Origin of the sequence: Paenibacillus violae (assembly GCF_032461945.1) — a bacterium.
Taxonomy (GTDB): domain Bacteria; phylum Bacillota; class Bacilli; order Paenibacillales; family NBRC-103111; genus Paenibacillus_E; species Paenibacillus_E violae.
Map to the genome: position 1 here is coordinate 1 of NZ_JAWCUD010000006.1, position 230,686 is coordinate 230,686.

225 protein-coding genes, 16 tRNA genes, 1 rRNA gene, 1 pseudogene, 3 riboswitches and 1 other annotated feature (1 of these 247 cut by a window edge) are annotated in these 230,686 nt (G+C 47.1%); of the genes and pseudogenes, 165 read left to right on the forward strand and 78 right to left on the reverse strand.

The window, feature by feature from the left end; genetic code table 11:
- The 17 genes from RQP52_RS17710 to RQP52_RS17790 all read left to right on the forward strand — a co-directional run.
- Positions 1 to 171: ribosomal RNA gene (locus tag RQP52_RS17710) — 23S ribosomal RNA — on the forward strand; the annotation flags it as partial.
- A gap of 79 nt (positions 172 to 250) precedes the next feature.
- Positions 251 to 326: transfer RNA gene (locus RQP52_RS17715), tRNA-Asn, on the forward strand.
- 3 nt (positions 327 to 329) lie between these two features.
- Positions 330 to 421, forward strand: a tRNA-Ser gene (locus RQP52_RS17720).
- Positions 422 to 436: 15 nt separating this feature from the next.
- A tRNA-Glu gene (locus RQP52_RS17725) sits at positions 437 to 511 on the forward strand.
- A 15-nt stretch (positions 512 to 526) separates the two neighbouring features.
- Positions 527 to 599, forward strand: a tRNA-Val gene (locus RQP52_RS17730).
- Between the two features lie 56 nt (positions 600 to 655).
- Positions 656 to 732: transfer RNA gene (locus tag RQP52_RS17735), tRNA-Met, on the forward strand.
- A gap of 11 nt (positions 733 to 743) precedes the next feature.
- A tRNA-Asp gene (locus RQP52_RS17740) sits at positions 744 to 820 on the forward strand.
- A gap of 20 nt (positions 821 to 840) precedes the next feature.
- Positions 841 to 916, forward strand: a tRNA-Phe gene (locus RQP52_RS17745).
- Between the two features lie 17 nt (positions 917 to 933).
- Positions 934 to 1,009 (forward strand) — tRNA-Thr (locus RQP52_RS17750).
- A 9-nt stretch (positions 1,010 to 1,018) separates the two neighbouring features.
- Positions 1,019 to 1,100 (forward strand) — tRNA-Tyr (locus tag RQP52_RS17755).
- 12 nt (positions 1,101 to 1,112) lie between these two features.
- Positions 1,113 to 1,186, forward strand: a tRNA-Trp gene (locus tag RQP52_RS17760).
- 25 nt (positions 1,187 to 1,211) lie between these two features.
- Positions 1,212 to 1,284: transfer RNA gene (locus RQP52_RS17765), tRNA-His, on the forward strand.
- 22 nt (positions 1,285 to 1,306) lie between these two features.
- Positions 1,307 to 1,378, forward strand: a tRNA-Gln gene (locus RQP52_RS17770).
- An 8-nt stretch (positions 1,379 to 1,386) separates the two neighbouring features.
- A tRNA-Gly gene (locus tag RQP52_RS17775) sits at positions 1,387 to 1,461 on the forward strand.
- Positions 1,462 to 1,471: 10 nt separating this feature from the next.
- Positions 1,472 to 1,545, forward strand: a tRNA-Cys gene (locus RQP52_RS17780).
- Between the two features lie 11 nt (positions 1,546 to 1,556).
- Positions 1,557 to 1,645 (forward strand) — tRNA-Leu (locus tag RQP52_RS17785).
- A gap of 19 nt (positions 1,646 to 1,664) precedes the next feature.
- A tRNA-Leu gene (locus RQP52_RS17790) sits at positions 1,665 to 1,743 on the forward strand.
- A gap of 94 nt (positions 1,744 to 1,837) precedes the next feature.
- Here RQP52_RS17790 and RQP52_RS17795 read toward each other — a convergent pair.
- On the reverse strand, positions 1,838 to 1,948 hold the full coding sequence (locus RQP52_RS17795; protein ID WP_315953125.1) for a YjcZ family sporulation protein: 111 nt from the start codon (positions 1,946 to 1,948) through the stop codon (positions 1,838 to 1,840).
- Positions 1,949 to 2,193: 245 nt separating this feature from the next.
- On the opposite strand from RQP52_RS17795, the gene RQP52_RS17800 reads away from it, so the two are divergent.
- Both RQP52_RS17800 and RQP52_RS17805 read left to right on the forward strand, forming a co-directional pair.
- On the forward strand, positions 2,194 to 2,901 hold the full coding sequence (locus tag RQP52_RS17800; RefSeq protein ID WP_315953126.1) for a class I SAM-dependent methyltransferase: 708 nt from the start codon (positions 2,194 to 2,196) through the stop codon (positions 2,899 to 2,901).
- Between the two features lie 74 nt (positions 2,902 to 2,975).
- Complete coding sequence (locus tag RQP52_RS17805; RefSeq protein ID WP_315953127.1) at positions 2,976 to 4,190, forward strand: ROK family protein; 1,215 nt, start codon at positions 2,976 to 2,978, stop codon at positions 4,188 to 4,190.
- Here the strand turns inward: RQP52_RS17805 and RQP52_RS17810 are convergent.
- Complete coding sequence (locus RQP52_RS17810; RefSeq protein ID WP_315953128.1) at positions 4,180 to 4,974, reverse strand: alpha/beta fold hydrolase; 795 nt, start codon at positions 4,972 to 4,974, stop codon at positions 4,180 to 4,182. The two genes, RQP52_RS17805 and RQP52_RS17810, sit on opposite strands and share 11 nt — an antisense overlap.
- Before the next feature lie 231 nt (positions 4,975 to 5,205).
- Between RQP52_RS17810 and RQP52_RS17815 the strand changes: the two genes are divergently transcribed.
- From RQP52_RS17815 to RQP52_RS17855, 9 genes are all read left to right on the forward strand, one after another.
- On the forward strand, positions 5,206 to 5,589 hold the full coding sequence (locus RQP52_RS17815; RefSeq protein ID WP_315953129.1) for a hypothetical protein: 384 nt from the start codon (positions 5,206 to 5,208) through the stop codon (positions 5,587 to 5,589).
- A 108-nt stretch (positions 5,590 to 5,697) separates the two neighbouring features.
- On the forward strand, positions 5,698 to 6,936 hold the full coding sequence (locus RQP52_RS17820) for an MDR family MFS transporter (protein WP_315953130.1): 1,239 nt from the start codon (positions 5,698 to 5,700) through the stop codon (positions 6,934 to 6,936).
- Positions 6,937 to 7,073: 137 nt separating this feature from the next.
- Positions 7,074 to 7,796 (forward strand): response regulator transcription factor, encoded by a 723-nt coding sequence (locus tag RQP52_RS17825; RefSeq protein ID WP_315953131.1) that lies wholly within the window; start codon positions 7,074 to 7,076, stop codon positions 7,794 to 7,796.
- Between the two features lie 32 nt (positions 7,797 to 7,828).
- On the forward strand, positions 7,829 to 8,845 hold the full coding sequence (locus RQP52_RS17830) for a HAMP domain-containing sensor histidine kinase (RefSeq protein ID WP_315953132.1): 1,017 nt from the start codon (positions 7,829 to 7,831) through the stop codon (positions 8,843 to 8,845).
- A gap of 426 nt (positions 8,846 to 9,271) precedes the next feature.
- On the forward strand, positions 9,272 to 10,597 hold the full coding sequence (locus RQP52_RS17835; RefSeq protein WP_315953133.1) for a molybdopterin-dependent oxidoreductase: 1,326 nt from the start codon (positions 9,272 to 9,274) through the stop codon (positions 10,595 to 10,597).
- Positions 10,598 to 10,683: 86 nt separating this feature from the next.
- Positions 10,684 to 11,334, forward strand: coding sequence for an MOSC domain-containing protein (locus RQP52_RS17840; RefSeq protein WP_315953439.1), 651 nt, complete (start codon positions 10,684 to 10,686; stop codon positions 11,332 to 11,334).
- Entirely contained in the window at positions 11,331 to 11,945 is a 615-nt protein-coding gene (gene mobA, locus RQP52_RS17845) for a molybdenum cofactor guanylyltransferase (protein WP_315953134.1), read from the forward strand. The genes RQP52_RS17840 and mobA overlap by 4 nt, the downstream gene beginning before the upstream one ends.
- Positions 11,946 to 12,000: 55 nt before the next feature.
- Positions 12,001 to 13,005 (forward strand): GTP 3',8-cyclase MoaA, encoded by a 1,005-nt coding sequence (gene moaA, locus RQP52_RS17850; protein ID WP_315953135.1) that lies wholly within the window; start codon positions 12,001 to 12,003, stop codon positions 13,003 to 13,005.
- Positions 13,006 to 13,027: 22 nt separating this feature from the next.
- Positions 13,028 to 14,296, forward strand: coding sequence for a molybdopterin molybdotransferase MoeA (locus RQP52_RS17855; RefSeq protein ID WP_315953136.1), 1,269 nt, complete (start codon positions 13,028 to 13,030; stop codon positions 14,294 to 14,296).
- A 92-nt stretch (positions 14,297 to 14,388) separates the two neighbouring features.
- Here RQP52_RS17855 and RQP52_RS17860 read toward each other — a convergent pair whose 3' ends face one another.
- Positions 14,389 to 14,502, reverse strand: a complete 114-nt coding sequence (locus RQP52_RS17860; protein ID WP_127453175.1) for a sporulation protein YjcZ — start codon at positions 14,500 to 14,502, stop codon at positions 14,389 to 14,391.
- A 177-nt stretch (positions 14,503 to 14,679) separates the two neighbouring features.
- Here RQP52_RS17860 and RQP52_RS17865 point away from each other — a divergent pair, with 177 nt between their 5' ends.
- Complete coding sequence (locus RQP52_RS17865; RefSeq protein ID WP_315953137.1) at positions 14,680 to 15,870, forward strand: GNAT family N-acetyltransferase; 1,191 nt, start codon at positions 14,680 to 14,682, stop codon at positions 15,868 to 15,870.
- Between the two features lie 431 nt (positions 15,871 to 16,301).
- Here the strand turns inward: RQP52_RS17865 and RQP52_RS17870 are convergent, their stop codons facing one another.
- Positions 16,302 to 17,099: a stalk domain-containing protein gene (locus RQP52_RS17870; RefSeq protein WP_315953440.1), complete on the reverse strand. Its 798-nt coding sequence runs from the start codon at positions 17,097 to 17,099 to the stop codon at positions 16,302 to 16,304.
- Between the two features lie 13 nt (positions 17,100 to 17,112).
- Positions 17,113 to 17,265, reverse strand: a riboswitch (cyclic di-AMP (ydaO/yuaA leader).
- Positions 17,266 to 17,433: 168 nt separating this feature from the next.
- Here RQP52_RS17870 and RQP52_RS17875 point away from each other — a divergent pair.
- The 6 genes from RQP52_RS17875 to lepB all read left to right on the forward strand — a co-directional run bounded on the left by RQP52_RS17875 (position 17,434) and on the right by lepB (position 21,609).
- The gene (locus tag RQP52_RS17875) at positions 17,434 to 17,733 is read left to right on the forward strand and encodes a LiaF transmembrane domain-containing protein (RefSeq protein WP_315953138.1); all 300 of its coding nucleotides are present in this window, start codon (positions 17,434 to 17,436) and stop codon (positions 17,731 to 17,733) included.
- 27 nt (positions 17,734 to 17,760) lie between these two features.
- Entirely contained in the window at positions 17,761 to 18,384 is a 624-nt protein-coding gene (locus tag RQP52_RS17880) for a PspA/IM30 family protein (protein WP_315953139.1), read from the forward strand.
- A 174-nt stretch (positions 18,385 to 18,558) separates the two neighbouring features.
- The gene (liaF, locus tag RQP52_RS17885; protein WP_315953140.1) at positions 18,559 to 19,221 is read left to right on the forward strand and encodes a cell wall-active antibiotics response protein LiaF; all 663 of its coding nucleotides are present in this window, start codon (positions 18,559 to 18,561) and stop codon (positions 19,219 to 19,221) included.
- A gap of 25 nt (positions 19,222 to 19,246) precedes the next feature.
- Complete coding sequence (locus RQP52_RS17890) at positions 19,247 to 20,308, forward strand: sensor histidine kinase (protein WP_315953141.1); 1,062 nt, start codon at positions 19,247 to 19,249, stop codon at positions 20,306 to 20,308.
- A 78-nt stretch (positions 20,309 to 20,386) separates the two neighbouring features.
- The gene (locus RQP52_RS17895; RefSeq protein WP_127453164.1) at positions 20,387 to 21,034 is read left to right on the forward strand and encodes a response regulator; all 648 of its coding nucleotides are present in this window, start codon (positions 20,387 to 20,389) and stop codon (positions 21,032 to 21,034) included.
- A 26-nt stretch (positions 21,035 to 21,060) separates the two neighbouring features.
- Positions 21,061 to 21,609, forward strand: a complete 549-nt coding sequence (gene lepB, locus RQP52_RS17900; RefSeq protein ID WP_127453163.1) for a signal peptidase I — start codon at positions 21,061 to 21,063, stop codon at positions 21,607 to 21,609.
- Positions 21,610 to 21,675: 66 nt separating this feature from the next.
- On the opposite strand, the gene RQP52_RS17905 is transcribed toward lepB, so the two are convergent.
- On the reverse strand, positions 21,676 to 22,362 hold the full coding sequence (locus tag RQP52_RS17905) for a hypothetical protein (protein ID WP_315953142.1): 687 nt from the start codon (positions 22,360 to 22,362) through the stop codon (positions 21,676 to 21,678).
- 153 nt (positions 22,363 to 22,515) lie between these two features.
- Between RQP52_RS17905 and RQP52_RS17910 the strand changes: the two genes are divergently transcribed.
- Positions 22,516 to 22,962 (forward strand): GNAT family N-acetyltransferase, encoded by a 447-nt coding sequence (locus RQP52_RS17910; RefSeq protein ID WP_164819534.1) that lies wholly within the window; start codon positions 22,516 to 22,518, stop codon positions 22,960 to 22,962.
- 41 nt (positions 22,963 to 23,003) lie between these two features.
- Here RQP52_RS17910 and RQP52_RS17915 read toward each other — a convergent pair whose 3' ends face one another.
- Positions 23,004 to 23,366 carry a hypothetical protein gene (locus RQP52_RS17915; RefSeq protein ID WP_315953143.1) on the reverse strand — a complete coding sequence of 121 codons (363 nt, stop codon included), beginning with the start codon at positions 23,364 to 23,366 and terminating at the stop codon, positions 23,004 to 23,006.
- Between the two features lie 190 nt (positions 23,367 to 23,556).
- Here RQP52_RS17915 and zwf point away from each other — a divergent pair, with 190 nt between their 5' ends.
- The 5 genes from zwf (at position 23,557) to RQP52_RS17940 (ending at position 29,977) form a co-directional block, all read left to right on the forward strand.
- A complete protein-coding gene (zwf, locus tag RQP52_RS17920) occupies positions 23,557 to 25,092 on the forward strand; it encodes a glucose-6-phosphate dehydrogenase (RefSeq protein ID WP_315953144.1) in 1,536 nt (511 codons plus the stop codon).
- Between the two features lie 182 nt (positions 25,093 to 25,274).
- Positions 25,275 to 26,267: a metallophosphoesterase family protein gene (locus tag RQP52_RS17925; protein ID WP_315953145.1), complete on the forward strand. Its 993-nt coding sequence runs from the start codon at positions 25,275 to 25,277 to the stop codon at positions 26,265 to 26,267.
- Positions 26,268 to 26,324: 57 nt separating this feature from the next.
- The gene (locus RQP52_RS17930) at positions 26,325 to 27,908 is read left to right on the forward strand and encodes a peptide chain release factor 3 (protein WP_315953146.1); all 1,584 of its coding nucleotides are present in this window, start codon (positions 26,325 to 26,327) and stop codon (positions 27,906 to 27,908) included.
- A 151-nt stretch (positions 27,909 to 28,059) separates the two neighbouring features.
- Entirely contained in the window at positions 28,060 to 29,220 is a 1,161-nt protein-coding gene (locus RQP52_RS17935) for a glycosyltransferase family 4 protein (protein ID WP_315953147.1), read from the forward strand.
- Positions 29,186 to 29,977 (forward strand): YheC/YheD family protein, encoded by a 792-nt coding sequence (locus RQP52_RS17940; protein ID WP_315953148.1) that lies wholly within the window; start codon positions 29,186 to 29,188, stop codon positions 29,975 to 29,977. The genes RQP52_RS17935 and RQP52_RS17940 overlap by 35 nt, the downstream gene beginning before the upstream one ends.
- On the opposite strand, the gene RQP52_RS17945 is transcribed toward RQP52_RS17940, so the two are convergent.
- Positions 29,972 to 31,345, reverse strand: coding sequence for a putative bifunctional diguanylate cyclase/phosphodiesterase (locus RQP52_RS17945; protein WP_315953149.1), 1,374 nt, complete (start codon positions 31,343 to 31,345; stop codon positions 29,972 to 29,974). The two genes, RQP52_RS17940 and RQP52_RS17945, sit on opposite strands and share 6 nt — an antisense overlap.
- Positions 31,346 to 31,573: 228 nt before the next feature.
- Here RQP52_RS17945 and RQP52_RS17950 point away from each other — a divergent pair, with 228 nt between their 5' ends.
- From RQP52_RS17950 to RQP52_RS17965, 4 genes are read left to right on the forward strand one after another with little or no spacing between them, the layout of a single operon-like run.
- Positions 31,574 to 32,605 (forward strand): LacI family DNA-binding transcriptional regulator, encoded by a 1,032-nt coding sequence (locus RQP52_RS17950; protein WP_315953150.1) that lies wholly within the window; start codon positions 31,574 to 31,576, stop codon positions 32,603 to 32,605.
- Positions 32,606 to 32,644: 39 nt separating this feature from the next.
- A complete protein-coding gene (locus RQP52_RS17955) occupies positions 32,645 to 33,805 on the forward strand; it encodes a Gfo/Idh/MocA family protein (protein ID WP_315953151.1) in 1,161 nt (386 codons plus the stop codon).
- Positions 33,806 to 33,838: 33 nt separating this feature from the next.
- A complete protein-coding gene (locus RQP52_RS17960) occupies positions 33,839 to 34,468 on the forward strand; it encodes a ThuA domain-containing protein (protein WP_315953152.1) in 630 nt (209 codons plus the stop codon).
- Positions 34,469 to 34,489: 21 nt separating this feature from the next.
- Positions 34,490 to 35,584 carry a Gfo/Idh/MocA family protein gene (locus tag RQP52_RS17965; protein ID WP_315953153.1) on the forward strand — a complete coding sequence of 365 codons (1,095 nt, stop codon included), beginning with the start codon at positions 34,490 to 34,492 and terminating at the stop codon, positions 35,582 to 35,584.
- A gap of 396 nt (positions 35,585 to 35,980) precedes the next feature.
- On the opposite strand, the gene sspI is transcribed toward RQP52_RS17965, so the two are convergent.
- Entirely contained in the window at positions 35,981 to 36,184 is a 204-nt protein-coding gene (gene sspI / locus RQP52_RS17970) for a small acid-soluble spore protein SspI (RefSeq protein ID WP_127453137.1), read from the reverse strand.
- A gap of 161 nt (positions 36,185 to 36,345) precedes the next feature.
- On the opposite strand from sspI, the gene RQP52_RS17975 reads away from it, so the two are divergent.
- Positions 36,346 to 37,005 carry a potassium channel family protein gene (locus tag RQP52_RS17975; protein ID WP_315953154.1) on the forward strand — a complete coding sequence of 220 codons (660 nt, stop codon included), beginning with the start codon at positions 36,346 to 36,348 and terminating at the stop codon, positions 37,003 to 37,005.
- Positions 37,006 to 37,014: 9 nt separating this feature from the next.
- Positions 37,015 to 37,809 (forward strand): TrmH family RNA methyltransferase, encoded by a 795-nt coding sequence (locus tag RQP52_RS17980; RefSeq protein WP_315953155.1) that lies wholly within the window; start codon positions 37,015 to 37,017, stop codon positions 37,807 to 37,809.
- An 81-nt stretch (positions 37,810 to 37,890) separates the two neighbouring features.
- Here the strand turns inward: RQP52_RS17980 and RQP52_RS17985 are convergent, their stop codons facing one another.
- Positions 37,891 to 38,787, reverse strand: coding sequence for a LysR family transcriptional regulator (locus RQP52_RS17985; RefSeq protein WP_315953156.1), 897 nt, complete (start codon positions 38,785 to 38,787; stop codon positions 37,891 to 37,893).
- A gap of 197 nt (positions 38,788 to 38,984) precedes the next feature.
- On the opposite strand from RQP52_RS17985, the gene RQP52_RS17990 reads away from it, so the two are divergent.
- Positions 38,985 to 39,998: a YeiH family protein gene (locus RQP52_RS17990; RefSeq protein ID WP_315953157.1), complete on the forward strand. Its 1,014-nt coding sequence runs from the start codon at positions 38,985 to 38,987 to the stop codon at positions 39,996 to 39,998.
- 29 nt (positions 39,999 to 40,027) lie between these two features.
- Here RQP52_RS17990 and RQP52_RS17995 read toward each other — a convergent pair whose 3' ends face one another.
- Positions 40,028 to 41,188 (reverse strand): epoxide hydrolase family protein, encoded by a 1,161-nt coding sequence (locus RQP52_RS17995; RefSeq protein ID WP_315953158.1) that lies wholly within the window; start codon positions 41,186 to 41,188, stop codon positions 40,028 to 40,030.
- A 110-nt stretch (positions 41,189 to 41,298) separates the two neighbouring features.
- Between RQP52_RS17995 and RQP52_RS18000 the strand changes: the two genes are divergently transcribed.
- The 9 genes from RQP52_RS18000 to RQP52_RS18040 all read left to right on the forward strand — a co-directional run bounded on the left by RQP52_RS18000 (position 41,299) and on the right by RQP52_RS18040 (position 52,199).
- Complete coding sequence (locus tag RQP52_RS18000; protein ID WP_315953159.1) at positions 41,299 to 42,153, forward strand: helix-turn-helix domain-containing protein; 855 nt, start codon at positions 41,299 to 41,301, stop codon at positions 42,151 to 42,153.
- A 355-nt stretch (positions 42,154 to 42,508) separates the two neighbouring features.
- The gene (locus RQP52_RS18005) at positions 42,509 to 43,645 is read left to right on the forward strand and encodes an MGDG synthase family glycosyltransferase (RefSeq protein ID WP_315953160.1); all 1,137 of its coding nucleotides are present in this window, start codon (positions 42,509 to 42,511) and stop codon (positions 43,643 to 43,645) included.
- Positions 43,646 to 43,675: 30 nt separating this feature from the next.
- A complete protein-coding gene (locus tag RQP52_RS18010; RefSeq protein WP_315953161.1) occupies positions 43,676 to 45,031 on the forward strand; it encodes a polysaccharide deacetylase family protein in 1,356 nt (451 codons plus the stop codon).
- Positions 45,012 to 45,671, forward strand: coding sequence for a TVP38/TMEM64 family protein (locus RQP52_RS18015; RefSeq protein WP_315953162.1), 660 nt, complete (start codon positions 45,012 to 45,014; stop codon positions 45,669 to 45,671). Before RQP52_RS18010 ends, RQP52_RS18015 begins: the two co-directional genes overlap by 20 nt.
- A gap of 282 nt (positions 45,672 to 45,953) precedes the next feature.
- Positions 45,954 to 46,130, forward strand: a complete 177-nt coding sequence (gene rpmF, locus RQP52_RS18020) for a 50S ribosomal protein L32 (protein WP_028553571.1) — start codon at positions 45,954 to 45,956, stop codon at positions 46,128 to 46,130.
- A 96-nt stretch (positions 46,131 to 46,226) separates the two neighbouring features.
- Positions 46,227 to 48,491: a helix-turn-helix domain-containing protein gene (locus RQP52_RS18025; RefSeq protein ID WP_315953163.1), complete on the forward strand. Its 2,265-nt coding sequence runs from the start codon at positions 46,227 to 46,229 to the stop codon at positions 48,489 to 48,491.
- Between the two features lie 352 nt (positions 48,492 to 48,843).
- Positions 48,844 to 49,701, forward strand: a complete 858-nt coding sequence (locus tag RQP52_RS18030; RefSeq protein WP_167062842.1) for an ABC transporter permease — start codon at positions 48,844 to 48,846, stop codon at positions 49,699 to 49,701.
- 18 nt (positions 49,702 to 49,719) lie between these two features.
- Positions 49,720 to 50,598, forward strand: coding sequence for a carbohydrate ABC transporter permease (locus RQP52_RS18035; RefSeq protein WP_127453092.1), 879 nt, complete (start codon positions 49,720 to 49,722; stop codon positions 50,596 to 50,598).
- A gap of 71 nt (positions 50,599 to 50,669) precedes the next feature.
- Positions 50,670 to 52,199 (forward strand): extracellular solute-binding protein, encoded by a 1,530-nt coding sequence (locus RQP52_RS18040; protein WP_315953164.1) that lies wholly within the window; start codon positions 50,670 to 50,672, stop codon positions 52,197 to 52,199.
- 74 nt (positions 52,200 to 52,273) lie between these two features.
- On the opposite strand, the gene RQP52_RS18045 is transcribed toward RQP52_RS18040, so the two are convergent.
- Positions 52,274 to 52,450 (reverse strand): hypothetical protein, encoded by a 177-nt coding sequence (locus RQP52_RS18045; protein WP_164819526.1) that lies wholly within the window; start codon positions 52,448 to 52,450, stop codon positions 52,274 to 52,276.
- Positions 52,451 to 52,647: 197 nt separating this feature from the next.
- Here RQP52_RS18045 and RQP52_RS18050 point away from each other — a divergent pair, with 197 nt between their 5' ends.
- Positions 52,648 to 53,478, forward strand: a complete 831-nt coding sequence (locus RQP52_RS18050) for an ATP-dependent DNA ligase (RefSeq protein WP_315953165.1) — start codon at positions 52,648 to 52,650, stop codon at positions 53,476 to 53,478.
- Positions 53,479 to 53,539: 61 nt separating this feature from the next.
- Here the strand turns inward: RQP52_RS18050 and RQP52_RS18055 are convergent, their stop codons facing one another.
- The gene (locus RQP52_RS18055) at positions 53,540 to 53,770 is read right to left on the reverse strand and encodes an alpha/beta-type small acid-soluble spore protein (protein ID WP_315953166.1); all 231 of its coding nucleotides are present in this window, start codon (positions 53,768 to 53,770) and stop codon (positions 53,540 to 53,542) included.
- 179 nt (positions 53,771 to 53,949) lie between these two features.
- Positions 53,950 to 54,085, forward strand: a riboswitch (cyclic di-AMP (ydaO/yuaA leader).
- Between the two features lie 4 nt (positions 54,086 to 54,089).
- On the opposite strand from RQP52_RS18055, the gene RQP52_RS18060 reads away from it, so the two are divergent.
- Positions 54,090 to 54,785: a CAP domain-containing protein gene (locus RQP52_RS18060; RefSeq protein WP_315953167.1), complete on the forward strand. Its 696-nt coding sequence runs from the start codon at positions 54,090 to 54,092 to the stop codon at positions 54,783 to 54,785.
- 62 nt (positions 54,786 to 54,847) lie between these two features.
- Here RQP52_RS18060 and RQP52_RS18065 read toward each other — a convergent pair whose 3' ends face one another.
- The 5 genes from RQP52_RS18065 to RQP52_RS18085 are packed head-to-tail and all read right to left on the reverse strand — an operon-like array spanning position 54,848 to position 59,983.
- Positions 54,848 to 55,924 carry a GerAB/ArcD/ProY family transporter gene (locus RQP52_RS18065; protein WP_315953168.1) on the reverse strand — a complete coding sequence of 359 codons (1,077 nt, stop codon included), beginning with the start codon at positions 55,922 to 55,924 and terminating at the stop codon, positions 54,848 to 54,850.
- 16 nt (positions 55,925 to 55,940) lie between these two features.
- Positions 55,941 to 56,168 carry a hypothetical protein gene (locus RQP52_RS18070; RefSeq protein ID WP_315953169.1) on the reverse strand — a complete coding sequence of 76 codons (228 nt, stop codon included), beginning with the start codon at positions 56,166 to 56,168 and terminating at the stop codon, positions 55,941 to 55,943.
- Positions 56,169 to 56,179: 11 nt separating this feature from the next.
- Complete coding sequence (locus tag RQP52_RS18075) at positions 56,180 to 57,385, reverse strand: Ger(x)C family spore germination protein (RefSeq protein ID WP_315953170.1); 1,206 nt, start codon at positions 57,383 to 57,385, stop codon at positions 56,180 to 56,182.
- Entirely contained in the window at positions 57,382 to 58,470 is a 1,089-nt protein-coding gene (locus RQP52_RS18080; RefSeq protein WP_315953171.1) for a GerAB/ArcD/ProY family transporter, read from the reverse strand. Before RQP52_RS18080 ends, RQP52_RS18075 begins: the two co-directional genes overlap by 4 nt.
- Positions 58,463 to 59,983, reverse strand: a complete 1,521-nt coding sequence (locus RQP52_RS18085; protein WP_315953172.1) for a spore germination protein — start codon at positions 59,981 to 59,983, stop codon at positions 58,463 to 58,465. The genes RQP52_RS18080 and RQP52_RS18085 overlap by 8 nt, the downstream gene beginning before the upstream one ends.
- A gap of 237 nt (positions 59,984 to 60,220) precedes the next feature.
- Between RQP52_RS18085 and RQP52_RS18090 the strand changes: the two genes are divergently transcribed.
- The 8 genes from RQP52_RS18090 to RQP52_RS18125 all read left to right on the forward strand — a co-directional run bounded on the left by RQP52_RS18090 (position 60,221) and on the right by RQP52_RS18125 (position 65,210).
- Complete coding sequence (locus RQP52_RS18090; RefSeq protein WP_315953173.1) at positions 60,221 to 60,820, forward strand: TerD family protein; 600 nt, start codon at positions 60,221 to 60,223, stop codon at positions 60,818 to 60,820.
- 28 nt (positions 60,821 to 60,848) lie between these two features.
- On the forward strand, positions 60,849 to 61,430 hold the full coding sequence (locus RQP52_RS18095; RefSeq protein WP_315953174.1) for a TerD family protein: 582 nt from the start codon (positions 60,849 to 60,851) through the stop codon (positions 61,428 to 61,430).
- Positions 61,431 to 61,462: 32 nt separating this feature from the next.
- Positions 61,463 to 62,050, forward strand: a complete 588-nt coding sequence (locus tag RQP52_RS18100; RefSeq protein ID WP_315953175.1) for a TerD family protein — start codon at positions 61,463 to 61,465, stop codon at positions 62,048 to 62,050.
- 98 nt (positions 62,051 to 62,148) lie between these two features.
- Positions 62,149 to 62,343, forward strand: a complete 195-nt coding sequence (locus tag RQP52_RS18105) for a TerD family protein (RefSeq protein ID WP_379173757.1) — start codon at positions 62,149 to 62,151, stop codon at positions 62,341 to 62,343.
- Entirely contained in the window at positions 62,312 to 63,055 is a 744-nt protein-coding gene (locus RQP52_RS18110; protein ID WP_315953176.1) for a TerC family protein, read from the forward strand. Before RQP52_RS18105 ends, RQP52_RS18110 begins: the two co-directional genes overlap by 32 nt.
- Before the next feature lie 278 nt (positions 63,056 to 63,333).
- Positions 63,334 to 63,942 carry a sigma-70 family RNA polymerase sigma factor gene (locus RQP52_RS18115; RefSeq protein WP_315953177.1) on the forward strand — a complete coding sequence of 203 codons (609 nt, stop codon included), beginning with the start codon at positions 63,334 to 63,336 and terminating at the stop codon, positions 63,940 to 63,942.
- 33 nt (positions 63,943 to 63,975) lie between these two features.
- The gene (locus RQP52_RS18120) at positions 63,976 to 64,620 is read left to right on the forward strand and encodes a pentapeptide repeat-containing protein (protein WP_315953178.1); all 645 of its coding nucleotides are present in this window, start codon (positions 63,976 to 63,978) and stop codon (positions 64,618 to 64,620) included.
- Between the two features lie 26 nt (positions 64,621 to 64,646).
- The gene (locus RQP52_RS18125) at positions 64,647 to 65,210 is read left to right on the forward strand and encodes a 5' nucleotidase, NT5C type (protein ID WP_315953179.1); all 564 of its coding nucleotides are present in this window, start codon (positions 64,647 to 64,649) and stop codon (positions 65,208 to 65,210) included.
- Positions 65,211 to 65,222: 12 nt separating this feature from the next.
- Here the strand turns inward: RQP52_RS18125 and RQP52_RS18130 are convergent, their stop codons facing one another.
- From RQP52_RS18130 to RQP52_RS18145, 4 genes are read right to left on the reverse strand one after another with little or no spacing between them, the layout of a single operon-like run.
- Positions 65,223 to 66,524, reverse strand: a complete 1,302-nt coding sequence (locus tag RQP52_RS18130) for an MBL fold metallo-hydrolase (protein ID WP_315953180.1) — start codon at positions 66,522 to 66,524, stop codon at positions 65,223 to 65,225.
- Positions 66,521 to 68,179 carry an ABC transporter permease gene (locus tag RQP52_RS18135; RefSeq protein ID WP_315953181.1) on the reverse strand — a complete coding sequence of 553 codons (1,659 nt, stop codon included), beginning with the start codon at positions 68,177 to 68,179 and terminating at the stop codon, positions 66,521 to 66,523. Before RQP52_RS18135 ends, RQP52_RS18130 begins: the two co-directional genes overlap by 4 nt.
- 24 nt (positions 68,180 to 68,203) lie before the next feature.
- Positions 68,204 to 69,310, reverse strand: a complete 1,107-nt coding sequence (locus RQP52_RS18140; protein ID WP_315953182.1) for an ABC transporter substrate-binding protein — start codon at positions 69,308 to 69,310, stop codon at positions 68,204 to 68,206.
- Between the two features lie 39 nt (positions 69,311 to 69,349).
- Positions 69,350 to 70,312 carry an ABC transporter ATP-binding protein gene (locus RQP52_RS18145; RefSeq protein ID WP_315953183.1) on the reverse strand — a complete coding sequence of 321 codons (963 nt, stop codon included), beginning with the start codon at positions 70,310 to 70,312 and terminating at the stop codon, positions 69,350 to 69,352.
- A gap of 169 nt (positions 70,313 to 70,481) precedes the next feature.
- Between RQP52_RS18145 and RQP52_RS18150 the strand changes: the two genes are divergently transcribed.
- Positions 70,482 to 71,381: a LysR family transcriptional regulator gene (locus RQP52_RS18150; RefSeq protein WP_315953184.1), complete on the forward strand. Its 900-nt coding sequence runs from the start codon at positions 70,482 to 70,484 to the stop codon at positions 71,379 to 71,381.
- A gap of 106 nt (positions 71,382 to 71,487) precedes the next feature.
- Positions 71,488 to 72,351, forward strand: coding sequence for a hypothetical protein (locus RQP52_RS18155; RefSeq protein WP_315953185.1), 864 nt, complete (start codon positions 71,488 to 71,490; stop codon positions 72,349 to 72,351).
- Positions 72,352 to 72,451: 100 nt separating this feature from the next.
- On the opposite strand, the gene RQP52_RS18160 is transcribed toward RQP52_RS18155, so the two are convergent.
- Positions 72,452 to 73,090 carry a hypothetical protein gene (locus tag RQP52_RS18160; RefSeq protein WP_315953186.1) on the reverse strand — a complete coding sequence of 213 codons (639 nt, stop codon included), beginning with the start codon at positions 73,088 to 73,090 and terminating at the stop codon, positions 72,452 to 72,454.
- Positions 73,091 to 73,126: 36 nt separating this feature from the next.
- Positions 73,127 to 73,303: pseudogene (locus tag RQP52_RS36500) on the reverse strand (transposase); the annotation flags it as partial.
- Between the two features lie 263 nt (positions 73,304 to 73,566).
- On the opposite strand from RQP52_RS36500, the gene yunB reads away from it, so the two are divergent.
- On the forward strand, positions 73,567 to 74,358 hold the full coding sequence (gene yunB, locus RQP52_RS18165) for a sporulation protein YunB (protein WP_315953187.1): 792 nt from the start codon (positions 73,567 to 73,569) through the stop codon (positions 74,356 to 74,358).
- Positions 74,359 to 74,367: 9 nt separating this feature from the next.
- Here the strand turns inward: yunB and RQP52_RS18170 are convergent, their stop codons facing one another.
- Positions 74,368 to 75,336 carry a M23 family metallopeptidase gene (locus tag RQP52_RS18170; RefSeq protein ID WP_315953188.1) on the reverse strand — a complete coding sequence of 323 codons (969 nt, stop codon included), beginning with the start codon at positions 75,334 to 75,336 and terminating at the stop codon, positions 74,368 to 74,370.
- Between the two features lie 197 nt (positions 75,337 to 75,533).
- Here RQP52_RS18170 and larC2 point away from each other — a divergent pair, with 197 nt between their 5' ends.
- On the forward strand, positions 75,534 to 76,019 hold the full coding sequence (gene larC2 / locus RQP52_RS18175) for a nickel pincer cofactor biosynthesis protein LarC2 (RefSeq protein WP_315953189.1): 486 nt from the start codon (positions 75,534 to 75,536) through the stop codon (positions 76,017 to 76,019).
- A gap of 23 nt (positions 76,020 to 76,042) precedes the next feature.
- Here larC2 and larC read toward each other — a convergent pair whose 3' ends face one another.
- From larC to larE, 3 genes are read right to left on the reverse strand one after another with little or no spacing between them, the layout of a single operon-like run.
- A complete protein-coding gene (larC, locus tag RQP52_RS18180) occupies positions 76,043 to 76,960 on the reverse strand; it encodes a nickel pincer cofactor biosynthesis protein LarC (RefSeq protein WP_315953190.1) in 918 nt (305 codons plus the stop codon).
- The gene (gene larB / locus RQP52_RS18185; protein ID WP_315953191.1) at positions 76,920 to 77,696 is read right to left on the reverse strand and encodes a nickel pincer cofactor biosynthesis protein LarB; all 777 of its coding nucleotides are present in this window, start codon (positions 77,694 to 77,696) and stop codon (positions 76,920 to 76,922) included. Before larB ends, larC begins: the two co-directional genes overlap by 41 nt.
- On the reverse strand, positions 77,693 to 78,541 hold the full coding sequence (larE, locus tag RQP52_RS18190; RefSeq protein WP_157319677.1) for an ATP-dependent sacrificial sulfur transferase LarE: 849 nt from the start codon (positions 78,539 to 78,541) through the stop codon (positions 77,693 to 77,695). The genes larB and larE overlap by 4 nt, the downstream gene beginning before the upstream one ends.
- Positions 78,542 to 78,697: 156 nt before the next feature.
- Between larE and lipA the strand changes: the two genes are divergently transcribed.
- Positions 78,698 to 79,573, forward strand: a complete 876-nt coding sequence (gene lipA / locus RQP52_RS18195; RefSeq protein ID WP_315953192.1) for a lipoyl synthase — start codon at positions 78,698 to 78,700, stop codon at positions 79,571 to 79,573.
- A 39-nt stretch (positions 79,574 to 79,612) separates the two neighbouring features.
- Complete coding sequence (locus RQP52_RS18200) at positions 79,613 to 79,936, forward strand: YutD family protein (protein WP_315953193.1); 324 nt, start codon at positions 79,613 to 79,615, stop codon at positions 79,934 to 79,936.
- A 61-nt stretch (positions 79,937 to 79,997) separates the two neighbouring features.
- On the opposite strand, the gene RQP52_RS18205 is transcribed toward RQP52_RS18200, so the two are convergent.
- From RQP52_RS18205 to ylbJ, 4 genes are all read right to left on the reverse strand, one after another.
- Positions 79,998 to 80,810: an NAD kinase gene (locus tag RQP52_RS18205; RefSeq protein WP_315953194.1), complete on the reverse strand. Its 813-nt coding sequence runs from the start codon at positions 80,808 to 80,810 to the stop codon at positions 79,998 to 80,000.
- An 11-nt stretch (positions 80,811 to 80,821) separates the two neighbouring features.
- Positions 80,822 to 81,493 carry a PilZ domain-containing protein gene (locus RQP52_RS18210; RefSeq protein WP_315953195.1) on the reverse strand — a complete coding sequence of 224 codons (672 nt, stop codon included), beginning with the start codon at positions 81,491 to 81,493 and terminating at the stop codon, positions 80,822 to 80,824.
- A 127-nt stretch (positions 81,494 to 81,620) separates the two neighbouring features.
- Complete coding sequence (gene glgP / locus RQP52_RS18215) at positions 81,621 to 84,176, reverse strand: alpha-glucan family phosphorylase (RefSeq protein ID WP_315953196.1); 2,556 nt, start codon at positions 84,174 to 84,176, stop codon at positions 81,621 to 81,623.
- Positions 84,177 to 84,240: 64 nt separating this feature from the next.
- Positions 84,241 to 85,479 (reverse strand): sporulation integral membrane protein YlbJ, encoded by a 1,239-nt coding sequence (ylbJ, locus tag RQP52_RS18220; RefSeq protein WP_315953197.1) that lies wholly within the window; start codon positions 85,477 to 85,479, stop codon positions 84,241 to 84,243.
- Between the two features lie 277 nt (positions 85,480 to 85,756).
- Between ylbJ and RQP52_RS18225 the strand changes: the two genes are divergently transcribed.
- Both RQP52_RS18225 and RQP52_RS18230 read left to right on the forward strand, forming a co-directional pair.
- Entirely contained in the window at positions 85,757 to 86,149 is a 393-nt protein-coding gene (locus RQP52_RS18225; RefSeq protein ID WP_315953198.1) for a globin domain-containing protein, read from the forward strand.
- Positions 86,150 to 86,192: 43 nt separating this feature from the next.
- Positions 86,193 to 86,894 (forward strand): DUF2225 domain-containing protein, encoded by a 702-nt coding sequence (locus tag RQP52_RS18230; protein WP_315953199.1) that lies wholly within the window; start codon positions 86,193 to 86,195, stop codon positions 86,892 to 86,894.
- A 74-nt stretch (positions 86,895 to 86,968) separates the two neighbouring features.
- Here the strand turns inward: RQP52_RS18230 and RQP52_RS18235 are convergent, their stop codons facing one another.
- The 3 genes from RQP52_RS18235 to RQP52_RS18245 are packed head-to-tail and all read right to left on the reverse strand — an operon-like array spanning position 86,969 to position 88,520.
- Positions 86,969 to 88,075, reverse strand: a complete 1,107-nt coding sequence (locus RQP52_RS18235) for a GGDEF domain-containing protein (RefSeq protein ID WP_315953200.1) — start codon at positions 88,073 to 88,075, stop codon at positions 86,969 to 86,971.
- A gap of 31 nt (positions 88,076 to 88,106) precedes the next feature.
- Positions 88,107 to 88,349 (reverse strand): hypothetical protein, encoded by a 243-nt coding sequence (locus RQP52_RS18240; RefSeq protein ID WP_127453219.1) that lies wholly within the window; start codon positions 88,347 to 88,349, stop codon positions 88,107 to 88,109.
- 6 nt (positions 88,350 to 88,355) lie between these two features.
- Positions 88,356 to 88,520: a YycC family protein gene (locus tag RQP52_RS18245; protein ID WP_315953201.1), complete on the reverse strand. Its 165-nt coding sequence runs from the start codon at positions 88,518 to 88,520 to the stop codon at positions 88,356 to 88,358.
- A gap of 146 nt (positions 88,521 to 88,666) precedes the next feature.
- Here RQP52_RS18245 and RQP52_RS18250 point away from each other — a divergent pair, with 146 nt between their 5' ends.
- A complete protein-coding gene (locus tag RQP52_RS18250; RefSeq protein ID WP_315953202.1) occupies positions 88,667 to 90,484 on the forward strand; it encodes a M3 family oligoendopeptidase in 1,818 nt (605 codons plus the stop codon).
- Positions 90,485 to 90,556: 72 nt separating this feature from the next.
- On the opposite strand, the gene RQP52_RS18255 is transcribed toward RQP52_RS18250, so the two are convergent.
- Positions 90,557 to 91,750: a methyl-accepting chemotaxis protein gene (locus tag RQP52_RS18255; protein WP_315953203.1), complete on the reverse strand. Its 1,194-nt coding sequence runs from the start codon at positions 91,748 to 91,750 to the stop codon at positions 90,557 to 90,559.
- A gap of 343 nt (positions 91,751 to 92,093) precedes the next feature.
- On the opposite strand from RQP52_RS18255, the gene RQP52_RS18260 reads away from it, so the two are divergent.
- Positions 92,094 to 92,462 carry an O-methyltransferase gene (locus RQP52_RS18260; RefSeq protein ID WP_315953204.1) on the forward strand — a complete coding sequence of 123 codons (369 nt, stop codon included), beginning with the start codon at positions 92,094 to 92,096 and terminating at the stop codon, positions 92,460 to 92,462.
- Between the two features lie 70 nt (positions 92,463 to 92,532).
- Here RQP52_RS18260 and RQP52_RS18265 read toward each other — a convergent pair whose 3' ends face one another.
- A complete protein-coding gene (locus tag RQP52_RS18265; protein ID WP_315953205.1) occupies positions 92,533 to 93,582 on the reverse strand; it encodes a FecCD family ABC transporter permease in 1,050 nt (349 codons plus the stop codon).
- The gene (locus RQP52_RS18270; protein ID WP_315953206.1) at positions 93,579 to 94,601 is read right to left on the reverse strand and encodes a FecCD family ABC transporter permease; all 1,023 of its coding nucleotides are present in this window, start codon (positions 94,599 to 94,601) and stop codon (positions 93,579 to 93,581) included. Before RQP52_RS18270 ends, RQP52_RS18265 begins: the two co-directional genes overlap by 4 nt.
- A gap of 186 nt (positions 94,602 to 94,787) precedes the next feature.
- On the opposite strand from RQP52_RS18270, the gene RQP52_RS18275 reads away from it, so the two are divergent.
- Positions 94,788 to 95,789 (forward strand): ABC transporter substrate-binding protein, encoded by a 1,002-nt coding sequence (locus RQP52_RS18275; protein WP_315953207.1) that lies wholly within the window; start codon positions 94,788 to 94,790, stop codon positions 95,787 to 95,789.
- A 119-nt stretch (positions 95,790 to 95,908) separates the two neighbouring features.
- On the opposite strand, the gene RQP52_RS18280 is transcribed toward RQP52_RS18275, so the two are convergent.
- A complete protein-coding gene (locus RQP52_RS18280) occupies positions 95,909 to 96,145 on the reverse strand; it encodes an alpha/beta-type small acid-soluble spore protein (protein WP_315953208.1) in 237 nt (78 codons plus the stop codon).
- Between the two features lie 157 nt (positions 96,146 to 96,302).
- Here RQP52_RS18280 and RQP52_RS18285 point away from each other — a divergent pair, with 157 nt between their 5' ends.
- From RQP52_RS18285 to ilvD, 3 genes are all read left to right on the forward strand, one after another.
- Positions 96,303 to 96,800, forward strand: a complete 498-nt coding sequence (locus tag RQP52_RS18285) for a hypothetical protein (RefSeq protein WP_315953209.1) — start codon at positions 96,303 to 96,305, stop codon at positions 96,798 to 96,800.
- Position 96,801: 1 nt separating this feature from the next.
- On the forward strand, positions 96,802 to 97,455 hold the full coding sequence (gene rnhA / locus RQP52_RS18290; protein ID WP_315953210.1) for a ribonuclease H: 654 nt from the start codon (positions 96,802 to 96,804) through the stop codon (positions 97,453 to 97,455).
- A 114-nt stretch (positions 97,456 to 97,569) separates the two neighbouring features.
- Complete coding sequence (ilvD, locus tag RQP52_RS18295; protein WP_127453007.1) at positions 97,570 to 99,255, forward strand: dihydroxy-acid dehydratase; 1,686 nt, start codon at positions 97,570 to 97,572, stop codon at positions 99,253 to 99,255.
- A gap of 50 nt (positions 99,256 to 99,305) precedes the next feature.
- Here the strand turns inward: ilvD and RQP52_RS18300 are convergent, their stop codons facing one another.
- Positions 99,306 to 100,385, reverse strand: a complete 1,080-nt coding sequence (locus RQP52_RS18300; protein WP_315953211.1) for a permease — start codon at positions 100,383 to 100,385, stop codon at positions 99,306 to 99,308.
- Between the two features lie 126 nt (positions 100,386 to 100,511).
- Positions 100,512 to 100,784, forward strand: a binding site (T-box leader).
- 84 nt (positions 100,785 to 100,868) lie between these two features.
- Here RQP52_RS18300 and trpS point away from each other — a divergent pair.
- A complete protein-coding gene (gene trpS / locus RQP52_RS18305; protein ID WP_315953212.1) occupies positions 100,869 to 101,852 on the forward strand; it encodes a tryptophan--tRNA ligase in 984 nt (327 codons plus the stop codon).
- Between the two features lie 65 nt (positions 101,853 to 101,917).
- On the opposite strand, the gene RQP52_RS18310 is transcribed toward trpS, so the two are convergent.
- Entirely contained in the window at positions 101,918 to 102,100 is a 183-nt protein-coding gene (locus RQP52_RS18310) for a DUF5325 family protein (protein WP_127453004.1), read from the reverse strand.
- Positions 102,101 to 102,253: 153 nt separating this feature from the next.
- Between RQP52_RS18310 and RQP52_RS18315 the strand changes: the two genes are divergently transcribed.
- Positions 102,254 to 102,481, forward strand: a complete 228-nt coding sequence (locus RQP52_RS18315; RefSeq protein WP_127453002.1) for a small, acid-soluble spore protein, alpha/beta type — start codon at positions 102,254 to 102,256, stop codon at positions 102,479 to 102,481.
- Positions 102,482 to 102,603: 122 nt separating this feature from the next.
- Here the strand turns inward: RQP52_RS18315 and RQP52_RS18320 are convergent, their stop codons facing one another.
- A complete protein-coding gene (locus tag RQP52_RS18320) occupies positions 102,604 to 103,587 on the reverse strand; it encodes a metal-dependent hydrolase (protein WP_157319661.1) in 984 nt (327 codons plus the stop codon).
- 86 nt (positions 103,588 to 103,673) lie between these two features.
- Here RQP52_RS18320 and RQP52_RS18325 point away from each other — a divergent pair, with 86 nt between their 5' ends.
- On the forward strand, positions 103,674 to 103,964 hold the full coding sequence (locus RQP52_RS18325) for a hypothetical protein (protein ID WP_315953213.1): 291 nt from the start codon (positions 103,674 to 103,676) through the stop codon (positions 103,962 to 103,964).
- Between the two features lie 60 nt (positions 103,965 to 104,024).
- Here the strand turns inward: RQP52_RS18325 and gerQ are convergent, their stop codons facing one another.
- From gerQ to urtA, 7 genes are all read right to left on the reverse strand, one after another.
- A complete protein-coding gene (gene gerQ, locus RQP52_RS18330) occupies positions 104,025 to 104,465 on the reverse strand; it encodes a spore coat protein GerQ (RefSeq protein ID WP_315953214.1) in 441 nt (146 codons plus the stop codon).
- A 138-nt stretch (positions 104,466 to 104,603) separates the two neighbouring features.
- Positions 104,604 to 105,296 carry a response regulator transcription factor gene (locus RQP52_RS18335; protein ID WP_315953215.1) on the reverse strand — a complete coding sequence of 231 codons (693 nt, stop codon included), beginning with the start codon at positions 105,294 to 105,296 and terminating at the stop codon, positions 104,604 to 104,606.
- A gap of 230 nt (positions 105,297 to 105,526) precedes the next feature.
- Positions 105,527 to 106,222 carry an urea ABC transporter ATP-binding subunit UrtE gene (urtE, locus tag RQP52_RS18340; protein WP_315953216.1) on the reverse strand — a complete coding sequence of 232 codons (696 nt, stop codon included), beginning with the start codon at positions 106,220 to 106,222 and terminating at the stop codon, positions 105,527 to 105,529.
- A complete protein-coding gene (gene urtD, locus RQP52_RS18345) occupies positions 106,215 to 107,006 on the reverse strand; it encodes an urea ABC transporter ATP-binding protein UrtD (protein ID WP_315953217.1) in 792 nt (263 codons plus the stop codon). Before urtD ends, urtE begins: the two co-directional genes overlap by 8 nt.
- Before the next feature lie 46 nt (positions 107,007 to 107,052).
- Positions 107,053 to 108,129: an urea ABC transporter permease subunit UrtC gene (urtC, locus tag RQP52_RS18350; protein ID WP_315953218.1), complete on the reverse strand. Its 1,077-nt coding sequence runs from the start codon at positions 108,127 to 108,129 to the stop codon at positions 107,053 to 107,055.
- A gap of 21 nt (positions 108,130 to 108,150) precedes the next feature.
- Complete coding sequence (gene urtB, locus RQP52_RS18355; protein WP_315953219.1) at positions 108,151 to 109,056, reverse strand: urea ABC transporter permease subunit UrtB; 906 nt, start codon at positions 109,054 to 109,056, stop codon at positions 108,151 to 108,153.
- A 97-nt stretch (positions 109,057 to 109,153) separates the two neighbouring features.
- Positions 109,154 to 110,416 (reverse strand): urea ABC transporter substrate-binding protein, encoded by a 1,263-nt coding sequence (gene urtA, locus RQP52_RS18360; protein WP_315953220.1) that lies wholly within the window; start codon positions 110,414 to 110,416, stop codon positions 109,154 to 109,156.
- A gap of 284 nt (positions 110,417 to 110,700) precedes the next feature.
- On the opposite strand from urtA, the gene RQP52_RS18365 reads away from it, so the two are divergent.
- The 8 genes from RQP52_RS18365 (at position 110,701) to RQP52_RS18400 (ending at position 117,563) form a co-directional block, all read left to right on the forward strand.
- On the forward strand, positions 110,701 to 111,003 hold the full coding sequence (locus tag RQP52_RS18365; protein ID WP_315953221.1) for an urease subunit gamma: 303 nt from the start codon (positions 110,701 to 110,703) through the stop codon (positions 111,001 to 111,003).
- Between the two features lie 34 nt (positions 111,004 to 111,037).
- Positions 111,038 to 111,406: an urease subunit beta gene (gene ureB, locus RQP52_RS18370; protein WP_315953442.1), complete on the forward strand. Its 369-nt coding sequence runs from the start codon at positions 111,038 to 111,040 to the stop codon at positions 111,404 to 111,406.
- Positions 111,403 to 113,118 (forward strand): urease subunit alpha, encoded by a 1,716-nt coding sequence (gene ureC, locus RQP52_RS18375; RefSeq protein WP_315953222.1) that lies wholly within the window; start codon positions 111,403 to 111,405, stop codon positions 113,116 to 113,118. The genes ureB and ureC overlap by 4 nt, the downstream gene beginning before the upstream one ends.
- A gap of 3 nt (positions 113,119 to 113,121) precedes the next feature.
- Positions 113,122 to 113,871 (forward strand): urease accessory protein UreF, encoded by a 750-nt coding sequence (locus RQP52_RS18380; protein WP_315953223.1) that lies wholly within the window; start codon positions 113,122 to 113,124, stop codon positions 113,869 to 113,871.
- 23 nt (positions 113,872 to 113,894) lie between these two features.
- Positions 113,895 to 114,557, forward strand: coding sequence for an urease accessory protein UreG (gene ureG, locus RQP52_RS18385; RefSeq protein WP_315953224.1), 663 nt, complete (start codon positions 113,895 to 113,897; stop codon positions 114,555 to 114,557).
- Positions 114,550 to 115,404 (forward strand): urease accessory protein UreD, encoded by an 855-nt coding sequence (locus RQP52_RS18390; protein ID WP_315953225.1) that lies wholly within the window; start codon positions 114,550 to 114,552, stop codon positions 115,402 to 115,404. The genes ureG and RQP52_RS18390 overlap by 8 nt, the downstream gene beginning before the upstream one ends.
- Before the next feature lie 529 nt (positions 115,405 to 115,933).
- Positions 115,934 to 116,911 carry a heme o synthase gene (gene cyoE / locus RQP52_RS18395; protein ID WP_315953226.1) on the forward strand — a complete coding sequence of 326 codons (978 nt, stop codon included), beginning with the start codon at positions 115,934 to 115,936 and terminating at the stop codon, positions 116,909 to 116,911.
- A 19-nt stretch (positions 116,912 to 116,930) separates the two neighbouring features.
- Entirely contained in the window at positions 116,931 to 117,563 is a 633-nt protein-coding gene (locus tag RQP52_RS18400) for an SCO family protein (RefSeq protein ID WP_315953227.1), read from the forward strand.
- A 14-nt stretch (positions 117,564 to 117,577) separates the two neighbouring features.
- On the opposite strand, the gene RQP52_RS18405 is transcribed toward RQP52_RS18400, so the two are convergent.
- Both RQP52_RS18405 and RQP52_RS18410 read right to left on the reverse strand, forming a co-directional pair.
- A complete protein-coding gene (locus RQP52_RS18405) occupies positions 117,578 to 117,931 on the reverse strand; it encodes a toprim domain-containing protein (protein ID WP_127452971.1) in 354 nt (117 codons plus the stop codon).
- A 168-nt stretch (positions 117,932 to 118,099) separates the two neighbouring features.
- Positions 118,100 to 119,266: an MFS transporter gene (locus RQP52_RS18410; RefSeq protein WP_315953228.1), complete on the reverse strand. Its 1,167-nt coding sequence runs from the start codon at positions 119,264 to 119,266 to the stop codon at positions 118,100 to 118,102.
- Positions 119,267 to 119,370: 104 nt separating this feature from the next.
- Between RQP52_RS18410 and RQP52_RS18415 the strand changes: the two genes are divergently transcribed.
- From RQP52_RS18415 to RQP52_RS18440, 6 genes are all read left to right on the forward strand, one after another.
- Complete coding sequence (locus RQP52_RS18415; RefSeq protein ID WP_315953229.1) at positions 119,371 to 119,526, forward strand: hypothetical protein; 156 nt, start codon at positions 119,371 to 119,373, stop codon at positions 119,524 to 119,526.
- Positions 119,527 to 119,580: 54 nt separating this feature from the next.
- The gene (locus tag RQP52_RS18420) at positions 119,581 to 120,012 is read left to right on the forward strand and encodes a hypothetical protein (RefSeq protein ID WP_315953230.1); all 432 of its coding nucleotides are present in this window, start codon (positions 119,581 to 119,583) and stop codon (positions 120,010 to 120,012) included.
- Positions 120,013 to 120,042: 30 nt separating this feature from the next.
- Entirely contained in the window at positions 120,043 to 121,191 is a 1,149-nt protein-coding gene (locus RQP52_RS18425; RefSeq protein WP_315953231.1) for a transglutaminase domain-containing protein, read from the forward strand.
- 140 nt (positions 121,192 to 121,331) lie between these two features.
- A complete protein-coding gene (locus tag RQP52_RS18430) occupies positions 121,332 to 122,057 on the forward strand; it encodes an HAD-IA family hydrolase (protein WP_315953232.1) in 726 nt (241 codons plus the stop codon).
- A 17-nt stretch (positions 122,058 to 122,074) separates the two neighbouring features.
- The gene (locus tag RQP52_RS18435; RefSeq protein WP_315953233.1) at positions 122,075 to 124,153 is read left to right on the forward strand and encodes a peptidoglycan D,D-transpeptidase FtsI family protein; all 2,079 of its coding nucleotides are present in this window, start codon (positions 122,075 to 122,077) and stop codon (positions 124,151 to 124,153) included.
- Between the two features lie 170 nt (positions 124,154 to 124,323).
- Positions 124,324 to 126,390, forward strand: coding sequence for a peptidoglycan D,D-transpeptidase FtsI family protein (locus tag RQP52_RS18440; RefSeq protein WP_315953443.1), 2,067 nt, complete (start codon positions 124,324 to 124,326; stop codon positions 126,388 to 126,390).
- A gap of 235 nt (positions 126,391 to 126,625) precedes the next feature.
- Here RQP52_RS18440 and RQP52_RS18445 read toward each other — a convergent pair whose 3' ends face one another.
- On the reverse strand, positions 126,626 to 128,608 hold the full coding sequence (locus tag RQP52_RS18445; RefSeq protein WP_315953234.1) for a glycoside hydrolase family 127 protein: 1,983 nt from the start codon (positions 128,606 to 128,608) through the stop codon (positions 126,626 to 126,628).
- A gap of 135 nt (positions 128,609 to 128,743) precedes the next feature.
- On the opposite strand from RQP52_RS18445, the gene RQP52_RS18450 reads away from it, so the two are divergent.
- From RQP52_RS18450 to RQP52_RS18470, 5 genes are all read left to right on the forward strand, one after another.
- Entirely contained in the window at positions 128,744 to 129,610 is an 867-nt protein-coding gene (locus RQP52_RS18450; RefSeq protein ID WP_315953235.1) for a helix-turn-helix transcriptional regulator, read from the forward strand.
- Positions 129,611 to 129,886: 276 nt separating this feature from the next.
- On the forward strand, positions 129,887 to 131,761 hold the full coding sequence (gene asnB / locus RQP52_RS18455; protein ID WP_315953236.1) for an asparagine synthase (glutamine-hydrolyzing): 1,875 nt from the start codon (positions 129,887 to 129,889) through the stop codon (positions 131,759 to 131,761).
- 42 nt (positions 131,762 to 131,803) lie between these two features.
- The gene (locus RQP52_RS18460) at positions 131,804 to 132,538 is read left to right on the forward strand and encodes a Cof-type HAD-IIB family hydrolase (RefSeq protein ID WP_315953237.1); all 735 of its coding nucleotides are present in this window, start codon (positions 131,804 to 131,806) and stop codon (positions 132,536 to 132,538) included.
- Positions 132,539 to 132,585: 47 nt separating this feature from the next.
- Positions 132,586 to 133,065 (forward strand): DUF456 domain-containing protein, encoded by a 480-nt coding sequence (locus RQP52_RS18465; protein ID WP_315953238.1) that lies wholly within the window; start codon positions 132,586 to 132,588, stop codon positions 133,063 to 133,065.
- A 47-nt stretch (positions 133,066 to 133,112) separates the two neighbouring features.
- Positions 133,113 to 134,804 carry a putative polysaccharide biosynthesis protein gene (locus RQP52_RS18470; RefSeq protein ID WP_315953239.1) on the forward strand — a complete coding sequence of 564 codons (1,692 nt, stop codon included), beginning with the start codon at positions 133,113 to 133,115 and terminating at the stop codon, positions 134,802 to 134,804.
- On the opposite strand, the gene RQP52_RS18475 is transcribed toward RQP52_RS18470, so the two are convergent.
- Complete coding sequence (locus RQP52_RS18475) at positions 134,785 to 135,957, reverse strand: DUF2515 family protein (RefSeq protein ID WP_315953240.1); 1,173 nt, start codon at positions 135,955 to 135,957, stop codon at positions 134,785 to 134,787. The two genes, RQP52_RS18470 and RQP52_RS18475, sit on opposite strands and share 20 nt — an antisense overlap.
- Before the next feature lie 212 nt (positions 135,958 to 136,169).
- Between RQP52_RS18475 and RQP52_RS36505 the strand changes: the two genes are divergently transcribed.
- From RQP52_RS36505 to RQP52_RS18500, 6 genes are all read left to right on the forward strand, one after another.
- The gene (locus RQP52_RS36505) at positions 136,170 to 136,517 is read left to right on the forward strand and encodes a DUF4183 domain-containing protein (protein WP_379174446.1); all 348 of its coding nucleotides are present in this window, start codon (positions 136,170 to 136,172) and stop codon (positions 136,515 to 136,517) included.
- Between the two features lie 30 nt (positions 136,518 to 136,547).
- The gene (locus RQP52_RS18480; protein WP_315953241.1) at positions 136,548 to 136,964 is read left to right on the forward strand and encodes a DUF4183 domain-containing protein; all 417 of its coding nucleotides are present in this window, start codon (positions 136,548 to 136,550) and stop codon (positions 136,962 to 136,964) included.
- Positions 136,965 to 137,201: 237 nt separating this feature from the next.
- The gene (locus RQP52_RS18485; RefSeq protein WP_315953242.1) at positions 137,202 to 137,588 is read left to right on the forward strand and encodes a GntR family transcriptional regulator; all 387 of its coding nucleotides are present in this window, start codon (positions 137,202 to 137,204) and stop codon (positions 137,586 to 137,588) included.
- Positions 137,585 to 138,274, forward strand: coding sequence for an ABC transporter ATP-binding protein (locus RQP52_RS18490; protein WP_315953243.1), 690 nt, complete (start codon positions 137,585 to 137,587; stop codon positions 138,272 to 138,274). Before RQP52_RS18485 ends, RQP52_RS18490 begins: the two co-directional genes overlap by 4 nt.
- Positions 138,271 to 139,095: a hypothetical protein gene (locus RQP52_RS18495; protein WP_315953244.1), complete on the forward strand. Its 825-nt coding sequence runs from the start codon at positions 138,271 to 138,273 to the stop codon at positions 139,093 to 139,095. Before RQP52_RS18490 ends, RQP52_RS18495 begins: the two co-directional genes overlap by 4 nt.
- A gap of 16 nt (positions 139,096 to 139,111) precedes the next feature.
- A complete protein-coding gene (locus RQP52_RS18500) occupies positions 139,112 to 140,311 on the forward strand; it encodes a hypothetical protein (protein WP_315953245.1) in 1,200 nt (399 codons plus the stop codon).
- A 67-nt stretch (positions 140,312 to 140,378) separates the two neighbouring features.
- On the opposite strand, the gene RQP52_RS18505 is transcribed toward RQP52_RS18500, so the two are convergent.
- Together RQP52_RS18505 and RQP52_RS18510 are read right to left on the reverse strand one after the other, a co-directional pair.
- A complete protein-coding gene (locus tag RQP52_RS18505; RefSeq protein WP_315953246.1) occupies positions 140,379 to 140,579 on the reverse strand; it encodes an Arc family DNA-binding protein in 201 nt (66 codons plus the stop codon).
- Between the two features lie 12 nt (positions 140,580 to 140,591).
- On the reverse strand, positions 140,592 to 141,431 hold the full coding sequence (locus tag RQP52_RS18510; RefSeq protein WP_315953247.1) for an SPFH domain-containing protein: 840 nt from the start codon (positions 141,429 to 141,431) through the stop codon (positions 140,592 to 140,594).
- A 187-nt stretch (positions 141,432 to 141,618) separates the two neighbouring features.
- On the opposite strand from RQP52_RS18510, the gene RQP52_RS18515 reads away from it, so the two are divergent.
- The 4 genes from RQP52_RS18515 to RQP52_RS18530 all read left to right on the forward strand — a co-directional run bounded on the left by RQP52_RS18515 (position 141,619) and on the right by RQP52_RS18530 (position 144,741).
- The gene (locus tag RQP52_RS18515; protein WP_127452929.1) at positions 141,619 to 141,963 is read left to right on the forward strand and encodes a thioredoxin family protein; all 345 of its coding nucleotides are present in this window, start codon (positions 141,619 to 141,621) and stop codon (positions 141,961 to 141,963) included.
- A gap of 215 nt (positions 141,964 to 142,178) precedes the next feature.
- Positions 142,179 to 143,078: a COX15/CtaA family protein gene (locus tag RQP52_RS18520; protein WP_315953248.1), complete on the forward strand. Its 900-nt coding sequence runs from the start codon at positions 142,179 to 142,181 to the stop codon at positions 143,076 to 143,078.
- A gap of 156 nt (positions 143,079 to 143,234) precedes the next feature.
- Entirely contained in the window at positions 143,235 to 143,945 is a 711-nt protein-coding gene (locus RQP52_RS18525; protein ID WP_157319631.1) for a Cthe_2314 family HEPN domain-containing protein, read from the forward strand.
- A gap of 7 nt (positions 143,946 to 143,952) precedes the next feature.
- Positions 143,953 to 144,741, forward strand: coding sequence for an SDR family oxidoreductase (locus tag RQP52_RS18530; protein WP_315953249.1), 789 nt, complete (start codon positions 143,953 to 143,955; stop codon positions 144,739 to 144,741).
- Positions 144,742 to 144,795: 54 nt separating this feature from the next.
- Here the strand turns inward: RQP52_RS18530 and RQP52_RS18535 are convergent, their stop codons facing one another.
- Positions 144,796 to 145,041 carry a NifU family protein gene (locus RQP52_RS18535; protein ID WP_157319629.1) on the reverse strand — a complete coding sequence of 82 codons (246 nt, stop codon included), beginning with the start codon at positions 145,039 to 145,041 and terminating at the stop codon, positions 144,796 to 144,798.
- 97 nt (positions 145,042 to 145,138) lie between these two features.
- Here RQP52_RS18535 and RQP52_RS18540 point away from each other — a divergent pair, with 97 nt between their 5' ends.
- On the forward strand, positions 145,139 to 145,393 hold the full coding sequence (locus RQP52_RS18540) for a YuzB family protein (RefSeq protein ID WP_315953250.1): 255 nt from the start codon (positions 145,139 to 145,141) through the stop codon (positions 145,391 to 145,393).
- A gap of 8 nt (positions 145,394 to 145,401) precedes the next feature.
- On the opposite strand, the gene RQP52_RS18545 is transcribed toward RQP52_RS18540, so the two are convergent.
- Both RQP52_RS18545 and mqnE read right to left on the reverse strand, forming a co-directional pair.
- On the reverse strand, positions 145,402 to 146,466 hold the full coding sequence (locus RQP52_RS18545; protein ID WP_315953251.1) for an NAD(P)/FAD-dependent oxidoreductase: 1,065 nt from the start codon (positions 146,464 to 146,466) through the stop codon (positions 145,402 to 145,404).
- A gap of 45 nt (positions 146,467 to 146,511) precedes the next feature.
- Positions 146,512 to 147,612: an aminofutalosine synthase MqnE gene (gene mqnE, locus RQP52_RS18550; RefSeq protein ID WP_127452914.1), complete on the reverse strand. Its 1,101-nt coding sequence runs from the start codon at positions 147,610 to 147,612 to the stop codon at positions 146,512 to 146,514.
- A 386-nt stretch (positions 147,613 to 147,998) separates the two neighbouring features.
- On the opposite strand from mqnE, the gene RQP52_RS18555 reads away from it, so the two are divergent.
- Both RQP52_RS18555 and RQP52_RS18560 read left to right on the forward strand, forming a co-directional pair.
- Positions 147,999 to 148,163, forward strand: coding sequence for an aspartyl-phosphate phosphatase Spo0E family protein (locus RQP52_RS18555; protein WP_315953252.1), 165 nt, complete (start codon positions 147,999 to 148,001; stop codon positions 148,161 to 148,163).
- A 144-nt stretch (positions 148,164 to 148,307) separates the two neighbouring features.
- Positions 148,308 to 148,679, forward strand: coding sequence for a HesB/IscA family protein (locus tag RQP52_RS18560; protein WP_127452912.1), 372 nt, complete (start codon positions 148,308 to 148,310; stop codon positions 148,677 to 148,679).
- A gap of 381 nt (positions 148,680 to 149,060) precedes the next feature.
- On the opposite strand, the gene RQP52_RS18565 is transcribed toward RQP52_RS18560, so the two are convergent.
- Positions 149,061 to 149,744, reverse strand: a complete 684-nt coding sequence (locus RQP52_RS18565; protein WP_315953253.1) for a class I SAM-dependent methyltransferase — start codon at positions 149,742 to 149,744, stop codon at positions 149,061 to 149,063.
- Between the two features lie 74 nt (positions 149,745 to 149,818).
- Positions 149,819 to 150,865 (reverse strand): MerR family transcriptional regulator, encoded by a 1,047-nt coding sequence (locus RQP52_RS18570; RefSeq protein WP_315953254.1) that lies wholly within the window; start codon positions 150,863 to 150,865, stop codon positions 149,819 to 149,821.
- A gap of 154 nt (positions 150,866 to 151,019) precedes the next feature.
- Between RQP52_RS18570 and RQP52_RS18575 the strand changes: the two genes are divergently transcribed.
- A complete protein-coding gene (locus RQP52_RS18575; protein WP_315953255.1) occupies positions 151,020 to 151,700 on the forward strand; it encodes a glucosaminidase domain-containing protein in 681 nt (226 codons plus the stop codon).
- Positions 151,701 to 151,741: 41 nt separating this feature from the next.
- On the opposite strand, the gene RQP52_RS18580 is transcribed toward RQP52_RS18575, so the two are convergent.
- Entirely contained in the window at positions 151,742 to 151,903 is a 162-nt protein-coding gene (locus RQP52_RS18580; RefSeq protein ID WP_315953256.1) for a mechanosensitive ion channel protein MscL, read from the reverse strand.
- 340 nt (positions 151,904 to 152,243) lie between these two features.
- On the opposite strand from RQP52_RS18580, the gene sda reads away from it, so the two are divergent.
- Positions 152,244 to 152,399: a sporulation histidine kinase inhibitor Sda gene (gene sda / locus RQP52_RS18585; protein ID WP_127452902.1), complete on the forward strand. Its 156-nt coding sequence runs from the start codon at positions 152,244 to 152,246 to the stop codon at positions 152,397 to 152,399.
- Positions 152,400 to 152,753: 354 nt separating this feature from the next.
- On the opposite strand, the gene RQP52_RS18590 is transcribed toward sda, so the two are convergent.
- Positions 152,754 to 153,755, reverse strand: coding sequence for an NAD(P)/FAD-dependent oxidoreductase (locus RQP52_RS18590; protein ID WP_127452898.1), 1,002 nt, complete (start codon positions 153,753 to 153,755; stop codon positions 152,754 to 152,756).
- A 434-nt stretch (positions 153,756 to 154,189) separates the two neighbouring features.
- On the opposite strand from RQP52_RS18590, the gene RQP52_RS18595 reads away from it, so the two are divergent.
- A complete protein-coding gene (locus RQP52_RS18595) occupies positions 154,190 to 155,380 on the forward strand; it encodes an NAD(P)/FAD-dependent oxidoreductase (protein ID WP_157319622.1) in 1,191 nt (396 codons plus the stop codon).
- 27 nt (positions 155,381 to 155,407) lie between these two features.
- The gene (locus RQP52_RS18600; RefSeq protein WP_127452894.1) at positions 155,408 to 155,689 is read left to right on the forward strand and encodes a hypothetical protein; all 282 of its coding nucleotides are present in this window, start codon (positions 155,408 to 155,410) and stop codon (positions 155,687 to 155,689) included.
- A gap of 105 nt (positions 155,690 to 155,794) precedes the next feature.
- Here the strand turns inward: RQP52_RS18600 and hemQ are convergent, their stop codons facing one another.
- On the reverse strand, positions 155,795 to 156,541 hold the full coding sequence (gene hemQ, locus RQP52_RS18605) for a hydrogen peroxide-dependent heme synthase (RefSeq protein WP_127452892.1): 747 nt from the start codon (positions 156,539 to 156,541) through the stop codon (positions 155,795 to 155,797).
- 179 nt (positions 156,542 to 156,720) lie between these two features.
- On the opposite strand from hemQ, the gene RQP52_RS18610 reads away from it, so the two are divergent.
- Positions 156,721 to 157,005, forward strand: coding sequence for a YuiB family protein (locus RQP52_RS18610; protein ID WP_315953257.1), 285 nt, complete (start codon positions 156,721 to 156,723; stop codon positions 157,003 to 157,005).
- 72 nt (positions 157,006 to 157,077) lie between these two features.
- Positions 157,078 to 157,962: an alpha/beta fold hydrolase gene (locus RQP52_RS18615; protein ID WP_315953258.1), complete on the forward strand. Its 885-nt coding sequence runs from the start codon at positions 157,078 to 157,080 to the stop codon at positions 157,960 to 157,962.
- Positions 157,963 to 158,041: 79 nt separating this feature from the next.
- On the opposite strand, the gene RQP52_RS18620 is transcribed toward RQP52_RS18615, so the two are convergent.
- A complete protein-coding gene (locus RQP52_RS18620; RefSeq protein WP_315953444.1) occupies positions 158,042 to 159,061 on the reverse strand; it encodes a zinc-binding alcohol dehydrogenase family protein in 1,020 nt (339 codons plus the stop codon).
- Between the two features lie 144 nt (positions 159,062 to 159,205).
- Here RQP52_RS18620 and RQP52_RS18625 point away from each other — a divergent pair, with 144 nt between their 5' ends.
- The 3 genes from RQP52_RS18625 to dnaI all read left to right on the forward strand — a co-directional run bounded on the left by RQP52_RS18625 (position 159,206) and on the right by dnaI (position 162,267).
- A complete protein-coding gene (locus RQP52_RS18625) occupies positions 159,206 to 159,568 on the forward strand; it encodes a winged helix-turn-helix transcriptional regulator (protein WP_157319619.1) in 363 nt (120 codons plus the stop codon).
- Positions 159,569 to 159,753: 185 nt separating this feature from the next.
- Complete coding sequence (locus RQP52_RS18630; RefSeq protein WP_315953259.1) at positions 159,754 to 161,262, forward strand: replication initiation and membrane attachment family protein; 1,509 nt, start codon at positions 159,754 to 159,756, stop codon at positions 161,260 to 161,262.
- 51 nt (positions 161,263 to 161,313) lie between these two features.
- A complete protein-coding gene (gene dnaI / locus RQP52_RS18635; protein ID WP_315953260.1) occupies positions 161,314 to 162,267 on the forward strand; it encodes a primosomal protein DnaI in 954 nt (317 codons plus the stop codon).
- A 74-nt stretch (positions 162,268 to 162,341) separates the two neighbouring features.
- On the opposite strand, the gene RQP52_RS18640 is transcribed toward dnaI, so the two are convergent.
- Positions 162,342 to 163,346, reverse strand: a complete 1,005-nt coding sequence (locus tag RQP52_RS18640; RefSeq protein ID WP_315953261.1) for a globin-coupled sensor protein — start codon at positions 163,344 to 163,346, stop codon at positions 162,342 to 162,344.
- A 93-nt stretch (positions 163,347 to 163,439) separates the two neighbouring features.
- The gene (locus tag RQP52_RS18645; protein ID WP_127452878.1) at positions 163,440 to 163,583 is read right to left on the reverse strand and encodes a YqzM family protein; all 144 of its coding nucleotides are present in this window, start codon (positions 163,581 to 163,583) and stop codon (positions 163,440 to 163,442) included.
- Positions 163,584 to 163,794: 211 nt separating this feature from the next.
- Here RQP52_RS18645 and RQP52_RS18650 point away from each other — a divergent pair, with 211 nt between their 5' ends.
- The 3 genes from RQP52_RS18650 to uvrC all read left to right on the forward strand — a co-directional run bounded on the left by RQP52_RS18650 (position 163,795) and on the right by uvrC (position 166,667).
- Positions 163,795 to 164,178 (forward strand): MerR family transcriptional regulator, encoded by a 384-nt coding sequence (locus tag RQP52_RS18650; RefSeq protein WP_127453203.1) that lies wholly within the window; start codon positions 163,795 to 163,797, stop codon positions 164,176 to 164,178.
- A gap of 138 nt (positions 164,179 to 164,316) precedes the next feature.
- Positions 164,317 to 164,631, forward strand: a complete 315-nt coding sequence (trxA, locus tag RQP52_RS18655) for a thioredoxin (RefSeq protein WP_127452876.1) — start codon at positions 164,317 to 164,319, stop codon at positions 164,629 to 164,631.
- A gap of 101 nt (positions 164,632 to 164,732) precedes the next feature.
- Positions 164,733 to 166,667: an excinuclease ABC subunit UvrC gene (uvrC, locus tag RQP52_RS18660; RefSeq protein ID WP_315953262.1), complete on the forward strand. Its 1,935-nt coding sequence runs from the start codon at positions 164,733 to 164,735 to the stop codon at positions 166,665 to 166,667.
- Here uvrC and RQP52_RS18665 read toward each other — a convergent pair.
- Positions 166,627 to 168,270, reverse strand: coding sequence for a CPBP family intramembrane glutamic endopeptidase (locus RQP52_RS18665; RefSeq protein WP_315953263.1), 1,644 nt, complete (start codon positions 168,268 to 168,270; stop codon positions 166,627 to 166,629). The genes uvrC and RQP52_RS18665 overlap by 41 nt on opposite strands.
- A gap of 223 nt (positions 168,271 to 168,493) precedes the next feature.
- On the opposite strand from RQP52_RS18665, the gene RQP52_RS18670 reads away from it, so the two are divergent.
- From RQP52_RS18670 to RQP52_RS18685, 4 genes are read left to right on the forward strand one after another with little or no spacing between them, the layout of a single operon-like run.
- On the forward strand, positions 168,494 to 169,846 hold the full coding sequence (locus tag RQP52_RS18670) for a TrkH family potassium uptake protein (protein WP_315953264.1): 1,353 nt from the start codon (positions 168,494 to 168,496) through the stop codon (positions 169,844 to 169,846).
- A gap of 14 nt (positions 169,847 to 169,860) precedes the next feature.
- A complete protein-coding gene (locus tag RQP52_RS18675; RefSeq protein ID WP_315953265.1) occupies positions 169,861 to 170,523 on the forward strand; it encodes a potassium channel family protein in 663 nt (220 codons plus the stop codon).
- Position 170,524: 1 nt separating this feature from the next.
- The gene (locus RQP52_RS18680) at positions 170,525 to 171,784 is read left to right on the forward strand and encodes a cation:proton antiporter (RefSeq protein WP_315953266.1); all 1,260 of its coding nucleotides are present in this window, start codon (positions 170,525 to 170,527) and stop codon (positions 171,782 to 171,784) included.
- Between the two features lie 39 nt (positions 171,785 to 171,823).
- Positions 171,824 to 172,561, forward strand: coding sequence for a response regulator transcription factor (locus RQP52_RS18685; RefSeq protein ID WP_315953267.1), 738 nt, complete (start codon positions 171,824 to 171,826; stop codon positions 172,559 to 172,561).
- Between the two features lie 49 nt (positions 172,562 to 172,610).
- On the opposite strand, the gene RQP52_RS18690 is transcribed toward RQP52_RS18685, so the two are convergent.
- Positions 172,611 to 173,507: a LysR family transcriptional regulator gene (locus tag RQP52_RS18690; RefSeq protein ID WP_315953268.1), complete on the reverse strand. Its 897-nt coding sequence runs from the start codon at positions 173,505 to 173,507 to the stop codon at positions 172,611 to 172,613.
- A gap of 288 nt (positions 173,508 to 173,795) precedes the next feature.
- Here RQP52_RS18690 and RQP52_RS18695 point away from each other — a divergent pair, with 288 nt between their 5' ends.
- The 3 genes from RQP52_RS18695 to sdhB are packed head-to-tail and all read left to right on the forward strand — an operon-like array spanning position 173,796 to position 176,996.
- Positions 173,796 to 174,449, forward strand: coding sequence for a succinate dehydrogenase cytochrome b558 subunit (locus RQP52_RS18695; protein WP_315953269.1), 654 nt, complete (start codon positions 173,796 to 173,798; stop codon positions 174,447 to 174,449).
- A 16-nt stretch (positions 174,450 to 174,465) separates the two neighbouring features.
- Complete coding sequence (gene sdhA, locus RQP52_RS18700) at positions 174,466 to 176,229, forward strand: succinate dehydrogenase flavoprotein subunit (protein WP_127452859.1); 1,764 nt, start codon at positions 174,466 to 174,468, stop codon at positions 176,227 to 176,229.
- A gap of 2 nt (positions 176,230 to 176,231) precedes the next feature.
- Positions 176,232 to 176,996 carry a succinate dehydrogenase iron-sulfur subunit gene (sdhB, locus tag RQP52_RS18705; RefSeq protein ID WP_127452857.1) on the forward strand — a complete coding sequence of 255 codons (765 nt, stop codon included), beginning with the start codon at positions 176,232 to 176,234 and terminating at the stop codon, positions 176,994 to 176,996.
- A gap of 62 nt (positions 176,997 to 177,058) precedes the next feature.
- Here sdhB and RQP52_RS18710 read toward each other — a convergent pair whose 3' ends face one another.
- The gene (locus tag RQP52_RS18710) at positions 177,059 to 177,241 is read right to left on the reverse strand and encodes a hypothetical protein (protein ID WP_315953270.1); all 183 of its coding nucleotides are present in this window, start codon (positions 177,239 to 177,241) and stop codon (positions 177,059 to 177,061) included.
- A 156-nt stretch (positions 177,242 to 177,397) separates the two neighbouring features.
- Positions 177,398 to 177,505: riboswitch (guanidine-I (ykkC/yxkD leader) on the forward strand.
- Positions 177,506 to 177,570: 65 nt separating this feature from the next.
- Between RQP52_RS18710 and RQP52_RS18715 the strand changes: the two genes are divergently transcribed.
- From RQP52_RS18715 to RQP52_RS18730, 4 genes are all read left to right on the forward strand, one after another.
- Complete coding sequence (locus RQP52_RS18715) at positions 177,571 to 178,593, forward strand: ABC transporter substrate-binding protein (protein WP_315953271.1); 1,023 nt, start codon at positions 177,571 to 177,573, stop codon at positions 178,591 to 178,593.
- A gap of 27 nt (positions 178,594 to 178,620) precedes the next feature.
- Positions 178,621 to 179,433: an ABC transporter permease gene (locus RQP52_RS18720; protein WP_315953272.1), complete on the forward strand. Its 813-nt coding sequence runs from the start codon at positions 178,621 to 178,623 to the stop codon at positions 179,431 to 179,433.
- Positions 179,434 to 179,436: 3 nt separating this feature from the next.
- Positions 179,437 to 180,252, forward strand: a complete 816-nt coding sequence (locus RQP52_RS18725) for an ABC transporter ATP-binding protein (RefSeq protein ID WP_315953273.1) — start codon at positions 179,437 to 179,439, stop codon at positions 180,250 to 180,252.
- Between the two features lie 143 nt (positions 180,253 to 180,395).
- On the forward strand, positions 180,396 to 181,454 hold the full coding sequence (locus tag RQP52_RS18730) for a LacI family DNA-binding transcriptional regulator (RefSeq protein ID WP_315953274.1): 1,059 nt from the start codon (positions 180,396 to 180,398) through the stop codon (positions 181,452 to 181,454).
- A gap of 52 nt (positions 181,455 to 181,506) precedes the next feature.
- On the opposite strand, the gene RQP52_RS18735 is transcribed toward RQP52_RS18730, so the two are convergent.
- Complete coding sequence (locus RQP52_RS18735; protein ID WP_315953275.1) at positions 181,507 to 182,484, reverse strand: cation diffusion facilitator family transporter; 978 nt, start codon at positions 182,482 to 182,484, stop codon at positions 181,507 to 181,509.
- Positions 182,485 to 183,335: 851 nt separating this feature from the next.
- Between RQP52_RS18735 and RQP52_RS18740 the strand changes: the two genes are divergently transcribed.
- From RQP52_RS18740 to RQP52_RS18750, 3 genes are all read left to right on the forward strand, one after another.
- Entirely contained in the window at positions 183,336 to 183,752 is a 417-nt protein-coding gene (locus tag RQP52_RS18740; RefSeq protein ID WP_315953276.1) for a hypothetical protein, read from the forward strand.
- A gap of 35 nt (positions 183,753 to 183,787) precedes the next feature.
- A complete protein-coding gene (locus RQP52_RS18745; RefSeq protein WP_315953445.1) occupies positions 183,788 to 184,264 on the forward strand; it encodes an NUDIX domain-containing protein in 477 nt (158 codons plus the stop codon).
- Between the two features lie 188 nt (positions 184,265 to 184,452).
- Complete coding sequence (locus RQP52_RS18750; protein WP_315953277.1) at positions 184,453 to 191,019, forward strand: cadherin-like beta sandwich domain-containing protein; 6,567 nt, start codon at positions 184,453 to 184,455, stop codon at positions 191,017 to 191,019.
- A gap of 57 nt (positions 191,020 to 191,076) precedes the next feature.
- On the opposite strand, the gene RQP52_RS18755 is transcribed toward RQP52_RS18750, so the two are convergent.
- Positions 191,077 to 192,129: a LacI family DNA-binding transcriptional regulator gene (locus RQP52_RS18755; protein WP_315953278.1), complete on the reverse strand. Its 1,053-nt coding sequence runs from the start codon at positions 192,127 to 192,129 to the stop codon at positions 191,077 to 191,079.
- 141 nt (positions 192,130 to 192,270) lie between these two features.
- Here RQP52_RS18755 and RQP52_RS18760 point away from each other — a divergent pair, with 141 nt between their 5' ends.
- The 7 genes from RQP52_RS18760 (at position 192,271) to RQP52_RS18790 (ending at position 201,566) form a co-directional block, all read left to right on the forward strand.
- The gene (locus tag RQP52_RS18760) at positions 192,271 to 193,674 is read left to right on the forward strand and encodes an FAD-dependent oxidoreductase (protein ID WP_315953279.1); all 1,404 of its coding nucleotides are present in this window, start codon (positions 192,271 to 192,273) and stop codon (positions 193,672 to 193,674) included.
- Between the two features lie 126 nt (positions 193,675 to 193,800).
- Positions 193,801 to 195,417 (forward strand): response regulator, encoded by a 1,617-nt coding sequence (locus RQP52_RS18765; RefSeq protein ID WP_315953280.1) that lies wholly within the window; start codon positions 193,801 to 193,803, stop codon positions 195,415 to 195,417.
- 15 nt (positions 195,418 to 195,432) lie between these two features.
- The gene (locus RQP52_RS18770) at positions 195,433 to 197,259 is read left to right on the forward strand and encodes a cache domain-containing sensor histidine kinase (protein ID WP_315953281.1); all 1,827 of its coding nucleotides are present in this window, start codon (positions 195,433 to 195,435) and stop codon (positions 197,257 to 197,259) included.
- A gap of 168 nt (positions 197,260 to 197,427) precedes the next feature.
- Positions 197,428 to 198,342 (forward strand): ABC transporter permease, encoded by a 915-nt coding sequence (locus RQP52_RS18775; RefSeq protein WP_127453198.1) that lies wholly within the window; start codon positions 197,428 to 197,430, stop codon positions 198,340 to 198,342.
- Between the two features lie 15 nt (positions 198,343 to 198,357).
- A complete protein-coding gene (locus RQP52_RS18780) occupies positions 198,358 to 199,233 on the forward strand; it encodes a carbohydrate ABC transporter permease (RefSeq protein ID WP_315953282.1) in 876 nt (291 codons plus the stop codon).
- Positions 199,234 to 199,309: 76 nt separating this feature from the next.
- Positions 199,310 to 200,863, forward strand: coding sequence for an extracellular solute-binding protein (locus tag RQP52_RS18785; RefSeq protein ID WP_315953283.1), 1,554 nt, complete (start codon positions 199,310 to 199,312; stop codon positions 200,861 to 200,863).
- A 79-nt stretch (positions 200,864 to 200,942) separates the two neighbouring features.
- The gene (locus RQP52_RS18790) at positions 200,943 to 201,566 is read left to right on the forward strand and encodes an SGNH/GDSL hydrolase family protein (protein WP_315953284.1); all 624 of its coding nucleotides are present in this window, start codon (positions 200,943 to 200,945) and stop codon (positions 201,564 to 201,566) included.
- A 269-nt stretch (positions 201,567 to 201,835) separates the two neighbouring features.
- On the opposite strand, the gene RQP52_RS18795 is transcribed toward RQP52_RS18790, so the two are convergent.
- Both RQP52_RS18795 and RQP52_RS18800 read right to left on the reverse strand, forming a co-directional pair.
- Positions 201,836 to 203,305 carry an S-layer homology domain-containing protein gene (locus tag RQP52_RS18795; RefSeq protein WP_315953285.1) on the reverse strand — a complete coding sequence of 490 codons (1,470 nt, stop codon included), beginning with the start codon at positions 203,303 to 203,305 and terminating at the stop codon, positions 201,836 to 201,838.
- 24 nt (positions 203,306 to 203,329) lie between these two features.
- A complete protein-coding gene (locus RQP52_RS18800) occupies positions 203,330 to 203,743 on the reverse strand; it encodes a hypothetical protein (RefSeq protein ID WP_315953286.1) in 414 nt (137 codons plus the stop codon).
- Between the two features lie 142 nt (positions 203,744 to 203,885).
- Between RQP52_RS18800 and RQP52_RS18805 the strand changes: the two genes are divergently transcribed.
- The 9 genes from RQP52_RS18805 to RQP52_RS18845 all read left to right on the forward strand — a co-directional run bounded on the left by RQP52_RS18805 (position 203,886) and on the right by RQP52_RS18845 (position 218,647).
- A complete protein-coding gene (locus tag RQP52_RS18805; protein ID WP_315953287.1) occupies positions 203,886 to 205,901 on the forward strand; it encodes a helix-turn-helix transcriptional regulator in 2,016 nt (671 codons plus the stop codon).
- 355 nt (positions 205,902 to 206,256) lie between these two features.
- Positions 206,257 to 207,099, forward strand: coding sequence for an ABC transporter ATP-binding protein (locus RQP52_RS18810; RefSeq protein ID WP_315953288.1), 843 nt, complete (start codon positions 206,257 to 206,259; stop codon positions 207,097 to 207,099).
- A gap of 207 nt (positions 207,100 to 207,306) precedes the next feature.
- On the forward strand, positions 207,307 to 207,984 hold the full coding sequence (sdaAB, locus tag RQP52_RS18815; RefSeq protein ID WP_161409878.1) for an L-serine ammonia-lyase, iron-sulfur-dependent subunit beta: 678 nt from the start codon (positions 207,307 to 207,309) through the stop codon (positions 207,982 to 207,984).
- Between the two features lies 1 nt (position 207,985).
- Positions 207,986 to 208,870: an L-serine ammonia-lyase, iron-sulfur-dependent, subunit alpha gene (gene sdaAA / locus RQP52_RS18820; protein ID WP_315953289.1), complete on the forward strand. Its 885-nt coding sequence runs from the start codon at positions 207,986 to 207,988 to the stop codon at positions 208,868 to 208,870.
- Between the two features lie 354 nt (positions 208,871 to 209,224).
- Positions 209,225 to 209,995 carry a C40 family peptidase gene (locus tag RQP52_RS18825; protein ID WP_315953290.1) on the forward strand — a complete coding sequence of 257 codons (771 nt, stop codon included), beginning with the start codon at positions 209,225 to 209,227 and terminating at the stop codon, positions 209,993 to 209,995.
- Between the two features lie 114 nt (positions 209,996 to 210,109).
- The gene (locus RQP52_RS18830; protein ID WP_315953291.1) at positions 210,110 to 212,164 is read left to right on the forward strand and encodes a molybdopterin-containing oxidoreductase family protein; all 2,055 of its coding nucleotides are present in this window, start codon (positions 210,110 to 210,112) and stop codon (positions 212,162 to 212,164) included.
- 52 nt (positions 212,165 to 212,216) lie between these two features.
- On the forward strand, positions 212,217 to 212,459 hold the full coding sequence (locus RQP52_RS18835; protein WP_315953292.1) for a hypothetical protein: 243 nt from the start codon (positions 212,217 to 212,219) through the stop codon (positions 212,457 to 212,459).
- A gap of 177 nt (positions 212,460 to 212,636) precedes the next feature.
- Positions 212,637 to 217,226 (forward strand): cadherin-like beta sandwich domain-containing protein, encoded by a 4,590-nt coding sequence (locus RQP52_RS18840; RefSeq protein WP_315953293.1) that lies wholly within the window; start codon positions 212,637 to 212,639, stop codon positions 217,224 to 217,226.
- A 173-nt stretch (positions 217,227 to 217,399) separates the two neighbouring features.
- Positions 217,400 to 218,647 carry a HAMP domain-containing sensor histidine kinase gene (locus RQP52_RS18845; protein WP_315953294.1) on the forward strand — a complete coding sequence of 416 codons (1,248 nt, stop codon included), beginning with the start codon at positions 217,400 to 217,402 and terminating at the stop codon, positions 218,645 to 218,647.
- Here the strand turns inward: RQP52_RS18845 and queF are convergent.
- A complete protein-coding gene (gene queF / locus RQP52_RS18850) occupies positions 218,644 to 219,144 on the reverse strand; it encodes a preQ(1) synthase (RefSeq protein WP_157319586.1) in 501 nt (166 codons plus the stop codon). The two genes, RQP52_RS18845 and queF, sit on opposite strands and share 4 nt — an antisense overlap.
- Before the next feature lie 326 nt (positions 219,145 to 219,470).
- Between queF and RQP52_RS18855 the strand changes: the two genes are divergently transcribed.
- Together RQP52_RS18855 and RQP52_RS18860 are read left to right on the forward strand one after the other, a co-directional pair.
- A complete protein-coding gene (locus RQP52_RS18855) occupies positions 219,471 to 220,415 on the forward strand; it encodes a thymidylate synthase (RefSeq protein WP_315953295.1) in 945 nt (314 codons plus the stop codon).
- Positions 220,416 to 220,445: 30 nt separating this feature from the next.
- The gene (locus RQP52_RS18860; RefSeq protein WP_315953296.1) at positions 220,446 to 220,928 is read left to right on the forward strand and encodes a dihydrofolate reductase; all 483 of its coding nucleotides are present in this window, start codon (positions 220,446 to 220,448) and stop codon (positions 220,926 to 220,928) included.
- 57 nt (positions 220,929 to 220,985) lie between these two features.
- On the opposite strand, the gene RQP52_RS18865 is transcribed toward RQP52_RS18860, so the two are convergent.
- The 3 genes from RQP52_RS18865 to RQP52_RS18875 all read right to left on the reverse strand — a co-directional run bounded on the left by RQP52_RS18865 (position 220,986) and on the right by RQP52_RS18875 (position 223,222).
- Positions 220,986 to 221,615: a YcnI family copper-binding membrane protein gene (locus tag RQP52_RS18865; RefSeq protein ID WP_315953297.1), complete on the reverse strand. Its 630-nt coding sequence runs from the start codon at positions 221,613 to 221,615 to the stop codon at positions 220,986 to 220,988.
- A gap of 96 nt (positions 221,616 to 221,711) precedes the next feature.
- Positions 221,712 to 222,383 carry a response regulator transcription factor gene (locus RQP52_RS18870; protein WP_315953298.1) on the reverse strand — a complete coding sequence of 224 codons (672 nt, stop codon included), beginning with the start codon at positions 222,381 to 222,383 and terminating at the stop codon, positions 221,712 to 221,714.
- Positions 222,384 to 222,385: 2 nt separating this feature from the next.
- Positions 222,386 to 223,222: a sensor histidine kinase gene (locus tag RQP52_RS18875; protein WP_315953299.1), complete on the reverse strand. Its 837-nt coding sequence runs from the start codon at positions 223,220 to 223,222 to the stop codon at positions 222,386 to 222,388.
- Positions 223,223 to 223,393: 171 nt separating this feature from the next.
- On the opposite strand from RQP52_RS18875, the gene RQP52_RS18880 reads away from it, so the two are divergent.
- From RQP52_RS18880 to phnE, 3 genes are all read left to right on the forward strand, one after another.
- Positions 223,394 to 224,419, forward strand: a complete 1,026-nt coding sequence (locus RQP52_RS18880) for a HoxN/HupN/NixA family nickel/cobalt transporter (protein ID WP_315953300.1) — start codon at positions 223,394 to 223,396, stop codon at positions 224,417 to 224,419.
- A gap of 187 nt (positions 224,420 to 224,606) precedes the next feature.
- Positions 224,607 to 225,380: a phosphonate ABC transporter ATP-binding protein gene (gene phnC / locus RQP52_RS18885; protein ID WP_315953301.1), complete on the forward strand. Its 774-nt coding sequence runs from the start codon at positions 224,607 to 224,609 to the stop codon at positions 225,378 to 225,380.
- Complete coding sequence (gene phnE, locus RQP52_RS18890) at positions 225,377 to 226,951, forward strand: phosphonate ABC transporter, permease protein PhnE (protein WP_315953302.1); 1,575 nt, start codon at positions 225,377 to 225,379, stop codon at positions 226,949 to 226,951. Before phnC ends, phnE begins: the two co-directional genes overlap by 4 nt.
- A 62-nt stretch (positions 226,952 to 227,013) precedes the next feature.
- Here the strand turns inward: phnE and RQP52_RS18895 are convergent, their stop codons facing one another.
- Positions 227,014 to 227,262 carry a hypothetical protein gene (locus RQP52_RS18895; protein ID WP_315953303.1) on the reverse strand — a complete coding sequence of 83 codons (249 nt, stop codon included), beginning with the start codon at positions 227,260 to 227,262 and terminating at the stop codon, positions 227,014 to 227,016.
- A gap of 185 nt (positions 227,263 to 227,447) precedes the next feature.
- Complete coding sequence (locus RQP52_RS18900) at positions 227,448 to 228,434, reverse strand: phosphate/phosphite/phosphonate ABC transporter substrate-binding protein (RefSeq protein WP_315953304.1); 987 nt, start codon at positions 228,432 to 228,434, stop codon at positions 227,448 to 227,450.
- A 153-nt stretch (positions 228,435 to 228,587) separates the two neighbouring features.
- Here RQP52_RS18900 and RQP52_RS18905 point away from each other — a divergent pair, with 153 nt between their 5' ends.
- Positions 228,588 to 230,189, forward strand: a complete 1,602-nt coding sequence (locus RQP52_RS18905) for a bifunctional metallophosphatase/5'-nucleotidase (protein WP_315953305.1) — start codon at positions 228,588 to 228,590, stop codon at positions 230,187 to 230,189.
- 157 nt (positions 230,190 to 230,346) lie between these two features.
- Positions 230,347 to 230,686: the 5' portion of an alpha/beta hydrolase gene (locus RQP52_RS18910; protein ID WP_315953306.1), read on the forward strand. It continues 464 nt past the right edge of the window; 340 of the gene's 804 nt are visible here — the first part of the coding sequence; the start codon lies at positions 230,347 to 230,349; the stop codon falls past the right edge of the window.

The following is a 230,686-nucleotide window of genomic DNA, read 5'->3' on the forward strand; positions in this document are numbered from 1 at the left end:
AGCTATGTACGGAGGGGATAAGCGCTGAAAGCATCTAAGCGCGAAGCCCCCCTCAAGATGAGATTTCCCAGTATGTAAGACCCCTTGTAGACGACGAGGTTGATAGGTTCGAGGTGGAAGTGCAGCAATGCATGCAGCTGACGAATACTAATCGGTCGAGGGCTTAACCAATAAACCTAAGGTTTCATCTTTACGCAAGTTTCGTATCTAGTTTTCAAGGAATAATCCTTGAATAAGTATTTGTTTCTATTCCCTGATAGCTCAGTTGGTAGAGCACTCGACTGTTAATCGAGTTGTCACAGGTTCGAGTCCTGTTCGGGGAGCCATATGGAGAGGTGTCCGAGCTGGCCGAAGGAGCACGATTGGAAATCGTGTAGGCGTCACAAGCGTCTCGAGGGTTCGAATCCCTCTCTCTCCGCCACTATCTTTCTAGTAAGGCCCGTTGGTCAAGTGGTTAAGACACCTCCCTTTCACGGAGGTAACAGGGGTTCGAGTCCCCTACGGGTCACCATCAAGTAATTCCCATGGAGGCTTAGCTCAGCTGGGAGAGCATCTGCCTTACAAGCAGAGGGTCGGCGGTTCGATCCCGTCAGCCTCCATCATGAATTCTAAGACAAGGCTTGATTTATTAGAATTCCTGAAATATACTTAATGACGCGGGGTGGAGCAGCCCGGTAGCTCGTCGGGCTCATAACCCGAAGGCCGCAGGTTCAAATCCTGCCCCCGCAACCAATAATGAATGTGGAGCCGTGGTGTAGAGGCCTAACATGCCTGCCTGTCACGCAGGAGACCGCGGGTTCGAATCCCGTCGGCTCCGCCATTATTACCAACATCTTGTAAGGCTCGGTAGCTCAGTCGGTAGAGCAGAGGACTGAAAATCCTCGTGTCGGCGGTTCGATTCCGTCCCGAGCCACCATCTTTACAACTTAATACGCCGTTGTAGCTCAACTGGTAGAGCAACTGACTTGTAATCAGTAGGTTGGGGGTTCAAGTCCTCTCGACGGCACCATTGCTTTATGGAGGCTTAGTGAAGTGGCTAAACACGGCAGACTGTAAATCTGCTCTCTCCGAGTTCGGTGGTTCGAATCCATCAGCCTCCATTTACTTTTTCTAGGGGCATAGTTTAAGGGTAGAACAAAGGTCTCCAAAACCTTTGGTGTGGGTTCAATTCCTGCTGCCCCTGCCAAAAAAGTAAGCAACTTAATATTGTGGCGGTCGTGGCGAAGGGGTTAACGCACCGGTTTGTGGATCCGGCATTCGCGGGTTCAAGTCCCGTCGTCCGCCCATTATTACCAAAGTAAGATAATGGGGATTAGCCAAGCGGTAAGGCAACGGACTTTGACTCCGTCATGCCAAGGTTCAAATCCTTGATCCCCAGTTTTATATGCGGAAGTGGCTCAGCGGTAGAGCATCGCCTTGCCAAGGCGAGGGTCGCGGGTTCGATCCCCGTCTTCCGCTCCATTATTACTAAGGCGCCATAGCCAAGTGGTAAGGCAGAGCTCTGCAAAAGCTTTACCCCCAGTTCGAGTCTGGGTGGCGCCTCCACAAAATATTTAGCCGGAGTGGCGGAATCGGCAGACGCACAGGACTTAAAATCCTGCGGTAGGTGACTACCGTACCAGTTCAAGTCTGGTCTTCGGCACCATTGTTTTACAAGTTTATATGCCGGCATGGCGGAATGGCAGACGCGCTCGACTCAAAATCGAGTCCGAAAGGGTGGAGGTTCGAGTCCTCTTGCCGGTATACAAAGGAAGCTCATGAAATCAATTGATTTCATGAGCTTTTTTCATTTGTTGATAAGAAAGTTGTATTATTAACTATCAAATGACTTCATAGATTACCATGCGTAAGTCATTGTTACGATAACGAGTAAAATGAACAATACGAGAATAGCAGTGGCAGAAGTTCCATAGCCTACACCAACAGCAGCACCAGCAGCAACACCCATGGATGTCACCCCCAATCATAAGTAATGCTCTCGGCAGCCTTCCATGAGAGACTATACATCCTATGGTGATATACCCCTGTTTGATTGGGTGATTTGCCCAAGAGAAGCTGAAAAAAACGCTTTAGGCTAGAGCCTTTTTTTAGAAAATCGACCCAGAGTTCGAACAAGAGACAGCAGCCCTCCATATGGTAAAAAAGAGATTGAAAAGCCATTATGGAGGTGTGAGTGCTATCGAGTACCTAGATATGTTAGCAAAGCTTGGAGTGGGCAATGCGCACCCTGGCGGGTTCGGCGAGACCATGGAACAATTGAAGAAATACCCGATAGAGAAAGGGAAACGAGTTCTGGAGGTCGGATGCGGGACGGGGAGAACAGCGTGCTTCCTTGCTGAACAGGGATGTGAAGTGACAGCGGTCGATATCCGCCCCGAAATGGTAGCTAAGGCGATAATACGAGCCGAAAAGCAAGGGGTGCAGGTGGATTTTCGGGAGGGAGATGTGTGCCAATTACCTTTTGAAAATGAATCATTTGACGTTGTGATGGTGGAATCCGTCACGAATTTCGCAGAAGCGCAGAAGGCGGTCTCTGAGTATTACCGGGTGTTGAAACCAGGCGGGAAGCTTTATGACCGGGAGGTTATCCGCGTCAAAAATATGTCCACTGGCGTCCATAGGGCACTGTGCAGTTTCTATGGAGTTAGTAAAATTTATAGCATGGACGAATGGCGGGAGCTGCTGGAAGGAAGCAAATTTGCTGTGGAATTCTCAGGCATCCATCCGTTTCCATTAACAATGTTCGAGGATCAAGTTCAGCATCCAGACCCTGTTCATTTGTCCGATAAGCAGTCGTTCATGGACCCGCGCATATGGCAAATTACAGCCAGATACGATGAGCTGGTGAATAAGTATCATAGTTACATGGGATACACGCTGATGATAGGCACGAAGGAATAGATGAAACCGAGGCAGGAATTAGGCACCCCGATGGCGAATAAGGTGAGAAAGATTATCATTGGGGGCTGTTTCTTTTGAACGCTGGCGCTATATCGGAACGCATTCCGAACCGGAAGGCCAAAGAGATTTATGAGTTGATTTGTCGCCACACGACGATATCCAAGACGGAGCTGCTTGAGCAAAGCGGGATGACGGTCTCTACGTTGACGCGGCTTTTGGAAGAGCTGACGGGCCAAGGATTCATACTTGAATCCGGCTTCGGTGCGTCAACAGGCGGGCGTAGGCCGATTCTATATGAGAAGAATTCGGCCTACGCGTATATCTTCGGCTTGGAAATCTCCAGGACGTTGTCCAAGCTGGTTTTGGTTGATTTGGGCATGAACAAATTAGACACCCGGAGCTGGACGATGACGGCAGAGATGACGCCGGAAGTTCTTATCCGCCTCATTGTCAAGGAGGCGCATGATATGATGGAGCGGCACGGGATCACGAAGTCAATGCTGCTAGGAATCGGTGTCGGCGCCGTGGGCCCGGTGGACAGGCTGTCTGGAACGATATTGGAGCCGGTTTATTTTCAGGCCAATGGTTGGAAAAACGTTGAAATCTGCAGGCTGCTGACAGAGGAGCTAGGTATTCCCTCCATGCTGGATAATGGGGCGAACACAGCCATTCTAGCGGAATCTTGGCATCAGCGCACGCAGAGTTTCAAACATCTGCTATATATTCATGCCGGGGTTGGTTTGCGTTCTTCCATGGTTTCGGAAGGGAAGCTTATCTATGGCGCGGTTGACATGGAAGGCTCCGTCGGGCAAATGATTATTCAAACGGATGGCGTGGCGCACCGTAACGCCTCAGGAAACTACGGCGCCTTGGAGTCATACGCATCCTTGTATGCGATTGAAAAGGCGGCACGCTCTGCCTTAAAACAGGGCCGATCCACGGTGCTGTCGCAGTTGGTGGAGGACCCGGAGCAGTTGTCCTACACGCAGGTATTGGAGGCACTCAAAAAAAATGATCCCCTTGTCGTGGAGATCATTACGGAGGCTGCAACCTATTTTGGCATAGGACTAGCCAATTTATTAAATATTTTGCACCCGGAGAAGGTCATCCTCGGGGGCCCGCTTATCGCGGGCGGGGAGTTGTTCTTCCAAACCGCTACACAGGTAGCGATTCGGAAAACGTACTACTACCCCGCGTATCAGGTTGTCTTCAGCAAGGGGCAGCTTGGTGAAGAGGCCCTTGCTATGGGAGCAGCCGTGATGGTCATGGACCAGCTGGTTAGGCTGTGACGCCTTTGAGGAATTCAAGAAGCAGCGCATTGAAGGCTTCGGGTTTCTCCATCGGCGCCAGATGCGAAGCTTCCGGGATGGCATGAAAGCTGGCTCCAGGAATCGCGTCAGCCATCTTTTTCATGACATCAGGTGGCGCAATCAGATCTTTCTCACCGGCGATAACAAGCGTCGGTACGGAGATAGCTCCGAGGAGGTCGACGGAGTCGGAGCGGAACGCCATAGCCAGGCTCGCGTGAACCAGACCTTCGGCAGGCATGGAGGCCATGACCGCGCTTAAGCTCTCCACGAGCCCTGGTTGATCTTTGGCTGTCTGCTCGGTGAGAAGCTTAGGCAGCATGGCATCTCTTGCCGCGCTAGCCCCTTTGTCATAGAGGGCAGACGCCATATTCATACGATTCTTACGAGCCTCCAGTCCGTCTGCTTCCGGACGGGTATTGGCGAGGAGAAGACCGGTGAATCGCTTAGGAGCTTTACGCAGAAGTGCAAAAGCCACATAACCGCCCATGGAGAAGCCGCCAAGCGCGGCTTTTTGTATGTCCATTTTGTCCATCATCGTCAAAATATCATCCGCGTATTGCTCAATTGAAATGTTAGCTTTGGGTACATCCGAATGCCCCATACCACGTAAATCTGGTGTAATCACACGATAATTGTCTGACAACGCCTCTACCTGCGCTTGCCACATGCGATGATCCAATGGAAATCCGTGCAGTAAAATGACAGGTGCCCCTTGTCCTTTTTCCGCTATGTACAACTCTGCTCCATTAATATGATGTTTCATTCGTTGTCACCCTCCATGACTAGTTTTTCCACGCACAAAGACCTAAAATTCATTCAAATATTAGTTCAAAGGTCGTAAAAACAAGAGAAATAGCGAAAAAGTTATGTCTTCATACTTTCATTATGGTTAACTCATACTTCTTTAACATTTGATTGTTATTCTCTCAGTATACCCGTTGTTAACCAGTAAAAGCGAATACGAATCTTTCATTTATGAAGTGAGGTTATCGTCATGACTAAAAAACCTTGGTCCACACAAGAATTGGACAAGTTAATTCGACTTTCATCAGAGTGCCCTCCGGTTGTAATTGCCAAAGAATTATCCCGCCCTGTCACATCTGTACGCAAAAAAATGCGTGAAATTGGTGTAAGCTACGTAACCGGCGAGCAGTGGAAAAAAAGTCAGATTCAATATCTGATCTCCGATGAAGGAGCTTCATACTCGAACAAGAATAAATTGACACAGGCTCCGAAGGAAAATGATTTTGAATCTCCCGTGCTCGACGAATTCTGGACAACCCTAGTGAAAATGGCCAGAGTAGCGAAGAAGAGGGGGAAGCGCGTAGATGTCCTTTCGTTTATCGATACTTACCGGAAGATTCGTATCGGAGGTTAAGAAAATAGGAGATACATAAAAGGTGAAATCCGTTATAACGAGATTTTACCTTTTTCTTTTGCTCAAATCCTTCTAAACTGAAAGAACCAAAGACATCTAGGAGGTCAAATGCAAAGAATTCCCTTTTTTTCGGTGATTAGCAAGTATGACACAGCGATTTGGGTTCGAGTCGTGGGCACGATTCTGACGTCATTAGCCGGTTTTATGATGAGACCCTATCTAGTATTTTATTTGTATGACAAGTTGGATGGTTCCGTGTTTTTATCCATGTTGATTGTAGGCCTACAGCCCTTATGCGGAATATTTGTAAACTTGTATGCAGGCAGCCTGAGTGACAAGTACGGACGGAAGCCAATGATGCTTGCAGCACTCCTTATTCAAGCCTTTGCTATTGGTGGATATATATTTGCCAGTCACGTATGGGAGTTTGCGCTTATTTCCATTGTTAATGGAATTGGACATGCGATGTATGGCCCTGCTGCCAATGCTCAAATTTCAGATGTTGTGCCGGAGCAGAAGCGAGCTGAGGTCTTTGCTTTATTGCACACTGCTTTAAACATGGGATCAGCATTTGGTCCGCTTTTAGGCTTACTCTTGTTTACCATGAATCCGTCGATTATCTTCCTGGCTTGTTCGGTTACACTAGTTGCTTATGCAGGATTAGTCATATGGAAGGTCCCGGAGACGATGCCTATTAAAAGTGAAGAGGTGTTGGCTGCCGCAAAAGCTAACAAAGTCAAAATTAAATGGTCGGAGCATAAACCACTGCTGTGGATTACCTTTCTGGCCATGCCTGTATCCCTTTTATACGCGCAAGTTGAGTCTACCTTTCCACTACATCTACAGCAAAATTTCGAAAATTATAAATCGGTCTTTGCGACGATTATTACTTTCAATGGGTGCGTAGTCATCGCGCTGCAGCTGTGGATTGCAAAAAGAACAGAGCATGTCCCTGCTTATGTTGTCGTGGCTGTATCCTACATGTTGTTTGCAGTTGTATCCATCGGTTACGGATTTGTTCCTTATCTTGCGATTCTGCTTTTTGTTGAATTTTTATTTACCATTGGTGAAATGTTGAATGGTCCCCATATTCAAAAAGTGATTTCCGTGATTGCGCCAGTGGAGCATAGAGGCTTGTATTTCTCCGTGTTCGGGATGAACTGGCAGTTATCTCGTGCCATCGGGCCAGTGCTGGGAGGATTGCTATTCAGTCATTATGGCGGAAAAGTGATGTTTGCCGTCGTAGGCGTCATTCTCATTGCTGCCGGTATTGCGCAAACGAGATATATCCGAAGTTTAAATCGTAAGCAGGAAGAGCCTGCGGTTGATGGTGTGCTGCAAGTATAAACTAAAGTTCGTTAATATTAATGGTATGGAAACCTGGCATCTGAAGATGCTGGGTTTTTATTGTTTTGTAAGACATCTGTAAGTTTCCTTTTAAAAGGATGAGGTATAATTATACTAGCTTGAGGAGGTATGCTCGCATGGGAACAATCGTTCTAGTTGTAGATGATGAACCGAATATTATAGATGTTTGTACCGTTTATTTGCAGAGGGAAGGTTATCAAGTCATTTCAGCAATGAACGGCGAGGAAGCGATCAGGCAATGGCGGCAGCACAATCCGCAGTTAATCGTGCTGGATCTGATGATGCCCGGTAAAAACGGCTGGCAGGTTTGCGAAGAAATTCGCAATGAGCGGGACGTTCCCATCATCATGCTGACGGCGCTGGGGGACGAAATGGATCGGTTGATGGGACTTACGATGGGGGCTGACGACTACTTGACGAAGCCCTTCTCTCCGCGAGAGCTTGTGCTGCGAGTAAAGGGGATTTTGCGTAGGCTGCAGCGCACTCAGACGGAGACTGAGGTGAATACAGAGGCAGCACTGCCTGCTCATATAATGAGATATCCTGGACTCGAAATCAATGTGCTGCATCGCAGTGTCCGCGTCTACGACAAAGACATCGAGTTGACGGTGAAGGAATTTGAACTGCTGCATTTGTTCGCAGCCCATCCGGATCAAGTGTTTTCGCGAAATCAATTGCTGAGCAAAGTGTGGGATATTGATTACTACGGGGATACAACGACAGTAACGGTTCATATCCGCCGTTTAAGAGAGAAATTGGAGCCTAATCCATCGGAGCCGCGCTTTATCAAAACGGTGTGGGGCATCGGTTATAAGTTCGAAGGGAGGGAGCTATCCTGAAGCTTCGATTTTATTTGCTCATTGCAAGCGGAGTGAGTACGGGGATCATCTTGCTTTCGCTGCTTATTTGCTACCATTTTATGCTGCTTCACTGGAAGGATGTTGTGATTCTGTCGACCGTTACCTTAGGTGCGGCTGTTGTATCGATGGGCATTCATTACATCATGACACGCCCTCTGGAAAAAGCCATTCATGCCATTACTCAGGAGACGACTCGCATCTCAGAAGGCCATTTTGAGGGGATAGTGCCTCACATCGGGCCAGCTGAATTTCAAAGACTAGCGGATCAGTTCAATCGTATGAGCGGGAAACTGAAGGAAAGCTTCGGCAAATTACGAACAGCAGAGGCTTCTCGCAAGGAGCTTGTGGCGAATGTGTCGCATGATCTGCGAACGCCAATGGCTTCAATTAAGGCTTTCGTAGAAGCATTGGAAGACGATGTCATTCAGGATAAAGCGACCTTCGAGCGTTATCTCCGAACCATCCGTTTGGAAACGGGACGATTAGACGGATTGATCCAGGAGCTATTCAAGCTTTCGCAGCTCGATGCAGGAGGAACCGATTTCGTGCCAGAGCCGTATCATGTTGATCAACTCCTGGTGGATGGTCTGCAAAGCTTGGCTTTTCAACTGGAAGATAAGCAGTTGCAAGTCGTTGTAGACCTGCCCGATTATTTGCCCCCTGTCACCATCATGCCTCAGGAAATGAAGCGGGTTCTGGCGAATATTTTGGGGAATGCCATTCGTCACTCCCCTGTTGGCGGCAGCATTACAATTAAAGTGGAACAGTTGCCTACCTCTTATCTAAAGATGCTGATTCAAGATCAAGGTGAGGGGATCGAGGAAAGGGATGCGGACAAAATATTCGATCGATTTTATCGCTCAGACCCATCACGAACGCGTGTAAGTGGGGGCGCCGGACTTGGCTTGGCAATTGCTAAGTCCATCGTCCAGCTGCATGGCGGAACTATCGGTGTGGATAGCCGAGCGGGTAAGGATGGGGGGAGTGGCAGCACGTTTTGGTTTACCATTCCTATCGATGTGTTGTAGGTAACCTTTCACAGGTATCCGATCTTAAAAGGACGTTGCTTTACAGCGCCTCAGGTGAAATAAATGGAAAAAGAGCAGTTAATCTGCGCTGCGAGGTGGCAGGAACAAAGATAGCTGGAAAAACTGCATCTATATCGACGACAGTTGGACGAATTCTGCAAGATCGGGGAAATTATCGGTAGAAAATGCAGTTTATTGAGCAAAAACGGGTTCAACTGCGGTAAATAGTAGGAGTAATTGGCGATAATTGTACACAAGCTGCCGAATTCCAATGAGACGATCGAATAGAGCGGCTCTGGTTGAAATTGGTGGAGGCCCCCGAACTGATGGAGCATACTCAGCAATTTTAGAAAGTTGTAAGCTTTATTTAAGATTTGCACGTTATGATTAGAGGTATAAACTCTTGGTTGAATAGGATGTGGGCGTATGGAGTCGAAAAGAGGTTGGTTAAAGCAATCCTTTGGCAAGCGTCTTAATGCTATACATAGCTGGAATGCCTGGATTCTCCTGCTGCTGACAATAACGGGCATTGTGCTTAGCATAGGGGCGATTCGCGGGGATTTAGGAATTTTCCGAGTGTCGTTGAAGCAGCTTCACATTTATTTGGGTGTCGCTTCTATTTTGCTGATGGTCCTATACGCGCCAATGATTCGCAAACATTGGCGGCAGATTCGCACGCGCCGCAATCAACGCGCGAATCTGGTTTTCGTGCTGGCGCTGCTGGTCGGCTGGGCAGCGTCCGGGGTGGTCCTGTGGCAGTTCCGTCATCTGCCACCAGCTTTAAACAATACGGCACTCCTCATCCATGACCTGCTGACCTGGGTCGGAGTGCCGTATGCCGTGTACCACGCCATCTCGCGCAGCAGATGGCTGAAGCGCCAGCAGCGGCTGGATCAAGCCGCCGCTGCCGCTGCCGTTAAGCCGCCGGCCGTGCAGCCGGCGGCAACACCTCCCGTGGCGGCGTCTGACGCCACGGCGGAGCGCTCAGCAGCGCAGGCGGTTATCGCCGCGCTGAAGGCGTCGCCGATCACACGCGCCTCGTTCCTGCGGCTTGCCGCAGGACTGGTGCTTGTGATCGCGGTCGGGCCCGCCTTTTATCGCTGGATAAAAGGCGCTTTCGACACCGGCGGTTCATCGACCGCCGAGTATGTCGCAGGCGACGGCAACAGCATGCTGCCGCCGCCTGCGCCGCTGCCAGACTCGGCCGCTGTGGTCGGCGGAGGAGCGCAAGGGAATTTCCGGATTTATACGGTGACGGAAATTCCGGCTTTTTCCTCGGAGACTTGGCAATTCGCGATTTCTGGTCTAGTCGATAAACCTGGTGTTTGGAACTGGGAAGAGTTCCTAAAGTTGAAACGAACGGTACAGGTGAGCAACTTCCATTGTGTGACCGGCTGGTCCATTTATAATTGTACGTGGGAAGGCATACCGCTTAAGCAGCTTTTAGCAGCAGCGGGTGTGCAGTCCAAGGCGAAATATGTGAAATTTTATTCCGGCGACAAGGTGTATACCGATGCCCTTTCGTTGGAGCAAGCTGACAGTGACGACATTATGGTAGCTGTAATGCTGGATGGGAAGCCGATACCGCAAAAATTAGGAGGTCCGGTCCGGCTGATTGTTCCGCAAATGTATGCGTATAAATCCGTCAAATGGCTCCAAGCGATTGAGCTCATTGAAAAGGAGCACATGGGGTATTGGGAAGTTAGAGGCTACGATAATGATGCTTGGGTGGATCGATCCAACAATGCTTAATGGGGATGAAATGGCAAGAAGCTTAAACTGACTTTCCGGGTGGTTTTTGGTATAGTTATGTCAAAGAACCTGCGTGGAAATGAGGAATAACGTTGGAAATCGTATCGGTGAATGTGGGCAAACCACAAATTGTTGAATATCAAGGCAAAGAGCTGGTCACGGGCATCTACAAGTCCCCGGTCAGCTCATCTTTGTATGTATCCAAAACCCAATTGGACGGGGACGGGCAAGCCGATTTGACGGTGCACGGGGGCGTTGATAAAGCTCTGTGTGTTTACCCAGAGGAGCATTATGCGTACTGGGAGGAAGTGCTTGGCCGCAAGCTGGAAGCGGGCGCTTTTGGTGAAAATTTAACGGTGCGCGGTTTTCTCGAAACGGACGTTTGCATTGGCGACATTTATGCTATTGACGAAGTCATTGTTCAGGTCTCGCAGCCACGCCAGCCTTGTTTTAAAGTGGGCAAACGTCTGGAGTGGGCTAAAACTCCGCTGCAAATGCAAGAAACAGGGTTTACCGGTTTCTATTTCAGAGTTTTGCAAGAAGGGTTCCTCTCGATAAATTCACAAGTGAAGCTTGTCGCCAAAGATGTTGATGGCGTAACGCTGGCTTATGCGAATCAAATTAAGTATCACGATAAAATGAACAAGGACGGAGCTCAACGTCTCGTACGAACGGAAGCTCTATCTGAAAGTTGGAAGAAATCCTTCACGAAACGATTGGTGGAACTCGAGTCATGATGACAGGTGTTATTTTGGCCGGAGGGCTCAATCGTCGCATGGGAGGAAAAAGCAAGGCGCTGCTTCCTATTCAAGATCAGCCCTTGCTTCTTCGTCAACTTACGGAAATATCCCGTATCTGCAACCAGACGATTGTCGTATCAAATGAACCCGAGGCGTTCCAATTGCTTCTAGCCTCTAATCCCACGCCGATGAATGTGCAATGGGTGGCCGATATATATGTGCAAAAAGGGCCGCTAAGCGGTATTCATGCAGCTGCGAAAGCCGCCACCGAACAATTTATGTGGATTGTCGGTTGTGATATGCCATTCATTTCATCTGATGCAGCAGAAGCTATGAAACAATTGTGCCAAGAAGCCAATGTTGATGCGGTTATCCCCGTCATAGATGGCAAGATTCATCCGCTCCATGGCATTTACTCCAGGTTAGTTGGTTCTGAAGCTGAGGTGTTATTGAAGCAGGAACAATATCGACTAATGGGTTTGTTGGATCATATCGACTGGTTGCCTGCGGAGAATGCTTTTTTTGAAAAGTTAAAACTGTCGTCAAAGTTTGTAACGAATGTGAATACGCCGGATGAGTACAAGTTTATGTTAGAGAATCTATCATGAGTGTAGGATTTAGCTGAAAAATGTGTCATAATGGACTGGAGAGAAGGTGAACTTCATGCCAAAGCTGCTGATGGATCGTTTTGGACGCATGCACGATTACTTACGAATATCAGTTACGGACCGCTGTAATCTTCGTTGTGTTTACTGTATGCCCGAAGAAGGAATGGAATTTGAACCGGATGACAAGCTGTTAACGTTCGAGGAAATTACCGAGGTTGTTCGCGTGCTGGCTGGACTAGGTGTCCGAAAGCTGAGATTAACCGGCGGAGAACCGCTTGTGCGTAAAAATCTGGAACAACTGATTGGCATGCTCTCCCAAATACCCGGGATTGAAGATATTGCGTTGACAACCAATGGGATTTATTTTGCTTCAAGAGCTGAAAAGCTTCGCGCAGCAGGACTAACCCGTGTAAATATAAGCCTGGATTCCTTGAAAGCGGACCGGTTCTCACTCATCACCCGAGGTGGCGATATTAACCGTGTTCTGGCCAGCATTGAAGAAGCTTATCGTGTGGGTATTACCCCGATCAAGTTGAATGTTGTCCTTATGAAGGGCATGAATGATGACGAAATTGAAGACTTTTTACAAATGACGATGGATCGTCCGATTCAAGTTCGATTCATTGAATATATGCCGATCGGGCATCAAGATGAGGCTTGGAAAAGCCGCTATTTGCCCTTGTCGACCGTACTGGATCGTTGTAAGGAAAAGGGTTGGAATGCCATAGCCTCGGATGCTGTGTATGGCAACGGGCCTGCTCAAAATTTCCGGATCGAAGGCGCACAAGGTTCATTCGGACTCATTCATCCGATCAGCGATCACTTCTGCGAGACCTGCAATCGCCTGCGAATTACGGCAGATGGTAATGTGAAACCATGCTTGTATTGGTCAGATGAATTCAATGTTCGCACTTATATTGGGGATGATTCGGCAATGGAAGATCTTTTCTTCCGTGCTTTGGACATAAAACCGCAAAATCACGAGATGGCGCAGGCGCTCTTGAATGAAAGCCAGTCTCATACACCAACACTTCGCCGGATGTCGCAAATTGGCGGTTAGCCCATAGGAGGAACGGACGTTAGTGAATACCGATGTGAAGCTTAAATTCGGGCGCAAAGTCATTTCGGTGGAAGAAGCTCGAAGCGTGCTTTCCGAATATATCGAACTTACCGAAACGGAAATTGTACCGTTGTCCGCCGCGTTTAACAGGCGATTAGCCGGGGATATTTATGCAGATCACCCCGTGCCTCATTTTCGCAGATCCGGCGTGGACGGATACGCGGTTTGCGCTGCGGATATTGAACAAGCTACACCTGAAAATCCGGCTATCTTGCATGTCATTGAGCATATTCCAAGCGGAACGGTTCCTCAGCTTACCGTTTATTCAGGTGCTGCATCCCGTATCATGACGGGAGCGCCTGTTCCAGATGGAGCGGATTGCGTGGTGATGCTGGAAATGACGGATGCTCTTCCCTTGCTGGACGTGGGGGTAAGCTCGACTCAGGTCTGCATCAAGAAAAATATACCCATAGGCAGCAACATAACCCCTATTGCCGGGGAAATAGCCGCGCAGGAGTTATTGCTGCCGCAAGGATCACAAATTGGGCCTGGCGAAGCGGCGATATTAGCGACTTTTGGTTATTCCTGCGTGGCGGTTTTCCGTAAACCGAGGGTCGCGATTTTTTCAACGGGTTCAGAGTTATTGAATGTTGAGGAAGCGCTGCAGCCAGGGCGAATTCGCAACAGCAACAGCTACATGCTTGCTGCCCAAGTCGAAGCAGCGGGCGGAGAAGCGGTGATTATGCACGCGCTCTCGGACAATGTAGAAGAGGTGGAAGTCGCTCTGCTAGAGACATTAGGTAAAGTTGATCTTGTTATCACCTCAGGCGGTGTCTCTGTAGGCGACTATGATGTTCTGGTGGATCTGTTTGGAAGGTTTGCAGGCAAGCTTCTGTTTAATAAAGTGGCGATGCGACCAGGCACGCCGACGAGCGCAGCCTTTTGGGAGAATAGGCTGCTGCTCTCACTCTCTGGGAATCCGGGCGCATCGTTTGTAGGCTTTGAGCTGTTTGCCAAGCCGCTGATTAAAGCGATGTCAGGCTGTCCAACACCTTACCCCGAAGCCATTACAGCTTATCTGGATGTAGATTACGACAAAGGCTCGGCATTCCCGCGTTATGTCAGAGGGACAACCCATGTGGAGAATGGCTGTTTGCGGGTTAAGCCTTCCGGCATTGATAAGTCCAGCATTATGGTTTCCATTAAAGATGCGGATTGTTTGATTCAGCTGCCTGCCGGAGGTTCAGGTTTTGCGAGGGGCGAACGTGTTCTTATATTTCCGATAAAATAAAAAAAGGACCTGCCAATCACCAGCTTCTGTCAAAGAAGTTGGTGCTGGCAGGTCTTTTTAAAAGGAATAGTCAGGTTGGAATGAAGGCAAGATTAGATTGCGAAAGTAGCTAAGATGATAACAAGCAGAACATAAAGGACAAGAACGACACCTACAGATCCGTATCCAGATCCGTATCCAGTACCACAACCAGCTGCATATGACATAGTATCCCCTCCGGTTCTTAAGTATTTAAGTGGGTTGAATCACTATACATCAACATCATATGACGTAGAGACATTCGTTGATTGGACGGATGCCCTGATTTCAAAATGGAAAGCGCCTAATTAGGCATAGGTATTGTCAATGATTTTCCAGTATACTTGTACATGAGGTGATACATAATGAGTGAAATTCGAACATTGGAACAACAGGAATTGCCGGAGAGTCTTGCTTTATCCCAATTTGCTTTTCAATATGAGCTGAGCGCAGAAGAGCAGGAAGATCGCAGCAGTTGGACAGATCCGAAGCAAATTTGGGGCTATTTTGTTCAGGGTAAGCTAGCTGCCAAGCTTCAAATTAACCAATTTCATACGTGGCTGAATGGTCAGCGGTTTGCCATGGGCGGTATTGCGGGAGTAGCAACATGGCCGGAGTATAGGCGCAACGGGATGGTAGCGAAGCTGCTGCTTCAAGCGCTCAGGGTGATGAAAGAGCAAGGGCAGACCGTCTCGTTTTTATCTCCGTTTAAGTTCGAATTTTATCGGAAGTATGGCTGGGAAACGTATATTGATTACCTGAAATATGAAATTCCTGCGGATAAACTTCCGAAATTTCATGCTCCGGAAGGCAGTTCAATCGTTCGTGTGACGAGGGAATGGGAGCTTTTGAATCCCATTTATGAGCAGTACGCCTTGCAATTCAATGGCATGCTGATGCGGGACGCAAGTTGGTGGAACAACCGATATTTTAAAAATAAAAAGGGTACGGTAGCCCTCTATGTAAATGCCAAGGGTGAACGGACGGGGTACGTCTTTTATCAAGTAAAAGAATATACGGCGACCATTCATGAGATGGTGTTTTTGGATGAAGAAACGAGACGTGGGTTGTGGAAGTTCATAGCCGATCATGATTCCATGATCTCGAAGGTAGAGGTTAAAGCGCCAGCTGATGATCAGCTTCCTTTCTTGGTGCATGATCCTAAGTTCAAGCAGGAGAAAATAACGTATTTTTCAGCGCGCATTGTTGATGTGGAAGCTTTCCTGAAGCAGTATCGGTTTGAACCGCGCAAGGAAGTTGAACCTATCTATTTACGTATTTCTGACTCGCAAGCAGACTGGAACGACGGGATTTTCCAATTGCAATTCACAGGCAGCGGGGAAAAAGCGGAGGTCACCAAGTTAGTTGAGGGTGAGCAACCGGCAGAAGAGCGTATACTGAGTTGTAGTATTCAAACGTTGGCTGCCTTATTTATGAGTTATCAAAAGTCGGGCTTTATGGCCAAAATCGAGCGGCTTCAAGGCTCGCAGGAGCTGGTTGCTCGGTTGGAAGCGGCTATTCCGCAGCGTACGACGTATTTGGCGGATTTCTTTTAATGAATCAGTCCCGGTGTTCCGGGGCTGTTTTTTTGTTAATGCGCTATCTCTCGGAAATTTCAGCCGAAAAGGCTTCCGGGCCAGCCCTCATACAGCTCTCGAACCGCTCTCGTACTGCAGTTGCACGGTATCCTCACCTGAAAGGGAACTGTGGGGGGCTATTTCAGGGAGAAACGCCTTTTCGGTTACCTGAAGGGAACTACAGGGTACTATTTTCCCGATATCTCCTGAAAATCGCACGTTCGAGGACAAATAAGAGCCTGTAGTTCCGTTACAAAAGAGAAATGCTCGTTTTTCCACAAATAGCGGACTCCAGTTCCTTTGAGACGATTCGATCGAATAGATAGGGAGGTCCCGGAGTTGCATCGCAGTTTATGTGAGGCTTTAGGTAGTTGGCCGTATGCTCGTCAAAATTAAAAAACCCGTGATCATCACGGGTTTAGTTTGTACACTTTTACAGTTTGGAAGCCGAATTTGCGTAAGGATTGCTGGGAGCCTGGAATAAAAATATCAACGCGTTTGCCTTTGATGGAACTACCGGTATCCGTTGCATAAGCATACATGCCGCCTTTTGGCAGGCCGTTGAAATCATAACCTTCTATATAGAGCTTAGATCCAAGTGGAATAACCGATGGATCTACAGCAACGGTTCCGATTCCTAATGGATTCCCCATATAGTCCAATGCTCCAAAGCCTCCATTTTCAGAAGGATCTGCGGAGTAAGCTGTTGACTCAAATAGTTCATAATCAGGTGCGTGATGATTGCCGTCTTTACTTAAAATCGCTAGGTTGCTGCTTGCATCCCACTGAACGGGAATGTCGGAAGCATTGCTTAAGAACCGAAGCGGCACGTAGACACGACCGTTTTGGAACTCAGCGTGTGTGTCCATCTCGACAGGGGTGCTATCGATTTCGGCCTCTTTTTGGCCGGACACCAAGGAAATAGAGTGCTTGTCATTGTTCAGTGTGACTTTAATTTCGTCGCCTTCCTTTTGCCATTGTACATCATAACCCAGTTTCTCTGTTACGAAACGGATCGGTACTTGTGTAGCGTGGTTGTCATCCAAATAAGGCTGGGCATCCGGAAATTGAACCAGGTCATCGTTGACTTGCACTTTCACGTCCATACTCGCGGCGGCTGCATAGGCATGTCCCGAAAATGGGGAAAGAAAGCCTCCTGCCAAAACTGTGGCGGACACAGCAAGGCACGCTAACCCTTTTGTAAACATATTCAATTGGTAATCCTCCTTCAAAATGAGCCTCCGAGGTTAGTTGACGGGTTCGGGAAGAAGGTTCTCCCTAGTCTGCTCTGCGTACAAAGCAAATATTCACCCCATGTAAATCGTCCCCCGTACCGGCACTTTGTCTGTGCACCGGACTCGGCTTCAAATATTCTATCATTGATAGAATAAGAGAAACAACGCCCAAAATATGGTTAAAGGTCTTAGTGCATACTGGACTTAGGTCTAGGTACAAAAACAGTCGGGAGTCCGTTTTGACACACATCCTTTTCGGCTACGATAGTAGCATGAAGATTACGCGAAGGGCGGTGCAATAGTGAGCATGAATCGATCAAAAAGTTGGGCGTTCATTCTAATAGCGGTAGGCTTTCTTATTTGTATGCATCAAGTTGGTATGCATTTTCATGTCATGGGACTGCTGGTTCCTGTGGCGATGGTGGGGCTTGGTTATGTGGGGATAACCCATGGCAAGAAGATGGGCTGGGTGATTTTCGGCATTGGTGCCCTGATATTAATTACTAAATTATCTGGATTCCTAGCGATTGTGTTTGCTGTGTGGTTAATGTATTACGGCTATCGCATGCTAAAAAAACAAAACGATTCGGCGGAGTTCAAACTTTAATCAACAGGAATTTAGGAGGTGTGGATCATGAGCGTATTTGATCGAATTGGTAAAATGGCCGATATGGCCTTGCAGGAGGCAGCAAGCAAGCTGGACCTGCATGAACGGGGAGGCGGCCACTCGAGGAACGCAGGACACGGCGGACACGATGGAGCATCGCGCGGCATCGCCGAGCTGGAAGAGCGCTACGAGGAAGCGCTGCAGCGAACGATTGAGCTGCGCCAGCAAAGCGTCGACGCGGAGGAGATGGCGCAGCTGCGCGCCGAGCAGGCCGAGCTGGCCATGCGCGCAGGCGACGAAGAGCTGGCGCGTATGGCGCTGCAAGAGAAGCTGCGCTTGGAAGCTGCGTGCGCGCAGTACCGCGCGCAGTACGCGAGCAGCCAGGACGTCTGCCTGGCGCTCGCAGACGAGCTGGCGGTGCTGCGTGCAGGCCGCGCAGCAGGAGCGGGACAGCCGCGAAGCGGGCTGTCCAAGGAAGAAGCTCGCGAAGCATTGCGCGAGCTGGAAGCGACCGGCCGCGAGCTCGGCCGGGAAGCGCTGCAGGGGCTGCGCGTGGCGGGGCGCGTGTCGAAAGAGACGCTGAAGGAGGCTGGCAGCAACCTCAAGCAAGAGATGCGCAAGCTTCAGCAGGATTGGCGCGACAAGAAATAAGCCTCGCGTGATTGTACTGCGCCGCGACAGGATGCGGCGCAGCCGAGCTCCGGCCTCCTTTCCTCATGCTAGAGCCTTGCTGGGCAAGGATTTGCATCTTGGAGGCTGTCCATTCTTATGGTATGCTAGGAATCTATATGAACGAATTAATCGGCAGCCAGAGGAGGTGCAGCGATGGGCGAAGAAACCAAAAACAACCGCAACCGGAATACAGCTCTTGTGCTGATTGGCGCCGGTCTTTTTTTGCTTCTGGATCATACGATAGGCTTTTTCCCCATTCTTGCGATTATCCTCGTCTTGCTGGGCATTCATCGGGTCCGTTCCCGCAAAGAGCGCAAAGGGTTTGTGCTCATCGGCGTGGGGGCTGTGATTCTGTTTGGTGATCATATTACGATTGTTTTCGCTATCGTTTTGATTTCATTAGGATTCTTTTTCATAAGGTCTAAGCAAGTGCATAAAGATGACACCTATATTCAGAAGCAGAAGCTGATGGATAGCGTTCGATTGGGGCGTGAGCCTTGGATCATGCGCAATAGTTCAACATGGTACATTATTGGGGAGACGTATATCGATCTCTCGCTTGCGATACTGGAGCAAAAGGAGACTACGCTTATTCTGCAAGGTGTGATAGGCGACGTAGATATAAAGGTACCGGATGATATTGGCGTCTCAGTTGGGGCATCCGTTACATTTGGCCAAATTCAAGTCGCAAGTGAGCGTGAGTCAGGCGTAATGAACAAATTACAGTGGCAGTCGTCCAATTATGAGAGCTGCGATCACCGCGTGAAACTTGTGCTTTCTTATATCGTAGGAGATATTAAAATTAAAGTGATGTAAAAGTCTAGAGGAGGTTCAGCGCATATTGGACGGCTATAAACGCAGATTAACGAATATGATATGGCGCAGTATGGCTGAATCGATTATTTTTAGTTTTTTTGTATTTGGCGCTATCATCTATTTTATGAACTCAAACAATCTAATCAATCCATTTACGAGCTGGCAAGAAGGTGTGAAATTCGTTTTCATGGCCATCGTGATTATCGGAGGCATTGGCGCAGGGTACGGTTACTGGAACAGCTCACGGATTACACGCCGGCTTGAGCCGCTGATGGAGACGATGATTTTGCTTGAAAAAGGGACCTTCGCCCGCGAAGGCTTCCAGAATGGTGAAGATGAGATCGGGCGTCTCGGCGAGCAGCTCGGCCGCATTATGAAACGTTGGGAAGAGCAGGTTACTTCCCTGCAGCGACTTTCTAACAATAACGCCGAGCTTGCGGAGAAAGCGAAATTGTCGGCTGTTATTGAAGAACGGCAGCGTTTAGCGCGGGAGCTGCACGATGCAGTAAGCCAGCAATTGTTCGCGATCTCGATGACCGCAACCGCTGTTGGCCGGACATTGGACAAGGATTTCGAGAAAGCCAAACGGCAGATTCATCTGATTGAGGAAATGGCTTCCGTTGCGCAATCGGAGATGAGGGCGCTGCTGCTTCATTTGCGGCCTATCCATTTGGAAGGAAAACGATTGTCCGAAGGGCTTGTTGAGCTTCTCAAAGAGCTGGCGGCCAAAGTGCCGATGGCGATTACATGGGATATGGACGAAGAGATTCGTTTAAATAAAGGTATTGAGGATCACCTGTTCCGGATTGTACAGGAAGCGCTCTCCAATGCATTGCGCCATTCCAAAGCGAATAAGCTCGAGGTTAAGCTGCTTCACCGCGCTGACGGCGTTCGTCTGGCGATCCGCGATGATGGTGTCGGTTTTGAACTGGATGCGAAGAAACTTACCTCCTACGGCATCGTGTCTATGAAGGAGCGGGTTAACGAAATTGGCGGCTCTGTTGACATTATTACAGCTCCTGATCGTGGTACGCGTATTGAAATTCGAGTGCCGATTCTAGCTACAGATGCAGTGGAAAGTGTATAGTCGGTTCGTGTTGTTAATTGATGATGGTGTTGGTAGTGGAAAATAGGATGACAGTTCTGCTGACGAGAGGAGAAGCAAATGGACGATACATTGATTAAGGTCTTGCTTGTCGATGATCATGAAATGGTGAGGATCGGGCTTGCCGCTGTTCTGGGAACAGAAGATGGCATTGAAGTGGTCGGAGAAGCCAGCAACGGGCAAGATGGCATTCGGTTAGCTCAGGAATATCGACCGGATGTCGTGCTGATGGATTTGGTCATGGAAGGCATGGATGGGATCGAAACGACTCGGAAGCTGCTTCAGCTGTACCCGGAATGTAAAGTCATTGTGTTGACTAGCTTCTTGGATGATGAGAAAATGTATCCAGTGATTGAAGCTGGGGCCTTTAGTTACTTGCTCAAGACGTCTCGCGCTTCCGAAATTGCGCAAGCGATTCGAGCCGCGGCCAAAGGGCAATCCATTCTGGAGTCTCAGGTTGCCTCTAAGATTATGAACCGTTTCAGACAGCCTAAGGCGGCAGCGGAACCGCATGAAGAGCTGACAGATCGGGAAATGGAAGTCCTGAGGCTGATCGCCAAAGGGAAGTCGAACCAAGAGCTGGCGGATGATTTGTTTATCGGTGTGAAAACAGTGAAATTTCACGTCACGAACGTACTCGCCAAGCTTGGTGTGGAGGATCGAACACAAGCGGCAATCTATGCCTTTAAGCACGGCTTGGCTGAGTAGCAACATGGGACAAGGGAGCGATAAGGATGAATTTTCTCAAGCAATTGTGGAGCTGGTTTGGTTCCATTGCCATTTCTTTTGTTTTAGTCGTATTTCTTGGCGTTTTTGTGTTCCAATCGACCAAAGTAATGGGTCATTCTATGGACCCGACGCTGCATGACAGCCAGCGTGTGTATGTATCAAAGCTTTCTCATACGTTCAATTACGAACCTAATTATGAAGACATCGTCATTATTGATTCTAGAGTTGATTTGAAGCGGACGTTCAAGAACGATCTGCTGGATAGCCCTCTGCTTAGCTTATTTACAAAAGGTGATGACAAACACGTATGGATCAAACGTGTGATTGGGAAGCCTGGCGACCATTTAGAGATGAAAGACGATAAATTGTACCGGAACGGCCAATTGCTCGAAGAGCCGTACTTGAACGAGGCGATGAGAGCAAACGGGAACAAGGAATGGACAGTTCCGGAAGATCACGTATTCGTGATGGGAGATAACCGAAATAACAGTATGGACAGCCGTGTCATTGGCTACGTTCCACTCGATCATGTCTTAGGCAAGAAGCTCTTCTAAAAAAAGCGACCCTCTGGGTGAGCATGCAGATGCATAAGCTCATTCCAGAGGGTCGCTTTTTTTAAATCACATCTGTGTATCGAGCAGCAGCCCTCTCATCGGAACCGGCAAGTAGGCTTGGAGTTTGGAACGGTATTGCCCGTAAGGTTTTAGGTCAGAATGGGACATTTGAAACAATGCTTCAGAGGGAACTTGCTGCAGCTGTCCAAGGTTGTTCGCCAAGGTAGAAGCGAAGCTGGTAAGGCTGTCGAGACTTTTTCGAAAAGAGCTGGACAGGCTGTTGACCTGACCTTGAAGCTCCTGTTCCTGAAACTCAAGGCTGCCATCATCAAGCTTGTCGATGCCGATTTCTTTGAGCGAATAAGGCTTAGCGGCTTGCTCTAGCCCGGCAAGAAGGGAACGATTCATGTACGCAGGCGACTCTCGTAAGGAGGTCTGAAGTTCATTATATGTATCTACAAATTCACGGATAGGCTCTAGGATGGTTTCACGATTGTTGTCGCCAGGTCTTGCTTGGACCAAGGATTGTGCGGTGAGCTTGGCATTCTGGGCAGTTTGAACGAATCCAGCTACGTTTTGGGCTGCAGCTTTTGCGATTTTTTGATACGGTGAGCCCTCATATGGCAAATTAAGCTGCTCACGAATCGTGGTAGATTTACCGCCTGCGATGCCGCGGATACCGCTAACCCGATAATAATCCTTATGGGTCTGGTAGCTATTTACTGCTGTTATCGGAGGATAGGCATAGATCATTTCAATCACCCCTTTTCACATAAGTCTAGTATATCATTCGTAGGTATTGGGGTAAATTGGTACTTGTCAGATGGAAGATAAGCAAGTAGCTGAGTCAATTCCGCCAGGAGCAACATAAGATAGCATTATTGCTTCTTGTGGAGGCGATGCAGCGTGATTCGCAAACGGTTAGCTGCTAACGACGATCGGGCGATTCATCGTTTGATTGTTGAACAGTTAGTGCCTTTTTCCAGACAGTATCAGTCAGGCGTTTCGATTACTTTTTCAGAAATTCGCAAGCGGCTGAACCACAACAAAACGTTTGTGGCAGCTAAAGGATATAAACAGCCTTATGGGTTCATCTCGGTTATTCGCAAATCGAACGTGCTGTTCGTCGATATGCTGGCCGTCGATCCCCGTGAGCAGGGGAAAGGACTGGGGAAAGAGCTCATGAAAATGGCTGAGGAGTATGGGAAAAGTGAGCGCTGCCGCACAGCAGAGCTTTTCGTCGATGATAGCAATCCCAATGCCATTGGCTTTTATTCCAGCAAAGGGTATGAGATTGAAGAGTATCTCCCTGAGCTAAGCTGCTTCCGAATGAAAAAGAAGCTTGTTCGGTAATACTAGGGCTGCTGATGAGCAAGTCATCGGCAGCCTTTTCTTTATTCGCTGAACATAGCAGCAACCCGGTCAATTGGAATATCGATGGCTTCTGGGCCGGGAGATGGACCGCCGAAAAGCGGCATTCCAAAGAAGTTTAATTGCTCCAGTTGCGGCCCCGTGCTGGATGTTTCTGAGGTTTCTTTCTTTGGTTGGACCGATTTTGCTTTGGCAGTTGTTTTACGTTTCTTCTTGGATGCGGTTGAATTAAGCGTTGGGCGAGCCTCTTCATTAAGAATAAGCGTATTTTTCTCCAAACGGCTTAAAACTCCAAAGATTTGGGAACCATCATTAAGATAAAGCAGAACTGGTTTTCCGCACAGGCTTTTGCAAGCTTTTTCGGTGATCGGATGAATGGGCTGCATAAGACTCTTGGCACCTCCGTATTTGTATGTACTGTAGCCTATTCGGAAGGCCCCATTTCGGTATAGACGGATGTCTAGATCGGTATAAGAAATTGTTATAGGGAAAGTTCTCAGAAAAGTTGAATAGCTTGACAATTTTAGGTATGCTAAGCATATTAACCAATCCTAATAGAGAAAGAATGATGCATATATGAGTGGAGCTGTATTTTATATTTTCGGGGCAACCGGCGATTTGGCGAAAAGAAAACTATTTCCAGCTTTTTATAGCTTGTATCGGGAAGGGAAATTAGGAGAAAATTTCGCCGTTGTCGGTCTTGCTCGCAGACCTCGGACGAGTGAACAATTCCGCGATGACGTGAAACATTCGATCCAAGAATTTGCCCGTTACAAAATTACGGACGATGAGGAATGGACTCGCTTCTCAAGCCGTTTCGAGTACATGTCTTTGGATATTAACAACGTGGCCGGCTTCCACGAGTTAAACGTGTTGTCCACAAGACTGGATGAGCAATATCAAACGGGCGGCAACCGCTTGTTCTACCTGGCTTTGGCGCCGGAGCTTTTCGGCAACGTGTCCTACAATTTAAGCGAAGGCGGTTTGCTCAAAACCAAAGGTTGGCACCGTCTGGTGATTGAGAAACCATTCGGTTACGATCTACCTTCGGCTGAGCGTTTGAACGGTCAACTCCGTCAAGTGTTCGAGGAGAAGGATATCTACCGCATTGACCACTACCTCGGTAAAGAGATGGTACAAAACATTGAGTTTGTGCGTTTCGCGAACGCCTTCTTCGAGCCGCTATGGAACAATAAATACATAGCAAATATTCAAATTACATTAAGCGAAACCGTCGGCGTTGAAGAGCGTGGCGGATATTACGACCACTCGGGCGCTTTGCGCGATATGGGCCAAAACCATATGCTTCAAATGTTGATGATGATGGCGATGGAGCCGCCTAGCCGCCTGCATCCGGAAGATATTCGCGATGAGAAGGTCAAGGTTTTGCGTTCTTTGCGCCTGTTCGAAGATGGCGATGATGTTCGTGCAAATGTCGTTCGTGGCCAATATTCCAGTGGTTCCAGCAAAGGCAAAACGTTACCGGCTTACCGTGAGGAAGATTCCGTGAACCCGCAATCGACGACGGAAACGTATTTCGCTGCGCGTGTTCATGTCGATAATTTCCGCTGGGCTGGAGTGCCGTTCTACATCCGGACAGGGAAAAGGCTGCCGGTCAAAACAACCGAGGTTGTCGTTGAATTCAAAAACATTCCGAACAACGTTTATTTGGCTAAAAAGCATGTAATGGAACCGAATCTGCTTGTTTTCCGCGTTAATCCGATGGAAGGCATTTACTTGAAAATGAATGCGAAGCAGCCAGGATCAGAAGGCGTCATCGTTCCGGTTGCTATGGATTTCTGCCAAAGCTGCCAAATCGGCATTAATACGCCGGAAGCGTATGAGCGTTTGCTGTATGATGCAGCCCGTGGAGATTCTACGTACTTCACGCGTTGGGATGAAGTGGCGTTAGCTTGGTCTTATGTAGACCGCATTGCTGCGGCATGGAACGAGAAAACGGATGATCTGAAAGAATATCCGGCTGGATCTTGGGGACCTGAAGAGGCGACTAGACTGCTAACGGAAGACGGGTTTAAGTGGTGGCCGATCAACGGTCAAAATGAAGGCGAAGTCGATTGGGAAACCGTTCAAAAAACAACGGTTTTAACTTAAGTAAGCATGCATAACATCCAATAGGCGACTGACGCCTATTGGATTTTTTATGGTATAATAGATCTTACGGAGTAAATCCTTACTATTATACTTGGGGTGCGTTTATGTCACGAAGAGCTTTTATAAGATGGCTGCTTGCAATCGGGGCTGCATTGGTTGGAATAAGTGCTTTTTTTAGTCAAATGGTAAAAAAAAGGTTTATGGCGGAAGATCAGCCAGCCGTATCATCTGCTTCACCCGAGCCCGCTCAAGCTGTGGCGCAGCCTTCGGCCGAACCGTTGCCGACAGGTCCGCTAATGTCCTATTTTATATTAAGCGACCTTCATATCAGCGTAGGTGACCCGTTAACCGTGAAGAAATTGAGGCAAGCGCTCGATGACATTACACATTTCGACGGTCCAGTTGACGCCATTATGTTAACAGGCGATTTAACCGATACAGGAACGGAACGAGATTATAAGGAGCTGCGTACCATTGTAAGTGAGTATAAACTTCCTCCGGTTCATGCGAACATGGGGAACCACGACTATTACACGATTTGGATCAATAAAGCGAATAATTGGGATCAAGCGGCCGTTCCGAATGGTAAGAGCGATGAAGTCAGCCGAGAGCAGTTTAAAAAGTTTTTTGGCTACAAGTCGCTTTATAATGATTTTACGACGAAAGGTCACTCCATTCTGCTGCTTTCACAAGAAGCCTATGTTCAGGAGAAGCCGGAAGTCGGTGAAGGCGCATGGTATTCCGATGAACAGTTGGCCTGGTTCAAGGAGCGAGTTAAAGCCCTGTATCAACCGGGCAGACCTTTGTTCGTTATGACACATCAACCGCTGCCGCCAAATGGGACAGATGGGGGATCTCACCAATTAATCCGCGCAATCCAATTCCGCGAAACGTTGAAGCCCTATAAGAATGTGTTCGTCTTCTGTGGACACCGCCATCAAGATTTCCAGAATGGGACTCCGCATTATGTGCAGGAAACATTCCATTATTTCCACAATTCCTCGGTCGGCAGAACGCTGAACCGTGCGTATCAACAGGAAGCTAAGAATAAAGCTCAGGGTATCTATGTCCAAGTATTTGCTGATAAGGTCGTCGTACGTGGTAGAGAGTTCAGCAACCGTACGTTCCTTGATGAAGCGAATTGGAGTATCGATTTGCAGAAAGCCCAAGCTTAATCAATAAGCAACACCTAGTAGTATCCATGTAAAAGAAGAAGGGAATTAAACTAACAAATGACTACGCAACTCACAAAGCTTCTCGAAACGGAAGTCGCTAAGCGGCGCACGTTCGCGATTATTTCTCACCCGGATGCGGGGAAAACAACACTGACCGAGAAACTGCTGTTATTCGGAGGCGCGATTCGCTTAGCCGGAACGGTCAAAGGGCGCAAAGCTAGCAAGCATGCAACGTCGGACTGGATGGAAATTGAAAAGCAACGTGGAATTTCCGTTACATCCAGTGTGATGCAATTCGACTATGAAGGGCACCGGGTTAATATTCTGGATACACCTGGTCACCAAGACTTCAGTGAGGACACGTACCGGACGCTGACGGCAGCAGATAGCGCCGTGATGTTGATTGACGTGGCCAAAGGGGTCGAGACACAGACCAAGAAATTATTCCAGGTTTGCCGGATGCGCGGTATTCCGATCTTTACGTTTATTAACAAATTGGACCGCGAAGGCCGCGATCCATTTGAGCTTCTCGAAGAGCTGGAGGAAGTGCTCGGCATTCGATCCTACCCGATGAACTGGCCGATTGGCTCAGGCAAACAGTTCTGCGGCGTGTACGATCGTGGTAAGTCGCAAGTGGAGCTATACAATGGCGAGGATCACAAAGATATTGAGGTTCGCAAGGTGGATGGCGTGGAAGATCCGCTGGTTCGCCAAATTGCCGGTGAATTCTTGCATCAGCAACTACGCAATGACATTGAACTTCTAGACGTAGCTGGCGATCCTTTCGATATGGAAAAAGTGTTGAAGGGCGAGCTTACCCCTGTTTTCTTCGGAAGTGCCGTGAACAATTTCGGTGTGCAGACGTTCCTGGAGAACTTCCTGCAGCTGGCGCCAAAGCCAGAGCCGCGCAACAGCACAGTAGGAGTAATTGAGCCTACGAAAGAGAAGTTCTCGGGCTACGTATTCAAAATTCAAGCGAATATGAATCCGGCTCACCGCGACCGCGTTGCGTTCCTGCGTATTGTGTCCGGTAAATTCGAGCGCGGCATGTCGGTTAAGCATGTTCGTATGGGCAAGGATATCAAGCTGGCTCAACCCCAGCAGTTTCTGGCGCAAGACCGCGATATCGTAGAACAGGCATTCCCTGGCGATATCATTGGCTTGTTTGATCCAGGTATTTTCCGAATTGGGGATTCGCTGAGCGAAGGGGAAGCCATTGTTTTCGACGAACTTCCAACGTTCTCTCCGGAGCTTTTCAGCAAGGTATCGATTAAAAATGCGCTGAAGCAAAAACAGTTCCTCAAGGGCATCGATCAGTTGACGGAAGAAGGCATGATTCAGGTCTTCACGACGATCGGTTTCGAGGATATGATTCTCGGCGTCGTCGGCCAACTGCAGTTCGAGGTGCTTGAGCACCGGATGAGATCGGAGTATGGTGTTGATATTCAATTGCAGCGCCAGAACTATCAGTTCGCTCGCTGGATTATCGATGATAAGATCGATCCGGGCAAGTTCCGTATTAATTCCCAGCTGGTGAAAGATAAAAAAGGGAATTACGTCGGGCTATTCGAGAGTGAATACGCACTAAGATCCTCCATGGAAAAGAACCCGAATGCGAAGTTTTTAACGAGTGCTCCATAAGGCTTATAACAACCTGAAGAGGCTGTGCGCCAGAGTAAAATCTGGTGTGCGGTCTCTTCTTTTTTGGTTGCCGATGGACGGTTTGCTTCATACAATAAGTACGGGTTACGAATACAGGGCGCGCAGGCCATAAGGATGTGAAAGAGAGAACGTGCATCTACTGATCATTGCTCCTGAACAAATTCCAGTGCCGCCGCTAAAAGGTGGATCCGTTGAAATATGCATTTATGCCATCGCCCGTCAGCTTGCCAAACAGCATCATGTGACGATTATCTCGAGGCAGCACCGTGCTTATACAAACACAACCCGGAGGGGCTCGCTCAAGATTGTGAGGGTTCGGGCGAAGAGCTCGAAGCAATATTTGAAGGAAGTTATGAAGGCGATGAAAGGTGAGAAATTCGACTGGGTTCAAGTTGACAATCGACCTGTATTCGCGGCAGCTATTAAGCGCCAGTTTCCCCATAGCCCCGTCTCTCTTTTCCTGCATTCGTTGACGTTCGTGAAACCGCCTTATATATCGATTTCGAAGTGCTCGGCACTGCTAGGGAAAGTGGATTGGATTGTAGCGAATAGTGCCTCGCTGGAACAGGAGCTAATCCGGTTATTCCCCAAGCGCCGCGCCAAGCTGCATCGCATTTACCTTGGGACGGATATTAAACGATTCAAGCCCATATCGGCAGCCATGAAGCAGCGGTTGAGGCATAAATACCGAGTCGGCCGCGGGTTCCATATTCTTTATGTCGGCAGATTGATTAAGCGTAAAGGCATTACACATTTAATTAAAGCTGTACATTTGGCTAGAAAAAAGGTGGCTGGCCTGAAGCTTCTGATTGCCGGCGGGGAGCAAACGGAGGGGTACAAAGCGTCTTTGCAGAGAAAGGCCCGCAGGCTTAGAGTGCCAACAAAATTTCTGGGAAATATTGCCCATCGCCATATACACGAGGTGTATGGCCTCGCCAATTGCTTCGTATGTCCTTCGCAAGGGCATGAGGCTTTTGGATTAGTGAATGTGGAGGCAATGGCTTCCGGGCTCCCGGTCATCGCCTCAGCCAATGGGGGGATTAAAGAAATCATACAGCACGGGCATAATGGGGTATTGATTCGGGACTTCAGAAACCCTAGAGCCTTCGCTAAAGGGATTGCGGCCATTGCTAAGCGGAGAAAGTGGGCAGGCGGCATAGCGAAGCAAGCGCGGGACGATGCAGTTAAGCAATTCAGCTGGCAGGCAACATCGCAATCACTGGCCGACTTCTATAGACTGAAGCAGGAGGAAAGACATGAGAAAAATGTTAAAGAAACGGACCAAGGTTAGATACCCCAGATATGTCATGAGCAAGATTGGCAAAACCAAGGCGGTAGAGGCTACGGCGGCTCTAAAGGAATATGTGCCAACGACGAAATGGATGACCGCAGATACGCTTAAACAAATGCTGATTCAGCATAAAATGGTCTATATTAAGCCCAATGTAGGTATGTTCGGAAATGGTGTGATTCGCGTGGAATTGTCGGACGGCGAGGGAGAAATCATGCCGTATTCCTATCAGCTTGGGGTTAATTTGAAAAGATTTAAAACATTTGAAGACATGTATGCCTCCATCAAGAAGAAAACGGGAAAAGCACCCTATCTGGTCCAGAAAGGGATTCACTTGCTGAAATATAAAGGCAATCGCTTCGACCTCAGAATTATGGTGCAGCAAACACCTTTGCGCGATTGGGAAACAACCGGCGTAATTGGCCGAGTGGCACATCCGAGTAAAATCGTGACGAATTTTCACAATGGGGGAACTCTGAAACCGGTGGAAACACTCTTGCACAGCTACTTGCCTGCCGGTGAGCGGGATGTCTACGTCAAGAAGCTGCATGTTCTCGGGAAACGAGTGGCTAAAGCGATTAATACGAAATACAGGGGAGTTAAGGAAATCGGCGTTGATGTCGCTCTGGACAAAGACTTGCATCCATGGATTCTAGAGGTCAATACGAGTCCAGATCCTTATATATTCCGCAGACTGCGGGATAAGCGTATATTTGCGAAAATGCGAAGGTACGCCAAAGCATACGGCCGGTTATGAGATCATAACCGGTCTGTTGTCATATCGATGAAAGCTTTGCTCGATTTCGTAAACGGAAACCGGCGGACTTAAGAGATAACCTTGAATGGTCGTGCAGGTGGTTTCACGCAATATTTCAAGCTGGCTCAATTCTTCTACACCTTCAGCTACCACTTGCACGTTAAGGGCGTGACCAAGGTGAATAATGGCGTTGGTTATCGCTAGATCGTCTTTATTGCTATGTATATTTTTAACGAAGGACCGGTCGATTTTCAAACAGTGAATAGGAAAATGCTTCAGATAATTCAGCGAGGAGTAGCCGATTCCGAAATCATCGATGGAGATTGAGATTCCTTTCTTGCAGAGCTTCTCTAACACCGCTATGGTGTTTTCCATGTTTTGCATTATCGAGCTTTCCGTAATTTCGAACTCCAGATAAGCAGGATTAATGCCGGTCTGCTCAATGATACGAATGGCTTTATCCGAAAAGTTCTCGTCCTGGAACTGGCACGGCGAGATATTGACAGCAACCTGATAGTCTAAAATACCGGCATCGAGCCATCTCATCTTCTGGAGGCAAGCCTCACGGAGCACCCATTCGCCAAGGGGCAGAATCAAACCGCTCTCTTCTGCCAGCGGAATGAATTCATTAGGCGGAATCATGCCGAGCTTGGGATGATTCCATCGCACCAAAGCTTCCAGACAAATAATTTTGCCGGTAGAGAGTTCAAGGCGTGGCTGGTAGTACAAGATGAGCTGATTTTCTAAAATAGCCTTGCGCAGCTCGGTTTCCATTTCCATGGAACTGGTCTGTTGGGGTGAAAGCATGGAATGGTAGGTGACAAGCTTATTTTTGCCAGTGTGTTTGGCGGCCAGAAGTGCTTGGTCAGCTTGTTTCAACGCTTGTTCTACCGTTGCTGGCGTTAGCTCCACGGCACTCATGCCCATACTGACGTTAATGTAACATTCATGTTCCTGAATCATAAACGACTGCTCAAAAAGCTGTTGTACCTGCAAAAGGCTTTGGGACAACTGTTCCTGATGGTCTGCGTGTATAACCAGCGCAAATTCATCATCCCCGGATCGAACAGCGAGACTGCAATTAGGAATGGAGCGCAGTCGATGAGCGACTTCGGCTAACAGAAGATCACCGGACGCGTAGCCGAGTGAGAAATTGATTTGTCGAAACCGGTCAATATCCAAGGTAAGAATGATTTGAATTTGTGCATCGCGCATAGCTCTGCTATGGCGTCTTACAGCTTTTTTGATCAAAATTAAAAGGTGACTTCGAGTCACTTTTTTCGTACTCCGCAGAGTTGATGAGGCCAAGTGAAGAAGGCGCTGGGCTACTTTCATTGTGATCACTCTTCCCACATCATAGTTGTCCATATAACATTAATCATAAAGCGAAAGACAACGAATAGGCAATATAATAAATTAGATCATTTTACAGAAATTAGTCGTTTTTTGTTAGTTTTATTTGTAGGAGATTGGCGTAAGTGTCGAAATGTGAGATGAATATTTTTTGGCGGTAATGTATTGACAAAAATAGCTCTTGAATGAGAAAATGTACGCGTGTACATAATGGATCTCAGTAATGAAAATGGAGGCTTCTACATGGTGACTAGAAAAGAGGTTGCTGAATTAGCCGGTGTTTCCGAAGCGACCGTTTCCCGTGTATTTAATGGGCTCGGGCCCATGAAGCCTGCTACGAAGGCGCGTGTTCTGGAAGCGGCTGGCCAGCTGAATTATCATCCGAATGCGATTGCGCAAAGCTTTGCACGAAGACGCAGCGGAAATCTCGGTGTGGTGCTTCCTTATATGCCTAAGGTACATCTGTTCTCAGCATATTATTTTGCGGAAATCTTAAGCGGGATCGGCGAGCAAGTAAGGGAGCAGGGGTATGACTTGCTTCTATCGTTGTTGAAGCCGGATGAAAGCTTGGACTACGCGAGGCTCTACCGATCACAGAAAGTGGATGCTTGTGTGATTCTGGGCGCAAGAGATACACCGGAGCAGCGAGAATCGCTTCAACAGCTGCAGGAGCAGGGGCACCCCTTCTGTTTGGTGAATCAGCATTTTGAGGGTTTAGCTTTTCACGAGGTGGATGCCGATCATGTCGATGGCAGCTATCAGGCTGTTCGCCATTTGCAGGAGGAGGGCTACCGGAAGATTGCCTTCCTGAACGGCTCGCCGGAGTACTCCAATTCCGGGGACAGGCTTCAAGGCTATCTCAAAGCGATGTACGATGCAGGGCTTGAGACGCCACACGAGATGCTGCTTGAAGGCAATTACAGCCGGAAAAGCGGTTACGAAGCAGCGGAAAGGCTTTGGGCGCAGCGGGAGCAGGTGGAAGCGGTTTTTGCCGCAAATGATCGCATGGCTATCGGCCTGATGCAAGGACTTCGGGAAAAAGGTTGGGTGGCAGGTCGGGACTTTGCCGTCGTGGGCTGCGATGACTCCGATGCCGCTAAACTGAGCGACCCACCGCTCAGCAGTATTAATGTGCCATTTTATGAGATGGGAAAAGAAGCGGCACGAAGTGTATTGGCTCGCGTCATGCAGGGGGAAAGTGTGAATCCTCCCAATGTTAAGCTGCCAACCCAACTCATCATTCGTCAGTCATCTAAGAGCAGTTCACTTATATAAGGATAGAACGATTAACCACTTAAGGAGGCTTTCAATTTTATGAAATCATTCAATATTGGTATGGTCGGTTATAAGTTTATGGGCAAAGCGCACAGCCATGCTTATAAGGATTTGCACATGTTTTTCCCGCAGACGGCGGTGCCGAACATGAAGCTCATCTGCGGACGTGATGAGAACGGTGTCAAAACCGCAGCCGAGCAGTTCGGCTGGGATGGTTACGTCACCGACTGGCGCGAGCTGGTTACGCATCCTGAGATCGACATCGTCGATATCAATGCTCCCAGCGACGCGCACAAGGAAATCGCGCTTGCAGCGGCCAAAGCCGGCAAGCACCTGTTCTGTGAGAAGCCGCTGGCGCTGACCCTTGCCGATGCAAGGGAGATGCTGGAGGCGGCTGAAACGGCCGGGGTGAAGCACATGGTCGGCTTCAACTACCGGTTTGCTCCTGCGGTGCAGCTCGCGAAGAAGCTGGTCGAGAGCGGTCGACTCGGCGAGATCTATCACTTCCGCGCGTGGTTCCTGCAGGACTGGATCGTAGATCCGACGTTCCCGCTGGTATGGCGCTTGCAGAAGGAGATTGCCGGCTCCGGATCGCACGGCGATTTGGGTGCGCATCTGATCGATCTGGCGCATTTCCTGGTTGGCGATATGACAGAAGTTATCGGGATGAGCGAGACGTTCGTGAAGGAGCGTCCACTGCCGAGCTCCATGACAGGACTTAGCGCCAAGGGCAGCAAGGACGCGCCGCATGGTCCGGTCACTGTGGATGACGCGACGTTGTTTATGGCCCGTTTCGCGAACGGAGCGCTGGGCAGCTTCGAGGCTACACGGTTTGCAGCCGGTCACCGGTGTACGAATTCTTTTGAAATTAATGGCAGTAAAGGCAGTGTGAAGTTTGATTTTGAGCGCTTGAACGAGCTGCAGGTATATTTTACAAGTGATGATGAGGATGTTCAGGGGTTCCGCCGTGTTCTGGCAACAGATGCGCCCCACGCTTATATGGATGCTTGGTGGCCGGCCGGACATACAATCGGGTATGAGCACACGTTCGTGCACGAGGTTGTGGAGCTAATGAACGCGCTTTCAGAAGATCGTCAGCCGGTTCCGAATTTTGTGGATGGCGTGAAGTGTCAAGAGGTGCTGGAAGCCGTGGATCAATCCATTGAGCAGCGCCGTTGGGTGAAAATTAGCGAGGTTTAAGCTTAATCAGAAGCAGAGAGGAGCTTGCGCAAGATGAGTAAACAAGCATTGATTGTCTGGGGTGGCTGGGATGGTCATCAACCTGAGGAAGTGGCTGGGATTTTTGCGGGGTTATTGCGCGAAGAAGGTTATGGCGTGGAGGTATCTGATACGCTGGATAGTTTTAAGGATGCGGAACGCTTGAAAGGCATTGATCTCATTGTACCTGTATGGACGATGGGGAAAATTGAGAAAGAGCAATTGACACCGTTACTTGCCGCAGTGAAAGAAGGTGGAACCGGGATTGCCGGCTGCCACGGCGGGATGGGGGATTCCTTCCGGAATGAAGTCGAGTACCAATACATGGTCGGCGGTCAATGGGTCGCTCATCCGGGCAATGACGGTGTTACCTACACGGTGCGGATCAAAGATCGTCAGCATTCTCTGACAGAGGGAATAAACGATTTTGTCGTCGTCTCTGAAAAGTATTACATGCATGTCGATCCTGCTATTCAAGTGCATGCGGTGACGGATTTCGGCGATGTGGAGATGCCGGTGGTGTGGACCAAAACCTATGGCGAAGGCAAAGTGTACTATAACTCGCTTGGCCATCAAGCCAACATCGTACGGATGCCGGAAACACTTGAGCTTATGCGCCGCGGCTTGCTGTGGGCGACACGATAACGAAGAGGAGGAGCGAAAAAGATGAGTAAAAAGAAGGTTGGTATTATTGGTTGCGGGAATATTAGTGCTGCTTATATGAAGAATATTCCTAACTTTGAGCATTTGGAGCTGCTCGCTTGCGCGGATATCGATTTGGAGAGAGCGAAGGCGCGGGCGGAGGAGTTTAATATTCCTCACGCGTATTCGGTTCAGGAGCTTTTGAATGATGCGAATATTGACATTGTCATCAATCTGACGATTCCAGCTGCACACGCGGAAGTCTGTATTCAGGTATTGGAAGCGGGCAAACACGTCTATGTGGAAAAGCCGCTAGCGGTTACGCGCGAAGAGGGCTTACGCATTCTGGAGGTAGCTCGCCGTAAAGGATTGTCAGTCGGCAGCGCGCCGGATACCTTCCTCGGTGGAGGAATTCAGACATGCGTGAAACTGATCAATGACGGTTGGATCGGCACACCGATTGCCGCAACGGCTTTCATGATGGGCAAAGGTCACGAGCATTGGCATCCGGACCCTGAGTTTTACTATGCAAAAGGCGGCGGCCCTATGTTCGATATGGGTCCTTATTATCTTACAGCATTAGTAGCTCTGCTAGGGCCTATTCGCCGTGTAACAGGCTCGACAGGCATCAGCTTCCCGGAACGTACAATTAAGAGCGAGAAAAAACGCGGACAGAAGATCACGGTAGAGACGCCAACGCATATTGCGGGCGTGCTTGATTTCCATAGCGGCGCAATTGCTACGCTGGTTACAAGCTTTGATATTATGGGCGGCACGCAGCTGCCGAACATTGAAATCTATGGCAGCCATGGCTCTTTGCGCGTACCGGATCCTAATACTTTTGGCGGTCAGGTGATGATCCGTAAAAATGGTTCCGACTGGGAGCCGATTCCATTATCCCATGGCTACAAAGAAAACAGCCGCGGTTTGGGTGTTGCCGCAATGGCGCAAGCACTCATCAGCGGTGAGCGTGAAGCGCATCGCGCGAATGGCGAGCTGGCGTACCATGTGCTGGAGGCTATGCATGGCTTCCATGACGCAGCGAGTGAAGGCAAGCACTATGTGATGCAAAGCAGCTGTGAAAGACCGGCGCCTTTGTCGCCGAACACTGTGCTTTAGCAATTATCAATTATTAATGATCGATTATCCTCCTCTTGGATTAGAGGGGGATTTTTTTGTTTGATGCAGGGGTGGGGCACAGCAGCGTGGACGATTCCCTAAGGCTCGTTGCTATTGGAAAAACTACCGTTAATGTGCACTGATAGGTGGAAGGAATTGGAATAGAGGTAGAAACTCAAGCTACATTGATGGAATTTTAGCGAAACATAGCGGATATGGGGAAATTAGAGGTACAAAATTCAGTTAAATAGGTGAAGATGGATATATTGCAGGAATTAGCAGGAGTAATCGGCTTTACTTGCTGAGAATAGCTGGAGAAGATCAGGCTGTCGAGTACGAATATGCAGCTAAGGGATTGCAAGGAGCAGCCCCCTAGCCGATGGTGGGAATTTGGGGTCAAGGGAGATGCCCTTTTAAGGTTTCAACGAGTTCATTTTGGATATTTGCTTCACTATGCTGCCATATGATTTCGAAAAGCACACCTAGCCCGGGCAATACCCTTTCTTCCCCGCCAATCGAATCTTCAATAATTTCTTGAAGTTCGTCATTGGATTTATTTTGGACTCTCTGGACGATGGCCTGTCTTAATGTAATGTTCATTCGTTCGTGGACCTCGCTTCCCTTTCGTTATCGATACTAATATGCGCAAGTTGATGTCGGTTCATCCTCCACCTTCGCCTCTTTCCGCGCACAGCGAGTTTACAGATCGCAAGTATGTTATAATTTAGAATCATATTGGAATTTGGAGGAAACGCCAGCCTATGAGAAAACAATTTGCCATTATTGGAATGGGAAGATTCGGGTCCAGCATTGCCAGAACGTTGTCACAATTAGGTTTTGAAGTCATGGCCATTGATTCTCGTGAAGAGACTGTGCAAGAGATCTCATCGATCGTCACGCACGCCGTACAAGCGGATTCAACGGATGAAGAAGCGCTTCGGGCTCTGGGTATACGCAATTTTGACGTTGTCGTAGTCGCCATTGGGGAGGATATTCAAGCGAGTATCTTGACCACATTAATTCTCAAAGAAATGGGAATACCTACGGTAGTTGTGAAAGCTGTGAATGACTTGCACGGGAAGGTGCTTAAGAAAATCGGCGCTGACAAGGTCGTTTATCCAGAGAGGGATATGGGACAGCGTGTCGCGCATCACTTAATCTCATCTAATATTGTTGATTACATAGAATTGTCCTCAGATCACAGCATTGTGGAGATTCAAGCCTCCCGTCATATGATTGGCCAAAATCTAAAAGAACTTGATATTAGGGCCAAATATGGTTGCAATGTGATTGCGATCAAACACAATGATAAGCTGATCATTCCGCCAAGCGCGGAGGAAAAGCTGCGACCTGATGATATTTTGGTTGTCGTTGGAAAAAATTCGGATCTTCAAACGTTTGAAGTGACTTTTGCAGAGTAGGTAGAAGAAATGACACATACGGAAATTATGTCTGTTCAAAATGCCCGTGTGAAAGAATGGGCACAGCTTTTGGAACGCAAGGGTAGAGATAAGCAAGGGAAATACATCATCGAAGGCCATCATCTGGTGGAGGAAGCGCTGCGTGCGGGAGCCTCTGTCGAAACCGTTATCTTCAGCCTGGAAAAAGGTTTGCCTGACGGTCTAGCTGGGCTGGTATCGCCGGGCGAAGTAGAATGGGTCGGCGTCAGCCAAGCCGTCCTGGAGAAATGCACGGATACGCAGACGCCGCAGGGCGTGCTGGCTATTGTTGCTCGGCCGCAGCTGGGCATGGACGAGCTGCTCGCTGGCGAGCATGATCTTGTTGTGGTCCTGGACGGCGTCCAGGACCCGGGCAACCTCGGCACTATCATCCGCAGCGCGGATGCCGTTGGTGCCAAAGCGGTAGTGCTCGGCCGCGGCACAGTCGATCTGTACAATCCCAAGACGATCCGCTCGACGATGGGATCGATGTATCATCTGCCGATTGTGGAGGCAGATTTGGGGCTTTTGCTGCCGCGAGCGCGTGAGCGCGGCGTGCGCCTCGTGACCACGAGCCTGCAGGCGCAGAGCTCGTGTTACGACACGGACCTGCGGCAGCCGACGTGGCTGATTCTCGGCAACGAGGGCCGGGGCGTGTCGCCGGAGGTTGCTGCGCTGTCGGATGTGCAGGTCATCATCCCGATGCAGGGGAAGGCGGAGTCGCTGAATGTGGCCATGGCTGCTACGGTGCTGCTGTTTGAGGCTTCGCGGCAGCGGTTGATGTAGCTCGGGGGCATTCAATTCATTGCCGCCAATAATAAACGATAAGGCACCCTCAGTATACTGAGGGTGCCTTTTTTATCCGAATTAAGAACGCACGAAAGACGTTTGCTCCAACAGCTTTTGTATAAACATTTGAATAGCCATTGACGAAGAAGTATCTTTATTTTGAATAAACCAGAAATCACGTTCTTTTAGCTTGGGATTGAGAGGGATAGCCGTAATCTCTCCAGTTTCTAATTCTTTACGAACAATCCAGCGTGACAGAATGGAGATTCCTAAGCCAGCAGCAACGGCTTCTTTAACTCCTTGGCTGCTAGTAAATACATAGGATCGTTTAATGCGTAAGTCGTTCGTATGGATAAACTTATCGCTATAAGATCGGGTACCGGAGCCATGTTCCCTGAGAACCCAGGTGCAATCATGGAGCATATCTGGCTTCACGGTCTTTTTGGCGCATAATGGATGATCCGGAGATGCAATGAGAAGCATTTCATCTTTCATATAAGTTGTAAGTTGAATCCCGTTCTGTGACACTTCTCCCTCAACTAAACCTAGATCAAGTTTGTTGGCTTTCAGCGCTAAGGCAATCTCCTCTGTATTGGCAATAGTCAAAGACAAATCGACTTCTGGAAACTGATTTGCAAAATCCGCAAGCAGCCGCGGCAAAATATATTCACCAATTGTAAAACTAGCCCCAATTTGAATAGATCCTGTTACCTTCTGATTGAGTAAATGGATGTCTTGTTTTCCTTGTTCGTAAAGGGAAAGAATTTGCTTAGCTTGCCGATATAGTATCTCTCCTGCATCTGTAAGAACAACATGCTTGGGCGATCGATGCATAAGTTTGGCATTGAATTCGTTTTCCAGGTTGCGAATTTGTAATGAAACGGCTGGCTGGGACAAGTTTAACAATTCTCCTGCTCTAGAGAAGTTATTTTGTTCTGCTACCGTAACAAACACGCGAAGTGCATCAACAATCATTTCCATACCCCCTAGAACTATATTGTACAAATTCTTTGGAGGGGCCACAACTTAATCATAAGTTTTTCTCATGGTAAAGATTGAATATTGATATTTCACTTATTGTTAAAGCGGCCTTATAGTGAAAGAGGTAAAGGACAACAAAGTTAAACTTGAAGGAGAGGGTGAGGATTATGGAAGTCTTATATGCCTTACCAATGAAGCAAAAGGGACAAGATTTCGTGCAAGGAATTAGCATAACTTTCGTTCTTGCAATCGTTGCAAAGTATTTAGGGGGCTTTCCGTTTCTCAGTATTATGGGCCAACTTGTGATAGCGATCCTGCTTGGTATGCTTTACAGGGGGGTTATTGGGGTCCCGCAGCAAGCCATAAAAGGGATCTCTTTCTCAAGCAAAACGCTTTTACGCTACGGCATCATCTTGTTGGGAATGAGATTGAACTTGGTCGATATCGTTCACGCTGGTCCTAAAGTTTTGGTTATTGCAATTATTAATATCGTTTTTACGATTTTTGTTGTTTATGGTATAGCAAGGTTGTTTAAGGTAGAAAACCGCTTAGGCATCTTGACAGCCTGTGGCACCGCGATTTGTGGGGCTGCTGCAGTTGTAGCGATATCACCGCAAATTAAGGCGAATGATAATGAGACAGCTATTGGAGCCGCGACTGTTGCTATTTTGGGTACCATTTTCACACTTCTCTATACGATTCTATATCCGGTCCTAGGCTTAACAGCAAAAGGTTATGGTATCTTCTCTGGGGCAACCCTTCACGAAATTGCGCATGTCATCGCGGCAGCAGCTCCCGGAGGTAAAGATGCCGTGGATCTGGCTGTAATTGTGAAATTAACAAGAGTTGCTCTTTTGGTACCGGTGGCAATCGTGCTTGGTGTCTGGACAAACCGTACCGAGCGTAAGAAAAATACCGTCGTCCAAAAAGCGAGCTGGAGATCCATTCCGATTCCATGGTTTATTCTAGGCTTCCTTGTTATGAGTGGTATAAACACATTAGGATTCATACCAACTGGTTTTACCAACCAAATCATCCTTCTTGCCTATTTCCTGATTGCGATGGCGATGGCTGGTCTTGGGCTTAATGTTGACTTGGCCACGTTCCGACGCTTGGGGATGAACTCGTTTGCTGCAGGTTTAATAGGGTCTGTATTGCTTTCAATTCTAGGCTATCTGCTTATTGATCTGTTTGGATTAAAGTAACAAGCAAACATAAGAAGAGAACGATTATATTAATGATTCATCTTCACTCTAAAAGTCCTGTAAAAGTTACAAATGTCCTGAGCCAGAAGCTCGGGTTCTTCCATAGCGGTAAAATGTCCGCCACGGGGCAGCGAAGCCCAGTGAATGACATTTAGGTTGCGTACTGCCCATTCTTTGGGAGGTAGCAAAATATCTGCAGGGAACAATGCGATGCCTGTCGGTACATCTATATAGCCCAATGGTGGTAAAGAATGTGAATTTTCATAATACATCCGTGCTGAAGAACCGATTGTGTTCGTAACCCAATACAACATAATATGAGTGATGAGTTCATCCTCGTTGAATTTCTGCTGAAGGTTACCATTGCAATCGCTCCATGCACGATATTTTTCAACGATCCAGCCAGCCAAGCCTGCCGGTGAATCGGTTAGTCCATAAGCAAGGCTCTGTGGTTTTGTGGATTGAACGGACATATAGCCACCTTCTTGAGCAATCCATTCCGAAGCGCTTTTCTTGTATTGCAGCTCTTCTTCCGTAAGCTTCGCCTGATCAGATGAAGCCATGAGGTTCCTTATAATGCCGATATCGGTTAAGTGGATGCCGTATAACAGTTCAGGATGGTTTGCTACCAGATATCTTGTAACTCCTGATCCAATATCCCCACCTGCGGCAGCAAATTTTCGGTACCCTAATTCTTCTGTCATTAGCTTAGCCCACATCTCCGAGACGCGAAAACTGTTGACGCCAGCATGTTTAGGGCGACTAGAGAATCCAAACCCAGGTAATGAAGGGACAATCACGTCGAAAGAATCCTCAGGGTTACCGCCGTAGCTGGCAGGATCGGTAAGAAGAGGAATGATCTTTTGATAACGAAGGTAACTGTCGGGCCATCCGTGGGTAAGAATAATGGGCATTGGATTCGGTCCTTTACCACGTTCATGTACGAAGTGCACGTCTATGCCGTCGATATTGCAGCAAAACTGGGACAAGCGGTTCAACTGGGTTTCTTGCGCGCGCCAGTCATAATGTTCTTTCCAATAAGAAATGAGCGACTTTAAATAACTTAATTCTGTGCCTCGTTCCCACCCCGTGTTATCTATTTGATCTGGCCAACGAGTGTGATGCAGTCTGTATGTTAGATCGTCAAGGATCTCGTCAGAGACATGAATGTGAAAACGTTCAATAGCCATTGTGGTTTTTCCCTCCTTTTGTTGGTACAATCGCTATTATATCTCTCACACTTGTCTGGTACACTGCCAATAATGAAGTAATTAACTATAATATTTGATAGGTGATGGCTATGCCACAAATAGATCGACACAAAAACCGAACCGTGAATATTGAATTTGCCGCAGTGGAGGATTTCAGCATGCTTCCTAATCCTGAACGTCTTACTCTGATTCTCATTACGTCAGGAAGTATGAGCGGGACATTAAATGAACGGCCAATTTCCATTTCCGCTCCTGGTGTTCTTTGCTTAGCTGAAACAGATGATATGAAAGTCACGGAGAAACAAAACATTGCTGCACAATCCTTTCATTTTCATCCCGAATTTCTGAACACCACAGTTCTTTCCGAAACGCAGGGCTATTTTCCGACGGGGCCGAGAATACAAACAGGTCAATCACTTTTTCAAAGAGATGATCCATATACCACTATCCCCCGCATCACGGAGAAGGCATTTCCGCTTTTATTTGAATGGTTTTTTATACTAGGTATGGAAGTGCAGGCGCAAAGTGATTCACGTTGGGTGTGCAGAGTAAAAAGATACCTCATTCAAATATTGGGTTTGCTGGAGGATTTAAATCGAAATAGTGAACAATCACCTGTTGATTCCGTGTTAGAATATATAGAAATGAACTATTCCAGAAAGATTTCTCTGGAAGATCTAACGAATTGCGCTCATTTAAACCGTGTAACCCTGAATAAGATGTTTCAGGAAAGGTGCGGAGATACAGCAATGGGTTACTTGCTATCACATCGTTTGAAGGTTGTATGTGAGCTTTTAACTCATACAGGTATGAAGCTTGATGAAATCGCACGTGCTACAGGATTTGAGTATGACACATACCTTATCAAGCAATTCACGGCTAAAAAAGGCATCTCACCTACAAAATATAGGAACACTACTCGCAAGTTCGCCACAGTCCAATAGAATTCATATATAAAAGCCGCCTAGCTGCAGCTTTTTTGTTTTATAAAGATATGGATTTTTTTTACATGAAAAGAACCTAAACGGCTGAGTGAAAAATTAAGGCATCATTCATCGATTTATTTAGACTTCGTTTAAGTACGTTGGTAAGATAGAGATGAGGATTCATGTAAATTTTTAATTAGATGTTTGAGTATACACTCGGGTAGTTATTAGTAATAATAGGTCCAATTAAGAAAAACTTAAGAATTAGTTCACAATGACTTTAATAAACTTCATTATGATGGGACTAATCTTAGATGTCTTTCACAAGCGAATTACCAGGCAGTGTAGACTAACGCACTGGAGGAAATGCGAATTGACCAAATTACCTCGGATTCTAGTACTTACTGCGAGTTATGGCGCGGGGCACGAACTAGCGGCATACGCGATTAAAGAATATTGTCGCCGATATAGCCTTGCTCATGTTCAAATCATTGATTTGATGAAAGAAGCTCATCCCGTACTAAATAAAATATCCACTTCTGTTTATATGAGTAGTTTTCATGCTGCGAGATTTGGTATTCATTATTATGGTTGGAGCTATTATTTGACTCAAAGAAACAATGCTTATAGTCCTGTTCTTGCTGGTTTAAATCGGTTAGGAACCAAACAATTGTATGAGATTATTCAAAGAGAACAACCAGATGGTGTTATCAATACATTTCCATATGGAGCTTCTCCTATTGTAAGCAAGCTTTTCGATATTCCAACGTTCACCATAATGACGGATTATGTCATTCATGCAAGATGGCTTCATCCTGCAATTGATAAATACTATGTGGCAAGTGAAGATTTGAAAGCTAATATGATCGAGAATGGGATCAATGAAAAGGTCATAGAAGTAACGGGAATACCCATTCGAGATGCTTTTGAAAATAATAACTATCCGAATGAGAATAAAAACAATAAAATGATACTTATTATAGTTGGGGCATATAGTCAATTAGACCTTACAGCTAAAATGATAAAAAGTCTTGATGTTATAAAGGACTGTCATATTACTGTGGTATGTGGCCGAAATGCTAAGTTGAATCAACTCCTGACAAAGCAATTTCAAAATAATTGCAGAGTCAAGATTCTGGGTTTCGTCGAGCGGATGGATGAACTAATGGCTTCAGCCACATGTATCATTAGTAAAGCAGGAGGTTTAACACTAGCTGAATCTCTTGCTCTAAAAGTTCCACTTTTTATTTATCGCCCGTTCGCTGGTCAAGAAAAGGATAATGCCACTTATTTTTCTGAAAAAGGTATTGCATTTATCAGTCATCGGATGAGTGATCTCGCTAACCAAATTCGTCAATTTATAGATAATGATACTAGTGTTTCTCTAGTAAAAAACAAAATGGATTTCTTACATCATAGAAAAGCAGCAGAAAGGATCGTTACGGACGTTCTTAGTACGATCTTTGGACGCAGGAGAGAGCAAGTGATATCGAATTCACCCATGATTTAAACAATCCACTCTAGAAAGAATGTGATTGGCTTGCATACATTGTTATGGGGCATTTTTATCGTACTGCTTCTATATACAATTTTGCCTACTATTATCGTTCGTTTACTTTGTCTGTGGGTGTACAAAAAGAAAGTGAGCAAGGAAGGCATAGCTTTAACCTTTGACGATGGTCCTGATCCAGAGTTTACGCCGCAATTGTTGGATCTTCTCTCCAAATATCAGATCAAAGCCGCATTCTTTGTACTTGGGTCCAAAGCGGAGAAGTATCCAGATATCATTCTGCGCATTCATCATGAAGGGCATCTGATCGGCATTCACAATTATGTCCATTGGACAAATGCTTTTATGACCCCGAAAACGGTTCGAAAGCAATTGAATGATTCCGTAGAAGCGATTGAGAAGATTATTGGGGTAAAGCCGATTTATTATCGTCCTCCTTGGGGGATTATCAATGTCTTTGACCTATTTTTAGTGAAGCAATATCGTTTGGTTCTCTGGTCGTTAATGGTAAAAGATTGGAGAAGCAGGGGAGGCAAGAACCGCATAAGATCAACCTTATTAGCCAAACTACAAATGAATCATATTATCGTGCTTCATGATAGTGGGCAGACTTTTGGGGCGAATCGAGATGCTCCTCACCATATGCTGAAGGCCCTCGAGGATTTCATTGAAATATGCAAACAGCGAAATTTTCCTTTTCTACCCATAGACACCTACTTACAATTACTACAATTTAAGAAAAGGAAGCCAAGTGGGCTTGTAAAGAAATGTCTCGTTTTCATCTGGTTAAAATGGGAACGCATGTTCAATTGGTTATTCAACATTCGGCCAATTGATGTGAATAATCAAATTTTCAATAGCCGAGTGGTCAAATATCACGGGAAAACGATCCATTTGGGAAGTGGGGAAGAGTTGACTTCCGGAGATCTGGTTGTTGAACTTCATTTTAATAATGAGAAACTTCATCAATTGATTACGGAATCTACCTCTATGTTCCAACTTGCCGTCAAAATGAAACATGATGTACAGAGCTTTTTGCCCACACTGGCCCAACGGATTCATAGCATGCCCGAAAAAGTCAAAGCGATCTACGGAATCACTATGATACACAGAGGTTCTAGACAATTAGGTTTTACCGTGACAGAGTTACCAAAAGGTTTGTTTAGCAGATTTACACAGATCTATTTAAAGACGTTATTATATGTGCTTCATCCTAACGGAAGAGATCGATTGAAACTGAAAAGTGAACTATTGTCTCCAAGAATAGCAACTATTTCTACTGAGGAACTCTACAAAAAATACGCGGTTACTGCGGAACCTATGCCGATCTCAGAACATGCGATTTCGATCAGTCAGGAAGTTTTATATGAAGCAAACAGGACCTAATACGAAGCTTTTTAGCGTTATTAGTATACTTGTCATTGTAGGTATCTCAGGTTATTATCTTTATCTTGTTCATACAGGAGAAGCAGATGGGTACATTCATCGTATTCGGGAGCTTGGGTGGATAGGCACTATCATTGGCATCTTTGTGCAGTCCATTGTTAATATTCTACCGGTACCTGGAGAGTTTATCTCTATCGCACTCATGGAAATATATGGTCCCGTTTGGGGTGGTATTTATTCGTGGATAGGCGGTGTACTCGGCGCGGTGGGTGCGCTGTATCTCACCAAATGGATTGCAAAGCCTTTCTTCGGTAAATTAGCGCAGCCATTTCTACAAAAAGTAGAAGAGTTCACAAAAAGGCATGAAACGTTTGGTCTTTTACTCATTCGATTCGTCCCTTTGGTCCCGTATCATTTTGTGAATTATGCGTTGGGTTTTTTGAAAATAAACATTTGGTCTTTTATCTGGACCACTGGCTTGGGCATACTTCCCTTCACGATTGCAATGAGTGGTCTTTATGCGGGGGTTCGTAATGGTTCACTCTTATGGGGAGCTATTGGGATCGTCATATTTATAGGATTGCTAGGAGTAAGCTTGCTGATAAAAGGAAGGCGGAGACGAGTCTCTGATCGGGTTTGAATTCGATTTAAATTAGTAATGAAAAGCACTTTATGTTTCGGATAATTCTTAATCAAAAGACGTGACTTGAATAGAACGGAAAGTACGAAAAGACTTACAACCCCAAGAACGCCACCCGTTCTTGAGCCGTTCTCCCCACTAATTACCGCACGAAGAACGGATAGCGTTCTTGTATTTTCATTCTCCATATAACCATTATCCCAACTCAGCATTGACAATATAGTTCAAGAAAGTTATTATATTCTTTGTTGATTTATGTAACTGAAAAGAGGTGTTTTGAAAATGGCAGTTCCTCAACGGAGAACGTCCAAAACACGTCGCGATAAGCGCCGTACTCACTTTAAACTGGAAGTACCAGGAATGGTGAAGTGTGAACAATGTGCAGAATTGAAGAAAGCACATCATGTTTGCAAAAACTGCGGTTCATATAAAGGTAGAGAGATCGTTAAAGCTCAATAATAATATGAATTGCACCGGAAATGACACTTCTAAACAATTAGGGTGTCATTTTTGTATTTTTACATTGTTGTTTACTCTTCCGAAATGGAGGGACTTATGCCTTCGCGATACTCATCATTTCTAATAAAACTGCTGATTACGACCTCACTGATTAGCGCGGTGCCTTTGCTGTGCCTGGGTGTATACGCTTTCTTTCAATCGACTTCCACGGTTCAGGCCAAGGTGAACGAAGCGAATGTGTTCATTTTGCAGCAATCGCAAAGCCGGGTTGAGCAGATTCTGAAGGTAATCGATCAGGTTTCCGGACGGTTCGCGGAGACGCCTTTTGTGATCAATTCCGTGGCGAAACGCATGGAGATTGAAGATTTCCAGGATATCGATCTGCTGGTAAAAGGGCTTCTTGGCGTTCAAACCTATGAATTAGGCGTGAAATCAGCGGAGCTGCACAGTTTACAAAACGGTTGGTATATCAAAGACGGCGGCTTTTACTTTGGCACTGACGCTGCGAAAGCGTCGAATGCGCTTGCCTATGTCTATACATCGCGGTGGCTGCCTGATCAGGATGCCTCTTTTGCAGGAATCAAACTTGTGAAAACGATTCCACCACTGGCTGCCGAGCCCAAAGGATATTTATTCGTACGCATGTCGAACACGGAGCTCTCCAAGCTACTGACGGGAGGTTTCTCAACCAGGGAAACGATGGTCTTGGATGACAAAATGAAGATTATCATTCACAGTGATCCTGCGAGAATTGGTCAAAGTGTTCTTGCCGAGCCTTGGGCCAAGGAGCTTCAGCAATCAGGACATACACAAGGATATGTGAATAGCACCTTATCGGGACAACCGTATAGTGTGATTTATAATCAATCTCGCTACAATAATTGGACCTATGTGTCGGTGATCCCGCTGGAGGAAGCAAGGAAGGAATCCGCTGCTATCGGATGGGCGACGTTAACCGCATGCATTGTGCTGCTGCTTTTTGCCGCGCTGCTGTCTTACTGGGCTTCCAAGCGGATGTATTTCCCTGTACGCAGTCTCATGGAATTCACGATGCGCCATAGTAAGCCGCAAAGCGGCGGGTCTGCCGTCAAAGACGAACTGCAATGGATTGGCACGCAGGTGGCCTCGCTCCATCAATCGAAGGAGCAGCTGGAAGGGCAGATGAAGATTCAGGCCGGTCAACTGGTGGACTACTTCATGCTGAAGCTGTTCCAAGGCGAGTTGTACCGCGGCGAGATGGAGGAGCAGGCGGAGCGGTTCCAGCTGCCTGTTTGGAAGAACTATGCGGTGCTGGTCCTGCAGATCGATACACTGGATCAAACGCGTTATCGTTCCAGTGAGCAGGATTTGCTGCTTTTTGCGATTAATAATATGGCCGCAGAGCTGATTGGGATGCCGCAGCGTATTCATGCGATGCCTATTGGCAATTATCAGGTGATTTTGGTCGGCAGTGATACGGACAACCATATGGAGCTGCTCAGTGAATGGAGTGCGCTGGCCATGTCGGTGCAAAGTGCTGTAGACGAATATTTGGGACTGAAGGTAAGTATCGGTATCAGCAGGCCTTATGACCAATTGTTTGCGACTTCAGGGGCATTTCTGGAAGCCAAAGAAGCGCTGCAATACCGAATTCGTCTTGGCGAGAAAGCAATTCTGCATCTCGATGACTTGAAGCCCAAACAAGCCTCAAGTCACTATTACCCACACCATTTGGTGTCGGAGCTAACGCAGGCTATTGCTTTACTTGATAAGGACAAGGCTGAGGAACTGCTGCATCAGTTTATACAGGACGTTCTACGCGTAGAGACGGATTCAAATGTTTACCGAATGTCTTTTGCCATGCTGTTGACGGATCTCATCCGCGTCTTGTACGACATGGGGGATACGGGGGAACTCTCGTTTCCGGATCAACGGAATGCGTATGAGCACATGTTCCGATTGAAGACACCGCAGGAAATTGAAGTGTGGTTTAAATCGCAGATGATTCATCCGATGATGGAGCTGACCCGCAAGCGTCACGAATCGTCCGGCAAAAGCATTTCTCGCTCAGTGATGGACCTCATTCATGCCCATTATGATAGTGAACTGACGCTGGAGCAGTGCGCGCTGCGGTTGAACTACAGCACTCACTATATCCGCCGGATGTTCCGGAAGGAAGCGGGGATGAGCTTTAGTGAATACTTGGCGGGATACCGCCATGATATGGCCAAAAGCTGGCTGAGCAGCACGGAGATGAAGATCACCGACATTGCAGAACGCTTGCAGTACACTAATGCGCAAAATTTCATCCGCCAGTTCCGCAAACTGGAAGGGATGACACCGGGCCAGTACCGGGAACAGCGCAGGGATGCTATTGGTTGACGAATTTGCTTGCAAGCAGCCCGATTCTAGCTATTTTCAGATAGATAACAATCTAGAGAGGTTGTTCCCATACCGGAGACAGCCTCTTTTTTGCGTTCAAAATGATTACCCGCAGGGCCGCTAATGATTATAAATGCTTGCTTAAACGGCGAATAAACGGCTCATTCGCAGATGGAGCGCTGCTGATTATTGCAGGCAATTTCCAGTCTCGATACGCTAACCATGTCAAAACAAACGAGGAGGACGAGTCAACGTGGAACTGACTTCTAGACCGGTAAAAGCGGATACGGCTGCGAGAAGCAAAGCCCGCACGAGAATCAACCGTTTGCTGAAAAACAAATGGCTGTATGCGATGGCGCTTCCAGGCATGCTCTACTTTATTATTTTTCGTTATTTCCCCATGTGGGGGCTGTTGATTTCCTTTCAGGACTACCAGCCGGCACTTGGGATGCTGCACAGCAAATGGGTGGGTTTCAAACATTTTGAGAGGTTCTTTTTCGATGCTTCATTCGCAATGCTTTTCAAAAATACGATTATTCTCGCCGTGTACAATCTGGTCTTTTTCTTCCCGCTGCCAATCATTCTAGCCCTGTTATTAAATGAAGTGCGCAGGGAAGTTTTCAAACGCAGCATTCAGACGATTGTCTACATCCCCCACTTCGTTTCCTGGGTGGTTGTGGTTGGGATCTCCTACATCTTTTTCACGACGGAAGGAGGCATCGTCAACGACCTTTTCGTTTCATTGGGCCTGCCGAAAATGGAGTTCCTTATCTCAAGCGAGTGGTTTCGAACGATGATCGTTTCGCAAGTGGTATGGAAGGAAACAGGCTGGGGAACGATTATTTTCTTGGCAGCACTGGCCGGGGTGGATCCGCAGTTGTATGAAGCGGCAAGAATCGATGGCGCGAACCGTTTCCGCCAATTGTGGCATATTACGCTTCCTGCCATCCGCAGTGTCATTGTCATTTTATTTATTCTTCGACTGGGGTCGTTCCTGGATACCGGCTTTGAACAAATCTTCTTAATGCTGAACGCCATGAACCGCGAGGTAGGCGAAGTATTTGACACCTACGTTTACAACGTCGGGATTCAGCAAGGCCAGTTCAGCTACAGTACAGCAGTCGGATTGTTTAAGTCGATCATTGGGCTGGTGCTGGTGGTTGGGGCCAATCGGTTGGCCAAAAAATTCGGCGAAAGCGGCCTGTATTAAAGAAGGGAGTCATGTTTAATGATCAACAAAAGCATAGGCAGCCGCATCTTTGATGGCTTCAATTACACGTTTCTGGCGTTATTTGCTCTCGTCACGCTGCTGCCGTTTATCTACATTATCTCGGTATCATTTGCAGAGCCGGAAGAGGTGCTCAGACGGGGATTCATTTTGTTCCCTACTTCCTTCTCGTTGGAAGGTTACCGCTACATTTTCTCGACTCAAACGATTGTGAACAGCCTATTTGTGACGATCGGCATTACAGTGGTCGGTACCTTTATCAATCTTTTGTTCACCTCGCTGCTCGCCTATCCGCTTTCGAGGCAGGATTTTGAAGGAAGAAAGCTGTTTATGATGCTGATCGTCTTCACCATGCTGTTCCACGGCGGGATTCTGCCAACGTTCCTTGTCGTTAAGGCGCTTGGCATGCTGAACAGCTACTGGTCTCTGCTGATTCCCAATGCGATCAGTGCGTTTAACCTCATCGTCGTTGTGAGCTTTTTCCGTCAGCTGCCCGAGGGACTTGAGGAAGCGGCCAAAATTGACGGCTGCAGCGACGTGGGCTTGCTTTTCCGAATTGTGCTGCCTTTATCGGCGCCAGTGCTTGCTACGTTTGCCTTGTTTTATGCGGTAGGCCATTGGAACACCTTTTTCAACGCAATCATGTACATTAACGATTCGAAAATGTGGCCGATTCAAGTCTGGCTGAGGCAAATCGTCATCTTATCCCAAGGTGGAATCGGTGATTCGACGCAGTTTGATCAGAATTATATCGCGCCTCCATCACAAATCATTAAGATGGCTGTCATTGTCATTTCAACGGTGCCGATTCTACTCGTCTATCCGTTCCTTCAGAAGCATTTTGCCAAAGGAGTCATGATCGGTTCTGTAAAAGGTTGAACAGGCTCCCGAAAACTATTGTGATTGGGAAGCATTCATATAAAATAAGACTATGGGGAGGCATTGCCACAATGAGAAAATACGCGGGAATGAGAAAAAGCGGTTTGGCTGCAATGGGAATGATGGTTGGCGCTGCAGCGCTGCTGGCCGGTTGTGGAAACGAAGCGAGTCCAGCTGCAGGAGGGAATGCGGGTACTAGCAGTGCGCCTGTAAGCAAAGAGCCCTTGAAGCTAAGTGTCATGACACTCATGTATGCAGAGCCGCCCAAAGCGGACAGTGAAGTGCAAAAACAGATTGAAGCTTATACGAACACGAAATTGGACATCTCCTGGGTCCCCAACTCTTCCTACAAAGAAAAGGTCAATGTCACGATTGCTTCCGGCGAGCTTCCCAAGGCGTTGCTTGTGCAGAACAATAAGGATTCGAACATTTTGAGCGCTGTGCGTGCCGGCGTGTTCTGGGAAGTGGGTCCTTACCTCAAGGACTATCCGAATCTGTCTAAAATGAACCCGGCTGTTTTTGACAATATCAAGGTGGATGGCAAAATTTACGGCTTATTTCGTGCCCGCGATTTGTCCACCTATGGAGTTCTTTTCCGCAGCGACTGGTTGAAAAACGTAGGCTTAAGCGAACCGAAAACGCTTGATGATTTATATAACGTTTTTAAAGCGTTTACACTGAATGATCCTGACAAAAATGGCAAAGCGGACACGGTTGGTTTGACGGAAGAGAAAACGATGGACGGTTTTGGCGTCATAGCCTCCATTATGGGTGCTCCGAATTCCTGGGAAGTAAAGGAGGGCAAATTAAGTCCTGATTTTCTAGCGCCAGAGTATTTCGAAGCGATGAAATTTTATAAAAAGCTGTACGACGAGAAGCTCATTAAGCAGGACTTCCCTGTTCTGAACAATCAACAGAAGAAAGACGATATCAACCAGGGCAAAGCTGGAGCGGTGATTTCGAATATGATTGACGGAGCGGGTTATCAGGCATCGCTTTCCAAAACGTTCCCTGGCGCAGATATAGATGTTGTCTCCCGAATAAAAGGGCCTAAAGGCGAGAGATTGCCGGGCGGCGTAGGCTATAACAGTGTGTTTATGTTCCCGAAATCAAGTGTGAAAACCGAGGCGGAGTTAAAACAAATTCTAGGCTTCTTTGATAAAATTTCCGATCAGAAGATGTTGGATTTGCTGGGCTGGGGCATCGAAGGCAAACACTATAAGATCGAAGACGGCAAGCCGGTATTTATTGACCAAAAGCTGCAGGACACCGAAGTAGGCTCCAGTTATCTGCAGCTTCAAATCGCCAAGTATACGGCAAAAACGACGGGGAAAGAAACACCGCTCATGGAGAAATACGGCAAAATGATTAAAGAGAACGAGGCTATCGCGGTCAATAACCCGACGAATCCGCTCGTTTCCGAGACACAAACGACCAAAGGCAGCGAGCTGAAGCCGATCATTGACGACGCCCGTACGAAGTATATCTTGGGTAAAATCGATGAAGCAGGCTGGAAGCAAGCTATCGAGCAGTGGAGAAAAGCCGGCGGCGATAAAGTCATTGAAGAGTTCAGCGCGCAATACGCGAAGAGCGGCAAGTAAGGCAGCAAAATAGCAGAGGCGGCCCTAAGGTAGAGAGATCTACTTTAAGGACCGCCTCTTATGCGTATGACAGTTTAATTCCATCCTTTAGCAACCATCGGTTTCTTCTTCGTTTTCTTGAACAATCTATAAAATAAGCCGAGTTCCTTTTTCCGTTTGAGTGTGGCTTTGATACCTTCAAGCAGCAGCATTGATCTAAGTTCGTCGCGACGGTTTAACGTATGCAGTCTTTTGATAAATAGCTTGTCCATGCGAACATCCCTCCCATTCATCTATCTCCATTATAAACGGGATCTGCGAATTTGATTGTCGCTTTGTAGAGAGGGATTGCACTTGTTTTGTCGAAACTGGAGCGGGTAGCCCTCGATTTCCTTCAAGTCCCTATAGGCAGATGAATCACTGTACAGTATTATCTAACTTAGGGTGATATCATATGTTCATTTCTCCTATGCTTTTGCAAGACGCCAAAGATAATAGACCTTATAACAGCAAACATCATATTGCAGAACTTAAGTTTGACGGTTTTAGGTGCATTCTTTCTAATTTGGACAAACTCTATGTATATACGAAAGACAAGCAATTGGTTACGCATAAATTTCCTGAGCTGTTCCAATGCCCGATTCCCGAGGGAACGATCCTTGACGGTGAATTGGTTATTTTGGATGATCAAGGTAAACCGGACTTTGAAGCGATGTCAGCTAGATTTTTAAATCCGACAGACTTATCGCCTGTTGTATTTTTTGCATTTGATATTTTAAAATACAAGGGAATTGATGTCACTGAATTACCCTTGCTTAAACGCAAGGAGCTGTTGGAGCAAGCTTTCATCGAGAATGACAGGTACAAAAGGGTGAAGGTTTACGAGGGTAAAGCGGTGGATTATTTTGAGAAAATCCGGCAGGATGGGCTTGAGGGCATCATTTTGAAGTCGAAAAAAGAAAATTTCAAGTACGAGAGCAACAAGCGCTCCAGGCAATGGCAAAAAGTGATTAACTGGACTTATGCAGATGTTTATATTTCTGGTTACAGGAAAAATAATTTTGCTTTGCTGGCGTCCATTGATTCAGCGAATGGTTTGAAGATTCCGGTTGGGGTGATTGAGACCGGGGTAACGCCTCTGCATCAAAAGGCGCTCGATGGCGTGAAGCACCGCTTAGTCTACAAAGAGGACAATCATTTTGCTTATATGGAACCGCGGCTAATGGCCAAAATTAAGACGAAAAATTGGACGAGAAACGGAAGGCTTCGTTCGCCGGTTTTCATGGAATTTGTGATGTAAAAAAAGACTGGATCACCAAGGAGGAAGTGGTGGTGCAGTCTTTTCTCTGTACATGCTGTTGTTACATGCGTCTAAAGTTACCGGTGCTGCCGCTTAGCTGCTGCTCAGCGATTTGAATCAATCTTCTCGTAATGTGTCCGCCGATTGCGCCGGTATCACGAGTAGCCATGTAGCCATAATACCCGTCCTGAGGAATCTGAATACCTAGTTCCTGAGCGACCTCGTATTTCATTTGCTCAAGAGCTGATTTTGCTTGTTGCACAAGTAATGTATTGCTTCTACTGCTAGCCATTTGGATTCACTCCTTTATTTGGTGTATGAGTATTTTGTGGAAGTTATGGTTTTTTATTCATGGTTGTTGGAAAATTTTTTGTGGATCGATGATTACGCTTTCATAAAACGTTGGAAAATTTTGCGGCATGTTTTCGGAAAAACCCCGTGTTACAATCGGAAAGATCGATTATGGTCAAAAAACTTAGAAGGCCGAAGCTTCTTTGAAAGCACGGGGGACCCAATCTTTGGGGTGAAGTCGCTATGAACGCGACCGGGTGATTACTCTTTGACCCGAATCCGACAGCTAACCTCGCAGGCCGCAAAAAGGAGAGATTTCTATGTTAAAACGTTATAAACAGCTAGTCGTAACCGGTGCTATTGGACTAAGCGTCCTAATGAGTTCCAGCGCAGCCATGGCGGCATCCGCCACGTACACGGTGTCAGACAACGATACCATGTGGTTGATCTCCCAGAAGTATGGCGTAAGTCTCACTTCGCTGATTCAGGCTAACCCTCAGGTTGCCAACCCGAATGTGATCTGGTCTGGGATGACGTTGAACCTTCCTGGCAGCACAGGGACAAGCGGCGGCTCTCAAACACCAGCCCCGTCAGTGCCTGCTCCATCTACACCAGCTGCCCCATCAACGCCAGCTACATCTGCGCAATCCGCTTTTGCCAGCCAAGTCGTTACATTAGTTAACCAGGAACGTGTAAAAGCTGGGCTACAAGCGCTCACCAGCGATAGCGCCCTTACAGCTATGGCGTTGGATAAAGCCAAAGATATGTACAACAACGACTATTTTGATCATACGTCGCCGACCTATGGGTCACCTTTTGATATGATGAGCACTTATGGTATTCCTTATTCCTATGCAGGTGAGAACATTGCTAAAGGACAACCTACACCAGAGGCCGTAATGGAGGCCTGGATGAACAGTACGGGGCACCGTGAAAATATTTTGAACCCCAATTACACAAAAATTGGCGTCGCCTATTATAACGGAGAATGGGTGCAGGAATTTATCAGCAACTAATGCTCTATAGCGAATCCAAAAAACAACCCTTGTGATTCCCCAGTCGGGAATTCGCAAGGGTTTTATTTATATTTCAACTTGGCAACTCCCCACATCAAGAGTGGCAGAATGATCCCATGGAGGGGTAATAAATAAGGAATCGCGATTTTTTGTGGAAATAACACGGAACTATCGATAAAGTCCCGAGGGATCAAGGTAAGCAGCGCGATAACCGGTGCTACGAACCAAATCATACGTCGCCATTTTTTAAGGCCGAAACTTTGAGCTGTTCCATATGTACACACGAAAAAGTAGAGAGATACTTTAGTGAACACACTAATAATCCAGATGGCGATAACAAAGGAATCCAGGTTTTGAAAAAAGTCGAAATAGGAAATATAACGAATCAAATTAAAATAAGGATAGGTTTGGCCCGAAGGGGCGATGTGTCCAAATACGGAAAGGATTAAGAAAGTCGAAATGCTTGTTAACAGACCAGCAGCAGCAACCCCGAGTATGGCTGGTTTCACCCCATCTTGAGGCTTTGATAGAAAGCCCATGATGACGAGCAGAAGGATGCAGTCTCCAAGAAACGTTGAAGTCGGCAGCGCTCCTTTTAAGATTGTCATCGCACCGGTATCCACATAGAAGGGAAGGATATTGTTAATATGGACATTTTTTAGGCTCAGCAAGAGAGGAATAGCAATCCCAAGAAGGGTTAAAGGTCCTAAGATTTCGCAGCATCTCGCGATAACCTCTATCCCCGAGAAAGTTACATAAATCGCAACGAGGAGCATGCCTAGCATCGGGACAAGGATTGGAGTTTTGGGCAGAATAGTCGCAACGATGAACTCTGCGTACTGCCTTATAATGATAGCAAGCACGCTGTACCAGTAGATGAAATACACCACCGTAACCGTATAGCCGATGTATCGACCAAATAATCTCTTTGAAAATTCAACGATGGTTTGTCCTGGATGATATAGACTCAACCGTGAGCAAACATAAGCGACCCCTGCACCTATTCCGGTTGCGCAAACGGTTGAAAGCCAGGCATCTTGCTTCGCAGTTTGGATAGATGGATTTATTGTCAGTAAAATGGTCATCCCCAGCTGCATGGTCAATATCATCCAGAATAATTGTTTCCCGCCAATCTGCATGTCCGTAAGTGCTCCTTTAATGATCTAAAAGTTTACCAAGAGGGTAGAAAATGTAATTTACCAACTGCGTCGGACCTGGCATTCCCGGATTCATAACTAAAGCGATCGCTAGAATCCAGCATAAGGCTAAAATAGAGAGATAAGCCGCTTTCTCTTTGGTCGGCCTGTTTTTCAAGCGAAACCATTGAAAGAGAGTGATGATCAGGCACGCGGCCATGCATATGGGAATGTCATTGGATGTCATTGGATATACTCCTATTCCTCTTCCTTTTCTTTTTCCTCTCGGGATCGAGAAGACTTGATGCTGGATAGCCCAGGACGCAGCATTCTGGCATCCGATTGTACAGTAACTTCGACGTTTGGGAAGATCTCGTTCCAACGTTTTTGGTTTTGCCGCCATTCCTTAGGGTACGCTCGGTGGAATTCCCCAGCGAAATCAAAAATGTCCGCTTTGTAACCTTGCTGAACCTTTCGCAAAGCGACTGCGACACGCTCTTCAATATCGTCATTCATAGCGGCTTCTACACGTTTAACAGCTTGGTGATCGGAGGCGAGATCCAGTGAAGTTGTATTTTGCAGGGCATCATCTTCCGTATGAATCCAGACGTTCATGCGCCACTTGCCATTTTCGATGATTGGCTGCAGTTTCGTCTTGCTTTTCAATAGTCGAAGGGAAACATGGCCGGAGGTACCTTCCGGCGTCACAGTAACGACGGCTGTTTTAATCTCGTCCCTGAGCCATAGCAGGCCGCGGGTGGTTGGATCGTCAATGGTGCCGACCATCTTATCGTCTTTGAATACAGCCGTATAATTGGTGAAACTCCCTGTGTCGTCGTGATTTCTCGGGGTGTTTGCCGCCAGAAGTTCAATATAAGGCAGGGCGGCAGCACTGGACGGATTCCCCAACATTTGTGCCAAATCCGCCAACGTTACACTAAGGATGATTTTACTCTTGCCAATCTCCCTCATGATCTCTGAGGAGTTTCGCTCCAGCCGTGTATTCATCTCGAGAATTTCGCGTGCGCTTCCTTTGCAAACATACATAAAGGAACGCTCTCGCGGCTGAGGCGCTCTCATTAAGTAATCGACCTCGTCTCGAACTCCTTGTCGTGCCACAGACTCACCGAAAATAATAATTTCGGTATGACCCCAGAAAATTTTGCGCGGCATCTTCTCTTGAATCTTAGAAATCGCATCAGCAATATCTACGCCTACCGCGGATTTGACGAGGGAAGTTTGAATGCTGCCTCCTTTGTTGCTGCTTTCCAAACCGCCGCCACCGCCGCCGGGACTTCGTGGGATAAAAATCTGTAACGTTAATTCGATCGACGTATCGTCATATTTATCAATCGCTGCTCCGGTGACGAGTGCCAAATCATTCACTTCCGTCCGATCCCAGCAGCCCGTCAGCAGCGGGGTGAAGAGAACTGCCGTTAGTAGTAGCTTCAGCATTGCTTTCATCCTTGCTGCCCCTTTCTGAAAGAAGCGGCAATAAGAAGCATGGAGGGGATACCAAGCTGTGTGATCAGTGCCAAAAAAGGGATATTCGTTCCTATAGCGTGCATGAGTTCCTGAAAATTAGGAGAAACCCAAAAGCTGAGCAGCAGTATCAGAAAGCCAACTGGAATGATAAGAGGCCGATAATCAGAGAGCCCCAAACATTGCGCCGTGCCTAGCACAGTGGCATAGTAGATCAGCGATACTTTAATGAACATCCCAATGATCCAAATGGTCATTACTAGTGCTTCCACATGTTCCAGAAAGTCAGAAATGGAAATGTAACGTACTGCAACGAGGAAAGCATAATTGAATTTAACCGTAAGCGATCCGAACATTAATAAAATGGTCAGATTAATCGTCAATAAGGTGATCATGACAATGCCGAGGCTGATGAAGCTCCACTGCAAGACATGCTTTTTTTTATTCAAAAATGGATAAAGAAACGACAACATAAAAAACTGGGTAAACCAAGAAGAGGGGACAAGTGACCCCACTAGTAGGGGAAGCGGGCCATCTCCCAGAATAGGAAACATCTCTTTGGGATGAAGATCAGGAATCATCAAGATCAGCATGATGAAAATGATGAGCACAGCCGAAGGAACAAGGATTTGTGAGACTCTGGCGAGCACCTCAATCCCCTCGTATAAGACATACGCACATACAGCCACCATACAAAAAATGACGAGTGCTATCGGTGTTTCATGTAAGAAGTTACCGACAACAAATTCCCCGTATTCGCGCAGAACGAGCCCATTCGTAAAAATAAACGACACGAGAAAGAAGCCGGACAGCGCCTTCCCTGCGTACACGCCGAGAATCGATTCCGTATATTGGATGAAGGTTAATTCCGGATATTTGATATATAGGCGATACATAACAATCACGGACAAAAACCCTACTATTGTCGCAACCAGTGGTGTCATCCACATATCAATGCCGGAGGTTTTCATCGTGATGGACGGGACAGATAAGGTGGCGGTAGCCAGGACAGTTGGATGCATAATGATAGCTAATTGAAGGGGAGAAATACGTCCCTTTTCAATCATGAATGTCATCCCCTTTTGGCGGATCTGGTCTTTGTCCAGAGGGCTGTCGAATCGTATTCATCCTTCCGGTAAATTTAGGGCGGGTCCGCATGGACCAGATAGGTGCACGGATGATCACATCTTTCAACTCTTTTGCTTTAATCGGCGCAAGTGGTTGAAGGTAAGGAACGCCAAGCGACCTTAAGGAGCAGAGGTGGATCACGATAACAATAAATCCAAGCATGAGTCCAAGCAGCCCTAGAATTCCCGATAAAATCATGATGGGAAATCGAAGCATTCGCAAAGCGATGCCTGTGGAATACTGCGGCATCATGAAGGAGGCGATTCCCGTGATAGCCACCACCATGACCATTGGAGCCGACACCAAACCCGCGGAGGTTGCGGCTTGACCGATGACGAGCGCGCCTACGATACTAACAGCGGCACCTACCTGCTTAGGGAGACGAACGCCGGCTTCGCGGAGCGCTTCAAAAGAAATTTCCATGAGAAGAGCTTCAACGAGTGCGGGAAACGGAATATCTTCTCTGGACTTCGCAATGCTTAGCAAGAGAGATGTGGGAACCATCTCTTGATGAAAGGTCAAAATTGCCACATACAAAGATGGAAGCAGCAGTGTTATGAAAAAAAACATATAGCGCAGCCATCGAATTAAGGTACCGATAATAAATCTTTGATAATAGTCCTCTGGCGATTGCAAAAGCGAGAACAGCGTGGCTGGCGCTATCAAAGCAAATGGCGTTCCGTCTACGAGAATCGCTGTACGGCCTTCCAGAAGCGCCGCGGAGACAACATCCGGACGTTCTGTTACTTGAATTTGTGGAAAAGGAGACAGCGGATGATCTTCAATTAAACCCTCGATATATCCGCTTTCCAGAATGCCGTCGATTTCAATTTCGGCAATCCGTTGTTCAACTTCCTGAATGAGCCCCTCATTGGCGATGCCCTCCATGTAAATAACGACGACTTCCGTGCGTGTGTGTTTTCCTACTTTGTACGAAACCATTTTGAGGGAAGGACTTTTAATTTTCCTCCGAAGCATAGCTGTATTAACAGACATTGTTTCGGTAAATCCCTCGCGTGGTCCGCGAATAACGGATTCTGCCGACGGTTCCTCAATGTTTCTCTTTTCCCAGTGAGCAAGACCTAGCGAGTATGCCAGAGGGATTCCGTCGATGAGAAGTTCGACATTGCCTACAGAAAGATGAGCAATGATGTCTGAGAATGTCGAAGTCTCCTTGACGTCCGAGATGGAAATAATGGATGACAGTTCCTTTTCCGTGTAATTCCATTCTTCTATTGTCTCGCTAAGTAAAGGACTTAGGACGTTTCGATCCAATGCTTCAAGATTAACCATCCCTTCGATATAAACGATGAGGGCTCTGGTTGTTCCTCCAATAAGGAAATCGTGGAAATTGACATCTTTGCATTTTGTATATATAACCTGAAGAGTTCGAAGGTTATCATCGAGTGAGTAGGAAACAGTTTCCAATGAATTCGACAAACTTGCATCCATGAGAACGCTCCTTAGATGTGATAATTATCTGTTTGTCCAATTAAGCTGGTTGCTAAACCAATTCTTCGAGGAACGATCAAACAAAAAAATTAGCGAATTTTGGATAAAATAGTGTTGTAAAGTAAAAATATGTATGGAGTCTGAAAAATTAATCGAAACTTGTGAAACGTGATGGGCGTTCATCCGTATCAAAGTATTGAGCGTACTACAAAACAAGTTGTGAAGGAGGTGGCCTGATTGACTATCAGTTTGGTCAAAGGTCAAAAGATCGATTTAACAAAAGGGAATGCCGGTCTTACTAAAGTAGTTGTAGGTCTCGGATGGGATCCTGCTGTAATTGAGAAAAAAGGCTTTTTCGGAACGAAGAAAACAGCAGTTGAGATCGATTGCGATGCTTCAGTGATTTTATTGGATGCGAATGGTAAACTGACAAAAGAGAAAAATGTCGTGTACTTCGCGAATTTGCAAAGTCCCGATGGCTCCGTTGTTCACTCCGGAGATAACCGTACAGGTGAAGGCGATGGCGATGATGAGCAAATTTCGGTTAATTTGAGTCAAGTGCCTGCGGACGTTAGTAAAATCATTTTCGTCGTAAATATCTACGATTGTGTTAATAGAAAACAGGATTTCGGTCTGGTTCAATCCGCTTACATTCGAATTCTGAATGATTCTAATAAACAAGAATTGGTTAAGTTTAATCTAACTGATAGTTACGCTGGTAGAACCTCTTTAATCGTTGGTGAAATTTACCGCCATAGTGGTGAATGGAAATTTAATGCGATTGGTGAAGGCAGTACGGATACGACAATTGGTCAATTAGTTAAACGTTACACATAATCCACTATACAAAGCGAGGTCATTATCCATGGCGATTTCATTATCTAAAGGTCAAAAAGTTGATTTGACAAAATCAAACCCAGGTCTGACGAAAGTGGTTGTTGGCTTAGGCTGGGACACGAATAAATACGATGGCGGTAAAGATTTCGATCTAGATGCTTCCATTTTCTGTGTGAACGCAGCTGGCAAAGTGAATTCTGAAGCTGACTTCATTTTCTATAACAACCGCAAAAATGCGAATGGATCCATTGTTCATAACGGTGACAACCGTACAGGTGCTGGAGACGGGGATGATGAGCAAGTTAGCGTGGATTTGGCTAATATACCGGCTGAAACAGAAAAGATTGCATTCTGTATCACGATCCATGAAGCGGATGTAAGAAGCCAAAACTTCGGACAAGTATCCAATGCTTATGTGCGTATCCTTAACGAAGGATCTGGCGCGGAATTGATCCGTTACGATCTTGGCGAAGACTTCTCTATCGAAACAGGCGTAGTAATTGGTGAGTTGTACCGTCACAGTGGCGAGTGGAAATTCAGCGCAATCGGAAGCGGCTACAAAGATGGTCTTGGTGGACTAGCTCGTGATTACGGCTTGCAAACTTCCTAATAAGTCAAAAATATTCTAAGGAGCTGTTGGATATGGCAATCAGCTTGTCCAAAGGTCAAAGAATTGACTTAACCAAAACAAACCCCGGTTTAACGAAGGCGATTATCGGTTTAGGCTGGGATACCAACAAGTATTCTGGCGGTCATTCTTTCGATTTAGATGCCTCGGCCTTTCTGCTGCATGCTGACAATAAGGCCAAAGGCATTGAAGATTTTATCTTTTATAACAATTTGGTTGGTGCAAATGGTTCGGTTCAACATACGGGAGACAACCGGACTGGTGATGGAGACGGCGATGACGAGCAGATTAAGGTTGATTTCTCGAAAATCCCTGCGCATATTCACCGTATCGGTATTGCCGTAACCATCCATGATGCAGCAAGCCGCAATCAGAATTTCGGACAAGTGTCCAATGCATTTGTTCGTCTTTTCGATGAAGTAACAAGTCAAGAAATTTTACGCTATGATCTAGGTGAAGATTTTTCAATTGAAACTGCGGTTGTCATTTGTGAGTTATACCGAGACAGCCAAGGTCAGGAATGGAAATTCCAAGCGGTTGGAAGTGGCTTCCAAGGCGGTCTTCAAGCATTATGCAAAAATTATGGACTTGATGCGGAGTAAAGCTTAAACTAGGTGGGGTGGTGCAGTTTAGGCATCACCCCTTTGCTAGCCAATAGGCATACTTCATCCAGGCACTAGCAAGATATGCTGGAATATAACTGGGAAATCACTTCTCCATCGAGACAGCTATAGTTGCAGGAGAATTATATAGATACGGCGCAGCGTGTAAATTAAGCGCAATTGGATCTGACTCCTCAGATGGGTATGAGAATGGGTTGCAGGCAGTAAATACTAGGGAAAATTACAGGAGGGTCAAGGCGCATGGCAGATTTTTTTCAAAGTTTCATCAATAACTTTCTTAGTTTTTTTAGCTGGGAAGTGTTATCGGAAACAGTGACAGATCCCGTAAACTGGGGGATTATCGGTACACTTGTTATCTTAGAGGGCTTGCTTTCGGCGGATAATGCGTTAGTACTAGCGGTTATGGTTAGACACTTACCTAAGGAACAGCAGAAAAAGGCGTTATTTTACGGACTTATTGGTGCTTACATCTTTAGATTTGTAGCTATCGGTGTGGGTACTTTCTTAGTTCAAATTACATGGATTAAAGTACTTGGTGGTCTTTATCTCCTCTGGATCGCAATCAGTAATCTCTTCTTCAAGAAACATGAAGAGGATGAGAATGGTGAAGTGAAGAACAAAGGTCTTTCCTTCTGGCGTACAGTATTAGCGGTAGAAGTGATGGATATTGCATTTAGTGTAGACAGCGTGCTTGCTGCTTTTGGTGTCAGCGAAAAGGTGTGGGTACTGTTCCTCGGAGGTATTTTGGGCGTACTCATGATGAGAGGTGTGGCGCAAGTCTTCTTGAAATTAATTGATAAAATTCCGGAATTGGAAAAAACAGCGTTCATTCTTATTATCGTGATCGGTCTTAAGATGATTGCCGGCGCATTTGGTATCCATATCTCCCATGTTCTTTTCTTCTCCGTGATTATTGCTTTGTTTGGCGGAACGATTATTCTCAGCCTACTTCGCAATAAGAACAAAACGGAATCTCACAACTAAAAAGAGCGCATAATTGAAACTGTGCATCATATCTTTGAATAAGAGGATCTCAACTCATTCAAAGAAGGTGCACAGCATGATAATAGGCGGGTTTATACTCTTTGGAATCATTCTCGTGCTCATTGTCGTCGCAGCCTCTGAAAAAGCAGAATCTGTGTCCAAATTTATCGATAAATAGACACCTATGAAACCTGTAAAGGTTTCTTTTTTTTGATTCGATTTGGTAGAATATAAAGGTAGAGTCGAAAAGAAGGCAGTTAAGAAAAAGGAGCTGTAACATGCTGCAATTAAGCGATAGTCAGCTTGCAACAATGTGGACTCAAGGGGATTCCAAAGCGTTCAGCCGACTTCTTGAGCTGTATAAGGACAGAATTTACCGTTTAGCCTATCGGATACTGCGCAACAAATCGGATTCGGAGGATGTCGTACAAGAGACTTTTTTACGGGCGTATCAGCACTCCCATCGCTTTGACGCAAGCAAAAATTTCTCTACTTGGATTTTTAGCATTGGCAAAAATGTGACCATTGATTTTTTGCGTAAAAAGAAGGCGGAGTTGTCCATGGATACGAATCCAAATCCGTTTCAAGATGCGCTGCCTTTTTATGATAAGCTGACAAGCCTTGAGAAAACACCTGAACTTCAATTAATTGAGCAAGAAACAGCCGAACAGGTAGAACTGATGATTCGCGAATTGCCCGATAAATATAAAACGCTGATCGTGTATAAATACTTTTTAGATATGTCTCTGGAAGACATTAGCAAAGAAGTGAACTTACCTGTTACGACGATTAAAACAAGGCTCTTTCGCGGCCGAAACTACATTAAACGTAAGTGGGGTTCGCTATTCTTTATGCTGCAGAGCCTAACATCGGTTATTATTTTTTAAACCTATCATTCTAGTAGACAGAGGAGCATCCGAATGAGCACTTCCAAAATTGAAGCACCAAAGATGCCGAAAGAGTTGCCTTCGATATCACTGCCCGATGAGGCGCTGAACTCGGAAGATAGCTTTCACACTGGAATTATAAGCGATTGTATAATGGATAATCAGAAAGCGTCAAAAGTGGCTTTTGACAAAATTATTTTTCGAAATGTCACCTTTACACGAATTGCCATGAAAGACATTGAGTTGACCGACGTCATCTTCGAGAAATGTGATTTATCGAATGTAGATTTCGGAGAAGCTACGATTCATAGAACTGAATTTAGAAATTGCAAAATTATCGGGATGGATATGACAGGAGCAACCATTCGAAATGTGCTGTTCGATTCTTGTTTAGGGGATTATGTTAATTTCCGGATGGCTAATTTCAGACAAGTTGCTTTTGAAGAATGTTCGCTTTTAAGTGCTGATTTCTATGAGGCAACACTGCAAAAGATGTACTTTGAGACATGTAAGCTGGATCGCGCTCAGTTTACGGGAGCCAAGTTGGCTGGAATCGATCTTAGTTCCTGTGATTTCACTAGTCTAGGCGTGGGTGTGGAAGAATTACGCGGCTGCATCATTTCGAGAGGGCAAGCTTCTGTATTTGCAAGTCTTTTTGGGCTTATACTAAAGGAATAAAGGCACTAGTGAAATGAGGGGCAACGGTGAAATTTGGTTTTGATATTGATGATACACTCATTAATTTAAGAGAACATGCTTTTCACATTTATAATCGCAAGTTGAATCAAAATATCGGGTTGGACGTGTTTCAAGCTTTAACTACCATGGAGATTCATGATGCTTTCGGGTTGACGAAAGAAGAGGGAGGGAAGCTCTGGCAGAGCCTCCGCGATGATATTTATTACTCTGACTGTGCTCCATTCCCGCATGCACGTGAGATCTTACACGAGTTAGTCAAGCAGGGCCATGAGGTTTACTATATTACGGCAAGAGCGAAAGAGCATACGGAACGGACGCGAGAGTGGCTTATTCAAAATGGTTTTCCCGTTGCAGAAGGTCATTTCTATTGCGGAATGAGTGATTCCGAGAAAGTACATATTATCGAGGACTTGAAATTGGATTATTATTTCGACGATAAGCCGAAAGTTCTTGAGACTTTATCTCAATTGCCAGTGAAAGCTTATGTAAAAGACCGATCCTACAATCAGCATCTTAATTTGCCACGGATAACTTCTTGGGATCAGTTGTGGGAAGAGCTGAAATCATAATAAGCGGTATAGTTAAAAATTGACCGTATCACCGGGTTGTAAGGAAAGTAAATGTTCAATGCCTTCAGATGCTAGCTGCTTAAGCAGGGCATCTGTTTCTTTTTTTGGAGCATGGACTAGAAGCTTATACTTGCTGTTTAACGATTGCGTCATCTTGCGCACATCAGGCAACCCTTGATGGATCTTGTATCGAACCATTCTCAATTGACAGCCGCGCTCTTCATCGCTCATCGCTAGCAGGCGCTGCGCCCTTGTTCCCATAGCGACATGCCCGGTTAAAAGAATGCCATTCGTCATGTTCGTGCGAAACTGCTCGTAGTACCATTGAGATTTGGGAGATTGCATCATCCCGTCACTTGTGAACCAGATAGCTGCCCGAGAATTGGTCATATCCTCATGGAATAATCGTTTACGTTGATCCTCATTGTGGATTAATTCAAAGCTTTCATTATTCAAAGCTTCTGTGAGGATGTGTTCCATGCCTGGTTTCAACCAATCGGCGTGTTGGAGCATAAGCTCCATAGCCTGAATGAGCTCATATTCGGCCCGTATCGGCGTTTCGGGGAAACGCTGACGCATAAGCAGGAGCAGGTCTTGCCCTCTACCGCAAACAGGAACAGGCAGCAGCAATTGACCACCTTCATTTAAAATCTCCTCAGCCGTAGTGAAAAGCTTCTCCAGCTTCTCGTTTTGGTATTCGGTATCGGTGCTATAAGCGGCATCGATAATTGCTACATCTACAGGAATGCCTCCATTGATGATGTCCTTAGGTAAATCTGTGCCCAGGAGCAGGGAATCTTCGCTGTAATCTCCGGAAAAGAACAATCGCTTCCCATCGATTTCTAAAAGCATCCATATCGAGCCCAGCATATGTCCGCTGCGACCCCAACATATGCTAAGTGTTGGAGAGAGCTCAATCCATTGCTGAGGCGGGGCCATGTCTTCGATGAAAACGTATTGGACACGCGCGATATCCGCTTCATCGTAGGGGAGTTCTCCACCTTGCAGTTTGACATGTTTCTCCCAAGCGGCATAATACCCAGGAAGCTGTTGAGCGGTTAGGCGGGTCGTATATACCTTGCCGGAATAACCTAGCTTATATAGGGAAGGGATTGCGATTGAGTGATCTTCATGCGCGTGAGAAAGAAAGACAGCGTCCAATTCCGCAACTTTGGTCGGATCGATCAGCGGATATTCTCCGAATCCCTCCCGTTTTACACCACAATCGAGCAAAATGGATGTCTGTTCATTACCTATCCAATAACAGGAGCGGCCGTGCTCGCCAGCGCCGCCCCAAACGTTCAATTGCATCATTCCACATTCCACTTTCTGTTCGTATTCATGTTGTTCACAATAAGCAGCAGCACAGTTGTGAGACCGACGGAAACGACGGCCATCGCCATGCCGAGCGAAATTTGACCTTGTTCAAATTGAGCAAAAATATAGGTGGCCGACGTTTGCATCGACGGCGGAAGCACCATCAGCGAGGCGACTAGCTCTCTCAGCGAGATGGTGAAGGTCATCATCCAGCCGGCAATAATACCCGGCAGCAGCAGTGGCAGGACAATACGTCGGAACACGTACAAGGGCTGCCCGCCGAAGACTTGCCCGGCTTGCCGCAAGGATTCGTCCAGCTGGCCGTTACGTGCCTTGACGTATTGCACCGTATACGGCAGGAAGAACACCACGTAAGTGAGGACGACCATGCCGTAGGTGTTGTAGAGATGCAGCGGCATCCATGGCGCATTCCATAACATAATGAGTCCAACGACGAGGACCATATCGGGCACTGTGTTCGGCAGCAGGCTGAACATATCGGTTATACGCTGCGGCAGGCGCTTGGCGCGGCCGATCGTTAAGGCGAACCAGGTGCCAAGCGCGGCTGCTAAGCAAGCGGCGAGCAGGGCGAGCCCGAGGCTGTTCAGCAGTGCTTTCATGCTGGGTGAGCCCCATTTCAGCAGCTCGCCGTAATGAAGCAGCGTCAGATTGTTCCAAGCCAGCCCGCCTCCGCGGAGCTTCATCAGCGAAGCTGAAATGATGGAGAAATACGGGATGCCAATGGATGCAGCAAGTAACAGAGCTACATAAAGCCAGGCTATCGCTTGCTGCCAGCCGAGATAGAAGGAAACTTTGTCACGGGTGCCTTTGCCGCCGACAAGATTATAAGAATTCCGGCGAACTACTACCGACTGGATGTACCAAAGCACAAGACAGGCCAGTAATAATAGGGAGGCTAACGATGTTGCTTTCCCAAAGTCGACAGGCCAACTGGAAATTGAGGCTTGGATTTCGGTCGTTAACACGAAATACCCGATGCGCCGGCCGAATGTTGCCGGTGTGCCGAATTCAGCCAAAGTTTTGACGAAGATAAGCAGTGCGCCCATGACATAGCTGGAGAAGACAAGCGGCAGCATGACACGGCATAACGAATAAAAGAAGCTAGCCCCGTGAACAGCGGCAGCCTCTTCTTTGTTGCTGCCAATTTGGAGAATCGCGTTGCGTAAAATTAAGTACAGAAATGGAAACAAATGAAGGCTCATGATGGTAATCATTCCAAATAAGCTGAAGAACTGACTGCTAATCCATTGCGCCCCTGGAAAAAATTGTTCAAGGTACCCGCGAGGCTGCATAAATAAGATCCATCCCATGGAGCCAATATACGGCGGTGTCATGAATGGTATGAGCAGCACAATATCGAGCCAACGATGCTTGCGAAGCGGTGTTTTGGCCATGATCCAAGCTAAGGGCAGCGCAAGCAGCGTACAGCCAACCACGACCCATATACCGAGCATTAAAGAGTGACTGAATACACCAGTCAGATCTTTCTCCAACACGACCCGAATGGGTGCCAATAAATCGAGCGAGCCATTCACCCAAATACTTTTGAATGATACAAATAACAGAGGAAGGACGACCAGCATTGCTAATAGCAGCAATGCCAGAAACGTCCCCGTACGTTTGAATACCATTTAATCGTCATCCCCGTCCGGAGCTTACTTTTTGAATAATTGTGTAAATTTCTGTGTCACACCAGCTTGATTATCATTCATCCAATTCCAGTCAACCTTAATAGCAGGAATGTCTTTCGCGCTTACTCTTCCTTGTACTTGGATATCGCTGCGTCCGGAAAGCAGGTAGGAGTCAGTAACCATTTTTTGCGCTTCGTCAGAAAGTAGGTATTCAATAAATGCCTTAGATGCATCTACATTTTTACTCGATTTCATAATCATAGCAGGTCGTGGTGAGATAACAGTCCCACTTGCAGGATAAATTAAATCAATTGGCTCGCCTTTCGCTTTGGAAGCATATGTCATGTAGTCAACGCTTGCCATTACGATGCTTTTGGCACCTGAAATAACAGGATCCATAGCTTCTTGGTTTGCGCCTGCAATAATAGCGCCATTAGCTTTCACTTTACCAAACAAGTCCCAAGCGGAATCGCCGTTTTTATTCGCGTAGCCTGTCATGAAATCAAGTGCTGAACCAGACTGTGCAGGATCCGGAATATTCACTTTATCTTTCCATTCTGGTTTGGTTAGATCGCTCCACTCTTTTGGAGGGTTAGTAACTGTCTTGGTGTTGTAAGCAATACCTAGTGCAGATAGGCTGTAGCTGAAATAATTTCCATCCTTATCGGAGTAATCAGAGATCAACTTGTCAGCATTTTTAGCTTCTTTGAAAGGGAGTGTTAGTCCGCTTTTTGTCATACCAATTGCTGAAGGGAGGGAAGCTAAGACAACCACGTCAACAACAGGATTTGCTTTTTCAGCTTCCATACGAGCTAAAATTTTACCTGTTGTGCCTTGGAACATTTCAACTTCCACACCTGTTTTGGCTTTAAAACCTTTTTGGATATTGGTAGCGAGATCAGCGGGGCCTGCACTGTAAACAACAATTTTTCCGCTAAGCTTTTTAGCCTCAGGCGTTGGTGCAACTGTTGCAGCAGCCGTTGAAGCAGTTGACGCAGCCGGAGTAGCAGTAGATGGGCTTGAATTAGAGGTTTTGCTAGCTGTACCGCAGCCAGTTAAGCTAACACCTAGTAGAACGGACATCAAGGCTATGGTACTCATTTGAAAGTTCTTCTTCATTTTCGTTTTCATTTTACATGCACCCTCTCAATTTTGGTTAATTTCAACTCACTACAATTCATGAATCTGTTCTTTTGAAATATAAAGGTTTACATTTTCACCTATCGCCAAACGTGATGGATGATAGGCCATCCAAACTTCCTTTTCACCAACATCTACGCTGATTTCATAGCGCTCGCCGATATAACTGACAGCTTGTACTACCCCTGAATACATAAGATCTTGCTCCGTTAAGCGTACCCAACGGATATGCTCAGGGCGAATGAGCCGCTTGTCCGTCTCCAGCCAATTGGTTTTACCGATAAAACGGGCTGTAAACGGGTGGGTAGGCTTACAGTAAATGGCTTCAGGTGTGTCTTTCTGCAAAATGACCCCGCTCTGCATGACGACAATTTCATCCGACATGGACATGGCTTCGATTTGGTCGTGTGTCACATAAATGGCCGTGAAGCCAATATTTCGTACCAGATTCATAAGTTCGATACGCATTTCTTCGCGCAATAGAGCGTCTAAAGCGCTCATGGGCTCATCGAATAAGACTAGCTGTGGACGAACTACAATGGCCCGGGCAAGTGCGACTCGCTGTTGTTGGCCGCCGGACAGTTGATGGGGATATCGCTTCTCCATTCCCATTAGCTGAACCAAATCAATAGCTTCCATTGCACGTTGACGCCAATTTGTTGTATCGCCTTTTGCCTTGAGTCCAAAAGCAACATTCTCCAAGACCGTCAAATGCGGCCAAAGGGCAAAATCCTGAAACACCATACCAAAATCTCGTTGATGAACCGGGCGGTTAATTCTGCGGCTCTTGGAGAAGAGACAAACATCTCCCAAATGAATCTCACCTTGATCTGGAGACTCTAGACCTGCAATGATTCGGAGCAATGTTGTCTTACCGCACCCAGATGGTCCTAACAAAGTTGTAAATTTCCCTTTGGTAAGGGTTAGTTGAATGTCCTTGAGCGCCGGCGAGGCGCCGAAGGATTTGTTGATACCGTGAAGTTGTAAAGTCATCTCAAGCTTCCTTCCGTTCTTAGGAACAATCTTAGTTTAGGTGAGCAAAATTAGCGGAGTGTCAACTTAAGGTAAATCTATTGTTAAGTTTTTGTTGGGAAACTATTATTCTCCATAGATTTTTTCTATAATGATTTTGCAGGCCATGATGGATAAGGAGAGTTTTGAAATGAACTGGAATTTAATTAAGCTGCAAATCGTAGAGCTATTGGATAAACACAAACGAATTACCACGGTTGCCGATCAATTAGGGTTGAAGCAGCCGACGGTTTCCTTCCATATGAAAAGCATGGAGCAAGAGCTAGGCGTGGGTTTATTTTATTCAAAAGCAGGAAAAGTTCATTTGACAGAAGCGGGACAATCTTTGAACCACTATGCAAAGAAGATTAATGCGTTGGCTCAAGAAGCGGAGAGAGTTGTGAAGGAGTTTGATGAGAGAGGGAGCGGACATTTGAAAATTGGAGCAAGTTACGTGCCTGGCACGTATGTGCTTCCGAGCATTTTAAGTGGGTTCTCTAAACTGTATCCGCAAATTTCAATTTCACTTACCATCAGGACCTCTCCTGTCATTCAAGAAATGCTCTTGAATCATGAAATCGACATTGGCATTATGTCGGCGGAGCCTTTTCAGTGGGCGCCCCTGATCGGGGAAACGTTATGTGAAGACGAGTTGGTCTTCTTTTTTAACCCGAAACATCGCTTGGCGAGACAACCTAATCTTCATCCAGAGGTATTGAAGGACGTTCCTTTTATCTTGCATGGACAAGAGTCTAGCACGCGTAGCATGACATTAAAATGGGCAAAAAGCTTAGGCATTGAACTGAAGCCCGTTATGGAGATGGACTCCCTGGAGGCCATTAAGCAAGCGGTATTAACCGGCGACAGCGTCTCGATTATTTCAAAAATGGCGATTGCAAAAGAGATGCAGCGAGCCGAGCTAGTGTATCGTGAAATCCCCCAAAATCCCTTTAAACGCTACATCTATTTCACATATAACGAAGACCGGATTCGGTCCTCATTCTTTGATAGTTTTTTCCAGTACTTGCGTGATTCTGTCCAGAGTGAGTAAATTCTTTTACAAAAAACACACGTTGAGCTGACAATCCAATGACAAAACTTCTTTATGCTCTTGTCTGGGAGGGAAACCTTTCCAAAAACGTAGAGGAGTTGAAATAATGTTTAAGAAAAAGGCATTAAAGTTGGTCATGGCTGCAATCGTTGGAACAAGTGCATTAGTTGGATTCGGGGGAGCACCTCAATCTGCATCGGCTGCAAGCAACATGGTTCCGGATTATGAGGTCAAGCTTCTTCTTAATCCGAATGTCGTTCTTGGGTCGGACTTCAAGCTAACAAGCACCGTAAGATCAGCGTTTGGCATGCCCGAAACTGTAACGAAGATGAATGTTCAATTTCTCGACACGAATGCTGAAGATATTTACAACAATGGATGGAGCCCGAGAATTCGCAAAACAGAAGGCGAGAACGATTTCGAACTTAGTTATAAAAAACGTTATGCCATTACAGGTAATGATATCAATGGCGCGCTAACTTTAGCTAACCAAGAGGGCTTCAATTCAGGAGATACGGGGTATGAAGCTCAAGTTGAATGGGGTTACCAAAAGAAAACCTTGAGTATTACTCGTACGAAAAGTGGCAGCAAATCAGGTTATAGCGGTATGGATCTTCCTAACCAAGCTGATTCACGCAGTCTTCTTATCAACAATGCTCCTGATAAATTTAATAACTGGGTCTCAAGCGGATGGGGGACTAGTAAACTGTCTTCCTCTCGCATTTATGGCCCAGTACTTGCCAAACGCTCAGTTGGTACTTGGAGCGGTCAGCAGCTATACATCGAAGTATGGCCAATTCGGAATGCAGCAGGCACAGGGACAGAATATGTTGTAGAAGCATCATTCAAAACAACTAGTCAATCGACAGCCTCAGCCAAGCATGATGAACTCGTCACCTATTTGCAGGGTAAAGGATGGTTCCTAGCTCAAGATTCTTTGAAAACTCAGCTGATTATGGATCGTTACTAATCATTTATCACAAAATACATGTAAAATTCCAGACCACCTTCCTTGAAGGTGGTTTTATTGATGCTGGTACTGTATATTGCGACTATCCCCGTGACTCAGATCATGTATACACCGCCATGGAGAAACAAACCTCGCTTAAATGAGTGAAAATAGAAATGTTCCTTGCAGTGAGGTTCCTGCGATAGCAAAATTCGTCTAAATACATTTGTAAATGTTTGGCTCCAAGACCATGGAAGGTTTGGTTAATCCATTTGCTAGCTTGTTTGGCAATCTCGAGCAATGGACGCAGACGTTTTGGTGTATAAAATCCAGTAATAATTTCGACCTTTTGTGTGCCTGTTTCAATATGCTGCTTGCGAAATGTATGAATTTCGTTACGAGAAATATGCCTTTCCTTCGGGGAAGAAAGCTGAATATGTTTTATTTTGATGTAGCTTGAGTTGCACGATTCACTACTTGATGAACCTACGAGAAGAAGGTGCTCTTGTGGGTGTCTATGAACAGAAGGATTGAATGGGCGGCCATAAATGGCTGAATGAATACGAACGGAGCCTGAGAGGGGAATCTGTGTGTCGGAGTTTTGAATATAGGACCGAATCTTATGTAAGATTAGCCAAGCGGTTTTGTAAGTAACCTGAATGAGATTGGAAAGACTCGTAGCTGTAGTTCCCTGATCGGTACGGGAGACGAGGAATATGGCTAACAGCCATTTGCGCAGATCGGTTCGGCTACCTTCCATAATGGTTCCTGAGATTAGAGAGGCTTGATAACGACAATCGCTGCATTCGTATAAAGGATGTTTACGAGTTTTGGTTATATAGGCATGTCGATGGCTGCACTTTGGGCAGATAAAGCCTTCAGGCCATTTCATCTGAAAAATGTATTGCGCGCAATGATCTTCAGTGGAGAAACGACTCTTAAACTGCTCAAAAGACATATGAGTTAAATCCATTTAGCCCTCCCTGAAATGAAACTCAAGAACTTATGTTCCTATTTAAAGAATATCAAACATACGTTCTCATTGCAACGCATTTTTGGAAATAATTATAATTTTATACTTCTGTGTGAATGGGATAGTGCTCATAGTGTATGAACATTGGAACAGTAGGGTAGGGGGCGCACTCCAACGAGCTGAAGAACGGCTCCTAAGCTTCTTTTTCACCTCATGTCCGCATAAGGTAGTACTAATGACAAGCGGGGCAAGGGGGAAATAGGATGCTGCAAAGGCGACGGTGGAGAAGCAGACCTACAGGGAAATCAAACCGCAAAAAGGTGCTGTTAATCAGTCTTCTCATCTTTGTCTTATTTTGTGTGCAGTTTTTTATTTATGTTGAACACAATCTTAGACCACCATTGATGAATTTGGCGAAAGTTCGAATTAAACAGATTGCTACACAGGCGATCAATAGCGCCATTGCGGATCATGTGGCAGGGAATACGAAAGCAGAGCAGCTTATCGATTGGAAAATGGATAAAAACGGGAAAATAACGGGATTCATGTTAAATTATAATGAACATATGCGCATCACATCGGATACGATAAAAACCGTGCAAGGTGAGCTTGATCATTTACAATCCATCTCTGAACACATTCCAGTTGGGCAAGCGATGAACAGTGCGATTCTCGCTTCGTTTGGTCCTGATATTCCAATTAGGCTGCTGCCGGTTGGCAATGTGAAAGTTGATCTAAATACACGTTCACAAAATGCTGGTATTAATATGGTGATGTTTGAAGTCTATGTACGCATTATTGCTGAAGTATCGGTTATTATCCCCTTTGACTCAGATACAGAAATTGTGGAAACAGAAATTCCTATTTCATACTCCCTTGTAGTAGGGGATGTTCCTACTTATTATTACGATAACAAAGGAAATCCTGTAGGGGGGAGTAAGGACGCAGGACTGCCCAGCTTGTCGCTTCCACAGGTTCCGAATATCGGAACAACGACACCAAAGGGAGATGCAGTCCAATCGCAAGAAACGATACAAAAAGAGCCGACTCCATAAGGGAGCGGCTTATTTTCTTCTTTTATTTCGATCTTCACGTTCCCATTTTCGGAGAGAAGGATAAGGGTCGAAACTCCATTCCGTTAACCCATTATCCCGGTAGAGACCAAAATGGAGATGAGGCGGAAATTTCCCTGACGTTCCAGGCTTGCCGTAACCCGAACTGCCAACCCAACCGATGGTTTGCCCGGGTTTGACAATATCATTTTCCTTGAGACTTTTTTGAAAGCTGGAAAGATGGGCGTAGTAGTGATATATATTGTTCACATCGCGAATCCCAATCCGCCAACCGCCGTATGGATTCCAACCTTTCACTTCTACTATCCCGTAGCAAGTGCTTCTGACAGGCACTCCATGCCGTGCAAATAAATCCGTTCCTTCATGAGAGCGGTGCCCTCCCCAGCCGCGGCTGTCTCCCCAAGTGCTACGATAAGAGTAGTCCGCGCTCACTGGCAAGGGGAATGCATGCTCTCCAAGGTCGAGTGTGTCAAGTGTATTAAAAATAGTAGCGAATTGTTTGATACGCTCGACGCTGCGTGAGTTTTGATAATAATTCCATAAGTTTATGAGTAAATTTTCCTCTTTCGTTCCGTTTTTACTCATGAGAAAGGCCATTGAAGCTAATAGATCCAAATCGTTGGTTCGTTCTGCGACCCCATCCCCCGAGCCATCTCTTCCATAGCCGTGAAAAAAGGAAATGCTTTTTGGATTCGTATCCTGTTGGTCTGGATTCAGTATGCCGGCCCAATCCGATTCAGGAAAGTAGATGCTTGTAATTCCTTTGTGCACAGGTCTTTTCTTAGCAATATTCATTGTTCTTTCATATTGATCGACAGCAGCTAAGTAAGCCCAAGGGATATCAGAAATTATACTCGTTTTCTCAAATAATTCTTTCCGCTCAGCGTACAGGTTGGGGTTAACCTTCGACGGAGCTGGGGCATAAGACTGTTCAGATGCAGCAGCTTGGGAAGCCGCCATACGTGAGTGAGTCCCTGATTCGGCTACTGATAGGAGGAGGCAACAAGCTAGAACCCGCGCCCAAAAAGGTTTGCTTTTCATCACTATCATCCTTCCTGAAATGTTAGTTCTTAGGATGTACTCTTCAGTGGATGTTTATCCTTACAACTTTCGTATTCAACCATTTTTTGCTATGATGCCTTTATGAGGTGAGAAGGGTGAGTTTTAATCACAGGGAAGAGCATGTTGACGATGGGATGCTGTTAATTCAGGCGAACTTGGATGATATGAATCCAGAGTGGGTTTCTTATATTATGGACAAGCTCTTCGATGCTGGAGCTAATGATGTCTATGTCGTACCGATTATTATGAAAAAAGGGCGGCCAGGCATTATGTTGAATGTGCTGGTTGAAGCGACACGACTTTCTTCCATAGAAGACGTGATCTTTAGCGAAACAACGACACTGGGCATTCGATATATGCATGCTTCCTGCCATAGATTAGGTAGAGAATTCGAGCAAGTGGATACCAAATGGGGATTGTTAACGGTAAAAGTAGGCTATCACCAAGGTAAATTGGTGCAGTATGCCCCTGAATTTAAAGAATGTGAACGGGTAGCCAAAGAGTATCAAGTACCGTTGAAATTGGTCTATGAAGAAGTTAGAACGCAGTTTATGCTGCAGCACAAAAAAGCCTCCTCCTAAGTCTAGGAAGAGGCTTTTTGCTCTTATTGATGATCGTGAGTATGCGGGTGATGGTGGTCATGATCATGGTGGTGATGGTGATCGTCATGGGAATGGCCATGATTATGGTTATGTTCATGCGCGATGTGCTCATGACCGACTTGCCATTTTCCAATGAAAGGATCTGCTTTACCGACTACGACACGAAGCACGTTAGGCTGATTTGGCAAATCCCTTGTGCCAGCCCCGTATCCGATCGTGTCTACGATCATTGGCGGAAAGCTTTTGGAGAACTCGTCCACAATTCCGGAAATAATACCTGCGCCAGTTGGCGTAGTCATCTCAAGGCTATGGTTCGTTGAAGCGATAGGTAAACCACGCATCATTTCCAAAGTTGCCGGAGCGGGAACCGGGTATGTGCCATGATCAATATGAATAATTCCTGAGCCTAACGGTACAGGAGATGCATAGATGCGCTCAATCTGCAAAGAGTCGATAGCCAAGGCTGCACCAACGATGTCGACAATAGAGTCGATAGCTCCGACTTCGTGGAAATGCACTTTTTCAACTGGAATCCCGTGGATTTTCGCTTCAGCGATGCCAATTTTCTCAAAGATGGCTAAGCTGAGCGATGTGACACGGTCATTAAATCCAGCTTCTTGAATGACTTTGACGATTTCTGAGTAATGACGATGTTTCTTAGGCGGGTGTTCCGGATCTAGGATGACGTCCAATTTAAGTGCGGAAATTCCGCGCTTAATTACACGCTTCCATTCCAGGACATACGGTTCAAGCTTAATTTTGGTTAGCTCACTTTCAATATAAGCCCGGTCTGCCCCTGCATCAACCAAAGCGCCAAGTGTCATATCGCCGCTGATTCCGGAGAAGCAGTCCAAATATAGAATACGCATGGTACGAATCTCACGCTCGTTTCGACATATTTTTGTTAATGAGCCCTGCATAATAGCCGGCTCCAAAGCCATTGTCAATGTTTACTACAGAGATACCAGGTGAACAGCTGTTTAACATGGACAAGAGCGGAGCCACCCCTGCAAGGTGTGCGCCATAACCGATGCTCGTCGGCACAGCGACGACAGGTTTGGATACGAGCCCGCCAAGCACGCTGGCGAGCGCGCCTTCCATGCCGGCAACGACCACAATCGCGTTAGCACCGCGAATAAGTTCTAGCCGGCGGAAGAGCCGGTGAATGCCGGCTACACCCACGTCGAACACGCGTTCGACGTGGCTGCCTAGGCATTCTGCCGTAAGAGCGGCCTCCTCCGCCACGGGGAGGTCGGAGGTCCCTGCGCACACGACGGCGATATAGCCGTCGTGGACTTTCAACATCGGTCGCTTGAACCAAGTGAGCGACCTGGCTGTTTCGTGGTAGGTGACACCTTCCACGGCAGCGATTACATGGGCGGCTTTGGCCGCGTCGACCCGCGTAGCAAGCACGCGGTCGGTGTGTTCCATCAGCCGCCGAAATATGGCCTCGATCTGCTCGGCGGTTTTGCCTTCCCCGAAAATAACCTCGGGGAAGCCAGTGCGCTTCTCGCGATCGATGTCCAGCTGGGCAAATCCGAGATCAAGGTTGCCAGGGCCTTCGCCGCCGCCTTCCTTGATGATTTGCCTTTTGGCTTCTTCGACGTCCAGATCGCCCGTCTGTACGAGCTTCAAAATCTTTTCCAAGTCCATCATAAGGATGCTTCTTTCACCTTTTCTTTGGTTTCCTTAGACAGCACTTCGTTCATGCTGCCAGTTCGGTAGCCTTGCAGATCCAGCGTTACGTAAGTAAAGCCGAGCTTACTGAACTTTTCATAGATTGCGTCGCGATGCTCCACCACTTTATGTATTTCATCCGGCATGACTTCGATCCGGGCAATTTTCTCATGGTGACGTACGCGTACTTGATATAAACCAAGCTGTGAAAGGAAGTACTCGCCTTCGTCCAGTTGGTCAATCTTCCACTTCTCAATTTGTGTTCCGTAGGGAATACGGGAGGACAGGCAAGCAAAAGACGGTTTATTCCAAGTACGTAAACCTAATTCTTTGGAAAGCTGTCTGATTTCATCTTTGGTCATCCCAGCCTCTTGTAGAGTACTGCGGACACCCTGCTCGTTCTTGGCTTGCAGCCCCGGTCTGTAATCACCGAGATCGTCCATATTAGAACCATCCAGAATGTAGGGATAACCTAATTCTTTGGCTAATTGCTGCAGATGTGAATAAAGACCCGTTTTGCAATGGTAGCAGCGGTCCGGATTATTGGCGACGAAATTGGCATTCTCCAATTCTTTGACCTCTGTTTTGTACAGGCGGACACCAATTTGTTCAGCAAGCTCGACGGCTGCATCGAATTCCCGTGAAGGGAATGTTTCGGATGCAGCTGTGACGGCCAGAACTTGATCACCGAGCTCTTGCTGCGCACGCTTGAGGACAAATGTGCTGTCTACTCCGCCGGAAAAGGCGATCAATACTCGGCCCATGCCTCTTAAAATCTCGCCAAGCTTGCGATCCTTCTCTCGCGTTACTTCTTGTATGCTCATGTTTCTTTCCTCCCATACAGCCTATATGTAAATAGCTGAGCTGTTTTGGTCCATCTAGATAAGTGTATCACAACTGGCTGGCAAAGTGGATTGTTTTGTCAGGCATTCATGATATAATAACAACATTGAGAAACCAAATAAAAGGCGGGAAATATAATGCCTACAAAACCATTAGAGAGAAAACCAGACTGGTTAAAAATTAATCTGAAAACAGATGAAAATTTCAAAGAAATAAAATCAATGATGCGTTCGAAGACGCTGCATACGGTTTGTGAAGAAGCTAAATGCCCGAACATACATGAATGTTGGGCGAATCGAACCGCTACGTTCATGATTTTGGGTGACATCTGCACGCGTGCGTGCCGTTTTTGCGCTGTGAAAACGGGGCTGCCGACAGAGCTTGATCTGCAAGAGCCTGAGCGCGTGGCTGATGCTGCTTTGCAAATGGGACTGCGCCATTGCGTTGTAACTTCTGTTGCACGTGATGATTTGCAGGATGGCGGCGCGATGATCTTCGCAGAAACCATCAAAGCGATTCGCCGCAAGCTGCCACTTTGTACCGTGGAAGTGCTGATTCCGGATTTCTTGGGCCGTGAAGAATCTTTGGTTACTGTTCTTGAAGCGAAGCCGGATATTCTGAATCACAATATGGAGACCGTGGAACGCATGTCAGACCGCGTCCGTTCCAAGGCGAAATATCGCCGTTCGTTGGAGCTGCTTCAACGTTCCAAACGTATTGCCCCAAGCATCCCGACCAAATCCAGCGTCATGATTGGCGTAGGGGAGGAATGGGACGAGTTGTTGCAGACGATGGACGATTTGCGTGCCGTCGATTGCGATATTATGACGATTGGACAGTATTTGCAGCCGTCGACAATTCACTTGGCCGTGTCCAAATATTACACACCTGAGCAATTTGCTCTTCTAAAAGAAGAAGGCATGAAGCGCGGATTCAAACACGTTGAATCTGGGCCTTTGGTGCGCAGCTCCTACCATGCCCATGAGCAGGTTAAATCCGCATCGAGCGTTTAGAACACGAACGAGTCATAGAAAGGAGAGCTTCCTACCATCATGATTCATATTGCCAATAAAACATACGAGCTCGTTACCGACCATAAAAATGGCTGGAACTTTGAAGTATTCAAAGAACGCTTCAGCGAAGTTTTAGAGCGTTATGATTATATTGTTGGCGATTGGGGGTACAGCCAATTAAGGCTGAGGGGTTTCTTCAAGGAAATCCACCCCAAAGCAACGAAGGAAACCTCCATTGCCGCTCTTCAGGATTACTTGAATGAGTATTGCAACTTTGGTTGTGCGTATTTCATTATTGAAAAAGTAAATGGAAATAAGCAGCAACAGCAGGCACCTTCTGAGCCATCGACGACTACGCCATAGTAGATAAGTAAAAAGACGCCATTCCCACTCGCAAGAGGAAGGAAGGCGTCTTTTTTTTGGCTTATTTTAACTCTAATCCTACAAAAGCTTCGCGAACCCTGTTCCAGAAAGGGAAAGGACGGAATCTGGCAAACTTTACTTTGACATGGGAAGCAACGCGGCAGCGAATAGAAACGACATCGTTGCGCTGCATGTACTTATGATCAAGAGAGAGCAGCATATTCTGATGTGCTTTTGGATATATGTCACAGTGATGGTGCGCCGGCAAAATCATGGACGAGCCTAAAGTTCGGTAAACTCTATTGTTGATTGAAGCAATCTCTGCCACCTGAATAGCTTCCAAAGATGGATGGACCATGGCTCCGCCCAAGCTTTTGTTGTAAGCCGTACTCCCCGCAGGCGAGGATATGCAGATCCCGTCACCGCGGAACATCTCGAACATTTCGTCGTTGATGTGCAGACGTGCAACGAGCGATACTTCAATGCCCCGCAGCGTAAATTCGTTGAGAGCCAAATGCGTTTCTACACCATTTTCAGTCGTGATTTCAATCTCAACAACGGGATACTGGACAACATGAAGTTCCTCTGGGGTGGTTACATTGAACACGAGCGAAGCTAAATGATCTAACTCGTGTGGTTTCCAATCTGCGAAAAAGCCCAGATGTCCGGTATGAAGCCCGACGAAAGCGATGTGATCCAGTCGATGTACATAATTGTGAAAGGCTTGCAGCATCGTCCCATCTCCACCAATGGAAAGGACAATGTCGGGATTCTCTTCATCCCTTGGCATACCTTGTTCAGCGGCGAGCGCGTGGAACCGTGCTGTCAGCTCCTTGGAGATATCATCGCCTCGTTCAATGACATTGTATTTCAATCGTTTTCCTCCTATTGAAGCGTGCAGTATTTGTCAATTTCTTGCAGGATAGATTCAGGTGTATGCCGAAATTTGGCAGCGACACGATAAGAATCGTTGCTGAAATTTGTCACCCTAATAATCTCGCCATAAGCGGTAATGGGGTGTGGAAATCCTGACAGGATGAAGCTGAATTCCAGAAATAAGGGATAAAAAAGCCGGTTTGTCGTAACAAAAGAAAGACCTCCTGCACTGATATCGAGCAGCTGTCCGGAGAAAGCGACGCCCTTGCGTGCGGATAAGCCGCGAATGCCGACAATTTGAAGGGTAATGGGTGTTCGAAGGGAGATCTTAGCCCGGTTGTGCTGTCGGTTCTGATGCTGCTGAATCTCTTCGGGAATAGATAGCGTGAGGTAACAAATCGCTTTTTTTATCTCAAGTTGAAGTAACTCCACGTGCGTATAGTATAAAATTCCACGGTCTTTAAAAGAAAATTCAATAAAAGAAACATGTTCAAGTTTGTCGAATGGAAACGCGCCCGCGAGCTCTAAACAAACTGTGAAGGAATCTTCTCCAATTTTATCAATGTAGAAATTATCTTCATAGCAAAAAGGCTGTCCATCTTTGGACTCACCGACAACAATCAAATGACAATCGGAGTTCGGTGCGATATATGCCAATTCTAGTGCCTTATTCCAATCCATAGCATCACCAAGTGGTTAGATTTGCATTCATGAACGCATACACATACCGTAAGTTCTCTTTTCATAATAATTTATAAAAGAAAATAAGAAAAGCCCCAAAAGGGGCTTAATCGAGGGATTCATACATTTATTGCCATGATAATGTGCTGGTTACTAGTGAAAGTTCAAAAGCATGGGCGAAGTTTGTCGAAATAGGTCGAACACGGATAGAGAAGTGCGGCCCATGGACGAGATGTCCGGGTATGTTTGCTCTATAGCTCTGCACGTGCTCAATCAGTTCGCCAGATGGCTCCATCGGGATGATTTTTTGTTCCCACTTTTCACCGTTGTCCTCGTAATAAATAATCTCTACCGCTGTATCCTGCGGCCAAATAGGGCCGAAATAAATCTGCGCGCTCACTTCCTTGGTTGTCGGTTTGATTTCGCTTAAGGGCACTTCCGTCGACAATTTGGCGGAGCGGTCATCGATCCCAATGATTTTTACTTGATACCAGTTATTACGGATGAATTGCTTGTAATCGGCAACCTTCGTCGCAACCTCATAATGATTAGCAACAAACAAGCGTGCTCGATCCGCTGTCGGCAAATAGGTTTCTTCCGTATAATCCTGCACCATGCGGTGTGTGTTATACACGGGGCTGAGCGATTGGATAGAACGCTTCATCCGGCTAATCCATTGATGCGGGAGATTTCCTTGGTTGTAGTACAAGGGAATAATTTCTTTCTCCAAAATGTGATAAATGGACTGGGTATTTTCTTTCTCCTGCGCAGCCCAATCGGCCGTACCAGTGGAACCAATCGCCCAACCGTTCGTTCCGTTGTAGCCTTCCTCCCACCAACCGTCCAGCACGCTAAAATTAAGAACACCGTTCATTGCCGCTTTTTGCCCGCTAGTTCCGCTGGCTTCAAGGGGTCTTCGAGGGTTATTCAGCCAGACATCTACACCCTGTACGAGGTAACGAGCCATGTTGATGTCGTAGTTTTCGAGCATCACGACTTTGCCTTCGAATTCTTTCATTTTCGAAACTCGGTAAATTTCACGGATAAGCTCCTGACCGGGATAATCGGCAGGGTGAGCTTTGCCGGCAAAAATGAACTGGACCGGCCGTTCAGGGTCATTAATTAATTTCTTAAGCCGGTATAAATCGTTAAAAATGAGATTAGCCCGCTTGTAGGTCGCAAATCGTCTCGCGAATCCGATGGTTAAAGCTTTTGGATTCAAATAATGTCTAACTTCCTCAATTCGCTGCTCGGATTCTCCATTGCGCCTGCGCTGCTCCATCAAATTCTGGCGAGCAAAGCTCACTAAATCATCTTTCAACTGCTGGTGCACCTTCCAGATGGATTCATCGGGGATGACCTCGACTTGCTGCCATTGATGCTTGTTGGCTTGCTCTTCTCGCCACGTGCCGGGCAGGAAGCGATCCAGCAGTTCTTTCCAGCTTGATGCTGTCCATGTTTCCAAATGAACACCATTCGTAATGGAACCGATTGGGACTTCACTAGCGTCAATGTGTCCATGAAATTCTTTGAACATCTCACGGGAAACTTGCCCATGCAGTTTACTGACGCCATTGCGGAGTCCAGCCGTATTCATGGCCAAATGAGTCATATTAAATTGGCCTGTGTGATGGTCAAGTCCGAGTGCTATAATCGCCTGCTTATGGCGTGACAGCTCATTGAACAGCGGTCCGAGATAATGCTCCAACATCCCGATAGAGAACGTGTCATGGCCCGCAGGAACAGGTGTATGTGTGGTGAAGACGGTAGCCGAGCGGACCGTTTCGACTGCCACGTGAAAAGGCAGACCTAGATGCAGCAGATCCTTCAATCGCTCCAAAGTAAGGAAAGCTGCGTGACCCTCGTTGATGTGGTACACATTGGGGTAAATGCCCAGCGCACGAAGCGCTTTGACGCCGCCAATGCCAAGCACGATTTCTTGAGCAATTCGTGTATCCTGATTTCCGCCGTATAGCTGTGCGGTCAATTCTTTATCCGCATGTTGATTGGCTTCATGATCGGCGTCGAGTAAATAAATCCGATTGCGGCCGACCTGTACCTGCCAAATCTGCAAGGTGATAGCCCGGCCCGGCATGTCAATCGAGACGGTGAGAGGCGCGCCTTGATGAAGAACCGGCGCAATCGGAAGTTTGGCAAAGTCATAATCGTATAAGTGGCTTTGTTGTCCGCCTGAAGCATCGATTTTTTGCGTAAAGTACCCTTTTTTATAAAGAAGGCCAACACCAACTAAGGGAATGCCCAAGTCGCTGGCTGATTTCGCGTGATCGCCTGCCAAAATGCCGAGGCCACCCGAATAGATCGGCAATGATTCATGGAAGCCGAATTCGGCGGAGAAATAGGCAACTTTGACGTAGCCTCGATCGCCATGTTTTTCTTGAAACCAGGTGGGCCCGTTTAAATAGGCGTCGAACCTGTCGATCACTTGTCGATACCTGGTTAGAAATTCTGCATTATGACTTAAAGCATCAAGCTTAGCATCGTCCAAATCATATAGGAGACGAACGGGATTATGGCCGGTTTGAGCCCATTTGACAGGATCCATTTGTGCAAAAAGTTGTAGCGCATCATAGTTCCAGCTGAACCAAAGATTAATGGCTAACTCGGATAACCGCTCAATCGCAGGAGGCAATGTTTTGGCTACTCGGAGGACGGAGTTTTGCATACGGTATGTTCACTCCCTTTTATCATCATAATTGTAATTATCATTGTCATGGTAAGTACCCATATTATCTTGTTCCACCAACTTTTTCATACACGAGTCTAAGTAAGGAATATGCAGCAAAGAGCCCCGCAATGACAGTAAAAGCAGCCAAGATAACGGTTCCGCTCATAGGGAGCAGGAGCCTGAGATAGCTGAGAATGGGGGATGTTGGATCATACTGCGGCATGAAAACCGTTTTGGTGTCTCGGAAGACCTGCAAAGGCTCCCAAAAAATAATCACAATAGCTGCGGAAAGCAAAGCATGGATGAAACGGGAGATCAAAAAAGGCATATAACGGAGGTTCGTATGACTTAAAAGACTAACGATCTGCGCATGCACCGACAATCCGCCCCATGACAATATGAACGCCCCAATCGCAACTTTGCTGGAAAGCGCCAATGCAGCAGGAGCATTGCCAGCAGCCTTTGCCCCAATCGTCACCTCGAATAAACCGTTCATGACAGCTTGTGACAATTCAAGCGGAAGTCCTGTAAAGCGCAAAAGGGAATCAATGAGCATGTATATGGCATTCATGACTCTAGCTTGAGTTAAGACCTCCAAGGCAACGGAGAAGAAGACAACAAGTCCACCTACAACGAAAATTAAATTTACCGATTGAAGGACGGATTGGCTGAGAAGCGCACCGATGGATCTTCCATCGGACATGCGGGCAACATGCATGGATTCAAAGGCGCGCTTCCATATCCAGCCTTGGCTGGCGCTCTTTTGCTCGGTAGGGCGGCTTTTCTTGCCATGGAATCGCATCATCAATCCAATCATAAGAGAGCCTCCGTAGTGAGCTACAGCCAGAATGATAGCGAGTGAGGCATCATGGAAGAAACCTATAGAAACAGCTCCAATCAAGAAGATTGGATCGGAGCTTGTTGTAAATGCGACGAGCCGTTCGCCTTCCTCGCGGTTTACGAGCTTTTGGGTCCACAGCTGGCCCGTTAATTTAGCGCCGACAGGATAACCGGCCGCGAAGCCCATGGCCACGACGAAGCCGCCGATGCCCGGTATACGGAAAACGGGGCGCATCATCGGATCCAGCAGAGTGCCGAAGAAGTGAACGATGCCGAAGCCAAGCATAATTTCGGAGATGACGAAGAAGGGAAAGAGGGCGGGGAACAGCACGTCCCACCAAATGGAAACACCGCGCAAGGCTGCTTGAAGTCCGGCATGAGGGAAGGCAAATAAGCATAGAATAATGGCAATAACAACAAAGGCCATAAGTAGCGCCGCGGTAAAGTTTCTTTTCTCCATAGAACTCTACACCTCCTCCTCAACTATATGAAAGAAATGGGACATACATGCCGGCCTAAAAAACTTAGACTTTGGTACTGTTATGTAAATGTATTTATGGTAAAATAGGACTAGTAATAGTCTTATATCCTAGGCCGCGGGAGTGATTCAAATGACAAGTGTCATCGTCGGTTTGGTCGTTTGTATGTTCGTGTTTGTCATTCGAGAAACGCTCATGCATGCAGGGGATGAGGATGTAGAAAACTATTAAGTCATTACGAGCAGAGAGGTTCTCACCATGTCAGAGCAAGAACGCAATACGCTGTATGAATTGATGGGGGGAGCAGAGACGGTCCGCCGGATTGTGGAAGCATTTTATCCTAGAGTGCTGAAAAATCCTTTGTTGGCGCCCCTGTTCCCCTCGAATATTGAACCCGTTATGGATAAACAATATATGTTTTTAAGCCAATTTTTTGGAGGTCCGACGCTGTATTCAGATGTCCATGGACACCCTATGATGAGAGGAAGGCATATGCCTTTTCCTATCACAGTGGAACGTGCAGACGCATGGTTAGGCTGTATGGCCGGCGCTATGGAGGAAGTGGGTTTGCCGCAGGATCTACGGGAATTTTTGCTGCAACGATTGAAAGGTTCCGCTTATCATTTTGTGAATACACCTGAAGAAGAATAGTTCTTCTTTCCTATACTTTCCAGAGAAGAGGCGGGGTTTCAAGATGGTTGAACCTTTGTATGAGATTTCAGTGAAATGTACGTATTGCGACAATTCCTTCAAATCCATGAAGGTTCGTCCAAGCTTCAAAAAAGCGAGCAAAACAGACGCGGATTTTTGCGTTCACTATAAGGGGATCAACCCTGATTACTATATCGTGAGGATTTGTCCTTACTGCGGTTATGCGCATACGGAAAACTTTTCGGATAAGTGGAAGCCATCGCAACGTGAAGCCTTTCACGAGAAAATTGGCAAGTACTGGGCGATGCGCAGCTTTGGCGGCGAACGAACGTGGGAGACTACCCTGCAGAGTTTCAAGCTGGCGCTGGTCAGCGCGCAAATTAAAGAGGAGAAATCCCGCGTTGTAGCAGGACTTCTTCACCACTTGGCATGGCTGTACAGAACCAAAGGCGATTGGGAGCAAGAGAAGCGATTCTTGGCTTTTGCCTTGGAAGCGTATGTGCACGTATATGAGAATGAAGGCATGGATCTGAACAATGCAAGGCTAATGTTTCTTATGGGGGAACTGAACCGCAGATTGGGTCGTTTCAATGACGCAGTCAAATGGTTCTCGCGCATCATTAATGACCGTAAAATCATGGACGCTGCGATGATTCGAGCGAGCCGCGAACAATGGATTGTAACTCGTGAGGATATGCTCGCCATTCGTATGGAATTGCCGGACGAAATGAAACAAGCTACTTAATTAGCTCGAATAAAAATGAGATGAACGCTTGCCTATGTGATGTGGCGATTGCTTGAGTGCGATCCCTTGCATAGTTAAGCGTTCATTTTTTGATCAAGCACTTGGAGTTCCTTGTAGTGGGTGAACCGATTTTTTCCTTGACGTTTGGATTCATAGAGGGCTTGATCTGCTTCATAGATCAATTGAGTTAATTCAGCCTGGGGCGATTTAGCGGTAGAAATGCCAATAGAAATCGTTATGGGTGTTGCAACGCTTTGATTTTTATGAAGGAACGATTGGGCAGCCATAAAGCATAGGCGCTGGGCGTATAAGCTAAGTTTAATCGGATCTATCTCTGAACTGAGAAGAATAAACTCTTCTCCGCCGTATCTTGCGAGATAATCCTCTTCCCGGATATGGTGCCGAAGGACATGGCTAATTTCTCTTAGGAGTTGATCGCCTTCTAGATGCCCGAAGAGATCATTATATTGTTTGAAGTTATCCAAATCGATCATCATGATAGACATTTGTCTTCGATTGAGGGCATTGTTGGCAATGGGCATAAAACTGCGCAGATTAGGAAGTTTGGTTAAGCTGTCTTGATTGGCCTGGAGCTCCATCTGGCGTTGTAAGCGCCAACTTTTATTCTCATCATTAACCATTATGATGAGCGTGATGAAAGTAGCGGACATGATCGCCAGCATGAAAAGCTGATCACCGACATAATGCCAGGACAATCGGCTTATGAGCAATCCATGAATCAGGAGGCGCAAGAGAAAGACATACGTGCATATTTGGAGGCTGTGTCGAATAGGAATGTCCAAGAAGCCATTGCGGTATTCTTTATTATGAAACACGGAGCTTATTAGTGCAGGGGCGAGCAGATCTTGTGCGATGTTGAACCAGACATGATTTTCATGCGAGATAAGGCTGAAGCCCGTCGGCAAGACGGTTGAAAGAAGGGCAATCGGCATGCCGTAACGCAAGCCGGCCATGAAGATAGGCAAGGAGCGTAAATCAATTAGGCCGAACGGCTCGGGCAGAGGTTCGAGCATCATGATGATACAAGCAAGACCGGTGAGCAAAGGCGCAAGAAGCTGCTCGAAGGAATCGGTCAGCATCTTGCTGCGTACTTTCATAGCCACGTAATTCAGTGTGACTAGCGTGCATGCACTTGTCAAAGGAACGAGATACTCATTCATAGGAACTCTTTCTACTCCTTGCGCTTGAAAGCTACGATTGTTTCGTTCGTATAGCGGTGTCCGCCAATAAGTAATCGCGGTCTGTGTCTATGAGCGTCAGCTTGTTGTGACAGCAAGGAAACACAAGCAGCTTTTTTTTACCTTCGTGAATGGATTTCAGTTCGTGGATTTTCAGCGGCAGCAGCACATTGGAGCTATGGCAAAACGGACATTCGGCCACATAAACGTCCTTCATTACAATGTCATAAGGCCAAGTGTTAGCAAAAGGAAACAACACAGCTTACTTCGATTCCGGTTCGCTTTGTTCCGATGTGGAAGATTTCGCGAGCTCTGCTAATTTTTGAAGTAAAATATGTTGTGGCATATGCATGAGATGTTCCAAAGGCACTTTAAGCTGCTCAGCCAACTTGACGGCTGTTTCTGGAGAAATTTGTAACGGTTTCATAATTGTTATCACACCATCCTGTTCCGATTTTTTTGCAGGAACTTTATTTTTATTGAATCATACTTCTTACCTATAAGCAATGAGTAAGATTACTTTGATTGCTCCTGATAGACCGTTTATGATTTAATAAAAGCAGGAAAGGAAAGGTGATAGCTTTGCTTCATTTACCTCTTAATCAAACGTGGAATTTAGAAACTTTTTTTCCTGGTGGAAGTGAGTCTCCTGCATTCGCAGCACATCTGAAGGAGCTTCAAGCTTCGATTGCGGCTTTCCAAGAGCAAGTGCGGAACACACCATCCCCACAGCAAGCAGCAGAAACGGATGGTCTCGCGAAGCTGGTAGAATTGTTCCAGAGTAATTTGAAAAATATTCACGAGGCTGATTCTTTTGTAGGCTGTCTGCTAGCCGATAATCAGAAGGATAAGAAAGCGCCTGTATTGAATGGACAGGTCAAAAGCTTATATGCTGAGCATTTGTCGTCACTCACACATTTTGACCAAGTGCTTACCGGTATTCCGGATGCGGTTTGGTCAGAAATTCTGAAGAAAGAACCGTTCCAAGCGATCGCATTTCCGCTTCATGAACGTCGTGCGTTGGCACAAGAAAAGCTGTCACCGGAGCAAGAAGCATTAATCAATGATTTGGCCGTAGACGGCTATCATGGGTGGGGCGACTTGTATAATTCTACCGTAGGTCAATTCCGTATGCCTGTGGAGGTTGACGGTGAGACGGTTGAACTTTCGGCCGGCCAAGCTTTCAATAAGCTGCATACAGAGAACCGTGAAGAACGGCTTGCTTTGTTTGACAGTTGGGAAAAGGCCTGGACGGACAAGGAAGATTACTGCGCAGAGGCGTTGAATCATCTGGCCGGATTCCGCCTTCAAGTGTACAAATACAGAGGCTGGAACAGCATACATAAAGAGCCGCTCGCGATTAATCGCATGGAAGAAAAGACGCTGAATGTCATGTGGGAGGTCATCGACCGCAATAAAGCCATCTTCGTCGACTATTTGAACCGAAAAGCGAAGCTGCTTGGCGTTGAGAAATTGGCGTGGGTAGATGTCGATGCTCCGCTGGGCGACTCCTCGAAGAAAATTTCATACGATGAAGGCGCAAGCCTCATTATTGAGCAGTTCGAGCGCTTCAGCCCGAAGCTGGCCGCCTTCTCGGAGCAAGCTTTCGAGAATCGCTGGATTGAAGCCGAGGACCGCGCTGGGAAGCGCCCAGGCGGCTTCTGTACATCGTTCCCTGTCTCAGGAGAGACAAGGATCTTCATGACGTATGGCGGCACGCTGAACAACGTCTCAACGCTTGCGCATGAGCTCGGCCACGGCTACCATCAGCACGTTATGACGGATATGCCGGCCCTCGCGCAAGAGTACGCCATGAACGTGGCGGAAACCGCGTCTACGTTCGCGGAAATGATCGTTGCGGACGCTGTTGTGAAGAGCGCTTCGACCGATGAAGAGCGTATTATTTTGCTTGAAGATAAAATCCAGCGGGCCATCGCTTTCTTCATGAATATCCATGCGAGATTCATTTTTGAAACGAACTTCTACGCCGAGCGACGTCAAGGACTCGTAAGCGTAGAGCGTCTGAATGAGCTGATGGTAGACGCGCAGAAGGTTGCCTACCAAGATGCGCTGAGCAGCTATCATCCGCATTTCTGGGCGGCCAAATTGCATTTCTATGCAACGGATGTGCCTTTCTACAACTTCCCATACACATTCGGCTATATGTTTAGCGCCGGTATTTATGCGAGAGCTGTACAAGAAGGCGCGGCATTCGAAGATAAGTACATCTCTCTGCTGAGAGATACAGGCAGCATGAACGTGGAAGAGCTCGCGCAGAAGCATCTAGGTGTTGATCTGACTGAGCCGGACTTCTGGCAAAGCGCTGTAGACATGGCAATTCAAGATGTGAAGGAATTCATGCGGTTGACAGTGGCGAAAGTTCAGGTTTAAAAGAAAAAGGGATGCCCTGGAAGTAGATAGTATCTACGCCAGGGCATCCCTTTTGTGTATATAAGTTTAATCTTACAGCTTGAACACTTGAATTGTCTGTTGCAACTGTGTGACGACACGCGTCATTTCCTCAGCTTGTGAGACGATGCCTTGAACGGTAGCGATCTGTTCGTTCATGGATGCCGAAACCTCTTGTGTTCCTGCAGCGGATTCTTCTGTGATTGCCGAGATGTTCTCCATGGCGGCAGCAATTTGCTCGGAGCTGACTAGCATTTGTTCGCTTTCTTCTGCAAAGCGGTTAATTTCTTCCGAGATAAAACCAACGCTATCGACAATCTGGGCGAAGACCGTTTCTGTTTGATCGATAAGTATGGTTTGCTTTTTCACGACATCTTCGTTGACTTGAATGCTGCGGATTGCTTCCTGGATGCCCTGCTCAATGCTCTTGACGAAGCCAAACACTTCACGAGTAAGGGACGTGGACTCCTCAGCTAGCTTGCGCACCTCTTGTGCGACGACTGCAAAACCCCGTCCGTGCTCGCCGGCTCTGGCGGCTTCAATGGATGCGTTGAGCGACAGCAGGTTCGTTTGCTCAGCAATCTCCGAAATGGAGCGGGTTACGTTAGTAATACCGGCCGCTTGACGAGCCAACATGTCAATGGTTTCGGAGACCTGCTGTGTCACTTCCACATTTCGCTTCATGCCGACGCCTTGGCTTTCAACGGAAGTACGGCCCTTCTCAACCAGAGTCATCATCTGATCGGAGCGATCTTTCATTTCTTTTGCGGAACCAGCATAATTGACAATCTTCACTTCTATGTCTTTGGTCGTAATCGATACACCGGATACTTCTTCAGAAATTTGACCGGCACCGGCAGCTAGCTCATGGGCCGAAATGCTCACTTGTTCCAGGACTGTGCGAAAGTTTTCGTTTTTGGAGTAAATATCGCGGCTTGTTTGGAAAACTTGCTTGGATATGGAACCTGTATCGCGAAGAATATCACGCAGCTTATCGATCATTTTGTTGAAGGATTGGCCAAGTTGACCTAGTGTATCGTCGGAAGTTACCGTTACCTTTTGAGAAAAGTCGCCTTTGGAGATGTTGAGTGCAATGCGGGACAGGTCGGCCACAGGTTCTGTCAATTGGTTTTCAAACCATCTAATGAAAGGGTAGCTTAATGCAAGAAGCAGAACAAGGAAAATAATTCCTAGTAAGCGGTTCCACTCCGATGAGATCGTAAGGACTAGCAGAAATACACAGTTCAAACCTATTAACCCGTAGCAGCCCAACTGTAATTTCTTTCTAAAAGATAAAGTTGACATTTTATCCAAATTGACCGACTCCCTTGCGAAATTTGTAATGTATGCAGGAATAATGGACTATGTTTGAAAATTATAACATTGTATCTGGAAATATTCTACACAAATTCGACAAATATCGTTCGTATTCGATGTATACAAGCAGTATTTGTAAAGAGAGTATTAAGAATAGTAAAAATTATAAGAATATTAAAATAAATTGTTGAAATTTGTAAATTATGTAGATATAATAGGTCTACAGTCGTAATTTACATAATAAGTAAAAATTAAAAACTTAAGGGGGAAGATGATGAGTTTGGATCAAATGTCGCTTGCAAGACAAATCGATTTGGTGTTTAGAAGGATTAAAGATGAGTTATCCCATGTAAGTTCAGGTACGGTGTTTGTTCACATCAGGAATAATGAAATCGGTAAATTCGGTGTGAAGCATCTTCCGTTCGAAAGCAAGGACGGCGTCCTTCCAGCGATTACGGTCAAAGGCCTTACGGAGATTCAGTATCAATCTTTTCGTCAGATGGCGCTTGAATCGTTGAAGCGTAAGAAAAGTTGGACACATGGAGAAATTTACTTTGACTTCACGGTTAGGCAAGGAATATTGTCGGCAAGCATTACGTTTGAAACCAATTATAATATGGCGAGCTTAGCCAAAACGATTTAGCACTTATCCTTTATGAAACAAAGAGCCCCGGTCACAGTTGATGACCGGGGCTCTTTGTTGTATGTAATTGTTAACCGCGATTTCTGCTGCGATACAAGACATAGATAAACAATGGAGCTCCAATAGCAGCGGTGAAAACGCCGGCTGGAATATCGAGCGGTTTGAATACGAATCTTCCCGCCAAATCGGCAAGAAGTAGGAGTAAGGAACCAGTTAACGCGGAAACGGGAATCAGCGATCCGAAGCTGGGTCCTACCAACTTGCGAGCGATGTGTGGAGCCATAAGACCGATGAAATTAATGGCTCCTCCGAATGCGACAGCGGCGCCAGAGAGGGCTACGCTCAAAATGATGAGCAGAAAACGCTGGCGTTGTACGCTGCTGCCCACATTGCGGGCGATGTCTTCGCCTAAGGATTGCACCGTAATATGACGCGCATATAAGAAGATGATCGGGATCAGCAGCGATACCCAAGGGAGAAGCGGGTAAACCGCCTTTTGCCAAGAGACGCCATAGATGCTCCCAGTCATAAAAGTCAGCGACTGATTTGCGAGAATGATAGGTCCAGATATCATCATCAAATAAGTGAGCGCGCTCATCGCGGCGGTGAATCCTGTGCCGATCAGGACAAGGCGAAGCGGGGTAATCCCATTTTTCCATGAGAGGGAGTAGACCAGCAAAGTGGCGATGAATGCGCCGAGAATGGCGGCAACAGGCAGCCAGTGAATACTGATTTTATCCGAGAAAAAGAAGAAAAAGGAAACCGCTCCGAGTGTAGCTCCACCTGTTGAACCGATCGTATCCGGCGAGGTTAACGGGTTTCGCACGATCCCTTGCAGGATGGAACCGGCAACACCCAGGGATGCGCCGATCAACACAGCGACAATCACCCGAGGCAAGCGTAGGGATCGGACAATCATGTTGTTGGGATCCGTCCCATAGCCGAAAACGGCACGTATAACCTCAACTGGCTTGATATAAATACTGCCGATTCCTGTGCTTAGGACCATGACAATAATGACCGCTAGAAGCAAGAACAGAGATACAAGGAGTGATTTCTTACTGATCCTATAAGAGAAACTTTTATTTCGAAACGTCATATGTCGATTGGAATGACTCATTTCAGCAGTCCCCCTTTGCGAGCGATGTAGATGAAGAAGGGAACTCCGAGAATAGCTGTCGTTACGCCAACATGAACTTCCTTCGGCATAACGATGAAACGGGCGATGACGTCAGCGCCAACGAGCAGAATGCCACCTAGAATGGCACTGTAGGGAATAACCCAGCGATAATCGATGCCTACGAGGAATCGAACGATATGCGGTATGATGATCCCGACAAAAACAATCGGGCCTGCGACGGCGACGGAGCCCCCTGCCAACACGACAATAACGACTGCGGTAATGAATTTTACATAAATCGTACGTTGCCCCAGCCCTTTGGCTACATCGTCCCCCATGGACAGGATGTTGATGTGAGGTGCAAGTAAAAACGCTCCTACCCATGCAATTAAGATATAAGGATAGACCGATTGGAGCATGGCCATGGTTCTTCCTTCAACCGATCCAACAAGCCAGTAGAGGACTTGGTCAAACGCTTTACCATTTCCTAATAAAATGCCTTGGGTAAGCGAAGCAAAAAAGGCCGTCATCGCTGAGCCCGCTAGCGTAATCTTCATCGGCGTTAAGCCATCTCTGCCTAAGGAGCCGAGTCCATAGACGAGGGCCGAGCTCACAGCAGCGCCCAAAAAGGCGATCCATGTGAACTGTGTCAGGCTAGATACATTGAAAAATCCAACTGACAACACAATGGCAAAGGCTGCGCCTGAGTTGATGCCAAAAATACTTGGCGACGCAAGTGGATTTCGTGTCATTGCTTGCATAAGCGCCCCCGCAACAGCCAGGCTTCCGCCTACGAGTGCGGCGATTAACGCTCTTGGTATTCGAACGGTCTGAATAATGATCGCTTCGTTCGAAGGCTTCATTAAATGGTCAAATGATTGCATGACCTGTGCCCAAGTATAGTTATGTAGACCGAATCTGACGCTGCAAACCATCATCCCGGCAAGCACGATAAGTGCCGCCAGCAGCCCAATTCCTTTATACAAGGGATATAGACGTTCGTTATTTGAAGAGTTCATAGATAAGTGCCTGCTTCCTTATTAGATGCTTCGTTTATTTTAAAGAGAAAGGCAGGGGAAGTCAACGATTTTGAGAATCATTATCAATTTCGATTGACAGAACCAGCGGAAGCGAGTACCATGTACGTTAGATAATGATAATCGTTATCACATCATCAATTGAACGTGTGGAGGGAACATAGTAAGATGTTTGGGAAAAAGAGACAGTTAAAAAGAGCTTGGGCTCTTGTTGCCATTATGTTTGTAGTATCTATTGTTTTAGCAGCATGTGGAGAAAAGCCTAGCGCTCAGCCAGCAGCATCTGCATCTGCAGCACCGCAAGGAGCCGCTAAGTCCGATGCTCCTCGTACGATTAAGCATGCTATGGGGGAAACCGCTGTACCTGCGCAGCCGAAACGAGTTGTTATTTTGACGAATGAGGGAACTGAAGCCCTTATCGCTCTTGGAGTTAAACCTGTGGGTGCTGTTGAATCTTACTACGGAAATCCATGGTTTGATCATATCAAAGCCGATATGCAAGGTGTAACAACGGTTGGTGGAGAATCACAGCCAAACCTGGAGTTGATTGCATCCTTGAAACCGGATCTAATCATCGGTAACAAAATGCGTCATGAGAAAGTGTACGACCAACTTAAGGCGATTGCTCCAACGGTTTATTCGGAGACATTACGCGGTGAGTGGAAAAGTAACTTCGCGCTGTATGCTGAAGCGCTTAACAAGAAAGCAGAAGGCGACAAAATTATTGCAGACTTCGACAAACGCATTAACGATTTCAAAAGCAAAGCCGGCGATAAGTTGAAAGAGAAAGTCGCTGTTGTCCGCTTCATGGGCGGTAAAACGCGTTATTACTATGGAAATATGTTCACAGGTGTAATTTTCCAACAAATTGGATTCCCGCGTTCGGATCCGAAAAGCGATGAGAAATCATTTGAGGATATTACCAAAGAGCGTTTGACGGAATTGGATGCTGCAGACCGCGTGTTCTACTTTACATATGAGCTTGGCGATGGTAAAGGAACGAAGCAAGAGCAGGAATGGATGAATGATCCGCTTTGGAAAAACCTCAAAGTTGTGAAAGAAAATAAATTGGTAAAAGTGAACGATGCAACATGGAATACAGCTGGCGGTGTGAAAGCAGCTAATCTCATGCTTGATGATCTGTACAAGATATATGATGTAAAACCTTAATGAATGAGGGGACTGCTTCTTACGAGCAGTCCTCTTTCGATTCCGGACGCAAAAAGGAGGGCCTCCTATCAGTAGCTACTGATAGGGAAGCCCTCACTTGCTTAAGTATGGGAGAGATGTTATCTGCTAAATCTGCTAGCGCTGCCGCCTGCCAACTGTTGTTCAGCAATTTGAACGAGGCGACGTGTGATGCTGCCCCCAATGGAGCCTGTATCACGGGACGTCATGTAGCCATAGTAACCGTCTTGAGGAATCTGGATACCTAGTTCTTGAGCAACTTCGTATTTCATTTGATCCAAAGCTGCTGTAGCTTGTGGAACAACTAAAGAGTTGCTGCTGCGAGATTGTCCTGCCATCTGATATCACCTCCAGTAATAGGTAGTATAATCTCTTTTGTAAAATATACTCATCCATTTTACTGGAAATTTTAGGAAGTATTTTGAGAAGCGGAAAAGCAGAATTGGACAGTCTTTGTTATAATAAGAAAAGCAAAGGGAGAGCGGAGGCGAAATCATGTTTGAACTATCTGTAACGGGCTGGTCCCATGATAAAGACTTGCAAATTATACAGGCGGATGTCCAAATGGCGGTAGGCGACAGCGTTATTATAGAAGAACCGCTATGTGTCGATGTGGGGCTCCCTGCGCTGCTGTACAGTGCACTCAGTGATACGGAGCCGAATCGCTTTGCACCGCCGGATCAATGGGAGCAGATGCCATTCTTTGTTTGCGGATGCGGAGACCCGGAGTGCAGGGGATTTTCCTTCGTGGTGCATCATTTGCCGGAGGAACAAATCCAACTGATCTCGGTTGAAGAGCGAACAAACGGCACGTACCGCGAGCTTGAGACCCACAACATACCGGCTGATCACTACAGGAAAGAGGTCCTGGAGATCGGAGAAACCTATTTGGCATTTATCAAAGGGTTGGACTATAAGCCCTATTTTGCGGATACGGTGAAAGTAGTTGAAGGGCTGATACATCAATTACATCAACAACGACGGAGTGAATAGGATGGCAGCAGTAAAATTTTATGTCGTTTGGGTAGGGCATAAACCAGGGATCTATCGATCGTGGGCAGATTGTCAGGCGCAGACCAAAGGATTCCCGCAAGCGAGATTTAAATCATACGAGTCCGAAGCGGAGGCGCGTCAAGCTTTGGAGAAAGGCTGGCAGAAATCGCTGAATTTCGGAGGGAAGCCAGGCGCGTCGTCCTCTTCTGCTTCCGGCACTAAGTCGGCTACCCCTGAAACAGCTCCGGAAGTGGACTATGACAGCTTGTCCGTGGACGTGGGTTGCTCCGGGAATCCGGGGATTGTGGAGTACAAGGGAGTCGATACGCGGTCGGGAGAGATTCTTTTCTACCAGGGTCCCATTTCCAAGGGTACGAATAATTTGGGCGAGTTCTTAGCGATCGTGCATGGTCTGGCTTATTTGCAAAAGCAGGGCAGCAACAAAACCATTTATACGGATTCGGTCACGGCTTTAAGCTGGATTCGCAAAAAAGAAGTTTCGACCAATTTGGTGCGGGACGCTTCAACGGAAGAAATTTGGACGCTGGTTGACCGGGCGTTGAAGTGGCTTCGGACGAACAGCTACACGAATAAGATCGTAAAATGGGACACGAAAAAGTGGGGAGAAATTAAGGCTGATTTTGGCAGAAAATAATCCCTTGCTTTTACATTGACGCGTCAGTACACTAAAGGAAGAATTTTGATGAAAAGTGTGATATGATAGATTCATTGTTTTTATAAAAGAATTATAATCTAGGAGGAATAGAGAATGGCTCATCCAAAACAGCGTAGCGACATGATTAAAAAAGGATTCGACCGCGCTCCACACCGCAGTTTGTTGCGTGCAGCCGGCGTTAAAGAGGAAGATTTCGGCAAGCCGTTCATTGCGGTTTGTAACTCTTATATAGACATTATCCCTGGACATGTCCATTTGCAAGAATTCGGTAAGCTGGTAAAAGAAGCGATCCGTGAAGCAGGCGGTGTTCCTTTCGAGTTCAACACGATTGGTGTTGACGATGGTATCGCAATGGGACATATCGGTATGCGTTATTCCCTGCCAAGCCGTGAAATTATTGCGGACTCCTTGGAAACAGTCGTAAACGCGCACTGGTTCGATGGTCTTATCTGTATTCCTAACTGTGATAAAATTACGCCGGGTATGATTATGGGCGCGCTTCGCGTTAACATCCCTACGATGTTAGTCAGCGGTGGTCCAATGAAAGCCGGTAAAGATAAAAACGGTAAATCCATTTCCTTGTCCTCCGTTTTCGAGGGCGTAGGTGCTTTCCAAGCAGGTAAATTGGATGAAGCTGGTCTGGAAGAGCTTGAGCAATATGGTTGTCCGACTTGCGGATCCTGTTCCGGTATGTTCACAGCGAACTCCATGAACTGTTTGGCAGAAGGTCTAGGCCTTGCTATGCCAGGTAACGGTACGATCTTGGCTGTTGCTGAAGAGCGTAAGCAATTCGTGAAAGACTGCGCGAAACAATTGATGACATTGATCGAGAAAGACATTAAGCCGCGTGATATCGTAACGATTGAAGCGATTGACAACGCGTTTGCACTGGATATGGCGATGGGCGGTTCCACGAATACGGTTCTTCACACATTGGCTATCGCTGCTGAAGCTGGCATCGAATACCCGATTGCTCGTATTAATGAAGTGGCAGAGCGCGTTCCTCACCTTGCCAAAATCGCTCCAGCTTCCGATTATCACATTGAAGATGTGCATTTAGCCGGCGGCGTTAGCGCGGTTATTAACGAGCTTTTGAAAAAGCCAGGCGCTTTCGATGGCGATCGTCTTTCCGTTACTGCACAAACGATTCGTGAAAACGTAGCTGGTTGTGAAATCCAGAATACGGACGTTATTCGTCCGTTAAGCAACCCTCATAGCGAAAGAGGCGGACTGGCTGTTCTGTTCGGTAACCTTGCTCCAGAGGGAAGTATCGTTAAAGTCGGAGCGGTAGACAAATCCGTTGGCGGGCGTCACGTAGGTCCTGCGATCTGCTTTGATTCCCAGGATGAGGCGCTTTACGGCATTGCCAATGGCAAAGTGAAAGAAGGCCACGTTGTTGTAATCCGCTATGAAGGACCTAAAGGCGGACCTGGTATGCCGGAAATGCTAGCTCCAACATCCCAAATCGTTGGTATGGGTCTGGGCGCGAAAGTTGCCTTGATTACAGACGGACGTTTCTCAGGGGCATCCCGCGGTATCTCCATCGGTCACATGTCTCCAGAAGCTGCTGAAGGCGGACCACTTGCTTTCGTTCATGACGGCGACATTATCGATGTCGATATGGATGGCCGCAAAATCAATTTACAAGTCAGTGATGAAGAGTTGGCGAAGCGCCGCGAAAGCTGGAAAGAGTTCCAACCGAAAATTAAAACCGGATATTTGGCGCGTTACACGAAAATGGTAACGAATGCGAGTGCCGGAGCTATTCTGAAATGGTAAAATAATAAACGGCCAGGGCTTAGAGCTCTGGCCGTTTTTTTTTTGCTTTTTTATAAAAAGAAATGCATAAACAGCAAGGAACCGGTCAAAACCGTAATCGCAACAACGATGGAGAGTGTAAGCACGAATCGGGCTTTGAAGATGGATAACAGCATCAGCGTGCTTTTGACATCGATCATCGGGCCGAAGACGAGAAAAGCCAGCAGAGAGCCTGGAGAAAACGTCTTTGCGAATGAGGCGGCTACGAAGGCATCTGTTGTAGAGCATAAGGAAAGCAAGTAGGCAAAACCCATCATAAAGACATGAGAGACGAAGGTCCCTTGGCCGATGGCGGATAAGCTGTCTTGAGCGACAAAGGTTTGGATTAATGCGGTTAGGAAAGCGCCGAGCATTAGGTATTTGCTCATTTCATACAGCTCAGATGTGCCGTGACTGAGCATAGTTGCAATTCGGCTGTCACCGTGAGAGTGATTGTGGCCGTGATCGTGGTGATGAGCATGATCATGCGTATGGACATGGTCATGGTGATGATGATGCTCGTGATGCTCATGCGTATGGATATGCTCAGCCGCATGCCCACTATTGGCGTGGCGCAGCGGACTGCTTTTCAGAAAGCGGGTCAAGAGGAGACCGACAACGAGAGCAACACCAAAGGTGAGCCCCATGCGTGAATAAGCCATTTCCGGCGCGCTGCGGAAAGCCATGAAGGTAGACGCGAACACGATCGGATTCAGAATCGGTCCGACGAGTATGAAAATCACGGCAATGTACACAGGCATTCCTTTGCGCATAAGCCGGCGAACGAAAGGAATCATGCCGCACTCGCAGAGTGGGAACATAATCCCGAGCACACAGGCAAACAGGATGCCGCCAAGCGGATGCTTGGGTGTCATACGTCGGATGAAAGCTTCCGGGATGAAGTTTTCAACGACGGTGGAAAGCAGGACCCCCATGAACATAAAAGGCAGGGCGTCGAGAAAAATGTCCATAAAAGCAGCAAATACATGCTTGATATCTTTCAGGATCGGCTCCATCGGCGGAAGCTCTCTCGTCGTTAGAATGAGGATGAGAAGACATGCGCAAATCACCGTGGAGATGGGAAGGCTCCACCGGTATAGTGTTGATGACAATGCATTGACACCCCTTTGCCCGTTGATGATAGAATCGTATGTTATCTATCCTATGTCCATGCTGGGAAAGATAGGACAAAGACCTTGGTTGACAATGGAAAGTCAAGGTGTATAATTATATAAAATCAATAAGCGATGACAGGAACAAGTACGTTTGTATCCCGTTTCTCAGAGAGCCGGTGGTTGGTGCGAACCGGTGAAACGAACAAACAGAATGGATCCTTGAGCTTGAGGCTGAACACAGATGAAGGTTGCCGGAACCTAGGCCGGAGGAACATCCGAATCTGACAAGTATGCCGAACGGCTGCTCTCCGTTACAAGAGCCTGAAGGTCTATGCGGCGCAATCTATGCTCATACATGGACAAATTAGGGTGGTACCACGGTCTCTCGTCCCTTGCGGGGAGAGGCCTTTTTGTTGTCTTTTTTGACTGTTCCAACGTACAAAAAGTAAATTTTATGAGGAATGTGGAGGGATTTTCACAATGAAACGAGTATTATCAGGCATGCAGTCCAGCGGCCAGTTGACAATTGGAAATTATATTGGCGCTCTTCGCAACTATGTGAAACTGCAGCATTTGCACCGTTGTTATTTTATGGTGGTGGATATGCATGCGATCACGGTGCCGCAGGATCCTGCAGCGCTGAAAGAACAGACGGAGTCCATTGCTGCGCTTTATATTGCGGCTGGACTAGATCCGAATAAGGCATCCATCTTCCTGCAATCCCATGTTCACGCACATGCGGAGCTCGGCTGGATTATGACGACACTGACGAACATGGGCGAACTTGAGCGCATGACGCAGTTCAAAGATAAATCGGAAGGCAAGGAATCCGTTGGCGCAGGTCTATTTACGTATCCATCCCTCATGGCGGCAGATATTCTCTTGTACAATGCCGATCTGATCCCGGTTGGGGATGATCAGAAGCAGCATTTGGAGCTTACTCGCGATCTGGCTAACCGTTTTAACAACCGTTTTGGCGATATGTTCGTGATGCCGCAGCCTTATATGCCGGAGATTGGCGCAAGAATCATGTCCTTGGACGACGCTTCCAAGAAGATGAGCAAAAGCAGTCCAAATGCCGGAAGCTACATTGCCATGCTGGATGAGCCGTCTGTCATTCGTAAGAAACTTAGCCGCGCCGTGACAGATTCTGGCCGTGAAGTGAAATACGATCCTCAGAATAAACCGGAGGTTAGTAATCTGATCTCGATCTACTCGCATTTTGCTGAGATGAGTGTAGCTGAGATTGAAGCCCGTTATGATGGCCAAGGTTACGGTCCGTTCAAAAAGGATCTGGCTGAGCAGATCGTGGCTGTCCTTGAGCCGATTCAACAGCGCTATCAGGAGATTCGCCGCTCGGGTGAGATTTTTGATATTTTGAAAAAAGGTGCGCAAGAGGCAGCTGAAGTCGCTAACGAAACCTTGCTTGAAGTGAAGAAGCGGATGGGCTTCGTAGTCATCTAAACGAAAGCGAAAAGAGCTCAAACAGCGGTAATCGCTGTTGAGCTCTTTTTTGTGCAGCCGTTTGGTTACGGCCGGGAATTTCTCTTGCGAATCTTTGCCTTAACGGCAAAGCCATAACCGATAAAGCCTAATGCAATGATCGTGCAAACGAGAATCATCCATGGCTGCCGGAGTGCGATAAATAAGGAGATGGAGGCAAGCAGAAGCGTGCCGATTATAGCGAATAAAAGCGCGAGCGGTTTACTCATGAACGTGACCTACTTTCTAGAAGTTTAAACAGTGTCTTCTTATTCTAAACTTTTTTGAGCGCTGTGCATATAAATTCATTTCCTCCACATACTATGTTTGCAAGCTTGCAAATACATCAAAGATCATAGCTGACTGAAAGGAGTCTGATCCTTATGGCACAATCTCGTAACAGCAACACTTTGGCCGTCCCACAAGCTACAGCAGCTCTAAATCAATTGAAATATGAGGTAGCTCAAGAACTGGGCATCCAAATTCCTCAAGATGGTTACATGGGCTATATGGCTACTCGCGATGCAGGTTCAATCGGGGGTAACATCACTCGTCGTCTCGTGCAAATCGCTGAGCAAACGTTGGCTGGTCAATCCGGCTTCCGCAGCTAAGAAGCGATAACCCGTTATTAGTCTTCCCGATTATTGTAATATAAAAGCTCAGAGGCCTAAAAAACCTCTGGGCTTTTTTTTGCGGAAAATAAAAAGACGCGTAATGGCACGCGCCTCTTTGTTTAATAAAGATCAACTCGAAGTTTCTTTTCCAGTCTAGTGTCGTTGACCCAGCCTACGTAGGAATCGAGTGTTTTGAAATTGTGATCCATATGGATGACGCCTACGAACGGGTATTGTTTACGGTGGCGATAACGCACATCGGCCCATCTGACTTCGTAACCCCAGCGGTGTTCTTTCACTTCCGCACAGGTGAACGATGAGAAATACAGCAAAGCTTGAATGTCTTCATGCTTCTTGGAAGCTTCGACGGCTGGATGATCCTCACATCTTACGGTATCCAACCATTTGAGCTTGGAATTCTTAAGCTCGCCCAGTTGGAAAGTGCCGTCCGCTCTTCTTTTTACGACATTCCAGACGTAGAGGTTGAATGTTACAATAAGTGTGTACTGATCGCCATGCTGGAAAGTCGGGTCTTTCCGGTAAAGGCCTTTTTCTACAATGTAATGGTCAAGTGTGCGCCAAATGTAGTAAAGGGCGATGATGCCATATAAGGTTGGGAAAACAAGCTTTGGACTAGCCACGTGGAAGGACCACATGAAGATAGCCGCAATGTGGCTCGAAAAGATAAAGGGATCGAAGATATGGATAATGTTCCACGATACCCACTTTTCAGAAAAAGGCCGAATGGCTTGTGTACCATATGTGTTGAAACAATCGCTGAAAACGTGAAAACAAACTGCGATCCCTACCCACATTCCTAGATGCAGCAGAGGGACTCCGTGAAAGAATAAAGCGAGTGCGCCAGTAATCAATAGCGTCCAAATCAGTAAAGCCGGCAAAGAGTGGGAACGACCGCGATGATTACGGATATATGTGGCGTTGTTCTTGAAACGAAGCAGCCCGTCCACATCCGGAATCTGTGAACCGATAACGGTTCCGATGAAGACAGCAGTTGTAGCGGCTGAATCCGCGGAAACGCTGGGATCAATCTGCGACAGTCCTGCTAACCCTAAGCCAATAACAAGATGTGTTCCTGTGTCCAAGTGGGTTTCTCCTCCTAAGGTCATTTTCCGTCTTCTTATTAGTTTACCATTTTGGAGCAAAAAATAAATCAGAGGGAGATCTAAAAATGTCTAAAGTTTTTGTAGAGTATGCCATAAATCCCGAATATCGGGACTCTTTTCTCATCTATATGCAGGAGTGGCAAAAGCGGGAAGGGCGTTTGGAGGTATTGGAGGGAACGGACCAGCCAGGACTTTATGTAGAAATTTGGAGCGAAGTTAGCCGAGATGAATATATCGCTATGAAGGAGGATCGATTACAACAAGGCGGAGGGCGGGGCAACCAGGCAGCGTGGGAAAAGTGGGTCAAAGGCGGATTAAGCAAGCTGCATATGTGGCATTTTTCACCTGTTAATTAACGAAAAGAAAACCGCTGCCTTGGTTCAGGTTAGCGGTTTATTGGAGATGTAGCATCCGTATTATTTTCTGTTGGCATAGGGATAGTAGTAATTTAATTCCTCGTCGAATGTAATGTAGTCCAGATTCACCATAAGCAGTAAGTAGCGCATGCCTGTAGCTGGATCGCTGATGATGATATGGTCGCGTCCTGCTGCTTCCAACTTGCCTTTGAAAATTTTGGCATTCCATTGCGAGTTATTTTCGTATGTCATGTAGAGCGTAGCCATTTTGCCAAGATTGAGCCGCAAAATATTCTCGATATAAGATTCTTCCATCGGTAGGCCAGGCACGTTTACACCGGTTTGCAGGCCAGATCCTGTAGATGGCAGTGTGGAGCCGCTAGGCTGCATAGGAACCATTTTGTTCGTAATGGCTGTTGGAACCGGGTAGGCTGGGTATGGATTTCCGCTGAATGTTGGCATTTGCGCTTGATTGCCAATTTTGTAAGGGTTATTCAACATAACTGTAAATCCTCCTTGGAGCTTTCCTAGTGGAAGCTTTCTTCTTGTGAAGCATACACCTCATCATATTGTGCATTCGCCTATTTGGTGACTGATTTCCCCGTTCATCTACAAAATAAAAAAGCTCCGAAAGGGAGCTTAATTCAGTAAAAATTTATATCCGACACCCCAGACGGTTTTGATATATTTCGGTTCTTTCGGGTCGGTTTCTAATTTTTTGCGAAGGTTTGCGATATGTACATCTATGGCGCGCTCGGTAACATAGGAATCGAAACCGCGTACCCGGTTGAGCAGCTCCTCGCGGCTGTAAACACGGCCTTGATTTTGCCATAATAGCTTCATAATCTCGAATTCGGAGAACGTGGTCTCAATTAATTTGTTATGTACAAAAAGACACCGTTTCTCGAGATCCAGGTAGACGACCTGATTGGTTGAGGGTTCGGCTGCGGCAGCTGCAACATGGGCAAAAGCGGTCGAACGCCGCAATAAGGCTTGTACCCGTGCGGCTAGTTCTCTCATGGAGAAAGGCTTGCATAAGTAATCATCTGCTCCCGTTTGCAGACCTTTAATACGGTCGGAAACTTCACTTTTGGCCGAAACCATGAGAATGGGTATAGTTGAAGCTGTTCGGAAGTAGGTGCATAGCTGGATTCCGTCAACATCTGGCAGCATGATATCAAGAACAATGACATCGGGATTGAAATCCCGGAACAAGGTTTCTCCTTGGCGGCCATTCTCCGCCCGCATGACTTGATAACCTTCTTCGTACAAATAAATGGACATCATTTCACCAATGCTTAGATCATCTTCAATAATTAAAACTTTAGACATAAACGTTCCCCTCCTTTTCCTTCAAAAGGCTCGGTGCTCGATATGCCGGACGCAACATTCGATCCTATATGTAACATGTTATCATTATCCATTTTGTGCCGTCCAGTTTTTAGGCAATAATTTCAATTTCTTTTCAAAAAAGAAAAAAGGAAGCTGGATGGTACTTGATCCCTAAAGATTAGGTCAAGTAATCCAGCTTCCTTTGGTAGGTTGAGCATTCAGGAACGAAATCATACGGTTAAGTGCTTTCGAACTTGATCTTCGCTCAACTGCTCAGCATGACCTTCGGCGGCAACCGTCCCCCGGTCTATGACATAATAATAATCCGCGATGCTCGTTGCGAACTCCAAGCTTTGCTCGACTAATAAGACGGCTATCTCCCTTCTCCGTTTAATGGATTCGATAATGGCTTCAATCTCCATCACGATGGAAGGTTGGATGCCCTCCATGGGTTCATCCAGCAGCAGAAGTTTCGGACCGGCTGCCAGAGCACGGGCGATTGCCAGCTGCTGCTGCTGTCCGCCGCTGAGGTCTCCCCCTTTGCGGTGAAGCATTTGCCACAGAACGGGGAAGGTGTCAAAGAGAGATTCGGGCAGCTTCTTCCTCCCGTCTGTCGCGGCTTCAAGGCCGAGCAGCAAGTTTTCCTCAACCGTTAGCTGAGGGAAGATTTCTCGGCCTTGCGGCACATAACCGATGCCCGATTTTGCGCGCTGATCCGGAGGAAGAGTCGTGATGTCCCGCTCATTATAGTGAATGGAACCGGACTTGGGTTTAACCAGGCCCATAATGCTCTTCATGAGCGTTGACTTGCCTACGCCGTTACGTCCCATCAGACAAACGATCTGTCCAGGTTTCACAAGTACGTTTACTTGGCGAACGACCATGCTTTCCCCATAACCGGCTTCGATGTTTTGAAGATTAAGCACCGCGCTCCACTCTCCTTCCCAGATAAACCTCAGCCACCCTATCGTCATTCTGAATATCCAGCATTGTGCCCTCGCGAAGGACGGTGCCTTCATGCAGCACGGTGACCGTTTTGGCAAATTGGCGAACAAATGCCATGTCATGCTCGACCACGATAATCGTTTGGTCCGCTGCGATTTCATGGAGCAGCTCGCCCGTCTTCTCGGTTTCGCTATCCGTCATGCCGGCTGCCGGTTCATCGAGCAGCAGAAGATCAGGCTCCTGCATAAGCAGCATGCCGATTTCGAGCCACTGCTTCTCCCCGTGAGAAAGGGAGCCGGCACGCTCTTTGGCCTTGCCTTGCAGGCCGATCATAGCAAGTCTTTGGTGCAGGCGATCCCGCTGTTCGCTGGTCGTTTTGGCCCAGAGTGCGCTGAGAAGTCCGCGCTTTTGTTTCATGGATAAAGCTAGATTTTCAAATACCGTTAAGGTTGAAAAGACAGAGGGGGCTTGGAATTTGCGTCCAATCCCGAGCTGTGCGATTTGGTGCTCTTGATGTTTGGCTAGATCAATGGTGTCTTTGAAAAAAACTTCACCTAGCGAAGGTTTCACTTTCCCGCAAATGACATCAAGGAGCGTTGTTTTACCGGCCCCATTGGGCCCGATAAGAAAGCGAAGCTCGCCGTATTCCAAGGAAAAGTCGAGATTGCGCAAGGCTTTAAAACCGTCGAAGCTTACCTCGAGCCCTTTTACGCTTAGTATTTTTGCGCCAGGCACAGGTTGTTGCTCTGCTAATTGTCCGAGCATGGGAGGTTCCTCCTTCTTTTATTCATGAAACAAATGTCTGACCAGCTTATCTGGCTTCTTGCGAGGAAGAAATCGGCTTAGGCAGCACGGGCTTTTTCCAATTGGATGTGTAATGGGTAATAGTGCCGACAATTCCTTTGGGGAGTAAAAGCACAACAATAATGAACATCGCGCCGAGCATGATGGGCCACCAAGCGGGATAGGCTTCGCTGAACGTTGTTTTGGCGGCGTTGGTCACGAGAGCTCCGAGAACAGCGCCTCCGATGGTGGAACGTCCCCCGATAGCGACCCATAACACCATTTCAATCGAGGGCACAATCCCCATTTGAGCGGGGGATATGATTCCTTCCTGAAGTACGAAGAGCACGCCGGCGAGTCCGGCCAATCCTGCAGAAGCGCAGTATATGAAAACTTTGTACGTAACTGGATTGTAGCCGATGAAACGTACCCGATTTTCTCCATCACGGATGGCTGTCAGAATATTTCCCATACGGCTGGTGACGAGCAGGCTGCATAGGATTAGCACGATGGCAACAACAGCTAAGGTGAGATAGAAGAAGATCAACTTGGTTGACTCTGCTTGCAGGTTTAAGCCTAAAAAAGAGTCGAAGTTCGTGAGCCCGTTCGTTCCGCCTGTGTAGCCTTGTTGGCCAACAAATAAGGTTACGGTAATAATGACAAGCGCTTGCGACAGAATGGAAAAAAAGGCACCTTTGATTCGGTTGCGAAAGGTGAAATAGCCTAAAATGAAGGCGACGATCATAGGAATGATGAGGGCTAGCAGAAAAGCCGCGCCTGCCGAATGGAAGGGAATCCAGAACCAAGGCAAGCTTTCTACACCGCTCCAGGACATGAAATCAGGCAGCTCTCCGGGATTTGCGGCTAGTTTCAGATGCATCGCCATACAGTAGGCGCCGAGCCCGAAGTATACGCCATGACCGAGACTCAAGATACCGGTGTAACCCCAAATCAGATCAATGCCCATGGCAATAATGGCATAGGCGAGAAACTTGCCGAGAAGCGAAAGGCGGAAATCAGACAAATACAGTGGAGCAAGAGCCAACACGATTAAAAAAACAGTGTAAACCATCAGTTTCATCTTGGATTGTCCGGCGAAAAGCATGGAAGATGCCACATCCTTTCTTCAATCTAAGGATCTTGAACGGATCGTCACAAGTCCCATCGGTTTCCATTGCAAGAAGGCGATGATAAGTGTGAAGACAAGTACCTTGCCAATTGTCGCACTGGTTGTGTACTCCAACGCGGTATTGAATACGCCAATGCCCAAAGCTCCGGCGACTGTACCAATCAGCTTCCCGATGCCGCCAAGCACAACAACCATGAAGGCGTCAACGATGTAGTACGTGCCGATCGTTGGTCCAATAGGTCCGACCAAGGTTAGTGCACATCCGGCAATGCCGGCCATTGCAGAGCCGAAAGCGAAAGATTGCGCATCTACTCGGCGTGTAGAAATGCCAAGGCAGGCAGCCATTTGCCGATTCTGCATCACGGCTCTCATCCGTCTGCCGCCTGCTGAGTGATATAAGTACATATAGATCACGAAGATACAGAGCGCGACCAGCGCAATAATGAAGAGGCGCTTGTAAGGCAGCGTGAGGTCCGCTGTAAGGTGGAGTCCGCCTTCCAACCACTCGGGAGCTTTCACCGCGACATTAGGCGCGCCGAATATGGATCTGGCCAGCTGCTGCAGGGCTAAGCTGACGCCCCATGTGGCAAGCAGGCTGTCTAAAGGCCTGCCGTACATGAACCGAATGAGGCAAACTTCCAACAGCCACCCGACAAGGAAGGCTACAGCGAAGGCGACGCCGAGCGAAACAACGAAATACCAGCCAAAAGCTGAGGCGGGCAGGAATTTTTGGAACCCGTGCTGGACCAGATAGGCCATGTAGGCTCCAATCATAATAAACTCGCCGTGGGCCATATTCATGACATTCATAAGCCCGAATGTAATGGCGAGCCCAATAGCGATCAGGAGCAGGATGGAGCTAAGACTTAGGCCGTTGAATAATTGAAGCAGCAGCAAACTCATGACGATGCTTCCCCCTTAGTGAACCCCGAGTAAAATAATGAAATCCAGGGCTGCCGTCAGGCAGACCTGGTTTCAAGAGCAATCCTATCGGTGAGCCTTATTTCTTCGTTACTTCGCCGCCCCATGGATACGTTTTGAGGAAAGGATCCGGCTTGAGCGGTTGACCGGAATTCCATACTTCTTTAATTAGCCCGTCAGCGCCTATTTGGCCGATACGCGCTGTTTTGGAAATATGCTGGTTCTCGCCATCGATGGTGACTTTACCTTCCGGTGAATTCCACTGGATGCCTTTGGCAGCTGCTTTTACTTTCTCTACATCAAATGAGCCTGCCTTTTTAACTGCTTCTGCCCATAGGTACACGGCGGTATAACCGGCTTCGATCGGATCATCCGTTACGCGGTCTTTCCCGTATTTCGCTTTGTAGGCTTCAACGAATTTTTTGTTCTCCGGTGTATCCGTTGTTTGGTAGTAATTCCAAGCCGTGTAGTGTCCATCCAGAACGGAAGCTCCAATACCGCGCACTTCTTCCTCGGCGATACTAACCGACATGGTTGTTAAGTCCTTGGCCGTAATGCCAGCGTCTTTCAATTGCTTGAAGAAAGCTACGTTACTATCGCCATTGAGCGTATTGAAAACAACATCCGGCTTCTCTTTTTTAATTTTGCTAATAATTGTGTTGTAATCGGTGTGACCAAGCGGCGTATACTCTTCAGCGACAAGGGTGCCGCCTTCGGCTTTCAGCTGCTCTTTAATAATTTTGTTGGCTGTTCTTGGGAAAACATAGTCTGAACCGAGGAGGTAGAACTTCTTGCCTTTGTTTTGGAGGAGCCAGGTTACAGCGGGGATAATTTGTTGGTTCGTTGTTGCGCCTACATAGAAAATGTTCGGTGAGGATTCTACGCCTTCATACTGAACCGGATACCACAATAATCCTTTGTTTTGCTCGACGACCGGAAGGACCGCTTTACGGCTGGCTGATGTCCAGCAACCGAAAATTGTCACAACACTGTCCTTTTGCAGTAACTTCTTAGTTTTCTCTGCAAAAGTAGGCCAATCGGATGCGCCGTCTTCAATGACGGGCTTTAGTTTTTTGCCTAAGAGTCCCCCAGCTGCATTAATTTCATCAATCGCCATTAACTCCGCATCTCGTACAGATACTTCACTAATGGACATCGTGCCCGTCAGAGAGTGAAGAATACCAACAGGTACAGTCTCGTCTTTCGTTTCCGCTTTGACTTCTGCCGCTTTCGTTGTTGCGGTGGATGCAGTAGGCTCCGACTTTGCACAGCCCGTTGCGACCAACATCAATGCCATGCTTAAAGCGACGGTGAGTTTCCCTTTGTTTCTTATCTCTCTCATTCTTCGTCCCACTCCCTTACTTACAAGATTTGGATTACAAGGCTTATGATAAAGTGGGCAAAAGGTTAATGTCAATATTCATGACATATATCGGTTTTCATTTTGTGATTCATGCACATGAAAATGCAAGTTTTTTGTGCCTGATGTATAAAATATGGAATTTTATTAGAGAAATCACGTTTTTTATGTTAATTAATATGACATTAAAGATTTACAAGTATGAAATATCCGAATATAATAAGTGTAAAAGAATCCCATTATTCGGTTTTTGAAGAGGTGATGATGTGCATTTAACCGAGCGTGAGAAAGAAAAGCTCCTCATTACAGTAGCTGCAGACTTAGCAAGGCGACGACTGGCAAGAGGCGTAAAGCTGAATTATCCCGAAAGTATTGCACTTATTACATCTGAAATTATGGAAGGCGCCAGAGATGGCATGACGGTTGCCGAACTGATGATGTTCGGTACGACCATTTTGAAAGCCGAGCAGGTTATGGAAGGTGTTCCTCAGATGATTCATGACGTACAGGTAGAAGCTACATTTCCCGATGGCACGAAGCTGGTGACGGTTCACCAACCCATTACCTAACGAAATGGATGAATCGATCGAAAGGGGCGAGAAGATGGTTCCGGGAGAATATCGAATAAACAAAGGCGTTATAGAAATGAATAAAGGCAGACAAACCGTCGAAGTCATCGTCACGAACACAGGAGATCGACCTATTCAGGTGGGCTCCCACTATCACTTTTTTGAAGTGAATCGAGCGTTGGCGTTTCCAAGAGAACTGGCCTTTGGCATGCATCTGGATATTCCAGCGGGGACGGCCGTTCGGTTTGAACCCGGCGAGCAAAAGCCGATTCAGCTTGTCGAGTTAGGCGGAGCCAAATTGTCCTATGGGCTCAATAACTTAAGCGAAGGGCCGGCCGTTAAAGACCAGATGTCCGATGAAACGAGAGCTAGATGGCAGGCATGGGAGGGGAAAAGCGTGTGAGTCAAATAGATCGTAAGAGCTACGCGCTGATGTTCGGGCCTACGACCGGCGATGCTATTCGGTTGGCGGATACGGAATTATGGGCGCAAATTGAGCATGATTACACTGTCTATGGGGACGAATGCAAATTTGGCGGTGGGAAGGTCATCCGGGACGGCATGGGCCAGTCCAGTGGTGCCACCCGAGATCAAGGTGTGCTCGACACGCTGATTACGAACGCTGTCGTTATCGATCATTGGGGCATTGTGAAAGGCGATATCGGAATCAAAGATGGACATATCGTCGGAATTGGCAAAGCCGGCAACCCCGATATTATGGATGGTGTGCACCCGAATCTGATTGTCGGAGCAAGCACGGAGGTCATCGCTGGCGAAGGTAAAATCGTGACGGCCGGAGGAATTGATGCGCACATTCATTATATATGCCCTCAGCAGATCGAAACGGCGCTGTCCTCCGGCGTGACGACGATGATCGGAGGCGGTACAGGACCGGCGACCGGCACGAATGCGACAACCTGCACACCTGGCGCCTGGCATATGCAGCGGATGTTGGAAGCTGCTGAAGCGTTCCCGATGAACTTGGGATTCACAGGGAAGGGAAATTCCTCCTTCTTGGCGCCATTAATTGAACAGATTGAAGCTGGCGCCATCGGTTTGAAGCTGCATGAAGATTGGGGAACGACACCGGCGGCCATCGACACGTGCCTGAAGGCAGCCGATCAATATGACGTTCAGGTCGCCATTCATACGGATACATTAAATGAAGCGGGATTTTTGGAGGATACGCTGGCGGCCATCAAAGGCCGTACCATCCACACGTATCATACAGAAGGAGCAGGCGGAGGGCATGCGCCGGATATCATCCGGGCCGCTGCTGAGCTGAATATTCTGCCTTCTTCGACCAATCCGACACGTCCTTACACCATTAATACAATTGAAGAGCATTTGGATATGCTCATGGTTTGTCATCATTTGGACAGCCGGATTCCTGAGGATGTGGCATTTGCCGATTCGCGGATACGCCCGGAAACGATCGCTGCCGAGGATATTCTGCATGATCTTGGAGTGTTCAGCATGCTGAGCTCGGATTCACAGGCGATGGGACGGGTTGGCGAGGTTATCATCCGCACCTGGCAAACGGCGGATAAGATGAAGAAACAGCGGGGACCGCTCACTCCGGATACGGAGGAAGGCGACAATTTCCGCATCAAGCGTTACATTGCCAAGTATACGATTAACCCTGCGATTACGCATGGCGTTTCGCATTTGGTTGGTTCCATTGAGCCGGGCAAATTTGCTGATCTAGTGGTTTGGAGCCCGATGTTCTTCGGGGTTAAACCTGATTTGGTACTCAAAGGCGGCAGCATTGCTTACGCGCAAATGGGAGATCCCAATGCGTCCATTCCAACACCGCAGCCTGTGTTCGGAAGGCCGATGTTTGCGGCTTTCGGCAAAGCTTTGACCCAAAGCTCGCTGACGTTCGTTTCTCAAGCGGCTTATGACAATGGCATCGCGCAAAGGCTCGGTCTACAGAAGCGGGTTGAGCCTGTGAAGGGCTGTCGCGAAATTTCAAAGAAAGACATGATTCATAACAACGAGACGCCTTCCATAGAAGTGAACCCGGAGACTTATGAAGTCAAAGTGGATGGCGAAGCCATCACCTGTGAGCCGGCGACGAAGCTTCCGATGGCGCAATTATATTTTCTATTTTAAAAAATGTGGGTGATGCTCATGGATGAGGTGCAGCGGGCAGCGGCCACGCAGCAAGAAGTAGTAGCCCCAAAGTTTCATTGGCTTGCCTACCAGCAGCTTCTAGATTCAGCATTGCCGATCGGGGGCTTCTCACATTCTTTTGGTTTGGAAACGTTGGTTCAGCAAGGACGTTTGGAAACCGTCGATGAGCTTGAGGCTTACATCAGCACCATGCTCCTCCACAGCTGGTCATCATCTGATGCGATGGTGATCAAAGCAGCCTACATGCATATTCCCGAAGGGGAGTGGAATCAGCTTTGGGCAATTGACCACATGCTGCATGTGCAGCGGGTATCAAGTGAGGCGAGAAGCGGCGTTCAGAAGATGGGACGCAGGCTGCTGCAGTTATCCCGGGCTATGTATCCCGAAGTGGACTGGAAGTCTTTAGATGAAGCCGTGAAGGACGGGCGCTGCAGTGCCAATCATCCGATGGTACATGGATGGGTGAGCTATCACCTTAGCGTCCCGCTGGATCAAGCGGTGGAGGGTTACCTGTACAGCTGTGTAATGACGTGTATCAACAGTGCTCTCAGGCTCATGTCCATGGGGCAAACGCAAGGCCAAATGCTGCTTGCCAAGGTGATTCCGTTGATCGGAAGCCAGTGGCAGCGCGTAGCTCATTTAGATCCTATGGATGCATATACAAATTCACCCTCGGCTGATCTGGCGATGATGCAGCACGAGACCCTATATTCGCGGTTGTTCATGTCTTAACTCAAATTCAAGGAGGAATGGCTATGTGTCAAGGACAAGGTCATCATCATCACCATCAATGGGAGAAACCGTCTGTGGATCGAAGCCGTCCAATGCGTATTGGAATCGGTGGGCCTGTCGGCTCCGGCAAAACAGCTTTAGTCGAGCGTCTGGCACGCAAACTAGGCGACCGTTTCAGTATTGCGGTGATTACGAATGATATCTACACGAAGGAAGATGCTCGTATTTTGATAAGCTCGGAGGCATTGCCTGAAGATCGCATTATCGGGGTGGAGACAGGTGGATGCCCGCATACGGCAATTCGTGAAGATGCTTCCATGAATTTCGAAGCGATTGAAGAGCTGGAGCAACGTTTTGAGCATCTCGATATCATTTTCATCGAGAGTGGCGGCGATAATTTGGCTGCAGCTTTTAGCCCGGAATTAGTGGATCGCTTCATCTATATTATCGATGTCGCTCAAGGGGAGAAAATTCCGCGCAAAGGCGGGCCTGGCATTATGAGATCCGACATGCTCATCATTAACAAGATCGATTTGGCTCCTTATGTCGGAGCCAGTCTGGAAGTCATGGACTCGGATACGAAAAAAATGCGCGGCGACCGTCCGTATATTTTCTCCAACCTGATGGGCGGCACAGGTCTTGATGATATTGTGACATGGGTGGAGCAGGAGTTCAGCCATGCCTAAGGTGACCGGGGAGATCCAGGCAGCATTTGCGGTACGCAGCGGCGTCACGCAGCTGGTTCACAAATATCACGCCTCCCCGCTCAAAATTGCCAAGACGTTCCGCTACGAGAACGATACGTTCACCGGGGACCAGCCCATGGAACAACTGGGCGTTTATATGATGGACTGCTCCCCGGGACTGATGTCAGGGGATCATTACGAAATGAACGTGCGCCTTGAAGAGGGCGCACGTGTTTTTCTAACGAACCAATCATTCACGAAGGTTCATCCTTCTTTAGGGGAGCAAGGCAGCACGCAGCGCCAGTCGCTGCATGTGGAGGCGGGGGCGTTGCTGGAGTACATCCCTGAGCCGCTCATGCTGTACAAAGATGCACAATTCTTCTCTGAAACGGAGGTGCATCTTGCTCCGGGAGCTGCGTGCATATTCTCTGATGTGCTCTGTCCGGGACGAACACAGAGGGGAGAAATTTTTCAGTACTTACGTTATACGAATCGAATGAAAGTTTGGTATGGCACGGAACTGATTTATTATCAGAACCAGAGAATTGAGCCCGAAGATATGCAGCTCACAGCCCCTGGGAGTTGGGAGCAGGAAACGCATCTGGGCAATTTGTATATCTTCTCGGATCAGCTTGGGCAGAAACACTTAGATGGCCTGTTGACTTGCCTGGAGAAGATAAATGACATTAAACAAGTACGCGTCGGTGCCAGCCTCACTTACAAACACGGGATCATTGTCACGGCCATGGGGCGGCATGCCTGGCAATTGCAGCACGTCCTTGCTCAAGCTTGGCATGAATTACGCCGCAGCTTGCTTGCTTTAACCCCATTAATGGTTAATAAATAGGTTGGTAGGAGCCCTTAGGGCTCCTTTTTTTGACGCGAGTTTCTCCTGTCAGAGGAACTACAGGGTGCTATTTCGTCAAAATTGGATCTTTTTCGCGCGGAGGGGAACTGTGGACCGCTAATTGTCCGTTTTCTAGAAGAAAACGGGATGAGGCGGTCAAATAAGGCCTTGTAGTTCCGCTCGAAAGCGGAAACGGGCTGGATTTGCTAGAATAGTGGCCTGTAGTTCCTTTCCTACAAGGACGACGAAGTCACTTATCCTTGTTTCGCTACCGCGCGATGTGGCGATTCGTGTACTCGTTAGCGGTGGAACTGGAATTTTATACAGCTTAATGGCGTGGTATGACCGAAAATGCGGTCTTTTTTCCATTGGGAGAGAATGGTAAGTTTAATTTACACGCATACTGGAAGGAGAATCGACAATATCATGACATCTGCCCCCACTTCATTGTCAAACCGTGTAGGGGTTGGTATGATAAATGAGATTATAAATAAATAGCTCGGAAGTTCGATATAGAGGAGGGCAAGACGTGGAAAATCAAGCTAGTTACGAAAGCGTTTCTAACGATTCGACACCAGGTTCCGCTCGGAACGAAGCCATAGATGCCGTTAATAAGTCAACATCTGCAGAGCCTGTGACGTTAAAAGATTTTTATCGCCTGGTGAAGCCGGGGATTATTTATTCCAACCTAATGACGGCTTTCGCCGGATATTGGATGGCCGCTCGCTGGGACGTAAGTTGGGCCCATTTACTTTTTACCATGCTCGGAACGGCTCTTGTCATGGCAGGCGGTACGGTGCTGAATAATTACTTGGACCGTGAAATGGACGCCAAAATGGAGCGGACGCAGAACAGAGCGCTTCCTAGTGGACGACTCGGACCCAATGTCGTGTTATGGTACGGCATTATTCTGGGAACGATCGGACTAGCTGTCCTCTACTTTGGAGCAGCTTCGCCGCTTGCAACATTGATCGGGTTAATAGGCTTGTTCTTGTATGTCTGGCTCTACACGGCATGGTTCAAAAGAACCTCAGTCTGGAGTACATTCGTAGGCGCATTCTCTGGTGCGACGCCACCGGTCATCGGTTACTGCGCAGTTAGCGGTACGGTGGATTTAGGTGCTATCTTGGTGTTCCTCTTCTTATTTCTATGGCAGCCGCCGCATTTCTGGGCGCTGGGCATTCGCCGCATGGAAGAATATCGGGCTGCTGGATTCCCGCTTTTACCGGTCGTCAAAGGATCATACGTGACTAAGATTTCCATGGTCCGTTATGTGGTCCTGCTCGTTCCGGTTACCGTTATGTTGACCGCTTACGGTTATGAAGGATACCTCTTCTTAATTGGCTCCACGATTCTCGGATTAATCTGGGTGTTCATGAGTGTGAAGGGTTTCAAAGCAACAGGTGAAGCTGAAGTTGTATGGGCGAAACGCATGTTTCTTTTCTCGATTATGTATCTAACACTTTTATCGATCCTCATGGTCATTGATACGGTAAAGATTAGCTAGTGAAGGACGGATGACAAGAATGAGTACATTTTTTGAAAAAAATTGGTTCAAGCTGGCGCTGGGCGCTATCTTGATTGCAATGATTGCTTCATTTGCTTATAAGCTTTGGGTGAACAGCAGCGAACCGGATCAACGCTTGACGGCGATGAAGCAATCTCCATCTTTTCAACTGCAAGACTTGGATGGGAAGACCGTTGCTTCCGCTGATACCGATGGCAAAGTAAGGCTCGTTTATTTCTTCTATTCTTTTTGCCCGGACGTTTGTATGCCGACAACTTTCTTGTTGACGCAAGTCCAGGATGCTTTGAAGAAAAAAGAGCTGTTCGGCACGAAATCCGAAATTATCTCCATCACCGTTGATCCGAACCGGGATACACCGGCTGTTCTCAAGGAGTTCGGAAGCAAGTTTGAGTCCAAGCCTGATCCAAGCGGATGGATGTTCCTCCGGGGGGAAGAAGCGAAGACCCACAAGCTGGCTGAGGACTTCGGCATCATGGTCATTAAGGAGAAGGACGGAAACTTCTCTCACTCCAATGCTATTTTACTTGTTGATAAAAAAGGGAAATTGCGCAATTATTATGATGCAAGCAATCCGGAACTCGATGCGAACCATATTGTCAAAGATGTGGTAACCTTGTCCAAAGAGAAATAAGTTAACGACATCAACTATTCAAAAGCAGGATCTGGTGAAGGGTAGATAATATACTCCTCCAGGCCTGCTTTTTCTAATTGCTGAATCAGGTATTCCTCTGGTGTTCCCTCGACTCCCGCATATCCTTTGCGCGTATAGATTTGTTCGGCATCCGGGAACGTATCCCGCAGTAGAAAGCGTATTTTTTTACCCGAAGAGTCATTATCCGTAAACAAATAAACCTGCTTGTCTCCGGCTTTTTTTCGTAGTTCTTCCAAGGTTTGCGAGCTAGGTGTTCCGAAGGTGCAAAGAATCTGGACGCTATCGTCAACGACGCGCTTTAAGCGGCTTTTGTCGTTTTTGCCTTCTACAATGATTGTGATCGACATGGGCTATCCTCCATCAGGTTTTTTTGTAGTATAACCCGTTTTTGTACGCGATCCAAGGATTCCATTCGACGTTTGCCTAAATAATACACTGCCATTTCCCGGGAAATGACAGAGATTGACAGCACAAAGACGGCTTGCACATGTCAAGCCGCCATGAACAGGGAAGCGTTATGTCGTAACCGGCGATTTAAACGATCGCAAGGGTAAAAGCGAAAGTGCCAGCATGAGGATGAAGAAGGCGATGAAATAAGAGGAAATATGGTCGCGAAGCTGCCCAGCCATCATTGGGCCGATAAAGGCGCCAACGGAATAAGAAATCGAGAGCAAAGAAAAGACGCGGCCATACCGGCTGCTGCTGGTAATGCTGGCAAGCAATGCAGCTAATGCGGGATAAATGACACCTTTGGCCATTCCGATCAGGAAGAGGGAAACAGGTAAAGGGATAGGCCACTGGATGGCTAAGCCGAAGAAAACTACAGCTAACGACAAGCTTCCACAGACGGTCCGGATAAATGGTGAAACCTTGTTAAGGAACCAGAATGAGATACTCAGCAGAGCGCCTAAGCTAATCAATGTAAAAAATACACCGGAGGTGAGAATGGATTCTCTAGCGGATTCCATAAGCGGCAGCTCAAAGAATAAAATGCCTTGCGAGCAGGAAAGCGCCATTGGAATAAGAAAAAATAGCCAAGGAACGGACGCGCCGACAGGAAAGTTGGCATCCTCATCCGGCATCCCGTGGCCGTGATGATCCAAAACTTGAAGCTTGCCGGCGGACTGGCTCAGCAGCTGTTTCTCTTTGACACCAAAGATAGCCAGGAATCCCGTTATGATCAGAATCCAGCCCAACACGGAAAAAGCGGTTGTAAAACCGATTTTGGCAACCAGAATGGCTCCAGCCGCTGGAGAAACCACGGAAGCTAATGTGTGGACCAGGCCATTTCCCGCCATCAGCTTACTTTGTTGGATGCGGTCTTTGGCGATGCGTGCCAGTAGTGACAAGCAGGCCGGCGATAAGAAGGCAAGTACAAATCCGCTTATGGAACGAATGTAGAGCAGGTGCCATGGATCTTTTACATTCGATTGAAAAAGTAAGATGATCCCTGCTACAATCAGGCTAAAGACAATGAAAAATTTGCTGCCGTATTTGTCCACGCCATAGCCAGCGATGAGATTGCCAGGCAAGTGCGTGATCGAGTATACGCCCATGATTAGCCCTATAAAGGAAGGAGCGGCCCCTAAGGATAAGGCGAAAGGTGACAGAATCGGGTACTGTGCGTGCAAATCAAAAAAAGCCACAAACATAAATAAGTACAGCCAAAGGGCTGTTCGCATGTGCTCACCACCTTGTTTAGACTTGTCTCTTCTTAAGATGTACGCCGCTCGTCCGATGGATATGACCTTTCCGTATAATTGACACAATTGGGATGGAGGAAGTTATGGATTCATATGTGATTCTTTTGCTTGCTTGCGTCGCTGTATTTCTAGTATTCCGGCTCCGGCAGTCCTTTCGCAAAACGAGAGGCAGAGTCGATCAAACGGATGAAATTCAGCGAAAACTGGCGCAGTTAAAGAAAAAAAGGGATGAAGACTAAGGATTCCCTGTAGTATGATAGGGATGGACTTTTGGATAAACAGGAGGGGTTCTTTTGGATCAGTGGATTTCATTCGCACAGGATCGTTGGTATTTACTAGTTGCTGCTATTATTGTTTTATTTATTGTTATCGGGATTGTAAAAACAGTCGTTAAATGGATTGTTGTCCTTGTCGTAGTTGGTGCTCTCGTCGTTTATGGAGCAAGTTATAAGGATAAAATAAAGGATATTGGGACAAGCGTCGTATCCCAGGTTGGCGATGAGGTCAAAGATAAAGCGATTAATGCGTTAACTTCGGAAGCCAAAGAAGCGCAATTCAAAGCAAATTCGGACGGTTCTTTTATCGTTTCGACGAAGAGTCTGAAAGTTGAAGGCAAAGCAGGAAGCGATGAAGTGCAGGTTACTTTTCTAGGCAAAACTTTTAAAATGAATGCGAATGCGGCAGTAAATGCTTTCATTGAGCAAGCGAAGAAAAACGCAGGTTAGTAGAAAAATAAGTAAGGATGGTGAGCAGTCATGACGGATATTTCCTGGTTCAAAGCCAATTCAATAAACTTCATATCCATTGTGATTGTGCTCACTTTCGCAGGCTCTGTCCTTCAGGGCTTTTTCCGAGGCGGGTCTGGGTCCGCCAAACATCTGCTCTCCATGCTCGTGGAAGCGGTGGTCGTCATCTTGTCCATGTTCGTTGCGTGGAAAGGTGTGCAGCTCGTATCACCTTTGCTTCAAACCTGGCTGAAGGGTCAGAATCTGCAAGTGCCATCCGTAGAGATTAGCGCTCTCAAACAAGCGTATTATACGGCTCTGACAAGCATTCGAGATTTCGCGTTACTGCGTTTCGGCGTATTGTTTTTGCTTGGCTATATGATTGTGAAGCAGCTTCTGAACCTGCTGATTGATCCGCTCATCGGACCCTGGCTGGCTCATCGCGACCCTTATCGGGAACGCAGCCATTCGTTTATTTCCTCGGTTTCCGGGGGCGCCATCGGCTCTGTGGCCGGTTTTGCGCGTGCGCTCATTCTTATTGCCGTTTTGTTCATCTATGTCACTCTATTCCCGCATTCGATGGTAACCCCTTATATCGAGTCTTCTCAGATGTATCAAAAAGGGGCGAAGGAAGTTATTTCTCCCTTCACCGGGGATTTCATCGCCGATAAGGTGCCGGTATTTACCCGGGCGGTGGAGCAGGAATTTACGAATATTTTACAACGAAAATATGAAGTTCTGGATGCGAAGGTCCCTGGCAACATCGTAGATGCGGCCAAAGAAGTAACCGCCAGCGGAACCACGGACGAAGAGAAGGCGAAGCTGCTGTACAATTGGGTGGGCAGCCGAGTCCATTATGATTGGGACAAAGTGAAGCTGTATGAAGAACAGCGTATTTGGAAGGAACAGACACCGGAAGATACGTTCAATACGCGTGAAGGCGTGTGTATCGATTATTCAAGGCTATACGCCCAAATGGCAAGAGCAGTAGGGCTGGATGTGAAGGTCGTAACTGGCCTTGGATATGACGGACAGGGCAGTTATGGACCCCACGCTTGGAACGAAGTGTACCTGAAGGAGTCCAAAATTTGGGTGCCTCTGGATTCCACTTGGGTAGCCAGTGGAGGCAACTGGTTCAATCCGCCGAATTTTGACCAAACGCATATTAGAGATGTTTAATCCTATTTAAGATTAATAAAAGGAAGTAAAACGCCTTCTCACGGACATCCGGGGGGAGGCGTTTTTGTGGTTTTTCTCATCCTTTCGTAAATGTGGTAAACTATTAAAAGTGCTATTTTTGAGAACATGAAGGAGTTTGTATGTCTAAATCCATTCAGGAATATCCAATGATTTACTTAGATGCCGGGGACACGCTGTTAACGATTCCCGCAGCCCAGACCATTTTGAAGCAATACCTGCAATTGCGCGCTGTAGAGCGGAATGAGGATCATATCAGTGAACTGTTTACGGAGGCTTTCCGTCTATTTTATTATGTGAACAAGCAAGATAATTTCATTGTGTGTTCTCCGGAGTCAGATCGTGAATTCTGGGTCAACCTATATAAATATGTGCTGCATAAGCTGGGCATCCATGAGGAATGGACAGAGGAAGAAATTTTCAACTGCTGCCACGAACTGTACGACATTTATACCGCACCTGAGTACTACGAATTGTTTGATGATGTTAAGCCTTTTCTCGAGCGACTTCAAGCCCAGGGTTTTAGAATAGGAATTATTAGCAATTTTGCACCGACATTGAAGGCTATTTTAGAGGATAAAGGGATTCTGCACTATTTTGATCCTGTACTCGTGTCGACAGAGGTTGGTCTTGAGAAGCCGGATCCGGCTATTTTCCAACTTGCCCTGGAACGTGCGGGTGTAGCGGCCAAGGATGTCCTCTATATCGGCGATCACGAAACGAACGATGTGTGGGCGCCGAGTCAAGTCGGCATCGATGCGGTTCGCATTATCCGTTACGACTACCATACCGGGGAGGGTATACGATCCCTGTTAGAGCTTTTTGATGATCAGCAAGCTATTGTGTAAGAAAGGATCTGAGTGTGATGAAACCATCCATAATGGATGATCCAAAGAAAAAAGAAATCACGAAGAAGCGGCATTTTTCGTTTCGAATCAATATCTTTTTCTTTATAACGTTCTTATTGTTTTCCGTACTTATCGTGCGTTTGGCCATTTTACAATTCGTACAAGCCAAAGATTTGAAGGCGGCAGAGAATACGAATACGAATCAGACGAATAAAATTGCACCGATCCGCGGCAACATTTATGATTCTACGAAATCACCTCTTGCCTATACCATCCCAGTGCAGTCCCTATTTTTCCGGATCGAGCCTTCTCAGCAGGATAAAGATGAAGTCATTCGCATGGCGAACAAGCTGAAGACTGACGTTTTTGATAAATACGGCAAACCGGATTCCAAGAAGCTGGAGCCCGCGGATATCGTGCTTGCCATGGATTTGGGTTATGACATTAATAAAAACAAAGTAAAAGACCCGAGCTATTACTGGGTTCCGCGTAAAATCAAAACAGATTTGTCCAAAGAAGAAATCGCGTATTTATTAGAGCACCGGGATGAGTTCAAGTGGCTGGAAGTGACCGAAGAAAGCATCCGTACTTACGAATTGGACGATATGGATACGGACGGATCGCCGTCGACCATCGCTCCGCAATTGATTGGCTACCTCAAAAGCTATTCGACGGAAAAAGCCAAAGAGATGTACCAAGACAATGAAAACAGCAAGGAATATCTTGATACCGAAAATGTCGGCTTCGATGGCATCGAGAGGATGTATCAGGATGAGCTTCGCGGGAAAAATGGTTATAAAATTTACCCCGTTAATGCTGCCATGAAAATTATCGGCCGCGCAACAGTAACGAAGCCGACCAAAGGTAACAATTTGTATCTGTCGATCAACAAAGATATTCAGAAAACGGCGGAGAAGGCGATCGCCGATCAGATTGCTTTTCTACATACACCGTACGCGCGGAATGATGCCTTTATCAAATACGGGGCGAATGCGCAGGCCGGTTATGCGGTAGCAATGGAAGTAGACACGGGGCGCGTCGTTACGATGGCTAACTACCCGGACTACAATTCGAATGAATGGACGGGCGGAATTTCGCAAGCAACATTGGACGAAGTTGGCTCCTATATTGCGAATGGTTCGATTACAACCGCGTACCCGAAATACACAGATAAAGAGCGTCCGAAACATCCGTCTTCGATTGTTTTCATGGGTTCCACGATCAAACCATTGTCCGTCCTGATTGGTTTAACGGAGAAATTAATTACGCCTTCCAATCAATACTATTACGATTCAGGTACCTTCACGTTCGGTAAGGCGAATTCGACAAGTTCGATTTCTAACTCAGGGAGAACGGCATATGGCAACTTGGATGCCTCCAGCTCCATCGAGCACTCGTCCAATACGTACATGTCGGCCAAAGTCGGTATTCCATTTTATCAGAAATACGGCGGTGAAAATGCTGCCGTAACTGACAAATGGGCGGAATATTTGGCGAAGTTCGGCATAGGCGTCAAGACGGGAAGCGGCTTGCCTGGCGAAAATGCCGGTTCGAATGACTTTGCCAAGAACGCCAAAAAAGACAGTTATCAATCTGCCATGGTTTATGCCTCATGGGGGCAGAATGAGAAAACAACAACGCTGCAGCTCGCGCAGTTCGCCGCAACCCTAGGCAGCCGCGGCAAACGGATGAAGCCGTTGTTCGTTGACGAGATTCGAAGCTTTGAAGGTGAACTAGTTAAAAAGGTAGAGCCGGAAGTGCTGGAAGATAATACCGCTATGTTCGCCAAAGGGGATTGGAACACTATCATCCATGGGATGAAGAGTGGCGCGGAAGGCATTGAGGAGCTGCCTTATAATGTGGCTCGGAAGACAGGGACTTCGACACAAGCCGTTTCAGGCGGAACGATCGATAACGCCGTGTTCATCGCCTTCGCACCGGTCGAGAATCCGAAGCTTGCTGTGGCGGTCGTCGTGCCGGAAGGCGGCTACGGGCGCTATGGCGCATCCCCGATTGCGGCAAAAATCTTTCAAGCTTACGATGCAGCCAACGAAGGCATATTGACCAAGCTTGGCGGCGGGAAGAGGCCTTGGTAGAAGCAGAAGCGAATAAAAAACCTTCAAATCCACTTCATTAGTGGGTCTGAAGGTTTTTTTGTGGGCTTGTCTTGGGAATGAGCCGAGTTTTCCAAATTTTAGTGAACTTATTTCCAGGCCGCTGCGTCTGTTTCAGGATACATCCTGACACAGAAGGGGGCTTTACAGTGATGAAATCGCCGATTACGGATGATCCGAGGAAAAAAGAGCTTGTTCAAAAGAGACATTTTTCGCTGCGGATCAATCTTTTTTTCTTTGTAACCTTTGTCTTATTTTCCATCCTGATCGTGCGATTGGCTATGCTGCAGTTTGTTGAAACGAAAATACATAAAGCCGCAGAGAATAGAAATGGCACACAAACGATACAAATTGCTCCCATTCGCGGGAACATCTACGACTCCTCGAAATCTCCGCTTGCGTATACCATTCCCATGCAATCCTTATTTTTTCGAATTGATCCCAGCGCGCAAAAGTTAGATGAATTAATTGCTATCGCGAATCGGCTGAAAGCGGATGTTTTCGACAAGTATGCCAAACCAAACTCAAAAAGTCCGACGCCGGAAGAAATCATTCTAGCCATGGACATTGGCTACGACTACCATAAGGTTGAAATCAAGAAACCAAGCTATTACTGGGTTCCACGAAGAATTAAGGCGGATTTGTCCAGTGAAGAGATCGCCTACCTTTTAGAGCATCGCGATGAATTTAAATGGTTGGACGTAACGGAGGAAAGCATCCGCACCTATGAACTGGATGATGACGGCAACACGACCATTGCTACGCATTTAGTGGGGTATACGAACTCTTTTACCTCTCCGACAGCCAAAGAAATCTACAAAGACAGCCCTATGGTCCAGGAATATTTGAGCTCGGAAAATGTGGGATTCGATGGCATTGAACGCATGTATCAGGATGAGCTGCGCGGCAGAAACGGCAGGAAGACCTACCCCGTGGACGCCGTTAACAAAATCATTGGGAGAGCCGAAGTCACGGCTCCCGTTAAAGGAAATAATTTATATTTGACCATACATAAAGATATCCAAAAAGCGACAGAACGAATGCTGGAGGAGCATATTCGCTATTTGCGCAGCCCGTCGCACGCCAATGATTTGTATATGAGTGTTGGGATGCAGGCAGCTTCCGGTTTTGCAGTGGCTATGGAGGTGGATACGGGACGGGTGGTTACGATGGCGAACTATCCGGATTACGATGCAAACGCCTGGACCGGCGGCATGTCGGCAAGCGTCTACAAAGAAATTGAAAGCTTTATTCCCAATGGCAGTATTCGAACGGCAAAAGCTAAGTATCCAGATGAAAAAGAAAATGCGAAACATCCATCATCCATTGTGTTCATGGGTTCCACGATTAAGCCTATGTCCGTGTTGATTGGGCTTAAGGAGAATTTTTTCAGCGGGTACGGCAATGTTTATTACGATACGGGGTCGTTCAGTTTTGGTAAAGGAGGCAACAGCACCATCACCAATTCGGGGAAAGCGGCTTACGGAGCGATGGACGCTGCTGGGGCGATTGAACACTCCTCTAATACGTTCATGTCTGAAAAAGTCGGGATTCCTTTCTGGGCCAAATACGGCAGAGAGAATCCGGAAGTGACAGCCAAATGGGCGGAATACATGGCGAAATTCGGAATGGGCGTCAAAACAGGCAGCGGCCTTCCGGGCGAGCTTGCAGGATCGAACGATTTTATCAAAAATGCTGTGAAAGACAGTTATCAATCCGCTATGGTTTATGCATCATGGGGACAAAACGAGAAAACGACAACCTTGCAGCTCGCTCAGTACACAGCTACTTTGGCTAGTCGGGGGAAGCGGATGAAGCCGCTATTCGTAGATGAAATTCGCGACTACCAAGGCCAGTTGGTTAGAAAAATAGAGCCGGAAGTACTGGAGGATTTCTCCGCCGAGTTTGCCAAAGAGCATTGGAACACCATTATCCACGGGATGAAAAGCGGGGCTGAAGGGATCGAGGAGCTGCCTTTTAATGTGGCGCGCAAAACAGGCACATCTACCCAAAGCGTGTCGGGAGGCTCGGTTGAAAATGCCGTGTTCATCGCCTTTGCGCCGGTCGAGAACCCGAAGCTTGCCGTCGCGGTAGTCGTGCCCGAAGGCGGCTTCGGGCGCTATGGCGCCTCTCCGATTGCGGCGAAAATCTTTCAAGCTTACGACGCTGCTAACGATGGCGTTTTGACGAAGCTTGGCGGCGGGAAGCGGCCTTGGTAGGGTTGGCCATGTCTCTTCGCTCACGAGGGAACTGTAGGGTCTTATTTGTTCTCAAACTCTGCATTTCCAGGGAAATACATCGAAATAGAGCCATGTAGTTCCCACTAAACCTTAAAAAAGTGGTAATTGGCAAAATAGCGTACCAGGGTTCCCTCTAACTGAGAAACCAAGAAATCAAGACCAAATACAAGCACAAAAATAGAGGCCGCTTCAAAAAGCAGCCTCTTTCCTAATTTCACTGGTGTACCCGAATCCACACCGCCATCTCGCCAACCCCACGATTCCCCCATTGGAAATAGGGAACCGCCTGCAAGGCGACAGGCTCGGCCGACGGCGCCCAGCGACGGTACGGCTCCGCCGATGCCCAAGCCTCAGGGGTAGCATCCCTAAAGCCCTCAGCTTCAATCCTCACTGTGCCACCGAGCGCACTCGTGTCGGCCTCCACTTTCAGCCTCGTTCCACTTTGTAGGCTAAGGCTTGCCAGAGGAGCGCCATTATCGACCTGCTCAACGCAGTATACAAGCGGCCCTCTTTGAATCGCGGCTTTCCCGGCATTGCTGCGGATAAGCGGATTCGCTTGGATAAGGTGTGCCTCCATCGGAAGCAGCCAAATGACGGTGTCACCATCCGTCCAAATGCGATCGATAATCGCGTAGCCATTCTCAACCGTGTACGCATCCTCTTTTTCACCGTTGATGAGCAATTGCGGTTGGCTGTCGCACCAGTAAGGCACACGCAAAGCTAGTGTGAACGAGCGCGGCTGAGCCAAGCTTAGTTCAAGCGAAGCTTCCCCACTCCAAGGCAAGGAACAGACTTGTTTCAGCCCAACTTGCGTTGCATCATCCAACGTAATCGTACTTTCGCTGCCGATAAACAAGTGGCAGTTGATTCGTCCTGTTTCAGTCGTATAAATATACTCCCCAAGCGAAGAGAGAATCCGCGCCAAGTTAGGAGGGCAGCACGCGCATCCAAACCATTTCTGCCGCTCGGCTTTCACATGACGCTTGCCGGGGTTGTGCGCCGAAGCTTGCGGCCAAACCTCCAACGGGTTCACATAAAAGAATCGTTTCCCATCCTGACTCATACTGCCGATGATGATATTATATAACGCCCGCTCGATCACGTCGGCATACTCGCTCCGCGTTTCGAGACGCAGCATACGCTGAGCAAAATACAATAAACCGATGGAAGCGCAAGTCTCGGCATACACCGTATCATTCGGCAGATCATAATCGAACGAGAACGCCTCCCCATGGTGCGTCGATCCGATGCCTCCCGTGATGTACATTTGCTTCTGCGTCATATTCGCCCAGAGCTTCTTGCATGCGGCAAGCAGCTTCTCGTCCCCGGTCAGTCTCGCCAAATCAGCCATTGCCGTGTACATGTATACGGCTCTCACCGAATGCCCGATAGCCGTATCTTGTTCACGAACAGGCAGATGGCTCTGATTATAAATGCTGCTCAGACTCGGCAATGGGGTTTCACCTGCCCGATAGATGGATGTTTTCCCCCTGCGCTCCCACTCCCCATCGAAGAAATCCGGTTGCTGTCCTCGCTCATCGATGAAATAGCAGGCAAGCTGGAGATATTTCTCCTGCTTCGTTACCGTATACAATTTGACCAGGGCGAGTTCAATCTCCTGATGCCCGTCATAGCCTCGAATCTTTCCTTCTTCGGGTCCGAATACATCCTGAATATGATCCGCAAAACGGCACATTGCATCCAGCAGTTTTCTTTTCCCTGTAGCCTCAAAATACGCAACGGCAGCTTCAATCATATGACCTGCGCAATATAATTCATGGCACTCGTATAAGTTCGTCCAACGCTTGCCAGGCTCTTTAATTGTAAAGTATGTATTCAAATAACCATCGCTTTGCTGCGCTTGCACGATCAGGTCAATGGTCTCATCTGCGGTCTGTTCCAACGCAGCATCAGGCTGCTGTTGAAGGGAGTAGGCGACGGCCTCGAGCCACTTGGCGAGATCGGAATCCTGAAACACCCAACCGTGATATTCCCCTGTTTCCAAGCCTGCGGCAATTCGGAAATTATGGATGGCATGGCTAGGTTCAGCATCGGGAACACGATCATTCAGCGCTTCCCATTGATAGGGAATGACCGTATTGCGAACAAGGTTGACGTAATGATTCCAGAAGTCATCGTTGATTTGGATTTGATTCAAAGACAATTTGTGCTTGGCCTGCAGCAGTGCATTTGACATGAAGCAACCTCCCGAATTTGCGAAATAGGCTTTACTTTCTCCAATTATATGAGGGATACTGGGGAAGTAACAGGTAGGAATACAACCAGTTATTTATAAAATTTCACACAACGAATTAAAGGAGTCCGCCGCCAAATGAAAGAGATATCGTTAGCTGCACCGCCTCTTCCTTATTATTTGGAGAGCGGTTTCAGGATGTACCACGCAGGGGACACGCATCCGGATCGCGCAGGGTTAGGTATGTATGATCTTCTTCTCGTTACGAAGGGTACGCTTCATTTGGGGGAAGAGGAGTTGACGTGGAGCTTGACCGAGGGCCAATACGTGCTGCTGCTTCCGGATAAATATCATTATGCCGTGCGTCCTTGCGATGCGGAATGCCATTTTTATTGGCTTCATTTTCAAACCAGCAGCCCTTACATGATCAGAGAGAGCAAGCCCTCTGCGCGCAGTGAATTCGTTTTACCTCAAAAAAATGAAATTACTCTGCATCAACAAGGGGCAGCATCGGACACCGAGCGGATCCAAGAGCTTTGGCACCAACTTATACAAATGTCCGTCTCGGAGAGGTCGGTATCGTTCTGGGAAGAGCAGCGCATTTTTACCGAAATTTTGCGTGCGTTAGATATTGGAAATAAGCCCGATGAACAATCCAAAGTACATAGGTTGGCTGAGCGAATCGAAGCTTATCTCAAGCAGCATTACTCGGCAGATTTGACCAATGAGAGGTTGGCTGACGAGTTCCATTTTCATCCGAATTATTTGAGCCGCTGTATGAAAAGTGTTTATGGCTGCACGCCACTCGAGTATTTGCTTGCCTATCGAATTGAACAATCCAAGCTTCTGCTGCTGAAAACGCAGTGGTCGATTGAGCGCATCTCGGAGGAGGTGGGCTTCCATCATGCCGCTTATTTCTCGAACTGTTTTCGTGCCAAAATAGGTCTCTCACCGCTTGCCTACAGGAAGCAATATATAAGAGGTGGAACCGTTTATCATTCTTGAGCATATGTTGAGGTAAGGAGGAGAACCCTCCTATACGCCAAAAGTTGCACGAGGTAAACTTTTGTGCGTAGAGAAAAGAAAGGTGGGGGACAGCATGAAAACGACGCGATTCACAGCTTCATTAAAAAGACTGATCATTACCTTCATTTTCCTATGATAGACAGCTGAATGCGTACTTTCATCCTATTTCCAGTATGGCGGACGGATATGGTATACTAATGTATCGGTATTCGCGAGAGATAGTTTGATGAATGGTACGGAGGAGTGAGTTTCACCATGTGTGGTATTACGGGTGTGATGTATTTTGAAGATAGAGAACCAACAGTTGCTATGCTGCAGCAAATGACGGATGTGATTGTGCATCGGGGACCGAACGATTCCGGTTTTTGGACGGATAATCGGATTGGTCTAGGCTTTCGCCGGTTGTCCATTATTGATATTCAAGAAGGGCATCAGCCGCTAGCCAATGAGGATGATTCCGTTTGGATCATTTTTAACGGGGAAATTTATAATTACAAAGAGTTACGCGGAATGCTGCAGGAACGCGGGCACCAATTCCGCACGCATAGCGATACGGAGGTTATTGTTCACCTTTATGAGGAGTTCGGAGAGGAATGCGTCAAGCATCTACGCGGCATGTTCGGATTCGTGATCTGGGACAAGAAAAAGAAGCAGCTGTTCGGAGCGAGAGACCATTTCGGCATTAAGCCGTTTTATTATCATGTCAACGACCGTCAGTTTTTGTTTGGCTCGGAAATTAAGAGCTTGCTCGCTGCGGATGGCATGAACCGGTTGATCCATACGGACAGCTTGCTGAACTATCTGACGTTTCAGTATGTGCCGGAGCCGAACACAATGTTCCACGGCATCCACAAACTGCCGCCGGCCCACTATGTCAAGGTAACCTTCGATGGCGAAATGTCCATACATAAGTATTGGGATCCGATGTTTGAGCCGGAGGAACGTCCTTTTGACTATTACGTAGAGCAAATCCGCGAAACGTTGAAGGACTCCGTCAAGCACCACATGGTCAGTGATGTGGAGCGCGGATGCTTCTTGTCCAGTGGAATTGACTCCACGGCCATCGCCACCCACATGCGGAACATTGAACCGATCCGCACGTTCTCCGTTGGCTTCGAAGGCGCCAACAACGAGACGCCAATCGCCGCCCAAACGGCTGCGGCGCTTGGCACAGAGCACTACGACAAAGTCATCACGAAGGATGACTTCTTCAGCACGATGCCGAAGGCGATCTGGCACCAGGACGAGCCTGTTGCCGATCCTTCGGCCATTGCCCTCTATCACGTGGCGCAGCTTGCGCGCGAGCACGTGACGGTTGTGCTGTCCGGCGAAGGCGCGGACGAGCTGTTCGGCGGCTATCGCATCTATCGCGAGCCGCAGTCACTGCGGCCGATTGATCAGCTGCCGCATTCGATCAAGCGCATGCTGAACCGCTTCGCGCGGATGCTGCCAAGCAGCGTGAAGGGGCGCAATTATGTCTTGCGCGGTACGACGCCGCTGGAGGAGCGCTTCCTTGGTAACGCGAAGATTTTCACAGAGGATATGAAAGCGGAAGTGCTGCGTCTCGATACGGAGATGCTGCGAGCTTATAAGAATCCTGTGCAGATCGCTGGAGACTATTACAACAAGACCAAACATCTTGATCCGGTTAGCCGGATGCAGTATATCGATATGAATCTGTGGATGCCCGGCGATATCCTGATGAAAGCCGATAAAATGACGATGGCGCATTCGCTTGAACTGCGCGTTCCTTTCCTGGATAAAGAGCTGTTCGATGTGGCACGCCGCATCCCGGCGAAATATCGCATTGCTAATGGAACGACTAAATATATTTTCCGCAAAGCGATGGAAGGCATCATCCCGGATCCGATTCTGAACCGTCCGAAACTGGGCTTCCCGGTACCTTTGCGCCAATGGGTGCAAGGTTCGATGGGGGATGTGCTGCTCGAGCAGATCAAAGCCAGCGGAATTGAAGATTACATTAACATGAACACGGTAGAACGGATGCTTCAGAAGCACCGTAACGGCCAGGGCGATTATGCACGCCGGATTTGGACGATCTATATTTTTGCCCTCTGGCATATGACTTTTATGGAAGAGCTGCCTAAGAAAGTGCTCGCTGCTTACTAGGTCTATCAAGGACGACAACCGTATAGACAGGAGATGGGGAACGTGGGACTTTATAAGTTAATTGCCCTCGATATGGACGGTACCTTACTGGATGAGGAGAAAAAAATATCGCCGGAAAATCAATCCGCCATTCGTCAAGCGACGGAAGCTGGCAAGATCGTCATCATGTCGACCGGCCGCGGCGCCATAAGCGCCATGCCTTACATTCAAGAGCTGGGGCTATCTACGCCTATGGTTATGGTGAATGGCAGTGAAGTATGGGAGTCGCCGAACAAGCTGCTTCGGCGGACACTGCTTCCGGTCGAGACCGTGAGCCGATTACATGCGCTGGCTGAGGAGCATGACTGCTGGTGGTGGGCCTACTCTGTCGAAGGTGTTTTCAACCGCGAGCGCGAAGGCCTGGACATCCCGAACGGCGAATGGCTGAAGTTCGGTTTCTTCACGGAAAATGCGGAGAAGCTGCAGCGTATTCGCGAAATTGCAGAGAGCTGGGGAACGCTTGAAATCACCAACTCTCATCCGTCAAACATTGAATTAAACCCGCTTGGGATTAGCAAAGCAAGCGGTGTGGAGGCGGTTTGTCAGCTTCTGGGGATTCAGATGTCGGAAGTGATTGCGATGGGGGACAGCCAGAATGATATCACGATGATTCGTGAAGCAGGTCTTGGTGTTGCCATGGGCAATGCGCAGGATGAAGTCAAACAGATTGCGGATATCACGACGGTGACGAACGAAGAAAGTGCGGTTGCCAAAATCATTCATGCTTATATGTTGTAAAAGCCTTGTGACTTTTAGCCAGTACAATATCGGATGGAGATGAGCCCATGATCACGTTAGCCTGGAGCTTGGTCATTCTTTTATTTGTCGTAGGTATGATAGGTGCGGTTTATCCAGTGCTGCCTGGTGTTTTGGCTATATATGCGGCGTTCTTCCTATATGGCTGGCTGATCAGCTTTGAGCCGTTTGGCTGGGTGTTCTGGACCACGCAAACCCTGATTGTCCTTATTATTATGGTTGCCGATTACGCTGTGAGCGCAATGGGAGTCAAGAAATTCGGAGGTTCGAAGGCGGCTGTGATCGGGAGTACGATTGGTCTTATTGTGGGACCTTTCGTCATTCCGGCTTTCGGGTTAATCATAGGGCCTTTCTTAGGCGCTGTGATTGGTGAAATCATCATCGGCACCAAATGGCAAAATGCGATCGGCGCCGGGATAGGCTCCGTGATCGGTTTCTTTGCCAGCAGCGCTGTCAAAATCGTGCTGCAGCTGGCGATGATTGTTCTCTTCTTGATTTGGGTTTTTTAATTGAAGATGATGTTGTTTGAATACGGGATTAGAGAGTAGGAACACATTTGACGAAGGAAACCAAAGATTCTCTTGTAAAAGGGACGCTCATTCTCACCGTAGCCGCGCTTGTAGCGCGGTTTCTCGGCGTTTTCCAGCGTATTCCGCTGGTTCACCTGCTGCACGAGGGGGGAATGGGCAGTTATTCGATAGCTTTTAATTTATACTCTATTCTACTTGTGGTAGCGACGGCGGGGATTCCCAGCGCGTTAAGCAAGATGGTATCGGAGAAATACGCAATCGGACGACCTGCCGAGGCGGAGCGAATTTATCGCGCGGCTATTTTATTTGCTATTGTTGCTGGCGCATTCATGACCGTGCTGTTATATGTGTTTGCGCCGATTTATGCGGAACAAATATCACACGGGGGACCCGACGCTACGTTGGCCACTCGTGCTATCGCACCGGCCATGTTGTTCTTCCCGCTGATTGCCATTATGCGCGGTTATTTCCAAGGTCGACAAAACATGATGCCTAACGGGGTCTCACAAGTGGTGGAACAAGTTTTCAGACTGGTGACCTCGATTGGTCTTGCCTTTATTTTATTAAATATTAGCCTAGGTTGGGGAGTTGCGGGAGCATCTTTCGGCGGAGTTATGGGCGGAATCGCCGCACTTGCCGTTATGCTTTACTATGCGATGAAGCTAAAACGTCGGGACGCTCAAAGGCTGAAAGAAAATGTATCTCACGCTGCGGCTCATGAAACCGCCGCTGGACATTCCTCGGCACCTGCAACAGCACCTGCAAGGTACAGTGAGATCTACCGCAGCCTGCTGAAGCTCTCGATTCCGATCGTCATCTTCTCGGTGACGGTTACCTTGGTCTATGCGATCGATACCTCGATCATCATTCCCCTCTTGGAGGGGACGATTGGCAGCAGCGAAGCGCTTGGATTGGTCGGTATTATCGGGGGCCGGGCGCAATCCTTGGCGGGTATCCCGATTATTTTGGCGATTGCGCTCAGTCAATCCGTAGTGCCGATTATTTCAGCGGCTTACTCCCGCAAAGATCTGAAACAGGTAGGGCATCAAACAACCAGAGTGCTGCAGCTGTCTATTTTATCGGGATTGCCTGCGGTGCTTGTGATCGCTATTGCTGCCCGTCCGCTTGATTTCTTCATGTTCGGACACGAAGATACAGCCTATGGGATGAGTCATGGACCTTACATGATCTCCTTGCTGACTTTAGGCGCAATGTTCCAAATTGTCATGCAGACCTCTGGTGCTGTATTAATGGGCATGGGACGTATGAAACCGCTGATGCTGCATGTTGCCGTTGGTATTGCCGTTAAGCTGGCCGGCAGCTTCTTGCTCGCTCCAATGTTTGGCATATATGGGATTATTGGCTCCACAGGGCTTTGCTTCATCGCCATGTCATGGCTCAATTTGCGCACGCTGCGCAAAGAAGTGAGCTTCACCATTCTTGGACGACGTTTTATCGGTTTAACGATTTCAATTGTGGTCATTGCCGGCTTAGGCCTCGCGGCGGAGTGGTTGACCCACACGTATGTACATCCAACCAGCTTGTACAGGATCAATGAAGGGATCAACGCAATACTCGTTTGCGGCTTCACGGCTGCTTTATACCCGTTGATGCTTATGGTTACGCGTGTGGTTACGAAGGACGATGTCAAGAATTTCCCAGTGCCCGTCCAAAAGCTGATCGGCAAAGCAAGCCGCCTTATCGGACGACGTTCATAGCCTGTGCAGCCAGTATGGCGAGCTCAATGCTATGAAGCCCTTCGCTCATGGCCTGAGTTAAATCAATGGTCTGCGGCACTTCGATAGGGTGCATATGCCCCATTGGCGTTTCGACATCTTGAAACCAGTCGCCAGGCTCCACAGGCAGTAGCGGCCGATCCGGCCATACAGTCTCAAGTGTAGGACTATACAAAGGCGAGCTTCCCTTCTTGAGGAAGCAGCCATCCAGCCTCTCCTGATAGAAATTATCAGGGGAGGCTTTTTGTATGGGGGTAAATAAGTGAGGCCAATAGTCGGCGCGTGACCCCGTGTGGGGCGTCGATGCGGCGAAGCGGAGTACGCCTTGCAGCACTTCAGGCGCTCCGATTAGAAGCGCGTAGAGGCCTTTCCCAAGGGCTATGCGTTCAGCCAAGCTGGCAAAATTCTCGAGAATGAGTCCAGCCAGACGAGGCTGGGGGGATCCGGTTTCAGTGGACTCAGACCAATAAGGGAAAGCGACTTGATTCATTTGCAGCCAGCCCTGGGCTTTAAATAGTGCCTTATTTAGCACGGTTTGTCGGAACTGGTCCTTCTGGACAATTCGCTGCTCGATGTAATTTTGTTCGTTCACAATAAGGGCAATCGTCAGCGCGGCGGAGTCCGGGCTCGTCCAAAATTCATGCCAGACAGGGACCATCCAGCTGGAAATGTCCAAATGGGGAAGCAAGTGAAACAATTTCTTCTCGCGCTTCTTACTTTCCTCATATAGAAGCAATTGTGGATAAGCATCATGAAAGATAAGCCCGTTCGCGCGTTCCAGAAAAGCAAACAGATGCTCAGCTTGATCAGCATCAATAAGGTGCGGCAGGAGATCGCCATGCAGATCAGTCATGTTCCAACCGCCGTTGCGGGAGACCATATGGGCTAACAGAGCCCAGTGCAGCTCAGGGTACTTCTGGTAACAGGCCCAATAGGCCATTGTGCGCGTTACGTTATTCCGATTCTCCTTCCGGGTCCGTGCCCGGATGTCGTCTACGATCCGTGTCTCCTCCGATGTAAGAGGGAATGGCTGAACTCCGCCTCGAAGAAGCCCTAATTGTTGGGTAAGCCCCTTTTCTAATCTTTCTGCGATGTTTTTGGATAAAGGGATGATTTCCAACCGTGTTGATCTCATAGTGACCTCCTCGACCTCCTCTGTATCATCTCCTTATTGTTAGCCCATTTACTAGCAGGTATGTGAGGATACCGCGTATTTAAGGCTGCTATTTTCCATAAATGGGGGAAGCACCTGATAATTTAATCCAATTACTGGAATTATTTTGTGCATAAAATGAACTAACAGAAGTCAGCGTTGGCGGGGTGATTTACATCAGCATTCACTTGTATGTGGCAAGTTGTCGTCCATGCCCCAAGAAGGCGTCTAAACGACGAAAAAAAAGGTCCAGGCATAGAACCAAACGTCTAGGCGTCAAATTTTTGGCGCAGACCTATTTCTTCTATGCCATTTCCGATGGGGAGAAAAGGGAATACACCAATGAAGATCAGATCCCCGGATATGGGATTCAATCTATTCCGAGTCCGAAGCTCATCTCTTATCGACAGGTCTTCGTGAATGGTGTCCTGCAACCACGAACGTTATATCACATACGGGAAGGATCTTTAACTTTAACTTCAGAGGATGTTCCAGAAAAAGGGGTCCCCATCATTGTCCAAAGCGTCCGTATTTATAGATAGCCATTGGGAATTTGGGAAGGGGGTGAAATTATGGCAGCGTCTCTGATTAAACTTTTTGTGACCGCTACAGCTTCCGCGCCGGTTGCTACTGGGGGCACCGTTGAAACAACGGTAGATCCCGCTGTAACAAGATATAGCGCAGTTCTTACAGCAGGTATGATTACGACGGATACAACGATTCCAGCAGCAAGCTTTTTAGATGATAACGGCAATGCGATTACAGACCTTCCAGCACCTCCGACAGACGGTTACTACAACGTATATGTCAACGGTGTGCTGCAAGTGGCGGGATTGTCCACACTTACAACGGCATCCCTGGTTTTAGCTACTACAGCAACTACAGCTGGTGCACCGGTGGTTCTCGAAGTCTCCGATTTCTCCAATACGACTTCTGACATTACCGTTGAGCCGACCATTTCTGCACCGACAATTACAGTTATTGTGTAATACGAAAAACATCTCTCTAGCTTAGGCTAGCAGGGATGTTTTTTGGTTTTATGCATGGATCTACCAGTCGTATTGAAGATGAAATTGGTGATGATAATTCATAAAAGTAAATATATAGAAGTTTTTCGCTTGACAAAAGAAGTGTATGAAGGGTATAGTACACTTAGTGTATGAGTTAGTTAATACACACACTATAATTATCCAGATTTACTAAGGAAGTACATAGGAGATGGGTAGATGAACATTACGTTTAACAATCGCGATCCGGTTTATCTGCAGGTTGTCCGGCATTTTAAAGAAGAAATGGCAACAGGTAAGTTGGCTGCAGGCCAGGAAATTCCATCTAGACGCGAACTTGCAGGTTTGCTCCAAATTAATCCCAATACTGTGCAGAGGGCGTATAAAGAAATGGAGGAGCAACATTTGATAACAACCGCGGGTAATTCCCCTAGTCGAATAACGACGGACAAGCAGGTTTTGAATTCGATTCGTCAAGAGCTTATTCAGGAGGCTGTGGAGGTGTTTATACAATCCATCAAAAAGATTGAACTCCCCACGGATGATCTGCTTCGATTTGTCAAAGAGAAGTACGAAGCAGAGCGAACAAGGGAGGTTAAGGAATGATAGAAGTCGATCGAATTGTTAAGAAATATGGGAAAAAAAATGTTCTGGATGAGGTTTCTTTCACAGCGGAAAAGGGAGAAATCACTTGTCTCATTGGCATTAATGGTGTCGGTAAATCCACAATCATGAAGGCCATTATGGGGCTGACTCCCATTGGAAGTGGTCGAATTCGAATTGACGATCTGCCTGTTAACAAGATGGCCTATGAGAAAATTGTGTTTATTCCGGATACATTGACAATGCCTTCTTCTATGAAAATAGGAGAAGCCATGCAGTTTATGCAGGACTTCTATGCGAACTGGAATGAGAAGCGGGCGCAGGACCTGCTAGCTTTTTTTAAATTGAAAAAGGAAGACCGGCTAGGCAGCTTATCCAAGGGGAATTCGGCGAAAGCGAATTTATTGCTAGGACTCTCCCTGGATGCTGATTACCTGCTTATGGACGAACCATTCTCAGGGATTGATATGTTTAGCCGTGAGCAGATCGCGGCTGTGTTCACCAGCCATCTGATTGAAGACCGAGGAGTTCTGATAACGACGCACGAAATTCACGATATTGAACATCTGATTGATAAAGTTGTGCTGCTTGAACAAGGACGGGTGTTGAAACAATTTTATGCGGAGGAAATGCGGTCCAAGGAAGGGAAGTCCGTCGTAGATGTTATGAGGGAGGTGTATTTGGCATGAGTAACTTTGGAAAATTGCTGAACTGGGAGATTGTCCGTTTTAGCAAATTTTATGGCGCATTGTTCGTTATTACCTTACTTTTGCAATTATTGGACGTTTGGTTATATACGCATGGTTACATGAATAATGCCGAAAGAGCGATGGAGAGTCAATCAATGACAGCCGTCCAATATGTCGAGAATTATGGCAAGGCTAGCTTAAATGGGTATGATAATGTCTTATTTGATTGGTCTATTAGTCTATGCGGTGTGACGCTTCTCCTCTATATTTTTGTGATTTGGTATAAGGAATGGGTTGGTAGAAGTACGTTTGCTTACAGGCTGCTTATGCTGCCAACTACGAGAATGAATGTGTATTTGGCTAAGTTGAGCTCCATTGTCTTGTTTGTTTGGGGGCTTGTTGCTTATCAATTTCTACTGCTATACGTTCGTTTTACGGCATTCGAGGCATTGCTTCCAAGTGAATTCAGACAAGACGTGACAGTCTCGGAAATCATTCGGCACCACCCTATACTCAAAATCCTGCTTCCTTCGTATTTCATAGAATTTGTTCTGTACTACGGAGCAGGTGTGGTGAGTGTGATTATCTTGTTTACAGCCGTTTTACTCGAACGCAGTTTTCGTTTCAAAGGGATTGCAGCGGGGATCCTCTATATCGGCGCGGCAGTGTTTCTCATCATACTACCTGAAATGATCTCAGAAATATGGGTGCCGGATTTCTTTTTCCCAAGCGAGCTTGTTCAGCTGGAACTGGTGATGGGCATCCTTGTTACAGCATTATGGTTCAGTTCATATTTGTTGCATAAAAAAGTAACCGTTTAAGGAGGCGCCCCGGACAATGAAACGTTATTGGACACTTGTAGTCCTTATTCCATTTGTTGTTTTAACAATTAGTATATATTATGCCACTGCGTCTGAAGTCGATAAACCCGATTATTATCTCAAAACATTGGGAGGACGCGAAGAGGAAGTTTCTCATTTAATGGTTAGAGGACAATATATGTCTGAGCCGATCGCCATACGTCCAGCGGGGAGCGAGTATCCGAACGACAAGGATTCTTTCTGGGAGAGGCTGGATTCAACCTATTTTTACCAAGATGAATTGCAGGAATTATTCCAGGAATATCGCTCTTTTATGAGAGGGAAAAAGAACCTGAATGCTTTATATGTGGATGAAAAGCTGATTGCATATGCTCAATATGACTTTCGATTTAAAACGGATGAGGTCCAGTCGGATATGATTGACATTTCTGTGATGGAGAAAGCAAAGAAGAGCAGTCTATCCTTTCAGGTGAAGCTGCCTAAAGAAAAGAATGAATACATCAGTGTTTTGGATGTCTATGTGAAAGATCAGAGCATGAAACTGTTGGTTAATCAATATCAAAAGTCCGGCAAATATTCGCAGCCTGAAGACGCTAAATACGTTATTTATACCGTGGATCTTGATAAAAAAAGCATAGAAGGGAAGCAGTTGATTGCAACTGGTGTATCTCAGGATCACACGTCGCAGACAACGACTGCACTTATATCATCCAATGATATGATGAAGCCGAATCATTATTTACTTTTCGATCGAACCTCCTATGCATTGGATGCGAAGAAAGATATCCTGAATCGGGAGCTTCTGTACTACGATATTTGGAACGGCCAAATGACCACTGTTCAAAGCGAGCTCGTCCGTGATCTGCTCATGAATGGAAAACCCGGACAGCTTAGAATTGATTACATTGGCGACGATTTGTATTTTACTCCCATGAACATCTATGATCAATCGCGGGTTGTTCATTATAATTTGGCGGAACAGAAGCTGCAGAGCGACGTAAAAATTAATTTGAAGGATTGGATGCAAGACGAGCTGCACGTTCAAATGAAACAGTTTGCCGATAACCGGCTTTATATGAATTATTACGGCAGGAGAAGTCCCGGTGTGGCTGTGGTTGATTTAGACACAGGCAAGATTGTCTATCAAGGTGAGGTTGCACGTAAAGATGGGTTGGAATTAAGCAATTTAATGATAAATAGCTTATCTGTAAAGTAGTAAACCCCCCTGACCTTACGAAGGTCAGGGGGGTTGTTATTGGTGAGGGTGCCTGCCTGGCACACCTTCAAGAATCAACTTGCTCATCTTTCTCCGAATCAGAGCTATAGGGACGGACCTTTGGTAATCGCCCCACACGCTGCATGGATTCTCGAAGCAAATACTCAATATGGCTGTTAACGCTCCGGAACTCATCCTCCGCCCAGCGCTCCAAAGCTTCATAGAGCTTGGGATCGAGTCGGAGCGCGAAGTTTTTCTTAGGAGCCATAGCGGTGCCCGTTTAGTAAAGCGAGCCGGTATTAATGACCGGACTCGCTGAGCGGTCCGATACAATGGCTACAAGCAAATTGTTGATCATGGCCGCCTTCCTCTCTTCATCGAGCTGCAAGCCTTCGGCTTCGAGGCGGGAGATGGCCATCTGAACCATGCCGACAGCTCCGTCAACGATCGTTTGGCGGGCGGATAAAATGGCGGATGCTTGCTGACGCTGAAGCATCGCACTTGCGATTTCGGTTGAGTAAGCAAGGTGAGTGAGACGAGATTCCATGACCTCGACGCCTGCTACGGAGAGGCGGTGCTGAAGTTCGAGACTAAGTTCAGCGGCTACTTCATCGGCATTTCCCCGGAGCGAATAACCTTCGCTGTCGAATCGGTCGTAAGGATACTTGCTTGCTACATGGCGAAGCGCCGTTTCACTTTGAATCTCGACGAACTTCTCATAGCTGTCCACATCAAAGAGGGCTTTGTACGTATCGACGACTTTGAACACGACGACGGCGGCGATTTCGATCGGATTGCCCTCGATATCGTTGACTTTCAGCTTGACGCTGTTAAAATTGCGAACCCGCAAGGAAATTTTCTTGCGATTTGAAAATGGAACAATGAGCCACAAGCCGCTCTTCCGGATCGTACCTAGATAGCTGCCGAAGAATGTGACGACGGAAGCTTCGTTCGGCTGTACGGCTGTAATCGTCGAAACAAAGATAACGCCAAGTATGATTAAAATGATACCCGGCAAGATACGTTCCTGTGTAAGGAGTAAAACCCCTAATCCTCCGCCAATAATAAATAATAATATGCCAAGAAATCCGTTAATGGACCAAGCTTGTTTTTCCTTCATGTAATCAACGTCCTTTCAAGTTGGAGTAGCAACTTCATTTAAATATCTATTTGATATAATTATGATATCACTTTTTACTAATAATGTAAACACATACGAACAGGAAGATGCTGTCATTCGTATATCTTGACACGCTTTTTGGGGCATGCTATAAGTTAATAAATTCCTAAGCAGTGAGGTGCTCATCATGTTGAAAATTTCCAATGAACAAGCTTTTCAAGAACAAATCTCACAACCGGTATTAACGATCGCTGTATTTAAAGCTACTTGGTGCAAAGATTGCCACTTTATTGAGCCATTCATGCCGGCTGTAGAAGAAGCTTATAAGGGACGGATTACTTTTGTTGAACTGGATCGCGACGAAGTGCCGGATTTGTGCGAGCAGCTGAACATTCTCGGTATTCCAAGCTTTATCGCCTTCCGTGACGGCAAAGAGCTTGTACGCTTCGTCAGCAAATTGCGTAAAACGCGTGAAGAAATAGAGCAGTTCCTTGATCGGGCTCTCGAGGTATCCGGTGCACTTGCTCCATAAATAGAAGGAAGAGAAACGGCTCTTTTCAGAGTCGTTTTTTTAGATATGGCACGAAAATCACAACTTCGCCATGAGTTTAGCCGAATAGCCGTGGTTTCGGAGCTTTGTAACAATTGCGAATGGATTTGCCAACTTTTTAAAGATATAATTGAAAACGAACCAAACGAATATTCGACAAGATCCACAGAAGTCACGACGTAAAAGTAGGTGCAATCATGCAAAAACTGATTCAAAGGCTAGCGAATTTGTCCGCCATAGGCATGTTTCTCATTCTTGCAATGGGTGCCTTGGTTACAAAGGCTGACGCAGGCAGAGGCTGCGGAGACGAGTGGCCGCTATGTCATGGGAAATTCGTCCCGGCGCATACGATATCATCGTTTATTGAATACAGTCATCGACTGGTCGTCGGTATCGTGACGCTAATCCTGATTGCCACATTCATTTTAGTGTTTCGTTATGTCAAACGGAAAGATGCGAAATACTTCATCACTGGAACCGTTGTTATGACGTTGGTACAAGCCGTAATGGGCGCATTGGCCGTCGTTTGGCCGCAATCTTCACTTGTACTGGCGCTTCATTTTGGCTTATCCCTCCTGGCGTTTGCGTTTTCCCTGCTGCTTGCGCTTGTATTCACACCATGGGGCCAATTTAAAAGAGATACAGCCATTCGCAGTTCCTTTAAGGCGATCGTATGGATAACTACGATCTATAGCTATATTGTTGTTTACTTGGGTGCTTTCGTTCGTCATACGGTATCATCAGGCGGATGTTCAGGCTGGCCACTGTGCAACGGCGAAGTCATCCCTGAGCTTAGTGGTGCGACGGGCATCGTTTTTACACACCGGATTGCGGCTTTGCTGCTGTTCCTGTGCATTCTTTTTCTTTACTTACAGGCAAAACGTTATTACCAGAGCTCAGATAAATTGCGCTTTGGCAGCAAATGGGCACTCATTCTAGTTTCCCTGCAAGTTATCAGCGGAGCTGTTGTCACTTGGTCAATGGGGAATGAACTCGCTTATTTGCTAACTGGCATGGTGCATGCAGTAATCGTTGCCGGTATGTTTGGATTTCTATGTTATTTATGCGTGCTTACGCTATATGATCGCAAAGCATAAGGCCCTGGCAGGGCTGACTTCTGGCAATAGGACAGAACGGTTTTGTGGGAGAAGAGGCCTTCTTACTATAGAGAGGGCTATTTCTTTTTATTTATGCCCATACTTACTTCTATTGTTGTTCATCCATAAAGCTTACTAAAAAAGGGGGGTGTACCCATGCTGCGAGCATTATTCCATGAACCAGAGCGGGTAGACAGCGGACTCCTGCTGGAGGCCGGCAATGCAGTAAGAGTGTTTATCGAGCATCTGGAATCGAAGGAACATCACCACACGGCCTCAGACTACCCGAAATACCACCGGCAAGCGATCTGGAGTAAAGGGTTCATTGATGCATTAGACGAGCTTGAGCAGAGCAAATACTGCTGCGAGCGTTACGCTGAGCATATCAATAAAATGTTTCTCGAGGATATGAACGCGCAAGAGATGGAAGCCTATCGCCTTTTCGTTTATTTTTTCAAAAATGCCTTCATTCGGCTGTTTTCCATTTTGGACAAATTGGGTACATTCATGAATGATTTATTTGAGTTAAAAACTGAGGTGCTGAAAGCGCGGTATTCATACTTTACGGTATTGCGCAGGATGCATGAGAAAAAAATTCACGGGGCGCTCGAAGTTCAGCTGTATACGCTCAAAATGGATTATAAATCTCCGCTCGATCGGCTGCGCAATCAACGCAATATGGAGATTCACTATATTAATGCCGAGATGCTGGATGATCTCATGCAAAAAGAGCCGTATCCGGGGGATCGGATTCATGTCGAAAATGTAAAATCAAATGTCGCCGATCTTCAGCAGGGATTTGATATGGTTTGCCGAACCTTAATTATAGCATTCTCTTATATTACGGCTAGTATTGCAAAGGGGTAAGAGGACCATGGAATTAAGAGGCCGAACGGTTCTTATTACAGGCAGTGCGAAAGGACTCGGCAAAATGACCGCCATCACCATGGCTAGACAAGGGTGTCAGGTGGCTGTCAATTATGTGAATAGTGAAAGGGAAGCCGCTGAGCTTGTCCATCACTTACAAGATTTTGGTGTTCGCAGTATAGCCGTCCAAGGCGATGTCGCTAAGCGGGAAGACATTACACGTATGGTGGAACAAACAGCGTCACAGCTGGGCCCGATTGATATTCTCGTGAATAATGCGGGGCCTTTTTTCCGGGAACGGCGATTTTTTGCTGATTATGGTGTCGATGAAATTGAATATTTAATGCGAGGCAATTTGCTTGGCGTCATGGAACTTGATCAATTGGTCTTGCCGATGATGAGGGAGAAACGGTGGGGGCGGATTATCCATTTTGGATTTGGACGAGCCGCTGAAGCCAGAGGCTGGACACATCGCGCTGTCTACGCGGCAGCGAAGGTTGGCTTAGTCTCCTTCACGAAGACATTGGCTGAAGAAGAAGCCAGCCACGGGATCACCGTGAATATGATTTGCCCAGGCGACATTCGCGGGAAAAATAAAGAGCGTACGATGCAGGAGGCCCGTCTGGAGGTCGACGGCGAAACACCGGTGGGAAGACCGGGAACTGGCGAGGATGTGGCCAGAGTCATCGAATTCTTATGCTTGCCGGCTTCTGATTTCATCACAGGCAACATCATGGATATATCTGGAGGACTCGACCCGATTCAGCCGCTGCCGGTGCTTAATCAACGCAAATAGATTAGCAAAAAGAGCTTACCATAGAGGTAAGCTCTTTCTTATGATATAGTCGTATTAGAACACTTGCACGACTTCAGTTATACCTTCAACTTCTTCAACAAGTGCACGTTCGATACCGGCTTTCAACGTAATTGTTGAACTCGGGCAGCTTCCACAAGCACCCATCAGTTTCAGCTTCACAATACCGTCTTCTACGTCAACGAGATCCACGTCGCCGCCATCGCGTTGTAGAAAAGGACGAAGTTTATCTAAAACCTCAAGGACTTCATCATAAATAGCTTCTTTTGTTTTTTCAGACATTTGATTCATCTCCTTTCTTTTAATATTATATTACAATAATGATTAAATGAAAATGGTTTTCAACTTGAATATATCGACATAAGGTGGAATTTTTATTATGAGACCAATCATAGAGTTTTGCGCCAGCAACATGCACAATGGAACAGAGAAAGTCATGAAAGCACTAGAACAAAATCCCGACTATGATGTCATAGAATACGGCTGTCTCGGCAATTGCGGACAGTGCTACATGGAGCCCTATGCGCTCTTGAACGGCGAAATCATTGCCGCAGAGACTGCAGATCAACTTCACGAACTCATTCTGGCTAAGATCAAAGAGATTGAAGCGATGTACGATCTGCTAAGCGATTGAACCTGAACTTATCCGAAGTGGCGTTTCGATTTCCAGAGAACGCCACTTTTTAACATACGGGCAATTTTGCCTGTCATTAGTGTGCGTTTACCCATAATACCGAACCCGGCTTTTTTACCGAGTGAACCTAATGTACCTCTTAGCTTGATTTCACCCAGCCGCGGCGTTTCACCCTTCCAAATTGCCTGCATCACTTCAGCAATCTGTTTCCCTTGCGCTTGCGCAGCTTGCGCACTTGGTGAGAATGGCAGGGAAGCACAGTCTCCGACAACATACACGTCTTTATGATCTGGAATTTGGTGATATTCATTTAACATAATACGCCCTTGACGGTCTTTCGGTACGTTCAGAGCTTCTACAATTGGATTCGGCTGAATGCCCGCTGTCCAGATGGTCGCATCTGTTCGAATGATCTCGTCGCCGTTGTAAAGGTCTCCACCGTCCAGACGACATAACGAAACGTTCGGACGAAGCTCGATATGATGCTCAACCATCCATTCCCGCACATATTGCTGCAGGTTACTTGGGAAAGCGGACAGCAAGCTTGGACCGCGGTCGATGAGTCGAATGTTGAGATCAGACCGGCTTTCTCTTAACTCCGCAGCCATCTCCACACCGCTTAAACCGCCGCCGATAATGGAAACTTGTCCATAAGGCGCGATGTTATTGATGCGTTGGTACGTAGCGCGAGTTTGCGCCAGCGTTTGAATGCTGGAGGAGAAATCTTTTGCTCCCGTGATGCCATGATAGCTATCTACACAGCCTAAACCAATTACAAGCCAATCATACGTTACAGGTTCTCTATCTTCGAAAAGAATTTCCTTTTTCTCCAAATCCACCGAGGACACTTCTCCGTAAGTTAGCAATAAACGAGGATCATCCGGGTAAGCAACACGAATATGTGTTTCTGCAATTGTCCCTGAAGCAAGTGCGTAATATTCCGTTTTGAGTCCTTGGAAAGGACTACGGTCGATCATTTCCAGTATGGTATCCTCCGGCAAATCTTTCTCCAGCATGTTCAAGGCTATGGTCAGACCGCCATAACCTCCTCCGAGAATCACAAATTTTTTCATAACACTCCGTATCCCTTCTTGACTATTCTCTCTTCTCTAGTATGACTAATACACTTTGATTTCATTATAAAAGGTATCGCGTTCAACGGCTGTGCGTCCAGCACCTTGAATCAACCAAACAAGCTCGTCCCTAGTAAGACCTTCAGGGGATAGCGCGCCGGCTGCGTGTGAAATTTTCTCTTTCACGATCGTGCCATGGGCATCAGAAGCGCCGAAGGTGAAGGAAAGCTGAGTCAATTTCGTACCAATATTAATGAAGTAAGCTTTGATGTGAGGGAAATTATCCAGCATCAACCGGCTAATCGCGATGGTTTTCAGCTCGTCCCAAGCAGGGACGCGTCTTTTGAGACCGGCGTTTTTGCTGGCTGGTTGGATGGAGTTCGGAATGAAGACCAAGAAACCGTTCGTTTCATCTTGCAGTTCGCGTAAAAGCATCATATGGCGAATGCGTTCTTCTTTCGTCTCAATCGATCCGTATAGCATGGTGGCGTGAGTTTTCATGCCAAGCAAGTGGGCATTGCGATGAACGTCGAGCCATTCTTCCGAGGAAGCTTTTTCAACTTTCATTTTGGACCGGTAGCGCTCTGTAAGAATCTCGGCTCCGCCACCTGGAAGTGTGGAAAGACCTGCATCCATCAACGTTTTCAAAACATCTCGGTAGCTTAAGCCGCTAATCCGTGAGAAAAATTCAATTTCTGCCGCGGTATGCGCCTTAATGGTCACATCAGGGTATGCATTTTTCAATTGGCGAATGCAATCAACGTAATATTCAAAAGGCAAATGAGGATTATGCCCTTGACTAATATGGAACTCTCTAATTTCCGGGTTATAATGTTCAGCTACATACTCTAACATTTGGCTTGGTGTAAGCGTGTATGAACCTTCTTCGCCCTCATCGCGGCGGAAATGGCAAAAAGCACAATGCTCCTCACACACATTCGTGAAATACAAACTCATATTTTGCACAAAATAAACCTTGTTTCCGTTCAATCGTGTGTTTACTTTGTTTGCCATTTGGCCTATGCTCAGAAGATCGTCCGATTCATACAAAAATAATCCATCCTCCAAGGATAGACGTTGGCCGTGTTCAACTTTGTCGGCAATTTCTGCCATCCGTTTGATCGGGTCTGTGGTGATTACACTCATCTTCATTCCTCCTATGAAATCAAAATAAAGCACATAAAGAATCGACGCATCCATCTGCAGATGATTTCATGCGCCTTAGCGGTGTGAGTGGCTCGCCTACCTGTCAGCCAGTTCGGTTCAGGAATTCACACATATAGGGAGCTCTGAGTTTCGCTCAAAGACTCTCTAAGTTTTCAATAAACGTACAAACTTTCCTAATCATTATAAACCTCCCTGTGGGAGGGGGCAATATGATGAACATGGACATAAATTGACAATCTAGGAAATCTACAAATTTTGCTATCAAAATTCATAAAAGGTTATTCCCAATATTAACAAATTCCTGTATACTATTGCAATGTGATTACGTGGGGTTAAAAGGTGATTATATCGTGCCAACATATTTCGTGACCGAACTGCAGGAGCGATTAGATATAGCAATCGAACAGCTTCGAGGCCAAATGGTGGCTTTAGGCACTGAGCATGGTTTCTTGCATCCTGAAGTGCAACAGTGTAGTCGAGAATTGGATCAGTTACTATTGCAATATTATGCGATACAACGCAAGCAGTAAGCCTCTGGGAACATTGCTAGCAATGTATGCGCACCTGCCCTTGAGCAATGCACGGAATAGGAGTATACTTGATAGTAAGCATTACGAAACTTATGGATAATGCCAGTTTCCCATGATGGGAAACATCAAGGAGGGATTTCCGTTATGATTAACATTAGCGAATCAGCGAGTGATAAAATTAAAGAACTTTTGGCTTCGGAAGAATCACCGAACCTGTTCTTGCGACTGGGCGTCAAAGCTGGTGGTTGCAGCGGGTATTCTTACGGTATGGGCTTCGACGATGATCAAAAGGCTGACGATAAAGAGTTTACTATTCACGGCGTGAAAGTGGTTGTGGATGAAGAAAGCGCCAAATATTTGTACGGCGTCCAAATCGACTTTGAAGACAAGGGCATGGGCGGCGGTTTCACCATCAACAACCCGAATGCAGTAGCATCCTGCGGTTGCGGATCTTCCTTCAAACCAGCGGATTATGAAGGAACACCTGAGCCTTGCGATGATAAGGTTGAGGCTTAATCAATAAAGTTGAGAGCGGCTTATAGCTGCTCTTTTTTTTTGCCCATTTTTGGACAAGCATTGAAAGAATTAATCTTATTTTCATAAAACTTCGCTGGCGAAGGAGTATAATTGAAGAAAGTTCACAATCTTGACGAATTTAGATGGGAGTGATTTTGGTGAAACTATTCAGAAACTTTTTGCAAGGATTTTTTTATGCGTTTATCTCCATTGGCGCTCTTCCGTTCTTATTGGTCAAAATTATCTTGGAATCATTTTCTGGTTAATGGATAGAAGCGTTGAGTCTTCTTTTATAATAGGTAAGAAGCAGCAGATCATCTTGCTGCTTCTTTTTTTGATTTTATGGTGCCACACGATGAGGAGTGGGAACTCTGAGCCTCTCTAGCGCATCCACCAAACTCCCGCGCACTCCGGAAGCTGTCTCCATCCTTCTTTAACAACTTGCTGGGCCAAATCATCACCAAAGAAAAAACGACTCAGCCGCTCCGCCTCCTCCAAGCTGTCAAATTGATAATCAGTCCGAATCCACATGTGGGACATCCCGAATTCGTTTTCAAGCAAATCATAGTAGGCACGCAGAAAACCCGGGGGATTAGGGAAGGTTGAACCCGTTCCAAAAGTCTCGAAAATAATAACACAACCGCCAGGGCGCAGCACTCGCTTTATTTCCGCCATCACCTGACGGATGTTTTCTTGCCAATTCGGAATGTCAGAGCTTCCTAAATAACAGATACTCCACCCTGATACGATTAAATCGTAGCTGTTAGCACGGACAGGGAGAGCTCGATGGTCGGCCACCTGAATGCTCCAGTTATGCAAGCCGGCTTCTTGAAGACTATTTGCCGTTACTCGCAACATGGCTTCTGATGCATCTACGGCCATGATAGATTTGGCCTTAGGGGCAAGTACACGGGTCAATCTGCCAGAGCCAGCCCCTAGATCTAAGATGTCTAGACCTTCAACGGGGTGGATGCTTTCGATGACATCTAAGAGACTCGGCTGCTTAGAAATGAGCAGATCGTAAGTTTCTGCTTTTGATTTGTAAATTTCATCATGGTTAGGCATCTTTCAAATTCCTCCTTAAGTTACGATACAAATCCATCGTAAGGATTGACGTAAGGAGAAGGTCAACCATTTATTTATCGGATTGGAACGGCATAAACCATCGTGAGCAGCTCATTCAGTTGTTTATGTTTCGTGATATATCCGTTTTCGTCAAACCAGCTTAGCAGTGTAGAGCTCGTGGCGTAATAAGCATTAAGAATCAGCTGAATGTCATCGGTTCTGCCTTGGCGCTCTAAATCAGCTATGTACTGTACTTTTTGATCGTCATTTTCAAACATTAAATCCGTGATGCATATTCGACCGTGGGGTTTCAATACGCGGCGCATTTCGCCTAGGGCCAGTATTTTTTGTTCATCGGAAATATGGTGCAGGGCAAAGCTGCTCACAATGAAATCGAATTGTCCATCCAGATATGGAATGGCAAGAAAGTTCCCGAGTTTAAGCTCCATCTGCGGATGCTTGCGCCCACAGTGCTTCAGCATTTCCTTGGATTGATCAATGCCGGCCATAGGAATGCCCTTATCCAGAAACTTCCCTGCTAAATTCCCCGTCCCAGTTCCAATATCAAGTCCCCGTTCACCCGCCTTTGGAGCAACCCAGTCGATTGTAGTTTGCAGAGCTTTCTCATAATCCTTATATTCTCTATCATTATTAACTACATTGTTGTCATGGTTTAAGGCTTGATGATCGAAATTCCATTTATCATTCCAATTTTTTCTGGTTTCTCTCAATCGTTTGGACCCTTCCGCCAGCAAAAAAATATCATCTAATGGAAGCGTTTGTTGATATTTTAAAAGATCAATCATCGTATCCGTTGTTTCAATAATTTGTTTGAGCTCCAGCCACTGAGAAAAAATGATGGACCGCTGCATTTCCAAATAATATTGTAATTGTTCGGTAACTTCGTCGTCTGCTTGAGGTAATGCTTTTTTAATATCCTCGATCGTCATTCCGGCTTCTCTTAGCGAAATGATCGTTTGTAACCGCCATACTTCCTTTTCCGTAAATCTTCTATATAAATTGTGTTCTTGCTTGTGGGGGAAAATCAAACCTTTTTGTTCATAAAAGCGAATGGTTCTTGGAGAAATGTTAAGCTTCTCTGCTAATTCTTTGATTTTCATATCCAATCAGCCCTCCTTTCCTTACTAAACCTTAACCTAAGGGAAAAGTAAAGTGGGGTTGAGACTGAGTCCTCATAAGGGGAACCTTTTGCTCATAGAAGAATAGAATAAATTGAAAGAGTACTAGCTTGAACTAGGAAAAGGGGGTGAGTGCATGGTAACTAGACAAGCATTTATCGAGCTGATTGCTCCGATTGCTGTAGAACTTCGTCTGGACAATTCTCCGATATTTCCATCTGTTCGTATCGCACAGGCGATTCTGGAGACGGGTGGAAACGTGAATGCGTGGAACAACTTGGTAGGATATAAGGTTGGCAGCGGTGTGCTTACCCCTTATTGGACAGGAGAAAGAGTATCGGCCTTGACTTGGGAGATGGTAAACGGCGTGCGTTACGATAATGTGCCTAGTGATTTCCGCACGTATCCAATGATCGAAGCCTGCTTTCGGGATCAAGATCTCCTCTTCCAGCTGCCCCGATATGTAAATGTAAGAAACGCCAAAAGTCCAGGTGAACAAACACAAGCCTTGCTGAACAGCGGCTACGCCACAGATATCGCTTACGCAAGTAAGCTGAATAATTTGATACAAACAAACGGATTAACGAGATATGATGAGGAGGTTGTGAAAATGTTAGAACAGCTGCAGGCACAAATTGCTGACCTACAGACCAGAATGAGCGCATTAGAGGGACAAGCGGCGCTAAAGGAAGTGCCCGAATGGGCCAAAGCAGCCGTTGATGCGGCGGTTAAAGCGGGTCTTATTGATACCCCGAAAGACGGAAGTTATGACTTTTACCGATTGTTAACGGTGCTTCATCGCAAAGGAGTTATCTAACATTGCCGAAAAAAAGAGCCGCAAGTGACGGGGAAACATTCCTAGTACACGATGCGGCCTTTAATTTTTACGTTGTCACCATATTTGGCTTTCATAACCTTGGTTTGCTCTAGCATATACGAGTAAATTTCTTTCAAGCGGTTCTTTTTGGGTTTAATCGTTTCTTTGATTTCGCCATTCAGTACAATATCGTAGACAATCATGGTCTATCACTCCTTTGATTAACTTTCTAATCGTATTATACGCAATGAATATTAACGGGCGATTAAAAATTCTTTTCAAATTTGTGAACTTCGTTAAGGAAATATTAAGTATTACGCGGGAAGTCACTAAATGAGTGATCAATTTTTTTTATCGGCATACGCGTAGTCAAGCATGTGTATAACTTTATACACAGTATCCCCCAAGCAATCATACCGTCTAGGGGGGATATCAACAATTTACCCACAGGATATACACAATTTTCTGTGGATAATGGAACAGTTGTTCTATTTTTAACCCCATGATAATATAATTACAAATTATAGAATAAAGGTGATTTCAGTGAGACAAATTAGCGACGAAACATTGATCGACTCTTATTACAAAGCACTGGATTTGAGATTAGAATCAGATTTTGTTGATCTATTGCTCGCCGAAATCCAGAGACGGAACTTGAAGCTGCAAGTCTACATCAAGGATGAAGCTCCGCTCAACTAGCGGGGGTAACGGATACTTATCTAAGAGAGTTTATGCTCATAGATTTGGTATCTGAATGGTTAAACTATGCATACAATCGGGGCAATTGAGCAAATGAAGGCATTCACCACCATGACCCGACAAGGTGCCGTCCGAATCGGACAAAGAGTACACTTCAATCTCCCTATAAGGGGAGTAGGGACCAAGGTAGTCGCTTAGTCTGCCGCTATCACACATGGCATGTGAGCACACGGGGCAGTCGGTGGTTAATTCCTGCAGGCCATTGCAAACCGGACATATAGATGACAAAGGGGTATTCCTCCTAATCCGAAGATTAGGTATAGAATACCCCTTTTTATGTAGAAAGATTATGATTTAGAATTTCAAATTGGAGCTATGTCCTGGTGAAAGCTTAGCTGTTGGATCGATATAAACTTTGGCATTATTAATCGCCGTAGGTGCTTCGCCGAAGCCAACAGCAATCAATTTCAATTTGCCCGGATATGTCGTGATATCCCCTGCAGCAAAGATGCCCGGAATGTTCGTTTCCATTCTGGAGTCAACAACGATTGAGCCATTCTCAATGTTAAGTCCCCACTCAGCAATCGGACCAAGGGAAGATACGAATCCGAAGTTAACAATCACAGCATCGACATCATGCACGGTTTCCTCGCCCGACTTGATATCTTTGAGCGTAACTTGCTCAATGCGGTCGCTGCCTTGAAGTTTCGTAATTTCTGTAGGCGTTACGATGTTTACTTTGGAGTTCATCAGGTTCTCAACACTATGCTCGTGTGCGCGGAATTTATCACGACGGTGGATTAACGTCACTTTCTCAGCAATCGGCTCAAGCATGAGCGCCCAGTCTACCGCGGAATCGCCGCCACCGCTGATCAATACTTTTTGACCGGCAAATGCGTTCAAATCGCTTACGAAGTAGTGCAGGTTCTTTTTCTCGTATTGTGCTGCTTCCGGAAGTTCCAAGCGACGCGGTTCGAATGCGCCAACTCCACCTGTGATGATAACGGCACGGCTAGTGTGCGTACCTTTGTCCGTTGTGATTTCGAAAAGACGCTCTTCTTTTTTAACAACTTGATGTACTTTCTCTTCTAGGCAAACATCTATAGGAAAGTGTTTCATTTGAGCTAGTAAGTTGTTGACTAAATCTTGCGCCGTTACTTTCGGGAATCCGGCTACGTCATAAATGTACTTCTCAGGGTAAAGCGCGGCAAGCTGTCCACCTAGTTGCGGCATGCTTTCAATAATTTTCACGGACGCATGGCGCATTCCAGCGTAGAAGGATGCGAACATCCCAGCAGGTCCACCACCGATGACAATAATATCAACGATGTCTTGATTAGTTTCTTTCTCGATCATTGTTAAACTCCTCCGATTCATTTCCTTTGATGTGCCATTATTCTGAGAATTGCAAGAATTGCCACAATCATTATTCCATTATAAACGTCTCTTCTAATGAAGGAAACAGAAAAGTGTGAATTCTTTATATAAATCGCTTATAAATATGATAAGTAATGCTTACAATGGTTGGACAGGGCTGAAGCGGCTGTAAGCTTGATTTTAAGCCAAAATAGCACTTGATCTTTACTAATTTAAATTATATTATATCATGAGAATCGGTTTACCATGTTGTGACGAAATTCGTGCTTTTTGATGCATTTTTTGATCATCATAAATCATTGCGTGAGAGAGCAAACTAGAGGCAGTATACGACTTTTGAAACTGTTTGTGTAAATTTTCACAAGATAGAGAAACCATGGGACAATAAAATCGGATATGGAAGTGAGAGAGACATGAGTAGAATACCAAGAATCGTTATTCTAGGAGCCGGTTACGGCGGGATTCTTTCTGCAATTCGATTGCAAAAAGAATTAAATTACAATGAAGCTGATGTAACGCTCGTAAACAAGCATGATTACCATTATATTACCACGCATCTCCATATGCCTGCTGCAGGGACAGATAATCCTGAAAATGCACGCGTGAACATTCTGAAATTGATTGATGAGTTCAAAGTGGATTTCGTGAAATCGACTGTTACTCAAATCCGTCCGCATGAGAAAAAGGTTATTCTCGAAGACGGTACGCTTTCTTACGACTACCTAGTTATCGGTCTTGGCGGCGAAGCTGAAACGTTCGGAATCCCTGGACTTAAAGAATACGCGCTGAATATTCGCAGCATCAACAGTGTTCGCTTCATCCGCGAGCACATTGAGTACCAATTCGCGAAATACAAGCGTGAACCGGATCGCAAAGATTACTTGACATTCGTTATCGGTGGAGCTGGGTTTACTGGTATTGAATTCATTGGTGAACTTGCAGACCGTATTCCACAGCTTTGCAAAGAGTTCGACGTCGATCCTTCCCTCGTGAAGATTTATAATATTGAAGCTGCTCCAACAGCGCTGCCAGGTTTTGACCCTGAGCTGGTTGAGTATGCGATGAAAATTCTAACGGACAAAGGCATCACGTTCAAAATCGGCACAGCGATTAAAGAATGCACTCCGGAAGGCGTTCTGATCGCGGGCGATGAGTTTATCAAGGCTGCAACTGTTGTATGGACGGGCGGTATCCGCGGTAACCACATGCTAGATGAGGCAGGATTTGAAACGATGCGCGGCAGAATTAAAGTTGATGAGTACCTGCGTGCTCCTCAATTCGACAATATCTATGTTGTTGGTGACTGTTCCATCGTCATGAACGATGAAGGCCGACCATACCCTCCAACAGCACAAATCGCCATGCAGCAAGGGGAAGCTGTGGCACATAACCTGATTGCTTCCATTCGCGGTTCGCAAATGAAAACATTCAAATTCTCCAACAAAGGTACAGTGGCTTCCTTGGGTAAAGGACAAGCCATCGGAATTGTTGGTTCCCGTAAACTCAAAGGTAATGTAGCAGCCATGATGAAAAAAGTGGTTGATATGAGATACCTCTACATTATCGGCGGAATTCCGCTCGTTATTCGTAAAGGGCGTTTCTAGTCATCATTCGTAAACGGGGGGATCGCTATGCGGCACTGCAGTGTCCAAGTAAGAGGACTTCTTACCCGGGATGAACTGGATCGTTACAATGGACTGATTGAAGTCGGTCATTTTCTGGAGACGGAGAAACGTTACGATCATGTAGCAGTTGTACAAAAGGAAATTGATATCCTCATCCTTCCAGCCATCGAACGGTTGAAAGAAAAGAGTCGGCAGCGTGATCGCGATACCGAGGCGTATCTCGCACGCAAAGCGCAGATGGAAGCCGAACTTGCCGCTGCGCTCCGTGACGACGATGATGAGGATTAATCCATGAAGGAAGCTTGCTCTTAGAGGGCAGGCTTTCTTTTTTTACTTGGCAGGATGACAAAAAGAAGGACAGGCAAGAGGCCCATCCTTCGATGTTCTATAAAATTAAACCGTAATGAGTTTAGTAAACTTCTCAGGTGTAAGCAAGTTACCCACGTAGAAATCACCGAATTCACCGAAACGTGCGCTCACTTCATCAAAACGCATTTCATAAACGAGCTTTTTGAAATGCAGAGGATCGTCGGAGAACAGCGTTACGCCCCACTCCCAATCATCCAGACCAACAGAACCCGTGATGATTTGTTTCACTTTGCCAGCGTATGTACGGCCAATCATGCCGTGGCTGCGCATCATCGTTTTGCGATCGTCCGCAGGGAGCATGTACCAGTTGTCATTGCCTTCGCGACGCTTATTCATCGGATAGAAGCAGATGTGCTTCGCTTTAGGCAGCGTTGGCTTCAAGCGCGCCTGAATCTCTGGATCATCCGCAGGGTCAACGCCAGGCTTAGCTAAGTAACTGCTTAATTCAACGATAGAAACATAGGAATATACCGGGATTGTAAAAGCGGCGAAGCTGGATTTATTAAAAGCATTTTCCAAATCATTCAGTTCTTCTAACGTTTCGCGCAATTGCATGAATACAAAATCAGCTTTCTGTCCAACGATGCTATATACGGCAGTGCTGCCTAATTTATCGTTTTCAATTTGCTGCCAATCGGACAAGAATGTATTCAGCTCTTCCGTTGCATGTTTACGCTCTTGCGGGGTTGCGGCATGCCATGCGTTCCAGTCAATCATCCGGAAATCATGGAGCGCATACCAGCCTTCCAGCGTTTGTACGGCTTCACTCATGAGTGTTCCTCCATTCAAAGCTAATATCCCCTACATTGTATCCAATTCATGGGGAAAGGGCAAATGAACAAAGGGTGAAGTGGAAAATGTTCAATTTGTGTACACTTTACCTGTGCGATCTCGTGGATTACAATGATAAGAAAGCGGAAGATGAGTTTCTTAATTAGGGGGATCAGACATTGCTGCAGATGATTATTGCCACTGTCTTAATGATGGTGTTATTTTTTGGAATCGGTTTTATTTTGAACATGTTGATGAAGACCACATGGTTTCCACTCTATGCGTTTATCGCACTGGTGATTGGCGTTGTGATCTACGGCTCAATGGGGTCGGCCTCTTTTTTATCCAGCGGGGAAAGCTTTACGATTGTTGATATCGTTCCGGCTATAGGTGGATTAGTTGGCGCTATTCTTAGTGGGTCAGCAATTAAAACACTGCGTGTCAAAGGCTTCAAAATGTTCTAATGTAATAATAAAAGGCAAAGCGGGCTACGATAAGGTGAAGTTCTTGAACATGACCTGACGGAGGAGACGACTTTGCCTTTTGCCCATTTAAAAGGGACGATTCTGAATTATGAGATTTCAGGAACCGGCATCCCGATTGTGTTTATCCATCCGCCTCTGTTAACTTCAGAGGCTTTCTTTTATCAAAAAAAGCAGTTATCCCACCATTTCCAGGTGATCACATTTGATATTCGCGGCCATGGGTCCAGCCAAGCATCGGAACGCCCGCTCAGTATGGAGCTGATGGCACGGGATGTTCGAATGCTGCTCGATGAAATCGGGATAGAACAGGCTTATCTATGCGGGTATTCCACAGGCGGGATGGTCCTTCTGGAAGCGCTTTTAGCTTATCCTGAGCGTTTCCTTGGAGGAATCGTGGTGAGCGGCATGTCGGAATTGACCGATGTATATAACAAAATCAGGGTGTGGATGGCGTGTAATATGACCGGCCCGGTTATGCTGATGAATCTGTTGAAGAAAGCCATCACGAACGGAAACGCAGACAATCCCGCCACTTACCGCCAGCTGTATGAAAGCTCGCTGAAAGACTCGTCCGATGATGTCTGTATGTATTTTAGGCAAACCATTGCTTATTCCTGCACGCATCGACTCCGAAATATTAAGCATCCGATCTTATTAATGTTTGGTAGTAAGGATCGTTCTTTTCATCGGTATGCCCATTTGCTTCACTCGGGTCTGCCCCATAGCTCACTCTATTTCTTAAAAGATGCGAAGCATCAAATTCCGATCAAAAACGCAGCCAAGATGAATGATCTGATTCGCCTGTGGGTGGAGAGTCTGGAGAATCAGCACACAGAGCGAGGACTGCTCGATTTGGCGATTGCGAGGAAATTGAACCCTGCCATGTACGGAGAAGATACCCGATCCAGCGAGGAAAATGGGATTTCCCCTGACTGAATCCGGCATGTGTGAAATAAGTCTCATAAGGGGATGTCCACAGGTCATATTCAAACCTGGAGAACATCCCCATTTTCTTTTATTCAAAATGTTCCAGAACAATTTTGCCTATCGTATGGCCTTCCTCAAGCATGGCATGGGCCTTGCGGAGGTTTGCAGCATCGATGGGCGTTAATCTCTGAGTCACCGTGGAGCTTAGTAGTCCGTTATCGACTAGCCCAGCTACATCATTAAGCAAATTGTGCTGTTCGATCATGTCGGATGTTTGAAACATCGCGCGTGTGAACATGAACTCCCAGGCGAATGTGACGCTCTTATTTTTCAGTAGATTCATGTTTAGTGTTTGACTGGTTTCTACAATCGAACAGATTTTCCCTTGCGGAGCGATTGCGTCAGCCATATTCTGCCAATGCTCAGCCGTGCTGTTTAAGCAGAAAATATAGTTAACGTCAGTTAAGCCAAGTGTATTTAATTGAGGCACGAAAGCATCATAATGGTTGATTATATGATCGGCTCCCATTTTCTTCACCCATTGCTCAGATTCAGGGCGTGAAGCTGTACCGATGACGGTAAGCCCGGCAAGTTTCGCTAGCTGCGTGGCGATAGAGCCAACTCCTCCGGCAGCGCCAAGGATCAGGACGGTTTTGCCGGCATTTTCCTCTTTATTCCGTGATACGCCGAGTCGCTCATAAAGGCCTTCCCAAGCGGTGATGGCTGTTAACGGTAGCGCGGCTGCATCGGCGAAATTCAGCGATTTCGGTTTCCGGCCGGCGATGCGTTCGTCAACGAGATGATACTCGCTGTTGCCGCCAGGGCGTGTGATGCTTCCGGCGTAATAGACCTCATCCCCTGGCTCAAACAATGTGCAGTCAGGTCCGGTTTGCTCTACGATACCTGCGACGTCCCAACCCAGAACGCGAACTGTGTCTTCGGTTTTCTCTTTCGGAGCACGCACTTTCGTGTCTACGGGATTCACGGAAATGGCTTTGACCTTAATCAGCAGGTCCTTGCCAGTGGGCACCGGTTTCTCGATTTCAACGTTAATAAGGCTTTCAGGATGCTCAATAGGAAGATAACGGAATAGTCCTACGGCTTTCATCGTTTCTTTGGAAGTCACATGCTCATCTCCTCTGTATGATATGGATATAATGTTGTCAGTGTAGCCTATTCATTTTAAAATAGGAAGTACGCACATTCGTGTGGTATAGTATCAATTTGTATACTAAGGAGGTGCCAAGGCATTATGCGTGATCGTGAAAGCGGTTATGGCAGCACAGGAGATCGGGAAGGCTGCCCAGTTGAATATACATTGGACGTGATCGGGGGCAAATGGAAGGGTGTGCTGCTCTATCACATGATTGATGGATCCAAAAGATTCAATGAATTCAAACGAATCTGTCCCTCCATTTCACAAAGAATGCTGACCTTGCAGCTGCGTGAGCTGGAGGAGGATGGTATTGTCCATCGTGAGGTGTACCACCAAGTGCCTCCCAAAGTGGAATATTCTTTGACGGAGTTTGGTCAAACCTTGACGCCGATTATTTTGCTAATGAAAGAATGGGGCAAAAAGTATCAACAAAATTCGGAATGTTCCATCGAAAGCTAGGCGGCATGTACAAGGCCAACCCAGCCAGCCGAAAGGTTGGTTTTTTCATTTTAGGTAATATTATCTTTCTCTAGTAGATACCAAGCGTGTCGATTTTTGTGGTAGACTAATAGAGAGAGAAACCGAGATGCCGGCACAAGTGGCAGGCAGTCGGTTGAGCCTAGGCAGGATGGTGCTGTAATCGGATGAGAATGACGAATATGCTGCATTTCACGGAGAATCACAGGTTTTGTGTAGGCCGTGAATTTTCTTTAAGCAGTTTGGATTTTAAAATGTTGGCGATGATGTATCAGCCGATGATCGGTGGTTTGGCAATAAGCCTCTATCAAGCTCTCTATCAGCAGATGAGTGCGGAAAAGGTCGGATTTTCGCCTTTGGAACAGCAGCGTAAGTTATTTCTACTGCTGGATCTGGAGCAGGGAGAACGAGGCCGGAAGTATTTGATCGAGCAATCCTCCAAGCTTGAGGCCATTGGCCTCTTGCAGACAACCCGCAAGTTTTTGGCGGATGAAGAAGATTATATTTTTGTCTATACATTGTTCCCACCGCTTGGGCCCAATGAATTTTTCAGGAATCAACATTTGACGCTGCTGCTCCGCGACAAGGTCGGCAAGTTCATGCTGCTTTCTCTTCGGGAAGACTTGCTGGCGCCGGAGCCGGAAGAGTGCCGCGAAGCAAGCGAAGAGAATTTATCCGTTCCCTTTTATGACCTGTTCAGGCTTAATACCCAGGTGGTTGACTATGAATTAGAGCAAGCGCTATATGAAGCATCTGCGAGCAAGCAGGGTGAGGCTCGGATGGATGTCACGACCAAAGGTTTCCAGTATGCGGACATTATTATGAGGTTCCCACGCGGAGCGAGCAACCGGATTTTCGTTGAGGCGCTCAAGCATAAGCCGGATCAGATGGCAGCCATTAATATCGTGGCTAAGAAGTATAATCTTTCCTTGCAGGAAACATGCCGTTTGCTCGATGAAGATGGTGTCTTCAGCGAAGATGGCGAGCTGCAAATGGATCTTATGCAGTACAACGCGAACCTCTTTTACAGGCAAAGCAAGAAGCGTGAAGAGGAAAGAGAGCGAACGTTGTCCAGAACGGAAGAGGCTGGAGCCGGAAGCTCGACAGATCAGGCTGAAGAGAAATCCGTGGAGATGGCGTATTATTTGGAAGTGCCTCAGCAGCTGCGCGGCGAATGCACAGATCATCAATACAACTACATTATGCGTAACGAGCCGTATACAGCAGTCCTGAAAATGTTCTTTACACAGGGCTCTATTCCCGACGGCGTACTTAATATATTTGAGAAAATTGATTTGAATTATAAGTTAAACGAAGAAGTCATCAATGTATTGATCCATTTCCTGCACATCGACCGCCGCTCTTGGGCGAAGTCTTCAATTGAAGCGGTCGCCTCGGATATGCTCGGCAAACAAATTATTACTTACGAGCAAGCCGTAGAGTATGTGCGCGAGAAAATCAGCTACAAACAGAAAGCTGCATCCAAAGTGGAGGCTGCCAAAGCCGGCGGCGGTTCCGTAACCAGGGGCCGGCAGGGCAAAACCCAAAAGCCGCATATCCCGATGGTGGTGCAGGATGCAGGCGCTGCGGCTTCTTCCAGATTGACCGAAGAAGAGCTGGAGGCTGCGAGAAGGATGGCGCAGAAGCTGGACGAGCGGTTTAATCGGAAGAGCTGACGAGTGTTATTCCAATAGCAAGAGATTACACATATAGGAGGTGCCGCAATCATGGAATCGCTGTCGCACATTCTTAAATCCATGCCTAATTCGGAATGGAGACGCAAGGCGGAGGCCAAAATCAAGGCGGTCATGGATGACGCCTTAGTTCATAAGTTTCGCCAGAAGTATCCGTTTATCGATGATTATACTGTCAAGATTAACATGAATAAGCTGTACCAATATGTGACCGAGTACAAAACCTGCTCCAATTGCCCAGGCTTGGAGAACTGCCCGAATGATATGACAGGTCACTATACGATGCTAACCGCCGATACGGATAACGATAGAGTGTATATACATGAAGAAAAAGTGGCGTGCAAGAAGTTTACCTCCAAGCAGCTCCAGGATGCGATTTCTTCCCGAATCCGCACGTTCCACGTAGATCCACGGATGATTTCGCGCAGCTTCTCGTTCGGCGATATTCTTGAGACGGATTTGGACCGGGCGAAAGCCGTTATGCAAATCAATGACTATGTCAATCAAACGATGGAAACCGGACTGCAAACACGTGGGCTTTATTTATGCGGATCATTCGGCACGGGGAAAACGTTCCTCATGGGCTATATGCTGCATCAGCTGGCCAAAGTAGGGATGACGGGCGCCATCGTGTATATGCCGGATTTTGCCGAGGACTTGAAAGGCATGTTCCAAGAGCCTTCTAAGTTGAAAGAAACGATCGATCTTCTGAAAGAAACGGATCTGCTTGTTTTCGACGACATTGGGGCGGAGAATCTCAATCCGTGGCTCCGCGACCATGTCATTGGGGCGATTGTGAACCACCGGATGAACCGGAAACCGACGTTCTTTACGTCCAACTATGCGCTGCATGATCTTGAGAAGCATTTCAGCTTCACGAACAAGGATGGCGACGAGGAGTACAAAGGACAACGGATTATGGACCGTATCCGTCCTTTTGTTGAGGTCGTGGAAGTGACCGGCACGAATAAACGGGGACGAACGTAGGAATTGAGGAGTTCAAAAAGACCCTTCTACCACAGGAAACGTGGATGGAAGGGTCTTTCTCGTATCAATGAAGGTTATGATTTCTTTAAACGTTCCAACTGGGTGGTTACACTCTCAATCATTTGAACGAAGGAAGTAAGCTCCTGCGCACTAGCGGCTTGTGTACGCGCGAAGTGAGTTGTTTCCTCGGAGCCCTTCTGCACGAGTTCGAGCTTCTGAGTGATCAGCTTCAGCTTTTTCTGGATCGTGTCGAGCGCTTCGCGTGAATGCGAAGCCAGCTTGCGTACCTCGTTAGCGACGACTTCAAAGCCGCGGCCATGCTCGCCTGAGCGTGCAGCTTCAATAGCTGCATTAAGACCAAGCAGATGCGTCTGGTCGGAAATTTCTTTCATGACGGAACCCATTTTCGAGATATCTTTGATCTCATGCTGGAGTTCGTCAATGCGATGGTTGGATAAATCTTGCGATTCCGCCGTTTTTATCGCAGTATCGGCTACGGTTTGACTGCTGCCGCCAAGCTCAACCATCATGGAAGCAAGGTCCTGCACAACGCTGGAGATGGTCGTCAGCATGATATCCTGCTCGTCTACCAAGGTTTGAATTTTCAGCTTCTCATCCTGCTCGTAGGCTTCCAAAACAAGTTGGCTGTCCAGGTTGAACATTTTACTTAACGCATGCAGCACTTGCGTCCACTCGTCAGGCATGATTTCTTTGAAATACTGCGTAGCAATGTCCGTATATTTTAAATAGGTGCCCAAGTACCAGGAGGTTGTCAGGCCAATGCGGGAGTGTACTTTTCCTATGTATAAACGTTTCATTATGTATTCATCGTCAATAAGTCCGGATGCCATGGATAGAAAGTACCACCGCTGCGTTTCTTTGAGGCGCTCAATCGTGCTGTGCTGCTGAATAATCGCAACAAGTTCAGGGACCTGCGTGATTTCGGCATATAGTTGGTCGACCAGTTTTTCTACAACACTTTGGAAGGCTTCTTCTTTACTTTTTAATAATCGTAAGTCTTCGTTCGTTAAACCGATAAAAGAAATGAGTTTTTGGCGATCTGGATGAACTTTAATCATTTAAATCGTAAGTCTCCTTTGCGGTGTGGTCTAATGAAAAAACCGCCCTACACTAACAGTGCAAAGCGGTTGACTTATGGGCTTGTACAAGTTCTACTTCATTACTTGAATAGCAGTTGCAACGGCTGCAATGATAAACAAGATAGCGAAGAACACGCCAAATCCGATACCAACATCCATGAAATCGTTACGCGGTTCTTCATACACGTGAAGCTCAGGGTGTTTTGGATCGCTCATGTGGTTACCCCCCTAACGTCCGACATTCTATAGTTTAAACTTAGTATACCCAAATTCGTCGAAACTTGTAAAGCTAATGGAAGTGACAATTATGCAAACAATAACAGACAAGAGCGGAAAGTGTAAAATAAGTCTTGACTCTAACATTAGTGTTATGGTTTAAAATAAAGTTATCCTTACTTGATCAAGGAAAAGGAAAAAGGTGAAAGCCATGCGGATTAGTGAATTATCCAAGCTGACAGGTGCCAGCATTCGTTCTTTGCGGTACTACGAGGCCAAAGGGCTTATCGCAACGCAGCGCGAAGAGAACGGCTATCGGGTTTTTAACCAAATGGCTGTTGAACGCGTGAAAACCATTCAGTTTTATTTGAGCCTGGGTTTTACGACCGAACAAATTGAAAGCTTTCTAAACTGCGTCATGAAAAATCAGGAGTCGCAATGCGATGATCTGCTGCCACTCTACACGGAGAAGCTGCAGGACATTGAGCGGCAAATGGAAATGCTGCAGATGCTGCAAGCGAATTTGAAGGATCGTATTGCTTATATTGAGCAGCAAAGGCTTCAGGGGCTGCCGGTAGGCGTGCCATCCAAGTAGGTTCCAGAGCCAGCCAGATTGCTAAGTTATGGTTTGGTTGAAATGGCCTATGGGTGTGGTATACTTTACATGTTGACGTTCATCGGTAGCAATTAACTACTTGATGTTATAAATCCATTCTTAGAAGGAGGAACTATCATGGCAATCGTGAATGTTTCTGATAACAGCTTTAAAGCTGAAGTTGAAAGCGAAGGTACAGTACTTGTAGACTTCTGGGCACCTTGGTGCGGACCTTGCAAAATGATCGCTCCTGTTTTGGAAGAGCTTGATAAAGAAGTAGAAGCTTTGAAAATCGCAAAAGTGAACGTGGATGACAATCCAGAGTCCGCTGCGCGTTTCGGCGTAATGAGTATCCCAACACTGATCGTTTTCAAAGACGGACAGCCTGTTGATAAAGTGGTTGGTTTCCAATCCAAAGAAGCTTTGAAAAATGTTGTAACTCGTCATCAATAAGTTGTTTTGAATTCGAACTAGAAACAATTGTTCGTGAGAAAAAGCTCATTTTCTGCTATGCTGAAAATGAGCTTTTTTGTGCACGAAAGGAGATAGGAATCATGACGGAGTTTGAACATGAGCAAGAGGACGCGGCCGTCCGTGAACAGCGTCTGGAAATGATTAAACATAAGCTTTCCTTATTACCGGATAAACCTGGTTGTTATATTATGAAGAACCGCGAAGGTACGATCATTTATGTAGGAAAAGCCAAAGTACTGAAGAATCGTGTGCGCTCCTACTTTACAGGAAGCCATGGTGCCAAGACGCAAAGACTAGTCAGCGAAATCCGCGACTTTGAATATATCATCACCTCCTCCAATGTGGAGGCGCTCATTCTCGAGTGTAATCTGATTAAGCAGCATCATCCGCGGTACAACGTACTCCTCAAGGATGACAAGACGTTTCCTTACATCAAGATTACCCATGAGGCGCAGCCGCGCCTGGAAGTCACGCGGCGGGTGTATAAGGATAAGGGCAAGTACTTCGGCCCTTATCCGAATGCTTTTGCGGCCCAGCAGACCAAGAAGCTGCTGGACCGATTGTACCCGCTGCGCAAGTGCAAGACAATGCCCGATAAAGTATGCCTATACTATCATATCGGACAATGTCTGGCGCCTTGCGAGTATGAGGTATCCGCTGAGCAGAATGAGCGGATGGTGCAGGAGATCACCCGTTTCCTGAACGGGGGACACGACGTCATTAAGGAAGAGCTGACGACCAAGATGTTGGCGGCAGCGGAAGAACTGAACTTCGAGCGCGCGAAGGAGCTGCGCGATCATATCATGAGCATCGACGCCTTGATGGAGAAGCAGAAGATCAATGCGGTCGACGCGCAGGACCGTGACGTGTTCGGCTATGCGGTGGATAAAGGCTGGATGGCGGTGCATATCCAGTACATGCGCCAGGGCAAGCTCATCGAGCGGCACGTCTCGCTGTTTCCGTATTATGGTGATGAGTACAGTGATTTCATCACTTATGTCACGCAGGTCTACATCGACAATCCTGCGCTGCCGAAGGAGATCTTCCTGCCTGGCATGCCTGAGGCAGAAGTAAGCGCAGCCCCTGCAGCAGTAGACGTTGTCACTGCTGAGCAGCCCGTGCAGTCCTCCGTGCAAGCCGAGGCTGAAATGAAAGATGTCCGCGAGGCGCTGGAATCGTGGCTGAAGGTCAAGGTCCACATCCCGCAGCGCGGGCTGAAGAAGCAGATGGTCGATATGGCCAAAGATAACGCCCGCAACGCGCTGGAAGAGAAGTTCCGTCTCGTGGAGCGGGACGAAAGCCGGACGACCAAAGCCGTGGAAAACCTCGGCGAGTGGCTCGGTATGGGCAAGATTCGCCGGATCGAAGCGTTCGATAACTCGAACATTCAGGGAACGAATCCGGTCTCAGCGATGGTCGTTTTTGTGGACGGGAAGCCCGATCGCAAAGAGTACCGCAAGTACAAAGTGAAAACGGTCGTGGGCCCGGACGATTACGAGACGATGCGTGAGGTCATTCGCAGAAGGTATGAACGTGTGCTTAAGGATAATCTGACGATGCCCGATCTTATCGTCGTCGACGGAGGCAAAGGGCAAATTTCCGCCGCGGTCGATGTATTGGAGAATGAGCTAGGGCTGTACATTCCGATTTGCGGTCTAGTGAAGGATGCGAAGCATAAGACAGCGCAGTTGATGATGGGAGATCCTGCGGAGATCATTCCGTTGCCGCGGGACAGCCAGGAGTTTTATCTGCTTCAGCGGATTCAAGATGAGGTCCATCGCTTCGCCATCACGTTCCATCGGGAAACGAGAGCGAAGTCCATGGTAGCCTCACAGCTCGATGCCATTCCAGGTATCGGGGAGAAGCGCAGGAAGGCACTCCTGAAGCATTTCGGCTCCGTTCGCAAAATAAAAGAGGCTGAAGTCCAAGACTTCAAGCCTCTGGGTATAGGCGAGAAATTAGCAGGCGAAATTCTCAAAGCGCTCCAAGGCGAGGCGGCGGTTCCCCAGGAATAAGGGGGCCCCGCCTTTTTCCATGAAGCCATGTAAGGAAATAACCGACGATGGCTGGGAGCAGGAGATATAAGATCCCGCACAGCACATCGCTTACATGTCCTAATGAGAAGAGTGACATCCCCATCAGGATGCTGTCCATGCAGGCATGAGCGAAGACGGCGGTAATGAAACCATATTTGAGGAACACATAACCAAGAATAATACCGATAATGGTAACTTCGATTAACCGTGTATAGACCGGATAGATCGGGTACTGGGTGTGGCTCGCCGCCCAAATCACACTAGGAATGAGAATTGCAATAAAATTATTGCGGAACAGCTTTTTAAATAAAATGATGCCCAGCAGCCGGTAAGTGGCTTCCTCCGAAATCGCCGCAACCCAAGCCATCAAAGGGAAGAGGCGGGGTTCCACCATGTTGAGGACGGAATCGGTTGGATCGTTGACCGCCCAAACATCAAATTTGACATCCCCTGTATAGAAGAGAACCTGTTGAATCCCAAGGATGAACAGCGCCAGCAGGTAGCCCCGTCCCATGCCATAAAATAGCTCTGTGCCATACCTATGTTCCTTCCAGGTTGGCCACTTGGGCTGCCCCATCGAATTCCACAGGCCATTGCCGGCTACAAGAGAGAAATAGAGTGAGATAGCGAGTCCAACAGCTAGTACGTTCATGAAAATGATGGTCGCCCATGTGGCGAACTCAGCACTCGGACCTCCGCCGCTAATCAAGCGGAAGGCAGGGTACATATTAAAGTTATTGGCGATGTAAATGGCTAAGAAAATAGCCGTCAGCAGGAGTCCGCTGCGAAATCTCATTTGTTTCCGATAAATGATGATAAGGACAATGGCGGCAATGGTCATGAGAATGGAGAAGCCCATTGAAACCCAGGTCATCACGGAAGCGGAATGATCCTGAGCATCAAGCCAATCCAGATGCGAAGCCGGCAAGCTGAAAAGTACGGTGTAGCCGACTAAATTCTTCTCATCGAATTGCGTGCGAACTTGTAATTTCGCTTCTCCCATAGGTTGAGATTGTTTTTCGTAGTATAGAACCAAACCGGAGTTTTTCTGCGCTGCGTCTTCCGTTTTATCGATGGCTTTCATGTCATCGGGATCAAGCCCGCGAGCTCGCATTTCCTGCTTGGCCATAATGTCAGCCTTCTGTTTGCTGATAAGAGCACTCTCGCTCTCAGCGTTATAGACCTCACGCCATCCGATTACGGCGCCGTCCGTGTAGTTGATTTCAACTTCAAACTGACGGTTTTTCTTGGAATCACTTACGTTGACTTGATAATAGTCTAGCGGGTAGCGTTTGCCGAATGCCGCGTCATAGCTCTCGGATAGATGCTCCTTCTGCAAATAGCCGCTGCGTTCTTTTTTAGACTGGTACGCTACAAAAGAGTTGCTCCCCTTGATCGCATAACGCTCATTGATGAAGGTAGAAGCATGTTCTGCGGCCTGCGCTTTGGTGATGGAAGGGTTCTCGCCCGCCGGCGCTTCTTCCGTTTGTAAGCCATACAAAGCCGTTATGCCCGCATAAAGGGCTATGCCTATACAGGCTAGGAGGAGGAGAAATCGGTTTAATTTCGGCCTTGGCATCATTCAATTCCCTTCTGAATTCACGAGTATGAAACCTTCATTTCCACGTTACCATGAGTTTTACAAGAATGCGAATTTTAGGTGGAAATACAAATCAAACAGTTATATAATACCTATATTTGCAAGTGAAGCCGAATGACTATAGTTGAGCGGGGAACGCTACTATTGACAGTATTTGCACGAATCGTTTCTTTGATTTCTTTCGTATCATAGACCAGGAGGGCCTATGCGTAAAAAATTAAGTATTTGGCAGATGACACCGCCACAAATTCTAGTTCTTGGCTTTGCCGTCATCATCTTTATCGGAGCAGGGCTCCTCACACTGCCGATTGCATCAGCGACCGGCCACTCCGTCCCCTTTATTGATGCGCTGTTTACTTCAACTTCTGCGACCTGCGTGACAGGACTAGTTGTTGTTGATACGGGAAGCACGTATACCATGTTTGGCCAGATCGTTATTGTCTCCTTAATTCAGATTGGCGGATTAGGGTTTATGACGATGGCTACACTGCTTGCCTTTGTTTTCCGCAAGAAAATTACCCTCAAGGAACGGTTGGTGCTTCAAGAGGCTTTCAATCAAGGTAGCATGGAAGGCATTGTCCGTTTGATCCGTAAAGTGATTATTTACTCCTTATCCATCGAAGCGATTGCGGCCGTTATTTTCACGATTCGCTGGAGCTTTGACCTCGGTTTTTCTAAAGCGTTGTATTTCGGCATTTGGCATGCAATTTCCATGTTTAACAATGCAGGGTTTGATTTATTCGGCACAGTCGATGCTCCTTTCGTTTCCTTTACGGGATATGCAGACGATTTTGTGGTTAACTTTGTCGCGATGGCTCTTATTGTCTTAGGGGGATTAGGCTTTATTGTGATGTCGGATGCGATGGATTATCGCAAAACGAGGAAGCTTTCTTTGCACTCCAAGGTTGTACTAAGTATGACCGGCTTTCTTATCGTAGCAGGAGCTCTTATCATCTTTATATTCGAATATACGAATAACAGAACTTTAGGTTCGCTTGATTTAGGAGGCAAAATACTAGCTTCCTTCTTTCAATCCGTCGCTCCGAGGACGGCAGGTCCAAATACGGTGGATATTGGCGCGCTTCGTCAAGCTACGCAATTTTTCATGGTCATTCTCATGTTTATCGGGGCATCTCCAGGTTCCACAGGCGGCGGTATCAAAACAACGACCTTCACCATCTTGATCGCAGCCATTGTCACGATGATCCGTGGGAAAGAGGATATTGTCATTTTCCGCTACCGTTTGGCAAAGGACCGCATTCTTAAAGCGATTACGTTAACGATGATTGCCTTATTTCTCGTCATTACGGTTACCATGCTGCTATCGACCACGGAGGATTCACAGCTGCTCAAAATCTTGTTTGAAGTCACATCCGCGTTCGCAACGGTAGGATTAACGATGGGACTCACTCCCGATTTAACGCTCTTCGGTAAAATTCTCATCAGCTTGACGATGTTTGCCGGGCGCCTCGGCCCGATCACGCTCGCTTATGCGCTTCAGCCGAAACAAGAGAAGGAATTATATAGATACCCAGAGGGTAAAATCACGATTGGATAGGGGAAGCTTAACAAATGAAGAAAACGCAATATGTGGTAGTCGGGCTTGGACGATTCGGAGCCAGCATTTCCAAAGAGCTTATTAAGCTGGGCAATGAGGTGCTTGGCATCGATAAGGATGAGGAAGCGGTAGACGAGATGAGCCATGAGCTTACGCATACCGTTGTGGCGGATGCCACGGATGAAGATGTGCTGAAGTCTCTGGGAGTGCGTAATTTTGATTGCGCAGTCGTAGCGATCGGGGACGACATTCAGTCCAGTATTTTAACAGCGATCGTCCTGAAAGATTTAGGGGTTAAAAAGGTGGTAGCCAAAGCCCTGTCTGAATTGCATGGGAAAGTTTTGCAGAAGCTAGGGGTTGACCGCGTCATCTATCCTGAGCGTGACATGGGGATACGCGTAGCCCATCAGCTCAATTCACCGAATTTACTGGATTATATTGAAATTTCCAAAGATTATACGATTGCAGAGCTCTCCGTGCCGAAAAGGTTGTGTGGGCTTACGATTAAACAATTAGATCCGCGTGCCAAATACGGCTGCAGCGTGGTGGCGGTTAACAAACAAACAGGTGTGATTATTGCACCTACTGCTACCGATGTTGTAAATGAAAATGATGTCATGGTGATCATCGGAACGAACGATCAAATCGAAGAATTTGAAAGTGAAGTTATCCGATAAGATGGAGAATTCAACTTCCCAGCTCATTGAACATGTCATCGTGCTGCTCGTGCTCATTTTTGGATTAGGGATGTTGTTCGGGAAGGCAGCCAACTGGCTTAAACTCCCTGATGTTGCCATGTTTCTTGTAGCAGGTATGATCGCGGGACAAGCGTTCCACTGGATTTATGAGCCAAGTGCCTCGTTTACGAATCAATTCATTCTCGTTATCGGTTCCGCGCTAATTCTCTTTGACGGAGGACGCAACATCAAGCTCACCGGTTTGCGGCAAGTTTGGGTTACAGTCGGCATGCTTAGCATTCCCGGTGTGATCATCACTTGCGTGGCCGTTGCAGCTGCATCGCATTTCCTTCTGGAATTGCCATGGCTGTATGCATTGCTCCTTGGCGCAATTATTGCTTCAACAGACCCGGCAACGCTCATTCCGGTATTTAAACAAGTGAAAATCCGCCGCAAAGTCAGAGAGACCGTTGAAAGTGAATCGGCTTTTAATGATGCGACGGCTTCCATTCTGACATTTTCGCTAATTGCTGTCATCCTGGGCACCAAGGAAGTTTCCCTGCTTTCAGGCACACTTGATTTTGTCAAAACAGCACTCGGAGGGCTTCTGCTTGGAGCCGTTATCGGCTATGCGATGACCTTTCTTACTGCCCATTTGAAACTTGGCCTGCTGAGAGATTATGCAACCATTGCGATGGTCGTCACCTCGTTAGGAGCATATTTGGCAGGAGAAATCCTCTGCGTTAGCGGCTTTATGGCGACTTTTACAGCGGGGCTGATCTGGGGGAATGCCAGCACGTTCAAGCTTGATATGGAAGATAAGCGCCATGAAATGGAGCATTTTTCAGAGAATATTACGATTATCATGCGAATGCTAATTTTTATTCTTCTAGGCAGTCAAGTGAATTTCCCGGTCATCCTCGAGCATTTTTGGACGAGTTTGGGTGTCATCTTCGTATTTGTTTTTATCGCGCGTCCGCTGACAGTGCTGATCTGTACGTGGCCAGACCGTAAAGCGAAGTGGAAATGGAATGAGATCTTATTCATGTTCTGGGTTCGTGAAACAGGTGTTATTCCGGCGGCGTTATGCGGGATGGTGGCTGGTATGGGGATTGCACACAGTGATCTTATTGCGAGTGTTACTTTTATGGCTGTGCTAATCACCATCCTGTTCCAGGCAAGCACAACGGCTTTTGTGGCGAAAAAGCTGGGACTTGAAGTGAAGTCGGACGGGCCGGAAGCTGATGGTTCCGTCTTGTAAGTCCCAACGAGAGAATTTCGAGGCGAAGGTGGACTCCGAATGTACAAAGTATTAATAATCGAAGACGATCCGATGATCGGCGATATGATCTCCATGTATTTGGGTGAAGAAGGCTTTGAAGTCATTCGAATGGAGACGGGGCAAAAGGGAATTGAAGCGGTCAAGCCGTTTGCTCCAGACGTCATTTTGCTGGATCTTATGCTGCCGGATATGGACGGACTTGAACTGTGCAGACAGGTGCGAACTACGTCGAGTGTGCCGATTATGATTGTTTCGATGAGAAATAAAGTGGTTGAACGGGTGGCTGCGCTGGGGGCTGGAGCCGATGACTATATGTCTAAGCCGTTCAGCATGCATGAAATGAGCGCTAGAGTCCATGCTTTGATCCGCCGTTCCAATTTGTATCAAAATGCGGGTGAAAACACACGCGTGCACCCAACAGTACGCCACGTTACAAAGCCAGAGACAAATGAGGCGCTGATCGCGGATAAAAACAAGATTACCCTCGATCTTCAAACCCGTTCGATGATTGTTCAGGGGCAGTTGGTCGAGACGACATATTCGGAGTTTGAAATTATGAAATGTTTCGTCAACCATCCTGGTCGTGTGTACACGCGAGAGGATTTATTGCAAACCGTCCGGGGCTTCGATTCCTATGTCACCGATCGTGCGATTGATGTGCATATTGCCAATCTTCGCAAAAAAATCGAAGACAATCCCAAAGAGCCTAGGCGGATCCGGACGGTCTGGGGTGTGGGTTATAAGTTTGTCTATTAGTTTACATAGAACCTCTAATTTTGCTCGATAAACCGGGCGGATTGGAGGTTTATTTGTGCCTAGCAAAGTAGCTGATCGTTTGTTCGATGAATTTAAGGGACTCCGGATTGTCAGTTGCTTGGTCCGAATAGATTAGCGAAGTGGTTCGCTTCGTTTGCTCTAGTTCCACTAAGTAGCGCAGAATTAACTCATTATTCTGAATCAAATCTTCTCGCAGATACGACTTAGGAAGCAGTGTCGCGGTTTTGCAGGTAGATACGAGCCGAATGATCGCCTCGAAAGAATCGATTTCCATTTGGACATTAGGAAAAATCGTATACCTATGGAAGAGCTCATCCATCAAGATGCGATACCAGGTGCCTTTGGAGAAAAGGATCATCGGCAGGTCGTTCAAATCGCTCATCGTAATATTGGCTCGATCAATGAACGGATGCCCCAGCGGAAGCACCAGACATAGATGATCATCGAACAATGGCTCGCAGTGCAGGCTCGATGCATTGATTTGAGAAGCGACGATACCGATGTCGACTTTGTTTTCTTTGACCATGGTCACGATTTCATGCGTTTTGCCTGTAAGCAGTTTAATCTCTGTGAGCGGATAGACCTGCAAGTAATCTGTTATCAGATCGGGCAGTGTAGCCTGCAAAGTTGTTAAACTGGCGCCGATCGTAATCGAAGAATGGGTGCCTGCAGCTTTGTACATTTGAAGGGTTTGCTTGAATTTCCGTTCTACGTGGCGAAGCTCGAGCGCATGATCGTAGCAGATTTGACCTGCTTTGGTCAGCTCAAGACGCTTTCCTTTGCGGATGAATAGCTCCACGCCGAGTTCTTCTTCCAGCTTCATAATTTTGCGTGACAGAGCGGGTTGTGAGATATTAAGCAGCTGTGACGCTTTATTCAGGCTTACTTGTTCGACAACAACGGCGAAAACATCCAAGAGTTCCATGTTTTTTTCATCTCCGTATTCATTCGTATATGCAAATTAGTTATAAGTATATATAAAAAAACGGCACTTCCATTATAAGCGTATTAGAGGTACGATGTACATGTCACTTTTTATTCACATTTATTGGACGACCGTGTATATTCGCTTACTAATTAGGTGTAAAATAGGCGTGGATGATTATGGGTTGACGCTCGTTTGCGGCGAGAGTAGAATGGTATGTGGCTTGTTTTGTCAGAACATGTCGGATGGTATTTATGAAATTTTGTTGAGGGGGGAATTGGTTACATTATGGGTAATTCGTATTACTTTCGAAAGATCCACTCTTTGCTTGGTGTAATTCCAGTGGGCTTCTTCCTTATTGAGCATTTGCTCACTAACTATGAAGCAACGAAGGGTCCTGAAGCATTCGTGGATCAAATTAACTGGTTGAACGGTCTGCCGTTGGTCCTGCTGTTAGAAATCGTGGGCATCTGGCTTCCGCTTCTTTATCATGCCGTTTATGGACTTTATGTGGCTTATCAAGCACGTAATAACGTCTCGAACTACAGCTATTTCCGTAACCAAATGTTTATGCTTCAACGGGTAACCGGCGTTATTACGTTCCTGTTCGTAGCGTGGCATTTGTTCGAGACTCGCCTGCAAGTTGCATTAGGCAATGTTGCACACGAAAATCTCGGCATGACGATGCATGACATTGCGACGAACCCGGTTATGTTTACGGTTTATGTGATTGGTATCGTTTCAGCGACATTCCATTTCTGCAACGGTTTATGGTCATTCCTTGTAAGCTGGGGAATTACGGTTGGACCTCGCGCACAACGTTACTCCTCCATTATTTGGATGGTATTGTTCGTGGTGATGTCCGTGATGTTTATTATGTCTTTGACTGCATTTACAGATACGCAATTTCAAGTTCCGGTAGAAGCGCATTCGGGGCATTAAGGGAGGGTGAACAGAAGTGGCTAATTCGAAAATCATCGTCGTCGGCGGAGGCCTTGCGGGACTCATGGCGACAATTAAAGCAGCGGAGGCCGGAGTTCACGTGCAATTGTTCTCCTTGGTTCCTGTTAAACGTTCCCACTCCGTATGTGCGCAAGGCGGCATTAACGGTGCGGTGAATACGAAAGGTGAAGGGGACTCCACGTGGGAGCACTTTGACGATACCGTTTACGGTGGGGATTTCTTGGCGAATCAACCGCCAGTTAAAGCATTATGTGATGCAGCACCAGGCATCATTCACTTGATGGACCGTATGGGTGTTATGTTCAACCGTACCCCAGAAGGTCTTCTTGATTTCCGTCGTTTCGGCGGAACGAAATATCACCGTACGGCATTTGCGGGTGCAACAACAGGGCAACAGCTTCTGTATGCACTTGATGAGCAAGTACGCCGCTGGGAAACAGCTGGTCTCGTAACGAAGTTCGAGCACTGGGAATTCCTTGGCTCCGTTCTGGATGACGAGAATGTTTGCCGAGGTATTGCGGCTCAAGATTTGCGCAGCATGGAGATCCAAACGTTCCCGGCTGACGCTGTTATTTTGGCAACAGGCGGCCCTGGTATTATCTTTGGTAAAACAACGAACTCCGTTATTAACACAGGTACAGCAGCAAGTGCTGTTTACCAACAAGGCGTTAAATATGCGAATGGTGAAATGATTCAAATTCACCCAACGGCGATTCCTGGCGATGACAAGCTTCGCTTGATGTCAGAGTCCGCACGTGGTGAAGGCGGTCGTATTTGGACTTACAAAGACGGGAAGCCTTGGTACTTCCTTGAAGAGAAATATCCGGCGTACGGAAACTTGGTGCCTCGTGATATCGCAACGCGTGAAATTTTCTCCGTTTGTATTGATCAGAAGCTTGGTATTAACGGCGAAAACATGGTTTACCTTGACCTTTCTCACAAAGATCCAAAAGAGCTTGATATCAAGCTTGGCGGTATCATGGAAATCTACGAGAAATTCATGGGCGATGATCCGCGTAAAATCCCAATGAAGATTTTCCCGGCGGTTCACTATTCCATGGGCGGTATGTGGGTTGACTACAACATGATGACGAACATCCCGGGCTTGTTCGCTGCGGGTGAGTGTGAGTATCAGCATCACGGTGCAAACCGTTTGGGCGCGAACTCCCTTGTTTCGGCTATCTATGACGGTATGGTCTCCGGTCCTAAAGCGGTTGAGTATATTCGCGGCCTAGAGAAACATGCGGATGATACGTCTTCCATCGTGTTCGATCGTGAGAAGAAACGTCACCAGGACCGCTATGAGAGCTTGCTCAAAATGAACAGCGGGACAGAAAATGCCTATGTTCTGCACAAAGAACTTGGCGACATGATGAATGCGAATATGACGGTTGTTCGTTACAATGATCGTCTTGAAGATACAATCAATAAAATTAAAGACATGAAAGAAAGATACAACAACATCAACATTACAGATACAGCTCGTTGGAACAATCAAGGGGTTGCGTTCACACGCCAACTCTGGAACATGTTCGAGCTTGCTGAAGCGATGACGGTGGGTGCATTAATGCGTAACGAGAGCCGTGGCGCGCACTACAAGCCTGACTTCCCTGAACGTGATGATGATAACTTCATGAAAACAACGATTGCCGATTGGACGCCGGAAGGTCCGAAAATCAGCTATGAAGACATTGATGTATCTTTGATTGCACCGCGGAAACGTGATTACTCCACGGAGAAGAAAAAGGGAGGACATTAATCATGGCTGAGACACTAAGCGCACAGAAAACCGTGAAGTTTATCGTGACTCGTCAAGAGAGTCCGGATTCTAAGCCTTATACTGAGGAATTTGAAGTTCCTTATCGTCCCAATATGAACGTCATCAGCGGTTTAATGGAAGTGCAACGTAATCCAAAGAACGCGCGTGGTGATAAAACAACGCCAGTTTGTTGGGAATCCAACTGTCTGGAAGAAGTTTGTGGAGCTTGCTCCATGGTCATTAACGGTAAACCGCGCCAAGCATGTTCGGCTCTGATCGATAAGCTGGAGCAGCCGGTTCGCGTAGCTCCGATGAGCACGTTCCCTGTTATGCGTGACCTTGTTATCGACCGTGGACGCATGTTCAACGCTTTGAAGAAAGTCAAAGCATGGGTTCCGATCGACGGTACTTATGATCTTGGACCAGGACCACGTATGGCGGAGTCGAAGCGTCAATGGGCATACGAGTTGTCCAAATGCATGACTTGCGGCGTATGTCTGGAAGCTTGTCCGAACGTTAATGACAAGAACTCTTTCATCGGACCATCCGCGCTTTCTCAAGTTCGTTTGTTCAATGCTCATCCAACAGGTGAAATGAACAAAGACGAGCGTTTGGATGCACTGATGACAGATGGCGGTATCGAAGGCTGCGGTAACTCGCAGAACTGCGTACGCTCTTGTCCGAAAGGTATTCCGCTGACGACTTCCATCGCAGCATTGAATGCAGACACAACGAAACATTTGTTCAAGAAATGGTTAGGTGTGTAAGATTTAAGAATAAAGCCCGATACCCTGAGCGACAGGGTGTCGGGCTTTTGTGCATACAGGGGTTAATTTGCCGGGGGAAGCGCGTTCGTCTCCGCCCAATCAGCGTTATCTATAGGGGAGGTCTGGAGAGGATGCTTGATGGCCAGTTCTTCCTGGCATGGTGCTGCAGCAGGGATGGTTTCGTTTTTTGACGAAGCTGCCATCGTGATATCTAACATACTTAAGTGGAAATGAATCGAATACATCATATGCACCTCCAAATCCGTTGTTATTATGTAACATAATATTACACATTTGAGTGAATTGACAACAGAATAATTATTTGTGTTATGTATATTGACATAAGTCTAGGATGTAAGTATGATATAGACAAATGTAAGAGTTAGTTACAACCTCATAGCAAACTTGTTTTCTAGGGTTCCGCGGCAGATGAAGGCTGTCGGTCTGGTCCAAGAGAAGACACACGGTGAAGGTCATCGTGCACACGGAGGGATAAAAGCCCGGGAGGATATCAGAATATGATATCGTTCCGGGTTTTTCTTTTTACCAGTTTAAATGGAGAGGGAGAATCAGAATGAGAAAAAGAATGGTATTTCTGATGATGGCGTTGTTAATCGCTTTTACAGTCGTGAGCGGATGCTCGAGTAAAGAGGCAGCAAGTAAGGCAGCAGGTGGCAGTGATCAACCCATCAAATTGGCACTTAGTCCATGGCCGGGCTGGTTTGTTTGGTATTTGGTGAAGGAAAAAGGGTTCTTTGAGAAAAATGGCGTAAAGGTTGATCTTGTTTGGTTCCCCGTGTACAGTGACTCCTTATCTGCCCTTGCGTCCGGCAAAGTTGATGCGAATAGCCAAACTTTAAGTGACACGCTTGCTCCTGCAAGCAAAGGGATTCCACTCAAGGCGGTGCTTGTGAACGATAACTCCAATGGTGGAGACGGCGTCGTAGTCAAACCTAACATCAATTCGCTGCAGGAGTTAAAAGGGAAAAAGGTCGCAACGGAGCTGGGGACGGTCGATCATCTGCTCATGCTAACGGCGCTTGAGAAGGCCGGCCTCGCTGAGAAAGACGTCTCTTACACCAATATGACAGTGAACGATGCAGGACCTGCTTTCATCTCAGGCAACCTGGACGGCGCCGTACTGTGGGAACCATTCCTGAGCAAAGCGATTCAAGAGGGCAAAGGCAAGCTGTTATTTTCCTCCAAGGATACACCTGGACTCATTCCTGATCTGCTCGTGTTTAAAGAAGAAATCACCAAAAATCGGCCGGAAGACGTGAAGAAAATTCTGAATGCCTGGTTCGACGCGCTGGACTACTGGAAAGCTAATCCGGAAGAGTCGCTACAAATTATGGCGAAGGCGGCCGAGACGCCAGTGGACGAATACAAAGCTGGAGTCGACAGCGTGAAAATATTTCAGTTAGACGATAATGTGAAAGCTTTCCAAAAAGGCGATTCGTACAGCTCCCTGCAGTACACATCGCAGAAAACAGCCGAGTTCTTGAAAAGCTTGGATATGCTGAGCACCATCCCGAAAGCAGAGACCTTCTTGGACGGACACTTTGTCGAAGAAGTGATGAAAGAGCGAAAGAAATAACAGGTGAGTGAGAGGTGCTCTATGGAAATGGCTATGAAAAAAAGACGCAAATCCACGTTGTTTGCCATACGGGGCGACATCAATCGTAAAACGTATGTTTCAGGCATTGTTCTCATTATATGTTTGGCAGTTGTCTTCTGGAGTTTGCTCAGCTATGGCAATTTGGTTAATCGAACCTTTTTGCCGACACCGGATCAAGTGCTTCGCCAATTTGCCATTCAGTTGCAGAGTTCCACTTTTTGGCATCATGTTGGCATTAGTATTTTCCGAGTAGGGGCAGGATTTTTACTTGCTTGTTTGCTTGGGATTCCGCTTGGGATTCTGGCGGGTACGTTTCGTTTTGCAGAAGCGCTGCTCGTTCCACCGACCGAATTTATTCGCTATATGCCGGCTACGGCGTTCATTCCGCTGATTATGGTTTGGGCCGGAATCGGGGAGTGGGCGAAGGTCATCGTTATTTTCATCGGCTGTTTCTTCCAGCTCATGCTGATGGTGGCAGACAATACACGATCGGTTTCGAACGATTTGCTGCAAACCTCGTACACCCTTGGCGCGAATCGCTGGCAAGCTATTGAGAAAGTGCTAATCCCAGCGCTGCTGCCAGATTTGATGAACACCTTGCGTTTAATTATTGGCTGGGCCTGGACCTATCTTGTCGTAGCGGAATTGGTTGCGGCAAGCAGCGGGCTGGGGTTCTCCATCATGAAGGCGCAAAGATTCTTGAATACGGATCAAATTTTCGTAGGTATTATCGCCATTGGCCTGCTCGGATTGATGACGGACCGTACCTTTGCTTACTGTCACCGCAGATTTTTCCCATGGCTGGAAGGAGGGCGTTAACTGATGCGAGCACAACAAGCCCTACATATCGAACCTTCGCATGAAAAAGAGATAAAAATGAGCAAAATTACGGCTTCCGATGTTACGAAAGTGTACAGTTCGAAGAAGTCGCAGTTCGTAGCACTCGACAGAGTTTCCTTTCATGTGGATGCACATGAGTTTGTGAGTTTTGTTGGTCCCTCCGGCTGCGGGAAGTCCTCTCTTTTGCGAATTGTTGCGGGTCTAGAGACGATGACTACAGGATCTCTGAGCATCTCGGGGCATGAAATTGATGGTCCTGGAGCTGATCGCGGAATGGTGTTCCAATCCTACACGCTGTTCCCTTGGCTTTCCGTACGAGAGAACATCGAGTTCGGGCTGACGCTGAAGGGTGTTCCTATTTTTGAAAAAAGAGCCATTTCCGATCACTTCATGGAGCTTGTCGGCTTGCAAAAGTTCGCCAGAGCGCTGCCGAAGGAGCTCTCCGGCGGGATGAAGCAGCGGGTGGCGATCGCAAGAGCACTCGCCAACAATCCGGAAGTGCTGCTGATGGATGAACCTTTCGGGGCGCTCGATCCGCAGACCAAAAATTCGATGCAAGAACTGCTGCTGCGCATCTGGGAGAAAGAAAAAACTACCGTTATATTCATCACGCACGATATCGAGGAAGCGATCTTCCTTTCCCAGCGTGTGTATGTGATGCAGGCGCATCCGGGCACAATTCGTAAAGAAATCGTCATTCCAGCCGGTTTGCGGGACGTGGAAGATGTGAAAGATTCGGAGTCTTTCCTGAAGTTGAAAAAGCAGATTATTTCCCTGATTGGGCATCATGAGGAATAATAGAAACTTGGCCGTTATCACGGTCAAGTTTTTTTGTTGTATGCTGGACAATCTCTGGAAAATTTACTTTTACTGTTCTAATTGACGAGGGATTGGCTGTTCGATAGAATAAATTAAAGCGATTCATAAATGAGGGAAATCATGTGAATAAAAGTAAACAGCCGACAATTGTCGATGTAGCTTCGGAAGCCGGCGTTTCCATTGCTACCGTATCGAATGTTATCAATCGCAGAAAGGTGCCGATGGCGCCCGAAACGATCCGCAAGGTGGAAGAAGCCGTTGTTCGGTTAGGCTATCGCCGGAATGTGATGGCGACGAATTTGAGCCGGCGCAGGTCCTATGAGCTTGGCTTGATTATTCCGCATTTTGGTGGCTATTATGGCCGTTTTGCGGAGAACCTGGAGCAGAAGGTGCATCATTTCGGCTACCATTTATCCATCTTCTCGGCGGCAGGTATGGATCCGGAGATTGAGCAACGCCATCTGGAGCATTTATTACAGCGCAGAGTAGACGGCTTGGTCAGCCATGGTTTGGCGATGAGCATGCAGTCTACGCAGCAGTTAGTCGGAGAGGGCACGCCCCTTGTCATCTTCAATGGGTGGGGCTGGCCGAACGAAATCGTCAAAATGGCCGTTAACTTGGATTTTGCGAAAGCGTCTTCGGAGGCGGTTCAGCATTTTCTGGCGAACGGCTGCCGCTCCGTGATTTATGCAGGCAGAAGCAAGGGAATGGGAGCTAACGAACAGCGTATCCAAGGATTTATGGCTGGGCTAAGCGATCGTGGGGAATCGACCGTGCATGCGCTTTTGGATGCAGGGGAGCTTGGAATTGAGGGTACACTTGATGAAGCGCTGCGCATAAGCGGGGATCTTAGGCCTATCGGGATCTATACGTTTAATGATGCGTTGGCGCTTGAGCTTCTAGCCCTTTGCCATGAACGTGGGATATCCGTACCCGGAGAGATACAGCTCATTGGGATGGATAATGAGTTTTTCTCCAAGTCAAGCTACCCGTCTATCACCAGCTTTGAGATGCCGGTTGATTTGCAAACCAGCTTGGTTGCGGCATTTCTCATGCGGCAGATTGGGGAAGAGTTGGACGAGGAGAATACGCAGCTGCTGGAGGAATACTTGCCACGTGTGACAGGGCATGAACTGTTTATTGATCTAGAGATGATCGTACGGAAATCTTCAGGCAAATAAGAAAGACCATTGATCGCTTGGGGGAGAGATCGATGGTCTTATCTTTTTTGGATTAAAGGAGAGGTAGGGAGCTGCTGGAAGCGGAGTTTAAACGGTTTTGATGCTTCAAGAACGCTTTACCGTACTCCCCATGCGGATTGATTTCGGCATGTTCAATTTGAATCGTGGCATGCTCGATGCCGTATTTGCTTTTGAGCGTTTCATTAATGGCCAAAATGACGCAGAACGGTTGAATGTTGGGACTGATGAACACGTGAGCTGTTAAGGAATAATGGTCCGTCGAAACAGCCCAAAGATGCATTTCATGCACATCCTCTACGCCCTCGACAGAGGCAATCTGCTTGCGAATTTCGTCCAGGTTATAACGCTCCGGCACGGATTCCATGAGAATCAGGTACGATTCACGAATGATTTTGCTGCCGCCGATGAAAATAATGCCGCCAATCACCATGGAGATGAGAGGGTCGAAGATAAGCAAGCCAGAGTAATAAATAATAATGGAGGATACGATGACGCCAACCGAGCTGAGCAGATCGCCAAAAAAGTGCCAGAGGGCGCTTTTGACATTCAGATTATCCTCTTCCTTCACGCTGTTATGGAGCACCAAGGTGAGCACCAGGTTGACGACGAAACCGATCGAAGCAATTCCTAACATGAGGCCAAGCTGAATCGGTTGGGGATGAATCATGCGCTGAATGCCCTCGATGAAGATTCCTAAGGCGATCACGCAGAGGGCGAGGCCGTTTAGGAATGAAGCGATGATCTCAAACCGCAGGAACCCGAACGTGAATCGGGCATTCGGCTGCCGGGTTGCGAGATGCAGGGCAATCATGCTTAAGCCCAGCGCGATGACGTCCGAAATCATATGGGCTGAATCCGAAAGCAGTGCGAGCGAATTGGAAAACACTCCGCCGACGATTTCTACAATGGTGAAAAAGGCAGTTAGCAGAAGGGTTACCCACAATGTTTTTCTGGATTTTGTTTGTTTTTTTACGTGATGAAGATGGTGGTAGTCGTATTCGGTATTCATACGGTCCCTCCTTATTTATAATAATTCTAATTTAATTATTACTATTATATGCTAAGAGGGGGAAAGGTGCAACCCTTTTTGGGCGATTTACAGATTAAACACAAATTTCTGAGAAGTCTACAAAATGAGCAGGGGAGCGTATAGCGGCGTTTAGAGGCGTGTAGAAGTGTAAAATAGCGTATAGAAGCGTATAGAAGCGTATAGAAGCGTATAGAAGCCTAAAAAAACGTATAGAAGTGCTTAAAGAGGAAAAGAATAAAGCGTTTTCTATTTTGTAACATAAATGAAATATTCCTGTTATGGTTCCATAATGTTCGGAGGGTAATATAATAACCAAGACCCCCTTTTTAATATAAACTTTTTGAACCCGGCCCCGTTGGCTGGGTTCCTTTTTTTTCTGGCGATGTAATTCTTCTTACCTCAAACAATCCGATCAGAGTATCTCGAAAAAAGAGGGAAAACACTCTAACGGACCTCATCGCCGTAATTCTATGCAAATTGCTTCTTTTTGCATCACTAACGGACCCCAGTAACGTTATCTTGTCATTTCACATCACAAATTCACTCTGAAGGGGTGGATAGCCGCGCTAGTGTCCGTTAGAATTCTAGAGAGTCCCAATTCTTGCGAATAAGGGCTGCTCGGTCCGTAAGGGATTTGAATTGTACTAAGCTCACTGCACACGAAAATCTACATGCATAAATTAAGTTACTATTTCTTGTCCTTAATAAATAAATAGCCCATCCGTGGGCTTTTTTCATTTTCCAAACAATATATCTAATACTGTTCCAAATTGGCCGCGAGACGCACGATTAACAAAGTTGCACTCAGCAAACGGGAGGGGCAATCCATTATGTTAACTTCTTTTTTTACGAAGATCTACATGGCGATGTCTGGATTCAAAAATAACGTAAAGCAATTATCTGGAAATCCTGATATGCTAGAGGATGAAGCGGTAGCGGGGACAAGGGTTGAAATAGATGAGTTTCCCGATTTGCTGCACGATATTTCGTCTATTTTCGAAAAAGGGTTAAGCGAGCAGGATATTAAGATTGCTCAACATACGATTGAAGCATTAAGCATCGACGGAACAACGAAGTTTCACTATATTGTGCGTATGCATGCTGAAGTTTTGGGGATGACCATGATTGCGGTTCGCGATCGGCCGACGAGTGCGGTTCTGTGTTTTGTAACAGAGGAGAAGGTTGCTTATCACATTCAGGGGGTCATCTCCGTCTTTCATTTACCTGAAAATCAAGTTCTGCAGTAGCTGTATACGATACTTATCGAAAGGCGATGATCAGATTGACTTATCCAATCCGGGTAAGAGCGTGTGCGCTTATTATCGAAAATGATGCTGTTCTGCTTATACAATTTGAAGACAAAAACGGGATTCATTACAATCTTCCGGCAGGTGGCGTGGAGGCTGGGGAGTCCGTCATAGAAGCGGTGAAGCGGGAGGCTTTGGAGGAAGCTGCTGTGGATGTAGAGGTAGGGCCGCTTGCTTTTGTTTCTGAGCATGTTCCGCATTTGATGACAACATATGAAAGTAATTCACCTCACGGCTTAAGTTTGATGTTTGATTGCCAGATAAAAGAAGGTTCCAGGCCGTCTCTCCCGGCGAATCCCGATGAGAATCAAACCGGTGTCAGATGGGTTTCATTTTCTGAGTTGGACAGCATAGTGCTCTATCCGAATATTAAGCAGCTGATTAAGGATTACGCGAGGGGTCGGAAGAGAAATATTGAACTGATAGAAGAGTACAAACTTACGTTAAATTGATACTGATAAAAAGCCGCCGATGCATACCCATGCTCGGTTTTTTTAATTGAGAATAATATTTGACAATCTATGTTTCTAGTGGAAATAATGCAATCATTTTAATCTTATTATCATGTGAAAATAGAAATTCGTATGATAAGCTTTACTGGTCATGTATTTTATTTTGACAGATGTTAAGGAGGGATAATTTGATAAAAGGTCTACAAAGAGCAAGTATTATGCTCATTTGTTTCTTGCTCGTTTTTGGAACGATGCTGGGGCAAAAGACAATGGCAGCAACTCAGCAGCCAGGTGATCAGCACAGCGTAATTCCGAACGAGCCTATAACAGGCGCCGCTTTTGGAAGTAATGTGTATGTGGCGGTGGGCTATTACGGCAAGATTTTGAAGTCAATCAATGGGTTTGATTGGCAAATAGCCGCGGATAGATCACGCCTAGATGTGACCTATACCGGCGTTACATTCGGTGGCAATCAATTTGTCGCCGTCGGGGATCAAGGGACGGTAATGACGTCTCCGGACGGAGACGTATGGACGCAGCGCGATTCTACGATATCGAGCAGAATTGATAGAGTTGCATATGCGGACGGGATCAACAAGTTTATCGCGGTTACGACGGGTGGCAAGGTGATCACCTCTCCAGATGGTAAGACCTGGTCATCGATGACGATCGGGACGAGCAATAATTTGACTTCCATAGCGGTCAGCGACAAGGCGATCGTAATTGGCGATTCTGGCGGTTATGTACATACTTCTACAGATGGAAAGACTTGGTCTAAGCATACGAAGCTTTCGGGTTCATTTTTTATTAATTCTGTGCTGAGTCTTAATAATCGTTTCTATGCCAATGATGCTTTGGGATCAAGTTATACATCCCTTGATGGAATTACCTGGTCTGGTCCATTCAGAGCAGCCGGCAATACGTCGAGCCAAATATTTGGAGGCTTATATGACAATGTAAATTCCAAATATTATTTGTTTGGCTACGACGGGACGTCTTATGGCGGTATTTTTACGTCCACGAATGGTACAGATTTTCAACAGCAAACCAAAGGCTCCACAATGACATCCCAAAATGCCTTCTATGCAAAGGGCGTATTTATGCAGCTAGGCAATGATGGCATCGTAGTTTCCACCGATGGAGTGAATTGGCAATATCCGTATGGCGGGTCATTTGCCAATGTGATTTATGATGGAACTCGCTATCTTGCCGTTGGGCGAAATGGGAATGATGGCTTCATTAAAGGGTCAACTGACGGCATTAATTGGTCCAAGGTTAATTTGAACTTGGTTCCTGCGATGGCTTCCATTATTTATTTTAATGGCAAGTATGTTGCTGTCGGCAATTCGGGAACGGTTGTTACATCAAGCGATGGCACGACTTGGACGGTAAATCCCACGGCGATTTCGGATTACAAACTTACTTCGGTTGCCTATGGGAATGGTGTGCTCATTGCAGTTGACGAGATCGGTACGATCTATAAGTCAACGAATAATGGAGTGACTTGGTTACCACCCGTTAGAGAAGATACGGATAATTATAACGCCCTGCAGTTCGTTTCCTATACGAATGGGAAATTCTATGCCGTTGGAGATTATGATACTTATCTGGAGTCGACAGATAATGGGGATAGTTGGCATACAGTTGCCTCTACTGCGGTTCCTTCCGCAGCTTTCTTCAACATCAATATGATGCAGCAGGCGGACATTCCGGTGACTTTAACGAACGCCCTGAAAAGCATCAGTGTCAGCAACCAGGGTACGGTTTTGACCCAAGGTACTGATTTTACGGTGTCCGGTAGCGTTGTAACGCTGAAAAAAGAGTTTTTGTCTCAACTGGCTGAAGGATGGCAGACGTTTACTTTTCATTCGAGTAATGGAGCATCGCAGACGTTTGCAGTAAAGGTAACAAACACATCCTCCACATTAGGTCAGGCGACAAACTTGAAACTGTCAAAAGACGGAATCGCCACTTGGAATCCAGTGTCTGGCGCAGCAGGCTATGAAGATCAGCTGTACCGCAATGATTCCGTGTGGGGCAGCGCAGTTTTGACGAGTGCCAGTACCCTAAGTGCAAATTTCCTGAGCGCTATGCGTTCAGCAGGCCCTGGCAAGTATACATTTAAAGTAAAGGCAAAAGGAAATACGGTTAACTACAAAGACGGGCAGCAATCGGCGGCTTCGAATATTGTAGAGATTTATAAAGCACCATCAGAAGATGGATCGGCGAATAAAGCGGGAACCGCGCAAAATGCAAACTTTAGCATTAAAGTGAATAATGCTGTAAATGGAGCGCTTGTGACAGCTCAAGTGGCAGGTGTAAATGTTTTACGGACAGTAGCAAACGTTACTGCGGATGCAAGCGGCAAAGCAACGCTGCCTATTGATATCACAAAGCTTGCAGAGGGCAGCAACGATATTGTGATTGCTTTTACCGTTGGAACGGACAATTTCTCCGAAGAATTAACGGTTACGCTCACGAAAGACATGATTGCACCTCTTGTACCAACGGAAGACGGAACGGCGGATAAAGCAGGGACGACACAGAATGCGAATTTCAATATTGTCGTTAATGCCGAAACCGATGCCAAGGTGACAGCGCAAGTTGGCGCTGCGAATGTGCTTCAAGCTGGCACTGATGTTGAAGCGGCTAATGGGAAAGCAACGCTGCCGATTGATCTGGCGAAGCTTGCTGAAAACGCCAATCAGATCGTCATTGTTGTGACGGACGCAGCAGGAAACGCATCAGGTGCACTGACGGTACCTGTCACGAAAGATACGATTGCGCCAAACAAACCGCTTGAAGACGGAACAGCAGACAAAGCAAACACGACGCAGAATACCAATTTCGATATCATCGTAACCGCAGAGAATGGGGCAAAGGTGACAGCGAAAGTGGGAGGCACGAATGTGCTGCAGTCTGGTTCGGAAGTAACGGCGGCGAATAATAAAGCCGTGCTGCCGATTGATGTAATGAAGTTGGCGGAAGGACCGAACAGCGTCACAGTTGAAGCGAAAGATGCTGTTGGTAATACCTCCACTACCTTGACGATTACTATCACTAAAGATACAAGTCCACCCAATGTTCCAACGGAAGACGGAACGGCCAACAAAGCGGGAACGACTCAGAACGCTAACTTCAGCATTTTCGTAAATGCGGAGGCGGGTTCTGTAGTGACAGCAAAAGTAGGAGGCGCGAACGTCCTCCAGTCGGTAACAAGTGTTACGGCTGCTGGCGGTAAAGCGACGCTGCCTATTGATTTTACGAAGCTTGCGGAAGGATCCAACGTAATCGAAGTTGTCGCAACAGATGCGATAGGCAATGCTTCTAATGCTTTGACCGTTGCGGTAGCGATAGATACGACTGCTCCAAGTACTCCAACGGAAGATGGAACAGCGCCGAAAGCTGGTACGACGCAAAACGCAAACTTCAGCATCATCGTAAATGCAGAAACGGGAGCAGCGGTGACAGCGAAAGTAGGCGGCACCAGTGTTCTGCAATCGAGTGTGACAGCTGTAAATGGCAAAGCAACACTGCCTATTGATCTCTCACTCCTCACAGATGGCGCAAACAATATTGAGATTGTTGCAACAGATGGTATGGGTAATGCCTCCGGCACATTGACAGTACCTGTAACCAAAGATATAACACCACCGGCTGCACCTGTCGAAGATGGAACGGCCAACAAAGATAACACGACGCAGAATGCCAATTTCGACATCATCGTAACCGCAGAAAACGGAACAACGTTGACGGCGACAGTAGGCAGCACGAATGTGCTCCTGTCTGGTTCGGAAGTAACGGCGGCGAATAATAAAGCCGTGCTGCCGATTGATGTAACGAAGCTGGCGGAAGGACCGAACAGTATCGTAATTGAGGCGAAAGATGCCGTTGGCAACAAGTCCGTTACCTTAACGATTAGGGTCAATAAGGATACGAATTCACCAGATGCTCCGATGGAAGACGGCACGGCCAACAAAGCAGGCACGACGCAAAATGCGAATTTCAACATTATTGTAAACGCGGAAACGGGTTCAGCAGTGACAGCAAAAGTAGGAGGCGCGAACGTCCTTCAGTCGGTAACAAGTGTTACGGCTGCTGGCGGCAAAGCTACGCTGCCTATTGATTTTACGAAGCTTGCGGAAGGACCTAACGTGATTGAAGTTATCGCAACAGATGCGATAGGCAATGCTTCTAGTGCTTTGACTGTTGAGGTAGCGATAGACACGACTCCGCCAACTGATCCTACGGAAGATGGAACAGCGCCGAAAGAAGGTACGACTCAGAACGCAAACTTCAGCATCATCGTAAATGCAGAAACGGGAGCAGCGGTGACAGCAAAAGTAGGCGGCACTAATGTTCTAGAATCAGGAACGAGTGTGACGGCTGTAAGCGGCAAAGCAACACTGCCAATCAATCTCTCACTTCTTACAGAAGGCGTAAACAACATTGAAATTGTTGTGACAGATGGTATGGGGGCTGCTTCCGGCACATTGACAGTACCTGTAACGAAAGACACGTCACCGCCGGTTGTACCTGTCGAAGACGGGTCAGCAGACAAGGATAACACAGCACAAACGGATAACTTCAACATCATCGTTGATACCGAATCGGGTGCAAGTGTCACGGCAAAGGTCGGAAATACGAATGTCCTACAGTCTGGAACGAGTGTAACAGCTATTGGTGGCAAAGCGATCCTGCCTATTGATTTGTCGAAGCTGGCAATGGGCGACAATCATATTGCGATCGTTGCAACGGATGCCATTGGCAATTCATCTGCAGCATTAACGGTCAAGGTTACCCGTGAGCTAAGTTCAAATGCTGATTTAAGTGCTTTGGGTGTTAGCCGTGGAAGCTTGAATGAGATTTTTGCAGCCGGCACGACGAGTTACACATTAAGCGTAGCCAATAACGTCGAGACCATGACGGTTACCCCAACGACAGCGGACGCTGGCGCGAGTGTAACTGTAAAAGGCCAAACGGTACAAAGCGGTCAGGCAAGTGCGGATATTGCACTTGTTGGCGTGAATCGCATTGAAGTTGTTGTAACAGCTGTGAATCACACGACGAAAACCTACACGATCGATGTAACGAGAATTAGCAACAATGCACTGCTTGCAGACTTGTCGGTCGATCAAGGGACGTTAACACCGAATTTCTCGAACTCACAGCTTCATTATCAAGTGGAAGTACCTAATACGGTTTCAGGTCTCAATATGCTATTAGTAAAGGCTGAGCCTAGTGAAACGATTACTGTAACGGGTGCAACTTATTCCTCTGTAACAGGCGATGTTTATACCTACAGTGCTAGCAATTTGAATGTTGGTTCTAACACGATTAGCATTGTAGTAACTGCGCAGGATGGTACGACAAATAATACGTATAGCCTGACTGTTGAACGCACGCCTATTTTAAGCGAGAACGCAGACATGAGCAGTTTGGCGCTTTCGAGTGGAGCACTGACGCCGGTATTTACATCCGGGCAAACGAGTTACACATCCAAAGTGGCATATGGAATATCCAGTCTTACGGTAACTGGTAGTTTGGCTGATAGCCATGCGACGATGACTGTCAATGGAACACCGGTACTGAGCGGCCAAACTAGCGGGAATATTCCTTTAACTGTCGGGGCGAACACAATTACGATTGTCGTGACAGCGCAAAACGGGACGAAGAAGACTTATACAATTACCGTGAATCGCGCTGCTCAGGAAATTACGGATGAGCATGAACATGAAGACGCCGGTAATGGTGGTTCCGCAACATCAAATCCTACTTTTGTGACTGGAACAAACGGTCAATTAACACTTCAAATAGGTCAATCAGGAGTAGTTAGTTTGGGTGATTCAATTACCATTTCTATTCCTGCCGGAGCTATTATGAAAGAATTGAAATTATCGATTGAAAAATTAGTGAACACTCAAAATCTGATTACGGAAAAAGAGGTTCTTTTGAGTCCGATCTTTGAGAATTTGAAAAACTTCTCGGAGAACTTCAGTAAACCGGTCACGTTGAGCTTATCTTTTAACCCATCGGCTGTTCAAAAAGATCAAAGACCATCTGTCTTCTATTATGACGAAGTGCAGAAGCAATGGGTGGAAGTCGCTGGGGGCACTGTGAATGGGGATCGAATTACTGTAGCGGTGAATCATTTTACGAAATATGCGGTATTTGCTGTCGGACCAAACGAACCAACGAAGGAGCCTTCCGACAACCTTGCTTTCCGTGATGTGGCAGGACATTGGGCAGAGGTTAGCATTAAAAATGCGGTTAACGGAGGCATCGTCAGCGGATATCCGGATGGCACGTTTAAACCGGATTCAACAGTAACTCGCGCTGAATTCGCGGTTATGCTCATGAATGCGTTGAAACTACAAGGCGAAGGAGCGCAACTAACCTTCACAGACAATGCTAAAATCGGAGCCTGGGCACAACAAGCTATCGGAAAAGCAGTCAAAGCAGGCATCATTCATGGTTATGAAGATGGCAGCTTCCGGCCGGATGCTCCAATCACACGTGCCGAAATGGCCGTCATTATCGCAAACGCGATGGGGGCATACACGACGGCAGGTGCGGCTACGGGCTTCTCGGATGACGAGACGATCCCGGCATGGGCCAAAGGCAGCGTTGCATTCGTGAAGCTAGCGGGTATTGTGCAAGGTCGAGACAAGAATACGTTTGCTCCGCAAGCTAACGCAACAAGATCCGAATCTGTTGTGGTTTTGTTAAAAGCTTTGGAAAAAAAGAACAAATAGTATGAACTTAAAAGAGGCTGTCCCTGGTCATTCACGACTTTGGGGACAGCCTTTTTGTTATACAGTAGTAGATCCCAAATTCTCAGCCGTCGTCCGCCCAATCCACAGCTCCCCCTGAATGCGAATATGCTCACACGGCAGCGTGGGATTCGCGATTCGCCAGAGCATGCGATCGGCTGCCCGGTAGCCGGTCTCGCGAACGGATAGTAGCGGCCGGGTGAACTCCGGCATGGATGCGGGCTGCTCATTGAGCATGCCGATGAGGGAGATGTCCTCGGGAATGCGCAGCCCCAGCTCGGTGCAGAGCTGATACACAGCCGGGACCTCGCCGTCGACGCCGCAGATCAAGGCGGTAGGTGCGCTGCGAAGCAGCTTGGCGCGCAGATCATCCAGCCAATGCGGATTCGTACTCCGCGCATCGATGGAATGCTGGCGGGGATCGATCGCCGCCTCAAATTCATTCATGGCATGCTGGAATGCCTGCCAGCGCAGGATAAACCCACGTTGTTGGTGCGTATCGCCAACATACATGATACGGACATGCCCGATGGACCGCAGGTAGGCAACGGCTTGGAAAGTCGCTTCATAGATGTCCCAGATGACGCTGTCTACTTTGGTGCCGAGCGGTGGATAGCTCAGCAGAATTTTGGGGATCGGAAGCTTCAGAAGCTCATCTTCCCAAGACTTGGGCGTCAGACTGGGCGCTATGAAGATGCCGTCGGTGTAGGCAATGCCATGCTCCTCCAGCCAGTCGGACATCTCGCTGCTCCGAATGGAATTCGGCAGCATACAGACTTCGATGTGGTGGCCGAAGGAGGCGAAGCGATCCTGCAGGCCGCCGATCAAACGTGCATGATAGCTCAAGGAGGCCTCTGTTTGAACAAGCAGGAATCTCATTTTCTCTACAGGATATGGAGAGATATGCTCGGCGCGCAGGCTGCGAATTTGATCCTTGGTAAAATACCCTCGCTGCTCCATCGTTTCGAGGATAAGCTGGCGGGTCGTCTCGGACATGCCGGGCTTGCCTTTTAATGCTTTGGAGACGGTCTGTACGGTGACTCCGAGCTCTTTGGCGATTGTTTTCTGTGTTACGTCTTTGCGTATTGGCACGTGATTCCACCTCACAGTTGACATGCTGCATCTTGATTTCTATCGTACCATGATCGCTTTTTTGATTAAACTAAAATTAAACTAGTTTCACTTTCCGGTCGGACTATAATGAAGGTATTAGATCCTATGGAGGTAGAACAAATGGCTAAACAAACGGCACAAACCATTACAATTTCATCGGAACTTCCAATTTCCTATACACCGGACGTCGTCGTCGTCGGAGGCGGAGCATCGGGTGTTGCCGCAGCCATGGCAGCAGCACGCAATGGCGCAGACACACTGCTGATCGAGCAGCGGGGATATTTGGGAGGCATGGGGACAGCAGCACTCGTACCGGCATTTTGCCCATATTCGGATGGCGAGAAGCCGATCATACGAGGGATTGGTCTGGATCTTCTGAACGAGATGAAGCGGGCAGCAGGGGATGCGTTTCACGAGCGTTATAAGGAACAGTTGGACTGGGTGCCTATCGATGTCGAAACGCTGAAGCGTGTGTACGATCAGCAGGTTTTGGAAAGCGGTGCCAAAATCTTGTTCCACACCGTTGCGGACCAAGTGCTGCTGGAAGGAGACCGGATCAGCGGACTCGTGATCAGCAACAAATCGGGACGTTCGGTCGTTCAAGCTAAGCTGTACATTGATGCGAGCGGGGACGCGGATTTGGCGGCGCTTGCCGGTGTACCGTTCCAAACGGGCGGGGAAAATGGTGAGCTGCAGCCGGGAACGATGTGCTATCTCGTGACGGGAGCGGATAAAGCGCGTTTCGATCAGTTCTGCCAGGACTCGGGGCAATCCAAGCAGCTCGACAAAACAATTGTGGAAGCGCAGCAAAACGGAGATCTTCCAGAAGGCCGCAAGCGCGTATCCGGTATCGCATGGATTACCGACTCTATTGCGGGATTTAATTTTGGACATATTTTCGGCATTGATGGTACGAGCGCGGAAGATTTGACGTATGCGGCTATTGAAGGTCGCAAGCTGATCGATGTTCAAATCAAGTTCCTGCGCAAGTATGTGCCAGGGTTCGAGAATATTCATCTCGTACACTCCGGCGATCAAATCGGTATTCGGGAAACACGCCGCATCGCGGGCGACTACACGCTTGTCGTGGATGATTTCATCTCCATGCGGACGTTTGAAGATGATATTGCGCGTAATGCATACTTTATCGATATTCACCTTGCCAATGCCAGCAGCACGATGGTTATCAAGCATTTGCCAAAAGGCAAATCGCATGGGGTTCCGTACCGATGCATGCTGCCACAAGGAAAATCCAACCTTATCGTTGCCGGACGTTCTGTTTCGTCGGACCGTCCTGTACAGGGCTCGCTGCGCGTAATGCCGAACTGCTTTGCCATGGGGCAAGCGGCCGGTACGGCTGCGGCCATGGCGAGCGTGACTGGCGCCGGTTTCCGTGAGGTGAACATTCCGGAGCTTCAGCGCAGGCTGGTGGAACAGGGGGCTTGGCTGGGCGAAAATCCTGGAAAAGTAGAAGCCGTTACGGTGGCCTCCGGTCACATTGAATACGACGAGGAAAGCAATTAAATCAAGGAGAAGATCGTCCCAGACCTGCCTTTGGCAGCAGGGGCGATTTTTTTTGATCATAGTCTATTTCGAACACGACAACTAGCAAGTATACTAGAATCACTGGGTAAGGGAGGCGCATACAACATGTTTCGACTCGTAATTGTAGATGATGAACCTACTGTGAGGCATGGATTAATGTCTTATTTTGAATGGGAGAAATATGGCATTGAAGTTGTTGGTGAAGCGGATGATGGAGACGTAGGTCTGGAAGTGATTGAGAGCCTCAAACCGGACATTGTTTTGACGGATGTTCGCATGCCGCAGATGGATGGGATTCGTCTTTCACATGCAATTAAAGCGCGTTTTCCAACGATGAAAATTGTGTTTGTAAGCGGGCATGACGATGCGGATTATTTGAAATCGGCACTCAAGGTCAATGCGGTGGATTATATTTTTAAACCTGTCGATAGGTTGGAACTGGCCGCTGTTGTCGAACGGGTCGTCAATGAACTCAAGGAAGCGGAACAAGAACGCACTTATATCGTTGATATGCAGGCAAAACTGACCCAAAGCATGCCTTTGCTGCGTGAAAAGTTTCTGATGTCATTAATTCGGGACGGAATCCCGCACCCAGGCAGGATCAAAGACCGGCTTGATTTTCTAGGGCTCGTGCTGCCTAGCGAAGCGGTTTATTGGACGATTGTTGTGAAAATCGATGATAGCGATCAAGTTGTAGCGACGCGCTCCGAGAGGGATCAGCAGTTGCTGGCTTACTCTATTTTAAACATTATTCAGGAAATCATTGGGAAATATATGCAGGGATATGTATTTGAGAATCGCAATGGCGAATATGTCGGCATTCTGAGGATGGGCGAAGAGGATACCCAGGAGGAGATGCTTCTTGGTGTGGCGGAAGACATTCGGGATAGCTTGCTTAAGTGGCTGAAAATAAGTGTTACGATTGGCGTAGGCGAGCGAATATCCGAGTTGGCTGCTTTGCCGCAATCGTATAATCGGGCGCAGGAAGCTGCTGATCATCGCTGGTATCTGGGGAAAAATCGCATTATTTCCATTGACCATTTGGAACATGATAATGAAAGCGTGTACCGTTTTGATGCTGCGCAGGGAGAACGCATTATGTCAGTGGTCAAATCATCGGATAAAACGGCGCTGCATGCCGAATTGGACGATGTGTTTATTCCGCTTGCTCAGAACCGCAGGTTAGGCTTTTCAAACGGGCGAAACGTGAGCTTGCAATTAATTTTGCTGACAAGCCGACTTTTGCAGGAGCTGAATATGCTTGGACCCGACATGGAGAAGAAGGAGAGAGACTTGTGGGAACGCATTTTTAAACAGGAGCGCATGGCGGATTTGCGTCAAATTGTGGAGGAGCACCTTCTGCAGGTATGTGAAAGCATTGAGGAGAAGCGCAAAGGGAAGCCGAAAAACGTCATTGAACGCATCCACGCCTTAATCGAACAGCGTTATGCGGAGAATTTACAGATTGGGGATATTGCCAAAGAGGTCTATTTGTCATCCACGTATATGTGTTTGCTGTTTAAACAGGAGACGGGCGAGACGATTAATGAGTTTCTAACCAAGGTGAGAATTGAGAAAGCGAAGGAGCTGCTCAGCGATCCCCGTAATAAATTTTATGAGGTTTGTTTTATGGTAGGTTACTCAGACCCCAGCTACTTCAGCAAGTTGTTCAAAAAATATGTCGGACTTACCCCGAGCGCATATCGTGACCAGATGATATAAAGAAGGTGCCACTCGATGAAACGGCTGCTTATTAATGGTTGGAATTATGTATTGCTGCTCACAAACGGTGTGATGGCGGCAAAATATTGGCTGCTAGGCTATGTGCTGTTTATCCTCATTCCTGCGGCTGTTCTGCTTGTCATGCATACCCAGAGGTCCTCGCACATCTTAGAAGAGGAAGTAACGAATACGATGCTGCAAACGCTTAAGCAAGCGAGCATTAACTTGGATTTTCAATTCGATTCGGTCCGGGATACGTCCAATACGTTATTTATGAACCCGAAGCTGGCGGAATATTTGAATCGTAAAGCCACGATCGATCAGCAGCTGGAATCCCTGAAAGAGCTGCGTATTTTGGTAGATAGTGCAGAGACGAATACGAATGTGTTTCGGGTTCGTTTGTTCGTCAATGGGGATCGCATGTTTACGGGCGAACGGGTTAACTTTTTTACACAGGAGAGTCTGAAGAACTGGCCTTGGTATGAAAAGGTGATGAATTCAGGAGGCGCAATCGTGTGGTCGGGCGCTTATTTGGAATCCTTTATCGATCAAGGGCCTGCCTATATTTTCTCCGCTGCCCGTATGCTTCGGGATTTGCACGAGTACGACCAAATTTCCGGTGTGCTGCTGATCGATGTCTCTGAAAAAACGATAACCGACATTTTGAATAAAATTAAGTTGACCAAAGATGGCAATATTTATTTGATTGCAGACGATGGCCAGATGATCTCGAATCAAGACAAGTCATTGCTTGGTAAAAAAATGATGGAAGGCGACCCGTTGAGCACGATTGCACTTCATGATGAAGGCGTCGTTCGTCTGCTTGATGATAAAAATCCGCGATTTGCCATTTATACAAAGGTTGCCTCAACGGGGTGGAAACTTGTTGCTGAAGTGCCGCAATCGGAAATCAGCTCGCGAGCTGTTGCGTTGAACCAATTTTCTGGCGTGGCGACGATTTCGACCGTAACGATTTTGTTTCTTTTGCTCGTGTTTATCCTTCTGGCGATGATTGTTCGCAACATGAACCGGCGCATTCAAACGGTGATCAGGACGATTAAACGAGGCGGTATTGAAAGTTTGGATGACCGTACATTCAATGCGGGAGGCGACTTTAAGCTGCTTGAAAATAGTGTGGATCATCTCATCCACCGAGTTCATGGTTTGATGGAGGAAACCTATCAATCCAAAGTGCAGGAGCGGGAGGCTCAGCTTCGAGCCTTGCAAGCGCAAATTAATCCGCATTTCTTGTACAACACGCTGGATACAATTAATTGGATCGCCATCGGTCATAATGCGCCGGAGATTTCCAATATGATTAATGGCTTGGCCAAATATTTCAGGCTCAGTCTCAATAAAGGCAGAGACCTGGTCAGCGTGACCGATGAACTCAATCTGGCTAAAGTGTATTTGGAAATCCAGCAAAATCGGTTCCCGAAGAGTTTCGAGGTGTATTTCGACATCGAAGAGGGGCTCGACGACTTGGAGATGCCGAAGCTAACACTGCAGCCGATTGTCGAGAATGCGCTCCTGCACGGGATTCGCAGATCCAAGGGCAAGACCGGCACCATCCTCGTTGGCGCGAGAAAAGAAGATGGAGCTCTGGTCCTTTCCGTTACGGACGATGGCATCGGCATGGATGAGGAGCTCGTGCAGAGCCTGCTGACGCAGCCTCGTCCTTCGATGAAATCGGACGGTTCCGGGAGCTCGTACGGACTGTACAACGTCAACGAGAGAATCAAATTGTTCGCCGGTGATCACTACGGGCTGTGCATTCACTCCACGCTGGGGGAGGGAACGACCGTTACGGTGCGCATCGCATATAAAGAAGTCGCCTCTTAGAGGCGACTTTTTGTGTTAAAACCATAAGATTGCACCAGAAACAGAAATATTACCATCTACATTTCATTTGTGCCCACCGATATAATTGTCCTATAAGAACACGGAGGTGAGCCATTCATGCGTACAACACGAGCAGAAATAGAGCTGCAAACAGCTCACGCCAAGCCAATGACCAAAGGTAGTGGCCGTCTGAAGCTGATGCTGAGCAATTATGATATGTACTTGTTGCTTGTGCCTGGATTGATATTTTTGTTGCTGTTCAAATATGCGCCGATGTACGGCATTGTGATTGCTTTTCAGGACTTCAATATCTTCGACGGATTTAGTGGGAGCAAATGGGTAGGGTTGGATCAATTCGAGAAGCTGATTCATTCGGAAGAGTTTTATCAGGTTTTCATCAACACGCTGCTGATCAGCCTGTATAAGATTGTGCTGCTTTTTCCAATCCCGATCATCATCGCGCTTTTCTTAAATGAGGTGCGCAAAGTCTTTTTCAAAAAGACGATTCAAACGATCATTTTCCTCCCGCATTTCTTATCGTGGGTCATCATCTCGGGCTTGTTCATTAACATTCTGTCACCGACAGGCGGCTTGGTGAACAACGTCATCCAATGGTTCGGCGGTGAACCGATTTCCTTTTTCCTGGACAACCAATTTTTCCGTAGTGTCGTTGTATTTACAGCAGGCTGGAAGGAATCCGGATGGAACGCCATTATCTTTATCGCTGCTATCGCAGGAATCGAGCAAGAGCAGTATGAAGCAGCTTCCATTGATGGTGCGGGACGTATTCGACAAATGCTTTACATTACGCTGCCTGGCATTTTGCCGACAATCATTTTGATCTTGATTTTACGCTTGGGTTACTTGCTTGAGGCGGGTACGGAGCAAATTTTGACGATGTACAATTCAGTCGTTTATGCATCCGGCGATGTCATCGGTACCTTCGTGTACCGGCAAGGTCTTGGTCAGCAGGACTACAGCTTTAGTACAGCGGTCGGGTTGTTCAACTCTGTTGTCGGGTTCATCCTGATCGTAGCCGGCAACGAACTGAGCAAAAAGTTAATCAAGCGCAGCATCTGGTAGGAGGCGAAAACAATCATGCACAAAAAAACGATTGGTGATAGATCGCTGGACTTCTTCATTTATCTCGTGTTAATCATCTGCGGTTTAGCGACTTTGCTGCCGTTAGCGAATATTTTATCCAAAGCCATAAGTGATGAGTCAGCTGTAGTTTCCGGTAAAGTGGGAATTATTCCGATCGGCTTTCAGCTGGATACCATGAAATACGTCGTTTCCTCCAGCCAGTTTTTACATTCAATTGGGATTTCACTGCTAATTACGGTGGTGGGCACGTTTCTAGCGATTCTGATCACAGCATTAACCGCATACCCCTTGTCCAAAAGGCATCTGCCCGGCATTTCCTTCATCATGCTGCTGTTCATTTTCACGATGATGTTTAATGGTGGTATCATACCGAACTACTTGTTGATGAAGCAGCTTCATCTGATTAATAACCTGTGGTCCATCATGCTGCCGGCCCTGATTAGCGTCTTTAACATGTTGGTCATTAAAAGTTATTACGAATCCTTGCCGGAAGCCTTGGAAGAATCGGCTAAAATGGACGGCGCCCGCAACTTTACGATTCTTTTCAGAATCATTATTCCGCTAAGCGTTCCTGTTATTGCGACCATCGCGCTTTTCTATGCGGTGTACTTTTGGAATGATTACTTTCATCCGATGCTCTACATCAATGATGCAGGTTTGAAGCCCTTGCAGCTATACTTGCGCGATATTGTGATGGATGCGGACAGCTCCAACGCCGTGAATAAAAGCGTAGACGATATGATGAACGTTTCACCGGAAGGCATTCGTGCGGCAACAGTTATTGCGTCCATTATTCCGATGTTGTTAGTGTATCCGTATCTGCAAAAACATTTTGTCAAAGGCGTTCTGATCGGCTCTGTGAAAGGGTGAATGAGCATTAATGCCCTTGATGTTAGCGTCGAGGGTTTAATGATATAGTATATACAATTACTAGGGAGGTTTGCACATGTTAAAAAGACACAATAAAGTCATGCTTCTAACACTTGCAGCAAGCTTATCGGTTACTTCACTTGTTGCTTGTTCGTCCAAAAGCAATACGCCAGCAGGCAGTAATGCAGCCCCGGCAAGCGCAGCGCCAGCAGCAACAACTTCCGGACCAAAGCCAGAATTGAAATCGCTTCAAATTTGGCAAAAGGACGATTACAACACGTACCCGGTTGCGAAATTCCTGGAACAGAAAACAGGCTACAAAGTGCAATATGATATGCTCCCTCAGGATAAAGCGGCAGACAAGCTTAACATTCTTATCGCTTCCGGCGAACCTTATGATGCTGTTACAACAGGAGGAACGACGGACTTCAAAGCACTATTTGCCGATTATGCGAAAAAAGGCGCGTTGACAGACCTTGGACCTCTCATTGATAAATTCGGACCGAACATTAAAGCCTCCGTTGATCCAGCCGTGCTGGAAGCGGCTAAAGTAGACGGTAAACTATATGCGATTCCAACCAAAACGATTTCCTTCGCCGGTGAGAGTTTGTATGTGAGACAGGACTGGCTCGACAAAGTAGGCATGAAAGCACCGACAACATTAGATGAGTTGGTTGCTGTTTTGAAAGCGTTTAAAGAGAAAGACCCCGGAGGAAACGGCGATAAAAACATTCCATTAACGATTAAAAGTGAAGCCATGTTCATTAATAACATCGTTGGTGCATTCGGTATGCCGCTTTTCTGGAACGATGTGAACGGCAAGCTGACGCCACGTATTCTGGACCCTGCGTTCAAAGATTATGTGACATTTGCGAGCGATCTTTTCAAACAAGGGCTGCTGGATAAGGAGTTTGCTGCTAACAAAGATGCTACGGCCAAAGAGAAGTTTACAAGCGGTAGAGCGGGGATGATCATGATTCACTGGGCAGATGTTCCTGTGGTTAACGATGCTCTTGTGAAAAATAATCCTAACGCGAAAGCGAATTATATCCCTGCGCTGAAAGGTAAAGACGGCAAAGTTGGTTTGAGCGCTGCGACAGGTTTTGACCGCATTACCTTCATTCCTAAAGCGTCTAAACATGCGGAAGATGCTATCAAATGGATGAATGCGAAGCTGGAGCCGGCAACGTTTAAAGAAATGGCGATTGGCCAAGAAGGTAAGCATTACACGTTCAAAGATGGCGCATATACGCCAATTCAACCGATTTTTACGGATGAGCGCAACCAAGCGAACAATTTCTTGATGGGCACCGATGATAAAAACTATCCAACCTACTGGCAGGCACGTGTACGCAAAGATATGCGTTTGTTCGATGCTTGGAACTTCATGAACACGATTGAACCAGAGAGCACAAGAATCAAAGATCCATTAGGCCTTGCTCCGTACTTGCCTGAGTTCTCGAAAAACTTCCAACAATTGAACACGATGGTGGGAGACTATACGACGAAGCTGATTTTCGGGGCGGAGCCTATCAGTGGCATTGAAGCTTTCCAAGCCAAATTCAAATCGTCCGGCGGAGATGCCAGCTACAAAGAAGTGAATGATTGGTACGCGACTGCAAAAAAATAAGCAAAACGGAACGAGAAGAGAACGTGCCCTGCATTTACTTGCTGCATGTTCTCTTTTTATAAAACATGGAGGAAGAGCTATGAGATTAAAAGATCAGCCCAAATGGCAGGGGAAAAGCTGGTGCACGTTAGGAGACAGCATTTCAGCTGCAGGTGGTTATCAACCATTAGTAAGCGCAACGCTTGGGTTCTCCACCGTCCTGAATGAAGGCAAAAGCGGATGCCCGCTCACTGCGGGAGGAGACCGAGATTACGGCGCGACTGTCCACGTCGGCAGGCAGCTGGAGCCCGTTTATGATTGTGTGACCATCTTTGCGGGGACGAATGATTTTCGGCTGGATAAACCGATTGGACGCAAGGAAGAGCGGGATATTCATACCTTTTATGGAGCCTATGTCACCTTAGTGGAGGATATTCTAAGCAAAAATCCGGCGTGCCGTCTCAATTTATGGACACCGCTGCAAAGAGATAAAGACGGCTTCGACATTGATTCCGTGAATGCGGAAGGGCATCGTCTAGCCGACTATGTCGAGGTTATTCAGGCAATTGGCATCGAGTATGCGCTGCCTGTGCTGAATTTGTATGCGGAAAGCGGCTTTAATCGCTTCACGTTGGGCTTTTTGAGCAGTGATCGCCTGCATCCGAATCAGGAGGGCTTTAAGCGAATTGCCGCTATGGCGATTCCTTTTCTTGGGCGCATTTAGCGCCGATTTCTCCTGCTATTTTCGGCAATTCATCTACTTTTTCCCAATTAAATGGAAAATATGCAGCTAATTTCGCCAGGTCCAGCAGATTAAATCAGTTGCTGGCGAATTAGCTGGAGCTTCTACCGTTATTCCGCACACTTGCCCCTGTGCAGCGCGGAATAACGGTAGTTTTTCCATCTGCTCCGGCTGAAGCGCCGAAACGGATCATCCTCCCCGTAACAGCGCCGCAGCATGATTAACGGGAGGGAGAATCCAATCCCGTTCACCTACTTATAAGCGTCAAATGTCCGCTTGACGAGGAGGATCGCCTGCTCGCGCGTCGTGCTGCCCAGCGGGTCGATGCGCCCTCCGCCAACGCCATTCATAATGGCGTGGTTGACGGCGAATCGAACCGCATCCAACGCCCACGGCGCGATCAAGTCGCTGTCGGCAAGGCCGGAAGTGCTGCTGATGTTCAGCGTGGCGGCAGGCTTCGCCGCCTTCACAGCGCGCATCAGCATGACGCACAGCTCTTGCCGTGAAATGCTCGCGTCCGGCGAGAAGCCGGTCGCGGAAACGCCTGTGACAATGCCGAGCTGGAACGCTTTCAGCACGTCGACGTTCACCGTATCCGTGAACGGATTCGGCGCAGCCGCAGCCGCCGGCTTGCTGCTGAGCGCTTCGTAGAGCTTCACGGCGATGCCGGCGAACTGCTCCCGAGTGATAGGCTGCTGGTAGTTGCCAAGCACCGATGGTGTCGTGAGCGATGCAGCGATGGCCAGCTTGAGATCAGCTTTGGCCCAGTCGCTGGAGCCCTTAACGGCCTCTTCCAGCAGCGCCTCAATGTTCGGCTGACCGGCGTCGCCTTGCGTACCGCCTTGTGTGCCGCCTTTGCTGATCGGTCCCAGCCCATCCGGTATCTTCACGTCTACGGCAGGCTTGAGGTCGATGACTGGAACCTTGGTAATCACTTTGTTTTTACCAACGAGAACAGGGATTTGAACGACAGGATTAATTTTATCCACAATAACCAGGCCGTCACGAGGGGCTTTATTCCAAATGAACACCGTCTCGACGCCTGGAATTACATTGTCGGGCAGTGTGTACTTGTCAATGACCGGTGTTACGGTATAGGCGTATAACGTATTCTTATTTTTATTTGTCGCTTTATCGACGGTTGCTACAGGTCCGAAATCACCGGCTGTATTTTGCATGTTGAAATATTTCGTGCCATCCGGACCGTCGCGTTTAATGACATAGGAAGATTCCATGTTGGAATTATCATTCCAGGTGAGTGTCACCGAGCCGTCATCATTGGCGGAAGCTTGGAAATCGCTGGTTTCCCCCGGCTGCATGACTTTGAAGGGCCCTTCGGTTCGCTCCAAATACGTATCGGAGCCCAGAATCGGGACATAATGCACCATAACGCGAATCCTCACCGAGGTGATGGACGGATCGATCGGGAGGCGGAATTGAGCGCTAATCGACTGGCTTTTCAACTCGAGAACGTTATGCCAATTAATATTGTCGGTGGAATATAACATCTCGAAGGATGCTATCTTGGTCCCAATAGCTCTGTCATCACTATAGATGACTGGGATGTCTGCGCCGGCAATTAAATAAGGATCACTGCCTCCGATAAAAAAATATTGCATTTGGACCTGCGCATGAGCGCGCGGAGCTGGCAGCACGAGACATATCGCCAACATGAAGACAGCCAATAAGGGAATCATCTTTCGCTGAAGACGCATAAACATGAGCTCTCCTCCACCATTGGTTAATTATTTGATCACCTTATACGAGATATGGACGGATGTTTCGCCCTTACCTCCCACTAGTCTGGAAACGGTATACTCAACACCAAGCGTACCGTTGCTTCCTGAAAATAGAAATGCTCCCTCGGCAGGTACTTCGTCCATGGTAAAACCGTACTCCTTGAACCTTTTGCGTGACAGCTCGGCGGTTTCCTTCACATCTTGTTTCATGACATAGTCGATGGTGTCGCGGCCATCAGCCTGTGAAGCTTCAATGCTGCTCGCTCCATCAAGGATGAGGATCTGAATGTTTTTCGGGATGTCATTGGATGCCTTGGTGGAGGCCTCTGTGGAATCGGGCGCCTCTTTGCCGCAAGCAATAACAAATGAAAGTAGGCTGACACATAACATTACCATCACGTTTTTCCAGATGTGTTTCATCTCACTTACTCCTCCTAAACTCCGCACTCAGGTGCATGTGTACTAACGATAGCTCAATAGGAATATTGGCACTACTATCCTATGGTATATTTTGGTATGATACCTTCGTATAAAAATCCGAACATTAAACGGGTGGGAAACGATGGCGGAAATAAACGGCAGATTGATCGTGGGCAGACAGCGCGAATTACAGATGTTTAACACATTTTTGCAGAGGACTCACCCTGAAAAAAGATTGCTGAACCTATACGGCACAGGCGGAATTGGCAAAAGTTTTCTGCTTGATGAGTTTCGGCAACTTGCAGCCGAACGAAATATGCATGTGATTTCGCTGGATAGCCGTGATATCGTACATACACCATCTTCTTTATGCCAGCATGTAGTTCAGTTGTTAGAGCGACTTGACGGCAAGCACGTCTCTGTCTCGACATCGGATCAACCCCTCTCCACGATAGAAAGTATTGGAATTCTGAATCGAGCAGCGACAGAGCATAGGTTGCTTTTAGCCATCGATACGTACGAAGAAATGGGGGAGCTTGATCATTGGCTTCGGGAGCAATTGATCAAAGAGCTGGATCCTTCTATTTCTATTGTGATTTCAGGCCGTTATGCGCTGCAGGGCGCTTGGAAATTGTCCTCTACATGGAGACAGTGTACGGTGCAGATGCCGCTCTCGGATCTATCGTTTTCGGACGTAAAAACTTATTTACATAACCTATCCATCTTGGATGAACATACAATTTACTGGATTTGGAACCAAACGAAAGGGCATCCGCTGACGCTCTCTTTAACGGCGCAAACGTCCTCCCTACGAGAACTCATTCACCTGCAGGAAGTTGAAGTGCTGCCCTTGATTACGAAGCAGTGGTTAAAAGAGGTTTCTCAGCCCGCCTTGCGCAGAATGGTAGAAGCTGCTTCCGTATTAAAGCATTTTAATCAGGAGACACTTGCTCATGTGTTAGAAGAGCCGGTTACGGCGGAACAATTTCAGCTGCTTACCGAGTTATCGTTCGTCAGAAGAGTGAAGCGGGGATGGCTGCTGCATGATTTGGTTCGCACGGCTTTCAGCCAAGAACTTAGTGCAAGGTCACCTGAGTACTATGCGACTCTAAGGCGCAAATGCATGATGTATTATTATCATCGAACGATTCGGAGTATTGGGAAGAACGACGATATTTCGCCCGAAGTCAGTGATTTCTTCCACTATTTTGGGGATGAACTGATTCTGCAGTTTTTCAATCAAGACACTGCTAGCAACTATTTTGAGGTTATGGACGAAGCGAATTTTGCCGATGCCGAACGTTACATCCAACGCCGTTACGAGGAAGCCCAAGAGTATCGAATTCCTTATGTCGACAGCGCCACGAATCAAGCGGGAGAGTTCGTTATCACGCGTGAGCAAAATCTGTTTAATCTCAAACATGTGCATTTGCGGGAGCTTGCTGGTTTGGGAGCAGGCACCGTCCGTCTGCTGCGCAAGCCGCAAGGGGAAGTTGTCGGATTAACAGCGGTCATTCCGATCAATGGTTCAACCATTGATTATTTATTGAACAAGCCGCTTTCGTCGGCGTACTTTCGCAGTTTGCCTCAGGAACAATTGGATGAATTTGTTCTGCCATCCGAAACACCTGTGGGATACTACATACAAACGATTGATGTATCAAACTATAACGATATGAGCTTGTTAGCAGACACGGGACATTTCTTCATCACGCTGCTGCTTACCGGCGGGTTTGTTGCCGGATCTCCGCCTCCGATTCCGTTTTCCACAGAAATTCATCACCGCCTGGGTTGCGAAATGTCGCCTGTTGTCCATTACGATTACGATCAGGTGACGCCAACGCATACCTTCACAACGGATACGAGAGGGCACAAGCTGCAAGCGTATCTGCGGAAAATGATGCTGAAACTCGGGATGAGTGAGTTCATTGAGAATGAACCTGATGCAGAGCCTCCGTTCGTACCGCTAACGGACATACAGCGCAAAATCTCCGATTTGTTAATGCAAGGCATGACGAATGCCGAAATTGCCAAGCAGCTTTTTTTAAGCGAGATTACGATCAAAAAACACCTTACGGCGATTTTTCAGAAGCTGGAGGTGAGAAACCGCACACAAGCGGTACAGAAGCTGATCCTCAGCCGCAAAGGCGCTGTGTAACGTTAAGCCTCCTTAGCTAAGCGGGCTTGTTGGATACCCTTTGTGCCGCGGCGCGTATGCTGCTTTATGCATAGGAACTACAAGGCTTTCTCAAATGGTCATAAATGACCTGGGGAAGTCTTTTTTTGCAGAAAAATGTGATTCACCGTGCAGCAAAGGAGACGTCCATTCACGGAATGGATGAAATTGGCGCTTGCATATTGAATTTTGTTGAAAATGATTCTCAAAATCATTGACAATGGTTTTCATCAACTATACACTAAATAAATAAAGTTTGGATTCCACTGACCTCACATACCAAGTTGAATATACACAATTTCGTTTGATCATATAGCCAAGGAAGGATTGATGACCGATGCACGCCATCGAGGCCCAACATTTAACGTTAACTTATGGAGATAACAGTATCTATGAAGATTTGGATATTGCGATTCCTAAAGGGAAGATCACCGTGTTTATTGGCAGCAATGGTTGCGGTAAATCAACGTTACTTCGTTCGTTGGCCAGGTTGCTGAAGCCTACCAATGGCAGCATTTTGTTAGACGGGCAAGCCATCGCCAAGCTTCCGACGAAGGAAATTGCGAAACGTTTGTCCATTCTGCCACAAGGACCGGTTGCTCCGGAAGGATTAACGGTGCTCCAACTCGTCAAGCAAGGGAGATACCCCTACCAGAGCTGGCTGCAGCAGTGGTCCGCAGAAGATGAAGAGATGGTGACGAAAGCACTGAAGGCTACGAATATGCAGCAATATGCGGATCGTACGGTGGATTCCTTATCAGGCGGACAGCGGCAACGAGCTTGGATTGCCATGACGTTGGCACAGGGAACGGATACGATTTTACTCGATGAACCGACCACGTATCTGGATATGTCGCACCAAGTTGAAGTGCTTGACCTGTTATTTGAATTGAATGCCGAGCAGCAGCGCAGCATCGTCATGGTTCTGCATGACATTAACCTGGCTTGTCGTTATGCCCATCACATCGTGGCTATTCATAACAAGAAGATCGCTATCCAAGGGACGCCGGAAGATATTATTACCGAGGAAACGATTCGTACTGTGTTTAATATGGATTGCCAAATTATTCAGGATCCGCTGTTTGGAACGCCGCTTTGCATTCCATTCGGCAAGGGCAGGAAGGTTAATGAGCAGGAGCAAGTCTCCAGCAACCTGGCAGAAGCTGCATTGGTTGTTTAAGCCTCTACATAAGTAACCAAAGTCTCTATTTAACGCTTTTGCGTGGATAGAGGCTTTTCTTGTTGCACTCACAATTGCCATCACTAAAGAATGAGACCGGGGCATTTTGGGAAAATAAGGACAAGATATTAGACCTTGTCATTCGCAGAAGCACTTCATACAATAGTAGTATAAAGCTTTAACCTCTTAGGATTGGAGAACTGCATGATGCGCTTTAAAGATGTGTTTTCCATCATCGGACCTTCCATGATAGGTCCATCCAGCTCCCATACAGCGGGAGCCGTCCGTCTAGGACGTGTTGTCAGGCAGCTGCTCGGCGAGCAACCAACGAAAGCTGAAATTACTTTATACGGGTCTTTTGCGGATACATACCGGGGACATGGTACCGACTTGGCGCTTATTGGCGGCTTGCTCGATTTTGAAACGGATGATCCGCGGATTCCGGAGGCCGCCGAAGAGGCGGAAGCTCGGGGTGTGGAGATTGCCTTCCTCACAAGTAAGGATAAGGCTGATCATCCGAATACGGTCAAATTTACAATTTCCTCGGGAACCAAAGAAGTGAGTATGATTGGGGCATCCATCGGTGGCGGGAACGTTGAAATTGTGAATGTGAATCAATTCGATGTGAAATTTACCGCGGTATATCCTACGTTGATTATTTCTCATCACGACCGGCCGGGGATGATCGCAGACATTACCACCTTGCTGGGACGCAACCAGATCAATATCGGATTCATGGATTTGGATCGGAAAGGCAGGGACCGCGAGGCGATGACCGTCATTGAAACCGACGTCTCCGTTCCGGATGCCCTGATCGAGGAGCTCAGCTCCTTAAGCATGATATTTGATATAAAAAGAGTGGATCTCGCAGAAAGAGGCGAATAACTTGAGATTCCGGACATTAAAACAACTCACAGAAGTATGCGCTGTAGAAGGAATGACGATTGCGGAAGTCATGCTGGCCGATCAAAGTCAAGAATCGGGCAAGACGCCGGACTATGTGTTTGAAAAAATGAGGGCTTACTATCAAATCATGAAAGAAGCCGTGGCCAAAGGACTGACGGAAGATACAACCTCCCGCAGCGGATTGACCGGCAAGGACGCTCAGCGTGTTGCCAGCTATATGACTACGACAGAAGCCTCCCTCGGCGAGGAAGCTTGCAAGGCAATGGCATACGCGTTAGCCGTGTCCGAAGTTAATGCTTCCATGGGACGCATTATTGCTACGCCCACGGCTGGCTCTTGCGGCATTATCCCCGGAGTTTTCATCAGCAGCCAGCAGCGGTTCGGCTGGGATGATGATCACATGGTACGGGGATTGCTGAGTGCGGGCGCGATTGGTTATGTAATCGCGAACAACTCTTTTGTTTCTGGCGCGGAAGGCGGCTGCCAGGCTGAAGTGGGCTCCGCGATCGGCATGGCCGCGGGAGCGCTTGTTGAGCTTCGCGGCGGTACGCCTGAGCAGGCGATGCATGCGGTGGGACTAGCGCTGAAGAACACGCTAGGGCTCATCTGCGACCCGGTCGGCGGACTGGTCGAAATTCCGTGCATCGTCCGCAACGGCTTCGGTGCCGTGAATGCCATGGCAGCGGCCGATATGGCGCTGGCGGGCGTCCGTTCCGTCATCCCCTCCGACGAAGTCGTGCAGGTGATGTACGAGGTGGGCACCGCGATGCCCGAAAAGCATCGCGAGACGGCCAAAGGCGGCCTGGCCCAGACGCCGACAGGGCGGCAAATTATGAAAGAGCTTAATTTGGGCAAAAAGCGATAGAAGTAATGTCCGCAGGGAGTGATTCCTGCGGGCTTTTTTATTATGGGGCCTGTTTGGCTCCATCGAGCAGGCCCCCCGGTCCGTTTAGGTTGTATTTTATACAACCATTTATCCCAAATCTCAAGCCCAGAGACAGCTCCATTGTACTTTATGCAACCATTTGACCCCGAAAGCTGCCACTTCGGCACAAATCAAGCATTTTCATTGCATTTTGTACAATGGGGAGGCTCCATTCCCCCATAAATCATCCATATTGTTGTACAACATACAACATACGGCAGCCCCTATCCGCTCCCAGTTTATTCTCCCGAAAATTTGGCATCCTAACAGCATCACATGCCAAGGAGTTTGATCATGCGCATATTTGCAATGAGCATCGTGTTAGCCTCTGCGCTCACACTTACCGGGTGCTCTCACCCATCAAGGATTAAGCAGTTAAGCACGGGGGACCAGGTGCAACTGACGGCCGAGCGGGAGACGGATAACCGGATGTCGGACTGGAATCTGACCAGCAGCGATGCGGAGCTGTACATCGGCGATTTGGGCGTTGAGCAGTTCTATGCCTCTACCTCGAATCACGTAAAAAGCCTTGCAGCAGAAAATAAGAAGCATGCGCTTCTGCCAAACGGCTTTCCTTTGATCCAGGCTTTTCCCAGTCCGGACATCGTCCCGAAAAAAGGAGGTTACGTCGAGAACGTAATCGAGACAGCCAAAAGCTACCTCGGAACCCCTTATGTATATGGGTCGGATCGGCTAGACCCGCAATCTTTTGACTGCTCGGATTTCACGCGTTGGGTATATTTGACTGCGCTCGGGATGGATTTGCCCTGGGATGCGAAGAATCAGGCTGCTTATGTCGAAGCCCTATCCAAGCGGAAATACACCGATCTCAAGCAGGCAAAACGCGGGGATTTGCTGTTCTTTACGAATTTCATGGGCAATCGGCCTTCCGATTATGCCAATCTCGACCCCTCACAGAAGCCGATCAGCCATATGGGCATTTATTTAGGGGATGGGAAAATCATTCATTCCGCTTCCAAAAAGACAGGCGGCGTGCGGATTGACCATATGTTTTTTAAGCATCTGCAGTATCGTTTTGTTCTAGGGGGCTCAGTCTTAGACTAAACGCAATGCCCCACTAGGCCATGTAGTGGGGCATTTTCATGCGCCATTGTTTCCCTTCCTTTTAATTCGTTATATAGTAAAGAAGTTGAAGTGACGGAAAGGAGCTAATTATAGATGCACTCGTCGATGATTGAACAGGATAATGGGATTTTTCCAGCCGTATGCTCACTGGATTGTCCAGATCAATGCGGATTGCTGCTTCATAAGGAAGCTGGCAAGATCGTTAAAATAGAAGGAGACCCCGACCACCCGGTGACACAAGGGGCAATTTGCAATAAAGTTCGCAATATGACGGCACGTCTTTATGATGATAAAAGGCTGCAGTACCCTATGAAGCGCGTCGGCCCGAAAGGGGAGGGGAGCCGCTTTGAACGCATATCCTGGGAGGAAGCGATCGCAACCATCACAACCCGCTGGAAAAAGCTGATCGCAGAGGAAGACGCCGAGTCCATTCTGCCATACAGCTTTTACGGCAATATGGGGCGGATTGGGACCGAGGGGATGGATCGCCGGTTTTTTAACCGGATGGGTGCAAGCCGTTTGCTGTACTCGATTTGTGAATCAGCAGGAACCGAAGGCTATAAATATACGATGGGCGGCAGCTTTGGAACCGATCCGGAGGATACGGTGCACGCCAAACTCATCATTATGTGGGGAATCAATGCCGTCAGCACAAATATGCATCAGGTCATGTTGGCTGAGAAAGCCCGCAAAAACGGAGCGCAAATTGTCGTCATCGACGCTCACCGAAACCAAACGGGCCGTTGGGCCGATTGGTTTATCCCGATTATGCCGGGAACAGATGCCGCGCTGGCGCTGGGAATCATGCACATTTTGTTTGCTGAAGATAGTGTGGATGAGGCTTTTCTGCAGCAATATACAGTTGGTCATGAGGAACTGAGGGAGCATGTTCGGCAGTATGAACCTTCTGTGGTATCTGCCATAACAGGAGTCCCTGTCGAAGATCTTTACCGCTTAGCGCGACTATACGGTCAAACTTCGCCTTCTTTTATTCGCATCGGCAACGGGATTCAGCATCATGATAACGGCGGAATGTGCGTGAGAACCATTGCTTGCTTACCGGCATTAACGGGACAGTGGATGCAGCGTGGAGGCGGCGCTATTAAAGGAAACGGTGCTTATCTGGAACACAATATTCCCGCTCTGCAGCGACCTGATCTGCGGGTGAAAGAGGCGCGGCAGATTAATATGAACTTGCTTGGCAGCGCGTTGCTGGAGCTAGATCCGCCAATTCGTTCGCTGTATGTGTACAATTCCAATCCGGCGTTAGTTGCCCCCCATGCTAATAAAGTGAGAGAGGGGCTTCGGCGGGACGATTTATTTACGGTTGTGCATGATCTGTTTCTGACTGAGACGGCGAAATACGCCGATATCGTGCTCCCGGCTACCTCATCTTTTGAGAATACGGACTTCTATCGTTCCTATTGGCATCATTACGTACATCTTCAACTCCCTGTCGCTCGGCCATATGGCGAGAGCAAAGCGAACGTCGATGTGTTTCGCCTGCTTGCCGCGGAGATGGGCTATGAGGATGAGGCTTTGCAGGATAGCGATGCGGATCTGGTGCGCCAAGCTTTGGATCACCCCGGAAATCCGGCGTTAGCGAATATTACCTATGATAACCTGCTGGAGAAACATTTCATGAAAGCGGAAGTGAAGCCGCTGTTTCCAGGACAGTTACGGACGCCGAGTGGTAAAATTGAACTTTTCTCCCGTGAGATGGAAGAGAAGGGGTATCCGGCTTTGCCGACGTACATTCCGCTTCCCGATGAAGGGGATTTGCCGTTCCTGTTTATCCCTGCGCCGAATCATAACTTTCTGAACTCGACGTTTGCTCATAATGAGAAGCATGTCCGCATGGAAAAAACGCCGAAGCTGCACATGAATGAAGCGGATGCCGCCTCATTAGGGATAGCGAGTGGCGAAATGGTTCGCGTGTGGAATGCTCGTGGCGAATGCGAGTTAACCGTAGCGGCGGGCTCGGACGTGCTGCCAGGTGTTGTCGTGAGCCAAGGACTCTGGGCGGATTCGTCCGGTAATGGCAGCAAAGCCTTGGTTAATGCGCTTACGCCGGATCGTGTGGCGGATATGGGCGGAGGGGCAACTTTTTTCTCCGGTCGTGTGCGTGTGGAAAAGCTTGAGAAGTGAGCTGAACGTATGGGCACCTTCCCGCATAAAGTAATGCAGGAGGTGATGGCCTATGTCATTACAGCAAAAAGCATATGCTTGGATAGGCAGTCCAGTAGGTGTATCCCTTATGGACGGTACCGGTACTTCAGGAATTCTGTGCAGTGTGCAAGGCGGATCGATTTATCTGATTGAATACTTATACCATACGCAATTTGCCACCAAGCATTATGCCTTCAACCAAATTCGGGATATTTACCCTTTCCCGCAATGCCCGCAGCCGCAATTGCTGTATCAAGCGAAGCCGATGTATTAATGTGGATGTAGAAGCCGACCCTGTGGGGTCGGTTTTTTAATTTTTTCCAATAATATCCCTCCTGCACCTAAATAAATGACAATAAAAGTTGTCAAAAAGGGGGTAATATGATTGAATCGCAGATAATTGTATACGCTTACAAAATGCGAGACTAAACTGAATAAGGAGCATGGCTACATGAAAATTCGCTTTTTACAAAAAAGACTAGCTTTGTTGGTACTGTTCTCCATGGTCTTTTCTCTACTCCTCGTTCCTGCGGCAGGCAGAGCAGCGGATGTTGAGGTAGATGTTGCTGCTCTCCCGACCAGTGCAGATGCTGCTATCGTTACAGACAGCACCAAGCCTGAGGTAGCGGATACGAACTACGACAACAGAACGAATTTGGGGAGTTCGACGCTAGGATTATACAGCCTTTCAACCAGCAGCTCGAAAAAGACAGAAGTCTATTTCAAGTTTGATGTGTCTACCGTATCCGATAGTACATACAAATATTATTTGCAAGTGTCTGCGAAAAAAGGCAGCAGTGACATCGACACAGGCCTACAAGTGTATGGTTTATTAAATAATTCATGGCAAGAATCAACGATAACCTGGAATAATGCTCCTCAGACGGATTTGTCCGCGATGAATCCATTAGGACAATTTATTGTGAATCAGGCTAATTCAGCTAAACCGATTTTATACACCGTAGACGTGACAGATTATGTAAGGCAGCATCTCTCCGACCAGAAAGTTTCTTTCATCATTGCTTCAAATTCAACCAACTCCGTTAATGTGTATTCGAAAGAGAACACTTCAGCCTCCAACCCTGAGCCGCAGCTCTTGGTACGGCGTGTCGTTCAAAGCGACAATACTCCGCCAACGTGGGGGCAAAACGCAGCCTTAAAATCGATTAATTTGGGTATGGATTTTGTTCAATTAACCTGGCCGGCAGCCATCGATGATAGTGCGGTAACGAACTATAAGCTTTATCAGAATGATGTGCTGCTAAGCAATGTGACAGGGAATACATACACCGTTCAAGGGTTAACTCCGAATACAAGCGTTACATATAGCGTTTACGCAGGAGATGCGGTCGGCAATTACTCGCTGACACCTCTTACCTACAACGTAACGACATTGTCCGCGCCAGTTACACCTCTGCAAGTCGTAGAAGTCAATGCAAGCAGCAGCGATGGAAACGTTGAGAGCAACACCCTCGATAACAACTTGTTCAGCCGCTGGTCAGCTTCAGGTGACGGGCAATATGTGATGTTTGATTTGGGGCAACCGAAGAACATTGGCTACGTTGGCATTGCTTTTTATAAAGGTGATCTGCGTACCACGCTCATTGATATTCAAACATCAAACGATGCGCAAACCTGGACGAATGTGTTCACCGGAAACAGCCGTCCGAATACGGTGAATATGCAAGCTTTTGATATCCCGGATACACAGGCTCGCTTCGTTCGCATCATTGGACACGGTAACTCCGATGGCAGTACGTTCACCAGTTTAACGGAAGTTATGATCTATCCACCGTTCCCTTCAGGTGATACACCGGTAGCGATCGTTCCCAATATTACGCCAACAGCGCCGCCAGGGACGGTCCCTTTTACAAAGCCGGGATTAACGAAACCAGATGGGTCTGAACATGCTGTGCACTCGCCTCATCAGGTAACTGGCGTTAAACGCAACGTGCTTGATTATGGCGCAGACCCGGGGGATAATGCCCAAGATGACCGCATTGCCATCCAAAATGCCATAGATGCCGCTACAGCTGGCGACGAGGTGTTCATTCCGAACGGTGTTTATAACTTAATGACATCCCCGGATGGATTTATCAATTTAAAGCTGAAGTCAGGCGTCAACCTGCGGGGTGAAAGTGAGGCGCAAACGATTTTGAAATCAAGCATTGATGATGTTAAAAATAGTTCTGTGCTGAAATCTTCGAGTCAACATGATATTTTGGTTTCCAATCTGACCGTTACTTCCACATGGAATCGTGCCTTTTCATTGGATCATGTGATCAATAATCCGGCTGCCGGAGGGCCTGACAGCATGATTGCTATCGCCAACTACGGTGAAGATCCGTCCTACAATGTGACCGTCGATCATGTCACTGTGGAACGTTTTCGACGTATGGCCGTCCGCATTGAAAACAGTCACGATGTCGTTGTTCGTCATGCGACTTTCCGCAATGCAACGGATTTAGGCGGCGGCGGTGCCGGATATGGCACGTCCATTCAAGGGATGCCGAAGGTCGATAGGCTCGGATTCGATAACGATACGTATTGGAACCTAGTGGAAGATTCCACTTTTGAAGGGCCGTATTTACGCCATGGGTCCCTCATTCAAAACGTAGCGCACAATAACGTACTGCGAAACAACCACTATAAGAATACAAAGTTAGATGCGATTGATCTCCATGGTGAGTTGGAGTATTTGAACGAAGTTTATGGCAATACCGTTGAGGATATTTTTACTGGCGGCGGCGTAGGCCTTGGTAATACAGGCGGGACGGCTCCAAGCAACCATAGTAAAACAGGGCCTCTAAACTACATTCATGACAACGTGATCCGCAATGCGCGTGAAGGAATTGTCGTCACCATGGGCACTCCGGATACACGGATTGAGCATAACATCATTGAAAATACAACGACTGTCAACAATGGTGTAGGGATCAATATTTTAAACGGGCCAGGAACACGCATCGAAAATAACATCATTCGCAACAACACGGCTTCCGGCTACTGGGGGATTTTGCTTGAACACGACAACGGGGATCAAAATGCCGGGGGTGTCGGCGCTGGTGACCCTCAAAATGTACAAATCATAGGGAATACCATCACTGGAAACACGTATGGGATTCAGCTTCAAAAGGGTACCAACATTTCCGTTATCAAAAATATTTTAGATAATCTAGGTACTAATTATTTGAAAGCGAGCGGCGTGACGGCGACTGAAGTTTGGCCTTCTTCTGATAACACGTTGAGCAGTCTGACAACCAATGCTGGTGTGTTAAGTCCTGCCTTTGATGCAGCACAAACGGCATACACATTAAATGTTCCGAACGTAACAAATGAAATCGTCATCACACCAACGGCAGCAAGCACCGATGCCAAGATTACAATCAATGGAATCTCCGTGAACAGCGGGGCAGCATCAACACCGATCCAACTTAACGTAGGTTCAAATGTCATTGAGATTGTAGTTATCGCAGAAAACAACGCAACGAAAACGTATCAGCTGACAGTAACACGCCAGCTTTCCGATAACGCGAATTTAAGCGGCCTAACAACTAGTGCTGGAACACTGAGTCCTGCCTTTGATGCAGCGCATTCGGAATATTCATTAAGTGTTCCGAACGTAACAAATGAAATCGTCATCACGCCAACGGCAGCAAGCACCGATGCCAAGATAAAAATCAACGGAATCTCCGTGGACAGCGGGGCAGCATCAACACCGATCCAACTAAAGGTAGGTTCAAATGCCATTGAAATTGTAGTTATCGCAGAAAACAACGCAACGAAAACGTACCTGCTGACAATAACGCAAGGCGCAAACGACAGGGACGACAAAGGAGCCTCTCCTTACAGCCCAGCTTCAGGAGGCCCGATTTCAACACCTTCCGTTAAGCTAGGCACCAAAGTGTCGGAAGTTAACGGCAAAACGACCGTTACAGCTTCAGTAGATACACAGGCGGTTGAGGCGATCACAAAAGCACAAGGGAACGGACCCGTCACACTTGTGGTAGAGACACCGGACAGCACGGAGCAAGTGCAGGTCAACTTGACGAAATCCGCGTTGGATAAGCTGCTTGAAGTGCCATCGGTGAGGATTGATTCGCCAATAGGAGGCCTCAAGCTCCCTGTAAAGCAGCTGCTTTCAGAACAATTCGCGACGCTTGAGGTTGCTATCACCACCAACGATTCTGCTTCGGCACAAGCCCAAGCTGCCGGACTTCAAGTTGTGACTTCGATGGATTTCGCCATGAAGGCAGTTTCGAGCGATGGCCAATCCGTGGACATCCATGATTTTAATCAGTATGTGCCATATACGCTAAAAGTAGAGAATGGAACGCTTGCTGAGCGTAACTTGGCTGCCGCTAGGGTTGTACAAGATGCCAATGGCAATGTCAGCTATGAACCGGTTCCCTTTACGGTTCAAGCAGGGGAAGTTACCATTTATGGTCGTGCAAACGGCACGTTTATACTGATCGAAAACCAGGTTTCCTTTGGGGATACAGCCACACACTGGGCGAAGGACGAAATTGAGCAAATGGCCAACAAATGGCTTGTCCAAGGCATTTCCAAAGAGGAATTCGGTCCGGATCAACCCGTTACCCGCGCCGAATTAGCAGCAATGATCGTGCGGACACTGGGCATCAAGTCCTCGGGGGATGACGCCCCTTTTAAAGACATGAACGCTAAAGAATGGTACAACAATGCTGTAAACGCCGCTGTGAAAGCTGGCATTATTACTGGCTACGAGGATGGGACGTTCCGTCCGGAACAAACGATTACCCGTCAGGAAATGGCGGTTATGATGAATCGCGCTTTACTGGCAGCGGGGTACAACGAGCAAAAAGCGCAAGGGGAACCGCCATCCTATGAGGATCAAAAGCAAATTCAGCCATGGTCCCAAGAGGCGATCTATCATCTTGGAAAGTTAAAGCTAATGGAAGGCACAAGCTCATCTTCATTTGACCCGGATATGGAAGCGACACGGGCGCAAAGCGCTGTCCTGCTGCTTCGGGTACTGCAAGCATTGACTTTTACAAATTAATGCATAGTTAAATAAGCTATGACTGAAGGCTTCGAATGAGGTGCTTCCGTCATAGTTTTTTTATTTTATGGCAGTTATCCAGAAAAATCCAATGGTTAAAAAAGGGAATATCCTGGTTTTTGCAGAAGTTACAAGGTGTAAGAATTTGAGTGGCCGTAGGTGTAGGAGGAGCTATGTTACTAGAAAAATTATTTCTGAACATCCTGATTGTCCTTGCTCCTGTTTTATTGCAGAGCGTTTTTGGCGAACGTTGGAGTTACGCAAAATCTCCCATTATGATGGGGTTATTGTATGGAATGGCATCCTCGCTTTGTTTGCTTTTTTCTTATGAAGATCTGAATTTATTTTGGGATTTGCGGTACGTTCCTATGGTCATAGCTACTGTATATATGGGGCGGAAAGCAGGCGTTATTAACTATGCAATGATCATTATGACGCGTACCTACCTTGGTGGCGATGCGCTTTTGTTCGGATATATCAGTATGACGATTGCGTTCATGATTCCCTTGCTTGCTTCGTTCAAAGTTAATGCTTTGACGGGGAACTCGCGGATTAAGGCAACTATTGTGGTTGCCCTGGGACCGCTGTTTGTCATGCTCATGATATTAATTTCGTATTCATTGTTTTCCGGCGAACCCCTGGATTATCGAATGATTCCCGCCATTACTGCGTTCGGAATCCTCACGATTTTGGGAACTTGGTTCTCCACTATGCTGCTGGAACTGAATGAAGAACATGCCAAAATGAAAGCGGAAATCCAAAAAGCTGAAAAAATGAAAACCTTAGGTGAACTTGCTGCTTCTATCGCACATGAGGTTCGTAATCCACTAACGGTTGTAAAAGGGTTTCTCCAGCTCATGCGCCCAAGCGAACTAGGCAAAAATCAACAGTATCTGACCATTGCCATGGAGGAGCTGGAGCGGGCCGAGACGATTATCAGTGATTATTTGAATTTCTCCAAACCTAAACTAACGAAGTTGGAATCCTTTTCTTTTTCGGATGTGCTAACGAATATCCTGATCTTGCTAACACCGATGGCGATGAAAAATGGCGTAGAGCTTACTTGTCATGTCGATGAGCATATCTATATTCATTCCGATAGGGGGCAATTGCAGCAAGCGCTGGTGAATGTGATTAAAAATGCGATTGAAGCTACACAGGCGAATGGCGAAGTGAAGGTTCGTTTGACGGGGATGGCAGGTGAAGTGCAGATCAGCATTTGCGATAACGGCAAAGGAATGAGCAAAGACCAGCTATCCCGCATCGGCCATCTGTTTTATTCCACGAAGGATGTCGGGACAGGACTTGGGACAGCTGTTACTATCCGAATCATCGAGACGATGAACGGCAAAATTGTTTATGAGAGTGAAGAAGGCGTAGGTACGACAGTAACAATTACCTTACCTCTGCAGCAAAATTAACGATTATCGATTTTCTCAGGGTACATATCGTGGTTCATCAACCTGTGCTCAGCCATCGCTTCAAACTTCGTGCCGGGCTGACCCCAATTGCAATACGGATCGATCGAAATGCCGCCGCGCGGAGTGAATTTCCCCCAAACCTCGATATATCGGGGCTCCATAAGTTTGATCAAATCATCCATGATAATGTTGACGCAGTCCTCGTGGAAATCGCCGTGGTTGCGGAAACTGAACAGGTACAGCTTGAGGGACTTGCTCTCTACCATTTTGATATTCGGAATATAGGAGATGTAGAGGGTGGCGAAATCCGGCTGTCCAGTGACGGGACACAGGCTCGTGAACTCAGGGAAATTGAATTTTACGAAATAATCCCGGTTCGGATGTTTGTTATCAAATGCTTCCAGCACCGTCGGATCATAGTTGAACACATACTTCGTTCCTTGATTTCCGAGTAGGGTGATTTCTTTTAAATCTTCATTGCTTCTACCTGCAGACATGATGAATCCTCTTTTCATAGTTTTTTTACCACATAAGAATTTAGAATGTTCCGGCAATCATAGATGGAACAAATTCTTATTGGCGATAAAAACAACCTCTGAACGCGGTCGCTCAGCTTCGAATGACTTCGATGGAAGTTTTTATCATAGAGGGAGTTTGCGAACCTCTTCTAGGAGCAAATAGTACCATATATGCCGCCAAAATGCATCTCCGAGAGATTGGGATTTCGTGGAGAAATTGTGCGCACTTTCAGATACCACTGAGGGGACGAGAATGGTAAAATAGATAGATATGCCTTTTATTATGGGATGGAGGTTCGTTAGCTTTGAAAGCCTATCAGGAATTGCTACAAGATATATTGGCAAACGGGACTAAAAAGGAAGACCGAACAGGGACAGGGACGTTGTCCGTATTTGGGAGGCAGATGCGTTTTGACCTCTCGGAGGGATTCCCGCTTGTGACGACGAAAAGAGTGCCTTTTCGGTTAATCGCCAGTGAGATGCTTTGGTTTATTAAAGGAGATACAAATATTCGGTATCTGCTGCAGCATAACAACCATATTTGGAATGAATGGGCTTTTAAAAAGTGGGTTGAAAGCGCAGATTATACAGGACCGGATATGACGAACTTTGGGCTGCGTTCCCAGCAGGATGAAGCATTCAAGGTTCAGTATGACGAGCAAATGGCTAGTTTCGTGGAAAAGGTACTGAATGACGAGTCGTTTGCGAAGCAATACGGCGAGCTCGGCGATGTGTACGGCAAGCAGTGGAGAGACTGGACGACAACACAGGGCGGTACGATTGATCAGCTCAAAGAGGTCATCCATATGATCAAAACGAACCCGGATTCCCGCAGGCTCATCGTCTCCGCTTGGAATCCCGAGGATGTGCCGAGCATGGCGCTGCCGCCGTGTCACACGATGTTCCAGTTCTATGTGGCGGGCGGCAAGCTGAGCTGCCAGTTATATCAGCGCAGCGCCGACACGTTCCTGGGCGTTCCTTTTAACATTGCAGGCTACGCGCTGCTTACGCACCTAATTGCACAGGAGTGCGGACTAGGCGTAGGGGAGTTTGTCCATACCATTGGCGATGCTCATATTTACACGAATCATATCGATCAAATTCATACGCTTCTGAGCCGTGAGCCGAAGGAATTGCCAACGCTGAAGCTGAATCAAAACGTTGCGTCGTTGTTCGATTTCGATGTCAGTGACATCGAGTTGGTTGGATACAATCCGCATCCGACGATTAAAGCGCCAGTAGCGGTATAGACTTGTTACGAAAGGAGGTTTGCACCGGCTATGAGTATTTCATTTATTTTTGCCATGGACCGCAATCGTGCCATAGGTGTGAACAATACATTACCTTGGCATTTGCCAGGTGACCTGAAATTTTTTAAAGCCGTAACGATGGGACACCCGATTCTGATGGGACGCAAGACGTACGAATCCATCGGAAGGCCGCTGCCTGGGAGACGCAATGTAATCCTTACGCAGAATACGGAGTTTCGGGCTGAGGGCTGCGAGGTCATTCACTCCGTCGATGAAGCTGTTCAAGCATTCAAAGATCAAGAGCTTTTCGTTATCGGAGGCGCGGAAATATTTCGCCTGTTCGCGGAGAAGGTTGACCGGATGTACATAACATTCATCGAGCACGAGTTTGAAGCGGACACGTACATGTCGGAGCTGGATTTGTCCGACTGGACCTTGCTCTCAAGCGAACAAGGTGAACGGAACGAGAAAAATCCGTACGAGTACTACTTCCGGATTTATCAAAGAGCATAAAAAAGGCCTTGCGTTCGGCGTCAATTGTGACGGAGAACGCAAGGCCTTTTCTTATGATTAACGGCGTTTTCTTGTGAATGAAACGATCAAGGATAATGCCCCGAGCACAACAGCTACAATGGAAAGGTACAGTGGTGTTTTGGAGCTGGAGCTGCCGCTTTCAGCAGGAGCTTGGCCAGCAACGACGTTCCCGTGGCTGTCCGTAATAGCGCCGGCTTTGGCTTTCACCGTCGTAACGGAGGCAGGCTTGTCTGAGCCGTCTGCGCCGACCCATTCCACGACGCTGCCGTCTTTGTAAGTTTGGTAAGCTTTCCAAACGATTTGGGTAGCTGTGTCCGCTACTTTGCCCTGCATATTGAAATCACCGAACTCCGTGCTCGCGAGTCCGTCTCCGCTTGCTTTCCAAGTAACGCCGGTAATTTTACCAGCGGAATCTTTGGCGACTTCATATGTCCAGCCGGCTTTTGGCTCAAAGCGGGAAACGGCAACGGAGTCCATCGGGAACTTCACTTCCACTTTCACAGTAGGAATATCTTTCTCGGATGGGACACGAACCGTAAACATCTCGTAGCTGCCTTGTGTAGCTTCTTTGGGATAAACCGTTACGTGAGCGCTAGCGACGCCAGCGATTAGCAGCATGGAACCGATCAGCAGGATACTTGCGTTTAACATCAATTTTTTAAACATGGAACATTTTCCCCTTTCGAATCAACTCTTCTCATGTTGTCCATGTTACCTGTTTGGTAAGCATCTGAGTATGACTCTAGTGGGCTATTTTTTCGACTAGTTTTGTCCTTTTCGTGTCAAGCCGTGTTTGATGGCGAATCCGGTTAGCTGCACCCGGTTCTCAAGCCCGAGCTTAACCAATATATTTTTCATATGATTTTTGACGGTATGCTCCGAAATGAGCAGTTTCTCGGCAATCTGCCGATTGTTGTCTCCCTGGGCGACATAGGCGGTGATTTCCTGCTCCCGAGAGGTTAGCATGCTCGGTGTTGGACCTTCCGCCGAATTCCCTACCGGTGCACGAAACCGTTGAAAAAGCTTGTCCGCCATCCCCCGGGCGGCATCGGAATTGTCGTCCAGTAAGGCGCGAAGATAGGTAAGCCATTCATCTGGATCCATATTTTTGAGCAAATAGCCCTGGGCACCGAACTGCAGGGCCGTGAAGAGGTCGGCCACATCGTCGGAAACCGTCAGCATGACGATTCGGATCGTCCCATATGCTTGTTTGATGCGCCGTGTAGCTTCAAGTCCATCCATAGGAGACATGTGAATATCCATCAATACCACATCGGGCGCGACCTCACCACACTGCACAATCGCAGCTTCACCGCTGCTGGCTTCACCCACAATTTCAAAGTCGGCATCAGGCTCCAGCATGCTGCGGATCGCTTTTCGCGCCAAAGGATGATCATCTACAATAAGTACACGGAAGGGTTGCGTGGATGTCAAAATCAGTTCCTCCTATCTGCGGCTTGCACAGTGAGTTCGGTCCCGGCCGTGTCTCCGCTTCCTGTTGCTGCTTGTGCTTCGCCTGTACCTCTTGCCTTAAGTTCGAAAGTGGCTCCTAAATCAGATGCTCGTTTCTGCATCAGCTCAATGCCATATTTCTTGCCTGCTGCTTCAGCATGCTGAAGTCCACGGCCATTATCCGTAATATGCAGCTTCCAGGCATCTGGCTGAGCTTCCAACAAGATTGTCGCTTCCGTTGCCATGGAGTGCTTGCGAATGTTCGTGAAGGCCTCCTGGATGATGCCGAAAAGCTGTACCTCCTCTGTGGGAGTGAAGCTGTTTTCATCAATCTCCAGCTCCTCCTGCAGTTCAATGCCTGTCACCATCCGCCAATCGTGCAGAAATTTATGGATACGCTGCTCAAGGCCAGTCCCTTCTTCAGGCGGCGTGCGAAGATTAAAAATCGCCTGTCGGAGCGAGTTGTCGATTTCCGATACGGCGGCTTTGGCTTCCTCCAAATCACCTTGCTTTAATTTGACGTTGAGGAAAAAAAGCGTCTGAGCCAAGTCGTCATGCAGCTCTCTGGCGAGACGTTCCCGCTCTTCGTAGACGGCTCTGCGGGCTTCGCCCATAGTAAGCTGCTCATTGCTGCGTTCAATGCTTTGAAACATCCACGAGGCAAAGAGGTACGAGAGCAGCAGCGTAATAACGGTAATGGAGAAGTTGCCGGCTTCCATCGTTAAGTAATTTAATAGGAATTCATGGCGTATATATTCAAAGCCGCCGATGATGACCACAGGTACGAAAATGGTAAAAAGTTTAAAAAGACGAAGAGACATCAGTTCATTTCCACTCCTTACATAGCTCATTATTTGGAACGGATACTATTATATCAAATAAATGTTAGAGATCTTCACAATAAATTAGGCAAAATGCTTCTCAAGTCGCGCACACGTGTGCTACATTGTAAATAAATCGTAGCACGAGTGGGAAGGGTGTGTGTATACTACATGTGGAAATCACTGCTGGAGCAGCGGAAAAGCTGGGGCGGATACATAGGCTTTATCTTGCTTCTCCATGTACTAGGCCTTATTGGACTTTATTCGGTGGCCAAATCGTCTCCTGCTTTTTGGGGGATCGGACTGCTTGCCTATACGCTGGGCATGCGGCATGCCTTTGACGTCGATCATATCGCGGCCATTGACAATACCGTGCGTAAGCTTGTTCAACAGAAACGCAACCCGTTAGGCGTCGGTTTTTATTTCTCGTTAGGCCATTCTTCTGTCGTCTTCCTCATGTCGATTGTGACCGCTTTTTCGGTGACATGGGCGGAGCGTGAGCTTCCTTGGATGCAGCGTTTCGGAGGCGTCATCGGCGCTTCGGTATCCGGGCTTTTCCTGGTTATCATTGGTATTATTAACTTGATTATTCTAATAAGCTTATATAAGCTATTCGTCAAATTCCGCGGCGGCAAGCAGGATGACAATGAGTTTGAAGAGCTGTTGGAATCCCGTGGATTTATTGCCCGCATGATCAAACCGTTGTTCTCCTTCATCAGCAAAAGCTGGCATGTGTATCCGCTAGGTTTTCTCTTTGGTCTAGGCTTCGATACGGCTAGTGAAATTGCGCTGTTAGCCATTTCTGCCCATGCAGCCAAAGATGCCATTCCGTTCATCGGCGTCATTTCGCTCCCGCTGCTATTTGCAGCAGGCATGAGTTTATTTGACACAGCTGACGGGATGTTCATGACGAAAGCCTACAAGTGGGCTTTCCATACGCCCGTGCGCAAGCTTTATTACAATTTGACTGTAACCGCTCTGGCCGTCATTGCCGCTTTGATTATCGGTGTCATTGAGTTGGGGCAGGTGCTCTCGGAAGAGTTCGGCATGGAAGGCACCTTCTGGACTTGGCTGCAGGATATTGATTTCGGCACCTTGGGATTTATCCTCGTCGCCCTGTTCGTCATTGCGTGGATCGTCTCCATTGCGGTATGGAAAGGGATGAAAATCGAGGAGCGCTGGCGTGCTAAAGTATAGTTCGAAAGTTTGAGAGATAAGCCATTATGACTAGCCTCGGATCAAATTCCGGGGCTCTTTTGTTGTCATGGTGAACAATGGAATATGAATATTTTCTAAAGGTTATCATAGAAAGAAGGATTTTGACGAAATTCGTTGAATTAGTTTGGTCTGATCTTTGATACCATTTAAAGAAAGTAGGACTTATATGATTGAGTTTAAACATATTTCCAAGGTGTATCCTAACGGAACTGTGGGTCTGAACGACATTAATTTGACGATTAACCCGGGAGAGTTTATTGTCATCGTTGGCCTCTCAGGCGCAGGGAAATCTACTTTATTGCGTTCAATCAATCGCTTGCATGAGACGACAGACGGAGAAATTCTGATAGATGGCAAATCGATCACAAAAGCAAATGGTTCGGAATTACGCCGGATGCGCAGAGATATCGGGATGATCTTCCAAACCTTCAATCTCGTTAAGCGTTCTACAGTTCTTCGCAACGTATTATCTGGTCGCGTAGGCTACCACTCCACATTGCGCACCGTCCTTGGTTTGTTCCCTAAACATGATATCGAGCTTTCCCTGAAAGCACTGGAAAGAGTGAATATTCGGGAGAAGGCTTATTCACGCGCAGATGAATTGTCCGGTGGTCAGCAGCAGCGTGTTTCCATTGCGAGGGCGCTTGCCCAAGAAGCCAAAATCATTTTGGCGGATGAGCCTGTTGCCTCCTTGGATCCTTTAACAACGAGGCAGGTTATGGATGACCTGAAACGCATTAACACGGAACTAGGTATCACAACGGTTGTTAACTTGCACTTTATTGATCTTGCACGTGAATACGCAACGCGGATTATCGGGCTTCGTGCAGGGAAAGTCGTATATGACGGACCTGTTGCAGAAGCGACAGATGAGGTATTCTCCGAAATTTATGGCCGTGCCATTAAGAAAGATGAGCTGTTGGGGGTGCAGGAGGGATGAGTGTGACGTCTGTCAAAAGACCTCCTCGAACGAAGATATATCTCACAGCCATCATCATGATTTTGTTCCTGATCGGAAGCATCTATCAGACGGACGCGACACTCTCGAAGCTGGTTACCGGAACACCGGAAATCCTCAAATTTATTGGAGAAATGTTTCCGCCGGATTGGGCGTTTTTCGCTGATATTTGGAAGCCGATGGCACAAACCATCCAAATGTCCATTATCGGTACAACCATAGGAGCTCTTTTTGCTTATCCCATGGCGCTTCTTGCAGCACGTAACGTAACAACGGCGCCGTGGCTTTTTTATCCGGCCAGGCTGATCATGAACCTGCTTCGCACGATTCCGGATCTGCTGTACGCTGCCTTGTTTGCGGTGTTGGTAGGTTTTGGCCCGACAGCAGGTACGCTCGCGCTCATTTTCTTCACATTCGGTATTTTGTCTAAGCTTTCCTATGAATCGACGGAAGCGATTGATCCAGGCCCTCTGGAAGCGATGACAGCCGTTGGCGCCAATAAACTGAAGCTGATTCGTTTCGGTGTTCTTCCACAGGTCGCACCTACGTATCTCGCTCATTTCCTGTATACATTTGAAGTCAGTATCCGTGCCTCCGCTATCCTGGGTTTGGTTGGAGCCGGCGGTATCGGTTTGCTGCTCAAAAACACGCTGGATCTGTTCCGTTATGATCAGTCCTGTGCGATTGTCATTTACACGTTGATTGTTGTAGTCATTATTGACCTGGTAAGCACCCGGTTCCGTTCCTACCTGTTGAAGGGCAGCGCGAAGCCAATGTCACAATCACGTGCGCTTACTTACAAAGTCGTAGGATGGGTCGCTGTTATTGCTTTGTTCATCTGGTCGTTGACAGGTCTGGAGTTAACAGGATTTCAACCAACGACATGGATTCTGACGAAAGCAATGATTACCGGCTTGTTTCATCCGGATTGGGCGTATGTCTATATTCCGGAAGGCGAGGATTTACTTCGTTCTTTGCTTGAAACGTTATCGATTTCCTATTTGGGGAACTTCGTTTCGGCGATTGTCTGTTTGCCGTTTGCCTTCTGGGCTGCAGCGAATATGAGCCGATACCGCGCCGTCTCGGGAACCGGCAAATTGTTCTTGAGTATCGTTCGTACGATTCCTGAAATTATCATGGCTTTGATCTTTATCAAAGCTGTAGGACCTAATGCGTATGCCGGGGTAATGGCCTTAGGATTGCACTCCGTAGGGATGCTAGGGAAGCTCTATGCCGAAGCCATTGAAAATATGGATATGGGGCCAACAGAGGCAATGAATGCCGTTGGCGCTAACATTTGGCAGCGGATGGCCTTTGCCGTCATTCCTCAAGTCATCCCTGATTTCATCTCGTATACGTTATATCGTTTCGAGATCAACGTTCGTTCAGCAACCCTGCTTGGCGTCATTGGTGCCGGAGGGATCGGTACGCCGCTTATTTTCGCGCTGAATGCGAGACAGTGGCCGCGTGTAGGGATCATCCTGATCGGGATTATCATTACCGTCTCTGTCATTGATTACATTTCAGGATCGCTTCGTAAACGCATCGTATAAAGCAACAGACGCCGCTAGCTGCGGCGTCTGTTTTGTTATGCACGTTGTATTATGTATGTCTATTACACTTGATTTGAAAGTCTCTCGCGGGTAACTAAACGAAGGGAACCGCGGCTAAATTTTGATAATCCGGTTGAGCTGTTTGTCGGTTCCAGGACTTCAATCTGTTCGATTAGCTCCAGGGGAATCATGATGTTTCTTATTTTCAACAGTTGGAAGGCTGAATAATAATGCGTAATAACTCCTCTAATTTCGTCGTTGCCGCACCGGATGGAGACTTCATTTTTACTGCTAATAAGCTTTTCGAACATTCCATTTTCACCCCACTATGATATATGACAAGTTCAGGTAAACGTTTGTCATGCAAAAGTAAAAAAAAATTTACCGGACGTGCCACATCCATAGTATGCAAGCGTGGAAATGCGTAGAATTGAAAAAAAAAGGCTCTCCCTCCGTCAATGGATGACTTTGGGACAGCCTCTTGATTTAGATCGGCTTATTTCAAGCCCATTTCTTTGTTCGCATCACGAACGATGTTGAAATCTTCATCTTTAGCTACAACATAACCTTTATGTGTGTAAACATCAAAAATGATTTTTTGGCCTTCTGGATCAGTACCAAGTGCCAGGAAAGCGTCTTGGATTTTCTTTTTCCATGCTGCATCCATATCAGAGCGAACAGCGATTGTATCGTTAGGGATTTTGTCGGAGAAAGCTAGAACTTTCGTTTGTTTGAAAATGTCTGGGTAATCTTTGATCATGTTTGTACGAATGTCTTGGAATACGCCGACAGCATCAACTTGACCGTTAAGAAGCGCGATAACCGCTTTGTCATGTCCTTGGAATTGTACGCCTGTTACATCTTTCACTGGATCAACGCCAGCTTTTTTCAACAACAGACCTGGGTAAACGTAACCAGCTGCGGAAGTAACACCTTGCCAGCCCATTTTCTTGCCTTTCAAATCAGCAACCGATTTGATTGGGGAATCTGCTTTCACAAGGATTTCGGATTTGTAGAAATTCACGAGTTCAGTCGTTGGTTGGCCAGTTGCATCGTCAACGCCAAAACGTGTCGCTTGGGCAAGCAGATCAGCCGCTTTGCGGTTATCATGGGCAACAACGTAGTTGCTCGGAGGCAGGAAGCCAACGTCAACTTGTTTGGAAGCCATAGCTTCGATTACAACGTTATAGTCAGTTGAAACGGATACTTTAACCGGGATACCCAGCTTGTCCCCGAGAAGTTTTTCAAGTGGTTTTGCTTTCGCTTCAAGCGTCTCTGCATTTTGGGAAGGAACGAATTGAACTTTAAGTTCTTTTGGAACAAAACCTGTAGCTGCAGCTGGGCTAGCGGAAGCTGCCGGAGAAGCACTCGCTGCTGCACCAGCTGAAGCTGATGGAGCCGGTGTTTCTTTCTTTGCGCAGCCAGCAAGCAGGCCTGTTGCAACAACCATCATGGAAAGGGTAATCACTGTTAATTTTTTCATTACTTTTTTGACCTCCGTTTAAATTTATTTGCTATTTATCTAAGATGTAATATAACATTAACATAAAGGATATGGAAGATAGTGTGAAGTATTTGTTAAACTGCCAATTGTTATGTACGTATTTACAAAATAAAAAGTTGTGGAGTGGGGAACTTGACTCAACCTGGTAAGGTGCAGAAAAGTGCAGTAACCATACTGGAAACAAGCGATTTACATGGCAATATGCTGCCTTTGCATTACGCCAATAACTTGCCCAATGATGTGGGTTTAGCCAAAATAGCGGCATTGGTAGCAGCTGAGCGGAAAAAGGAAGCTAGTGTGATCGTCATCGACAACGGGGATCTTATTCAAGGCACTCCGCTTGCCTATCATCACGCTAGATTGGATAACGAGCCGATGGATCCGATGGTGATCGGACTTAATTATATTGGCTATGATGCTGCTGTAATCGGGAATCATGAGTTTAATTATGGTCTTGATGTACTTGGTAAAGCGGTCAAGGAATCCGAGTTCCCGTGGCTGTGCGCAAGTATTGTAGACGCAGCAAGCGGAGAGCCATTCTTAGGGAAACCATATATCATCAAGGAACTTCCTGAAGGTGTTCGCATCGGTATTCTGGGATTGACGACACCGTATATTCCAAATTGGGAAAATCCCGCACACATCGCGGGTTTGCAGTTTGTGGATGCTGTAGAAGCAGCTCACAAATGGGTGAGAGTGCTTAAGGAAGAAGAGCATGTGGATGTTGTAATCGTCTCTTATCATGGAGGCTTTGAAAGACATCTGGAGACAGGGGAACCAACGGAACCTTTGACAGGCGAAAATCAGGGCTATCAGCTTTGTATGGAGGTTGAAGGGTTGGATGTGCTTCTGACCGGGCATCAGCACCGGAGCATTGCAGGGCAAAGCATCAATGGTGTCCTTGTTGTTCAACCGGGAACGGCTGGCGTTACGCTTGGGAAAGTGAAGCTGGAGCTTTCGATGGTGGAAGGCAAATGGCGGATCGATACCAAGACATCAGAGCTGCTCTCCGTAATGGGTGTTGAAGCAGACAAGAAGCTTTTAGAACTTGTAGATACCCATGAAGCAAAAACGCAAGAGTGGCTGGATCAACCTATCGGCAAGCTCACGGGCGATATGCTCGTGAAAGATCCCATGCAGACACGCTTAAAAGACAGCGCACTGATCGAATTCATCAATCGGGTACAGATGGAGCTATCCGGAGCGTCCATTTCGAATACAGCGTTGTTTGATAATGTATCGCCGGGTTTTCCTTCCGATATTACGATGAGGGACATCGTATCCAACTACATTTACCCGAACACGTTGAAAGTGATTCGGATTTCCGGGCAAGACATCAAGGACGCCTTGGAGCAGTCTGCGGAATATTTCGAACTGACACCCGATGGCGAAGTTCAGGTCAGCAGCAAGTTTAGAGAGCCGAAGCCGCAGCATTACAACTATGATATGTGGGAAGGCATTACGTATAAATTGAACATCTCACGCCCGATTGGAGAGCGTGTCGTACAGCTCGATTACAACGGGCAGCCGCTGAACCTTGACGCATCCTACGATGTAGTGATGAACAATTACAGGGCTGCAGGCGGAGGCAACTATGCCATGTTCCAGGATAAGCCGGTCATTAAGGATATTCCGACGGATGTTGCGGAGCTTCTTGCCGGGTATATTATGGAGCGGGGTACGATTGAAGCCAGTGTGAATGGGAATTGGGAAGTCATCTGGGATACAGAGTAGAAATGAAAAAGGCGGTGCAGGAAAAAACCTGTGCCGTCTTTTTTTCTTTCCACATAAGAATCAAGGCAACGTCATCATTTTTGTAAAATCCTACCTATGCGAACTTGGGGGGATTCGATATGATTAGCATAGCACATAAATAAAGGAGGTTTCTTGAGTGAACACCGCAATCACAATTGAATTATGGCCCGGAGCATCCAAGGATAGCATCGGTGAGGAAAACCAAGGATGCCCGAGCTTGACTTTGTATCCTGTAGCAAGCGAAGGCTTGAGCTCTGCCGTTATAGTATGTCCCGGAGGCGGCTACGGTAGGCGTGCGCCCCATGAAGGCGAGCCTGTCGCAGAGTGGCTCAATGGACTTGGGATTTCAGCCTTTGTTTTAAACTACCGGGTAGCTCCATATGAACATCCAATTCCGCTCCAAGATGCCCAAAGAGCGATTCGAACGGTAAGACACCATGCGCAGCAATGGGGGGTTGATCCGAATCGGCTAGGGA

Coding starts and splice junctions, on each gene's coding strand:
- RQP52_RS18270 (WP_315953206.1), bottom strand. CDS start 94,601: ATGAACTCTTCAAATAACGAACGTCTATATCCCTTGTATAAAGGAATT.
- RQP52_RS18235 (WP_315953200.1), bottom strand. CDS start 88,075: ATGAATGAGTATCTCGTTCCTTTGACAAGTGCATGCACGCTAGTCACA.
- RQP52_RS18085 (WP_315953172.1), bottom strand. CDS start 59,983: ATGGATGCAAGTTTGTCGAATTCATTGGAAACTGTTTCCTACTCACTC.
- RQP52_RS18025 (WP_315953163.1), top strand. CDS start 46,227: ATGCCTTCGCGATACTCATCATTTCTAATAAAACTGCTGATTACGACC.
- trxA (WP_127452876.1), top strand. CDS start 164,317: ATGGCAATCGTGAATGTTTCTGATAACAGCTTTAAAGCTGAAGTTGAA.
- RQP52_RS17810 (WP_315953128.1), bottom strand. CDS start 4,974: ATGAAACATCATATTAATGGAGCAGAGTTGTACATAGCGGAAAAAGGA.
- RQP52_RS17955 (WP_315953151.1), top strand. CDS start 32,645: ATGAAATCATTCAATATTGGTATGGTCGGTTATAAGTTTATGGGCAAA.
- RQP52_RS18785 (WP_315953283.1), top strand. CDS start 199,310: ATGTTAAAAAGACACAATAAAGTCATGCTTCTAACACTTGCAGCAAGC.
- RQP52_RS18260 (WP_315953204.1), top strand. CDS start 92,094: ATGAGTTTGGATCAAATGTCGCTTGCAAGACAAATCGATTTGGTGTTT.
- lepB (WP_127453163.1), top strand. CDS start 21,061: ATGAATTTTCTCAAGCAATTGTGGAGCTGGTTTGGTTCCATTGCCATT.
- ylbJ (WP_315953197.1), bottom strand. CDS start 85,479: ATGGAGAAAAGAAACTTTACCGCGGCGCTACTTATGGCCTTTGTTGTT.
- RQP52_RS18505 (WP_315953246.1), bottom strand. CDS start 140,579: ATGGCTCCTAAGAAAAACTTCGCGCTCCGACTCGATCCCAAGCTCTAT.
- RQP52_RS18540 (WP_315953250.1), top strand. CDS start 145,139: ATGAGACCAATCATAGAGTTTTGCGCCAGCAACATGCACAATGGAACA.
- phnE (WP_315953302.1), top strand. CDS start 225,377: ATGAGTGTGACGTCTGTCAAAAGACCTCCTCGAACGAAGATATATCTC.
- RQP52_RS18145 (WP_315953183.1), bottom strand. CDS start 70,312: ATGACTTTACAACTTCACGGTATCAACAAATCCTTCGGCGCCTCGCCG.
- RQP52_RS18865 (WP_315953297.1), bottom strand. CDS start 221,615: ATGTTTAAAAAATTGATGTTAAACGCAAGTATCCTGCTGATCGGTTCC.
- trpS (WP_315953212.1), top strand. CDS start 100,869: ATGAAACGAGTATTATCAGGCATGCAGTCCAGCGGCCAGTTGACAATT.
- RQP52_RS18710 (WP_315953270.1), bottom strand. CDS start 177,241: ATGTATTCGATTCATTTCCACTTAAGTATGTTAGATATCACGATGGCA.
- RQP52_RS18630 (WP_315953259.1), top strand. CDS start 159,754: ATGAGAATGACGAATATGCTGCATTTCACGGAGAATCACAGGTTTTGT.
- RQP52_RS18570 (WP_315953254.1), bottom strand. CDS start 150,865: ATGAAAATCAAAGAATTAGCAGAGAAGCTTAACATTTCTCCAAGAACC.
- RQP52_RS17795 (WP_315953125.1), bottom strand. CDS start 1,948: ATGGGTGTTGCTGCTGGTGCTGCTGTTGGTGTAGGCTATGGAACTTCT.
- RQP52_RS18735 (WP_315953275.1), bottom strand. CDS start 182,484: ATGAATACCGAATACGACTACCACCATCTTCATCACGTAAAAAAACAA.
- RQP52_RS18580 (WP_315953256.1), bottom strand. CDS start 151,903: ATGATTGTCTACGATATTGTACTGAATGGCGAAATCAAAGAAACGATT.
- gerQ (WP_315953214.1), bottom strand. CDS start 104,465: ATGTTGAATAACCCTTACAAAATTGGCAATCAAGCGCAAATGCCAACA.
- RQP52_RS18400 (WP_315953227.1), top strand. CDS start 116,931: ATGAGTACATTTTTTGAAAAAAATTGGTTCAAGCTGGCGCTGGGCGCT.
- RQP52_RS17815 (WP_315953129.1), top strand. CDS start 5,206: ATGACTAAAAAACCTTGGTCCACACAAGAATTGGACAAGTTAATTCGA.
- RQP52_RS18310 (WP_127453004.1), bottom strand. CDS start 102,100: ATGAGTAAACCGCTCGCGCTTTTATTCGCTATAATCGGCACGCTTCTG.
- RQP52_RS18410 (WP_315953228.1), bottom strand. CDS start 119,266: ATGCGAACAGCCCTTTGGCTGTACTTATTTATGTTTGTGGCTTTTTTT.
- sspI (WP_127453137.1), bottom strand. CDS start 36,184: ATGAACATTACATTAAGACAGGCCATCGTCCAGAGAGTCCAAAATAAA.
- RQP52_RS18045 (WP_164819526.1), bottom strand. CDS start 52,450: ATGGACAAGCTATTTATCAAAAGACTGCATACGTTAAACCGTCGCGAC.
- RQP52_RS18775 (WP_127453198.1), top strand. CDS start 197,428: ATGACCAAAGGTAGTGGCCGTCTGAAGCTGATGCTGAGCAATTATGAT.
- RQP52_RS18895 (WP_315953303.1), bottom strand. CDS start 227,262: ATGTTCGAAAAGCTTATTAGCAGTAAAAATGAAGTCTCCATCCGGTGC.
- RQP52_RS18535 (WP_157319629.1), bottom strand. CDS start 145,041: ATGTCTGAAAAAACAAAAGAAGCTATTTATGATGAAGTCCTTGAGGTT.
- RQP52_RS18715 (WP_315953271.1), top strand. CDS start 177,571: ATGAGAAAAAGAATGGTATTTCTGATGATGGCGTTGTTAATCGCTTTT.
- RQP52_RS18040 (WP_315953164.1), top strand. CDS start 50,670: ATGAGAAAATACGCGGGAATGAGAAAAAGCGGTTTGGCTGCAATGGGA.
- queF (WP_157319586.1), bottom strand. CDS start 219,144: ATGTCTGCAGGTAGAAGCAATGAAGATTTAAAAGAAATCACCCTACTC.
- RQP52_RS18525 (WP_157319631.1), top strand. CDS start 143,235: ATGCTGCGAGCATTATTCCATGAACCAGAGCGGGTAGACAGCGGACTC.
- RQP52_RS18575 (WP_315953255.1), top strand. CDS start 151,020: ATGGTAACTAGACAAGCATTTATCGAGCTGATTGCTCCGATTGCTGTA.
- RQP52_RS18110 (WP_315953176.1), top strand. CDS start 62,312: ATGGCAGATTTTTTTCAAAGTTTCATCAATAACTTTCTTAGTTTTTTT.
- RQP52_RS18210 (WP_315953195.1), bottom strand. CDS start 81,493: ATGGATTGGAATAAGGCACTAGAATTGGCATATATCGCACCGAACTCC.
- RQP52_RS18265 (WP_315953205.1), bottom strand. CDS start 93,582: ATGAGTCATTCCAATCGACATATGACGTTTCGAAATAAAAGTTTCTCT.
- RQP52_RS17800 (WP_315953126.1), top strand. CDS start 2,194: ATGTTAGCAAAGCTTGGAGTGGGCAATGCGCACCCTGGCGGGTTCGGC.
- RQP52_RS18880 (WP_315953300.1), top strand. CDS start 223,394: ATGTGGAAATCACTGCTGGAGCAGCGGAAAAGCTGGGGCGGATACATA.
- RQP52_RS17825 (WP_315953131.1), top strand. CDS start 7,074: ATGGGAACAATCGTTCTAGTTGTAGATGATGAACCGAATATTATAGAT.
- RQP52_RS17995 (WP_315953158.1), bottom strand. CDS start 41,188: ATGGCTATTGAACGTTTTCACATTCATGTCTCTGACGAGATCCTTGAC.
- RQP52_RS18140 (WP_315953182.1), bottom strand. CDS start 69,310: ATGAAAACGAAAATGAAGAAGAACTTTCAAATGAGTACCATAGCCTTG.
- phnC (WP_315953301.1), top strand. CDS start 224,607: ATGATTGAGTTTAAACATATTTCCAAGGTGTATCCTAACGGAACTGTG.
- RQP52_RS18680 (WP_315953266.1), top strand. CDS start 170,525: ATGGAGAATTCAACTTCCCAGCTCATTGAACATGTCATCGTGCTGCTC.
- RQP52_RS18015 (WP_315953162.1), top strand. CDS start 45,012: ATGAAGCAAACAGGACCTAATACGAAGCTTTTTAGCGTTATTAGTATA.
- RQP52_RS18450 (WP_315953235.1), top strand. CDS start 128,744: ATGAAAGAGATATCGTTAGCTGCACCGCCTCTTCCTTATTATTTGGAG.
- hemQ (WP_127452892.1), bottom strand. CDS start 156,541: ATGAGTGAAGCCGTACAAACGCTGGAAGGCTGGTATGCGCTCCATGAT.
- dnaI (WP_315953260.1), top strand. CDS start 161,314: ATGGAATCGCTGTCGCACATTCTTAAATCCATGCCTAATTCGGAATGG.
- RQP52_RS18415 (WP_315953229.1), top strand. CDS start 119,371: ATGGATTCATATGTGATTCTTTTGCTTGCTTGCGTCGCTGTATTTCTA.
- urtD (WP_315953217.1), bottom strand. CDS start 107,006: ATGCTCGGACAATTAGCAGAGCAACAACCTGTGCCTGGCGCAAAAATA.
- moaA (WP_315953135.1), top strand. CDS start 12,001: ATGCCAAAGCTGCTGATGGATCGTTTTGGACGCATGCACGATTACTTA.
- RQP52_RS18170 (WP_315953188.1), bottom strand. CDS start 75,336: ATGGCGGCTTCCCAAGCTGCTGCATCTGAACAGTCTTATGCCCCAGCT.
- RQP52_RS18520 (WP_315953248.1), top strand. CDS start 142,179: ATGCAAAAACTGATTCAAAGGCTAGCGAATTTGTCCGCCATAGGCATG.
- RQP52_RS18685 (WP_315953267.1), top strand. CDS start 171,824: ATGTACAAAGTATTAATAATCGAAGACGATCCGATGATCGGCGATATG.
- RQP52_RS17915 (WP_315953143.1), bottom strand. CDS start 23,366: ATGCAGCCCATTCATCCGATCACCGAAAAAGCTTGCAAAAGCCTGTGC.
- RQP52_RS18200 (WP_315953193.1), top strand. CDS start 79,613: ATGATTCATATTGCCAATAAAACATACGAGCTCGTTACCGACCATAAA.
- RQP52_RS18590 (WP_127452898.1), bottom strand. CDS start 153,755: ATGATCGAGAAAGAAACTAATCAAGACATCGTTGATATTATTGTCATC.
- RQP52_RS18500 (WP_315953245.1), top strand. CDS start 139,112: ATGAAACGTTATTGGACACTTGTAGTCCTTATTCCATTTGTTGTTTTA.
- RQP52_RS18050 (WP_315953165.1), top strand. CDS start 52,648: ATGCTTTTGCAAGACGCCAAAGATAATAGACCTTATAACAGCAAACAT.
- RQP52_RS18280 (WP_315953208.1), bottom strand. CDS start 96,145: ATGGCAGGACAATCTCGCAGCAGCAACTCTTTAGTTGTTCCACAAGCT.
- RQP52_RS17990 (WP_315953157.1), top strand. CDS start 38,985: ATGAAGCAAAAGGGACAAGATTTCGTGCAAGGAATTAGCATAACTTTC.
- RQP52_RS18115 (WP_315953177.1), top strand. CDS start 63,334: ATGCTGCAATTAAGCGATAGTCAGCTTGCAACAATGTGGACTCAAGGG.
- ureB (WP_315953442.1), top strand. CDS start 111,038: ATGGTTCCGGGAGAATATCGAATAAACAAAGGCGTTATAGAAATGAAT.
- RQP52_RS18030 (WP_167062842.1), top strand. CDS start 48,844: ATGGCGCTTCCAGGCATGCTCTACTTTATTATTTTTCGTTATTTCCCC.
- RQP52_RS18150 (WP_315953184.1), top strand. CDS start 70,482: ATGAACTGGAATTTAATTAAGCTGCAAATCGTAGAGCTATTGGATAAA.
- rpmF (WP_028553571.1), top strand. CDS start 45,954: ATGGCAGTTCCTCAACGGAGAACGTCCAAAACACGTCGCGATAAGCGC.
- RQP52_RS17880 (WP_315953139.1), top strand. CDS start 17,761: ATGAGCGTATTTGATCGAATTGGTAAAATGGCCGATATGGCCTTGCAG.
- RQP52_RS18530 (WP_315953249.1), top strand. CDS start 143,953: ATGGAATTAAGAGGCCGAACGGTTCTTATTACAGGCAGTGCGAAAGGA.
- RQP52_RS18490 (WP_315953243.1), top strand. CDS start 137,585: ATGATAGAAGTCGATCGAATTGTTAAGAAATATGGGAAAAAAAATGTT.
- RQP52_RS17965 (WP_315953153.1), top strand. CDS start 34,490: ATGAGTAAAAAGAAGGTTGGTATTATTGGTTGCGGGAATATTAGTGCT.
- sdaAB (WP_161409878.1), top strand. CDS start 207,307: ATGCGCTTTAAAGATGTGTTTTCCATCATCGGACCTTCCATGATAGGT.
- RQP52_RS18465 (WP_315953238.1), top strand. CDS start 132,586: ATGATCACGTTAGCCTGGAGCTTGGTCATTCTTTTATTTGTCGTAGGT.
- sdhB (WP_127452857.1), top strand. CDS start 176,232: ATGGCTGAGACACTAAGCGCACAGAAAACCGTGAAGTTTATCGTGACT.
- RQP52_RS18875 (WP_315953299.1), bottom strand. CDS start 223,222: ATGTCTCTTCGTCTTTTTAAACTTTTTACCATTTTCGTACCTGTGGTC.
- RQP52_RS18475 (WP_315953240.1), bottom strand. CDS start 135,957: ATGAGATCAACACGGTTGGAAATCATCCCTTTATCCAAAAACATCGCA.
- RQP52_RS18595 (WP_157319622.1), top strand. CDS start 154,190: ATGAGTAGAATACCAAGAATCGTTATTCTAGGAGCCGGTTACGGCGGG.
- RQP52_RS18560 (WP_127452912.1), top strand. CDS start 148,308: ATGATTAACATTAGCGAATCAGCGAGTGATAAAATTAAAGAACTTTTG.
- RQP52_RS18795 (WP_315953285.1), bottom strand. CDS start 203,305: ATGTTTATGCGTCTTCAGCGAAAGATGATTCCCTTATTGGCTGTCTTC.
- RQP52_RS17975 (WP_315953154.1), top strand. CDS start 36,346: ATGAGAAAACAATTTGCCATTATTGGAATGGGAAGATTCGGGTCCAGC.
- RQP52_RS18495 (WP_315953244.1), top strand. CDS start 138,271: ATGAGTAACTTTGGAAAATTGCTGAACTGGGAGATTGTCCGTTTTAGC.
- RQP52_RS18155 (WP_315953185.1), top strand. CDS start 71,488: ATGTTTAAGAAAAAGGCATTAAAGTTGGTCATGGCTGCAATCGTTGGA.
- RQP52_RS18515 (WP_127452929.1), top strand. CDS start 141,619: ATGTTGAAAATTTCCAATGAACAAGCTTTTCAAGAACAAATCTCACAA.
- lipA (WP_315953192.1), top strand. CDS start 78,698: ATGCCTACAAAACCATTAGAGAGAAAACCAGACTGGTTAAAAATTAAT.
- RQP52_RS18900 (WP_315953304.1), bottom strand. CDS start 228,434: ATGAAAAAATTAACAGTGATTACCCTTTCCATGATGGTTGTTGCAACA.
- RQP52_RS18425 (WP_315953231.1), top strand. CDS start 120,043: ATGACGGATATTTCCTGGTTCAAAGCCAATTCAATAAACTTCATATCC.
- RQP52_RS18445 (WP_315953234.1), bottom strand. CDS start 128,608: ATGTCAAATGCACTGCTGCAGGCCAAGCACAAATTGTCTTTGAATCAA.
- RQP52_RS18625 (WP_157319619.1), top strand. CDS start 159,206: ATGCGTGATCGTGAAAGCGGTTATGGCAGCACAGGAGATCGGGAAGGC.
- RQP52_RS18780 (WP_315953282.1), top strand. CDS start 198,358: ATGCACAAAAAAACGATTGGTGATAGATCGCTGGACTTCTTCATTTAT.
- RQP52_RS18485 (WP_315953242.1), top strand. CDS start 137,202: ATGAACATTACGTTTAACAATCGCGATCCGGTTTATCTGCAGGTTGTC.
- RQP52_RS17930 (WP_315953146.1), top strand. CDS start 26,325: ATGACTACGCAACTCACAAAGCTTCTCGAAACGGAAGTCGCTAAGCGG.
- uvrC (WP_315953262.1), top strand. CDS start 164,733: ATGACGGAGTTTGAACATGAGCAAGAGGACGCGGCCGTCCGTGAACAG.
- larE (WP_157319677.1), bottom strand. CDS start 78,541: ATGAGCATACAAGAAGTAACGCGAGAGAAGGATCGCAAGCTTGGCGAG.
- urtB (WP_315953219.1), bottom strand. CDS start 109,056: ATGAGTTTGCTGCTGCTTCAATTATTCAACGGCCTAAGTCTTAGCTCC.
- RQP52_RS17980 (WP_315953155.1), top strand. CDS start 37,015: ATGACACATACGGAAATTATGTCTGTTCAAAATGCCCGTGTGAAAGAA.
- RQP52_RS18790 (WP_315953284.1), top strand. CDS start 200,943: ATGAGATTAAAAGATCAGCCCAAATGGCAGGGGAAAAGCTGGTGCACG.
- RQP52_RS18620 (WP_315953444.1), bottom strand. CDS start 159,061: ATGAAAGCCGTAGGACTATTCCGTTATCTTCCTATTGAGCATCCTGAA.
- RQP52_RS18095 (WP_315953174.1), top strand. CDS start 60,849: ATGGCGATTTCATTATCTAAAGGTCAAAAAGTTGATTTGACAAAATCA.
- larB (WP_315953191.1), bottom strand. CDS start 77,696: ATGATGGACTTGGAAAAGATTTTGAAGCTCGTACAGACGGGCGATCTG.
- RQP52_RS18230 (WP_315953199.1), top strand. CDS start 86,193: ATGGTTGAACCTTTGTATGAGATTTCAGTGAAATGTACGTATTGCGAC.
- RQP52_RS17865 (WP_315953137.1), top strand. CDS start 14,680: ATGAGTGAAATTCGAACATTGGAACAACAGGAATTGCCGGAGAGTCTT.
- ureG (WP_315953224.1), top strand. CDS start 113,895: ATGTGTCAAGGACAAGGTCATCATCATCACCATCAATGGGAGAAACCG.
- RQP52_RS18510 (WP_315953247.1), bottom strand. CDS start 141,431: ATGAAGGAAAAACAAGCTTGGTCCATTAACGGATTTCTTGGCATATTA.
- RQP52_RS18770 (WP_315953281.1), top strand. CDS start 195,433: ATGAAACGGCTGCTTATTAATGGTTGGAATTATGTATTGCTGCTCACA.
- larC (WP_315953190.1), bottom strand. CDS start 76,960: ATGCAGGGCTCATTAACAAAAATATGTCGAAACGAGCGTGAGATTCGT.
- liaF (WP_315953140.1), top strand. CDS start 18,559: ATGGGCGAAGAAACCAAAAACAACCGCAACCGGAATACAGCTCTTGTG.
- RQP52_RS18765 (WP_315953280.1), top strand. CDS start 193,801: ATGTTTCGACTCGTAATTGTAGATGATGAACCTACTGTGAGGCATGGA.
- RQP52_RS18695 (WP_315953269.1), top strand. CDS start 173,796: ATGGGTAATTCGTATTACTTTCGAAAGATCCACTCTTTGCTTGGTGTA.
- RQP52_RS18600 (WP_127452894.1), top strand. CDS start 155,408: ATGCGGCACTGCAGTGTCCAAGTAAGAGGACTTCTTACCCGGGATGAA.
- RQP52_RS18650 (WP_127453203.1), top strand. CDS start 163,795: ATGCGGATTAGTGAATTATCCAAGCTGACAGGTGCCAGCATTCGTTCT.
- RQP52_RS17925 (WP_315953145.1), top strand. CDS start 25,275: ATGGTAAAAAAAAGGTTTATGGCGGAAGATCAGCCAGCCGTATCATCT.
- RQP52_RS18390 (WP_315953225.1), top strand. CDS start 114,550: ATGCCTAAGGTGACCGGGGAGATCCAGGCAGCATTTGCGGTACGCAGC.
- mobA (WP_315953134.1), top strand. CDS start 11,331: ATGATGACAGGTGTTATTTTGGCCGGAGGGCTCAATCGTCGCATGGGA.
- RQP52_RS17895 (WP_127453164.1), top strand. CDS start 20,387: ATGGACGATACATTGATTAAGGTCTTGCTTGTCGATGATCATGAAATG.
- RQP52_RS18725 (WP_315953273.1), top strand. CDS start 179,437: ATGCGAGCACAACAAGCCCTACATATCGAACCTTCGCATGAAAAAGAG.
- RQP52_RS18080 (WP_315953171.1), bottom strand. CDS start 58,470: ATGATTGAAAAGGGACGTATTTCTCCCCTTCAATTAGCTATCATTATG.
- RQP52_RS18830 (WP_315953291.1), top strand. CDS start 210,110: ATGCACTCGTCGATGATTGAACAGGATAATGGGATTTTTCCAGCCGTA.
- RQP52_RS18335 (WP_315953215.1), bottom strand. CDS start 105,296: ATGTCTAAAGTTTTAATTATTGAAGATGATCTAAGCATTGGTGAAATG.
- asnB (WP_315953236.1), top strand. CDS start 129,887: ATGTGTGGTATTACGGGTGTGATGTATTTTGAAGATAGAGAACCAACA.
- RQP52_RS18435 (WP_315953233.1), top strand. CDS start 122,075: ATGAAACCATCCATAATGGATGATCCAAAGAAAAAAGAAATCACGAAG.
- urtC (WP_315953218.1), bottom strand. CDS start 108,129: ATGCTTTTCGCCGGACAATCCAAGATGAAACTGATGGTTTACACTGTT.
- RQP52_RS18135 (WP_315953181.1), bottom strand. CDS start 68,179: ATGGTATTCAAACGTACGGGGACGTTTCTGGCATTGCTGCTATTAGCA.
- glgP (WP_315953196.1), bottom strand. CDS start 84,176: ATGCAAAACTCCGTCCTCCGAGTAGCCAAAACATTGCCTCCTGCGATT.
- RQP52_RS17960 (WP_315953152.1), top strand. CDS start 33,839: ATGAGTAAACAAGCATTGATTGTCTGGGGTGGCTGGGATGGTCATCAA.
- RQP52_RS18805 (WP_315953287.1), top strand. CDS start 203,886: ATGGCGGAAATAAACGGCAGATTGATCGTGGGCAGACAGCGCGAATTA.
- RQP52_RS18060 (WP_315953167.1), top strand. CDS start 54,090: ATGTTAAAACGTTATAAACAGCTAGTCGTAACCGGTGCTATTGGACTA.
- RQP52_RS17820 (WP_315953130.1), top strand. CDS start 5,698: ATGCAAAGAATTCCCTTTTTTTCGGTGATTAGCAAGTATGACACAGCG.
- RQP52_RS18075 (WP_315953170.1), bottom strand. CDS start 57,385: ATGAAAGCAATGCTGAAGCTACTACTAACGGCAGTTCTCTTCACCCCG.
- yunB (WP_315953187.1), top strand. CDS start 73,567: ATGCTGCAAAGGCGACGGTGGAGAAGCAGACCTACAGGGAAATCAAAC.
- RQP52_RS17875 (WP_315953138.1), top strand. CDS start 17,434: ATGAATCGATCAAAAAGTTGGGCGTTCATTCTAATAGCGGTAGGCTTT.
- RQP52_RS17835 (WP_315953133.1), top strand. CDS start 9,272: ATGGAGTCGAAAAGAGGTTGGTTAAAGCAATCCTTTGGCAAGCGTCTT.
- RQP52_RS18480 (WP_315953241.1), top strand. CDS start 136,548: ATGGCAGCGTCTCTGATTAAACTTTTTGTGACCGCTACAGCTTCCGCG.
- RQP52_RS18640 (WP_315953261.1), bottom strand. CDS start 163,346: ATGATTAAAGTTCATCCAGATCGCCAAAAACTCATTTCTTTTATCGGT.
- mqnE (WP_127452914.1), bottom strand. CDS start 147,612: ATGAGTGTAATCACCACAGACCCGATCAAACGGATGGCAGAAATTGCC.
- RQP52_RS18845 (WP_315953294.1), top strand. CDS start 217,400: ATGTTACTAGAAAAATTATTTCTGAACATCCTGATTGTCCTTGCTCCT.
- RQP52_RS18430 (WP_315953232.1), top strand. CDS start 121,332: ATGTCTAAATCCATTCAGGAATATCCAATGATTTACTTAGATGCCGGG.
- RQP52_RS18440 (WP_315953443.1), top strand. CDS start 124,324: ATGAAATCGCCGATTACGGATGATCCGAGGAAAAAAGAGCTTGTTCAA.
- RQP52_RS18100 (WP_315953175.1), top strand. CDS start 61,463: ATGGCAATCAGCTTGTCCAAAGGTCAAAGAATTGACTTAACCAAAACA.
- RQP52_RS17940 (WP_315953148.1), top strand. CDS start 29,186: ATGAGAAAAATGTTAAAGAAACGGACCAAGGTTAGATACCCCAGATAT.
- RQP52_RS18720 (WP_315953272.1), top strand. CDS start 178,621: ATGGCTATGAAAAAAAGACGCAAATCCACGTTGTTTGCCATACGGGGC.
- RQP52_RS18835 (WP_315953292.1), top strand. CDS start 212,217: ATGTCATTACAGCAAAAAGCATATGCTTGGATAGGCAGTCCAGTAGGT.
- RQP52_RS18675 (WP_315953265.1), top strand. CDS start 169,861: ATGAAGAAAACGCAATATGTGGTAGTCGGGCTTGGACGATTCGGAGCC.
- RQP52_RS18070 (WP_315953169.1), bottom strand. CDS start 56,168: ATGACATCCAATGACATTCCCATATGCATGGCCGCGTGCCTGATCATC.
- urtA (WP_315953220.1), bottom strand. CDS start 110,416: ATGAGAGAGATAAGAAACAAAGGGAAACTCACCGTCGCTTTAAGCATG.
- RQP52_RS18055 (WP_315953166.1), bottom strand. CDS start 53,770: ATGGCTAGCAGTAGAAGCAATACATTACTTGTGCAACAAGCAAAATCA.
- RQP52_RS18670 (WP_315953264.1), top strand. CDS start 168,494: ATGCGTAAAAAATTAAGTATTTGGCAGATGACACCGCCACAAATTCTA.
- RQP52_RS18120 (WP_315953178.1), top strand. CDS start 63,976: ATGAGCACTTCCAAAATTGAAGCACCAAAGATGCCGAAAGAGTTGCCT.
- RQP52_RS17985 (WP_315953156.1), bottom strand. CDS start 38,787: ATGATTGTTGATGCACTTCGCGTGTTTGTTACGGTAGCAGAACAAAAT.
- RQP52_RS18245 (WP_315953201.1), bottom strand. CDS start 88,520: ATGAAACCGTTACAAATTTCTCCAGAAACAGCCGTCAAGTTGGCTGAG.
- RQP52_RS18800 (WP_315953286.1), bottom strand. CDS start 203,743: ATGAAACACATCTGGAAAAACGTGATGGTAATGTTATGTGTCAGCCTA.
- RQP52_RS17905 (WP_315953142.1), bottom strand. CDS start 22,362: ATGATCTATGCCTATCCTCCGATAACAGCAGTAAATAGCTACCAGACC.
- rnhA (WP_315953210.1), top strand. CDS start 96,802: ATGGCAGCAGTAAAATTTTATGTCGTTTGGGTAGGGCATAAACCAGGG.
- RQP52_RS18160 (WP_315953186.1), bottom strand. CDS start 73,090: ATGGAAGGTAGCCGAACCGATCTGCGCAAATGGCTGTTAGCCATATTC.
- RQP52_RS18565 (WP_315953253.1), bottom strand. CDS start 149,744: ATGCCTAACCATGATGAAATTTACAAATCAAAAGCAGAAACTTACGAT.
- RQP52_RS18225 (WP_315953198.1), top strand. CDS start 85,757: ATGTCAGAGCAAGAACGCAATACGCTGTATGAATTGATGGGGGGAGCA.
- RQP52_RS18740 (WP_315953276.1), top strand. CDS start 183,336: ATGTTAACTTCTTTTTTTACGAAGATCTACATGGCGATGTCTGGATTC.
- RQP52_RS18065 (WP_315953168.1), bottom strand. CDS start 55,924: ATGCAGATTGGCGGGAAACAATTATTCTGGATGATATTGACCATGCAG.
- zwf (WP_315953144.1), top strand. CDS start 23,557: ATGAGTGGAGCTGTATTTTATATTTTCGGGGCAACCGGCGATTTGGCG.
- RQP52_RS18275 (WP_315953207.1), top strand. CDS start 94,788: ATGTTTGGGAAAAAGAGACAGTTAAAAAGAGCTTGGGCTCTTGTTGCC.
- RQP52_RS18825 (WP_315953290.1), top strand. CDS start 209,225: ATGCGCATATTTGCAATGAGCATCGTGTTAGCCTCTGCGCTCACACTT.
- RQP52_RS17870 (WP_315953440.1), bottom strand. CDS start 17,099: ATGTTTACAAAAGGGTTAGCGTGCCTTGCTGTGTCCGCCACAGTTTTG.
- RQP52_RS18325 (WP_315953213.1), top strand. CDS start 103,674: ATGTCTAAAGTTTTTGTAGAGTATGCCATAAATCCCGAATATCGGGAC.
- RQP52_RS18840 (WP_315953293.1), top strand. CDS start 212,637: ATGAAAATTCGCTTTTTACAAAAAAGACTAGCTTTGTTGGTACTGTTC.
- RQP52_RS17860 (WP_127453175.1), bottom strand. CDS start 14,502: ATGTCATATGCAGCTGGTTGTGGTACTGGATACGGATCTGGATACGGA.
- RQP52_RS18130 (WP_315953180.1), bottom strand. CDS start 66,524: ATGATGCAATTGAACGTTTGGGGCGGCGCTGGCGAGCACGGCCGCTCC.
- RQP52_RS18285 (WP_315953209.1), top strand. CDS start 96,303: ATGTTTGAACTATCTGTAACGGGCTGGTCCCATGATAAAGACTTGCAA.
- RQP52_RS18000 (WP_315953159.1), top strand. CDS start 41,299: ATGCCACAAATAGATCGACACAAAAACCGAACCGTGAATATTGAATTT.
- RQP52_RS18810 (WP_315953288.1), top strand. CDS start 206,257: ATGCACGCCATCGAGGCCCAACATTTAACGTTAACTTATGGAGATAAC.
- RQP52_RS18380 (WP_315953223.1), top strand. CDS start 113,122: ATGTGGGTGATGCTCATGGATGAGGTGCAGCGGGCAGCGGCCACGCAG.
- RQP52_RS18405 (WP_127452971.1), bottom strand. CDS start 117,931: ATGTCGATCACAATCATTGTAGAAGGCAAAAACGACAAAAGCCGCTTA.
- RQP52_RS18665 (WP_315953263.1), bottom strand. CDS start 168,270: ATGATGCCAAGGCCGAAATTAAACCGATTTCTCCTCCTCCTAGCCTGT.
- RQP52_RS18690 (WP_315953268.1), bottom strand. CDS start 173,507: ATGGAACTCTTGGATGTTTTCGCCGTTGTTGTCGAACAAGTAAGCCTG.
- ilvD (WP_127453007.1), top strand. CDS start 97,570: ATGGCTCATCCAAAACAGCGTAGCGACATGATTAAAAAAGGATTCGAC.
- RQP52_RS18315 (WP_127453002.1), top strand. CDS start 102,254: ATGGCACAATCTCGTAACAGCAACACTTTGGCCGTCCCACAAGCTACA.
- RQP52_RS18545 (WP_315953251.1), bottom strand. CDS start 146,466: ATGAAAAAATTTGTGATTCTCGGAGGAGGTTATGGCGGTCTGACCATA.
- RQP52_RS17950 (WP_315953150.1), top strand. CDS start 31,574: ATGGTGACTAGAAAAGAGGTTGCTGAATTAGCCGGTGTTTCCGAAGCG.
- RQP52_RS18760 (WP_315953279.1), top strand. CDS start 192,271: ATGGCTAAACAAACGGCACAAACCATTACAATTTCATCGGAACTTCCA.
- RQP52_RS18645 (WP_127452878.1), bottom strand. CDS start 163,583: ATGAGCGATCCAAAACACCCTGAGCTTCACGTGTATGAAGAACCGCGT.
- RQP52_RS18035 (WP_127453092.1), top strand. CDS start 49,720: ATGATCAACAAAAGCATAGGCAGCCGCATCTTTGATGGCTTCAATTAC.
- RQP52_RS18860 (WP_315953296.1), top strand. CDS start 220,446: ATGAGTATTTCATTTATTTTTGCCATGGACCGCAATCGTGCCATAGGT.
- RQP52_RS17945 (WP_315953149.1), bottom strand. CDS start 31,345: ATGGACAACTATGATGTGGGAAGAGTGATCACAATGAAAGTAGCCCAG.